Raw genomic sequence first — 223,008 nt, 5'->3', positions numbered from 1 at the left:
CCATGAAAGGCGATGCGCGCGGGCGAATCCAGGGTCGCCGACATGGGCGGACACATTCGGAGCGCTCAGGCGAGCTCTTCCTCGTCCGGCCGGCGCGGGCTCGGGTCCGGTGGGATGATCTCGATCGGATGCGCGGCCATCCGCTGCGCCCGCCACCAGATCACGAACCCGACCGCGGTGAAGACGCCGTAGAACACGTACATGAGGCCGGTCGCGTAATAGCCGGAGCTGAACAGCAGGGGCACGCCGACCACGTCGACGGCGATCCAGATCAGCCAGAACTCGGTCCAGCCCTTGGCCATGCCGTAGGTCGCGAGCAGCGAGCCGACGAACGTCCAGGCATCGGCCCATACCGGCTCCCACGATCCGAGCAGGCGGAACAGCGGCGTCAGGGCGACGGTCCCGACGATCATCACCAGGACCATGCCGATGCGCGCGCTCGTCGGCGCCCAGCGCGGCACCACGCGTCCGCCGTCGAGGTTGCGCCAGCGCACCCACCCGTAGATCGCGACCGCGATGAACATGATCTGGCGTCCGGCCTGACCGAGCAGGTGCGGCAGCGACGGGTCGGGGCTGAGCGCCGAGCCCAGGAAGACCGTGAGCAGCAGCAGGTTGCCGACGATGCCGACCGGCCACGCCCACACCTTGCGGCGCATGCCGCCGAGTGCGCTCGCGAGTCCGAACGCGTTGCCGACGACCTCGCGGACCAGGAGCGTCTGTCCGCCCGGCAGCATCCACTGCGAGTTGAAGGCGTCGACGAGCCACTGCAGCGGATCCATGGTCAGGACCCCGCGTCGGGTTCGGCGCGCTCGTCGAGCACGAGCTGGAGCATGCTGAGGTCGAGCCAGCGCCCGAACTTCGCCCCGACCTGCGGCATCCGTCCCACCTCGGTGAAGCCCAGCCGCTCGTGCAGGGCGATCGAGGCGGTGTTCCCGCTCTCGATGCCGGCGATCATCACGTGCATCCCGGCGGTGCGGGCGTGCTCGATGAGCGCGGCCATCAGTGTGGTCCCGATGCCGCGGCCGTGCTGGCCGTCGAGGACGTAGACGGAGTGCTCGACCGTGAGGCGGTAGCCGCTGTGCGGGCGCCACTGCGCGTACGACGCGTAGCCCAGCACCCCGGAATCGTCGACCGCGACGATCACCGGGTAGCCGTGGGAGGTGCGGTCGGCGAGCCAGGCGGCGCGGTCGGCGAGGTCCACCGCCTCCTCGTTCCAGATCGCGGTGGTGTGCACCACGGCGTGGTTGTGGATCGCGGTGATCGTGTCGAGATCGGCGGTCTCGGCGTCTCGGATTCGCACGGCTGTCATCGGCGGGCGGTCTCTCTTCTGCTTCTGCGCTTCGGGTGCGCATCGCCGACGCTAGCAGGATGCCGGGGCTTCGAGCGCACGAGGAGTGCACGCGGTGCCGACGTGGCGATATGCGAGCCTGTCCGCACCGCAGGCCCAGGCTCGGGGGCAGGGCGCGCTACGACATCGCGGCATGAGCGCGCCGTCCGTCGCGCACGCTCGTCCGTCGCGCACGCTCGTCCGGTGGACTCAGCCCGCCGAGGTCGAGGCGGGCTCGATGGATTTCAGCCGGGACGTGATGGCGGCGAACCCCGCCGACCAGGCGGCGCCCAACCCCGCGGCCGTGGCGCTGGCGGCGGTGAGCTGGCCACCGGATTCGCCGACGGCGGCGAAGACGAACCAGATCACGGCCGCACCGATCCCCACGATGGCGACGGCGGAGATCAGGCGCCGGGTCCGGCGCAGCTGAGTGGCGTGATCAGAGCTCATGCTCCGATCAAACCGGAGTGGACGACAGGCCGCATCCCCCGTGCGGCGGATAGCGACGGCGGATCGCTGCGAGACGCCGCCTCAGCCTCAGCCTCAGCCTCAGACGTGCACGTCGGCGGGGGATTCCTCGCCCTCGTGGAAGTTGGGGGTCTTGCCGAACAGCCGCGCGATGCCCAGGACGATCCCGACGATCAGCAGGCCGAGGATGAGCCCGGCGATCGCCGACACGATCGTCTCGACCACCCAGACCACGAATCCGCCGAGCGGCTCGAGCGCATGCTCGATCCCGTGCAGCACGTCGGTCGTGAAGTGCCAGCCCACCTCGCCGAGGTTCACCAGCACGAGATGGCCTCCGACCCAGAGCATCGCCACGGTGCCGAGGATGCTGATGAAGCGGAACACGGCCGGCATCGACCGCACGATCCTGGTGCCGGTGTGTCGCACGCGCTGCACCGGGTTCTTCGCCATCTTCAGACCGATGTCGTCGATCTTCACCAGCAGCGCCACGGCGCCGTACACGACACCCGTCATCAGGAGTGCGATCACGGCGAGGATCGCCAGGGTCGCCCAGATGTCGAGCCCCTTCTCGAGACTCGCGAGCGAGATGAGCATGATCTCGGTCGAGAGGATCAGGTCGGTGCGCACCGCGCCGAGCACGAGCTTCTTCTCGTCGCGCGCACCCTCATCGGCGTGACCGTGCTGCACGCCGAACCACTCCAGCACCTTCTCCGCACCCTCGAAGCACAGGTAGGCCCCGCCCAGGATCAGCAGGTACGGCAGCACCCACGGCGCGAACGCGGTCAGCAGCAGCGCCACCGGGATGATGATCAGGAACTTGTTCGCCAGCGACCCCAGGGCGATCTTGCCGACGACGGGCAGCTCCCTGGCAGGCGTGAGGCCCTGCACGTACTGCGGGGTGACCGCGGCGTCGTCGATCACGACGCCGGCCGCCTTCGCCGAGGCCTTCATCGCGGCGCTCAGGATGTCGTCGACGACGGCGAGAAGTCCAACGGACATGGGTGTTTCCCCTCGGCAGGTGTGCAGTGCGGAGGCAACTCTATCGACACCGCAGAAACTCACAGCCCGCTCCCAGCGCCGCGGGACCAAAACGGGCCGCTCGACGGTTCTCCTCTATGACGCCGCAGCCAGCGACGTCGGACAAGGAGTCAAGATCATGTCGAACGACTACGCCAAGACCCCCGAGGCCGTCAGCGACCTCACCCACCTGCAGTACGAAGTGACCCAGCAGGACGCCACCGAGCCGCCCTTCCGCAACGCCTATTGGAACAACCACGACGACGGCATCTACGTCGACGTCGTCTCGGGCGAACCGCTGTTCTCATCGACCGACAAGTTCGACAGCGGCACCGGCTGGCCCAGCTTCACCAAGCCCATCGAGGCGGATGCCGTGACCACCCGTACCGACCGCTCGCTGTGGATGAAGCGCACCGAAGCGCGCTCCGCCGGTGCGGACAGCCACCTCGGGCACGTCTTCGACGACGGCCCTCGCGACGCGGGCGGACTGCGCTACTGCATGAACTCCGCGGCCCTCCGCTTCATCCCTGCGGAAAGTCTCGAACAGGAGGGGTACGGTCGCTACAGTCCCCTCTTCGCCAACCCCACCACCGATTCTTCTGAGGAGCAGTCATGACCGACACCGGAACCATCACCCGCACGCCCGGGACCGAGACGGCCGTCCTCGCCGGCGGCTGCTTCTGGGGCATGGAAGACCTGATCCGCCGCCAGCCCGGCGTGCTCGACACCCGGGTCGGCTACACGGGTGGATCGAACGACCACGCGACCTACCGCAACCACCCCGGCCACGCCGAGGCCGTGGAGATCGTGTTCGACCCGACCAAGACGACGTACCGCGACATCCTCGCGTTCTTCTTCCAGATCCACGACCCGTCCACCAAGGACCGTCAGGGCAACGACATCGGCTCGAGCTACCGCTCGGCGATCTTCCCGCTCAGCCCCGAGCAGGAGACCGTCGCGCGCGAGACGATCGCCGACGTCGACGCCTCCGGCCTGTGGCCCGCCAAGGCCGTCACCACGATCGAGCCCGAGGGCCCGTTCTGGCAGGCCGAGGAGGAGCACCAGGACTACCTGATCAAGTACCCGAACGGCTACACCTGCCACTTCCCGCGCGCGGGATGGGTGCTGCCCAAGCGTGCGGAGAGCTCCGCGGTCTAGGGCGCGACCGGCGACTCCTCGCCGGGGTCACCCCTCGGCGAGGAACGACAGCGCGGCTTCCTTGAAGTCGCGCGAACCGGGGGCGTTGAAGTGGTTCCGGTTCGGGATCTCGAAAAAGTGCCCGTCCGGAGCCGCCGACGCCAGGGCCCGCGACCCCTCGATGATCGCGTCCTTCGATCCGGTGGCGAACAGGATCGGACGCGTCGGCGCATCCGTCGGGTCGGGGTCGATCATGCCCGAGGACCGCATGCCCTCCGCCAGCGCGACCAGCGCCCGCAGGTCGTTCCCCGGCACCCGCTCGGTCAGCGCGATGTAGTTCTGCGTCGTGCGGTCCTCGACCGGCGTGCCGTCGGCGATGTAGGCGCGCACCTGATCGAGGTCGAGGCGAGCGAGCGGGATGCCGTCCGGCACGCCCCCGAGCACCGCGCGGCCGATGCGATGCGGCAGCTCGCGGACCACCTCCCAGCCCACGCGTGCCCCGAGGGAGTAGCCCACGTAGGACGCATCGTCGACGAGATAGGTGTCCATGACGGTCTCGACGTCGGTCACCAGCGTGCGGATGCCGTAGCCGCCGGCGTCGTGCGGCTTCTCGCTGAGTCCGTGACCGCGCTGGTCGAGGGCGAGGACCCGGTACCCGGCGGCGATGAGCTCGCGCACCCACCCGGTCAGGACCCAGTTGTCCCGCGCGTTCGATGCGAACCCGTGCACGGTCACCACGACCGGGGCGTCGAGCTCACCCCAGGTGTAGGTCGCCAGCCGCGTGCCGTCGCCGGCGTACACGTGCTGCGGGTCGGGCATGCTGGTCAGGTCGGAGAGGGGGACGGCCACCCTTCCATCTTGGCCCTGTTCCCGGTCCGAGGGTCAGAGCACCACGAGGAAGCCGAGCACCGCGCTCGCGACGCCCAGCACCGCCAGGACGAGCGCCGGCGCGGCGGGCTCCTTGCGGCGCAGGTGCACGACGACCGCGCCGATCATGATGATCGCGATCCCGGTGCCGGCGAGCGCGGCGAGGATCGGGGCGATGCCGGTGGCCAGCGGCAGGATGAGCCCGAACGCGCCGATCACCTCGAGCGCCGCGATGGCTTTGATCGTCCCGGCGGAGAAGTCCTCCGTCCAGGCCATCCCGCGTTCGGCGAGCGTGGCCTTCGGGGTGACGAGCTTCATGAAGCCGCCGCCGAGCATGGCGAGGGCGAGCAGCCCGTTGACGATCCAGAGTGCGATGAGCATCCGAGGTTCCGTTCTGTGTCTTTGTTACGATCAGTAACCAAGACTGGAGGATGCAGATGACCGCTGCAAAAGGCACACCGATGTCACTGACGCACATCGACGAGACCGCGCTCGCCGGATTCCCCGGATACGAGAGCTCCTGCGAGCTCGACGAGAGCGCGGGCCGCGCGATCCGCGAGGTGCTCGATCGCGTGGGCGACAAGTGGTCGCTCCTGGTCATCGCCACGCTGCGGCACGACCGGCTCCGCTTCAGCGAGCTGCTCCGACACATCCCCGGTATCTCGCAGCGGATGCTGACGCTCACCCTCCGCCAGCTCGAACGCGACGGACTGATCAGTCGCACCGCCTACGCGGAGGTCCCGCCGCGCGTGGAGTACGAGCTCACCGACCTCGGCGGCACCCTCATCCCGATCGCCAAGACCATCGGCGACTGGGCCCTCGCGAACCACCCCGCGATCGAGGAGTCGCGCACGCAGTACGACGCGACGCGCGGGGCCTCGGCCACCGCACGCCGCGTCGCAGGAGATGTCAGCGCGTCCGCGTGATCGGCCGGACGAGGAAGCCCGGCCGATCAGGGATCACACCTGGGTGCGCAGGGCCGCTCCGAGCGTGGCGTCCACGTTCGTCCAGTACTGGAAGAAGCGCTCGCGGATCTCGTCGACCGTGATCGAACGCCCCTGCCCGATGAGCGTCTCGATGAACCGGGCGCGCTGCTCGTCGTCGAAGACCTCGCGGTAGAGCGTGCCCGGCTGCCCGAAGTCGTCGTCCTCGGCGTGCAGCGTGGCCGCCGAGCGGACGAGTTCGCCATCGGCCTCCCAGTTCGCCTCGATCCCCTTCGACGGGTCGGCCTCGGGACCGCCGGCCGCACCGAACGAGTTCGGCTGGTAGGTGCGGTGCGCCGCGCCGTTGTACTGGTACCGCATCGCCCCCTCGTGCTGGTAGTTGCGCGCCTCGGCGGCGTGCGGCTGGTTCACCGGCAGCTGGTTGTAGTTGGCCCCGATGCGGTGACGCTGCGCATCCGGGTACGCGAAGATGCGACCCATCAGCATCTTGTCCGGCGAGATGCCGGTGCCGGGCACCTGGTTCCCCGGCGAGAAGCCGGCCTGCTCGATCTGGGCGAAGAAGTTCTCCGGGTTCCGGTTCAGGGTCAGCGTGCCGACCTTGATGCGCGGGTAGTCCTTGAGCGAGATCGTCTTGGTGAGGTCGAACGGGTTGAAGCGGTACGACTTCGCCTCGTCGTAGGGCATGATCTGCACGTACAGGTCCCACGAGGGGTGCTCGCCCCGCTGGATCGCATCGAACAGGTCGCGCCGGTAGTAGTCGGCGTCGGACCCGGCGAGCTGCTGCGCCTCCTCGGCTCCCATGGCCTCGACGCCCTGGTGTGACACGAAGTGGTAGCGCATCCAGAAGAGCTCGCCCTCCGCGTTCACCCAGGAGAAGGTGTGCGAGCCGTAGCCGTTCATGTGCCGCCAGCTGCGCGGGAGCCCACGGTCGCCCATGAGGTAGGTCACCTGGTGCGCGGTCTCCGGGGAGAGCGTCCAGAAGTCCCACTGCATGTCGGGGTCGCGGAGTCCCGAGTCGCCGAGGCGCTTCTGCGAGTGGATGAAGTCGGGGAACTTGATCGCGTCGCGCAGGAAGAAGGTCGGGGTGTTGTTGCCGACGATGTCGAGGTTGCCCTCCTCCGAGTACAGCCGCAGCGAGAAGCCGCGCACGTCGCGCCAGGTGTCGGGGGAGCCCTGCTCGCCGGCGACCGAGGAGAAGCGGATGAGCGCCTCGCTCTTCGCGCCCTGCTGGAAGACCGCCGCCCGGGTGTACGCCGAGACGTCTTCCGTGACGACGAACTCGCCGAACGCACCGCCGCCCTTCGCGTGCGGGTTGCGCTCCGGCACGCGCTCGCGGTTGAACGCGGCGATCTTCTCGACGAGGTGGTGGTCGTGCAGGACCGTGGGGCCGTCGGCGCCGACCGTCAGCGAGTGGGTGTCACTCGCGATCGGGGCTCCGGCCTGCGTGGTGGTGGCAGGTTTCGTCATGGTGTTCTCCTTCTCCGCGCGGGCGCGACGAATACCCCCATCCGTGGATGGGCGATCAGCGGTCGGCTATTGCGCGGCGTTCTGGCAACTGGGGCACAGGCCCCAGAAGGTGACTTCGGCTGTCTGGACGGTGAATCCCCCCGTCGAGGACGGGGTGAGACACGGAGCTTCGCCCACGACGCAGTCCACATCGCCGACGGCACCGCAGGAGGTGCAGACGACGTGGTGGTGGTTGTCGTGGATACGTCGCTCGTAGAGCGCCGCGGAACCTGCCGGTTCGATCCGGCGGATGAGACCCGCCGTCGTCAGGTCCGCGAGGATGTTGTGCACCGACTGGATCGACGTGGTCGGAAGCACGTCGGACACGGCGCGGTAGATCCGCTCCGCATCCGTGTGGGCCATGGAGTCCAGTGCCTCGAGAACGGCGACGCGGCCCGCGGTCGCCCGAAGCCCGGCATCGCGAAGCGCCGAGTCGAGTTCTGTCTCCATGCCTCGAGTGTACCCCGTCATTTGAATAACTCAAAAGAACAGCATGTCGGGATGCTGCTCCCGTCGAGGGGTTCTCGGTTCAGGCGCCGCCGGCCCAGTCGAGGACGCGCGTGCCGATCAGCGTGAGCCAGCGGGAGGGATGGCCCTCGCCGGCATCGACCGGGAACCAGGTGCGACCGGCGAGCGGAGCGCCCTGCGTCCACGAGCCGTCGGGCCGTCGCGCGGCACGCACCAGCTCGACGGCATCCGCGATCCGCTCGTCGGGGGCACGACCCTCGACGAGCGACGCCTCGCGGAAGTGGTCCAGGGCCGCCATCGCGCTGTACCGATGGCGGTTCGGATACACGAAGCGCCCGACGAAGGGACCGACCTGCTCTCCGGTCGACTCGCGGTACAGCAGCCGTCGCCGCAGCAGGTACTCCTCGCCCGAGTGCCGTGCCTCCCGCAACGACGTGTCGCCCGTGAGCCGCTCGTAGGCGAGCATCCCGCGCAGGGCGTTGAGCGTGGAGTGGAAGGACGACCGCACCGAGTCGCCCTCCTCCGCCTCGCAGTTCCATCCGCCGTCCTCCAGCCGGTGGGCGGGGAACCAGCGGGCGAGCGCGGAGACGTCGGCACCCAGCCAGGCGCCGTTCGCCAGCGTGTAGGCGTTGATGCACACGTCGACCTCGCCGCCCCAGTAGGGCAGGTCGTCGTACTCCCATCGACTGTTCTGCGCCAGGCGCTCCGCGGTGTCGCCGAGCACCGCGGCGTCCACGCCCCATTCGCGCAGATCGTTCAGCGACCAGGTCGTGGCCGTCCACGGCTGCCCCGGCTCCTCCGCCTCCGCACTGCCGAAGAACCCTGCCGGGAAGAAGGCGCCGCCGGCCCACTGGCCGTCATCGTCCTGCCGGGCGAGGAGCGCGGCGCCGAAGCCCTCGGTCGCGACCCGAGCCCGCGTCGCCTGCCACACCTCCTCGGGCTCCCGCAGTAGATCGCGCTCGACCTGCCAGCGCAGCGCGGGATCCCCGTCGAGCAGCCAGTCCATCGTCTCCGTCGCGATCGCCATGCGGGCACGCTACTCCGTCGGTGCGGCATCGGATACCCCGACGGCGATCGAGTTCGGCGGGCCTCAGCCGCGGGTGATCGTGAAGCCCGTTCCGCGCACGCGAACCCGACCGCCCTGGGTCGCCCGGCCGTCCGGAGAGCCGTCCGCCTCGTAGGCTCGCCCCTCGCCGGGTGCGAGCGGAGCGACCCGCTGGTCCTTCCGTGCGCCGTTCGCATAGAGCACGGCGGCTCCCGAGGTCGTCGCGTACACGGCGCTCACGACCCGCGGCTGGATCACCAGCGCATCCAGGCGCACGTCGCCGCGACTCGTGCAGCGCACCGTCACCGCGGTCTCCGGCAGATCGCCGCCGAGGAGCTGCGGCACGAGCATCCCGTCGGCCTCGGTGAGCCCGCGGTCGCCGACCCCGCCCGCGGGCGTGCGCGTGCGCCGCACCCGGCGACGCCCGCGGAGCACCTCCCACTCCGCCTCGCCGGCATCGGCCGCCTGCCGCCACACGAGCCCGTGCAGGATGCCACCCGCCTCCGTCACGTCGAACTCGACCCACTCGCCGCGAGGGACGCGCACATACGCCCCGCCCGAGAGGTTGCCCTCGCCCGTCCAGGCGCCGCCCTCAGGACGCTCCACCACGCAGCCGGGGGAGAGCCGTGCCGTCTCGGCGTCGATCACCCGCAGGCCCGAGTGCGCCCGCAGCCCCGTGATCGACGTCGCGAGCTCCGCCACGTCCCGATTCGCGTCGAGCAGCTGCATCGTGAGCAGCCCGTGGATCGTCGACTCGGCGCCGGAGTTGCGGTTCACCCGTCCGTCGGTCTCGACCCCGTCGAACGTCACACCCGTCGCGGGGTCGTACACCGGCACCCCCGCCGTGTTCGCGCCGAAGAACCAGCCGGCGGCGAGGCCGGCGACCGCGCGGAGTCCGACCCCGCCCACGGCTGCCGCCTGCAGCGCCCCGGCCACGCGACCGTGCGCGCCGTAGGCGATCTGCGCCTCGGCCGGAAGCGGCGCCCACGCGTTGTGCGGCCCGCCCGCGGCGAGCACCTGCGGCGTGAAGCGTCCGGCATCCGCGAGTGCGGCGGAGGACCAGTCCCGGCGCCGGAGCAGGGCCCCGGCGCGGGCGAGAGCCTCCGGTGCGGCCGCACCCCACGCGTGCCAGAACCCGAGCGAACCCGTCCACGGCAGCACCGCCCCGAACGGCCAGCCCCGCGCCGGGTCGGTGGCCATCGCGGCCACACCCTCCCCGTACGTCAGCAGGGCCTTGCGGCTGCGGGAGTCGCCCGCCTCGGTGGCCGCGGCGAGGCCGAGCATGGCCTCTGCCGTGGCATCCGCACCGCCCGCGATGAGCCAGGCGGGGAGCCGCCGCCCGTCGCTGCGCACCCACTGCCCGGCGCGCGAGAGCGATTCCCGCCCGAGCGCATCCAGGCACAGGTGCAGCCGGTCGAGGAGGAACGCCGCGAACGCCGGGTCCGCCCGACGGAAGGCCGCATGGCCCTCGCCGAACGCCCAGACCGACCGGGCGAGCCAGTACGACTCGGCCGAGTCCGAGGGGTCGGGCAGCTCGACCGGGATCGCGCTGGGGGTCAGGGTGCCGTCCTCCTGCTGCCACAGCACCACGCGCCCGGCGTTCGGGCCGGAGGTCGTCTGCAGGAAGGCCAGCGAGCGGAGCACATCTCGCGCATCGTCGCGGCTCCGGGTATCGCCCGTCGCCCTCCAGTCGCGGAGGAACACGATCGCCGCGCGGGCGATGTCGTCGGCGTTGTAGGCGCCCTGCGACCAGTAGCCGGTGACGGCATCGCGGGTGCCCCCGCCGACCGGCCGATATCCGCCCGCGCCGTCGGTGTCGGCGTAGGTCCAGGGCGCGCGCACGGTCGGCTGCGACTCGATGCCGAACGTCGTGTGCGCCGCGCTCGCCGCGACCGGCACCTCGGCGAGGAGGAAACGCAGATGGGCGAGGTTCGTCAGCCGACCGCGCCGATCGGCCTCGAGCGGGTGGGACCCGGTCCCGGTGGCGACGCCGGCGCCGGTGGTCGGGGTCGTCGCACCGACGGCCGCATCCACCGGGACGAGCGCCAGGGCGGAGGCGGCTGCCGCGAAGGTCAGGAACGTGCGCCGAGAGGCGTCCATGGCGTCACTCCCCGGCATCCACGCGGGAATCGGCGCCGTCGCGCAGCGCGCGACCCCACGGCTCGGCGGGATCGTGGATCGCCACGGCCAGCGTCGTGTCCGACTGCCCGTAGTACGCGAACCACTTCTCCTGGAACTTCACGAGCCCCTCGACGAAGGTCACGTTCGAGACCAGCCCGTGCATGTCCTCGAAGGTCTGCGGGCGCAGCCACGGCTCCTGCAGGCGGGCGATGACCGTGGTCGGCTCATCCGGATCGATGGCGATCTGCCCGCAGCGGTAGTCGACGTCGACCGAGCCGTCCTCGTGCACGACGCGGGTCGCACCGTTCGTGAGGAAGAGCAGCAGTCCGTTGTCGGTCACCACGGGCGAGGTGCCGATCTCGACGAGGGCCTCGTCCCAGGTGCCGGGCGTCGGCGAGTACATCGGCTCGGTGTCGGGGGTGCCCGGTGTCCAGTGGATGAGGTCATCGCTGGTCGCCCAGTAGATCGCGCCCTCGCCGAAGTACATCCACCACTTCCCGTGCATCCGCTGCGGCACGATGACGCCGGCCTTCGACCAGTTGAATCCACGGGGGTCCATGGTCTTGAAGGTGTCGAAGTCGTCGAACAGCGGCCCGTGCTTGGTCCACGTGCGCAGGTCGGTCGAGGTCGCCAGGCAGAGCTGCGCGCTGCGCCGGTCCCAGCCCGTGTAGGTGAGGTAGTAGGTGCCGTCGATCAGCGCGATGCGCGGGTCCTCGCAGCCGTACCGCTCGTAGTCCTCCGACGGCGAGAGGATCGGCGCATCCTCGCGGGTGAAGGTGACGCCGTCCCGGGAGCGGGCGATGCCGATGTGGGAGATGATGTCGTCGGCGTGTGCGCGGTAGAGCAGCACGACCTCGTCGCCGTCGACGAGCGCGGCCGGGTTGTACAGGTTGGCCGACTCCCAGCTGTCGCCGCGCGGGCGCAGGATGGGGTTGCCGTCGTACGGCGTGAACGGTCCGAGGGGGAAGGAGGCTCCGGTGAACATGGGGTCCCTTTCTGGTCAGCCTTTGACGGCTGCACCGAGGTCGGTGGCGCGGAAGAACCGCTGGAAGACGACGAACAGGATCACGACGGGGAACGCGAGCGCCGTGGCGCCGGCGAGGATCGCACCGTTCGGGTTGGCCGTGGACTGCGCCACGTTGGAGATGTAGTTCGCGAGGGACACGGCCAGCGGCTGCAGGCTCGCATCCTTCGTGATGAGGAAGGGCCAGAGGAACTCGTTCCAGGGGCCGATGAACGTGACGAGGACGACCGTCACCAGGACGGGACGGATCAGCGGGATCGCGACCGAGGTCAGCAGACGTATCTCGCCGGCGCCGTCGATGCGCGCCGCCTCGAAGATCTCCACCGGCAGCGCCTTGAAGAACTGCACGAAGATGAACACCGCCGTGGTGTTGATGAGGAACGGCAGGATCATGCCCAGGTACGAGTCGCCGAGGCCGTAGCTGCGGGTGATCTGCACGTAGAGCGGGATCATCAGCAGCTGGAACGGCACCATCTGCACGAGCAGCATCAGCACCCAGATCACGCCGCGGCCCCGGAAGTCGAGGCGTGCGATCGCGTAGCCGGCGAGCAGACCGAACACGACGGTGCCCAACAGCACCCCCGCGGTGAAGATGAGCGAGTTCAGCAGTGAGCCGACCAGATCGATGCGCGAGTCGATCGCGATGAAGTTGTCGACGGTCCAGCCGCTCGTCGGGAACAGCTCGCTGGGGGAGTTCGTCGGATTCTCCTGGAACGCCCCCACGATCATGAAGTAGAACGGGAAGGCGAAGCCGATGGCCGCGATCGTGAGCAGGATGATGCTCAGGACGCGGGGCAGTGAACGCTTCTTTCGCATCATCGCTCCCTGGTCGCGCGGTTGGCCGCCAGCGACAGCATCCCGACGAGGATCACGAGGATCATGCCGATGGCCGCTGCGGTGTCGGGGTTCTGCTGCTGGATGCCCAGCTGGTAGATGAGGAGCACCGGTGTGGTCGATGCGCCGTCGGGCCCGCCGCCGTTGGTGAGCAGGTAGGGCTCGGTGAAGAGGTTGGCTCCGGTGATGATCGACAGGATCAGCACGAGGGTGGTGGCGCTGCGCACGCCCGGGATGGTGACGTGACGGAAGCGCGAGAGCACCCCGGCCCCGTCGGTCTCCGCCGATTCGTACAGCTCCTTCGGCACGTTCTGCAGCGCCGCCAGATACAGCAGGATGTAGAACCCGAGCTGCTTCCAGGTCACGTAGAACGCGATCATCGGCATCGCGAGCCCGCTGTTCACGAGCCAGGACGGATCGGGGGCGAGCGGGCCGAGGATCGTGTTGATCAGCCCGTTGCCCGAGAACAGCAGCATCCACACGCCGACGAGCGAGACGCTCGCCGTGAGGTACGGCACGTAGAAGGCGACGCGATACGCCGCCACCCAGCGGATGCCGGTGTTGAGCGCCGCCGCCAGCACGAGCGAGAGCACCGCCGTCAGGGGCACGTTGATGACCAGGAAGATCAGGGTGTTGCGGAACGAGCCGAGCACCCGCGGGTCGGTGAGGACCGTGACGAAGTTGTCGAAGCCCACGAAGGGGCGGTCGACCTCGGTGCCGGGAGCGGTGAAGAAGTAGTCGTGGAAGGCGATGTACACCGCGAACGCGAGGGGATACGCGAAGATCGCGATCACGAACACGAAGTACGGCAGCGCGAACAGTCCGCCGATCGGTTGCGCACCCAGCCATCGGGTGCGCAACCGCTTCTGGTCGGTCACGGTGTCACTCGGCGACGAGCTTGTCGATCTTCGTCGCCGCGTTCCCGAGGAAGTCGTCGATCGACTCCTTGTCGAAGATCACGGCGGAGGAGTACTCGTCGCGGAACGCCTGCCAAGCCTCCACGGAGTTCGGGATGCTGGGCACGTCGGCCGTCTTCTCGGCCTGCTCGGCGAACGCCACGTAGTTCGGGTTGGCCGCGAAGTAGTCGGCGTAGGTGTCGGTGAGCCCGGTGCGCATCGGCATCTGCCCGGTGGCCTCCAGGAGCTGCCCGTCGCTGTCCTCGCTGGTGGAGAACTTCAGGAACTCCCACGCCGTGCCCTGGTTCTTGCAGGCCGTGAACATCGACACGCTCTTCGAGTCGGCGAAGGTCGTCGGGTTCTCGCGGCCGTCGCTGGTCGGCACCGGCATGAAGCCCACGTCGACCGTGTCGGCGTAGGACGGGATCGCCCAGGGGCCGGCGAGCTGCATCGCGGTGGTGCCGGCGGACATCGCGTCGTCGGTCGAGGCCTCGTTCGGCGAGAGCTTCTCGTCGTAGAAGGTCTTCCAGAACTCGGAGACGGTGCGCCCGGCGTCCGAGTCGAACGTGGCCTTGCCGTCCTCGACGAGCATCGTGCCGTCGGTCTCGGCCAGGTAGAGCGGGTAGAAGTCGAACCACGGCTGATAGAACTCGCTGGTCGGCGCCGGCCAGATGGCACTCTGCACCCCGGAGGCGACGATCTTGCGCGACCCCTCGAGGAACGCGTCGTACGTGTTCATCTGCGGGTCCTCGGGATCGATGCCCGCGGCCTGGAAGAGCGCCTTGTTGTACATGACCATGACGGGGTTCGACTTCCACGGGAGCTGGTAGAAGCTGCCGTCGCTCTGATAGGAGTCGATCTCGCCGCCGCGCTTCGTGATGTAGTCGCTGCCACCGTCGATCTTGCTGAGGTCGACGAGTCCTCCCTGCTTGACCCAGCCGGAGACCGCGGCGGGCGCCACGTTGTAGACGAGGCAGGGGGCGGTGCCGGCGGTGATGGCGGCGGTGATCGCCTCCTCCGAGGAGGAGCCGGCGGGGATCTCCTGCGCCTTGACCTTCTCGTCGGGGTGATCGGCGTTCCAGGCCTCGACGACGGCCTTGCCCCAGGCGACCTCCTGCTCGTTGTTGGAGAGCCAGATGGTGATCGGGCCGGTGCCTTCGGCGGCGCCCTCTCCGCCACCTCCGCCGCCGGACGAGCATCCGGTGGCGACGAGAGCGAAGGCGCCGATCAGGGCGAGTGCGGGGAGCTTCTTCATGGTGTCCTCCTTGACACGGCGGGTGATGACCCGGTGGGGATGGCGGTGCCGACTAGCTGGTGCTGTCGCGGAAGTGCACGACGTTGCAGTCGACGATCTCGGTGCGCGGCTGCGCTCCGAGGATGTCTGCCCGCAGGAGGCGGGCGGCGGCGCGGCCTCGGGCCGCGGGGTCGGATGAGACGCTGGTGAGCGCCGGGGACAGGTGGGCGGAGAGGTGGTCGTCGTCGAACCCGGAGATCGCGAGGTCCTGCGGGATCGCGAGGCCCTGGGAGCGCGCGTAGGAGAGACCGGCGATCGCCATGGTGTCGTTCGAGTAGAGGATCGCGGTCGGCCGCTCCGGGAGCGCGAGGAGCTCGGCGGTGCGCGTGCGCCCGCTGGCAGCGGTGAAGTCGCCCTCGCGGAGCAGCTCGTCGCCGCCGATCGCCTCGACGTACGCCTCCGCGCGCGCCTTGGAGTGGACGTAGGCGAGAGGTCCGGAGACATGGGCGATGCGCTCATGCCCGGCGGCGCGGAGGTGCGCGATGATCTCGCGGACCGGGGCGGCGTCGTCGGTGCGGACGCAGGAGAATCCCGTCGGCTGGTCGTAGGCGCCGACCAGGACGGTGGGCAGGCCGAGGTCGTCGAGGAACGGGACGCGCCAGTCGTCGGTGCGCAGGTCGAGCAGGAGAGCTCCGTCGGCTCGGCCGTGGGTGAGGGTGCGGTAGGCGCGCTCCTCGGCGTCGCGGCCGGAGACGACCTGGAGCAGGAGTGCCGTCTCGGTCTCGGCGAGCACCGATTCGACGCCGGCGATGAAGGCGGGGAAGAACGAGTCGTTCGCGATGACCTCGGGGTCACGCGCCAGCACGACGGCGACCGCGTTGGCGCGCCGGGTGGCGAGGGCCCGCGCGCTCTGGCTGGGTGCCCAGTTCAGCTTCTCGGCCGCGGCGAGGACCTTCGCCTTCGTCTCCTCGGAGATCGGGCGGTTGCCGCTGAGGGCGTGCGAGACCGTGGCCTTCGTGACGCCTGCTTCGCGAGCGACATCGGCGATCGTCGTGCGGCTCATGCCACCTCCTCGGGGGACCGGGCGGCGCGACCTGCGCGGCGTGAACCGGTTTGATGAGTGTGAACATGAGTGTAAACCGGTTTGATTCACGGTGTCAACGGTGAGGCCGCCTGCGGTCGGGCAGGGGGAAGCGGGGGCTCAGACGAAGCGGACGGTCTGCTGCAGACGGGTGCGCACGTCGAACAGCTCGTTGCCGCCGATCGCCCGCGCCTGAGGCACGCCCTGGCGGAGCACCATCGCGAGGGCGCTGCGGCGCACCACGACCACCGGCACGCCCCGGCTCGTCCCGAGTGGGGTGACGGCCTGGGACAGGTCCTCGTCGGGCAGCACGATGATCGCGCCGCCGAACCGCACGCGGGCGGCCTTCGCGACCGCGCGCATCCGACCGAGGGCGGCGGTCACCGGCGCCCGGGTTCCCAGGCTCGGGCCGGTGATCTCGCCGCGGCGGAAGCCGACCACCCCGCCGAAGTCCTCCGACATCACGCCGTACAGGCCGGAGGGGCCCAGGATCACGTGATCGAGCTTGTCGTCGGGGTCGGCCCCCACGGCGACGTCGTGCCACACCGTGAAGCCCATGCCGAGGTCGGACACCGTGCGCGCAGTGGCCTCCTCGGCCAGGGCATCGGCGAGGAGCCGCCGCAGATCGCGAGGTGCCGACCGCACGAGCGCGGGGTCGTAGGGGTCGGGGACCTCGACGCCCCGGCCCGCCCATTCGCGGATGAGCGTGAGGTAGCGCTCGCGGCGCCAGCCACCGGGGTGCCCGTAGGAGCGGGCGCGCGGACGCGTGTCGGTGCGCGTCGCGGGCGGTCGCCATCCACTCCACTCGTCGCCGGCGTCGTGAGTCACACCGGTCCGACGGTCGTAGGCGGCGCGACCCTCGACGGTGCCGATCAGCTCCCACGCCCGCTGCACCTGGATGAAGATCGCGGCGTCGCCGCCGGTGTCCGGATGGGTCTGGCGCAGGCGCAGACGGTAGGCGCGGCGCAGCTCGACGTCATCGACGGACGGGTCGACTCCGAGGATCTCGTAGGCCGAGGCCGAGAGCGGGCTGTCGAACATCGCTCTCCTTCCGCGATCGCGGCATCCAGGATATCGGGCGGTCGTTGTGCGTTCGCCGATCCTCCGAGGGCTCAGGCGCGGACGTCGACGATGCGCTCGACGCCGAGCACGGGGACGACCGCGCCACCGGATGCCGCGGCGAGGTCGGCCGTGAGTCGGGGGATCTCGGGCTCCGGCGTCCACAGCTCGAGCGTGGCCGCGGCCGCGTACGTCGGCTCGCCGAGTGTCGCACCGTGATGCCCCGCCCAGTCGCGGAGCAGGTTGTCGTAGCGGCCGGCCTCGGCGTGCGGCACCTCGAGCGTCACCTGCCGGAGGGCGGCGCGGTGCACGAGCGCGGCCCGGTCGAGCGCCTCCGACACCGCGGAGGAGTACGCGCGCACGAGCCCGCCCGCTCCGAGCTTCACCCCGCCGAAGTAGCGCGTCACCACCGCGACCACGTCGGTCAGCTCCCGGCGTCGCAGCACCTCGAGCATCGGGATCCCCGCGGTGCCGGACGGCTCCCCGTCATCCGACGAGCGGGCCTGGTCGCCGAGCAGCCCGGTCACCATCGCGGTGCAGTTGTGGTTGGCGTCCCACGCCCGCTTGCGGATGCCGGCGATGACCTCCTCGGCCCCCTCGACCGAGGAGACGGGCTGGATGCGGGTGAGGAAGCGCGACTTCCGGATGACCGTCTCGTGGTCCACCGCGGCCGCGATGGTCGCGGGGTAGCTGCGGGCGGAGGTCACCCGCCTCACGATACCGAGGCCGCGGGCGGCTCAACGGTCGACGAACGCCATCTGCTGCGGGTTGTAGCGGTCGCCCGCCACGCCGATCCGCGTCGCGAGGGCGGAGAGATCGGCGACCTCGTCCGCCGACAGTGCGACCGCCGTGCTTCCCGCGTTCTCGGCGATGCGGGTCGTGCGCCTCGTCCCGGGGATCGGCACGATCCACGGCTGCTGCGCGAGGAGCCAGGCCAGGGCGATCTGTCCCGGCGTGGCATCCTTCGCCGCGGCGAGCTCGGCCACGTGCGCCACGAGCGCCCGGTTCGCCGCCCGGTTCTCGGCCGTGAAGCGCGGGATCGTGGCACGGATGTCGCCGGCAGCGAAGTCGGCCGTCGTGTCGACGGTCCCGGTGAGGAAGCCCTTGCCGAGCGGGCTGAACGGGACGAACCCGATGCCGAGCTCGGCGAGCACCGGCAGGACCTCAGCCTCGGGCTCGCGGGTCCACAGCGAGTACTCGCTCTGCAGGGCGGTGACCGGGTGCACGGCATGCGCGCGGCGGATGGTGTCGGCCGACGCCTCCGAGAGCCCGAAGTGGCGCACCTTCCCCTCGGCGATCAGTTCGCCGACGGTGCCGGCGACGTCTTCGATCGGCACGTCGGGGTCGACGCGGTGCTGGTAGAAGAGGTCGATCACGTCGGTGCGCAGGCTCCGCAGCGAGGCCTCGGCCACTCGGCGGATCTGCGCGGGACGGCTGTTCAGCCCGACGCTCTTCCCGTCCTGGATGTCCCACCCGAACTTCGTCGCGATCACGACGCGGTCGCGGATCGGCTCGAGTGCCTCGCCGACGAGCTCCTCGTTCACGTACGGTCCGTACACCTCGGCGGTGTCGAAGAAGTCCACGCCGTGGTCGACCGCCGAGCGCAGCACCGCGATCATGTCGTCGCGGCTGCCGGGGTTGGGCCCGTAGCTCTGCGACATGCCCATGCAGCCGAGTCCGACCGCCGAGACCCGGAGGCCCTGTCCGAGAGTGCGTGTGTGCATGAGCTGTCCTTTCGTCGTGGCCGCGGACGGATCCGCGGCCGTGGTTCCGACGCTACGCGCGGGCGTCGCATCGGGGGAGGGTCTGTCGGAACCCCGCTGGCCGGAACCCCTCATCCTCCGGCGGATCGATCGAACGATGGAGGCGCCGCAGCCGGGTCGGGGGAAGAATGTGACCATGCCGCCCACCGAGTCGTCGCCACCGTCGCCCGCCCGCACCTGGGCGAGCCTGGTCGGATCGATCCGGATCGGCCAGGCCGTCATCACGGTCGTGCTGCTCGTGGTCGGCGCCTGGCGTGCCGCAGCGGACGGGGTCCCGCTGCCGTGGGTGCTCGCCCTCTCCCTCGTCTTCCTGGGCTGGTACGGCGGCGGGCTGCTGCTCAGCGAACGCACCTCCGACCGTCGGCTGGCGACCTGGTGGCTGCTCGGATTGACGCTCATCTGGCTCGGCGCGGTCGTGGTCTCGCCCGAGTTCGTCTGGCTCGCGTTCCCGCTGTGGCTGCTCGCCGGCTTCGTGATGCGCCTGCGGTGGGCGCTGCTGCTGAGCGTGGCGATCCTCGCCGTGGTGGTGACGGCGCCGCTGCTGCACACCGGCACGACGAGCTACGCGAACGTGATCGGCCCGCTCGTCGGGGGCGTGTTCGCTCTCGGGATCTCCCGTGGGTACCTCGAACTCGTGCGTGACGGGCGGGAGCGGCGACGACTGATCGCGTCGCTCGTCGCGACGCAGGAGGAGATGGCGGCGCTCCAGGACGAGCTCGCCCGCACCCAGCGCGAGTCCGGGGCGAGTGCCGAGCGCACCCGGGTGTCACGCGACATCCACGACACCGTCGCGCAGAGCGTGTCGTCGATCGGGATGCTGGCGCGCTCGGCCCTGGAGGCGGATGACCCGGCGCAGAGCACGCGCGCCCTCGGGCAGATCGACGCGCTCGCCGCCGAGGGGATGGCGGATGCGCGGCGCATCGTGAACGCGCTGATGCCGGCCGAACTGGAGTCCAGCGCTCTCGGTGACGCCCTCGTCCGGATGCTGGAGCGCCTCGCCGAGGAGACCGGGCTCGAGGCGACGCTGCACGCCGACGATGACCTGCCGTCGCTCGGCCTCGACGCCGAGGTCGCCCTGCTGCGGACGGCGCAGTCGGCCCTCGCCAACGTCCGCTCCCATGCATCGGCCTCCCGCGTCGTGGTCACCCTCGCCGATGCCGGCGACGCCGTGCGGCTCGACATCGTCGATGACGGGATCGGGTTCGACGCGCGGCACTGGGATGACCAGAGCGGGGTCGGCAGTCGGGGTGGCGGCTACGGTCTGCGCTCGATGCGGGCGCGGCTGCGGGAGCTCGGCGGAGGACTCGACGTGGAGAGCGCCCCGGGAGACGGCACCGCGCTCTCGGCGCACGTCCCGCTCGGGCGGACCGCCCCGGCGCGACGGGCGGGAGGGGAGGCATGACCCCGGTGCGCGTGCTGCTCGTCGACGATCACCCCATCGTCCGCGCCGGCGTGCGCTCGCTGTTCGACCGCCGCGATGACGTCGAGGTGGTCGGGGAGGCGGCGTCGGGGGAGGAGGCCGTGGCGCTCGCCCGGCACCTGCACCCCGACGTGGTGCTCTGCGACCTGCGGCTCGGCGAGGGCATGGACGGGGTGCAGACGACCGCGGCATTGCGCGCGCAGCAGCCGGCCCCTGCGGTGCTGATCCTCACGACGTTCGACCGCGACGCCGAGATCCTCGGAGCGATCGAGGCGGGAGCGGCCGGCTACCTGCTCAAAGACGTCGCCCCCGACGAGATCGTGCGCGCGATCCGGCAGGCGGCCTCGGGCGGACTCGTCCTCACCCCCGAGCTCAGCGAGCGGGTCGTGCAGGTGATGCGCGCGCCGCGGGTGCGTCTCACCGACCGCGAGCTCGACGTGCTGCGACTGCTCGACACGGGCGCGTCGAACCGCGAGATCGCGAAGACCCTGTTCGTGACCGAGGCCACCGTGAAGACGCACCTGGTGCACGTGTTCGAGAAGCTCGGCGCCGACAGTCGGGCCCGCGCCATCGCGATCGCCCGCGACACCGGACTCCTCTGAGCGGGATTCCTCACCCGCGAGTCGTCGCGTTCAGCTCCAGAACCGCTGCACGCGGGTGGCGAGCTCGCGCATCGCGGTGCCGTCGAGCACGATCCTCCGCTCCTCGACGCCGAGCGCCGGCCACTGCAGCACGAACTCGATCGGCCCCTCCGGAGGGAGCGGCCAGAGCCACAGGCGGTCGCTCGACGTGAAGCGGCGGTCATCTCCGCCCGCGCCGTTGCTGTTGCGCGACAGGGAGTGCACCTCGGAATCGGACGGCAGGTCACCGTGACCGAAGTACGGGAATCCCTCGTCGAGGACTTTCTCGCCGTCGCCGAGGACGAGGCCGAAACGGAGTCGTCCGCCCGGATCGGGCAGGCCGCCCATCCCACCGTGTCCGACGAAGTCCGTGCACAGCTCGCTCCACTCCCGCGGAGGCATGTCGTTCCGCCGGAGTCGTCCCTCCAGGTGGAACTCCACGCCGTCGCTGTAGACGGCGATCCCGAACAGGCCCAACGCGAGATGGTCGGTGACCGCCAGGGTCTCGGAGACGGGGAGCAGCACGGGCAGCTCGTCGTCCGCAGCCTGCCAGCGCGGTTGACGCACCGACATGCTCACCTCGGGCTCGGGGGTCTCCGGGTCAGGCGGGAAGAAGTCCATGCTGCCAGGTCATCACATGCCCCATCGGAGGCACAAGAGGCGACCGCCTCGGCTTCTCAACCGTTCGATGGATCCCCGGATCGGCGGCTCCGCCGAGGCTGGAATCAGACCGAAAGGAACCCGATGCGCCGCCTGTTCTACGCCGCGTTCGCCTACATGATCGTCGGCGTCGCCTCCGGACTCTTCTACCGGGAGTTCACCAAGATCAACGACTTCCCCGAGGGGGAGTCGACCCAGCTCGGCCTCGTGCACACGCACCTGCTGGTGCTGGGCTTCGTCGTCCTGCTGATCGTCCTGCTCCTGGAGAAGGTCTTCGTGCTCTCCGAGAGTCGCCTGTTCGGCTGGTTCTTCTGGATCTACAACGCCGGTCTCGTGCTGACCTCGGCGATGCTGGTCTGGCACGGCTCCCTCACCGTGCTCGGCGAGGAGTCGTCGAGCATGATCGCCGGCATCGCGGGCCTCGGCCACATCCTGCTCAGCGCCGGCATGGTGATGCTGTTCCTCGCCCTCCGCACGCGCCTGGGGGCCTCGACGGCGGACGTTTCGTCCCGTCGCTCTGCTCCTCGCTCGACGACCGGTCGTTGAGCGAGCGCAGCGAGACGAAACGCCCCGACCGCGGCCTCAGTCCGAGTCCGCCTCCACCGAGTCATCGCGCAGGTGGGCGATGTGCGCCTCGTGCCGTGCCAGGTGGTTCGGCGACCGCCGCACGAACAGCCACGCCACGACCAGCACCGCGAACCAGATCGGCGTGACCAGCAGTGCGGTCAGCGTGTCGGGCTGGGTCGTGAGCGCCCACAGGATGAACACGAAGAACGCGAGCACCACGTAGACCATGAACACGCCTCCCGGCATCCGGAACGTGGAGGCCGCGACCTTGTCCTTGCGGGTGCGTCGGTAGACGAGGTAGCTGCACAGGAAGATCGTCCACACGAACATGAAGCACAGGGCCGAGACCGTGGTCACCATGTCGAAGGCGGTGCCGATGTCCTTGCCGGCGTAGAGCAGCACGACGCCGGACAGCAGCAGGATGCATGACAGGAACAGGGCGTTCTGCGGCACCCGGCGGCGGGAGAGGCGGGCGAAGATCCGCGGGGCGTCGCCGTCCTGCGCGAGGCCGAACACCATGCGCGAGGTCGAGTAGATGCCGGAGTTCGCGCTCGACATCGCCGAGGTCAGCACGACGAGGTTCACCACGGTCGCGGCGATGCCGAGTCCGGCCAGGGCGAACATCGCGATGAAGGGGCTCTCGCCGGCGACGTACTCGGTCCACGGGGTGACCGCCATCAGGACGATGAGCGCGCCCACGTAGAACAGCAGCACGCGGATCGGGATCGCATTGATGGCCTTGGGCAGGTTGCGCTTGGGATCCTTGGTCTCGGCCGCGGCCGTGCCGACGAGCTCGATCCCGACGAACGCGAACACCGCGATCTGGAAGCCGGCCACGAAGCCCATGAACCCGTGCGGGAACATGCCGCCGTGGTCCCACAGGTTCGAGAAGCTCGCGGTGCCCGCATCGTGCTGGAACCCGGTGAAGATCATCACGAGACCGGTGACGATGAGCGCCACGATCGCGACGATCTTGATCAGTGCGAACCAGAACTCCATCTCGCCGAACGCGGCGACGGTGGGGAGGTTCAGGGCGAGCAGGATGACGATCACGAGCACGCCCGGGATCCACAGGGGGACACCGGGGATGAGCGCATCCGTGTATCCCGCGATGGCGATCACATCCGCGACACCGGTGACCACCCAGCAGAACCAGTAGGTCCAGCCGGTGAAGAACCCCGCCCACGGCCCGAGCAGGTCGCTCGCGAAGTCGCTGAACGACTTGTACTTGAGGTTCGACAGCAGCAGCTCGCCCATCGCCCGCATGACGAAGAACAGCATGAACCCGATGATCATGTACACGAAGATCACGGACGGCCCCGCGACTGAGATCGTCTTGCCGCTTCCCATGAACAGGCCGGTGCCGATCGCGCCGCCGATCGCGAGCAGCTGGATGTGGCGGTTGCTCAGCGCTCGCCGCAGATGCTGCTCCTCGCCGGGTGCCCCCGCATCCGGTGCCTGTTCGTGTCCCCCTGCATACTGCTTCGTCACTCTCTCGCTCCTCCGGTCGTCATCGACTCCGCCGCCGGCCCGCGAGGCGGGCGGCATGCTGATGCAGAGTAGTTCACGATGCCGCCGACCTCCGAAACCGACCCGGTATGCCCGCAGAGAGGGAACGGGGGATGTGCTCCGCCGAATCGATTCGATAGGCTTGTGCGGCCCCGATCCGTTTCCCCAGTTCTGCGAGCCGCTCCCTCATGGCCACCTCCCTCACCACGGGCCGTCCGTGGCGCGTCATCCTTGCCTTCTCGATCCCTCTCCTCCTCGGCAACGTGGTGCAGCAGCTGTACCAGTTCGCGGACGCGATCGTCGTCGGCCGGCACCTCGGCGTCACCTCCCTCGCGGCCGTCGGCGCGACCGGAAGCCTGCTGTTTCTGCTGCTCGGGTTCGCCTGGGGTCTGACCAGCGGATTCGCGATCCCGATCGCCCAGGCGTTCGGGGCGAGGGATGACGCGGCTGTGCGCCGCTCGGTCGCCACCGGCGTGTTCCTGAGCGCCATCACGAGTGTGATCCTGACCGTCGCCGCCCCGCTCCTCGCCGGCCCGATCCTGGCGCTGCTGCAGACGCCGGCGGAGCTGATGCCCGAGGCCACGATCTTCACGCAGATCAGCTTCCTCGGTGCGAGCGCGACGATGTTCTTCAACTACCTCTCCGCGATCATCCGCGCGATCGGCGACTCCAAGACGCCGCTGGTGTTCCTCACCGTCTCCTGCGCGCTGAACGTCGGTCTCGTCGTGCTGATGGTCGGCCCGCTCGAATGGGGCGTGGGTGGTGCCGCGCTCGCCACGGTCGTCGCACAGGCGGTCTCGGTGGCGCTGTGCCTCGAGTTCGTGCGCCGCCGCCTGCCGATGCTGCACCTGCGTCGCGCCGACTGGCGCATCACGCGCGACGACATCGCCGAGCACCTGCGCCTCGGACTCCCGATGGGGTTCCAGGCCTCGATCATCGCGATCGGCACGCTTACGGTGCAGGTCGCGTTGAACACGATCGGCGCCGACGCGGTCGCCGCTTACACGACGGCCTCGCGTGTGGACAGCCTCGCGGTCGCCCTCCTCTCCTCCCTCGGGCTCGCGGTGTCGATGTACGCGGCGCAGAACCACGGCGGCCGTCGTCCCGACCGCATCCGCCGCGGTGTGGTCGAGGCGACGTGGATGTCGGTCGGCGCCGGTGTCGTGCTCGGCGCCCTGCTGATCGCGTTCGGCGCCCCGATGGTGCGCCTGTTCATCGGCGAGGGGGCGGACGGCGTGGTCGACAGTGCCCATCGGATGCTCATCATCAACGGCTGCGGCTACTGGGCGCTCGGCATGCTGTTCGTGCTGCGCGGTGCGCTGCAGGGACTCGGTCACACGCTCGTGCCGACCGTGACCGGGGTGATCGAACTCGTCATGCGAGTCGGTGCGGCCATCGTGCTCGGCGCGTGGATCGGCTTCGACGGTGTCGCGCTGAGCAACCCGCTCGCCTGGATCGGCGCGATCGTGCTCCTCGTGCCCGCGTACGTCCGCGCGCACCGGGCGCTCGGACGCCTGCCCATCGATCCGGCGGAGGCGACGGAGACCTCGGCCATCGCGATCGTCGGACCGACCGACGGCTCGATGGTCGTCGACGCCGTCGTCACCCAGCCGGTGCGCGTCGTGCGCACCCGCCGGCTGCGGTGGCTGAACCGTCGCTGACACCCTCCGCCGGAGCCTTCTCGGCCCGGCCGGATATCCGTCTGCAGGATGATGCGGATCGGACTTGAGACGGATGGCCTTTCCGGGACACACTTCTAGTGTCGAGGTAGCGGAGTTTCCGCTGACGGGGGGTCGTCATGACGACAATGAGAATGGCCAGCGATCTGGCTGCGATTCTGGTGCCGATCGGTTACGTGGGCGCGGCGCTCGCCGCGCTCTGCGCGATCGTCGCCGGGGTGGCGATCGTCCGCGCGAAGGCGGGGCTCACCGGAGGGGCGGTCGGTCTCTGGATCGTGTGCGCGCTGATGAGCTTCACCGCCTCGTTCGCGAGTCAGTGGATGCCGTTGATCGTGTCCGGTGCCGCGCTCGTCGCGATGCTGGTGATCGGCGGCGTCGTGCGCGGGATCGTGAACGCGTCCGGCTTCGGGCGACCGGACCGCGAGGTCGACGAGGCGCTGCCGAAGGCGGTGCCCGCCTCGAAGGCCGAGCCCGTCGCCAAGCCGACGCTCGCGACCAAGGCCGCGGTGACGTCGTCGATCCCGGTCGTCTCCTGAGCGTCGTCTCCTGAGCGTCGTCTCCTGAGCGCTCAGCGGTAGTCGCGGTCGCGGTGCTGTCCGGCGTCGTCGCCGGACTCCACCCGTGCGGCCTCGCGCGCGCGGAGCTCGACGCGCCGGATCTTCCCGGAGATCGTCTTGGGCAGCTCCGGCACGAACTCGATGATGCGCACCCACAGGTGCGACGACAGCCGCTCGTGTGCGTACGCGAAGATCGCTCGGGCGGCGTCGGCCTCCGCGGCGGTGGCGTCGGGCGTCAGGCAGACGTAGGCCTTCGGCACGGCCAGGCGCGTCGGGTCGGGGCTGGGGATCACGGCGGCCTCGATCACGAGGTCGTGCTCGAGCAGCACCGACTCGAGCTCGAACGGCGAGATCTTGTAGTCGGAGGCCTTGAACACGTCGTCGGAGCGTCCGACATAGGTGAGGTAGCCGTCGTCGTCGCGCACGGCGATGTCGCCCGTGTGGTGGTAGCCGCCGGTCCGTGACTCCGCGGTCTTCTCGGGATCGTCGTAGTACCCGGCCATGAGTCCGAGCGGCGGCTGGGCCAGGTCGAGCGCGATCTCGCCCTCGCCCTCCACGACCTCTCCGCTGACCGGATCGAGCAGCACCACGGGGTAGCCGGGCAGCGGACGGCCCATCGACCCGACCTTGACGGTCTGACCGGGGGAGTTGCCGATGCACGCGGTCATCTCCGTCTGGCCGAAGCCGTCGCGGATGGTCCCTCCCCAGGCGTCGCGCACGCGGTCGATCACCTCCGGGTTCAGGGGCTCGCCCGCGCCGACCAGCTCGCGCGGCGGGTGCGTGAGGCGGGCCAGATCGGCCTGGATCAGCATCCGCCACACCGTCGGCGGGGCGCAGAAGGTCGAGACGTGGTGCGTGTCCATGACCTGCATGAGGGTGTTCGCGTCGAAGCGGGCGTAGTTGTAGACGAACACCGTGGCTTCGGCGAGGAACGGCGAGTAGAAGCTCGACCACGCGTGCTTCGCCCAGCCGGGGGAGGAGATGTTGAGGTGCACGTCGTCGGGCCGCACCCCGAGCCACCACATGGTCGACAGGTGCCCGATCGGGTACGACACGTGCGTGTGCTGCACGAGCTTCGGCCGGTTCGTGGTGCCCGAGGTGAAGTACAGCAGCGCGGTGTCGGAGGCGGGCGTCGGGCCGTCGGGATCGAAGGTGGTCGGGGCCGCGGTCGAGTCCGCGAACCGCACCCAGTCGGTCGGGGCGTCGTCACCCACGCCGATGCGGAGGATGCCGGCGTCGACGCCGTCGAGGCGGTCGGCGAGGCTGCCGAGGGTGATGACCGCGCTGGCTCGTCCGTGGTCGATGCGGTACGCGAGGTCGGACGCGGAGAGCAGGGTCGAGGTGGGAATCGACACGGCGCCGATCTTGGTGATCGCCAGCATCACCTCCCACAGCTCGATCGTGTTGTTCAGCATCACGATCACGTGGTCGCCGCGACGGACGCCGAGGCCGGTGAGCCAGGCGGCGACCTGGTCGGAGCGCGTCGAGAGCTCGCCGTAGGTCCAGGTGCGCAGGCTCAGGTCGGCCTCGACGATCTGGACCGCCGGTCGGTCGGGCGTCTCCGCGGCGACGACGTCGAACCACTCGAGCGCGAAGTTGAACTCGTCGACCTCGGGCCAGGCGAAGCCCGCGCGGGCGGCGGCGTAGTCGGTCGCGTTCGCGAAGAGGAAGTCCCGCATCTCGCGGATGGTGTGGGTGGCGGCGGTGGCGATGCGGCTCATGGTGCTCCTGTGCTCCCTTGCTGACGTGCGTTCCATCCTCGCGCACGTCACCGCCGCGGGTGCTCACGACGCGGGTGTTCCTCCCTGCAGGGCGGCGATCTCGGAGCGGGCGGCGGTGACGATCTCGTCGTTGGTGTGGGCGTGGCCCCAGAGCCCCCATCCGCCGGGAGTCGCCTCGCCGAGGGTGACCCAGGTGCGCAGGGCGAGTTCCTCGTCACCCGCAGCCCGTGCGACGAGATCGGTCAATCGGCGCACGACGGCGATCTGCTTCTCGCGGTCGAGTGCGCCGGCATTCGTGAGCACCTGCACCCGGACATGGTGCGAGGAGCCGTCGACGTCGGAGAGGTTCCCCGGGGGCAGTTCGTGGACGAAGGCGGCGGTGTTGGAACGGAACATCGGCATGTCGGGCACCTGCTCGACCTCCTTCACGATCGTGGCCGCTTCCCGGGCGAGGGCGGGCGCATCGGCGAACGTGCCTGCGGTGGCGTAGATGTCGATCATGGGCATGGTGAGCCCCTTCCGGTATGTGTAAATCGGGCGTCACTATGACGACCGTCATAGAACTGTAGGATATGACTGTCGTCATAGTCAATGCGGAGGGTGAGATGGTCACGGAGACGCGCGAGAAGATGGTGCGCACGGCGGCGCTGCTGCTGGCCAAGCGCGGGCTGCAGGGCGCGTCGTTCTCCGAGGTGCTCGCCGCCTCCGGTGCACCGCGCGGATCCATCTACCATCACTTCCCCGAGGGCAAGGATCAGCTGGTGGCCGAGGCGCTCGCCCTCGCTCAGGCACGGGCGATGGACGAGCTGGAACGCCATCGGGGGGAGAGCGCCCCCGACGTGGCACGTGCGTTCGTGCAGCTCTGGCGCGATGTGCTGTCGGCCTCCGACTTCTCCGCCGGCTGTGCGGTCGTCGCGGTGACCGTCGCCGCCGACGCGGAGCCGCTCGTGGAGAAGGCCGCCGCCGTGTTCCGCGAGTGGCAGGGGATACTGACGGATCTCCTCGCGACGGGTGGCGTCCCGTCGGCGAGAGCAGCGTCGCTCGCGTCCCTGCTGATCGCCGCGAGCGAGGGTGCCGTGATCGTGGCGCGCGCCGAAGGGGCCATCGACCGCTTCGATGCCGTGGCCGACGAGCTCGTCGAGGTGGTGGCCGCCGCCCGGTGAGGTGAGCGGGACCGAGTGCTAGCGGGCGAGCACCCCCGGTCCGTCGCGCAGCTCGAACACCAACTGGGTCTCGGTGCCGCGCACGACCGGATGGACCGTGATGTGCTCGAGCACGATGTCGCGGAGCGCCGTCGCGTCCTGCACCGCCACGTGCACGAGGAAGTCGTCGACGCCGGCGACGTGGAACACCTGCAGCACCCGCGGGATGGCGGCGAGAGCGTCGAAGAGCGCCGTCACCTTGTCGCCGGTGTGGTTCGCGAGGCGCACCTTGATGATCGCCTGCAGCGGGAAGCCGAGCGCCGCCCCGTCGATGCGGATGCGGGTGTCGCGGATCACGCCGCGCTCACGCAATGCCCGCACCCGGTGGGCACAGGTCGACTCGGCGAGTCCGAGTCGATGCGCCAGCGCCTTGTTGGTCGTCTCGGCATCGCGGCTGAGGATCGCGAGCAGGTCGAGATCGATCTCGTCGAGTTGTGCTTTCGCCAACGTCAGGCCTCCTTGCCCGTCGGGTTCTGCACAGAATAGCGTTCTCCCTCGGAATCATGGCGGATCCTGTCGACTTCCTGCGGATTCCTCGTGATTCCGGCAACGTGGAAGCATGACTGCACCGCTGCATCCTGACACCGTCGCCGTCCACAGCGGGCGCTCCGATCTCGAGGGTCTCGGGGTCCACGCGCTGCCGATCGACCTGTCCACGACGAACCCGCTCCCCGACATCGAGCGCGGAGGCGAGTCGTACGAGGCGATGGCGACGGGCGGCCGCCCACCGGCCGACGGCAGCATGGTCTACGCCCGGCTGTGGAACCCCACGGTCGCCCGCTTCGAGGAGGCGCTCGCCGAGCTCGAGCACGCGGAGGCCGCGGTCGCGTTCGCCTCCGGCATGGCCGCGATGACGGCCGTGATCCTCGCGCACACCGGTGCGACCGGGGCCCGACACGTCGTCGCGGTGCGTCCGCTCTACGGCGGCACCGATCACCTGCTCGGCTCCGGGCTGCTCGGCGTCGAGACCACGTACTGCCACCCCGACGAGGTGGCGGCGTCCGTGCGGCCCGACACCGGACTCGTCGTCGTGGAGACCCCGGCGAACCCCACGCTCGACATCGCCGACATCGCCGACGTGGTGCGCCAGGCAGGGACGGTGCCGGTCGTCGTCGACAACACGTTCGCGACCCCGGTGCTGCAGAACCCGATCGCCCTGGGCGCCGCGATGTCGCTGCACAGCGCCACCAAGTACCTCGGCGGGCACGGTGATGTGATCGCCGGAGTCGTCGCCTGCAGCGAAGAGACCGCGGAGGCGCTGCGCCGCGTGCGGGCGGTGACCGGGGGGCTGCTTCATCCGCTCGGGGCGTACCTGCTGCACCGCGGACTCACGACCCTGCCGGTGCGGGTGCGGCACCAGCAGGAGAGCGCGCGACGGGTGGTGCAGTGGCTGATCGACCGCCCCGAGGTCGCCGAGGTCTTCTATCCGGGGCTCGACGGTGATCCGCGCGGCATCCTCGAACGGCAGATGCGCGGCACGGGGGCGATGATCGCGATGCGGATGCGGGGCGGATTCGCCGCGGCATCCGCGATCACCTCGGCGACGCGCCTGTTCACGCACGCGGTCTCGCTCGGTGGCGTCGACTCGCTGATCCAGCATCCGGCCGCGCTCACGCACCGTCCGGTCCCGCCGGAGGCGCGTCCCGCCGCCGATGTGCTGCGTCTGTCGATCGGGCTCGAGGACGTGGACGATCTGATCGCCGACCTCGCCCAGGCGTTCGCGGGGGTCACGGCCCTCGACGTCGAGCCTCCCCTCTCCGACCGGGTCACCTCCTCCCGCGCGACACACCGGGGGGCGGTTCGCGCCTGAGGAGGTGGCTCGGCGGTTCGGCGGACGTGCGTCAGATCGAGGGCAGCCGGATCGTGCCGGTGGCGATGCGCTCGGTGGGCATGCGATCGCGGTCGTAGGTGATCTCGCGGTAGCCGTGCGGCGTGGGGACGCCGTCCTCGTCGAGGCTCACGAAGACGATCTTGTCGATCGTCAGGATGCGCTTGCGCGTGATCATGTTGCGGGCCACGGCGCGCATGGTGAGCGAGGTCGTGCCGAAATGCGTGGCCTGCAGGCCGATCTCGATCAGGTCGCCCTGCACGGCCGAGGCCTCGAAGTTGATCTCGGAGATGTGCTTGGTCACCGCGCGGTAGTTGCCCAGCTGCACGATCGCGTAGATCGCCGCCTCCTCGTCGATCCACTTCAGCAGGCTCCCGCCGAACAGTGATCCGTTCGCGTTGAGATCCTCCGGCCGCACCCACTTGCGCGTCCGGAAGTTGAGCCCGTCCTCCGACCACTGCCAGGCCGGCGTCTTCTGCTTCACCATGAGCACGAGGGTAGGCGGACCGTGAGTCCGCGATGTTACGGCCGGTTTTCGGGGAGGGCACAGGCGCGCGGGCGCGGCTTTGTGCACTCACCACAAGAAACTGAGTCCCAGGTGCCATGAGACTTGGTTTCGAACGGCAAATCCGAGGGTCGCGATCGACCGCGCCCATACAGTCGCCGGTGGCAACGACGCCACTGACCTCGGGAGTTCTCAATGACGAGTACGAAGCCCCACGCTCACACCCACGGAACCGGCATGCGCATCGCGGTGATCGTGCTCAGCCTGCTGCTGGCCGCGATGGTGATCCTGTTCTTCGCGACGACCAGCAGGATCGCCGCCGGCGCCTCCGAACTCGCGGACGGCACCACGTCCGCGAAGGACGGTTCTGCCGATCTCGCCGCCGGTGCCGCCGATCTGTCCTCCGGTGCCGATCGGCTCGCCGACGGCAGCGACGAGCTCTCTGCCGGCGCGGCCACCGCGGAAACGGGTTCGCAGAAGCTGAGCGACGGCGCCACGAAGGCGGCCGCCGGCGCGACGGACCTCGCCGAAGGGGCCGGCACCCTGGCCGCCGGTGCGGCCAGCGCCGTGGACGGGGCGGGCCGGGTCAGCGGCGGTGCGCAGTCCGCCCTCGACGGAGCGCAGGAGCTCGCGGCGAAGCTGGCGAAGGCGGATGCCGGGGCGCAGACCCTGGCCGACGGCACCGCCCGGCTCGCGGCCGGTGTCGACGGGGCGCACCGGTATTCGAACGGCGTCCTCGACGGCGCGACCACGCTCTCCGAGGCCCTGCACGCGAAGGTGGACGCGAAGGTGCAGCAGCTCGCGCACCCCGACTCGAAGGCGGCGCTCGAGGGCCTCGCGGCCACGGCCCCCGGACACTCGCAGCAGCTCGCCGACGCCCTCGCCGGGATGCTCGCCGCCGACCCGCAGAACCCGAGGCTGCAGGGTCTCGCGGCGCTCGCCGCGGGGGTCGACAAGGAGGTCGACGCCATGGCCGCGCCGGCGGCCGCCGCTCCCGCCCTCGCCCAGGGACTCGTCGCCGCCGCCGATGGATCGGCCCGCGTCACCGCCGGGGTCGGCGCCATCGTCAACGGCGACCCGGCGAAGAAGTGGCCGGGCACCGTGGCGCTCGTCTCCCCGCAGGGGGCTCCTGCGCTCGTCGCCGGGTCGATCGCCCTGCAGTCGGGCACCTCGCAGCTCACGGCCGGTGCGACCAAGCTCGCCTCCGGTCTGCAGACGCTGTCCACCGGAGCGTCCTCCCTGTACGCCGGCACGGCCAAGCTCGATGCGGGGGTCAGCCGGCTGAACGACGGCGCGAGCACGCTCGCCACCGGGGTGGGCACGCTGCAGTCCGGTGCCGAGGACCTCAACGCCGGAATCGGAAAGCTCTCCGACGGTGCGGACACCCTGGCAGCAGGCTCGGGCGACCTCGCTGCGGGTGGCGACAAGCTCGAAGCCGGCGCCGCCGACCTCGCGACGGGCAACGGCCTCATCGCCGACGGCTCGGGCACGCTCGCGACCGCGACCGCCGGCGCCGCCCCGTCGATGCTGCCCTGGATCCTCGGCATCGCCCTGGCAGGACTGATCGCGATCGGCTTCTGGGTCGGTCACCGCATCGCGCACCGCCGGTCCCTGGCGCTCGCCGCCTGACCCCACCCCGTCCCCGTCCCACCCCGAAGCGGATGCCGCCCCACCGGCATCCGCTTCGGCACGGCGTGGTCGGACAGCGTGGTCGGAAAGTGTCGTCGGACAGCACCGCTCAGAGCAGCACCGCTCAGAGCAGAGCCGCTCAGGGCAGAATCCACCTCGGCGTCGGACCCGGCGGCGGATGCTGGGGACATGAGCGAAGACAACCCCTCCATCCCGCAGTTCGGCCCCGAGGCCCGGCGCGCGCTGTTCCACGAGCGGGTGCTCGTGCTCGACGGCGCTCTCGACGACGACAACGGCACGCTGCTGATGACGCAGCTGCTCGCGCTGTCGGCCGAGGATCCGACCGCCGACATCGCCCTCTGGATCCACTCGCCGGGCGGCTCGGTGCCGTCGATGCTCGCGATCCGCGACATCATGCGGCTCATCCCCAACGACGTCGCGACCCTGGCGCTCGGGCTCGCCTGCAGTGCGGGGCAGTTCCTGCTCTCGGCCGGCACCCCGGGCAAGCGGCGGGCGCTGCCGCACGCGCGGATCCTCATGCATCAGGGGTCCGCGGGCATCGGCGGTTCCGCGGGCGAGCTCGAGACGCAGGCCGACGACCTGCGGCACATGCGCGACACCGTGCTCGGACTCATCTCCGATGACACCGGTCAGCCCATCGCGCGCATCTTCGAGGACTCGCTGCACGACCGGTGGTACACCGCCGGACAGGCCCAGGAGTACGGGTTCATCGACGGGATCGTCACCTCGATCGCCGAGGTGATGCCGCGACGACGCGCGCGCGTCGGACTGGGGGCGGACGCATGAGCGGCTACACGATCCCGAACGTCATCGCGCAGCATCCCCGAGGCGAGCGCATCATGGACGTCTACTCGCACCTGCTCGCCGAGCGGGTCATCTACCTCGGCACCGGCATCGACGCGGGCGTCGCGAACGCTCTCATCGCGCAGCTGCTGCACCTCGACGCGGACAGCCCCGAGTCGGGCGTCCAGTTCTACATCAACAGCGAGGGCGGCGATCCGGGCGCGGCGCTGGCGATCTACGACACGATGCAGCACATCCGTCCGCGCATCGCGACGACGTGCGTCGGCCAGGCCATCGGCCCCGCGGCCCTGCTCGTCGCCGCCGGTGCTCCCGGGGAGCGGGCCGCGCTCGCGCACGCCCGCATCGTGCTGCATCAGCCGGCCGGCCAGTCGCGCGGTGCGATCCCGGACCTGATCCTCGCGGCCGACGAGGTGGTGCGGGTGCGCTCCGACATGGAGGAGATCCTCGCCCGGCACAGTGGCCGGACGGTCGCCGAGCTCCGCGCCGACACCGACCGCGACCGGGTGTTCACCGCCACGGCCGCCCTCGGCTACGGGCTGATCGACACCGTGCTGGGGCCGCGGGCCGCGTGACGATCGAGTGCGGGCGGCTCAGGCGGCGAGGGCGAAGGTGCCGCGCGCGGCGGACACCGACACCACGGCGGACACCGGCACCGACCGCAGCTCGTCGGCCACGGCGCTCGTCAGCTCGATGAGGCTCGTGTCGAGGGCGCCGGCGATCGCGGCGATCATCTCGCTGGACGGCTCCTTCAGCCCGCGTTCGACCTCGGAGAGGTACTGGGGCGAGACGCCGGCCTTCTCGGCCGTCTCGCTCAGCGTCTCCTCGCGGTCGTGGCGTCGGCGACGCAGCTGGTCGCCGAGCAGCTGACGCCACAGCGGCTCGGGGTCGCCGGGCTGCGGACGGGCGGGACGAGGGGAGCGCGGGAACGGGACGATGTCGGCCATGCCTCACGATAATCCGCGGCCTCCGCAGGGTTCGAGCGGTTCTGCTCAGAGCAGAACCCGTGCGCGACACCCTCCGCCCGTCGCCGTTCACGCGGCGGGAACAGGTGCGTGAACGGACTGCTGGTACGTTTCTGCGCGCCGGTGGCGGTTGGGGCTGCGACCGGCACACGCCCGGCTGGGGCTGGCGCGCAGGGGAAGGGCGAGGGGCGAGGCAGAGGAGGGACGTTTCGCTCCCCGCTCCTCCGTGCCGCATCGCGTCCGCGCCGTCACCATTCCCACATCAGCGTGACCGTGCCGGGGCCGAAGGCGAACTCCGCATGCGTGACCCCCGCGCCGTTGAGCGTCACCGCGTGGGTGCGCGAGGTGTCGCCGGATTCGACGAGCACCCGGCATCGCCGCGGCAGACGCTGCGGGTCGAAGCGCAGATGCACCAGGATCTCGGCCTGGCGGCGCGGGGCCACGACCGTGAATCCCTTCTCCGGCACCGAGCCCTCCGGCGCGATCGACTCCCGCTCGGTGAGCGCCAGCTCGCCCTTGCGGAGCGGCGCGCTCAGCTGGAGAGTGGCCCGGACGAGCTGCTGGTCGAGGTCGATCCGTGTGTCGACGAGATCGCAGCCGAGGATGCCGCGGATCTCGGGCGGCGCGGAGTCGGCCGGGTTCAGTCCGTAGAAGACGGTCGCGCGGCGTGCGCCGTCTCGATGCGCCTGCCAGAGCGTGCGGTTCACCGTGCGCGTGATCCTGCTCCCGGCGTCGATGTCGATGAGGAGCGATCCCGACCGCTCCAGCAGCTCGGGCGTCGGCTCGGTCGTGAACGGACTGTTCGGCAGATCCGTCAGCGAAGCGTAGGTCCGATGCAGGCTCGGCGGGATGCGACGGGAGGGGCCCAGCGTGTCGGTGAGGGTCCCGGGGTCCAGCAGCAGCAGGTGCTCCAGCTCGCGGATGGCGTCGAAGGACGTGTCCTTCTCCGGACGCCGCGCACCGGACTGCCACATGGAGAGCGTGGCCACGCTGAGCTCGTATCCCCGATCCCGCAGCCGTCCGCGGAGCATCCGCAGGGAGTGTCCGCGCCGCTTCACGGCCCGTCGCAGCGTCGACGCGAAGTCGGCGATCTCGCTCCCCGATCCGCCGCTGTCGGCACCGCCCTGCACGTGCGGGAGGTCGTCGTGGTCGATGGCTCCTCCAGGTCATCGGGGCAGTGAGCGCCGGTGCCCTCCGCGGGAGACACATGCTATCCCTGCGGCTCCGCCAGGCCAACCGTCGGGAGGCGACATGACGTGCCGCGTTACGATCCGAAGGTGACCGCGTACTTCGAGAGGCTCTCCGCGACCGAGTTCCGTGCCACGGCTGCCGTGCAGGGCGCCTGGAACACCGCCGAGCAGCACATCGCCCCCACGATCGGACTGCTCGCGCACCTCGTGGAGGTCGATCGCGACGCGCGCCGTGACGATGCGCTGACGCTGGGGCGGGTCTCGTACGACATCCTCGGCGTGCTGCCCATCGACGTGGTCGACGTCGAGATCCGGGTCATCCGTCCGGGGCGGACGATCGAGCTCGTCGAAGCCACGCTGCGACACGACGGGCGGCCCGCCGTGATCCTCCGCGCCTGGCTGATGCAGACGACGGACACGGCCGCGATCGCCGGCGGGGCGCTGCCGGTGATGCCGCCGCTCGACGCCCACGCCGCGTGGGAGGCGGGTGCCATCTGGCCCGGCGCCTTCGTCCGCTCCGGCGACTTCCGGCATCGGCAGGAGGAGCCCGGTCGCGCATCGGCGTGGATCATGCCGCACCATCCGCTGCTGGAGGGCGAGACCGTGAGCACGACCGCGCGGGCGCTCGGCATGATCGACCTCGCGAACGGGCTGACGCCGCGCGTGCCGGTCGGGGACGCGTTCTATCCGAACGTCGATCTCACCGCGCATCTGTTCCGCACGCCGGACGCCGGCTGGATCGGCCTCGACACGACGGTGACCTTCGGGGCATCCGGGATCGGACTCACCCACACCGTCCTGAACGACGCGTCCGGTCCCTTCGGCGTCTCGATGCAGAGCCTCACCGTCCGCGCCCGCTGAGCAGTGCCGAACCGGCGGAATCGTGCGGGCTCACGGGCCCTTCCGGCTGCGTCGAGCGTTCAGAAGTCGGGTCGGCCGGCGTTGTGCTCCGGCGTAGGCTCGGGAGTGTTCGCGGCGGCGGGTGCCGCCACATCCGTCGCCGCCCAGCTGGCGAGCATCCTGAGCTTGTCGGCCGAGGCCGTCCCCGGCTCCGCCGTGTAGGTCGAGAGGTGCAGCCCGGGATCGGCGGGGAGCTCGAACGCCTCGTAGGTCAGCTCGATCTCGCCGATCACCGGATGGTTGAGACGCTTGACGCCCGAGCGGTGATAGCGGACGTTGTGTGCCGCCCACAGCGTGCGGAAGCGCTCGCTGCGCGTCGACAGCTCGCCGACCAGATCGGTGAGCCGCCGGTCGAACGGATTGCGCCCGGCCTCTCCGCGCATCGCCGCGACGAGCTCCTGGGTGTTGCGCTCCCACTCGGGGTAGAAGTCGTGTGCCGCCGGGTTCAGGAACGCGAAGCGGGCGCTGTTCGGTGCGGGCTCGGCGAACAGCGGGGCGTAGAGCGCGCGGCCCAGGGCGTTCCCGGCGAGGTAGTCGAAGTAATTGTTGCGCAGCAGCGCCGGCGCCTCGGTCATCGCGTCGAGCAGGCGCAGGATGCTGGGGCGCAGCACCTCCGCCTTCTTCCGCGGCGTGCGCGCCAGGGGGGAGGCGTTGGCGGTGCGGGCGAGGTCGAACAGGTGCGCGGTCTCGGCGTCGTCCAGCTGGAGCGCGCGGGCGAGCGCGTCGAGCACGCTGTCGGAGGCTCCGGACAGGTCGCCGCGTTCGAGGCGGGTGTAGTAGTCGACGCTGACGCCCGCGAGCAGTGAGACCTCCTCGCGGCGGAGTCCCGGCACCCGGCGGTTGCCGCCGAACACGGGCAGGCCCGCCTGGTCGGGGGTGATGCGTGCGCGCCTCGTGGAGAGGAACTCGCGCACCTCGCTGCGGGTGTCCATGACACCGACGCTACGCCGTCCGCGGGTCGCGAGGGAGGTACTGCCAGTACCCGTCGTCGAGCTCTCCGGTGGCGGAAGGGGGTGACGCCAGGCCCTCCCTCCTGCCGTCGAGCGGGCGCACACTGGAGACATGACCAAGGAACTCATCCTCAACAACGGCGTCACGATGCCGGCCCTCGGGTTCGGCGTGTACCAGGCGGCTCCGGAGGAGACGGTGGATGCCGTCGCCACCGCGCTCGAGACCGGCTACCGCCTCATCGACACCGCGGCGGCCTACGGCAACGAGCGCGAGGTGGGCGAGGCACTCCGCCGCGTCGGCATCCCGCGCGACGAGGTCTTCCTCGAGACGAAGGTCTGGATCAGCGACTACGGGTACGACGAGACCCTGCACGCCTTCGAGAAGTCGACCGGCAAGCTGGGCGTCGACCAGCTCGACCTGCTGATCCTGCACCAGGCCCTTCCGACGCGGTTCGACCTCACGGTGGGCGCGTACCGGGCGCTCGAGAGGCTGCTCGCCGACGGAAGGGTCGCCGCCATCGGTGTGAGCAACTTCATGGTCGAGCACCTGGACCGCCTCGCCGCGGAGACGAGCATCATCCCGGCGATCAATCAGATCGAGGTGCACCCCTACTTCTCGCAGCGCGCGGTGCAGGAGGCGGATGCCGCCGTCGGCACGGTCACCCAGGCCTGGTCGCCCATCGGCGGGATCACCGCGTACCGCCCCGACGGCGCCTCCGCGTTCGAGGACGAGACGCTCCGGGCGATCGGCGCCGCGCACGGCAGGACCCCCGCCCAGGTGATGCTGCGCTGGCACCTGCAGCAGGGCCGCTCCGCGCTGCCGAAGTCGGTGCGTCCGGCCCGCATCGCCGAGAACTTCGACGTGTTCGACTTCGAGCTCACGGACGCGGAGCTGTCGTCGATCGACGCGCTCGACACCGGCGTGCGCCGGGGCCCCGCGCCCGAGGACGTGACTCTCGAGGCGTTCGGCCGCCCCATCCCCGAGGCGTGAGCAGGGCCCGAGGTGTGAGCAGGACCCGAGGTGTGAGCCGATCGCCTACAGGGCCGCGGTCACCGCGGGCAGCAGCTTGCCGAGGATGCCGCTCAGCTGCGCGCGCTCCTCGGGGGTGAGCGGGTCGAGCACCAGCTCGCGCACCTGCTCGACGTGCACGGGCGCCGCCGTCCGCAGCATCTCCCGGCCCTCGGGGGTGAGCGCGGCGGAGAGGGTGCGCTTGTCGGTGCTGCAGGATGTGCGCTCGACCCAGCCGCGCTCCTCGAGGGAGTCGAGTGCGTGGCTGAGGCGGGAGCGGCTGAGCCCGGCGATGCGGGCGAGTTCGGTCATGGTGACGACGCCCTCGCCCTGCCCGGCCAGCGTGACGAGGATCGCGTAGCGCGCGTGGTTGAGCCCGACCTCCTCCTTCAGGGTGCGGTCGAGCACCTGGGGCAGCAGCTGGACGAACCGGATGACGGGGAGCCACGTCTCCATCTCGGTGTCGTCGAGTCGACGCGGATGCTGCTGCTCCGCCGTCATGATGTCCTCCTGGAGCGTCAGACCGGGTGTCACGTGTCAGTCCGGGTGTCACGCCGCCGACAGGTCGAGCGTGTGCGCGGTGTGGTCCCGCTTGGCCTGCAGGTAGCGGGAGTTCGACTCCGACAGGTGCACCTCGGTGCGGACCCGCTCCGTGACGCGGATGCCGAGCGCCTCGAGCTGCACGGCCTTGTCGGGGTTGTTGCTCAGCAGGCGGATGCCGTCCACGCCGACCGCGTTCAGCATCTGGGCGGCGACGGTGTAGTCGCGCTCGTCCTCCCCGTGGCCCAGGGCGACGTTCGCCTCGTAGGTGTCGAGCCCGGCGTCCTGCAGGGCGTAGGCGTCGAGCTTGGCGTACAGGCCGATGCCGCGACCCTCCTGGCGCAGGTAGAGCAGGAATCCACCCTCGTCGGCGATGCGCTCGACGGCCTCGCGCAGCTGGGGGCCGCAGTCGCAGCGCTCCGAGCCGAAGACGTCTCCGGTGAGGCACTCGCTGTGCGGGCGCACCAGCGGCGCGTCTCCGCCGTCGGTCGCGCGTTCGAGCGCAGCGCGCCAGTCGCCGAGTCCGAGGAGCAGGTGCTCGCGGCCGTCGACGAGGCCGTCGAAGGTGACGACGTCCGCGGTGGTGGAGAAGCCGTCGCCGAAGCGCAGCGGCACGCGGACGCGGGTGCGCTCCGTGGCGACCGGAGCGACGGTTGAAGTTTCAATCATGCCGGGTGCAACGCGCGGTCCCGCCGAGTATTCCCGGATGGGCCGATCTCGAAGGGGTTCCCTCAGTACCTCCCATCCGTCGCGGAATCGGTGTGGACTGGAGGTACACGACAGAAGGAGCATCAGGAATGCGCGGAGTAGTCATGTACGCCCCCGGCGACGTCAGGGTCGAGGAGCGCGAGAAGCCCACCATCACCCGGCCGACGGATGCCGTCATCCGCATCGCCGCGACGTGCATCTGCGGATCGGACCTGTGGCCGTACCGCGGCGCGAACGAGGTCGATCACGCCCCGATGGGTCACGAATACGTCGGCGTGGTCGAGGAGATCGGCGCCGAGGTGCAGACGCTGAAGGTCGGCGACTTCGTCGTCGGCTCGTTCATGGCGTCCGACAACACGTGCGAGATCTGCCGGGCCGGCTACCAGTCCCGCTGCGTGCACGTCGTGCCGATGGGCCGCTACGGGACGCAGGCCGAGTACTCGCTCATCCCGCACGCCGACGGCACCCTGGTCGTCACGCCCGGGCAGCCCGATGCGGACCTGATCCCCTCGCTCCTCGCCGCCTCCGACGTCCTCGGCACGGGATGGTTCGCGGCGGTCGCCGCCGAGGTGGGGCCGGGCAAGACCGTCGCGGTCGTCGGCGACGGGGCCGTGGGTCTGCTCGGCATCCTGGCGGCCCGGGAGCTCGGCGCCGAGCGCATCATCGCGATGAGCCGGCACGCCGACCGGCAGGCGCTGGCCCGCGAGTTCGGCGCCACCGACATCGTCGAGGAGCGCGGGGATGCGGGAGTGGCGCGGATCAAGGAGCTGACGAACGGCCTCGGCGCCCACTCGGTGATCGAGGCGGTCGGCACGCAGGAATCGATGATGCAGGCGATCCGCTCGACCCGTGCGGGCGGCCATGTCGGCTTCGTCGGCGTCTCGCACGATGTCGCGCTGCCCGGTGAGGAGCTGTTCTTCTCCGGCGTGCATCTGCACGGCGGGCCCGCCCCGGTGCGCCGCTTCCTCCCGGAGGTGATCCAGCTCATCTGGGATCGGAAGATCGACCCCGGCAAGGTCTTCGACCTCACCCTCCCGCTGGAGGAGGCCGCCGAGGGCTACCGGGCCATGGACGAGCGCCGCGCCACGAAGGTCCTGCTCACGGTCTGACGTCCGGGCCCGTCGCGTCCCGTGTCCGCCGCCGCACGAGCTTCAGCTCGCTGGCCAGGATGCCGAGCACGACGAGCGCCCCGCCGATCAGCGCCGTCAGCGGCAGGCGCTCGCCGGCGATGCGTCCGATCACCCCGGCCCACACCGGCTCGCCCGCGTAGATGATGGTCGCGCGCGTGGGGGAGACCGACTTCTGCGCCCAGTTCATCGTCAGCTGGATCAGGCAGCTCGCCGCGCCCAGCCCGACCGCGCAGCCGACCCAGATCCAGGAGAACTCGGGGACGCCCTCGCCGGCGACGGGCATGGTGAGGATGCCGAGCACGCCGGCGGTCAGCAGCTGCACGACCGTGATGCGGCCGAGGTCGATCTTCCCCGCGAACAGGCTGATCAGGATGATCTCGGCCGCGATGGGGAGCGTGCTGATCATGGTGGCGATCTCGCCCGCGCCGAGCGTCAGGGAGAAGGCGTCGGGGCCGGCGATGAGCAGGAGTCCGAGGAAGGCGAGCCCCGCGCCCACGAAGGCCATGGCGGGCGGGCGCTTGCGGAACACCGCCCACTGCGCGAACGGCACCAGGGGCACGTACATCGCGGTGATGAAGGCGGAGGTGCTGCTGTCGATCGTCTGCAGACCGAGCGTCTGGAGGCCGTAGCCGAGGTAGATCATCACGCCGATCGCGGCTCCGGCGCCGATGTCGCGCCAGCGGATGCCGCGCAGCACGCGGCGGAAGATCACCATGCTGATGAGCCCTGCCACGAGGAACCGCACCCCGACGAAGAACCACGGCCCGGAGTGCTCCATCGCCCAGTGCACGAGCAGGAACGTGCCGCCCCACACCGCGGTGATCGCGATGAGCGCGGCCTCCTGCGGGCGGAAGCGCATCCAGCGGAGACGTGAGGGCATCGCGGCCCTTTCTCGACGTTGCCGGGTCGAGCCTAACGTGACGCGGGAAGACGGCGAGGCGCCGGATGCCGCGATCGACTCGGTAGCCTCGCAGCATGAGCGACTTCGTGAGTGCGGCCGAGCTGAACGACCTCCTGACCCAGGGTGCGCCGGTGCGCGTGCTCGACGTGCGCTGGCGCCTGGATCGTCCGGAGGCCGGACACGGCGACTACCTCACCGGGCACATCCCCGGCGCGGTGTTCGTGTCGCTCGACGGCGAGCTGTCCACGCACGGCGAACCGTCGGAGGGGCGGCATCCGCTTCCCTCGACCGAGAAGCTCCAGGCGGCCGCCCGCCGCTGGGGCCTCCGCGACGGCGACACGGTCGTGGCGTACGACGACTCCAAGGGCATCTCCGCTGCCCGCGCCTGGTGGCTGCTGCGCCAGGCCGGTGTCGACGTGCGCGTCCTCGCCGGCGGCATCCGGGGCTGGCAGGCCGAGGGGTTCGAGGTCGCGACCGATGACGTGAGCCCGGAGCCGGGCGACATCGTGCTGGAGGGGATCGGTCGCGATGCCCTGTCGATCGACGAGGCCGCCGCGTTCCCCGAGTCCGGCGTGCTGCTCGACGTGCGTGCGCCCGAGCGCTACCGCGGCGAGACCGAACCGCTCGACCCGGTGGCCGGCCACATCCCCGGAGCCCGCAACCTCCCGACCCTGCTGCACCTCGACCCCGAGGGGCGGATCCTCGACCCGGAGACGGTGCGCAAAACCTTCGCCGACGTGGGTGTCACCCCCGGCACGCCCGTCGCCGCGTACTGCGGTTCGGGAGTGACGGCCGCCCACACGGCACTGATCCTGCACGAGGTCGGCATCGAGGCGAAGGTGTTCCCGGGCTCGTGGAGCCAGTGGTCGAACACTCCCGGTCGTCCGGTCGCGACGGGTGATCAGCCCGGCTGATCGGCGGAGTCCCGCGGGCCGTAGCCCCAGCGCAGCTCCAGCGTCCCGGGACCGAAGGCACGGCGCACCTGATGCACCGAGGTGCCGCGGGTGAGCGACACCGGGGTGACGGTCACCCCGTCCGGCGTCTCGACGACCTCCTCGCACCAGTCGGGGAGGGCATCCGGATGGAAGCGCGTCCACACCAGCAGCTCGCGGCACTTCTGCGCCAGCGCGTGGCCGGTGTCGCGCGTCGGCGGGTAGTCCGGCGGGTACGCGACCGACCACTCGACCATCGCGGTGTCCGGTGCGGTCAGCGGCACGTCGAGCTCGAACAGCATGCCGTGCACCTCGCCGTCGGGATGCGAGTAGTGCGCGGCGGCGCGTCCTCCGGACACGGCGTCCAGGAAGGGCGCGGGCGTGCGGACGCCGGGCGTGATCTCGAGGAACGGGATCGCCGTGATCGTGCCGACCGTGGACTGCACGATGCTGCGGGTGATGCTGCGGGTGACGTTGCCGTCGGGGCCGACGTCCGTCACGGAATGGGTCGTGAGCTCGCGCGAGGTGTCCGGGTACGTCGCGCCGAGGGAGCGGAAGGCGTGCATCACCGCGCGCTCGAGCTCCTCCTCGTCGATCGGGAACCGGTTCGGCCCGAGCGGACCCGTCCGATTGGTGGAGCCGAGGTGGCGTCGCAGCGCGCCGACCTCGAGCCCGAGGAGCTCCTCGATGTCGATCAGCGCCGCGAGCGACTGGGCGCCCTCAGGGCGTCGGGCGCCCGAGCGCCAGTAGCTCAGCGTCGCCATCGACACGCGGTTGCCGCGGGCGGAGAGCTGCTGCTGCAACCAGGACAGGGTCACATCCCTGGCGTTCACCGCGTCACGCAGTGCGCCGGCGAAAGTGTCGGACCCGGACCTGCGCTCGTCATATTCGTCACTCATCACAGCCCCCGTCCGGTATGTGAAGCGAACCGCCCTAAAGTGAGCTTACGACCGCATGCGCAAACCTCAGGGGACCGGGTGGGCACGTGGGGTCACTTGGCCGTCGTCGCGGGCAGGGTGCCCGATCCTGCGACTGACCGGCCTGACGCAGTGATGCCCCCCTTGCTGCGTATGTCGTGAAGCCCGGCAATCGATCTGGGGAGATCCGCCGGGCTTCACGAAACCCCCCTCCGCCCGCCGCCGGGCGATACCGCTCCGCGCCCCCGCGTAGACTGGGAGGAACACCCCGGAGGACTCTGGACCGTCATGTCTGCCCCTGCTCGCGCATTCACCATGCGCCACGTGCAATTGCTGCGCGCCCTGTTCGCCGCGGTCGCCGCGCTGATGATCACGTTCTCGTCGGACCACTCCGCGCCGGTCGGCCTCGCCGTCTTCAGCGGCTTCGTCTTCGTGACCGCCCTCGTGCAGGCGCTCGCCGCCTGGCTGGTCCTTCCGGCGGGGTCGCGCTGGTCGTACGTGCTGCTCGCGGCGCTCGGCGTCGTCGCCGGCATGGTGAGCGGCATCCCGGCCTGGCGCTCGGATGACCTGTTCTTCTTCGTGGTCTCGGTGTGGGCGATCGTCAGCGGGGGCATCGAGCTCCTCGCCGGCATCCGCGCACGCCGCACCGGCGACACCCTGGCGCGCGACGCGATCACGGTCGGCGCGCTGGGCATCCTGCTCGGCATCGTCCTGCTGCTGATCCCGGCCGGCTTCCTGCAGGAGTACACGATCGAGAAGGCCGGCACCTTCGTGCTGTCCGGCATCATCCTCGGCGTCGGGATGTTCGGCGGCTATGCCGCGATCGTCGCGGTGTTCCTCGGCATCGCCGGGCTGACGCCGAAGCGAGTGGATGCCGCCACCGCGGCCCCCGAATCGAATCACGGCACCGCACCGGCGGAGCATGGAGGAGAGCAGCGATGAGCGACGAGAAACCCACCCGTCGGGACATCCTGCGCCCCCTGCACCTGCTGGGGATCGCCCTGGCCTGCGGCATCTTCGCCATGATCGTCACGCTCGTCTCGACCGGTGCCTTCACCGCGCGGGTCAACGCGTCGATCGCGAACGGCACCTACGACGGGCTCACCCCGGTCGCCCTGGGGCTCGTGGTCGGAGGCGGGGCGTTCATCGTCACGCTGCTGGTCCTGGCGATGCTGATCCTCGCCGTCGACCCCGCCGACGTCACCAAGACCATCGATCGCCCGGTGCTGTACGACCCGGAGCCCGAGGGCGAGACCCCCGACTCCGAGGAGCCCGGTCGCACCTCCTCCTCGTGACCGACGGGCGGGCCGACCGCGGCGGTCTTCCGGGTGCTTCCGGAATATCGGCGCCGCGCAACCGCTTGTCCCTGAGGTGACTGCCTCCGTCGACCGCGCCTCCATCGGACTCCGGTCGAAGCGAGGCCCGATCCTCGGCGCGCTGATGCTCGCCACCGGGCTCATCGCCATCGACGCCACCATCCTGGCCACCGCGGTTCCGAGCATCGTCCGCGACCTCGGCAGCTACCAGCAGTTCCCGTGGCTGTTCTCGGTGTACCTCCTGGCGCAGGCCGTGAGCGTGCCCATCTACTCGCGGTTCGCCGACACCGTGGGCCGCAAGCCGATCATCCTCCTCGGCATCGCCCTGTTCCTGCTCGGGTCGGTGCTCTGCGGATTCGCGTGGAGCATGCCCGCGCTGATCGCCTTCCGCATCGTCCAGGGACTCGGCGCCGGCGCGGTGGCCCCCATGGCGATGACCATCGTCGGCGACATCTACACGGTCGCGGAGCGCGCGAAGGTGCAGGGCTACATCGCGAGCGTGTGGGCGATCTCCTCCGTCGTCGGTCCCGCCCTCGGCGGCGTCTTCGCGCAGTTCGACGCCTGGCGCTGGATCTTCTGGGTGAACATCCCCCTCTGCCTGATCGCCGCGTGGATGCTCCTGCGCAAGTACACGGAGGAGAAGCAGACGCACCGGCATCGGATCGACTACGCGGGCGCCGTGCTCCTCACGGTCGGACTGACCGGTCTGATCCTCGGGATGCTGGAGGGCGGGAACGCCTGGGCCTGGGTCTCGGTCCAGAGCGCGCTGTGCTTCGGGATCGGCCTCGTGGCGCTCGCGCTCTTCGCCGTCGTCGAGCGCCGTGCTGCGGAGCCGATCGTCGACCTCCGCCTCGCGGCCCGACCGCTCATCCTCACCACCACGCTCGTGTCGCTCGGGGTGGGCGCGCTCATGATCGGGGTCACCAGCTTCGCCCCCGCCTACCTCGAGGGCTCGCTCGGGATCGCTCCGCTGCTCTCGGGCCTGGCCGTCGCCGCCCTCACGCTCGGGTGGCCCATCGCCGCGGCGAACGTCGGCCGCCTGTACCTCCGCATCGGATTCCGCCGCACCACGCTGATCGGCATGAGCATCGCCAGCGTCGCCGCGATCGTCCTGGCCTCGGTGTCGTCGTGGCCGAACCCCTACGTGATGTCGCTGATCGCGTTCGTGCTCGGCTTCGGACTCGGATGGAGCGCCGCGCCGACCCTCATCGCCGCGCAGTCCTCGGTGGGCTGGGGCGAGCGGGGCGCCGTGACCGGCATGAACGCGTTCGCGCGCTCGGCGGGGAGCGCCGTGGGTGTCGCGGTGTTCGGGGCGATCTCGAACGCGGTCATCGCGCAGGGCGCCGGGCCCGACGATCCCGACACGATCATCCACGCCTCGGTCTGGGTGTTCGTCGCGGTCGCCGTGACCGCCGTGCTCACCCTGCTGGCCGCCGCCTTCATGCCGAAGGACACCGTGGAGGCGCACTCCGGAGAGCCCGCGTCCTAGCCCCCGTGCACTCGGCGATCGTTCCGGAGTGCAGCGGGGGCGGAACCCGGGTCAGCGGGCGAGGCGCTCCGCGATGCCCGTGTACGTCGCGGGGGTGAGCGCGAGCAGACGCTGCTTGGCGGCGTCGCCGATCTCGAGACCCTGCACGAACTCGGCGAGGTCGGCCGCGCCCACACGGTGACCGCGCGTCAGCTCCTTGAGCAGCGCGTACGGGTCCGTGATCGTGGATCGTCCGGCGACGACCTCGGCGCGGATGACGGTCTGGATGGCCTCGGCGAGCACCTCCCAGTTCACGTCGAGGTCGGCCAGCAGCACGTCGCGCGACAGCGAGATCGCGTTCAGGCCACGGCGCAGGTTGTCGAGCGCGAGCAGCGAGTGCCCGAACGCGACGCCGATGTTGCGCTGCGTGGTGGAGTCGGTGAGGTCGCGCTGCAGGCGGCTGGTGACCAGCGTCTGGCCGAGCGAGGCGAGCAGGGCACCCGAGATCTCGAGGTTGGCCTCGGCGTTCTCGAAGCGGATCGGGTTGATCTTGTGCGGCATCGTCGAGGACCCGGTGGCCCCGGCGACCGGGATCTGCGCGAAGTAGCCGAGCGAGATGTAGGTCCAGATGTCGGTGGCGAGGTTGTGCAGGATGCCGCCGGCGTGACGGACGCGGTCGTAGAGCTCGACCTGCCAGTCGTGCGACTCGATCTGGGTGGTGAGGATGTTGAAGCCGAGCCCCAGGCCCTCGATGTACTCGCGGGCGATGGTCGGCCAGTCGGCGTCGGGGTCGGCCGCGAGGTGCGCCGACCAGGTGCCGGTCGCGCCGGAGAACTTCGCCAGGTAGTCGGAGGCGGCGATCTGGCCACGCACGCGCTCGAGGCGCCAGGCGAAGACCGCGAGCTCCTTGCCCATGGTCGAGGGCGTGGCGGGCTGGCCGTGCGTGCGGGACAGCATCGCGGCGTCGGCATGCTCGACGGCGAGCTCGCGCAGCTTCGCGATCACGGTGTCGAGGGCCGGGAGCCAGACCTCCTCGACCGCGCGCTTCACGGTCAGGGCGTACGAGGCGGAGTTGATGTCCTCGCTCGTGGCGGCGAAGTGCGTGAGCTCGGCGATGCCGTCGAGCCCGAGGGTCGAGAGCCGGTCGCGCACCAGGTACTCGATCGCCTTCACGTCGTGCTGCGTGACGGCTTCCTTCTCGGCGAGCCAGTCGATCTCGGCCTGGCCGAAGTCGCGGTACAGCGCGCGCAGACGCTCCTTGTCGGCGTCCGACAGCGGGGAGGTCTCGAACAGCGAGCGGTCGGTGAGGGCGATCAGCCACTCCACCTCGACCTCGACGCGAGCCCGGTTCAGGCCCGCCTCGGACAGGAAGTCGGCGAGTCCGGTGACGGCGCCGCGGTAGCGACCGTCGAGAGGGCTCAGGGGCTGCGGCGGGAGCGAGGGCTGGAAAGTCAGGGGAGTCCTCCTGATCGGGCCCCTCAGATGCGGGGCGTGCGGGGGAGACGCAGAGCGGGTTCGAGCTGGCGGAACAGGCCCCGAGTCGCCGCCTCAATCATACCGAGCACGGAATCGAACATGTCCGTGCCCGCGTAGTAGGGATCGGGCACGTCGTGGGTCGAGGCGTTCGGGTCGAAGGCGAGCAGGAGTGTGACCTTCCCCTCCTCGTCTTCGTCGTGTGCCCACTCCCGCAGGATGCGCTCGTGCGTGCGGTCGAGGGCGACCACGAGGTCGTTGTCGGCGAAGGTCGCGGCGGTGAACTGCCGGGCGCGGTGCTGCGAGCCGTCGTAGCCGCGGCGGGCCAGGGAGTCGATCGTGCGGTGATCGGCGCGTTCGCCGAGGTGCCAGTCGCCCGTGCCGGCGCTGCGCGAGACGATGCGCGAGCCGAGTCCCTGGCGTTCGGCGAGGTCGCGGAACACGATCTCGGCCATGGGAGAGCGGCAGATGTTCCCCGTGCAGACGAAGATCACGCGGAAGGGATCCGGGGATGTCACAGATACATTCTGCCCGCCTGCGGCTCTCCTGCCCAGCGCGGACAGTCACGGGCACCGCCTCTGCACGCGCGGGAGCACCGTGAGACTCTCCACCGGTCGCGTGATCTGGGCCGCATGAGACCCCGCACATGGCAGAGGCTGACGGCATGTTCTCCCTCGCACACGACCCCTCCGTCGCCTCTCACGAGCTCTGGACCCGGATGCTGGTCAGCGGCGAGATCGGCGCGGCCCTCTCGGCGCTGGAGCACGCCGGATCCGCCCTCGTGCCCCTCGCCGCCGACACCGACTGGCAGTCCGAAGGGCTCCGCGCCCTGCATGAGCTGCTCGGGCGGCTACGTGACGACGTGGGCGCCGAGATCGGCGAGCTGCGGGTGCGCCAGTGGGAGCTCGACGCGGGAGCGGGCGAGTGAGCCGCGTCGTCGGTGCGAGCGCCTCCGCGTCCGCCGACGGCCTCAGCATCGATCACGGAGGGGCGATCGCGGTGGACACCGAGCAGCTGCGCGACGTCGGCGCCCGGATGCGCGGGGTGGCGGCCCAGCTCGACGAGGCGCGCGCCGCCGTGGACCGCGCGCACGCGCTCGTCGTGTCGGAGCCGGAGCTCTTCTCGCACGTCGACGGCGGGGCGCTGCGCCGCAGCGGGGAGCGGCTCGGCTCGCTGCGTGGTGAGCTGGAGGAGGCGTGCGCGGGGACGCTCCTGATGGCGGAGGCGTTCGAGGTGGTCGAGCTGCGGGCGCGGGCCGAGGCGCTGGCCCTCACGGATGCGGTGGCGGCGGGCGTGATCCGGATCCGGCTGGCGCGGCTGCTCGCGAGCGACGAACGGATCGGGGCCATCGCCGACGGACTGGTGTCCGGTTGGGAAGGGCGTCGCTTCGAGGGGCTGGGCGATCAGTTCGACCTGGGCGGCCTCCTCCCGCCGGTGTTCATGGCCGGAGCGATCGTCGGGGGTGCGACGGGGTTCGGGAAGGTGCTGCCGGGCATGACGCTGACCGGGAGAGGCGATCCGGTGCGCGTGACCGCGGGGAAGACGTCGCGGCCGTCCGCGCTCACGAGCCTCGCCGGCGCCTTCCGTCGGCTGCCGTCGGGGAGTGCGCAGGTGGCGGTCGAGAAGTACACGATGGCCGACGGTGCGACGCGCTTCGTGACCTACCTGAAGGGCACCCAGAACGCCTCGCCCTGGCACGCGGGGCAGGCGGAGCCGTGGGACATGAAGTCGAACGTGCAGCTCTACCAGGGGCGCACCTCGGCCTCGTATCGGGCCACGCTCGACGCGCTGGACGCCGCGGGAGCGGAACCGGGCGACCGGGTCGACGTGGTCGCGTACTCCCAGAGCGGGATGATCGCCACGCACCTGGCGATGGAGAGCGAGTACGACGTCTCGATGCAGCTGACCGCGGGGAGCCCCACCGAGCCGACGCTCGGCGACGACCAGACGCTGATCCAGCTCCGCCACACCGACGACCTCGTCTCCGGGTTGGCGGTGGGCGGCTCGGCGGCGGGGACCGGGTCGGACGACAGCTTCACCGCGAGCAGGGTCGGTGACCCGCACGACGGTTTCCAGGACCTGACGCTGCAGGCGCACGGCATCGAGACCTACATCGAGACCGCCGAGCTGGTGGATGCCTCGGAAGACCCGCGCGCCGAGGCTCTCGACGACTACTGGGAGGACCTCGGCGAGGCGGTCGAGATCGAACGCACCGAGTACCACGCGGAGCGGCGGCGGTGAGCATGACCCTGACCGAGGGTGTATCTGAGGTGTACGGTCGGTGTATGGCGCGCACGAACATCGACATCGACGAAGACCTGGTGCGCGAGGTGATGCGCAGGTACAACCTCTCCACCAAGAAGGAGGCCGTCGATCTCGCACTCCGCCGCCTCGTCGGAGTGCCCCTGACGAAGGAGTTCCTCCTCGGCCTGCGGGGGACGGGCTGGAGCGGCGATCTCGACGCGATGCGCGACGACGCACCGGCGTCCTGGGGCGACGAGTGATCCTCGTCGACACCTCCGTCTGGATCGCCTATCTCCGCGGGACCGACTCACCGGCCGCCGAGCAGCTGAACGGGCTGATCGCCGAGGGGGCAGACCTCGCGATCACGGAACCGGTGATCATGGAGCTCCTGGCGGGCGCCGCGAAGCCCCGGGAGCGGGCGAGGGTGGAGGTGCTGACGAACGGGCTGCCGCTGATCGGGATCGACCCGGTGGGCGACTTCCGGGACGCCGCGGACCTGTACCGTGCGTCCGCGTTCAACGGGCACCCGATCCGGAGCATGACCGACTGCCTGATCGCGGCCGTGGCGATCCGCAGCGACGTGGCGCTGCTGCACGGCGATCGTGACTTCGAGTTCCTCGCGGAGGTCAGCCCGCTTCGGCTCTGTCCGACCGAGTAGCGCTCGACTCAGTCGCGGCGGGAGCTCTTGCTCTGCGGGCGCAGGATGAAGCCGAAGATGCCGTTGATCACCGAGATGATGAGCGCTGCGAGCACGCCCCACCAGAAGTCGCCGACGGTGAGGCCCCAGCCGAAGCCGCTCGTGATCCACGCGGTCAGCCACAGCAGGAAGCCGTTGATCAGGAAGCCGATCAGGCCGAACGTGATGATGTAGAGCGGGAAGGCGACGATCTTCACGACCGTGCCGATGATGGTGTTCACCAGCGCGAAGATCGCGGCCACCGCGAGCAGGGTCAGGACCAGCTGCAGGGTCTCACCGGGAGGGAACGCGGTGATCGTGACCTGCAGGGCAGGGATCAGCGTGACGACCCAGAGGGCGAAGGCGTTGACGACGACGCGGATGATGAAGCGCATAGTCCGACCAGTGTCCCACGGACGCCTGCGGGTGTCAGCCCGCGGTGTCCTCGGGGTGTGCGCGGCGATGACCTCTCCGCCCTGTTTCGGCTCCGACCGACTCTCGTAGACTCGACCTCGTGACCGAGCCGATCCTGCCCCGTATCCGTCCCGCCATCGCCGCTCTCGCGCCGTACCGCCAGGGCAAGCAGGCCGGTCCCGATGCGTTCAAGCTCTCGAGCAACGAGAACCCGTTCGATCCGCTGCCGTCGGTGGTCGAGGCGCTGCAGCGCACGACGCCGATGAACCGGTACCCGGACGCGACCGCGGCGCGCCTGCGCGAGCGACTCGGTGCACGCTACGGCGTCGGGCCCGACCAGGTGCACGTCGCCTCCGGCAGCGTCGCGATCCTGCACCAGCTGATCCTGGCGACCGCATCCGTGGGCGACGAGGTCATCTACGCGTGGCGCTCGTTCGAGGCGTACCCGAGCCTGCCCCTCGTGGCCGGTGCGAACGGGGTTCCGGTGCCCCTCACCGCCGACTCCCGTCACGACCTCAACGCGATGGCGGATGCCGTCACCGATCGCACCCGCGCGATCATCCTGTGCACCCCGAACAACCCGACCGGCCCGATCATCACGAGCGCCGAGTTCGCCGCCTTCGTCGAGCGCGTCCCGAACGACGTCCTGATCATCCTCGACGAGGCGTACGCCGAGTTCGTGACGGCGCCCGACGCCGTCGACGGCCTGGCGGAGCGCGTGTTCGAGCAGCACCCGAACGTCGTGGTGCTGCGCACCTTCTCGAAGGCCTACGGTCTCGCCGGCCTCCGGATCGGCTACGCGATCGGGCACGAGAAGGTCCTCGACGCCGCTCGGACCACCGGCATCCCGCTGTCCGTCACGTCCGCCGCCGAGAACGCCGCGATCGCGAGCCTCGACGCCGAGGCCGAGCTGCTCGAGCGCGTCGCCGTGATCGTCGAGCGGCGCGGGCGCCTGGTGGCCGGCCTCCGCGCGCAGGGCTGGGACGTGCCGGACTCGCAGTCGAACTTCGTCTGGCTGCCGACCGGCGACCGCACCGATGCCGCAGCCGTGACCTTCGTCGAGAACGACCTCATCGTGCGGCCGTTCTCGGGCGACGGCATCCGCATCTCGGTCGGCGAGGAAGACTCGATCGCGCGCGTGCTCGAGGTCGCGGCCACGCTCCGCTGAGTCGCCCCCGCGCCCGGCCTCGGGCGGTTTCCCGCGGTTTTCTCCGGTTTCCGGGCAGTTACAAGGGCGTCCTAGGTATGCGTGACCAAGCATGCGGGCGCGGGTAGCGTGAGAGCGTGACCACCTCCGAGACACCCCTTGTGAGCGTTCTGGACGAGACCGGACGGTACGCCCCGTCCGCCGCCGCTGAACGATACCTTCCCCTGATCGAAGCGATCGGCGACGCGGAACTCGAGCAGTTCTACCGGGACATGGTCGTCATCCGCGCGATCGACACCCAGGCGACCAACCTGCAGCGGCAGGGGCAGCTCGCGCTGTGGCCGCCGAGCCGTGGGCAGGAGGCGGCGCAGGTCGGCTCCGGCCGTGCCGCCCGCGCGCAGGACACGATCTTCCCCTCCTACCGCGAGCACGCCGTCACGCGCATCCGTGGCGTCGACCCGCTCGACATCATCAAGCTGATGCGCGGCGTCTCGCATGGCGGCTGGGATCCCACCGACCCGAAGAACGGGAACACCCGCCTCTACACGCTCGTGCTCGGCTCCCAGGTGCTGCACGCCGCCGGCTACGGGATGGGCCTCGCCTTCGACGGCCGCACCGGCACCGGCGCCCTCGAGCGCGATGAGGCCGTCATCGTCTATTACGGCGACGGCGCCTCCAGCCAGGGCGACGTGCACGAGGCGATGGTCTTCGCCGCGAGCTACCAGGCGCCGACCGTCTTCTTCCTGCAGAACAACCACTGGGCGATCTCGGTGCCGGTGTCCACGCAGTCGCGCGTGCCGCTGGTGCAGCGCAGCGCCGGCTACGGCATCCCCAGCGTCCGGGTCGACGGCAACGACGTGCTCGCGAGCTATGCGGTCTCCCGCGTCGCGCTCGACGACGCCCGCAGCGGCGGAGGCCCCCAGGCGATCGAGGCCGTCACGTACCGACTCGGCGCGCACACCACGAGCGACGACCCCACGAAGTATCGGGGATCCGACGAAGAGCAGTACTGGGCCGGTCGCGACCCCATCGTCCGCATGCGGGCGTTCCTCGAAGGGCGCGGCGCCTCGGCGCAGCTCTTCGCCGACGTCGAGGCCGAGGCGGCGGATGCCGCCGAGGACCTGCGTGCTCGCACCGTCGAGCTCGGACCCCCCAGCCCCGACAAGATGTTCGACCACGTGTACAGCGAGCCGCATCCGCTGATCGATCAGCAGAAGGCCTGGCGCGCACGGTACGAGGCCTCGTTCGAGAACGCCTCGGTCGAAGGAGGAGTCCGGTGACCCTGGAGACGATGCCGCTCAGCAAGGCCCTGAACGCGGGGATGCGCAAGGCGATGGAGGACGACCCGAAGGTCCTGCTCATGGGCGAGGACATCGGCAAGCTCGGTGGCGTCTTCCGCGTGACGGAGCATCTGCAGCGCGACTTCGGCGACCGCCGGGTGCTCGACACCCCGCTGGCCGAATCCGGGATCGTCGGCACCGCGATCGGCATGGCGATGGTCGGTTACCGCCCGGTCATCGAGATCCAGTTCGACGGCTTCGTGTTCCCGGCGTTCGACCAGATCACCACGCAGCTCGCGAAGCTCACCAACCGGCACGAGGGCGCGATCAACATGCCCATCGTGATCCGGATCCCCTACGGCGGGCACATCGGCGCCGTGGAGCACCACCAGGAGAGCCCGGAGGCGTACTTCGCGCACACCCCCGGCCTGCGCGTGGTCTCGCCGTCGACGCCCAACGACGCCTACTGGATGATCCAGGAGGCGATCGCCTCGAACGACCCCGTGATCTTCATGGAGCCGAAGAGCCGCTACTGGCAGAAGGGCGAGGTCGAGCTCGACGCCTCCGCTGTCCCGCTGCACTCCTCGCGAGTCGTCCGCACCGGCAGCGACGTGACGCTGGTCGGACACGGCGCCATGGTCACGACGCTGCTGCAGGCCGCGGCGCTCGCCGAGGCCGAGGGCACGAGCTGCGAGGTCGTCGACGTCCGTTCGCTGTCGCCGGTCGACTACGAGCCCATCCTCGACTCGGTGCGCAAGACCGGACGCATGGTCTACGCGCAGGAGGCCCAGGGCTTCGGCAGCATCGGCGGCGAGATCGCGGCGACCGTCATGGAGCGCGCTTTCTATGCGCTCGAGGCTCCCGTGCTGCGCGTCTCCGGGTACGACACCCCGTTCCCGCCGGCGAAGCTCGAGGGCGCCTACCTCCCGGATGCCGACCGCATCCTCGAGGCCGTCGACCGCTCCCTCGCCTACTGACATCCCCGCTCGGCCGAAAGGACTCGTCATGAGCACGCAGAACTTCAACCTCCCCGACGTCGGAGAAGGACTGACCGAGGCCGAGATCGTGGCCTGGAAGGTCGCCCCCGGCGACACGGTCGCGATCAACGACGTGGTCTGCGAGATCGAGACGGCCAAGTCGCTGGTCGAGCTGCCGTCGCCGCATGCCGGTGTGGTGGGCGAGCTGCTCGTCGAGGAGGGCGCGACGGTCGAGGTCGGCACGCCCATCATCACGTTCGTGACCGAGCCCGCTGCGGGGGCGCCGGCTGCTCCGGCCCCCGCCGCTCCCGCTGCGGAGGAGGGCGGCGGCTCGGTGCTGGTCGGCTACGGCACGGGTGGCGGCGCCACCTCGCGCCGCAAGCGTCCGGCCGAGCGTCCGGTCCGCTCCTCGGTGGGCGTGATCGCGAAGCCGCCGATCCGCAAGCTCGCCCGCGACCTCGGCGTCGACCTCACGACGGTCGCCGCGACGGGTGCCGACGGCGAGGTCACCAGGGACGACGTCATGAAGCATGCGTCGCAGGCGAGCGTCTTCCGCAACATCGAGACCCCCGAGTGGGGAGCCGTCCGCGAGGAGACCGTGCCGGCGCCGCAGGCCGCACCGGCCGGACTCGCACGCGGTCTCACCGCGACCCGGCCCTCTGCCGCCGGCGACGACCGCACCGAGTCGATCCCGGTCAAGGGTGTGCGCAAGGCCACGTCCTCGGCGATGGTGCAGAGCGCGTACTCCGCCCCGCACGTGACGGTGTGGAAGGAGATCGACGCCAGCCGCACGATGGAGCTCGTGAAGCGCCTCAAGGCCTCGCCCGACTACGCCGACATCCGGGTCTCGCCGCTGCTGATCATGGCCCGCGCCGTGATCTGGGCCGCCCGTCGCACCCCGATGGTGAATGCCGCCTGGATCGAGACGGAAGCCGGCGCCGAGATCGCCGTGCGCCACTACGTGAACCTGGGCATCGCCGCCGCCACCCCGCGCGGCCTGCTGGTGCCGAACATCAAGGACGCGCAGGACCTCGGCATGAAGGACCTGGCGCGGGCGCTGAACCGTCTGACGCTCACGGCGCGCGAGGGCAAGACCCCGCCGGCCGATCAGCAGGGCGGCACGATCACGATCACGAACATCGGCGTGTTCGGGATGGATGCCGGCACCCCGATCATCAACCCCGGCGAGGCCGGCATCGTGGCGATGGGCACCATCAGCCAGAAGCCGTGGGTCGTCGACGGCGAGGTGCGTCCACGCTGGGTGACCACGGTCGCCGGATCGTTCGACCACCGTGTGATCGACGGCGACGGCATGAGCCGCTTCATCGCCGACGTCGCCTCCGTGCTCGAGGAGCCCGCGCTGCTCGTGGACTGACACGGTCATCGTTTCGCTCCGGGATCTCCCCTGGTGCTGCGCAGCACCTCGACCATGGCGACCGGGCACAGCCTCCAGGGTCGAGTGCGTCTGGCGCGACTCGATGGCGTCGCCTATGGTGACGGGCATGACCCCAGCGCGCCGGATCGCGAAGTTCGTGCGCGCTGTCCTGCTCAGCCTCTGCATCCTCGCGATGGCGTTCGGAGTTCGCGACGCGATGCTCTCCTGGGGGACGTCGATGGTTCTCCTGGGGGCCACGACGGTATGCGCGGGGTTGCTCGGAGTGGTCATGATCTTCCTCGACGAACTGCTCCGCCGCCGGTGAGTTCCACACCGAGCGGGGAACTGCAGCGAGGCGCGCGGGCGTGATCCGCCCCGGCGCCGACCACCGCAAGAAAGAAGGAGTCCTCCTCTCATGACCGACGCGCTTCTCGCCGAGACCCGCACCGCCGACGACGCCGCCTGGTGGCGTCAGGCCGCCGTCTACCAGATCTACCCGCGCAGCTTCGCCGACGCGAACGGCGACGGGATCGGCGACATCCCGGGCATCGTCTCGCGGGCCGACTACCTCCACGACCTCGGTATCGATGCGGTCTGGCTCAGCCCGTTCTACCCCTCCGCCCTCGCCGACGGCGGATACGACGTCGCCGACTACCGCGACGTCGACCCGCGGCTCGGTACGCTCGCCGACTTCGACGACATGGTCGAGGCCCTGCACGCCCGGAGCATCCGCGTGATCGTCGACATCGTCCCGAACCACTCCTCCGACCAGCACGCGTGGTTCCAGGAGGCGCTCGCCGCCGGTCGCGGCTCGGCCGCCCGTGAGCGCTACATCTTCCGCGAGGGCACGGGACCCGACGGCTCCGAGCCGCCGACCGACTGGGAGTCCGTGTTCGGCGGCAGCGCCTGGGAACGCGTGGCCGACGGGCAGTGGTTCCTGCACAACTTCGCCGTGGAGCAGCCCGACCTGAACTGGGGCCACCCCGAGGTGCGCGCCGACTTCCTGAAGACCCTGCGCTTCTGGTCGGACCGCGGCGTCGACGGATTCCGCATCGACGTCGCCCACATGCTCATGAAGGACCTCAGCGAACCGCTGCCGTCGCGCGCCGAGCTCGACGCGATGGACCGCACCTCGGGCACGCATCCGATGCTCGACCGCGACGACGTGCACGAGATCTACGCCGAGTGGCGTGCGGTGTTCGACGAGTACGACCCGCCCCGCACCGCCGTCGCCGAGGCCTGGGTGGAGACGCCGGAGCGCCGTGCGAAGTACGCCTCGGCCGAAGGGCTCGGGCAGGCGTTCAACTTCGACCTGCTGGTGGCCGACTTCGACGCCGCGCAGTTCCGGAGCATCATCGCCGACAACCTGCAGCAGGCGGAGGCGACCGGATCGTCGACGACCTGGGTGCTGTCGAACCACGACGTCACCCGCCACGCCACACGCTACGGCCTCCCGGCGCTGAACGGTCGCCCCGTCAAGCAGGGCACCGAGTGGGTCAAGGCCGGCGGTCCGGCAGAGGGACTCGACCGCGAGGGCGGCCTCCGCCGGGCGCACGCCGCGACCCTGCTGCTGCTCGGCCTCCCCGGCAGCACCTACCTCTACCAGGGGGAGGAGCTCGGACTCCACGAGGTCGCGCAGATCACGCCGGAGCAGCGTCAGGATCCCGGATTCTTCCGCGGCGCCGACTTCGACGGTCTGGGTCGGGACGGATGCCGGGTGCCGCTGCCGTGGACCGCGGCCGGCTCGTCGTTCGGCTTCGGCGCGGGGGACGCCCACCTCCCGCAGCCGGACTGGTTCGCCGAGTACGCGGTCGACGTCGAGGCCGCCGACCCGTCGTCGACCCTGTCGCTGTATCGCGAGGCCCTGCGCCTGCGGCGCCTGCTGCAGACCGGTGAGGCCCTGGAGTGGATCGACACCGGCCGCGCCGACGTGCTGCGCTTCGCCCGACCGAACGGATGGCAGGTCGTGTCGAACTTCGGCACCGCGTCGTTCGACCTCGGAGCTGATGCCGCCGACGTGGTGCTGGCGAGCGCTCCGCTCGAGGGCTCCGCCCTGCCCGGCGAGGCCACGGCTCTGCCCGGCGAGGCCACGGTGTGGATCGCGCGGTAGTCGCCTGACGCAGCGGAAACGGAGACGGTTCGCTTCTCGCGCGGGGCGTCGGGCACCGACCCGCCGTGCGGAGGACGGATCGTCTCCGTCTTCGCGTCCGGGCGCCACAGTCCGATTTGATAATGGTTCTCATTAGCGTTTAGAGTGAGGGCATGAAGAAGCCCGTCCTCACCCTCGCCCTCGCATCCGTCGCCGCACTCACGCTGGCCGGATGCTCCACCCCCGCAGCGGGAGAGGGCGACGGCGGCACCATCACGGTCGTCGCGAGCACCAACGTCTACGGCGACATCGCCTCGACGATCGGCGGAGACCGGGTCGACGTGCAGTCGATCATCACCTCCGCCTCGCAGGACCCGCACTCCTACGAGGCGAGCGCCCGTGACCGCCTGACCGTCCAGAAGGCCGACCTCGTGATCGAGAACGGCGGCGGCTACGACGCCTTCATCGACACGCTGCTGCAGGACGCGAACGACCCGCACGTGGTCACCGCCGTCGAGTACTCGCACGACTACCCCGGCAACGAGGGCCATGACGACGAGGCCTCGACGGATGCCACCGAAGAGGCCCACGACCACGACCACGCCGAGGGGGAGGACGGGCACGAGGGCCACGATCACATCGAGGGCTTCAACGAGCACGTCTGGTTCGACCCGCACACGATGATCCACGTCGTCGAGGCCATCGCCGACGAGCTGACCGAGCTCGACCCCGACGGCGCGAAGGAGTTCGCCGCCAACGCGGCCGACCTCACCGCCGACCTCGAGGGCTTCGAGGCCGACCTCGCGACGCTGAAGACGGATGCCCCGGACACCAGCGTCTTCCTCACCGAGCCGCTGCCCGGCTACCTCGCCGCCGCGGCCGGTTTCACCGACGTCACACCGGACGGGTTCGCCGAGGCGGTCGAGGAGGGCACCGATGTCGCCCCGGCCGTGCTGCTCCAGGCGCTCGACGTCATCGACAGCGGAAAGGTGACGGCCCTGCTGACCAATGCGCAGACCGGCGGCTCCGAGACCCAGCGCGTCGAGGCCGCGGCGAAGGATGCCGGCATCCCCGTCGTCGCCTTCACGGAGCTGCTCGAAGACGGATCGTCGTACTCTGAGTGGATGAGTGACGCGATCCAGAGCCTCGCCGCCGCCGTCCAGTCGTGAGCGGGGCCACCCCGGTCCTCGAGATCTCCGACGCGGCCCTGCACCGCGGCGATCGCGAGCTCTGGTCGGGACTCGACCTCACGGTCCGCCCGGGGGAGTTCATCGCGGTGCTCGGCCCGTCCGGGTCGGGCAAGACCACGCTCCTCCGCAGCATCCTGGGTCTGCAGCCGCTGTCGTCCGGATCGATCAGGGTCGCGGGCGAGCCGGTGCACCGGGGGAACGCCCGCATCGGCTACATCCCGCAGCAGCGCTCGCTCGCTCCGGACACCAGCATGCGGGCCCGCGACCTCGTCGCCCTCGGCGTGCAGGGGAGCCGCTTCGGCCTCCCGATCCCGCACCGCGGCGACCGGGCCAAGGTCGACCGGCTGCTCGAAGCCGTGGGCGCCGCGCACTTCGCGGAGCGCCGGGTCGGACTCCTCTCCGGCGGCGAGCAGCAGCGGCTCCGGGTGGGGCAGGCCCTCGCGGACGAGCCGACTCTGCTCCTGTGCGACGAGCCGCTATCGAACCTCGACCTCGCCAACCAGGTCGCCGTGACCGACATCATCGATCGCCAGCGCCGGGAGCGCGAGGCCGCGGTGCTGTTCGTGACGCACGACATCAACCCGATCCTCGGCCGGGTCGACCGCATCCTCTACATCGCCGGCGGACGGTTCCTGCTCGGGACTCCCGACGAGGTGCTGCAGACGCGCGTGCTCACCGACCTCTACGGCACTCCGGTGTTCGTGCTCCGCGCCGGCGACCGACTGGTCGTCGTGGGCGTGCCGGACGCCGAGCCCCACCACGACCACGGCGACCACGAGCACGGAGGAGCGGCATGAGCGTCGCACTGGGCATGGTGCCAATGGTCGACTGGAACGACGTCTTCTCCTTCCAGGACTACGGCGAGCTCGTCGCCCTCCTCGCGAACTCGATCATCGCGGGTGCCGTCCTGGGCATCGTCGGCGGACTCATCGGCGTCTTCGTGATGCAGCGCGACCTCGCGTTCGCGGTGCACGGCGTCAGCGAGCTCTCGTTCGCGGGTGCCGCCGCCGCGCTCCTCTTCGGCGGCAGCGTGGTGGCCGGATCGCTCGGCGGAGCTCTGGTCGCCGCGATCCTGATCGGCATCCTCGGCGCGAAGGCGCGCGACCGCAACTCGATCGTGGGCGTGCTCATGCCGTTCGGCCTCGGCCTCGGCATCCTGTTCCTCTCGCTCTACGACGGCCGCAGCGCCAACCGCTTCAGTCTGCTCACCGGGCAGATCGTCTCGGTGTCGAGCCCCGACCTCGGCTGGCTCATCGGCATCAGCATCGTCGTCCTGTTCGGGCTGCTGATCATGTGGAACCCGCTGCGGTTCGACTCGCTCGACCCGGAGTCGGCCGCCGCGCGCGGTGTGCCGACCCGTGCCGTCAGTCTGCTGTTCATGGTGCTGCTCGGGCTCATCGTCGCGGTGAGCGTGCACATCATCGGCGCGCTGCTGGTGATGGCGCTGCTGGTCACGCCGGCGGCCGCCGCGATGCGGGTCACCGCCGGACCCATCGCGGTGCCGCTGCTGGCCGCGCTGTTCGGGTTCGTCTCCGCGGTCGGCGGCATCCTGCTCGCCCTCGCCGGCACGCTGCCCGTGAGCCCGTACATCACCACCCTGTCGTTCACGATCTACGTCGTGTGCTGGATCGTCCAGAAGGCGCGGGCCCGGGTGCGGCGTGTACCCGCCTGATCCCTCCCAGCCCTCCCCAACCCCTGCGGCCTAGACTCGTCGTATGGCTCAGCGGAACACCTGGCAGCGCGAACGCGTGCGCGAAGCACTCGCCGACGCGCGCGGTTTCGTGAGCGCGCAGAGTCTGCACGCCTCGCTGCGCGACGACAACACCGGCATCGGACTGGCGACCGTGTACCGCGCCCTCGCCGGGCTCGCGGCATCCGGAGACGCCGACTCGCTGCAGAGCCCCGAGGGGGAGGCGCTGTACCGCGCCTGCACCACACAGGGGCACCACCACCACCTCATCTGCCGATCCTGCGGTCTGACCGTCGAGATCGAGGCGAAGGACGTCGAGCAGTGGGCCCACCGCACCGCGGCCCTGCACGGCTTCACCGACGCCGCCCACGTGGTCGACATCTTCGGACTGTGCACCCCGTGCGCGAACAAGCGCGACGTCGAGAGGGCTGCGACCGCGTGAGTCCCTCCGCAGCAACGGCGACCCGTCACGGCCACACCCATCGCCCGGCACCCTCGCCGCGATCGGCGTGGATCGGCGTCGGCCTCGGTGCCGTCATCATCGCCGCCCTGTTCCTGATCGACGCCTTCCTGCCGAAGCTGTTCCCCGCCTCGCTGCCCACCCGCGCGCAGGACGGCCTGACCCTCGCGCTGAGCGTGCTCATCGAGGCCCTGCCGTTCGTGATCCTCGGCGTGCTGCTGTCGATCGTGGTGCAGGTGTGGCTGCCCGCCGACGTCATCCACCGCTGGCTGCCGAAGCGCGCCTGGGCCCGACGTGCCGTGCTGTCGCTGCTCGGCATGCTCATCCCGGTGTGCGAGTGCGGCAACGTGCCCTTCGCCCGCGGTCTGATGATGCGCGGCCTCGCGCCGGCCGAGGCGATGACGTTCCTCATCGCGGCGCCCATCGTGAACCCGATCGTGATCCTCACCACGCACGCCGCGTTCGGGTGGGACGGCGGCATCCTGGTCGCGCGTCTCGTCGGCGGCTACCTGATCGCGAACCTCATCGGCTGGATCTACAGCCGCCACCCCGACCCCGACGGCATGCTCACGCAGCGCTTCGTCGACACCTGCGAGCGCGTGACGCACGAGCCCGGCACCCCGGTGCGCCGCAGCCTGACGCAGTTCCTCGTCGAGCTCCGCGCCGTGATGCCCGCGCTCGTGATCGGCTCCGCGCTCGCCGGCGCCGTGCAGGTGCTGATCCCGCGCGAGTGGCTGCTGGCCATCGGATCGAATCCGGTGCTGTCGATCGTCGCGATGATGGTGCTCGCGATGACCGTCGCGATCTGCTCGAACGTCGATGCGTTCTTCGCGCTGTCGTTCGCCTCCACGTTCTCCTCCGGCGCGCTCGTCGCCTTCCTGCTCGTCGGTCCGCTGGTCGACATCAAGATGCTCGCGCTCATGCGCACCACCTTCACGACGCGCACGCTCGTCGGGATCGTCGGCATCGTGCTGGCCTCGGCGTTCGCCATCGGGATCGGGGTGAACGTCCTTGTCTGAGCAGACCGCCACCCGTGCGCGCGCACTCGGTACCCGTTGGTTGGGTGTCGGGCTCGCCGCCGTGATCTCGGTCGTGACGCTCGGCCTCGGTCTCACCGGGCGCCTCAATCTCTACATCAGCCCCGAGTCGGTGTGGTTCGCGTGCGCGGCCGCCGTCGTCACGCTGGCCGGTGCGATCTGGTCGTGCACGCTCCCGCTGGGCGAAGAGGGCGACCACGGACACGATCACGGGCCTGCGCCCGTACCCGTCGATGACGCAGACCCCGACACGGCCCGGGTGGCCGGTCGTCGCAGGCTCGCCGGGGTCGGAGCGGTCGCCGGCGGCGTCGTGGCGTCGGGCGTCGTGATCGCCGCCCTCGTGCTGCCGCCGGCATCGCTGTCGGTCGAGCTGGCGATGTCCCGCGCGGGGGAGCAGACCGCCCTGTTCGTCGGGGCCGACACCGTCGCCCTCGGCGTGGCGGACACCTCGACGTTCGGCGTCGGTGACTGGGCGAGCGTCTTCGCCGCGGCGACGAACACCGCGGCCTACGACGGTGCCGCCGTCACGCTCACCGGCTTCGTGACGCCGGACAGTGCGGATGACGACGCGGTGAACCTCACGCGCCTGGTCATCACGCACTGCGTGATCGATGCGCAGACGGCCGCGCTGCCGGTGACCATCGACCCGGGTGACTACTCGACCGGACAATGGGTCGAGGTCACCGGAACCGTGCGGGCGGATGCCGACGGCAAGCTCCGCATCGAGCCGACCGACGTCGTCGCGATCGACGAGCCGGGAGACCCGTATGAGTATTGACGACGAGCGCCCCGAGGTGCCCGCCGTACCGCGGACCCGCGCCGAGATGCGTGCTGCCCGGGAAGCCGCCGAGGCGGCGGAGGCCGAGCGTATCGAGCGTGCGAGCGCGCCCGCCGATCATGCCGCACAGCCCGTCGACGAGGCGGATGCCGGCATCGACGCCGTCCACGAGGCTGCTCGCGACGACCCTGCCCACGATGACCCTGCCCACGAGGAGGCCGCCCGAGAGGCCGCTGCCCGAGAGGCCGCCGCGCGTGAGGCTGCCGTCCGCGAGGCCGGTGACCGCGAGGTCGCGGAGCAGGAGGCCGCCGCCAGGAAGATGGCGGCGTTCGAGGCCGCCGCCCGCGAAGACGTCGAAGCGACGGCACTGCCCCCGGTGCCCGAGGCCACCGAACCCGTGTCCATCGGCGCGACGCCCCTCCACGGCGCGGGCCCCGTCGACACCGAGTCTTCCTCCCCCGACGCTGCTCCCTTCGCCGCAGACCCCGCTGCACACCCCGCGGCGCACGAGGGCGGGGAGCCGCCGTTCACGCCCACCGACGGCGTCGCCGCGGACGCGGAAGCGCCCGGTCGGCCCCCGTCCTCCCGCCGTTTCGTGCTCACCCTGGTCGCGGTGCTCGGCGTCCTGGTGCTGGCCGGCACGGGCTTCGGCATCGTGAGCCTGATGCAGGGTCCGCGGCTCAGCAACGTGCAGGTGGACGCGTCGCAGGCGATCGAGTCGTCCGGCAGCCGGGTGATCCTCACCGCGAACCAGTCGCTCGCCGACATCGATCCGAAGCAGGTCACGGTCGAGCCGGCCGTGCCGTTCACCGTCGACGCCTCCGGTCGCGGGGTCGGGGTCCGGTTCACGGTGCCGCTCGACGACTCGACGGAGTACCGGATCCGCGTCGCCGACGTGACCGGCGCGAGCGGGGGACCGTCGGCCACGCTGACGACGACCTTCACGACGCCGCCGTCGACCATGTTCCTGCTGCGGCGAGACGTCGAGGGCAAGGACAAGATCTTCCTCACCGATCTCGACGGCAAGGGGAAGGCGGTCTTCGAGCACGACAAGATCAACGACTTCCGAGCGACGTCGACGCAGCTCGTGGTCTCCGTGGAAGAGGACGAGGGCTCCCGGCTGCTGGTGATGGACCGCGACGGGAAGAACCAGCGCGAGCTCGCCCTGCCCGGTGACGGCTACGTGGGCGCGATCCAGGTCTCCGAGCGCGGCGGACTCGTCGGCTACAGCTACTCCGACAAGGAGCTCAGCGACACCGAGGGACGGGCGAGCGTGCTGGTCACGCAGTCGCTGAGCGGCGACGACAAGCCGCAGATCATCGAGGTCGCCGGTGCCGAGGCGAGCGTCTTCGTCTGGCAGTTCGTGCCCGACAGCGCGGCCGTGCTGTTCATCGACTTCGACGGAGCACTCTCCCTCGTCGACCGCTCGAGCGACGCCGGCGTGCAGTCCCTCGGGCTCGCGGCCACGATCCAGGGGATCTCCCGCGGCACGTACACCGCGATCGTCGAGCGCCTCGACGGCGCCGTGGTCGAGCTCAACCTCGCCGACGGATCCGAGCAGCCGCTCGCGGCCTCCGACCCGGACTACGGCACGGCCACCTCGATCACACCGTTCCCGGGCGGCACCCTCCGCCACGTGGTCGCGCGCGACGAGGCGGGGCTGCCGGTCGGGCAGGCGGTCGTGCGCGTGGACGACGACGGCAAGGCGACCCCGCTCGTCGAGGTCAGCTCGGCCGACTCGATCCTGCAGGCGTGCGCGTCGCCGAGCGGCCAGTACGCCGCGATCGTGGTCGCGCCGGACCTGGCGAACAACCCCTACGACGGCATGCTGCTGCCGCTGCCGGGGAACGTGGAGACGCACCTGATCGACATGGACTCCGGCAAGGAGATGGTCGCCCTCACCGGCTTCGACTCGTCGTGGTGCCAGACGGCTCCGCGATTCTGACATGGCGCAGGATGCGCTGCGGCGCGCGGTCCGCGACGACCTGATCGGCTCGGCGGTCGACGTCGCCCCGCGCCTGCTCGGGGGAGAGCTGCGCACGGTGGTCACGACGGCGACCGATGCCGCTCCCGTCGAGGTGCGGCTGCGCATCACCGAGGTCGAGGCGTACCACGGGCAGGGCACGGGCGACATCGCCGATCCGGGCTCGCACGCCCGCATGGGGCGCACGGCCCGGAACGCGACGATGTGGGGCGAGCCGGGGCACCTGTACGTGTACCTGAGCCACGGCATCCACTCCTGCGTCAACGTGGCCTGCGGTCCCGAGGGCCAGGGCGACGGCGTGCTGCTGCGGGCCGGCGAGGTCATCGCGGGAGTGGATGCCGCCGCCCGCCGCCGGGGCGCCACCCCGCCGCTCGGCCGCATCGCGCTCCGCGACCTGGCGCGCGGACCCGGAAGGCTCGGTCAGGCGGTGGGGCTGCGGCATCCGCTGCACGACGGCATCGACGCGGTGACGGGCGAGGAGTGGCACGGAGCGCGGGCCGAGCTGTGGCTGGGCGCACCGCGGGACGACGTGGCACGCGGTCCTCGCGTCGGGGTCGCCGGTGTCGCCGGGACGGACGCCTTCCCCTGGCGCTTCTGGATCGCGGCGGATCCGACGGTGTCGCCGTTCCGCTGGGGGCGGGGCGCGGCCGAGGCGGCGGCGCAGGCCGGGTCGACGGGCATGCTAAACTGACTCTTTGTCTGCGCACACTCCTGTGCGCAGTTCGCGTGCCGCTGGGTCCCTGAGCTTGTCGAAGGGCCCGTGGCGTGCAGACAAGGGATCTTGGGTGAGGCCGTCCGGCCTCACGGTATAGAAGGAGTCACCATCATGGCAGCAGTGTGCCAGGTGACCGGAGCTGTTCCCGGCTTCGGTCACAACGTCTCGCACTCGCACCGCCGGACGAAGCGTCGCTTCGACCCGAACGTGCAGAAGAAGACTTATTTCGTTCCGTCGCTCGGTCGTAAGATCACGCTCAACGTGTCCGCCAAGGGCATCAAGGTGATCGACGTCCGCGGCATCGAGAACGTCGTCAAGGACCTCCAGGCGAAGGGTGTGAAGCTCTAATGGCCAAGAAGGCTCAGGACGTACGTCCGATCATCAAGCTGCGTTCGACGGCAGGTACGGGTTACACGTACGTGACGAAGAAGAACCGCCGCAACACCCCCGACCGCCTCGTGCTGAAGAAGTACGACCCGGTCATCCGTCAGCACGTCGAATTCCGAGAGGAGCGTTGATCAATGGCTAAGAAGAGCAAGATCGCTCGCAACGAGCAGCGCAAGGTCATCGTCGAGCGTTACGCCGAGCGTCGCGCCGAGCTGAAGAAGACCCTGATCGACCCGAACGCCACCGACGAGGCCCGCGAGGCCGCACGCGTCGGCCTGCAGAAGCTGCCGCGCAACGCGTCGCCGGCTCGCGTGCGTTCGCGCGACGTCATCGACGGCCGCCCCCGTGGTGTCCTCACGAAGTTCGGCATCTCGCGTGTCCGCTTCCGTGACATGGCGCACCGTGGCGAGCTGCCCGGCGTGACCAAGTCGAGCTGGTAAGTCGAAACCCCGGTCCCTGAGCTTGTCGAAGGGGCCGAAAGGGGCGAGGATCTTCGGATCCTCGCCCCTTTCGCGTACCCGCCCTCACGCGACGGATGCCGTGGCGTGCGCGACGGCCCACGCGAGGGCCTCGTCGGCGATCTCCTCCCAGCCGTCCTGACTGACCAGGCGGTGGGTGCGCCCGGGGTACTCCTTGTAGTCCACGACGGCGGGGCTGCCGGTGGAGCGGTACTTCTTGACGATGGCGCGCCCGATGGCCGGCGGCACCACATGGTCGATCTCTCCCGTGATCACGAAGAGGGGAGCGCGGTCGGTGCGGCCGTAGTCGACGTGCGTGACCCCGCCCTTCTCGTTGAAGGCCGCGGCGACGCCCTCGAAGAACACCCGGTTGTAGGAGTTCACCGCGGACTCCTCCCAGAGGCGATCCGACTCACTGCGCGGAAGGTCGTTGCCGAACGTGAAGTGGAAGTGGCGCTTCGACAGCGGCTTCGCGCCGTTGCGCCCGAAGGGGTTGGAGAGGATCGGGGTGCCGGTCCACAGGGTCGACAGGGGGAGCGTGGTGATGCCTGCGGTCTGCCCGGGGGCGACACCCACGTAGGCGGCGCCCACGCCGCGGTCGGCCAGCATCTGCGTGATGACGCCGCCGAAGGAGTGGCCCATGACGATCGGCTTCACGGGCAGGGCGCGGATGATGCGCTCGTAGTGGTCGACGATCTGCTTCAGGCCGATGCCCTTCAGGGCGGACGGGTCGCGGCGGATGTCCTCGACCGAGCGGTCGTCGATGCCGGGCCAACCGGGGACGATCACCTCGTGCCCCTTCGCGCGGAAGCGCTCGGCCCAGGTGTTCCAGCTGGTCGGCGTCATCCACAGGCCGTGGATCAGGACGATGGGGGTCTTGTCGGTGGTGTTCATGATCTCTTCTTCTCTCTGTTCCGGCTCCCGCTGCTCGGGAGTGCGTTACGCTGATAGTAGACCGAACGTTCTATCTACCGCAACGTATTCCCGAAAGTCGTGAAGTCGTCGCCGGGAAGCCGCGGTTCGGATGCCACGATGAGGAAGGACGATCATGAACACCACGACGAAGCGCCCCAGCCCCGCCCGAGACCGCCTGATGGATGCCGCCACCCGGCTCTTCTATGAGGAGGGCATCCATGCGGTCGGCGTCGACCGCGTGATCGAGGAGGCCGGCGTCACCCGCGCCACCCTGTACAAGCAGTTCGGCGGCAAGGAGAACCTCGTGCTCGCCTACCTCGCGCGCGAGGACGAGATGCTGCGGGCGCTGTTCGCCGAGGCGGGAGAGGCCGTCGCCGATCCGGATGCCCTGCTCGACGCCGTGGTCCAGGGCATCGCCGCCGACATCCGCGGACGCCACACGCGCGGCTGCCCCTTCATCAACGCGGCCGCCGAGTATCCGGATGCCGACGGTGCCGTGCGCCGGCTCATCGACGAGCACCGCGAGTGGTTCCGGTCCACGCTGGGGGAGGTCGCCGCGGCCTCCGGACTGGACCGCCCGGACGAGGTCGCGGCATCCCTCGTCCTGCTGCGGGATGCAGCCCTCGTCGGCGGATATCTCGACGGGGAGGACCGCGTCACGACGGCCTTCGAGCGCACCGCCGGGGCCGTGATCGACGCGCACCGGCCGCACTGACGCGTCCGGAATGTGTGGCTGGAGTGACGAATGTGACGCGACACGCCCAGTAATTGCCCAAAACCCGCGAAATGACGGGGAAATCTGGGTGGTCGTTGATACATTCGAGGCGGTCACTAGACCAGGAGCATCCGCTCCGATACCCACAACGATGCGACGGGATCTCGTCGCTGGAGGATGACATGGCTGACAAGTCCATCACCAAGACCGAGCTCGTCGCGAGCATCGCAAGCGCCACGGGCCAGAGCCAGGCCACCGTCTCCGGTGTCCTCGACTCGCTGTTCGCCACGGTCTCCGACGCTGTTGCCAAGGGCAGCAAGGTCTCCATCCCGGGCTGGATCTCCTTCGAGCAGGTCGACACCGCTGCTCGCACGGGCCGCAACCCGCAGACCGGCGCCGAGATCAAGATCCCGGCCGGCAAGCGCGTCAAGGTGACCGCTGGCTCCAAGCTCAAGGCTGCCGTCAAGTAATCTGACCGCACCTGTTCGAAGGCCGCTCCCGTTCGACGGGGGCGGCCTTCGTGCTTTCTCACCGCCGGGCGCGCCTAGGCTGGAGGGGTGAGTTCCCGCAGCGAGTCGACGAGTCGGACTTCGGCGTATCGCGTCGCCGGGATCGTCATCCTCCTCATCGCCGCGCTGGTGGCCGTCGTCCTGGCCCTCCTCGTCGGCGGCGGTGCCAAGCCCCCGCTCCTGCAGGACCCGGGACCCCTCGTGCTGTGGGGCACTCCGGTCGCCAAGCTCGTGATGAACATCTCCGGCGCGGTCATGCTCGGCTCCCTGGTCCTCGCGCTGTTCGGCCTGCGTGCGGGCGAGCGCTCCTTCGATGCGGCGCTGAACATCGCCTCGGTCGGGGCGGCCGTCTTCACGATCTCCGCGGGCCTCGCCGGGTTCCTCGCCTTCATGGCCGCCTTCAACCCGAAGCTCAGCATCGAACGCGAGTTCGGCACGCAGCTCGGCCGCTTCCTGCTGGAGCTGCCGCTGGGCCAGTCGTGGCTCATCACGACGATCTTCGGCGCGATCATCACGGTGCTCGCATTCGCCTGGCGCTCGTGGACGCCGACGCTCATCACCGCTCTGCTGGCGGCGGCATCCTTCCTCCCGCTCGCGACCCAGGGCCACGCCGGCGACCTCGCCGGGCACAACATGGCCGTCAACTCGATCCTGCTGCACACGATCGGCGCCGCGGTGTGGCTGGGCGGGCTCCTGCTCCTCGTGCTGCTGCGCGGACGGGGCGACATCGACACCGGCCGCTTCGTCGCGCGGTACTCGTCGCTCGCCATCGCGGCGTTCGCCGTGGTCGCCGTGTCCGGCGTCACGCGGTCGATCGTGGCCGTCGGGAGCTGGGACGCGCTGTGGACGACGCCGTACGGCTGGATCGTGCTCGCGAAGGTCGTGCTCCTGGGCGGGATGGGCCTGCTCGGCGCCTGGTACCGCGCCCGCCTCATCCCGAAGCTCGAGGGTCCTCGCGCCGCGGGCTGGTTCTGGCTGCTGGTGCTGTGCGAGGTCGCGCTGATGGGTCTCGCCTCGGGGGCGGCCGCCGCGCTCGCGCGCACGCCTCCGCCCACCGGAGAGGTCGCGGCTTTCGCGCAGACCCCTGCGCAGATCCTCACCGGCGCGACCCTGCCGCCCGAGCTGACGTTCGAGCGCTGGTTCACGGCGTGGGACATCGACGTGCTCTGGCTCATCGCGGCCGGATTCGGACTGTTCCTCTACCTCGCCGGGGTGCGCCGACTGTGGCAGCGCGGAGACCGCTGGCCGATCCACCGCACCGTGTTCTGGGTGCTCGGGATGCTGATGCTCGTCTGGGTCACCGGCGGGCCGATCAACGCCTACCAGGAGTACCTGTTCAGCATCCACATGATGGGCCACATGATGCTGTCCATGGCTATCCCGCTGCTGCTGGTCTCCGGAGCGCCGGTCACGCTCGCGCTGCGTGCCATCCACAAGCGCGACGACGGCACCCGGGGCGGCCGGGAGTGGATCATGTGGGCCGTGCACTCGCCGTTCGCCCGCGTGGTGACGCATCCGTTCGTCGCGGCCGCGATCTTCATCCTGTCGCTGTGGGCCTTCTACTTCACCGACCTCGTGCGCTGGTCGATGTTCGAGCACCTCGGGCACGAGTGGATGGTCATCCACTTCCTCATCTCGGGCTACCTGTTCGTGATGAGCCTGATCGGCGCCGACCCGGTGCCGTACCGTCTGCCGTACCCCGGCCGCCTGATCACCCTGATCGCCGTCATGGCGATGCACGCCTTCTTCGGCATCGCGATCATGATGCAGGAGGGCCTGATGGTCGCCGACTGGTTCGGGTCGATGGGCCGCGACTGGGGTGCGAGCCCGATGGACGACCAGTACGTGGGCGGCGGCATTGCCTGGTCGATCGGTGAGATCCCGACCCTGATCCTGGCGATCACGGTCGCGATCCAGTGGAGCCGCAGCGATACGAAGCTGCAGCGTCGACGTGATCGCCACGCGGATCGCACCGGGGATGCCGAGCTCGAGGAGTACAACGCCAAGCTCGCCGCCCTCGCCGAGCGCGATCAGCGCCGCGAGGAACGCGAAGCCCGCTGACTGCTCGCGGCCGGACGCTCAGTCGACCGGGACCTCGCCGGGGGAGCCGATCCTGATGGAGGCCTTGCCGTCGGGCAGGATCACGATCGTGCCGTTGACCTGGAACGGCACGTCCTCCGACAACTCCGTGACGGAGCCGTCGAACAGCGAGACGATCTCGACGTCGACGTGGGCGACCGCGTTCGTCGGCGGGATCTGCCACTGACCGCCGTCGGGCGTCACCGTGACCTGGGGCTGGGTGGCGATGGACCACTTCGGCGTCGACGAGATCCGGTTCGTGACGCGCAGTCCGAACGGGCAGGCGGTCGGCTGGAGCACCTCCTGCGTCGTGCACGTGGTCAGGAACTCCTCGACCTGCTGCTGCACGACGTCGACGAACTCGTCGGTCGGCGTGGTCTGCACGTCGAGCGGCGTGATCGCGAGCGGCGTGTCGGCGAGGACGCCGTGGCCGGCCGCGGTCGCGATCGGGGTGTCCACCGAGACCGAGTACAGTCCGGGCGTGAACACGAGCAGCGGCAGCGGATCGAGCGATTCGGCCGCCGGGCCGTCGGCGGAGACCTGCCGACGATCGACCTCGAAGTTGTTGACCGCGAACTGGTCCGCACCACGAACGGTGAGCTCCACGACCGCCAGCGGGCTCTTCGTGAACCGCCAGTTCGGCGTCACACCCGCCCAGCCGTCCTGCTCGATCACGAACGTGCTGGTCCCGGGGTGACCGCTCGCCTCGTAGCTGACGGTGACGGCGGTGCCACCCTCCACGGGCTTCTCGGACTCCACCTCCACATCGGTCAGCGGGGCGAGCGCGGCGTGGCGCAACATCGCCTCGGAGGCCGCGGGGTCGATCCCCGCCTTCTCGAGCGTCTCGCGGTCGACCGCGACGCCGGGCACCCGGAGGGCGTCTGCGGCGCGGCCGGAGGAGAGCAGGTCGAGGTAGCGCACCACGAACGCGGAGGGGCCGTAGAACTGCTGGTAGAGCGTGGCACCACCGGCACCGAGGGCCGCGATGAGCACCAGCCCCACGACGGCGAGCATCGACAGGTCGAGGGCCAGGCGCGCACGCCTGGAGGTACTCGTCCTGACCCGCTCCATGGCGTCAGTCTAGAAGGCGGGTCCTGAGGGGACGCCGAGCGTCGGCGGCCCGGACGGGATGCGGCGACGTAGCATGGGTGGGCGCCCCGTGTCCGTCCTCCCGCCCCTGTGAGCACCGTGTCCCTTCCCGCCCTCTCCGAGGAGCAGCAAGAGCTGTTCCGGCTGATCGAGGACACCGGCGAGCACGTCTTCATCACCGGACGAGCGGGCACCGGCAAGTCCACGTTGCTGCAGCATTTCGCCTGGAACACGAAGAAGCAGATCGCGATCTGCGCGCCGACCGGCGTCGCGGCGCTCAATGTCGAGGGACAGACGATCCACTCGCTGTTCCGGCTGCCGATCGGCCTGATCGGCGATGCCGACATCGATCAGAACGATGCCACCCGGCGCATCCTCAACGCCATCGAGACGCTCGTCATCGACGAGATCTCGATGGTCAACGCCGATCTGATGGATGCGATAGACCGCTCGCTGCGCCAGGCGCGCGGCCGCCGCGGTGAGCCGTTCGGAGGCGTGCAGGTCGTGATGTTCGGCGACCCGTACCAGCTCGCCCCGGTGCCGCCGCGGGGCGATGAGGCGCGCTACGTGCAGGACCATTACCGGTCGTTCTGGTTCTTCGATGCGAAGGTCTGGGCGGGCACGCTGACGGGCACGGGGGCCCACGGCGTCGGCTCGTCCGACCAGGCGGGGCTGTTCGAGGTCGACACGCGCGCCGAGCTGCACGTGCGCGAGCTGGTGCAGATCCACAGGCAGTCCGACGACGGCTTCAAATCGATGCTCAACGCCGTGCGCTACGGGCGGGTGACGGCCGAGATCGCCGGTGTCCTGAACACCCAGGGCGCGCGCACCCCGCCGGAGCCGGAGCCGGGCGAGGTGCCGATGATCACCCTCGCCACCCGGAACGACATCGTGAACAAGATCAACAGCCAGCACCTGAACGCGCTGCCGGGCAAGGAGCAGACCGCCCGCGCCGAGGTGAGCGGCGACTTCGGACGCGGGGAGGCGTCTCTGCCCGCGGAGTCCGAGCTGAAGCTGAAGGTCGGGGCGCAGGTGATGTTCCTGCGCAACGACACCGCCATGTCCGGTGAGCCGCCGCGCTGGGTGAACGGCACCATCGGCACCGTGACCCGCATCCTCGGCGGTGCCGTGCGCGTCGACATCGACGGCGAGGAGGTCGACGTCGAGCCGGCGGTGTGGGAACGGTTCCGCTACGCCTACGACCAGAGCACGAAGAAGCTGTCTCGCGACGTGGTCGCCGAGTTCACGCAGTTCCCCCTGCGCCTGGCCTGGGCCGTCACGATCCACAAGTCGCAGGGCAAGACCTACGAGCGCGCGATCATCGACCTCGGCTCCGGAGCGTTCGCGCCGGGGCAGACCTATGTGGCGCTGAGCCGGCTGACCTCGCTCGAGGGGCTGTACCTGTCGCGGGCGCTGCGTCCCCGCGACATCCGGGTGGATGAGGACGTGCGCCGCTTCATGCGCGAGGCCTGGCTCGCCGCGTCGACCCCGGAGCTGCCGAAGAGCTGAGCGCTGTGCTCCCTCGCTCAGGCGGCGGCGCGCGCCCGGTCGAGGTCTTCGAACAGTTCGGTGTTGAAGCGGTAGGCCAGCAGCACCTCGTCGATCACGCGCTCGCGCTCGGCCTCGTCCCACGGAGCGGCGTCGAGCTGCTCGCGGTACACGTCCTTGAAGGCGGCCGGATCGGCGATGTCGTCGAACAGGTAGAAGCCGATGCCGTTGGTCTCGAAGCCGAAGCGACGGGCCATCACGCGGCCGATGAAGATGCCGCCGGACAGGTCGCCGAGGTAGCGGGTGTAGTGGTGCGCGACGAAGCCGCCGGCCCACGTGGCCCCGACCTGACGGATGCGGTCGACGTAGCGCTGCGTGGTGGGGAGCGCGACGATCTGCTCGCGCCAGTCGGCACCGAGCAGGAACTCGAGGTCGGCCTCGAGGGCAGGCAGGCGCGTGAGCTTGTCGCTGATGAACACCGCGGCCACGGGGTCCTGGCGCATGCGCTCGCCGGCGCTCTCGAGCGCCTCGTAGATGAAGTAGTGCTGGGCGACGAGCGAGATGTAGTCCTCGCGGGAGCCCTCGCCCTTCAGGAGGTCGGACATGAAGCCGGCGGTCTCGCTGCGGGAGTGCGATCCGGACGAGCGCTCGCGCAGGGCGGCGGAGAAGGAGAGGATCTCGGGCATGACTTCAGTGTAAGGCTCGCCTTACCTCATGCGAAAGTCGAAAGATCCGGCCCGCCGCTCTCCGCGGTCATCCGGGCTCGTTCAGGCGTGCGGGCGGGGCTCGACGCCGAGTCGTGCGCACGCCGCGTCGTACAGGGCGACGACCTCGCGACGGACAGCGGGACGATCCGAGATCGGACCGCCGGGCCACGGGACGTGCAGCTCGGAGGACTGCCCCGCCACGGTGATCTCCCACACGCCGCCGTCGCCGTCGAACCCCGTCATCACGGAGTCCGAGATCTCGGAACCGGCGGGCTCGGCGAAGGCGCGGGCGATCAGGAGGTTGTCATCGGTGTGGTCGCCGTTCATGTGGCGGAGGACCGCGGCGATCACGTCGGCGTCGAAGATATGGGGCACGATGACACCCTACGCGGGCCGCGCGGAGCCCGGCACGGTGCCGACTTTCAGGATCCGCGTTCTAGACTCGGGAGACACATCCTCGGGGGTACCTTCATGCAGCTTCTCTCGTCGCGCCGCTGGCGCGCCGCTGCGGCCAGTGCGGCCGTGCTCGCTCTCGTCCTCACCGGATGCTCCTCCGAAGACTCCTTCACGTACACTCCACCGGCCCAGGTCGACGGTGCGCTGCCCGACGACATGGTCGCGACCATGCAGTCCGCGGTCGACAACGCGCTCGCCGCGTCCGGTGCGTCCGGAGCGATCGTCGGGGTCTGGGCGCCGTGGAGCGGGAGCTGGGTGACCGCGGTCGGCACGCAGGATCGCGACGGCGGGGGCGAGCTGACCACCGACATGTCGTTCCGCATCGCCGACGTGACCCGGCTGATGACGTGCGACGTGCTCTACGCGCTCGCCGACGAGGGCACGGTCAAGCTCGACGCCCTCGTCCCGAAGTACGTCTCCGGTGTCGGCAACACCATGAAGGAGATCACCCTCCTCGACCTGTGCAACGGCACGAGCGGCGCCGGATCCTCCGAGTCGACCGTCAAGTCGGCCTGGATGAACACGCCGGAGCGCGTCTGGGCTCCGCTGGAGCTGGCCGGCTACGGGCTCTCGCGGCCCGGTGTCGCGCCGCACACCACCTACCGCGACTCCGACGCGGGGTATCTCATCCTCGGCCTCGCCCTGGAGCGCGCCTCCGGCCTGACGGCGTCCGAGCTCATCGCGAAGTACGTCACGGACCCGCTCGATCTGGCCGACACGTCGCTTCCCGACGCGGCGCCCGCGGCACCCGGTGCCGATCCGATGAAGGGGCACTACCTGCCGGCCGTCGAGGGCGGATTCACCTGCGCCGCCCCGGTCGACATCAGCAAGATCTCCTCCACCACCGGCTACACGGACTCCGGCGTCGTGTCGACCATCAACGACCTCGGCCGCTACATCCAGGCGGAGGCGCAGCAGGCGCTGCGCACCAAGGAGAAGCCCGACCGCTTCGGCGCTCCGCTCCCGGTCAGCGAGAAGAGCCCCTCCTGGTACCAGGCGACCGGCGGCGCGTATCTCCTCGGATCGATGATCGGCCAGCACGGCTGGGTTCCCGGCTATGCCACCTCGGCGTACTCGGATCCGGCGACGGGCTTCACGGTGGCCGTCGTGCTGAACGACTCCACCATGGGGTCCCGGTTCGCCCAGCAGCTCTCCTGGGAGCTGGCGGCGATCGCGTCGAAGGCGCCCGCCGCGTCCGGCCAGACCGCGCCGGAGTTCGGGCTTCCGTTCACGGCGGAGCAGTACCACAAGGCGATCACGGACTCCGCGATCGCCTGCGTCCCGCCGGCGGGGTGATCAGCGGCTGACCGGAGAGACGCCGGTCGGCGGAAAGGCGGCGACGATGGCGATCATCGACAACGCGATCTACGTGGACGGCGTCCGCACCGAGAATCCGCAGAGCCTGAGCGAGACCTTCGAGCGCATGCGGGAGCGCGGCGGGATGAGCTGGATCGGCCTCTACAGGCCCAGCGAGGAGGAGATCCGCGAGGTCGCCGACGAGTTCGGCATCCACGCGCTCGTCGTCGAGGACGCCCTCTCCGGTCATCAGCGCTCCAAGCTCGAGCGCTACGGCGACGTGCTGTTCATGGTGCTGCGCCCGGCCCGCTACCTCGACGATGTCGAGGAAGTCGAGTTCGGCGAGGTGCACGTGCTCGTCGGCCCCGACTTCGTGGTGACGATCCGGCACGCCGAGTCGCCAGACCTCGGACGCGTGCGACGCCGCCTGGAGGGTGACCCCGGCCTGCTCGCGCACGGCCCCGAAGCGGTGCTCTACGCCATCCTCGACGAGGTCGTCGACGAGTACGCGCCGGTCCTCGCCGGCCTCGAGAACGACATCGACGAGATCGAGAGCCAGCTGTTCGAGGAGGACACCGACGCCACCCAGCGCATCTACGATCTGGGCAGGGAGGTCATCGACTTCCAGCGGGCGACGCAGCCCCTGTCCGGGATGCTGGAGGCACTGCTGCGCGGATCGGACAAGTACCGGGTGAGCGAGGAGCTGCAGCGGTACCTGCGCGACGTGCTCGATCACACGCTGCGGGTCAGCGACCGCGCCACGACCTTCCGCACGGTGCTCGACAACGCCCTCACGGTCGAGTCGACGATCGTGGCCCGTCGCCAGAACGAGGAGATGCGGCGGATGACGGAGCTCAGCATCCGCCAGAACGACGAGGTCAAGAAGATCTCCGGGTGGGCGGCCATCCTGTTCGCCCCCACGCTCGTCGGAACGATCTACGGCATGAACTTCGACCACATGCCCGAGCTGCACTGGCTGCTCGGCTATCCGATGGCGGTCGGCATGATGGTCGCGCTGGGCTTCGCCCTGTACGCGGCGTTCAAGCGCAAGGGCTGGTTGTAGCCGGACTCAGTCCTCGACTCAGTCCTCGGGATCGGCCTCGGGCATGCCGGGACCGGGTCCCGGTCGCACCGGCGCCTCCGGGGCGATGTCGATGCGCGTGTTGCCCTCGTGCTCGGTGACCTCGATGCGGGGCGCGGCGTCGGCCTCGGTCGCATCCGGTGCGGAGGTCAACTGATCGTGACGCTTCTCGGCGCTCGTCATCTCCTCGTCGGGCGTGTGCTCAGGCGTGCTCATGGGACTCCTTCTGGTTGTCGACGGGGTCGCCGTCGGGGTGGGTGTTCCGCTTCTCGGCGTGCTTCCTGCCCCAGCGCGCCAGCACGTACAGCACGCCGCCGACGGCGATCAGGATCGCGCCGAAGAGCCAGACGACCGGCCGCTGCTGGGTGAGCAGCAGGATGCAGGAGGCGACGCCGAGCACCGGGACGAAGGTCCACACGCGGAAGTGGTCGTTGTCGACGTGGTCGCGGCGCAGCACCAGGACCGAGACGTTCACGCTGAGGAAGGCGACGAGCAGCAGCAGGACGACCGTCTCGGCGAGCGTGGCCAGGTCGCCGACGAGCGTCAGACCCATCGCGACGAGCGTGGTGGTGAGGATCGCCACCCACGGGGTCTTCCGCTTCGGGAGCACGCGACCGAGGCCCGCGGGCAGCAGCCCCTGCTCGGCCATGCCGTAGGTGAGGCGGCTGACCATGATCATCGTCAGCAGGGCGCCGTTCGCGACGGCGACGAGCGCGATGAGGCTGAACAGCCAGGAGGGGATGCTGACCCCGGTCGCCTCGACGACGGCGAGCAGAGGGCCGCTCGACTCCTGCAGCTCGGAGGGAGGCAGGGCGATCGAGCTCGCGAGTCCGACCAGGACGTAGACCGCTCCGGCGGTGGCGAGGGCGCCGAACAGTGCGCGCGGGTAGGTGCGACGCGGGTCCTTCACCTCCTCGATCATGTTCGCGGAGGTCTCGAAGCCGACGAACGAGTAGTACGCGACGACCGCGCCGGAGAGCACGGCCACGGCGACGCTCGTCCCCTCCGGCGCCTCGGCCACCCGGGAGAGGTCTCCGCCTCCGCCGCCGACGAAGATCGCCACCACCGCGACGACGATGACCAGTCCGCTGAGCTCGATCGCCGTCATCACCAGGTTCGCACCCATCGACTCGCGGATGCCGCGGGCGTTCAGCAGGGCGACGACCGCGAGGAAGACGATCGCGACCGGGATGGTCGGCAGGTCGATGAACGTGCTCAGGTAGTCGCCCGCGAAGGCGATGGCGAGCCCGGCGGCGCTCGTCACTCCGGCCGCGAGCATGCTGAACCCGACGAGGAACGAGACGAGGGGACTGTGGAACGCCCGCTCCGCGAAGACGGCGGCGCCTCCGGCGCGCGGGTACTTCGTCACGAGCTCCGCATAGGAGCCGGCGGTGAGCAGCGCGAGCAGCAGGGCCAGCAGGAGGGGCGCCCACAGCATCCCGCCGACCTTCGCCGACAGCACCCCCATCAGGGCGTAGATGCCGGCGCCCAGGACATCGCCGAGGATGAAGGCGAACAGGAGGGGCCCGGTGATCGCTCTGCGCAGCCGGGTCGGATCATCGGCGCGCGGCGCGGTCTCTGTCATCACTCCTGCACGCTACGGGCGCGCGGGAGAACCGGCCACGGGGTTGACATCCTCGCCCCGCACCCGGGTCGCCCATTGCCCCCGCGGTGGCATCCGTGATTTGATCCGGAGCATCGTGAGCACGCACACCGTCTTCAATCAGGCCCCGCCGCGCGTCGACGTCGACGAGTTCGGGGCGAACGTCGCGCTGGTCGAAGCGGTGCAGCAGCAGGGTGCCGGCTGGGCGGCCGAGAGCCTGCACGGGATCGGCCGTCGCGTCGGATCCGCCGACTTCCAGGACGATGCCCGGCGGGCGAACCGGCACGAGCCCGTCCTGCACACGCACGATCGCTGGGGCGAGCGCTGGGACGAGGTCGAGTACGACCCGGCATACCACCGGGTGATCGGCGCGGCGGTCGCCGACGGGGCGCACACCGCTGCGTTCGCCGACCCGCGTCCCGGTGCGAGCGCGGCCCGGGCGGCCACCTTCATGCTCTACGCGCAGATCGAGCCGGGGCATGCCTGTCCGGTGTCGATGACGCACGCCGCCGTGCCCGTGATCGCGCAGCATCCGCAGCTCGCGGCGGAGTGGATGCCGCGACTGCTGTCGCGCGACTACGACCCCGCGCTGCGCCCGGGCAAGCCCGGCGCGCTGTTCGGCATGGCGATGACCGAGAAGCAGGGTGGCTCCGACGTGCGGGCGAACACCACGTCGGCGGTCGCGCTCGGCGGCGGGCGGTATGCGCTGACGGGCCACAAGTGGTTCTGCTCGGCACCGATGTCGGACGCGTTCCTGGTGCTCGCGCAGGCGCCGGGAGGGCTGTCCTGCTTCCTGATGCCGCGGCTGCGGGAGGACGGCACGCGCAACGGGCTCCGGTTCCAGCGCCTGAAGGACAAGCTGGGCAACCGCTCGAACGCCTCCAGCGAGGTGGAGTACGAGCAGGCCGAGGCGACGCTCATCGGGGAGGAGGGGCGCGGGGTGCGCACGATCATCGACATGGTGACGCGCACGCGGCTCGACTCGATGCTCGGCTCTCTCGCCGGGATGCGGCAGGGGGTCGCCGAGGCCGCCTGGCACGTGCGGCACCGCGCCGCGTTCGGGCACACGCTGATCGACCAGCCCGCGATGACCGCGGTGATCGCCGACCTGCAGCTCGAGGTCGAAGCCGGCACCGCGGTGGCGATGCGGCTGGCGCGCGCCTACGACGACGACGCCTCGACGCAGGAGGTGGCCTTCCGTCGGCTCGCGACCGCGGTGATGAAGTACTGGGTGTGCAAGCGCGCTCCCGCTCACGCCGCCGAGGCGCTGGAGTGCCTGGGCGGCAACGGCATCACCACGGACTGGCCGCTGGAGATGCGCTACCGCGAGCAGCCCGTCATGGCGGTCTGGGAGGGATCGGGCAACGTGATCGCGCTCGACGTGCTGCGCGCGATCGCCCGGGAGCCCGAGTCCCTGGCGGCGTTCGATGCCGAGGTGTCGACCGTGCGGGGAGCGGATGCGCGCTTCGACGTGCACCTGATGCACACCCGGACGCTGATCGCGGAGCTCGAAGATGATCCGATGCCCGAGCTCGCGGCGCGACGGCTCGTCGAGGCTCTCGCACTCGCGCTGTCGGCGTCGCAGTTGCTGCGGACCGCACCGGCCGAAGTCGCCGAGGGGTTCATCGCCGCCCGCCTCGGAGGAGTGCCCGGCTTGTTCGGAGCGCTGCCGAGGGGCGTGGACATCGCCGCGATCGCAGCGCGCGCCTAGGGTTCAGGGAATTCACAGAAATTCCGCGCGGCTCCCGATATTCCGGTGTACGCACCGATAGCGTCAGTGCCGCAAGGCGGGTGCGTCGGCCGGGGTGCGCGGGCGGACGGGTGGCCGCCTCATCGAATCCCCAACGAAAAGAGCACTCTCATGACCGGTACCGCACGTAAGGCGCTCGCAGAAGCGATCGCCACCTTCCTCTTCGTCCTCGCGATCATCGCAGCGGTCAACAGCGGCAGCCCGCTGACGCCGCTCGCGATCGGCTTCACCCTGATGGTGCTCGTGTACTCGACGGGTCACATCTCGGGCGCCCACCTGAACCCGGCCGTCTCGGTCGGTGTGTTCCTGCGCGGCGGCCTCAGCGTCGTCGACTTCGTCGCCTACCTCATCGCCCAGTTCGTCGGTGGCGCCGTGGCCGCGCTCGTCGCGCTCGCCGTCTGGCCCGCCGGTGAGAAGGCCATGGTCATCGAGGTCGGCCCCGCGTTCCTCGTCGAGGCGCTCTTCACGCTGATCCTCGTGTGGGTCGTGCTCAACACCGCCACGTCGAAGGACACCGCGGGCAACTCGTTCTACGGCCTCGCGATCGGTGCCACCGTGTTCATCGGTGCGGCGACCGTCGGCTCCATCTCGGGCGGCGGATTCAACCCGGCCGTCGCGCTCGGCCTGTCGGTCAGCGGCCACTTCGCGTGGAGCTCGCTGTGGCTCTACATCGTCGCGCCGGTCGTCGGTGCCGTGATCGCCGCGATCCTGTTCCGTCTGCTCAACACGGACGACGCCAAGAAGATCGCGGCGGCGGAGTAACCCTCCCCGCACGCACGAAGCGCCGCATCCTCCTCGGAGGGTGCGGCGCTTCTGCATCTGCCGGTGCGGTCAGCCGACGGGAACCCGTGCGGTCAGCCGACGGGAACCCGTGCGGTCAGCCGACGGGAACCGCGGTGGTCGGCGTCGACTCCGGCTGCTGCGCTCCCGCGGCCCGGGCGCGGGCCGCCGCGATGACCATCACGACGAGGGCGACGGCCGTGAGGATCGCGCCCATCCAGATCGGGGAGGTGTAGCCGAGGCCCGCCGAGATGCCGACACCGCCGGCCCAGGCGCCGAGGGCGTTGCCGACGTTGAAGGCGCCGATGTTCGCACCGGAGGCGAGCGTGGGCGCTCCGCCGGCGTACTGCATGACACGGCTCTGCAGGCCGGGTACCGTGCCGAAGCCGAAGCCGCCCATGAGGAACAGGGCGATGATCGTGGCGATGCCGGACTGGGCCGACACCGCGAACACGGCGAGGACGACGACCAGTGCGCTGATGAAGATGACCAGCGTGCGGTCGATGGCGCGGTCGGCCAGGCGTCCGCCCAGCCAGTTGCCGAGCACGAGGCCGGCGCCGAACAGCACGAGAAGCCACGGCACGGCCGAGGTCGCGAAGCCGCTGACCTCGGTGAGCGTGTACGCGATGTAGGTGAAGGCGCCGAACATGCCGCCGAACGCGAGGATCGTGACGACGAGCGAGAACCACACCTGACCGGAGCGGAAGGCGGCCAGCTCCGTGCGGAGGCTGACCTGCGCGGTCGGGCGGGGGAGACGCGGGACGAGTGCCGCGATGCCGACGAAGGCCAGCACGCCGATGCCGGAGATGGCCCAGAAGGTCGAGCGCCAGCCCAGCTCCTGGCCGAGGAAGGTGCCGAACGGGACCCCGAAGACGTTCGCGGCCGTGAGACCCGTGAACATGATCGCGATGGCGCCGGCCTTCTTCTCGGGGGCGACGAGGCCCGCCGCGACGACCGATCCGATGCCGAAGAACGCGCCGTGGCAGAGGGCGGCGATGATGCGGCCCAGCATCGCGACGCCGTAGTCGTCGGCGAGGGCGGTGAGGACGTTGCCGATGATGAACAGCACGATCAGGCCCAGCAGGACGGGCTTCTTGGGCAGCCGGGTGGCGGCGGCGGTGAGGACGAGGGCGCCGACGACGACCGCGAGCGCATAGCCGGAGATGAGCCAGCCGGCGGCCGACTCGGTGACGCCGAAGTCGCGGGCGACCTCGGGGAGCAGGCCCATGATGACGAACTCGGTGAGTCCGATGCCGAACGCCCCGATGGCGAGGGCGATCAGTCCTAGAGGCATGACGATTCTCCTGGTACATTGAAGGGGATACTTGCAGACGCGGCATATTGCGCGTCGAAGGACAATGATTGCACACGCAAGTATCCAGCGCAAGCAACTATCTCGGAGGATGGCCATGGGTATCGGTGACGACGCGGTCGAGGTGCGTGCGCAGGGCTGGCGGACGCTCGCGGCTCTGCACGGCCTGATCGAGACCGCGCTGGAGCGCAGCCTGGCCGAAGCCGTCGAGCTCTCCGTGGTCGAGTACACCGTCCTGGACGCGCTCGACCGGCAGGACGGGTGGCATATGCGCATGCAGCAGCTCGCCCGCGCCGCCGCCCTGAGCCCCAGTGCCACCACCCGCCTGGTGAACCGCCTGGAGGACCGCGGACTCCTGACGCGGATCCTCTGCGCCGACGACCGGCGCGGCATCTACACCGAGCTCACCCCCGCGGGCCGCGAGCTCTACGAACGTGCGCGTCCGATCCACGACGCGGCTCTCGAGCAGGTGCTCGAGGATGCGGCCGCCCAGCCCGAGCTGGCACCCGTGGTGGACGCGCTGCACGGTGTCGCGCTGCCCGCGCTCGCCGCGGGCTGAGTGCGCGCGATGGACGACTCCTCCGCGCCGGTGCCGCACCGCACGCTCCTGGTCGGCTACGGCAAGCTCGCGGCACGTCTGGCCCCGCGTCTCCTCGAGGCCGGAGGCGAGGTCATCGCGCTGCGCCGGAGCGACGGCCCCCTCCCGGCGGGCGCGGCGGGCGTCCGCGCCGACCTCGCCGTTCCCCCGGTGCCGCCGCTGCCCGCGGTCGACGCGATGCTGGTGACGCTGCCGCCGGGCGAGACCGCATCCGCGTACCGGGAGGCCCTGACGCATCTCGCGCACGCCCTCCCGGTCGTTCCCGCGCGCACCGTGTTCGTGTCGTCGACCGGCGTCTTCGACGGGACGGGCGCGGAGCAGCCGCTGACCGAGCAGGATGAGCCGGCGCCGACGACCGAGCGCTCGCGGGGGCTCCAGGACGGCGAGCGGGCGGCGGTCGAGATCTTCGACGCCGTGATCGTGCGACCGGCGGGGATCTACGGGCCGGGTCGTGACTTCCTCCTCCGGAAGGTGCGCGAGGGGGCGCCGAGCAATCACCGACGGCGGACGAATCGCATCCACGAGACCGACCTCGTCCGCGCCCTGGAGCTGCTGCTGCGGATGGATGACCCGCCGCGACTCGTGCACGCGGTGGACGCGGCGCCGGCTCCGCTCGGTGACGTGGTCGGCTTCATCGCGCGGACACTGGGCGTCGAGGTCCCGCCCGACGACGCCTCCGCGGAGCCGAGCGGGTTCGTGTACGACGGGGCGCTGCTGCACTCTCTGCTGGGTGACCTGGAGTATCCGACGTACGAGACCGGGTATGCGGAGATGATCGCCGCATCCGGCCGCACGGACGCCGGACACCCGTAGCCTGGGGGCATGACGACTTCCCCCGCACGCACGGCCGTCGAGGTCGTCGACTGGAGACGACGGGTCTTCGCCCTCTACGCGGCCGTGCGCCTCGCCGACTCTCCCGAGGACGCGCACGAGCTCTGGCGGATCGAGCGGGACGAGCTGATGCTCCGGCATCCGGCGACCGCGCTCCTGTCCGAGGACCGGCCGCTGTTCGAGGGGCTGCCGATCTCGTCGTACGACCCGGAGTGGCGCTTCGAGCTGCCCATCCTCCCGGCCGAGCCCGGCGGCTTCGACTTCGAGACGGGGACCGACGGCGTCGTGCCGTTCGAGCGGATCGGCAGGGTCGAGATCCCGGATGCGGGTTCGCTCGACGTGTGGCGCCTGAAGTCCTACGGCGGAGGTCTGTTCATCCCGGTGCGCGACGCGCTCGCCGGGCGACCCGGCGGGACCTACGGCGGCGGCCGCTACCTGATCGACACGATCAAGGGCGCCGACCTCGGCTCCGACGCCGAGCGCGGCACGATCGTGCTCGACTTCAACTTCGCCTACAACCCCTCCTGCGCCTACGACCCCGCGTGGGCGTGCCCGCTCGCGCAGCCCGGCAACGTCCTCGACGTGCCCGTGCCGGTGGGGGAGATGTACGGCGGCTGATCGGATCGGGGCGCTCGACGGTCCGAGTGCGGCGGCGGGTCAGTCGGATCCGCGCGTCGCGAAGTCGGGCCGGTAGATCCACTTCACGGTGTCGACGAAGCTGATCGTCTCGGTCTCGGTCACGCCGGGGACGGCGCGGATCGACATCACGAGGTCGAGCAGGTGCTCGTTGTCCGTGGCCATCAGCTCGGCCATGAGGTCGTAGTGCCCGGTGGTCGTCACCAGGTAGTAGACCTCGTCGATCGCGGAGATGGCCTCGCTCACCTCGTGTACACGGTGGTCCACGCGGACGCCGACGAGCGCGGACTGCGCGTAGCCGTGGGTCTGGGGGTGGGTCATCGCCCCGATCGTCACGACGCGCTCGTTGAGAAGGCGCTGGATCCGCTGTCGCACCGCCGCGTGCGAGAGGCCGACGGCTCCGGCCATCTCGGTCACCGAGCGGCGACCGTCCTCCTGCAGCAGGCGGACGAGCTTGCGGTCGAGCTCGTCCAGCTGTGCGGGGACGAGTCCGTGGAATTCACCGGATCGCATCGGTGGGTGCTCCTCTCGTGCGGCCTGTAGGCCCGCTGTCAGCGTACTGGAAACCGTCAATCTCATCGCCGACATGGCGCGTGGCAATCAAATTGACGGTCAGGCCTCCATCAATATCCTAAAATCGTTGCAGTCCGAACGAGTCGCCGCTATATTCGTGTCCAGACAGATCTTCGACGATGAAATCAGCGGTTCAAGGAGTTCGTGATGAGCAAAATCACGGTAGTGCAGGCCGGGCGTCTGCTCGACGGCACGGGGCAGGCGATCGACGACGCGACGATGGTCGTGCGCGACGGCACGATCGAGGCGGTCGGACCGCGCGGCAGTGTGACCGTTCCGCCGGATGCCGAACGGGTCGATGCCGGTGACATGACCGTCATGCCGGGCCTCATCGACTGCCACACCCACCTCGGCGGAGCCTCATCGCCCAACTACACGACCTGGGTCGTGGAGGACGACCTGCGCCAGGCGATCCTCTCCGGACAGCAGATGCGCGCGCTCATGGAGCACGGCGTCACCACCATCCGCGACATCTCCCGCAACGGGCTCCGTCTCAAGTGGGCCGTCAACAACGGGCACATGGAGGGCCCGCGCATCGTCGCCTGCGGACCCGGCCTGTCGCGCACGGGCGGCCACGGCGATGCGCACAACCTGCCGTGCGACATGATCCAGCGCAGCCACCCGTGGGCCATGCTCGCGGACGGGCCGGAGGAGCTGCGCAAGTCGGTGCGGCTGCTCAACCGGATGGGCGCCGACGCCGTCAAGATCTGGGCGACCGGCGGCGGGATGTGGGACAAGGAGCTCGAGACCGACCAGCACTACGACTTCGAGGAGCTCTGCATGGTCGTCCGCGAGGCGGCGATGGTCAAGATCCCCGTGCTCGCACACGCCGAATCGCTCGCCGCCGCGAAGGACTGTCTGCGCGCCGGCGTCGCGACTCTCGAACACGGCGAGGAGCTCGACGACGAGTGCCGCCGGATGATGGTCGAGAACGGCGTCATCCACGTCCCCACCCTGCAGCTGTTCCTCGGGCCGTGGTTCGACGAGTACCCGCCGCCGCCGCGCGAAGGCCTCGAGAACTACCGGGGCGACACCATGGTGGAGAAGGAGAAGAACCGCGTCGCCGATAACTTCACGGCCTCCCGCCTCGCCGGGGTCACGATCGCCGTCGGCAGCGACAGCTTCTCGAGCATCGACGTCCCCTACGGCGCATCGACGCTCTCCGAGGTCCACACCATGGTCGAGACCGGCATGCCGGAGTCCGACGCCATCGTCGCCGCCACGCTGAACGGGGCCAAGGCGCTGCGGGTGGACCACCTGACCGGATCGCTCGAGGCGGGCAAGGCCGCCGACTTCCTCGTCGTCGACGGTGATCCCCTGGACGACATCCGCTCCCTCGCCCAGGACCGCCTGCGGTATGTTCGCCGCGGCGAACAACTGTGGCTGGACGAGCTCACCCCGCACCGCTCACCCACTCGCTGAAACGCCGAACCCGAGGACGATGATGACCCCGACAGCCCCCTCAGCACCGCACGCCCCCGCCCAGGCCTCCGAGCCGCAGACGCTCCGCCGCGCAGGCCTCGGCACCGCCGACCTCGTGTTCTTCGTCGTCGCGGCCGCCGCCCCGCTCACCGTGGTCGCGGGGGTCGTGCCGCTGGCGATCCGCACCGGCGGGGAGTCGGCGGCGTACGGCTATCTCGTCCCCGCCGTCGTCCTGATCCTCTTCGCCGTCGGCTTCACGGCGATGAGTCCGCGGATCAAGAACGCGGGCGCGTTCTACTCGTACATCACCCACGGCATCGGCAAGCCGTTCGGCGTCGGCTCCGCGCTGCTCGCCGTCGTGTCGTACAACGCCATGACGATCTGCCTGATCGCGGGGTTCGCGGTCTATGCCCAGAACATGCTCGCGTCGCTGTTCGGGCTGAGCGTGAACTGGGTGATCCTGGCGGCGGTCGCCGTGATCGGGATCGCCCTGCTCGGGTACTTCAAGGTGACGCTCGGCGCCAAGGTGCTGGGCATCGCCCTGGCGCTCGAGGTCGCGGTGCTCGTGATCTACGAGGCGTTCATGCTCGGTCAGGGCGGCAGCGGCGACATCGCGGAGACGGTCGCGATCTTCAACCCGGCCGTGATGGCCGACCCCGGCTTCGGCGCGATGCTCGTGCTCACCGCCGGCGGGTTCATCGGCTTCGAGGCCACCGCGATCTATGCGGAGGAGGTCAAGGACCCGAAGCGCACGGTGCCGCGCGCCACGTACATCGCGATCGCCTTCCTCGGCGTCTTCTACACCTTCTCGGTGTGGTGCATCTTCGCCGCCTACGGCACGCAGGGAGCGCTGGACGCCGCCGCGAGCGACGACGTGGCGCTGCTGACGTTCACCTCGATGGAGCAGTTCGTCGGACCGTGGCTGTCGGACTTCTCGCAGCTGCTGCTCTGCACGAGTGCGTTCGCGGCCGCGCTCGCCTTCCACAATGCCGCCTCTCGGTACCACTTCACCCTCGCCCGCGAAGGCATCCTGCCGCGGGGCGTCGCGAGGATCAGTCGCGCCCACGGATCGCCCCTCGGCGGAGTGGCGCTGCAGATCGCGATCTCGGTGGTGGTGCTCGGCTTCGCCGCCGTCGCCGGTGCGGATCCCTACCTCGTGGTGTTCCTGTGGTCGGCCGCTCCCGGTGTGCTCGGCATCCTGCTGCTCGAGGGGATCGCCGCGATCGCCGTCGTCGCGTTCTTCCTCCGCGACCGGCACGGGCACAGCGTCTGGCGCGTGATCGTGGCGCCGGTGCTCGCCGCGATCGGACTCTTCGTCTTCGTCGGGCTCAGCGTCTCCCAGCTGGAGCTGCTGACCGCGGCCGAGCCCTTCGTGAACGCCCTCCTGCTGATCCCGATCCCGCTCGCCCTGGTGGCGGGAATCGTGATCGCGCGCGTCCTCCGCGCCCGCCGCCCGGAGCGTTACGCCGCCCTCAACACCGTCGACGTCGAGGCCGACACCGACGTCGAGGCCTGAGCCGTCGCTCCGGGGGTCCGCCGAACTCCTGGACGCCGGAAGTGCGACGTCTTGCCGTGACGGCGGACAGGTGGTTCTCTTAGCTGGCTCAGTCCAGTGAGGAGACGACGTGACCCGACCCGAAGAACTCTCCGACGACGAGCGGAAGCGCCTGGCCGCCGAGCTCGCGCAGATCGAGGAGCAGCAGGCGGAAGCGCTCGAGGAGGGCTTCCGCCTCGGGGGCGGGCTGGGCAATCACGAGTACCGGGCGGGACTCGAGGAACGCGCCGAGACGCTGCGCCGACAGCTGGGCCATACGTCCGCTCAGCCGCCGAGGAACACGGCGGCGGGTCGCGGGTGGGTCGGGTGGGCGATCCTGGCCCTGGCGTGCGTCGCGGTCGTCGTGACCCTCTGGCTGGTCGGGGGCGGACTCTCCTGACACAGCCGCAGGAAGCAGCCGCGGGCTGCCGGCGTCGACGTCACATGTGGAGGGGCTGACGGGAATCGAACCCGCGCTGTCTGCTTGGGAAGCAGAAGTTCTACCATTGAACTACAGCCCCGCACCCGCATCCGAGGAGCGGGAGAAGGCCAGCCTACCGGGCAGTCGCCTGTCGGCCAAAGCAGCGGGGCGCGCGGAGCCTGTGGCAACTAGGCTGGTGCCGTGCTTCTCAGCGACCGCGACATCAGGGCAGAACTCGCATCCGGCCGCATCGGCCTCGAACCGCATGAGCGGGAGATGATCCAGCCGTCGAGCATCGACGTGCGCCTGGACCGCTACTTCCGCCTGTTCGACAACCACAAGTACCCGTTCATCGATCCGTCGGTGGACCAGCCCGAGCTCACGCGACTGATCGAGGTCGACCCGGAGGAGCCGTTCATCCTGCACCCCGGCGAGTTCGCCCTCGGTGCGACCTTCGAGCAGGTCACGCTCCCCGACGACATCGCGGCCCGCCTCGAGGGCAAGTCGTCGCTCGGACGCCTCGGACTGATCACGCACTCGACGGCCGGCTTCATCGACCCGGGGTTCACGGGACACGTCACGCTGGAGCTCGCCAACGTCGCGACCCTGCCGATCAAGCTGTGGCCGGGGATGAAGATCGGGCAGCTCTGCTTCTTCCGCCTCACCTCGCCCGCCGAGAACCCGTACGGCTCCGGCCCCTACGGCAACCGCTACCAGGGGCAGCGTGGCCCGACGGCCTCCCGCTCGTTCCAGAATTTCCATCGAACGGACGTCGGCGTCACCGACGTCGGAGCAGTCGGAGGCTGAGATGAGCGATGTCAGCGGCACGTCCCCGGAAGAACCCGTCGTCCCCGACGAGACGGTGGTCCCGGACGAGCCGGTGATCCCGCCCGCCGACGTCGTCATCCCGCCGCCTCCGCCCGAGATCCCGATCCCGGACGGCCTGCTCGCCCCGCCGCCCTCGGAGATCCCGTCGGACGACGACGCCCTGCCGCCGCCTCCGCCCGCGACGCGTCGCGGAGCCGACCGTCCCCGTCCGACGCCCGCCATCCTCGAGGGCGAGCAGCCCGCCGCCGTGGCCGACGACTGGGCGCAGCCGTCGGTCGCACCCGAAGTTCCGACCTCCGGCGGCTACCGCGTGCTCACGGTCGTGATCTTCGCGTTCCTGTTCCTGCTGCTCGTCGCCGCGATCGTGGTCGGCGTGTACCTGCTGAACACGACGACCTTCCCGTTCGCGGGCGCCGAGGTGTCGCCGTTCCCCCTCGCCCAGCCGCTCTGACCACCGGAGCTCCGGCTCCGACGCCTGCCCTCAGCTCGCGCTGACCGCCAGGAGGAACCAGGCGGAGTGCGGGATCCACTGCTCCGCCCACCGCCACGAGTCCGGTCCCTCGGCCGTCTCGGGCGTCAGGAACGCGATGCCGTTCTCGTCGTCCGGATGGCTCGTGATGCCGTTCACGATCCCGCCCGGCAGGTTCGGGAAGTCCGGCGAGTACTCGACGTTGTTGCGACCGCGTCCCTGCAGCATGCACACGTCGAACGGGTTGCGGCCGAGCACCCACTGCACCTGGTCGGCCGCGAAGCGCCGCAGACGTGCGGCGAGCCCGGGTGCGCACTCCGGCAGGTCGGCGACGGCGAGGGCAGCGAACGCCAGCGATCCGAGGTTCGCGTTCTCGCCCTGCCACCAGTACCCGGTGTCGTTCTCGTGCGGGAAGAAGAAGGACTCGCGCACCTCGCCGCCGCGTGGCTGCACCCGCTGACGGGGGTAGCCGAACGGGTTGGCGACCGCGTCCGTGCGGCGCAGCAGATCCTGCATGACCACGACCGCCAGCTCGCGGGCCGCGTCGCCGTGCCGTGCACCGGCGACGACGTCGGCGTAGCGCAGCAGCGCGATCACGGGCAGGCCCGCTTCGACCGCGGAGAAGAACGGTCGCCCGTCCTCCCACGCCTCGAACCACCCGGGCTCATCCCTGGAGATGCGATAGCGGTCGAGCAGGGCGGCGGCCCGACGGTCGGCAGCCTCGGTGAATCGAGCCGCGTCGGCGGCGTCCGCTGCCGCCACGAGTTCGGAGGCGGCGAGCAGCGCGCAGTAGTCGTCGACGACCGACTCCGAGCTCGCGGTGAGCGCCCCCGACTCCAGGTCCAGGCCGAACAGGTACTCGGCGTTGTGCGCCTCGAGGTCGTCGAAGGCGCCGATCGCCGCCGCGAGGTACTCGGCGTTCGTGAAGTCGCCGTGCTCCTGCTCGCGTGAGGCCCGTGCCAAGGCCGCGATCGCGAGACCGCCGCCACCGCGGTACGACGCCCGGTAGCGGTCGGTGCGCACGCACTCCGGCAGCGGGGCGTTGATCACCCGCTCCTCGAGGTTCTTGGTCAGCGCATCGAAGATCCCGCTGTAGAAGGCTCCGTCGGGCGTGCGGAAGCGCACCAGGAAGTCCGCGCCGAAGAGCGCCTCGTCGCGCAGTCGGGCACCCAGCGCGCGATGGAAGCGCGGATGCCGTGCCGCCAGCTGATCGCGCGCCTCCAGGAACGACCACGCGCACAGCGGGATCTGCTGCGGGCTCATGGTCGGCGAGTAGGTGAGGTGGCTGAGGAACTTGCTGGTGTCGCCCGACGCATCGAGCCAGCCGCCACGGGCGTCGACGGTGAAACCGGAGTCGTCGCCGTAGCGGAGGGCCGCGGCATCCTTCCGCTCGATCTCGCCGCTGGAGCGCCCCGCCTTGAACGCGAACAGGATGTCCGAGAGGGTGCCGGCCGCGAGCCGCTCCTCGCCGATCGTGAAGGTCGGAGACGACACCACCTCGTCGCCGACGGCGGCGACCAGCAGATAGCGCCCGGGCTCGTCGACGTGATCGAAGTCCACCCGGGAGTAGGCGCCGGTCCGCCAGGCGTCGACGGCCGTCGCCGGCCGGGCCTCGAGGCGGAGGCGGGAATCGTCGTCGAGCGACAGCAGCTCCACGTGCGGCGTCGCGCCGGCGTGGGGCAGCTCGACGAGCGCGGACTTCGGTGCCCCGGTGTCGTAGCCGAGGTGGGTGGTGAGGATGCGCATGTCAGCCCTTGAGTGCTCCGGCGAGGACCGCGTTCTCCATCTTCTCCGCGAACACGGCGTAGACGAGGTACGCGGGGATCAGGGTGATGAGGATGCCGGCGGCAAGAACACCGTACTGTGCGGCGTTCGCGATCGAGAGCGTCGGCAGCGCCACCTGCGCCGTGCGCAGCGACGCTTCGGGCCCGATGATCACGAGTGAGAAGAAGTACTCGTTCCAGAACGACAGGAAGTTGAGGATCGCGACCACGGTGAGCGTGGGGATCGCGAGCGGCACGTACACCGACCACAGCACACGCAGCGGACCGGCGCCGTCGAGCAGCGCCGACTCCTCGAGCTCGGCCGGGACGGCGCGCATCGCCTGGGTCAGCAGGATGACCGTGAGCGGCATGGCCGAGGCGGGGAGGAAGAGGATCAGGAACTCACGGGTGTGGAACAGCCCCATCATGATCGACAGCAACACGGTCGGCACCAGGGCCGCGAACCCGGGGATCAGGAACCCGAGGGCGAACACGCGCTCCACCATCCGGCCGATGGCTCCCTTCGCTCGAGCCAGGGCGAACGCGGCGGGCACGGCGAGGGCGAGGGTCAGGATCTCCGCGCCGACCGTGATGTACGCCGAGTTCAGCAGGGCCGTGCCCAGCGAGGCCTGCGAGAACGCGAGCCCGAAGTTGTCGAACGTGAGCGGGGTGAAGGGGGAGAACGGCTGGTTGAAGATGTCGGTGTTGTGCTTGAACGCCGAGATCAGCAGGTAGTAGAGGGGCGCGGCGAGCAGGATCACGTACAGCCAGACCCCGGCGTGCGCGAGGTACTTCATGGGGCCGGTGCGGGCGAGTGCCCCGCCGCGGGTGCGACGACGGGCTGCCGGACGGGACTGCGGCGAGGAGGTGCGCGGGGCGGTGGGAGCGGAGACGGCGGTCATGCGAGCAGGTCCGATCAGTACTTCTGCCGGAAGGCCCGGCGGATCACGAGGATGCCGGCGACGCCGACGATGAACAGCACCACGGCGACGGCCTGGCTGTAGCCGACCTTCGACTGGTTGAACGCGAAGTCGTACACGAGGAAGGAGAGGGTCGCGGTGGCGTTGCCCGGTCCTCCCTTGGTGAGCAGGAGCACGACCGCGGCGGAGGAGAACAGCGTCCACAGGAACTGCAGCATCGTGACGACCCCGACGAACTCGCGGCACATCGGCCAGGCGATGCTCCACATGCGGCGGAAGTGCCCGCAGCCGTCGATCTCCGCGGCCTCGAACACCGAGGCGTCGATCGAGTTCAGGCGGGCGGCGAGCATGATCGCGGAGACCGACATGCTGCACCAGATGGTGACGATGATGATGGCCCACATCGCGCTGTCGCCGTTGGCGAGCCAGGGGCGCGCGAGCTGGTCGAGGCCGATCGCGTCGAGGAAGCCGTTGATCATGCCCTTCGGGGCGAAGACGCCGACGAACACCATGGCCAGGGCCGAGGCCGACAGCAGCACGGGGGTGAACATGAGTGCGCGCACGAAGCGGTGTCCGCGGGGCTTGAGGTTCAGGTAGTAGGCGATCATGAACGCGCCGACCACGACGATCGGGAGGGTCACGACGAGCTGGAGGATCGTGTTGCCGGTCGCGAGCCAGACGACGGGGTCGTTCAGCAGACGGGCGAAGTTGTCGAGGCCGGCGGGCGTCCGCGGCGCGATCAGTCCTCGCCAGTTGACCGTGGAGAAGTAGAAGAGGCTGACCAGCGGGCCGATCGTGAAGACCAGGAACCAGAGCAGCGCCGGGAGGGTGGCCGACAGCTGCACCAGCTCGCCACGGCGTCTGGCCTTCGCGCGTCGGAGGGCGACGACCTCGGGGGAGTATGCGGTCATGGGGGAGGGCTCCAGCAGTGAGGAGGGCGGCCCGGCGTGGAGGCCGGGCCGCCCTGACGGGTTACTTCGCGGCGGCGTAGATGTCGTCGACGGTCTTGCAGATCGTCGCGGCGTCGGTGCCGGGGGTGAACGCGACCGAGGTCGCGCGGTACATCGGGTTGGAGACGTCGGCCGGCACGTAGATGTCGGGCATCACCGGGAAGTCGACCACCTCGGGCAGGTCGGTCAGGGACTGCGCCAGCAGCGGCGAGGTGACGCCGGAGGTGTCGCCGCCGAAGTCGGCGACCGGGATCACGCCGCCCTCGTCGAGGATGCCCTTGAGCACGTCGTTGCCGTACATGTAGGTGATGAGCTGCTCGACCGCGTCGATCTTCTTCTCACCGTTGGGGCTGATCCACCAACCAGCCGAGGTGGACCCGCGGTAGGCCAGCGGCTTCTCGAACGGTGCGCCGTCGGCGACCGGGAGACCGCCGAGGACGGTCGCCGCGGCGAGCTCCTCGGAGGCCGCCGGGTACGCCCAGGAGCCGAGCGGAGCGATCGCCGCCTGGCCGTCCATGTACGCGGCCTGAGCCTGGTCGGCCGTGTAGCCCTCGACGCCGTCGACGAAGACGCCCGCGTCGCGCAGCTCGACCAGCAGCTCGATGCCCTTCATGGCCCCGGGGCTGTCGCACGTCGCGCCCTCGGCGTAGACCTGCTTCGCCTCGTCGGTCGAGAGGAACATCTCCAGGAACTGCAGGAAGATCTTCTGGCCGGACCAGTCGATGCCGCCGAGCACCACGGGAGCGATGCCCGCGGCGCGCAGCTTCTTCGCGGCGTCGACGAGCTCGTCGGTCGTGGTCGGGACGCCGTCGACCCCGGCCTTCTCCAGCAGGTCGGTGTTGTACCACCAGGGCCACGTGAACCCGGAGTAGGGGAACGCGCGGATGTTGTCCTCGGAGTCGGTCCAGTCCACGAGGGCGTCGTCGGGGATGCGGTCGGCGATGCCCCATTCCTCGATGTAGTCGTTCACGGGGACGACGGCGCCGTTGACCGCCCAGTCCAGCTGCTTCTCCAGGAGTCCGACCAGCAGGACGTCGGCCTCTTCGCCGGCGAGGAGGGACGTCTCGTAGACCTGGTTGAGGTTGTCGCCGGACTCGAGGACCTTGACGTCGATGCCGGTCTCCTCGGTGAACGCCTCGAAGGCGTCGAAGAGCGGCTTGTTCTGGGCCTGGCTGGCCGTCCAGTTGGTCTGCACGACGATCTGGTCGGGTGTCGATGATTCAGTGCTCGCGCAGGCGCCGAGGCTCGCGGCGAGCACGAACGCGGTGGCACCTGCCAGGGGGATGGACACGCGCTTCTGCACGGAGGACCTCCTTCTCGGCCGGCCGGGCGCCGGCGGTTCCTCGAATGGTACTGTCCCGGACTCAAAGTGGTCAATACTGGTATTTCTTCTCGTGATCAAACAGTGATCCACCGAAGGCGGCTGATCATCCGTGGTCGGGGAAGAGCACCACGCCCTTGACGAAGTCGGCGGGCCGCGCCTCCATCAGCTCGTACGCCTGATCGATGTCGGCGAGGTCGAAGGTGTGCGTGATCAGCGGCAGATAGCTGAACCGTCCGTCGGCGATCATCGCGAGGCCGTCCGCCATCGCCCGCAGCGTCCGCGGGCGCGCGGGGGAGAAGCCGTTCACGATCGTGGCGCCCTTGTACCAGAGCTCCATGTCCATCGGGGCGTCGCCGGTGTGGTGATAGCCCACGATGCAGACCGTGCCGTACGGGCGGACGAGTGTGGAGGAGGTGACGAGAGCCGAGTTCACGCCGGCCGCCTCGACCACGACGTCCATGCGCTGCTCGCGCCGACCGGATGCCGAGGCGAACTCGGGCGGCAGCTCGTCCGGGTGATAGGCCTCGTGGGCGCCGAGGGTGAGCGCGCGCTCCCGCGCCGCGGGATTCGGGTCGACCGCGACCAGCAGCCCGGGCAGGCGGGCGGCCGCGAGCTGCACCAGGCCCAGCCCCATGAAGCCGAGGCCGACGACGGCGACGCGGTCCCCCGGGCGGATGCCGCTGCGGGAGAGCGCCTCCTCGAGGTCGGCGAGCGGCTCCCCGATCACGTGCTGCGGGGCGAAGCCGGCGGGGACGCGCAGGATCGAGTCGGCGTCGAGGGCGACCTTGGTCGCGAAGCCGTCGCCGCCGAGGCCGGTCACGACCTCGCCCACGCTCCAGCGGCCGCCGGGGTCGCCCACGGCGCTGATCCTGCCGACGGTCTCGTGTCCGAGCCGCACCGGTGCCTCCGGCGTCCCGTGCTCCCGCCACGGGGTGCGGTCCGAGGTGCACACGCCGCAGGCGAGCACGTCGATCACGACCTGCGAGGGCGAGGGGATCGGGTCGGGTGCCGACACGATCTCGGAGCGACGCGGACCGATGACCTGGCTGATGAGCATGGAATTCTCCTCCGGCTGGCTTCATTGCGAGTCCCACGAGCTTGTCTCAAATGGACAGCAAGTGGTTGTGCTCATCATAGAAGCGTATTAGCTTGGCCCTCAGTGGTATTTTCATGGACTACTACAAACGCTCAAAGGAGAGGCCATAGTGTACCAGTTCACCCATCGAGCAGGGCCGAGATGACGACGGTACGCACCGCCGCCGTGGTCGGTGCGGGTGCACAGGGTGCGGTGCACGCCTTCGGTCTCTCCCGGATCCCGGATCTGCGCATCGTCGCGATCAGCGACGTGGATGCCGACGCGGCCGACGCCCTCGCCGCCCGTCACGACGCCCGCGGATACCGCGACCTCGAGCGCCTGCTCACCGAGAACCCCGTCGACGTGCTGAGCGTGTGCGCTCCCGCCGCCGTGCACCGCGACGTCGTCGGCCTCGCCCTCGTGCACGGCGTGACGGCCATCCACTGCGAGAAGCCGATGGCGCTCTCCTACGGCGATGCCCGACACCTGGTCGAGGCCGCCGCCGCGCACGGGGCCGTCCTCACCGTCAACCACCAGCGCCGCTTCGACCGTATGCACCGCGCGGTGCGCGACCTCGTGCAGTACGGCACGATCGGCGAGCTCACCGGCGCGCAGGGCTACTGCGCCAACCTCTTCGACTGGGGATCGCACACGGTCGACCTGCTGCGCCTGCACCTCGGCGACCCGCGTGCCACCTCGGTGCTCGCCCAGATCGACGTCGCGGCGCGCAAGCGCGTCTACGGAGCCCCGACCGAGACGGCCGGCATCGTCAAGGTGCGGTTCGACTCCGACGTCGACGCCGTGATCATCACCGGACGCGACGAGCGCCTGCACCCGCTCGGCGACAACGGCATCGTGCTCCAGGGCACCCGCGGCCGGGTCGAGATCTTCGGCGGCCGGGCCCTCGTGCACGTGGACGGCCGCGACCCGCAGGAGATCCTCGAGAGCGTCGACCCCGAGTTCGCGATCGAGCTCGGCGGGGTCGATCCGGCCATCATCGAGCAGACCGCGCTCGCCCTCGCCGACCTCGTGCGCGCGGCGGAGACCGGCGCGGAGCCCGTGCTGCACGCCCGGCACGGACTCGCGGCCGCGGAGATCATCTTCGCCGCCTACGAGTCGAGCGTGCGCCGCGGTCTGGTCCGACTGCCCCTCGACGTGCTCGACAACGCCCTCCAGCGCGGACTGGACCAGGGGCTGTGGGCGCCGGCGACCGAGATCGTTTCGACGTACTGACGTGAGAGAGATGGATGAGATGAGAGAGGCCGTGGCATGAGAGTGCTCCTGCGGCGAGGACTGTTCTATCTGATCACCGCGTTCGCGGCGATCACGATCAACTTCTTCCTGCCCCGGATGATGCCGGGAGACCCGATCGAACGCATGCTGACCCGATTCCAGGGACAGCTGAGCCCGGACGCGGTCTATGCGCTCCGGCAGCTGTTCGGTCAGGGCGACGACAACCTGTGGAACCAGTACTGGGAGTACTGGGGCAACATCTTCACCGGGAACCTCGGGGTGTCGATCAGCGCCTACCCCGCCCAGGTCTCCACCATGATCCTGCAGGGCCTGCCCTGGACGCTGTCGCTGATCGGCATCTGCACGGTGCTCAGCTTCGTGATCGGTGTCGGCCTCGGGATGCTCGTCGGCTGGCGCCGCGGGTCGTGGATGGACGGGCTCGTCCCGGCGACGACGTTCATCTCATCGATCCCGTACTTCTGGTTCGGCCTCATCATGGTCTACATCTTCGCGGTGAACCTGCACTGGTTCCCGCTGTCCGGCGGATACCAGCCCGGCCTCGTGCCCGGCTTCAACCTGGAGTTCATCAGCAGCGTCATCTCCTACGGCATGCTCCCCGCGATCACGATCATCGTGTCGTCGATCGGCGGCTGGCTGCTGGGCATGCGCAACATGATGGTCACCACGCTGAGCGAGGACTACGTGCTGCTCGCCCAGGCCAAGGGCCTGAAGACCAGCCGCGTGATGCGGACCTATGCGGGCCGCAACGCCGTGCTCCCCTCGCTCGCGAGCTTCGCGATGTCGCTCGGCTTCCTGGTCGGCGGCTCGATCGTCACCGAGGTCGTCTTCAACTACCCGGGCCTCGGCTACACCCTCTTCCAGGCCGTGCAGCAGCAGGACTACCCGCTGATGCAGGGCATCTTCCTCGTGATCACGATCACCGTGCTCGTCGCGAACCTCGTCGCCGACTTCGCCTACGTGCTCCTCGATCCGCGCACCCGACAGGAGGCCCGCCGATGACGACGCCGCTCACCGCCACCATCGCCGCCCCGAAGCCCGCGGCGAAGAAGGGCCGCAACCTCGACTGGCTGCGCGGCCTCCGCTCCGCCAAGATCATCGTCGGCGGCAGCGTGTTCCTGCTGTTCATCCTCGTCGGGGTCTTCGGACCGATGCTGATCACGACCGATCCGAGCGCCGTGAGCACCGAGGTGCTGCTGCCGCCGTCGCCCGAGCACTGGCTCGGCACGACGCACACCGGGCAGGACCTGTTCGCGCAGATGGTCTACGGCACCAGGATCTCGCTGTTCGTCGGCGTGGTCTCCGCGTTCTTCGCCACCGGGCTCTCCCTCATCGTCGGTCTCACGGCCGGCTACGTCGGCGGACTCGGCGACGAGCTGCTGTCGGTGCTGTCGAACATCTTCCTGGTCATCCCGGGCCTCCCGCTCGTCGTGATCCTCGCCGGCTACCTGCCCAGCACCGGCTCGGTCGGCATCATCATCGTGATCGCGATCACCGGATGGGCGTGGGGTGCCCGCGTGCTGCGCGCCCAGACGCTCTCGCTGCGCAACCGCGACTTCGTGGAGGCCGCACGCGTGGCCGGCGACCGCACGTTCCGCATCATCTGGAGCGAGATCCTCCCCAACATGCTCGCGATCGTCGCCTCGTCGTTCCTCGCGACCGTGACCGGCGGCATCCTGACCCAGGCCGGGCTCGCCTTCCTCGGCATGACCGACGTCACCGAATGGTCGTGGGGCGGCATCCTCTACTGGGCCCAGAACAGCTCGGCGCTGCTCTTCGGCGCCTGGTGGTGGTTCGTGCCGCCGGGACTCGCGATCGCTTTCGTCGGCACGGCGCTCGCCCTGGTCAACTTCGGCATCGACGAGTTCGTCAACCCGCGTCTGCGGGCGGCGGGTCTCGGCACGAAGGCCGGCACCAAGACGCAGTTCAAGCGTCCGCGTCAGCCGCTGCTGAACCTGCGCCGTCCGCGCCGCGACCTCGACGACACCGGCGACTTCGTGGCCGGGGAGACCGTGCTGCAGATCTCGAACCTCACGGTCGAGTACCAGACGCACGAGAACGGCGCGTTCCGCGCGGTGGACGACGTCAGCCTCACCCTGCACCGCGGCGAGATCGTCGGTCTCGCCGGGGAGTCCGGCTCGGGGAAGACGACCCTCGCGTACGCCGTGACGCGTCTGCTCCGCCCGCCGGCCGTGATCACGAGCGGCGAGATCGTCTACACCGGACGCGACGGCGAGCAGCTCGACGTGCTCGCGCTCGACGACCGCGACCTGAAGGCGTTCCGCTGGTCCGAGGTCGCGATGGTGCTGCAGTCCGCGATGAACGCGCTGAACCCGGTCATCTCGATCGGAGACCAGATCGAGGACATCTTCATCGACCACGATCTGCGCCTCAGCAAGGAAGAGCGCCGGCGGCGCGCGGCCGACCTGCTCCGCACCGTCGGCATCGACCCGCTGCGCCTCGCCAGCTACCCGCACCAGCTGAGCGGCGGCATGCGCCAGCGCGTCATGATCGCCATGGCGCTCTCGCTCAAGCCGCGCGTCATCATCATGGACGAGCCGACCACCGCGCTCGACGTGATCGTGCAGCGCAGCATCATCGACGAGATCGCCCGGCTGCGGCACGACTTCGGGTTCGCGGTGCTGTTCATCACGCACGACCTCGGTCTGCTGCTCGAGATCAGCGACCGCGTCGGCGTCATGCGCAAGGGGCGCCTGGTCGAGGAGAACACCCCGGCCGCGCTGCTCGATCACGCCGAGGACGACTACACCCGCCACCTGCTGAAGTCGTTCCCGAGTCTGCGCGGCGACGCGCCGATCTCCGGCGGCGGACGCTACGTCGCGGAGGACGGCGAGCCCGCCTCCGAGGAAGTGGGAGCACGATGACCACCCTGCACGCGGTGAAGCTCACCAAGGACTACCACCTGGGCCGTCGCGGCGACACGCTGCGCGCGGTCGACGGCGTCTCGCTCACGGTGCGGCCGGGGGAGACGGTGGCGCTGGTCGGCGAGTCCGGCAGCGGCAAGTCCACGATGGCGAAGATGATCCTGCGCATCACGGATCCCAGCGAGGGCGAGCTCCGGCTCGACGACGAGGTGGTGCCGCGCGGACAGCACGGCATCCGTCCCTACCGCTCGCGGGTGCAGATGGTGTTCCAGGACCCGTTCGCCTCGCTCAATCCGCTGCGCACCGTGCGGCACCACCTGCGGCGGCCGCTGCGCGTGCACCGCATCGTGCGCGGGCCGAAGGAGGAGCAGGCGGAGCTGGAGCGCCTGATGGATTCGGTGAACCTGTCGGCCGAGTACCTCGACAAGTTCCCGCACGAGCTCTCGGGCGGCCAGCGCCAGCGCGTCGCGATCGCGCGTGCCCTCGCCCCGCGACCCGAGGTGCTGATCGCGGACGAGCCGGTGTCGATGCTCGACGTGTCGATCCGCATGGAGATCCTCGAACTGCTCGACCGCCTCAAGGTCGAGCGCAACCTCGCGGTCCTCTACATCACCCACGACCTCGCCACCGCCCGGCACTTCTCGAGCCAGATCGTCGTCATGCGCAACGGCCGCGTGGTCGAGCGCGGCCCCAGCGACGAGGTCATCGCGGTGCCGGTCCACCCCTATACGCAGCTCCTCGTGCGCGCGGCCCCCGATCCGCGCTCCGAGCCGTTCGAGGTCGACGTCGACCGGCGCCTGCGCCATCCCGAGGTGCGGGTGAGCGATGCGGACCCGACCGAGGAGCGCGGCGTCGACGGCGTCCACTGGGCGCGCGAGTGGGACGACGACGAGAGCGTCGCCCGTCTGCTCGCCGACAGCCGCATCCCGGGGAAGGAGGGCATGGGCGCCGCATAGCGGGCGCCACCGCAGTCCCGTATGACCACCGCAGTGTCCTTGCAGTCCCAACGAAAGGAAGTCGGCATGCCCATGCGCACGTCGAAACGAGCGGCCATCGCCACGCTGGCCGTCGCAGCACTGATCACCGGCCTCGCCGCCTGCGCCCCCAGCACGGGAGGCAGCAGCGGAGGAGGCGACACCATCCTCACGGTCGGCCGCTCGTCGGCCTCCGTGCAGAAGGTGTTCAACCCCTACCTGCCCACCACCGCCTACCAGCTCGGCTCCGAGGGCATGATCTACGAGCCCCTCGTGCAGGTGAACACGACCAAGGCGGGCGACTTCAAGCCGTGGCTCGCGACCGAGTGGGAGTGGAACGCCGAGGGGACGGAGCTCAGCCTCCAGCTCCGCGACGGCGTCACCTGGACCGACGGCGAGGACTTCACCAGCGAAGACGTCGTCTACAGCTACCAGCTGATCAAGGACCACCCCGAGCTGAACCTCACCGGCATCCAGTTCGACACCATCACGGCCCCGGACGAGCACTCCGTCGTGATCTCGTTCGCGACCCCGTCGGCGAACTTCTTCGACAAGATCATCTACCTGAGCATCGTGCCGGAGCACGTCTACGGCAAGATCGACGACGTCGCCGGCTACGCCGACGAGAAGCCGGTCGGCACCGGGGCGTTCATGCTCGACACCTTCACGCCCGAGAGCTACACGCTCGTGAAGAACCCGAAGTACTGGCAGAAGGGCAAGCCCGCCATCGACGGCCTCCGCTTCGTCCCGTACAAGGACAACACCGCGGTCTCGCAGGCCATGGTGCAGGGCGACGTCGACTGGTGCAGCTGCTACATGGCCAACGTCGAGGAGACCTTCCTCTCCAAGAGCCCCGACTTCCACATCCTGTGGTCGGTCGTCGGCGCCGACGGCCTCATCACGAACAACCAGAACTTCCCGTTCAACGAGAAGGAGATCCGCGAGGCCGCGAGCCTGGCGATCGACCGTCAGCAGGTCGCCGATGTGGCCAACCGTCCGGCGGCGACGTGGAAGGGCGGCCTGCCCCTCCCGGTGTTCGAGGACTCCATCGCTCCCGGGCTCGAGGACGAGCTCTACGACTACGACGTCGACGGTGCGAAGAAGATCCTCGAGGGCCTCGGCTTCACGATGGGCGACGACGGCTACTACGAGCGCGACGGCGAGAAGCTCGCCTTCCAGATCACGATCCCGCAGGCGTTCACCGAGCAGGTCGCGGCCGCGCAGATCATCCAGTCCAACCTCAAGGAGGCCGGATTCAAGGTCGACGTCAACGGCGTCGCGGTCGAGGCGATCAACGGCATCACCAGCAAGGGCGAGTTCCAGGCGACGATCGGCTACCCGATCGCCACCCAGCTCCTCGCGGTGAACCTGTACGACTCGTGGATGAACCCCGCGTACTCGCTGCCGATCGGCGAGGCCATCCCGACGTACCAGAACATCCAGCGCACGGAGGACCCGGAGATCGCGCAGTACTTCACGGACTACTTCGCCGCGACCAGCGACGACGAGCGCACCGCCGCCGTCACCGGTCTGCAGGAGCAGTTCATCGAGGAGACCCCGTGGGTCGTGCTCTCGTACTACCAGGCCTACGCCGGGTGGAGCGAGAAGAAGGCCACCGGATGGCCCCAGGAGAAGGACCCGTACTGGGGCGCCTTCGTCAACCCGGTCGTCGCACTGGAGCTCCAGCCCCGGTGATGACCGCACGCGGCACCGCCGTGTGACCACAGGGGGCGCCTCTCCGGAGGCGCCCCCACCCGAACCACCCGAGGAGAACGTCCCATGTCCACCAGCCCCCGCGCCCTCGTCGTCGTCGGCGGCGACGACACCCACCACGACCTCCTCGGCGCCGCCGACGTGCTCACCCGCATCGGGGCGAGCGCCGGATTCGCCATATCGCCCGCCGTCGGCATGCAGCGGTTCGTGGACGCGCGCCCCGAGACGGCGGACGCCGACGTCTTCGTGCTCTACGACTCCGGCGCCTCGTTCCCGGCCGCGCAGCAGGCGGCGCTCGCCGCATCGGTGGCCGCGGGCAAGGGCGTCGTGGCGCTGCACATGTCGAACGTGATGGGCGACCCCGCGGGCGCCGACAGCGCCTTCCACGCACTCCTCGGCAATCACTACCTCTCGCACGGCCCCGGACACCACGAGGGCCGGCACCGCATCGAGATCGTCGCGGCGCACCCGATCACCGAGGGCGTCGACGACTTCGAGCTCTTCGACGAGTACTACGAGTTCGCGTTCGCCGACGACGACCACACGGTCCTCGCGGAGCGCACCCGCGACGACGGCGTGCGCATCCCCGTGCTCTACGTGCGCGAGGTCGGCGAGGGGCGGGTCGTCTACCTCGCGCTCGGCCACGACATGCGGGCGTGGGGCGAACCGCCCTTCCGTCGGCTCCTCGCGCAGGCGATCCGCTGGGCGGGCCGCGCATGAGCCTCCCCGGTGCCGCCGTCATGCTCTACACCGTCGACGCGCTGCTCGACGACGACTTCGAGGGCGTGCTGGAGCGTATCGCCGCCCTCGGCTACACGGGTGTGGAGACCTACGGCCTGCACGGCCGGTCGGCCACCGACGTGAACCGGATGCTGCATCGCACGGGCCTGAGCGTCGTCAGCGCGCACGCGCCGTTCCCCTTCGGCCCCGATGCCGCACGCATCCTCGACGAGTACGCCGAGCTCGGCACCCCGAACCTCGCATGGAGCATGGAGGCCGAGGAGTTCGACGACCTCGACGCGATCGAACGCGGACTCGAACGAGTCAACGGCGGTGTCGAGGCCGCCAAGGCGCACGGCATGACCGTGGCGTACCACAACCACCACGCCGAGTTCCGGAACGTGATCGACGGTCGGAGCGCCTACGACCTGCTGCTGGAGCGCCTGCACCCCGATGCCCGCGTCGAGCTCGACCTGTACTGGGCCGCGGTGGGCGGGGCGTCTCCCGCCGAGGTCGTGCGGTCGATCGGTCCGCGGCTGCGCTACGTGCACGTCAAGGACGGCCCCGCCCTCACCTACGGGCAGGACACGCTCGTGCCGATCGGACAGGGATCGGTCGATGTGCTCGGCGCCCTGCAGGAGCCCTCGACGCTCGAATGGCACATCGTGGAGCTGGAGAAGCTCGACGTCGATCCGTTCGACGCCCTCGACGAGTCGTACCGGTACCTCACCGGCCACGGCGTGACGGCGGGTGCCCGATGAGCGCGCTGCGGGTGCTGTTCCTGGGCGGCGCCGGCATGATCGGCTCGGCCGTCGCGCGCGAGGCCGTGCAGCACGGGATCGACCTCACCGTCGTCACCCGGGGCGAGCACCGCCGCGCCCTGCCGGCGGAGGTGCACGGCATCCGCGCCGACATCCGCGACGGGGCCGCCCTCGACGCCGCGCTGGGCGACACGGAGTACGACGTCGTCGTGAACTGGGTGGGCTTCAGCCCGCAGGACGTGCTGCCCGACGTCGAGCGCTTCGCGGGGCGGACGGGCCAGTACGTGTTCGTCAGCACCTGCTCCGTGTTCGGCCGTCCGGTGCCGCAGCTGCCCATCACGGAGTCGAGCCCGCGCCGCCATCCGGTCTTCGGGTACGCCCGGGAGAAGCTGGCCGCCGAGCTCGTGCTGGAGGACGCCTACCGGGAGCGCGGTCTTCCGCTCACGATCGTGCGTCCGATGCACACGTACGACGAGACCACCATGATCTTCCCGGTCACCTGGACCGCGATCGAGCGCCTGCGTCGGGGCGACGCCACCGTGGTGCACGGCGACGGCACCTCGCTGTGGACCCTGACGCACTCGAGCGACGTCGCGCGCGCCCTCGTGCCCCTGCTCGGCAACACGCACGCGATCGGGGAGAGCGTGAACCTGGTCAGCGGCGACATCCTCACCTGGGACCAGATCCACACCACCCTGGCTGCCGCCGCCGGAGTGCGCGATCCGCTCCTGGTGCACCGCTCCAGCGAGTCCATCGGCCGCGAGGTGCCCGGCTGGGCCGAGGTGCTGCAGGAGGACTTCCGGCACTCGATCCTGTTCGACACCGCGAAGCTGCAGCGGCTCGTGCCCGGCTACCACCCGAAGGTCTCGTTCGCGGAGGGCGCTCGCCGCATCGTCGCGTGGCACGAGGAGGACGCCGCGCGCCGTGCCTTCGACGACGAGCTCTCCGCCGCGTTCGACCGCCTGATCCGGAACGGATGACATGACCGACACGACCGTCCCGCCCTCGGCCGACACCGCGTCCGCGCTGTCGATCCAGCTCTACAGCCTTCGCGACCGGCTCGGCGACCGCCGTGCGGCGACCCTGGCCGCGCTCGCGGCGCTCGGGTACGCGCAGGTCGAGCCCTACGACATCCTGAGCGACCCGGAACAGCTCGCACGCGAGCTCGCCGCCGCGGGGCTCACCGCGCCGACCGCGCACGTCAAGCTGCTCGACACCCCCGTCGAGCGGGCGATCGCCGCGGCGCGCACGGTGGGCGTCGAGACCCTGATCGTGCCGTGGGCGGATCCCGCCCTGTTCGCGGACCGCGCCGGCGTCACCGCGCTCGCCGAGCGGATCAACCTGGCCGCCGCGCGCGCCGCCGAACACGGCCTGCGCGTCGGGTACCACAACCACGACTTCGAGTTCTCGGCGCGCATCGACGGCCGCCCGGCGTGGGAGGTGCTCGTCGAGCTGCTCGACGAGCGGGTCGTGCTGGAGGTCGACACCTACTGGGCGAGCGTCGGCGGTGCGGACGTGTTCGAGCTGCTGCCGCGCCTGGCCGACCGTATCCGCGCCGTGCACGTGAACGACGAGGAGCCGGAACCGGACGACCCGCCCACGCTCGGCGTCCCCGTGGTCGGACGCATGCGCGAGGTCACTGCACTCGCCGCGGACATCGACGCCCTCGTGGTGGTCGAGGTCGTGGTGGACGGCGACCCGCTGCCCGCCGTCGAGCGCAACACCCGGTTCTTCGCGGAGGCCCTGTCATGACCCACGAGCCGGTGCGCGTCGGAGTGATCGGCGCGGGCAACATCTCGGACGAGTACCTCGCCACGCTGCGCGCGGCACCCGGCGTCGACGTGATCGGGGTCGCCGACCTCGACCGCGAGCGCGCGGCGGCGCAGGCGCGGAAGCACGGTGTGCCCTTCTCCGGGGATACCGCGGAGCTGCTCGCCCTGCCCGGGCTCGAGCTCGTGGTCAACCTGACGATCCCGGCAGTGCACGCACAGGTCGCGCTGCAGGCGATCGCGGCGGGGAAGCACGTGTGGGGCGAGAAGCCGCTCACGCTCGACCGCGCCTCGGCCCGCGCGGTGCTCGACGCCGCGACAGCCGCCGGGGTGCGCGTCGGCAATGCGCCGGACACTGTGCTCGGCCGCGGCATCCAGCAGTCCCAGCAGCTGATCGCCGAGGGGCGGATCGGCACCCCGCAGACCGTGCTCACGCTCATGCAGGGTCCCGGGCCGGACGCCTGGCACCCGCGCCCGGACTTCCTGTTCGCCCGCGGCGCCGGTCCGCTGTTCGACATCGGTCCGTATTACCTGACGACGCTCGCGCTGCTGTTCGGCCCGATCGACACCGTGCAGGCGATGGGCCATCGCGCGTTCGATGTGCGGACGGTGCCCTACGGCGAGCGGGCGGGCAACCGCATCCCGGTCGAGGTCTGGACCCACGTGAGCGTGCTCACCCGGTTCCGCTCCGGGGTGGTGGGCACATCGATCTACAGCTTCGACTCTCCCGTGCGGCGCCAGCTGTTCGAGGTCACCGGCTCCGGCGGCACTCTCACCGTGCCGGTGAGCGGCTTCGACGGTCCGAGCGTGCTCGTGCCGGCCGGTCGGCCGCAGCCCGAACCCGAGGAGCTGATGCCCTCGGGCGCCGAGCGCGAGCGCGGCATCGGCGTGGTCGAGATGGCCGCGGCGATCCGTGCCGACCGCGAGCCGCGGGCCAGCGGTGCGCTGGCCTTCCACGTGCTCGACGCGATGCTCGCGATCGAGGAGTCGGTCGATGCCGGCGCTCCCGTGGCCGTGGCCAGCTCCTTCGATTCCGTGCCGCCGCTGGACCCGCAGTGGGGCGCGGGCGGGTCCTGGCAGTGACGGTAACGCTGAGGACTTAGAATGGTCGTTACTGGTATGGTGCGTCGGCGCCGTGTACGGTGCAGAGTGGAAGCCACACATCCGAGGGGGCAGGGATGACGAGCAGCATCAGTGAATCGCCGATTCGTGCGGACTACCCGGAGCCGTTGTGGATCCAGGCCGTCAACCTGATCAAGGTCGAGATCTCGTCCGGCCGTCTCGCCGAGGGCATGCGCCTGCCTCCGGAGCGCGAGCTGTGCACACAGCTCGGCATCAGCCGGGTGACCCTGCGCAAGGCGCTGCTGCAGCTCGTCGACGAGGGCGTGCTCAGCTCGTCCCACGGGCGCGGCTGGTACGTCGCCTCGGCTCCCGTCGCGAAGGAGTGGCCGAACAGCCTCGAGTCCTTCAGCGAGACCGCGCGGAGGATGGGACTGGAGTCCACGTCGATCGTCCGGCGCGCGGAGACCGGACACGCGAGCCTCGACGAGGCCGAGGCCATCGGTGTGGCTCCCGGCACGCCGATCTTCCGTCTCGACCGCATCCGTCTGCTCGACGGCGTGCCCATCGCGCTGGACGCCTCGGTCGTGCCCGCCGCGCTGCTGCCCGACGTCTCGAAGATCGACTTCGCCGTCGACTCGCTCTACGACCTGCTCGACTCCGCCGGTTCCGGCCCCGAGCGCGCCGACAGCACCGTCGAGGCGCGCGAGGCGGACGCGCAGGCGGCCGAGGCCCTCAACGTCGCGGTCGGCAGCCCCCTGCTCGTGATGCGCCAGGTCGCGCACGGCTCCGACGGCCGGGTGGTCTCGCTCTCGACGATCCGCTACGTGGGCGAGCGCTACCGTCTGCGCACCGTCTTCACGCGCGGCGCCGGCCCCACCCGCTGAGGTCCCGCCCGCTGAGGTCCCGCCCGCTGAGGGCGAGCAGACCCGGTGAGCACGCCGAGGTCACACGAGCGCCCAGACCCGCGTCGCGTCAGTCCAGGTGGTTCGCGAGGTACCAGGCGCCGGCGACGGGCTGCTCGTCGAGGAGCACGAAGCCGAGATCCGGATGCTGCTGCGCGAGCAGTGCGCGCACCGCATCGGCCAGACGCGGCTGCGCGGTGATGACGCCACCGGCCGCGACCACGGCGTCGCCCACCGCGCCGCGTCGCCGCAGCTGGGTGACCAGGCGCACGAGATGTGCGGCGCCGTCGTGGACGATGCGTGCCGCGAGGGCGGAGCCGGCATCGGCGGCCCGGAACACGGCGGCGGCGTGCGGCCCCCAGTTGGCCATGGTGGGCTCGTCGTTCACGGCACGGGCGAGGCGCTCGGCGTCGGCCACGTCGAAGTCGGCGAGCAGGGCGCCGAGGAGTCCGTCGTCGGGTTCGCCGTCGTCGTGGGCGAGCAGGGCGGCCCTGGTGGCTTCGCGGACGAGACCCGCGGCGCCGGCCTCGTCGCCGATGACCCATCCCCAGCCGCCCGCGGCGAGTGGGCCTCCGGTCGCATCGACACCCACGCCGATCGCGCCGGTACCGGCGATCAGACCGATGCCGGCGTCCAGCCCCGCGGCGGGGACGAGGAGCGCGGCGTCGTTGACGCAGCGCACCCGCGCGTGGCCGCGGAGACGCAGCGCCTCCGCGAGGTCGCGCGCGACCGGGACGTTGTCGAGTCCCTGGGCGCCGATCGCGAGGGCGTCGACGACGGCATCGGCGGGGAGCGCACGCGCCAGGACGTCGACGAGCCAGTCCGCGGCGGCATCGACGGGCTCGGCATCCCACTCGGCGGAACTCACCACGACGTCGGCGACGAGTCGACCGTCTGCCGTCGTGGCGCGCACCGCGGCCTTGGTGCCGCCGACGTCCATGCCGACGATGAGTCCCTCGCGCGGGGCGAGGGCGTCATCGGATGGGGTCACTGAGCCGCTCCGGCGTCGACCTTCGTGTCGTCGTTGTGGAACACGAACTCCTCGATCTCCACGCCTCTGGCCTGCGCGACCCGGGCGACCAGGCCCTGCAGGAACAGGGCCTCGAGCACGGCTCGGGCGTTGGGCGAGCTCTGCGGCAGGCGGACGACCTCGAGCAGCTCGGCGCTCTCGACGTCGTCGGTCGTGACGAGCACGACCCGGTGCCCGGCGGCGCTGAGCATGCGGGCGACCTCGTGCTCGCGCTCGCTGCCGAACAGGACGTGGGCGCCTTCACCGGCCGACTCCATCGAGCCGTGCAGGTACTGGCGCGTGCCCATCGCGCTCGCCGGGATCCGGGCCACCTCGCGGAAGAGCAGCGCACCCGCCTCGGCGGAGCCGGTCGAGGACCCGCCGCCGACGAAGTCGAGGCTGGGGACGGAGGTGATCAGATCCGCGGCGCGGTCGATCTGCGGGGCGAGCATGGTCTCAGTCTCGCGGAAGAGCGCGGCGAAGTCGTGCCAGGCCGGGTCGACCTCGCCGCCGGCCCACGCCTCGGCCAGCATGCTGAGGGCGACGACCGTCGCGGTGTATCCGATGGTCGAGGCGTAGCTGTCCGGGATCGAGCCGAGTCCGACCAGGCGCGTGGCCAGGTCGGACAGCGGGGAGGGGACCGTGTTGACCACGCCGTATCGGAGGGCCTCGGGGATCGTGTTCAGGGCCGCGATCGTCTCGCTGCTCCGCCCGCTCTGGGAGACCGCGATCACGGGGTGCTCGCCGGTCGCGAGGGGCAGCGGGGTGTCGCCGGCGTCCAGGCGCCAGGCGGTGATGCCGCGTTCGCGCAGGTGCCAGACGGCGGGCGCGGCCGCGGCGAGGCTGGCGCCGATGCCGAGGAAGAGCGGCCCGACCTCGCCCAGGGCACCGCGGGCGGCGAGCTCGACGACCTGCCGCTCGATGTGCGGGATCGCGGTCGCGAGGCCATCGGCCTGGGCCGCGGTGGCCTCGGCGTAGCTGATGTATCCGTCCATGTCTTTCCTTGTGCTCGTGCTCGTCCGGTCAGTGCCCGGCGTGGTGGTCGTGGTGACCCGGCGAGGTCGCGCAGTGGTCGGCCGCGCCGGGGATGTCGAGGGAGGGGTTGCGTCCGAAGAACCCATGCGGCTTGAGCACGAATCCGGCGGTGTCGACGGGCATGATCGGCCAGTCCTCGATGCGCGGGAAGTGCGTCAGGCCGAAGGTGTGCCACAGCACGATGTCGGTGCCGTCGATGGGGCGATCGGCCTCGACCCACTGCGGGATGCCGGCTCCGCCCGGGTGCAGGTTGACGAAGTCGCCCGCCGGGTACTGCTCGCTCGGCTCGTACGCCGTGACCCACAGGTGCTTGGTCGTGAACGTGGCGCGCTTGTGGATGTCGGACTCGGCATCGGCCAGCAGCAGCGGCTTCCCCTCGGGGTAGAGCACCCAGCCGACGGGCTCGCCGAGCCGGTTCTGCACCTCGGTGTTGCCCACGAACCACACGCGACCGGTGAGGTTGTCGGCGATGCGCTGAGCCTCGGACTCGGTGCGCAGCCGCGTGATCTGCTGCGTGAAGCCGGTGCCGTGCGGGTTCTGCGGTCCCCGCGGCACGGCGACCGCCTCCACCTCGTCGACCGCGTTGGCGAGCCCGTCGACCGCGACGTCGAGTCGCGCGCTGAACAGGTGCTGGTGGTTCGGGGCGCCGAGCCCGGGCGCCACCTGGGTCGCGAACGGGTAGCCCTTGCCCGGGTAGGCGGAGGTGAACACGATGCCCGTGGCCTTGACCTCGAACTCGATCGTGCCGTCGAGGCCGAAGTACCAGTAGAAGCCGTAGTCGTAGTTGCCGACCGTCATGAAGAAGCTCACGACCAGACGACGGTTGCGTCGCGTCTCGGACGAGCCGTTCCAGTTGTCGGAGTGCTTCCAGAGCACACCCGCATCCTCCTCGTGGATGCAGATGGCCTGGCGCACCACGCGGGCATCGCCGTCATTGCCGGCCACCACCGCGTCGAGGTAGGTGATGTCGCCGACGCAGTCGCAGCCCAGCTCCAGCGAGTTCGCGAAGCCGCCGAAGAGGTACTCGCCGCCGTCGAAGAAGTTCTGGAACCAGCGCTGCGGGCTCGGGTCGCCGTAGGGGACGACCATCTCGGCGATCGACGCGCGGTACAGCACGGAGCGCTGCACGTCGCCGTCCGCGATCGACACGTCGTGCAGCACGAGGCCCTCGCGCTGGTCGAAGCCGACCTGCAGGCGCCAGCCGGCCCAGTCGAGCACGCCGTCCTCGTCGATCGTGAAGCTGGGGCCCTCGGGCTGCGTGATCTCGATGGGCTTGAGGCCCTGGCGGTCGGGTCCGCGCCACGAGGACAGGTGGTAGTTGCCGTCCTCCTGCGGGACCGGGAGGTCGATGTGGTCGATCACGTCGAGCACCTCGCCCGTGACGACGTCGACCATCACGGTCACTCCGTCGACCGGGTGGGCCCAGCCCAGGTCCTCGGGGGTGCGCTGCACGAACGTGAAGCAGCGCTGGATGCGGCGACCGCTCTCGTCGTCGGCGAGCACGCCGGCGGACAGCGGGTTCACGCGCAGCTGCGAGAGGTCGGTCAGTCCGCGCTTCGCCATCGCGGCGATCCAGCGCTCGTCCTGGTGCACGACCTCCTCGACGTAGCCGAACTCGCGGAGCACCACGGGTACGGCGCCGTCGACGACGGGGTCGAGCTCCCGGGAGGAGACGACGGCACCGGCGGCCGGATCGACCACGACGTCGTGCGAGACCCCGGTGGTCATGTCGATGAGGAAGCTGCGCACCAGACGGGGGAGCTTCTCGCCCGCGAACAGGCGCCGCTTGTCCGGGGCGGTCAGCCCCACGTACGAGTAGTGGGTCTCCGGGGTCGCGATGCCGGCGGCCTCGAGGGTCGCGCGGTTCGCGACGATCTCGGCGGCGGTCAGCGTCGCGAGCAGCGCGTTCGCTCCGGCGGGCAGTGTGTTCGTCATTCTCAGGTCTCTCCTTGTCTGTGCGAAGGCCGCGGGAAGGAGGGCGCGTCTTCGTGCCCTCGGTCGGTGCTCACCGTTCGAGGCGCACCGGCTCCCACGTGCCCGAGCGCATGGCGCGGTAGCAGGCGTCGAGGATGCAGTTGACGACCCAGCCGTCCTCGAACGTCTCCATCGGCGTCTTGCCCGCCGCGTAGTGGTCGATGAAGTGGCGCATCTGCTGCGAGAAGCCGTAGGCGCGCGTCTCCTCCGGCACCGGGTGCACCCAGCCGGTCTCGGAGTCCGCCTTCTCGACGAGGTAGCCGGTCGGGTTGCCGAGGAAGCCCCACACCGGGGTCACGGAGGTGTCGGTGACGAGGCGGCCGTCGGTGCCGCTGAACTCGTGCCGCAGCTGCATCCCACCCTTCTCGGCCCAGGAGGACTCGATGATGGCGAGCTGTCCGCCCGCGAACTTGAGGAGGGCGACCGCGGTGTCCTCGCCGGTGGTCTTGTCGGAGTGGACCAGCGTCGACCCCCAGGCGAAGGCCTCGGTGACGGGGTTGTCCTTGCCGAAGAAGTGCCGGGCCGATTCGACGGTGTGGCAGCCCATGTCGAGCAGGGCGCCACCGCCCGCGGTCTCCGCATCCCAGAAGTGCGGGGCATGCGGGCCGGAGTGCGCCTCGCGGGCGCGCATCGTGAGCAGGGTGCCGATGCCGCCGGCCTGCGCCATCTCGTGCGCCTTCGCCACGTTGGGCGAGAACACCGAGCTCTCGGCGTAGCCGTGCCAGACGCCGGCCTCCTCGACGATGCGCAGGATCTCGGCGGCCTCGGCGCCGGTGCGGGCGAGCGGCTTGGTGCAGATGATGCCCTTGCCCGCGGCGGCGGCGATGCGCACGGCGTCGACGTGGGCCTCGTTGGGCAGGGCCACGACCACGACGTCGATGTCGGGGTCGGCGCACAGGTCGGCGATGTCGGTGTAGCTGCGCGGGCTGTTCCAGCGGGCGGCGAAGTCGGCGGCGCGTCCGGCGTCGCGGGAGAAGTTCGCCGCCAGCACACCATCGCGCACATCCAGCAGGGAATCGGCGTACGAGTCTGCGATGAACCCGGAGCCGAGGATGCCGACACGAATCACTGGAGCCTCCTTCAGAGGTTGTTATCCACAAGATACCACTTGTCTTATGAATGTCTATCAGAAGGACCAGAGTAAGAACAATGATCAGAAATGGTAGATACCTCTTGCTACCGCATTGAGACCTATATATGCTGACCTGCACCGCGCGCCGCCGCAATGGTGTGGCAGGTCCTCCCGAGACCGCGCGTCCTCTCAGAGAGAAGGTCATGATGCGTTCCGCCAGAGCACCACTCGCCGCCCTCGCCGTCACCACCCTCGCCCTCGGCCTCGCCGGATGCGCGTCCGGCGGTGGCGACGACCCCGATTCCGTCACCCTCACGCTCGGCACCTGGCGCACCGAGGACGCCACGATGTGGGAGAACGACATCATCCCCGCGTTCGAGGCCGACCACCCCGGCATCAAGGTCGAGTACGCGCCGATCGACACCAACGACTACAACGCCGCGATCCAGTCGCAGATCGACGGCGGCACCGGTCCCGACGTGATCATGTGCCGTCCGTTCGACGTGAACCGGTCGTGGATCGACAAGGGATACTTCGAGCCGCTCGACGGACTCGACGCGATCGGGTCGTTCCCCGAGTCCGCGCTCTCCGCCTGGGAGGGCGACGACGGCACCCCGTACTGCGTGCCCGTCGCGTCCGTGCTCGCCGGCTTCTACTACAACACCGCGATCTTCGACGAGCTCGGTCTCGAGGTGCCGAAGACGCAGGACGAGTTCCTCGAGGTGCTCGACGCGATCAAGGCGGACGGGCAGTACGCCCCGCTCGCCCTCGGCAGCGCCGACGGCTGGCAGCTGGCCTACAACATGCTCTACCAGGTCGGACCCAACGCCTGGAAGGGCGAGGAGGGGCGGCTCGGACTCATCGACGGCTCGAAGAAGCTCACCGACCCCGACTTCGTGGAGGGCTTCCGGGTCTTCGACTCCTTCAAGGACTACCTGCCCAAGGGGTACGAGTCGATCTCCTACGAGGACATGACGCAGCTGTTCACGCTGGGCAAGGCCGCGATCCTGCCGGACGGATCGTGGCAGATCTCGCAGGTCACCTCGACCGGTCTCGACGTGGGCGTCTTCGGCGCCCCGCCCGCCGCCGAGGGTGACCAGCGCTACCAGCAGGAGATGGCCGACATGGCCTTCGGCCTGAACGCCGCGAGCAAGGAGAAGGAGGCGGCGACCGCGTTCCTGGAGTGGCTGGGCACGAGCGAGTTCCAGCAGCTGTACGTGAACAAGCTCCCCGGGTTCTTCTCCATGGGCACTGAGCCCGTGAAGTACGAGAACGCCCTCGCGCAGGAGTTCGCCGACCTCAAGGTGGACGCCGAGCTCACCTCCCGTCTGGCCCTGGACCGGCTCAGCGCGGGACAGCCGCCGCTCGACGACGAGATCTGGCGCGTCGCGCAGCTCATGTACAACAGCGGGCTCTCGCCCGAGGAGGCGACCGCCGAGCTCCAGGCCGGACTCGACTCCTGGTACACGCCCGCACCGTGACCCTCCGCCGGAGGCGGGAGCGACGCTTCCGCCTCCGGCATCCGATCCGCACAGGAGCCCCGGCATGATCCGCACACCCGCTCGCTACCGCCTGCTGGCGATGTTCGTGCTGCCCGCACTCGTGGTCTACGTGGCCTTCTCGGTGTACCCGCTGATCAGCTCGGTGGTGCTCAGCTTCTTCGAGTCCAGCGGGCAGCAGAGCGCCTTCGTCGGCATCGCGAACTACGTCGACCTGTTCACGAACCCGACCACGAGCGCCCGCTTCTGGAACGCGCTCGGCAACAACGTCGAGTTCTTCCTCATCCACCTGCTGGTGGAGCTGCCGATCGGCCTGCTCATGGCCGCCCTGCTGACCTCGGGGCGACTGCGCCGATCCGTCGGGGCCTACCGCACGCTGCTGTTCATCCCGGCGACCCTCTCGGTCGTGATCGTGGGCTTCATCTGGCGCCTGATCATCAACCCGCTGTGGGGACTGGTCGAGTTCCCGCTGCTGGGCACCGAGGCGACCGCGCTGCCGACGATCTCGCTGATGTCGGTGTGGCAGTACATCGGGATCCCCATGATCTTCCTCTACACCGCGCTCCTCGCGATCCCGGACGATGTGATCGAGGCGTCCCGCATCGACGGCGCCGGCTCCTGGACGGCCTTCTGGCGGATCAAGTTCCCCCTCATCGCGCCCCAGTTCGGACTGATCGTGATCCTCACGTACATCTGGACGTTCAACGGGTTCGACATCGTCTACGCCCTGAACGGCTCGGCTCCCGGCCCGAACTACTCGACCGACATCCTCGGAACCTTCTTCTACCGATCGTTCTTCGGCTCCAGCGGCCAGGTCGCCGACCTCGACCTCGGCGCGACCGTCGCATCGGTGATCTTCCTCCTCATCCTCGCGACCACCGCCGCCTACTTCTGGCTCGTGCAGCGCCGACTGAAGACCTACGAGCTCTAGGAGCCCCCGATGGCCATCGACACCCGACCCGCAGCGGCCGCCCCGAGCCGCCGCCCTCGCCCCGAGCCCGCGGCGCCGAGGCGCCGTCGTCCCCGCCGCGCGGCCGACGTCTTCGCCGGAAGCGGCGTGCATCTGCTGCTGATCGTCATGGGGCTCTTCTCCGTCGTCCCGATCCTCATCGTGCTGATGAACTCGTTCAAGACGACGCAGGGCATCTTCGGCGCCCCGTTCGCGCTTCCGGACGCGGAGACGTTCAACCTGCAGGGCTACATCAACGTGTTCACGCGTGGGAACTTCCTGCTCAACTACCAGAACAGCCTCATCGTCACCCTCGCCACCATCGTGCTCACGATCGTGCTCGGCACGCTCGCCGCCTGGGCGCTCGTGGAGTACAAGGTGCCGATCACGCCGGTGCTCGCCGGGTTCTTCGTGGTCGGCATCATGCTCCCGATCCGCCTCGGCACCGTGCCGCTGATCAAGATCATGACGTTGTGGGGGCTGATGGACACCCTCACCGCGCTCATCCTCGTGTACACCGCGATGCAGCTGCCGCTCGCGATCGCCCTGATGACCACGTACTTCCGGGCCGTCCCGAACGAGCTCAAGGAGGCCGCGCGCATCGACGGGGCGGGGGAGTGGCGCACGCTCGGGATCACGCTGCCGATCGTGCGGGTCGGGATCGCGGCCGTCGCGTCGATAACGATGCTGCCGGTGTGGAACGACCTGTGGTTCCCGCTCATCCTCGCCCCGAGCAAGCAGAACCAGACCGTGACCCTCGGCGTGCAGCAGTTCGTCGGGCAGTTCCAGAACGACTACCCGGCCCTGCTCGCCTCGCTCACGCTCGGCGCCGTGCCGCTCGTCATCCTGTTCGCCGTCTTCTCCCGGCAGTACATCGCCGGGCTCACCAAGGGCTACGGCAAGTGACCGCGACCGTCCCGACGACCACCACCACCGACACGAGACACAGGGAGTGCTCATGACCATTGCGACGATCGATCCGACCACGGGTGAGCTGGTGCAGGAGTTCACCGCCCACACCGCCGATGAGGTGGAGCGCATCCTGGCAGCGGCGGAGGCCGCGAACGCGACGATGGCGCAGACGACCTTCGCGCAGCGGGCGGAGTGGATGCGGCGGGCCGCCGACCTGCTCGACGCCGACCTGGAGCACGCGGCCGGCCTGGCGGTGCTCGAGATGGGAAAGACCATCGGCACCGCGAAGTACGAGGTGACGAAGTCGGCCAACGGCATGCGCTGGTACGCCGACCATGCCGCGGAGTATCTCGCGGCGGAGGAGCCGGTGCCGGCGGCCTCGGTCGGAGCATCGGCCGCCAGCGTCGTGTTCCAGCCGCTGGGCACGGTCCTGGCCGTCATGCCGTGGAACTACCCGTTCTGGCAGGTCATCCGCTTCGCCGCCCCTGCCCTCATGGCCGGCAACACGGGGCTGCTCAAGCACGCGTCGAGCGTGCCGCAGACCGCGCTGTACCTGGGAGAGCTGTTCCAGCGCGCGGGCTTCCCGGAGGGCGCGTTCCAGACCCTGCTGATCGAGGGTGCCGCGGCCTCGGCGCTGCTCGACGACCGTCGCATCCGCGCGGTCACGCTGACCGGTTCGGTGGGCGCGGGGGCGGCGGTCGCCGCCGCCGCCGGACGCAACATCAAGAAGAGCGTCCTGGAGCTCGGCGGCACCGACGCCTTCGTGGTGATGCCCTCCGCCGACATCGCGCGCTCGGCACAGTTCGCGGCGGCATCGCGCACGCAGAACAGCGGGCAGTCGTGCATCTGCGCCAAGCGGTTCTTCGTGCACGCCGACGTCTACACCGAATGGGTCGAGGCGTTCGTGGCGGAGATGGCGAAGATCACCGCCGGCGACCCGCGCGCCGAGGGCACCGGGTTCGGGCCGATGGCGACGGCGCAGGTGCGCGCGGACGCGCACGAGCTGGTGGAGGATGCCGTCGCGAAGGGGGTCACGGTCCGTCTCGGCGGCGAGCTCCCCGAAGGGCCGGGGTGGTTCTACCCGGCGACCGTGCTGACCGAGGTCACGCCCGAGATGCGCATCTTCCGTGAGGAGTGCTTCGGCCCGGTGGCCTGCGTGTACGAGGTGGGTTCGATCGATGAGGCGATCGTCGCGGCGAACGACTCCGACTTCGGGCTCGCGGCCGGCGTGTGGTCGGCGGATCCCGACGAGATCGCCCGCCTGCAGGCCGAGCTGGAGTTCGGGAGCGTGTTCGCGAACGGCAACTCGGCGTCGTTCTTCGGACTGCCGTTCGGCGGCGTGAAGGACTCCGGGTACGGTCGCGAGCTGGGCTCGTTCGGCATCCGCGAGTTCGTGAACGCGAAGACGGTGTGGACGGCCTGAGCCTCACCGCCGGTCCTCGGCGGGCGCGGCTGCGGAGCGCGGCGGCAGCCCCTGACGGCGTTGTCGGGGCGGCTGCTCACATCGCGGCGGCGGGAGGCATGGCTCTGCTCATGATCCCCGCCGCCGCGGAGGGCCACGCATCGCTGACGGGCATCGGCGTGACGTTCGCGTTCTTCCTCTGGGCGGCCGTGGCGGGGGCGCGGGCTCGACGTCGTCCGTCGCCGCCCGGGGCCGTGGGTGACCCCTTCGCGATGGGTCTCCTCATGGCGGTGCCCTATGTGGCGCTCGGCTTCGCCGGCCATGCGCACGGGCAGACATCCGGTGCGCCCGGCGCGGCGGTGCTCGTCGTCGTCCTCGGCCTCGCGGTGCTCGGCGGCTGGCTGCTGCTGCGTGCGGGCAGCGCCCGTGCGGACCGCGCCGAGCGATTCGCCTTCTGGTCGTGCCTGCTGATGATGGCCGGCATGCTGCTCCTGATGAGCGTGCACGGCTGAGGTCGGGCGGGCAGGGCTGAGGTCAGGCGCGCTTCGTGATCTGCCGGCGCCGGAGTGCGGCCGACGCCACGGCGACGAGCGTGCCGACGGCCACGCCGATCACGGTCTCGATCGCCCGGTCCTGAAGGAGCACGTCGACCGGGGTGGGGGCGGCGAGGTGCACCATGAGCAGGGCGAGCGGCGTGATGAACACCATGGCGATGCCGTAGTTGCGTCCGACGAACAGCTCGGCCGAGGCCTGCAGCACCACGACGAGGGCGATGACGGCGAGGGGCGGCAGATCGAGGGCCAGGACCCCGGCCGCGACGAGCACGCCGAGCAGGGTGCCGATGAGGCGCTGGACGCCGCGGATCACCCGGGCGTTGAGCTGCGGACCGCTGACGGCCGCCACGGCGCCGACCGCGGCCCAGTACCAGTGCGAGTCCATGATCAGCAGTCCCGCGACGCCCGCGCCCGCGATGGCGATCGCGACCGACACGGCCATCTCCCACGCGATCGGTCCCACCGGCTGCGGGGGCTTCGGCGCCACCGCCTTCGTGCTGCGGGTGAGGACGCCGATGAGAGCGGTGACCGCGAGTCCGAACAGCACGCTCGGACCGCCGACGACGAGGACGTCGCCGAAGGAGGCGACGGTCGCCGGGATGGTCGCGCAGGCCCCGACCGCGAACACCGGGAACAGGGGGCCGGGCGGATGCCACCGCATCGTGTAGGCGAGCAGCGTGACCGCGAACGCGATGAGCGCGACGACGAGGATGCTGACCGCGGCGGGAGCGGCGATGACCGACAACGCGGTGCCGACGAGCATCGAGGCGAGGATCACCCCGCCGGCGCTCGCCTGCATCCGGATGCGATCGCGGAACAGGTCGTGGCGCCCGTAGAGGGCGGCGAAGGCGCCGAAGCTGGCGTAGATGCTCAGGTCGAGGCGACCCACGGCCCACAGCACGAGGAGCGGCACCGCCACGCTGACCGCGGCGCGAAGCGCCACCCGGTGGTCGCCGCGGTGCGGTTCGACGCGCAGGACGCCGGTCCATACTCGTCCCCGGGAATCCGCCACTGATCCAGCCTACGTCCGGCTGCTGCGGAGGATCACGCTCCGGTGCGGCCGGTCAGGCTCGCATCGACGCGGTCTCTCGAGCCGCAGGTGCCGTGGTCGTCGTGCCGAGGGCGTCGATCCCCTCCAGCCCGTCCGTCACGAGCGCCACGACCGCGTCGAGGGTCGCATCCGCCGACAGCACCCGCGTGTGTCCGAGGCCCTCGGTGCGGAGCAGGCGGGACCGCTCGGGGTGGGCGTCGTGCAGGCGGAGGGAGTCATGGTCGGGCATCCGCCGGTCGCCACGGTCGTGCACGACGAGGAGCGCGGTGTCGGCGGGGAGGGGATGATGGGCCGCGTCGTAGCGCTCCGACACGGTCTCTTCGTCGACGTCGAGTCGCCGGCGGAACCGCGCGGACAGGCGTGCGCTCGTGGCGGCGTCGAGGCGGAGGTCTCGGGCGAACTGCGCGAGGAAGGCCTCGGGACTCGCCGCCCCGGCGATCGCGACGACCGCCGGGGCCGGAACGGTCGACCGCGCGATGGTCAGGGCGGCGAGGGCGCCGAACGAGTGCCCGACGATCGCGGCGAAGGGGCCGTGCCGGTCCTGCAGCTGCTCGGCGGCGTCGACCCAGTCGCGGATGTCGGTGCCCCGCCCGGCCGACGAGCCGTGGGCCGGGGCATCGAACGCGAGGACGTGGAACCCCTCGGCGACGAGCTCCCGCACGAGGGGCGCGAACTGCGAGGCGCGTCCGCGCCATCCGTGCAGGAGCAGCGCCGTGCGCGGCCCGGTGCCCCACTCGTACGTGACGACCTCGATGCCGCGCACCGACAGTCGTCCGCGGCGGGCGTCGGCGTGAGTGGGAGCATCCGCATCGCGCACCGCCATCCGCGGTGAGGTCGTGAAGAACAGGCGGTAGGCGATGTCGCCGGCGAGTGCGGGGGAGGCGGCGGCTGCGGTGTGGATGCTGCGCGCGAGCATCGCGGGGAGGGACGGCATGGGAGCTCCTTCGCCAGAACAATACGAACGATCATACGTATATTAGGCGAACGATCGTTCGTATACTAGGGGCATGTCGGAGAGTGCGGTTCTGGACGGGCGGAGAGCCCGGGGTGATGCCTCGCGGCGGATCGTGCTGCAGAGCGCGACCGATCTCGCGTCGGTGGAAGGTCTCGACGGGCTGACGATCGGCCGCCTCGCGGAGGCCTCCGGGTCGAGCAAGAGCAGCATCGCGACACTCTTCCAGAGCAAGGAGGGGCTGCAGCTCGCCACGGTCGCCGCGGCCCGGGAGATCTTCACGGCGCGGATCGTCGAGCCGGCGCGGGAGCATCCGCGCGGCGTGCGCCGCCTCGCCGCGCTGCTGCACAACTCCCTGACCTACTCGAAGGACCGCGTCTTCACGGGCGGATGCTTCTTCGCCGCGACCGCGGCCGACGTGGACTCGAAGCCCGGACCGGTGAGCGATGCCGTGCGCGCCGCCCTGGTCGACTGGTACGGCTACGTCGAGGCTCAGCTGCGTCACGCGGTGACGGCGGGCGAGATCGATGCCGACCCGGAGGTGCTCGCGTTCGAGCTGGTGGCTCTGAACGAGGAGGCCAATTCGCGCTCGCTGCTGATGGACGATGAGCTTCCCTACGCCCTCGCCGCCTCTGCAATGCGCGCCCGGCTGCGCGCCGCCGGTGCCGACGAGTCGGCCGTGGCACTGCTCGACCTCTGAGGCGTGGGTCGGGGCGTTTCGTCTCGTCGCTTCGCTCCTCGCTCGACGACCGTCCCCGCCCCGCCTCTCTCCCGTTCGTCGAGCGAGCGAAGCGAGACGAAACGCCTCACCCGAACAGGTCGGGTGAGGCGTCTCGTGGGGGTGCTTCTGCTGATCAGGCGTCGCGACCGCGGGTGAAGCCCGCGTCGAAGCCACGCTCGAACGCATGCTGAGCCATGCGCTCGGCACGGTGCGGGCCGTGACCGCGGTGGCCGTGGTCGCCGTGACCGGGGTGTCCGTGTCCGTGACCGCGGTGGCCGGCACCGGGCTCGCCGTGGCGGCATCCGTGCTCGGCGTCCATCTCGGGCCCGAAGCCGCGTCCGCGTCCGTGCTCGAAGTCCTGACCGTGGTCGGAGTCCTCGCCGTGACCGAAGCCGCGGCCGAACGGGCGGCCGAAGCCGCGCGGGAAGCCGCGCCCGTGGCGGGGTCCGCCGAAGCCGTGCCGGCGACCGCGGGGAAGAGGAGTCTCCTCGTCCCAGCCGAACGCGCGGGCGATCTTCTCGAGCGAGGCCAGCGTGGTGGCCATGTCCTCTTCGGGCACGGCGTCGGCGACCTTCGCGCGGATCTCGTCGACGATGGCGCCGAGGCGCTCCTTCGCGGAGCGGCCCTCGTCGGTCAGCGTCCAGCCGGTCCCTTCCGGGGCGACCCAGCCGCGCTCGACGAGGCGGTGCAGCTTGTGGGCGTTCAGCGGGCGGTCCGATGCGACGGTGCCGTCCACGAGGTTGAGGATGCGCCAGTCGCGGCGGCTCGCATGCTCGCTGTCGAACGCGGTCGCGAACTCGGCCGCCATCAGGCGGTCGGCGGCCTTCAGCCAGTAGCCGAAGGGGCGGGAGGTGTTCTCGGGGTTCTGTGAATCCGTGGTGTTCATGGGAAGTCCTTAGTTGTCAGTGTGCATGTGAATGTCACAGTGCATGTACATGTAGTGTGACATGGAGTGGTGATACATGTCAAGTCGCATGTAAAATCGAGCGGTGACCACCGAATCGCACGAGCCGACAGAGCCGGATCCCGCCGAAGCCATCGCCCAGGCCCTGTCCCGTCTGCGCGGTCGTCGCCCGGGCGGCCCCGGCGGCTCCGGGGAGCGTGGCGGAGGCCGCGGACACGGCGGTCCGCACGGATGGCACGGCGGCCCCCACGGCGGACACGGCGAAGACCCTCGCGATCACTTCGAGCACCACCGCGGTCATCCGGGGATGCCGCCCTGGATGGCGGATCCGTCCGGCCGCCTCGGTGGACCCGCGCGCATGCGGATGCTGGAGGCGCTTGCCGCGGCATCCTCCCCGCTCAGCGTGAGCGCTCTCGGCACGGCGATCGGCGTGGATCAGCCGCGCGCCTCCCGCCTCGTGCAGCAGGGGGTCGAGCGGGGCTTCGTGCGCCGTGAGGCCGACCCCGACGACGCGCGCCGCACGCGCATCGCCCTGACGGACGAAGGGCGTCGCATCGCGCGCGGCGCTCGCGGGGAGAGGCGGGAGATGCTCACGGCCGCGCTCACGCCGTTCACCGACGCGGAGCGGGTCGAACTCGCCCGGCTGCTGAACAAGCTCGCCGACAACTGGCAGCGCTGAGCGGGTCGAGCTCGCCCGGCTGCTGAACAAGCTCGCCGACAACTGGCAGCGCTGAGCGCGGGCCACCAGAGCGCGCTGCTCGTCTCCGTCTAGGCCGAGGCGAATTCCGCCGAGGGCTCGTCGTCGACCGACAGGGAGAGCACCGCGGTCTCGACCGCCTCATGCTCCTCGATCCGCTGCTCCAGCTCGCGCAGCCGCAGGGCCACGTCGTGCTCGCGGGCGTCGCCGGCCAGGTCGACCTCCGCGACGATGAAGAGCCGGTTCGGTCCCACGTACTCGATGTGCAGGTAGGTGACGCGCTCGATCTGGGGCAGGCCGAGCAGGGCCTTCCCGACACGCGCCCTCAGCTCCGGCGCGGCGGTCGCGCCCACGAGGAACGCGATGTTCCGCCGGATGAGGATGATGGCGACCACGCCCAGCAGCACCCCGACCAGGATCGAGCCGATGGCGTCCCAGGCGGCGACCCCGGTGATCTGGTGCAGGAGGATCGCGCCTCCCGCCAGCACCAGGCCGATGAGGGCGGCCGAGTCCTCGAAGAACACGGCCCGCAGCGTGGTGTCGCTCGTCTCCAGCACGAAGTCCCAGGTCGACGAACCCCGCTCCTTCGCGAGGCGGCGGGACTTCACCATCGCCTGGGTGAACGACGCACCCTCGAGCACGAACGAGATGCCCAGCACGATGTACGCCACCATCGGGCTCTCGACGGGACCGGTGTCGGACAGCTCCTGGATGCCGTGCATGATCGACACGATCGACCCGGCCGTGAAGATCCCGAACGCGGCGATCAGCGACCACACGAAGGCGTTGCGGCCGTAGCCGAGCGGATGCCGCGCATCCTTCGCCTTCGCCCCGCGGCGGTCGGCGATGAGGAGGAACACCTCGTTCCCGGCATCCGCCCACGAGTGGGCCGCCTCGGCGACCATCGATGCGGAGGAGGTGATGAGCGCCGCGATCGTCTTCGCCACCGCGACCAGGACGTTGGCGAGGAAGGCGAGGAAGACGGTCACGCGGTCAGGCTACTCCCGCCGCACGTATGTCCGGGTCAGCGCGGGGCCTTCACCGGCAGCAGCAGCAGGAAGCCCGCGATCAGGACGATCACGATGCCCAGGATGCCGAATGCCGTCTGGGCCGTCAGCACGATCAGCAGCGTCCAGGCCCCGGAGGCCATCCAGCTCGCGGCCCGACCCGTCGTGGCGTACAGGCCGAAGATCTCGCCCTCGCGCCCTGCCGGGGTGACCCGGGCGAGGAAGGAGCGGGCGGAGGCCTGTGCGGGGCCGACGAAGGCGCACAGGATGAGGCCGCCGATCCAGAAGACGATCGTGCCGCCGTCGCGCAGGAAGAAGACGCCGAGGCCGGCGACCACCATCGCGCCGAGCGACAGCAGGATGATCCGCTTGGGGCCGAACCGGTCGTCGAAGCGGCCGGCGATGATCGTGGAGACGCCCGCGATGAGGTTGGCCGCGATGCCGAAGATCACGATGTCGAGGAACTGGAAGTGGAAGACCGTCGACCCGATCACGGCGCCGAACGCGAAGACGCCGCCCAGTCCGTCGCGGAACACGGCGCTCGCGAGCAGGAACCAGAACGTCGGCCGCGTCTCGGGGGAGCGGTAGAGACCGATGACGTCCTTGACCAGCAGCCGGTAGGAGGCGAAGAAGCCGACCTTGCGGTCCGGGCGGCCGAGCGACGGCTCCGGCACATTCAGGAAGATCGGGATGCTGAACACGATCGCCCAGATCGCACAGCCGACCGCGATGATGCGGAACGGGAGGCCGCCGTCTTCCGGGAGGCCGAACCAGTCCATCATGTAGAAGACGATCACGATGACGAGCGCGATGATGCCGCCGAGGTAGCCGAAGCCCCAGCCGAGCCCGGAGATGCGGCCCACGGTCTTGGGGTTCGCGATGCCGATGAGCATGGCGTTCGAGTTGACCGCCGCGATCTCGCCGAACACCGATCCGGCGGAGATGAGGGCGACGCCGAGCCAGAACAGCGTGGGCGTCGGCTCGGCGAACCAGAGGCCGAACATGCACAGGATGAGGGCGCCGGTGCCGATGCCGAGCCAGAGCTTCTGCCGCCCGGCGGCATCGGCCCGCTGACCGAGGACCGGCGCGAGGAGGAGGATGGCGAAGGCCGCGATGGTCGAGCCGAGCCCGAGGCCCGAGGTGAGGTCGGCGATGGCCGCCTCGTGCGCCTGGCTCTTCGGGTCGAGGGCGGCGAGCTCTGCGGGGAGGAACGCGTCGGTCGTCAGGTAGAGCGCCGTGAAGATGAACGTCAGGATGACCGTGTTGAAGGGCTGCGTCGCCCAGTCCCACAGCGCCCAAGAGTAGACCTGCTTCTTCGGGGCCGGCGTCTCGCCGCGCAGATCCAGGCCGACGACGGCCACGGCGCCGCTGTTCGCGGTCGCCACGGGCTCGGGAACGCCCTGGCGAGGTTCGGGTTCGCTCATGCTGGAAGTCTGGCGGCCCCCGGTGAACGCCCGGTGACGGCGCGCCGTACTGATATTCCGGGGTCGCTCGCCCGCGCTCAGTCCGTGCGCAGCGGCCGGAGCGTGCGGGCGTAGTCCTCCTTCAGCACCGCGAGGTGCAGCCAGGCCTCGATGCGCGTGACGCCGGGGAGGGCGCGGAGGCGCTCGAGGCTCGCATACAAGGCGCCGGCCGAGGGCTCGACGAGCGTGGCCACGGCGTCGAACCGACCGAGCGTGCGCGCGGCGAAGTCCACCCCGCGGCCGCGTCGCAGCTCGTCGATCACGGCCTCGTCGTCGTCGCCGAGCGTCATGCCGACCCCCATCGACAGCTGCCGGTGCGCGAGCCCGCGGGCCTCCACCGCGCTGATCTTGATGACCCCGGCGTCGATCAGCCGCTGCACCCTGGTCGCGACGGCGGAGGGGGAGAGGCGCACCTCCTCGCCCAGCGCGCGGAAGCTCTTGCGTCCGTCGGCCTGCAGCTGCTCGATGAGCGCCTCGTCGATCGTGTCGAGCGTGACGCCGCCGTGGTACTCCGAGACGAAGAAGCCCTTGATCACGGTGGAGTAGATGATCGTGCTGATGTCGAGCACGCCGTCGATCGCACGGATCAGGGCCAGCAGGTCGTGCAGCTCCGACATCGACCCGACGCGGACCTCGGTGACCACGTCGTGCGCGCCGCCGACCGCCGACACCAGCACGGTCTCGCTCATGTCGCGGAGGTGCTCGGCCACGAGCTCCACCGACCCGTCGGTGCGGATGGAGACGTGCGCGAGCACATGCTGGCCGAGGAAGACCGGATCGACCGCGGCCACGACCCGTACCGTGCGATCGGCGAGCATCGTGCGCAGGCGGGCCGCGACGGCCGCTCGCGACTGTCCGAGTCTCTGGGCGAGCGAGAGCACGCTGGCCCGACCGTCCTCCTGCAGCGCACGGATCAGTTCGGCGTCGAAATCCATGGTCCCGCCCATTTCGTCAGTTTCCCGCGAACGCACGCTTCGCCGCGCACAAGTTCAGTGTAGGAGCAGAGCGAGCCGTCGGGAAGGCGAGCATTGCACGGATGCGCGATCATATATCCAGTGAATCCCCGTTATCACTGGAGTTCTGCCCTTGCCGGCAGGTCCGTACGTCCGTAGCATCCTTCGCTATCCGACATCTTCCGCAAAGGAGCGGGCACCCCCATGACCACTACCCCCACCAGCGGCACCCACAGCCGGGCGCGACGCGCCGGCATCGCCGCCTTCGTCGGCACCACCATCGAGTGGTACGACTTCTACGTCTACGCGACCGCCGCGGCGCTCGTCTTCGGTCCGCTGTTCTTCCCGAGCGGCGACCGGCTGGCCGAGACCGCAGCGGCCTTCGCGACCTTCGCGGTCGCCTTCCTCGTCCGCCCCCTCGGCGGCATCATCTTCGGCCACATCGGCGACAAGCTCGGCCGACGCACGTCACTCGTCATCACGCTGCTGATGATGGGCGCGGCCACCGTCCTCGTCGGCTGCCTGCCCACGTACGAGAACATCGGCATCCTCGCCCCGATCCTCCTGATCCTGCTCCGTGCGGTGCAGGGCCTCGCGGTCGGCGGCGAGTGGGGCGGCGCGGTGCTCATGAGCGTCGAGCACGCCCCCGAGAAGTCGAAGACCTTCTACGGCGGCTTCACGCAGCTCGGCAACCCGGCCGGCGCCCTGCTGGCCTCCGGCATCTTCGCGATCATGACCCGCATGGGCGACGACTTCATCATCAACGGCGGCTGGCGCATCCCGTTCCTGCTGTCGATCGTGCTGGTCGGTGTCGGCTTCTGGGTCCGCTACCGCGTCGAGGAGACCCCGGTCTTCGAGGCGAAGGTCGAGGGTCGCAAGCAGTCGATGCCGCTGGCCTTCGCGCTGCGCACCAACTGGCGTCCGATCCTCCTCGGCATCGGCATCCTGCCGATCTCGACCGGCGGCTACTACCTGGCCACCACGTTCGTCACCGCGTACGCGACCGGCGAGCCGATCTCCGTGAGCGAGCAGGTCATCCTCGACGCGATGACGATCGCCTCGTTCGTGGAGTTCGTCGTGACCCTCCCGGTCGCCTGGTTGGGCGACAAGTGGGGCCGCAAGAACGTCATGTACATCGGCCTGATCACCTCGGTGCTCACCTTCGTGCCGTTCCTGCTGATCATGCCCGGCCGTATCGAACCGCTCATCTTCCTGTTCGCCTCGCTGGTGCGCATCGCGATGAGTGCGACCTACGCGCCGATCGCCGCGCTGCTCTCGCAGATGTTCCGTCCGCAGGCCCGCTACACCTCGATCGCACTGTCCTACGGCGTCGGTGCGGCGATCTGGGCCGGGTTCTCGCCCTGGTTCGCGACGCAGCTCATCGCGTGGACCGGCAGCATCTGGTCGGTCATCGCGATGTTCATCGGCATGGCCGTGATCGCCGGCATCTGCACGCGTCTCGCGCCGCAGCACTCCGACGAGGCCCCCGTCACCGCCTCGTTCACCGCCCGCACCGACACGACCGCGAACAGGCTGCCGTGATCGGCGACCTCTCCTTCACCGCCCGCACCGACACGACCGCGAACAGGCTGCCATGAGAAAGCTCACCCCCTTCGACCGCTCGGCCCAGACGGCACCCGTCCTGCTGACCGCGCACGCGATCCACACGGCGGATGCCGCGGCCACCACCGCGACGGCGATGCTGACCGACCGCGGGCGGATCCTCGCGATCGGCACCCTCGCCGAGTGCGAGGCGGCGGCCGAACGGGGTGGGTTCTCTCCGGAGCGCATCGACCTCGGTGACGCGGTCATCGTCCCCGGCTTCGTCGACGCCCACGCGCATCCGCTCATGTTCGGGCAGATGATGAGCTGGGTCGACTGCGGGCCGGAGAAGGCCGGCAGCATCCCCGAGATCGTGGCCCTGCTGAAGGCGGCGGCCGCCGACCTCCCCGAGGGGCGCCCGGTGCGCGGCTACGGCTACGAGCAGCGCAACCTGGCAGAGAAGCGGCATCCCACCCGCTTCGAGCTCGACGAGGTCGCCGCCGACCGCGAGGTGTACCTGATGAACGCCTCGGGCCACGGCGGCGTCGTGAACTCCCACACGCTGGAGATCAACGGCGTCGACCGCGACACCCCCAACCCCGAGGGCGGCGAGTTCTTCCGCGATGCGGACGGCGAACTCACCGGTGAGCTGTCGGATGCCGCGTGCAACATCCTCACCGGCGTGCACGGCGTGAAGATCGGCCACCACGGTCCGAACTTCCACCTCGCCGACGAGCCGGAGGAGCACCTGCGCCAGCTGGACGCCGCGACCCAGCGCTTCCTGGCCGGCGGGGTCACGTCGATCGGCGACGCCCAGGTCACGCGCCGCGAGTTCGACATGTACCTGCGCCTCGCCGAGGCCGGGCGCCTGGAGCTGCGCGTGTCGATGTACCTGCTCTCGCACCTGCTCGACGAGGCGCTCGAGATGGGCCTCGTCGGACAGTTCGGCAACGCGCACCTCAGCTTCGCCGGCATCAAGTTCTACGCCGACGGCACGCTCGGCGGCTGGACCGCGTACTTCCCGGACGGCTACGTCGGCGACCCCTGCCGCACGGGCCAGCTCTACCACGAGCCCGCCGAATACGCCGGGCTGATCCGCAAGGCGCACGCCGCGGGGCTGCAGACCGCCACGCACGCCCAGTCGCCCACCGCGATCGAGATGGTCGTGTCGGCGATCGAGGCCGCGCTCGCCGAGCACCCCGATGCCGACGCCCGCCACCGCATCGAGCACTGCGGCCTGCCCACGCCCGAGCAGATCGAGCGGATGGCTGTGTCCGGCATCCGCCCGGTCAACCAGACCCAGCACTACTTCAACTGGGGCGAGGGCGTCGAAGAGGCCATCGGCACCCCGGGCGAGCGCTTCAACCCGCTGGGCGAGTTCGAGCGCGCGGGTGTCCCGTTCACCATCTCGTCGGATGCTCCGGTCGCCGAGCCCATCCCGCTCGAGGCCATCCAGACCGCCGTCACCCGCGTCACCCGTCGCGGGCACAAGCTCGGCCCGGACGACCTGCGCGTCTCCGCGCTCGCCGCTCTGCGCGCCCACACGATCGAGGGCGCCGTGTCGATCGGCCGCGAAGACGACCTGGGTTCGCTCGAGGTCGGCAAGTACGCCGACTTCGCGGTGCTCTCCGGTGATCCGCTGGCCGTGCCGGCCGAGGAGATCTCGGCGATCACGGTGCGCGAGACCTGGGTCGACGGCACGCGCCGCCACCAGGTGTGAGGATGACACGATGAGCACCGAGAGCACGACGGCAGAGCAGTACGCCGACACCGCCGGTCGGGCGGTGCTGGAGACGATCCGCGCCTACGGCGTGACCGCGATCTTCGGCATCCCCGGCACCCACAACCTGGAGCTCTACCGCCCGCTCGCCGACCTCGGCATCCGTCCGGTGACGAACCGCCACGAGCAGGGATCCGGCTACGGCGCCGACGGCTGGGCGCAGCAGACCGGCCTCCCCGGCGTGGTCATCACGACCTCGGGTCCCGGCCTGCAGAACGCCATGAGCGCGATCGGCACGGCGTTCTGCGAGTCCCGGCCCCTCATCGTCCTGTCGCCCGGGGTGCCGCTCGGCGCGGAGTTCGCCGACGTGGGCACCCTGCACGAGACGAAGGATGCGACGGCCATGGTCGGCGCGATCGCCGAATGGTCGCGCCGGGTGAGCAGCGCGGCCGAGGCCGTCGAGGCCGTGCACGACGCGTTCACGCTGTTCCGCACCGGTCGCCCTCGTCCCGTGCACATCGAGATCCCGCTCGACGTGCTGGAGGCCCCGGCCGACGTCCCCGCCGAGGCGCGGCAGCCGCGTCCGGTCCCGGCGCGGGTCTCGGGGGAGTCGACCGCGCTCGCCGAGGCGGCCCGTCTGCTCGCCACCGCGAAGACCCCGGTGATCGTGGCCGGCGGCGGAGCCGTGGATGCCGCGCACGAGGTCACGACCCTCGCCGAGCGTCTCGGCGCCCCGGTGCTGACCACGTTGAACGGCAAGGGCGTGGTCGACGAGCGGCATCCGCTCTCGCTCGGCTCGAATCTCCGGCTCGCGTCCGCCCGCGCGGTCGCCGAGGAGGCCGAGGTGCTGCTCGTGGTCGGCTCGAAGCTCGGCGAGGCCGAGCTGTGGGCGCCGCGACTCGACGCGCGCGGAGCCGTGATCCGCATCGACATCTCACCGGCGCAGCGCGACAAGAACCTCGCCGCGACCGTGGGCCTCACGGGAGACGCGGCCGCCGTGTCGGGTGCCCTCCTGGACCTGCTCCCGGACGAGACCCGCCCGCCGCGCGACCTGTCCGCCGAACGCGCCGCGATCGACGCCGAGGGGCGGGAGACCGCACCCGAGACCGTGGCCCTCGCCGAGATCATCGCCGGCGCCCTCCCGGAAGATGCGATCGTCGCGGGCGACTCGTCCCAGATCGTGTACATGGCGCTCGGCAGCGTGCTGCGGTCGGAGCACCCGCACTCCCTCCTCTACACGCCCACCTACGCGACCCTCGGCTACGGCCTGCCCGCCGCGATCGGTGCCGCCGTCGCGCAGACGGGGCACCCGGTCGTGACCGTGATCGGCGACGGCGCCCTGATGTTCTGCGTGAACGAGCTCGCGACCGCCGTGGAGCAGCGCCTCGACGTCACGGTCGTGTGCGTCGACAACGGTGGGTACGCCGAGATCCGTCAGAACGAGGTCGACCGCGGCATGGAGCCGATCGGCGTCGACCTGGTGCAGCCCGACTGGGCGGCCCTCGCCACGGCTTTCGGGGCGACCGGCCGCCGGGTGGAACGGCGCGACGACATCGCGTCGAGCATCCGCGCCGCGGTCACCGACGGAGGAGTGCAGCTGGTGCACATCCCGCAGCACGCCCTCTGACCTCCAGATTCTGAGAACTCCCTCTCCCCGACGAACAGGAACGAGCAATGACCGAGAACGTGGGACCCATCGACGCGTCCGTGAACCCCCGCTACTCCGGTATCGCGACCTTCGCGCGGCTGCCGCGGATCGAAGACGTGCCCCGCGCCGACATCGCCGTCGTGGGCATTCCGTTCGACTCCGGGGTGAGCTACCGCCCGGGCACCCGGTTCGGTCCGTCGCACGTGCGCGAGTCGTCGCGCCTGCTGCGGCCGTACAACCCGGCGCAGGACGTGTCGCCGTTCGCGATCGCGCAGGTGGTGGATGCCGGTGACATCCCGGTCAATCCGTTCGATCTGACCGAGGCCGTGACCGAGGTCGAGCGCGCGGCGCTGGCGCTCGGCGAGCAGGTGCAGCGCATCGTCACGATCGGCGGGGATCACACGGTCGCGCTGCCGCTGCTGCGGGCGGTCGCCGCGAAACACGGACCCGTCGCGGTGCTGCACTTCGACGCGCACCTTGACACGTGGGACACCTACTTCGGCGCACCCATCACGCACGGCACGCCCTTCCGCCGGGCGAGCGAGGAGGGGCTGATCGACCTCACCGCAAGCTGCCACGTCGGCACCCGCGGCCCCCTGTACTCGAAGCAGGACCTCGAGGACGACGAGCGCCTGGGCTTCTCCATCGTGTCGAGCGAGTACATCGAGGAGCACGGCGTCGTGGCCGGCATCGCCCGCATCCTGCAGCGCATCGGCGACAAGCCGCTGTACGTGTCGATCGACATCGACGTGCTCGACCCCGCGCACGCGCCCGGCACCGGTACCCCCGAGGCCGGCGGACTCACCAGCCGCGAGCTGCTGCGGATCCTGCGGGCGCTGAAATCGCAGAACATCGTCGGTGCGGACGTGGTCGAGGTGTCGCCCGCCTACGACCACGCGCAGATGACCGGCATCGCCGCGAGCCACGTGGTCTACGAGCTCGTGACCCTGCTGGCCGCCCGCCTCGCCGCCTGACCCCGCCTCGCCGCCTGACCGCGCCGCACCGCCGGAGCCGCCGCCTCCGGCCTCGCGTGTACGACGCGGCGAGCATCTCGGCGAAGAGCTCCTCGGCGTCGCACTCCACGCGGCGCCGGGTGAACCAGTCGCAGATGTTCACGCAGTCGCGGTGCAGCAGGTCGAGTCCCTGCGGGTTCGCGATGATGTCGACGATCTGCGGGAGGTCGATCACCCGCACCCGACCCTCGTGCACGAGCAGGTTGTAGGCCGAGAGGTCGCCGTGGGCGAAGCCTGCCGCGGCGAAGATCCGCATCAGGTCGACCACCTGTGCGTAGTACCCCTGCAGCTCGGCGCGGTCGCCGCGTGCCTGGGCCAGGCGTGGCGCGGCCGTGCCCTCGGCGTCGCCGAGGAACTCCATCAGCACCTCGGTGCCGTTCACCTGCACGGGATAGGGCACCGGCGCCCCGAGCTCCCACATCCGGCACAGCGCCTCGAACTCGGCGAACGACCACTGCGCGGCGGCGACCTCGCGTCCGTGCTCCGACTTCCGGGCGAGGGCGCGCGCGTCGCGGGTGTTCCGGGTGCTGCGGCCCTCGGTGTAGACCGACGAGCGGTGGAAGCTGCGGTGCTCGGCGCTGCGGTAGCGCTTCGCCGCGAGCAGGGTGCGCTGCGCGGGGTCGCCGGGGACCGCGCGTTCCAGCAGGAACACGTCGGCCTCCTTGCCGGTCTTGAGGATGCCGCGCTCGGTGTCGAGCGCGCCGGCCGAGGTCACGACCCACGCGGGCCAGGGCTCGGGGCCGCGCTCGGACGGGGTGATCGCCGGCCACGTGGACCAGCGCTGGCCCTCGCCGGGGTCGACGTCGGCGAAGGAGAGTTCGGTTTCGAGGGTTTCGAACGCGGTGGGATCGAAGGCGGATGCATCGAAGGACGCGGCTTCCGAGGAAGCGAAGAGATCAGACAAGATGTGGCTCCGGGAGCGGGAGGCCACGCCAGGATCAGGAGCGGGTGGCCTCGGAGGGAAGGTGGTCGGCGGTGAGCGCGACGACGACGGTGTTCATGTCCTCGGCTCCTTCCGCTCGGGCTTCCCGGGCCGGTCCCGGTGCGTCGTCGAGCCTAGGGCGTGCGCGTCGGGCTTGTCCAGACCCGGCGGCGGCCTGAGCGCTCAGCCGAGGGGCTTCGGCGGCGTGACCCGCACGAGCACGCCGCCGTCTTCGCCGCCGATGGCAGCGACCCACGACGTTCCGGTCCAGGCGGCGGCATTCACCCCGCACAGGAAGGGCAGCGGCTGCTCCGCTCCGGCAGTGCTCACCTTCAGCGCATCCGGGCGCAGCACCGCCTCACAGCTCGTACGCTGCTCGACCAGGACGCGCGCCGCCGCGGATCCGCCGACGACGACGCCGCGGACGCTCGACTCCTCGGCGGTTCCGCCCCACCACAGTGCCGTCCCGTCGGGGCGCACGGCGACCTTCGGGAAGTCGGCGGTCTGCGGATCGCTGCTCAACTCCGACCCGTCGCTGTCGAGCACGATCCGCGCTGACGGGGTGGCCAGGTGGATGCGGCCGGCGGCGTCGACGTCGAGCGCGACCGGCGGGACGCCGGGTCGGGCGGCCCACGCGTCGGTCAGCGCGAGCGGCGCGCGGTAGAGGAGCGCGCGCGAACCGTCATCCAGGTCGATGCGCAGCACCTCGAGATCGAGGTACGCGGACGGGTCGGGCTGGGTGCGCACCAGGATGGCGTCCCCGTCGTGCACGGCCACGTCGGCGAATGCGAAGTCTTCCAGCCCGTCGGCGGAGATATCGCGCATCGTGAGGGTGCTCATGTCGACGACGGACAGCACCGCGGGATCGTTGCGGATCACGACGAACTCGTCCGGCGCGACGGCCGCCATCGACTCGATGTCGGAGAGAGGATCCTCGGGCTTCGTGCCGAAACGTGCGATGGTCTCGCCTCCGGCACCGATGTGCAGCCACGACCCCGACGCCGTCGCCCAGAATCCGCCTTCCTCGTCGGCTGCGACGACCGACACCCCGAGGCCCACGTCGACCAGCTCCCTCTGGTCGTCCGCGAATGGACGGTCCGCGAAGAACGTGTCGTCCGGACGTCCGGTGCCTCGGGAATCGAAGGGGATCGGCTCGAGCGTCCATTCGTCCGGCCCGACCTCGGGCGCGCATCCGGCGAGGAGCCCGACCGCGAGGATGGCACCGAGCAGGGGCAGCATCCGCCTGTTCGTCCGACCGTCGACTCGCATGTCTCCCACCCTGGAGTCTTCGGATGGGAACTCGGTGAAGACCCGCTGGCCGTCTGCCCGATGCGTCGGACGATCGGTCGGTTGCCCCGGACGACCGGTCGGGCGACGGCATCCGGATGCTGCGAACGTGGAACCATGACCACGACAGCGCCCGTTCCCACTCTGCCGACATCGGCGGCCTCCCGCATCCGCTACGGCGGACTGATCGTCCTGATGCTGATGGGCTTCCTGCTGGTCACGGCCGAGTTCCTCCCCAACGGCGTGCTCACCGAGATGGCGGACGGCCTGGGGGTCACCCCCGGTCAGGCCGGGCAGACCGTGACCGTGACCGCGCTGGTCGGCCTCATCGTGGCTCCCACCGTCGGGCTCGTCTTCCCGCGCCTCGACCGGCGATCGCTGCTGGTGTGGATGGCGCTCGCCGCCGCGGTGTCGAACCTGATCGTGGCGATCGCCCCGAACCTGATCATCGTGCTGCTGGCGCGCTTCCTGCTGGGTGCGGCGATCAGCGCGTTCTGGGCGATGTCGATCACGGTCGCCGCGCGCCTCGCGGGACCGGCCAACCTCGGTCGCGGCGTCATGTTCACCTCCGCCGGCGTCTCGCTGGCGACGGTCGCCGGCGTGCCGCTCGGCGTGATGCTCAGCGAGCTCGTCGACTGGCGGATGGTCTTCGCCCTCGCCGGCGGATTCATGATCGTCCTCGCGGTGGTCCTGCGGTTCGCCCTGCCCTCGGTGCCGGCGGAGCGGGCGTCGAGCCTGCGCCTGCTCGTCGACACGCTGCGCCGCCCCGGCATCGGGCTCGGCATGGTCGGACACGTCCTCGTGGTGCTCGGGCACTTCCTCGCATACACCTATGTGCGTCTCGCCCTGGAGCGGATCCCGGAGGTCGACCCCTCGACCATCGTCGTGCTCCTCGCCCTGTTCGGCGTCGGCGGTCTGCTCGGCAACATCACGATCGGACTCGTGATCGACCGCACGTTCGCCTTCTTCGCCGTGTTCGCGCCGGCCGTGATCGCCGTGTCCGTGATCTCGATGATCCTGTTCTCCGGATCGATCGTGGGCGTCGGCATCGTCGTGCTGGTGTGGGGCTTCTTCTTCTCGTCCTGGCTGATCGTCGCCAACACCTGGGTCGGGCACCGGATGCCGGATCGCCTCGAAGCCGGCGGCAGCCTCGTCGTGGTGGGCTTCCAGGGTGCGATCACGCTCGCGGCCGGCATCGGCGGACTGCTCGTCGACACCCTGAACGTCGAGCTGGTCTACGTGATCGGCGCCGTCGCGCTGGTCGCCGGGGCCGTGCTCTTCGGCGCGTCGAACCGCGTCAGCAGCCGAGCCTGACGGTCATCGGACCGCACGCGATCACGGCGTCAGGCCGGGATCGGCGTGCGGTTCGCCATCCGCCAGGAGGACGGGGTGAGGCCGGTGCGGCGTCGGAACGCGCGGCTGAACCCCTCGTCGGAGGCGTAGCCCAGTTCGCGCGAGATCTCCGACACGCTCCGTCCGGCGTCGAGCATCCGCTTCGCCGCATCCACGCGCACCTCGGTGACATAGTCGGCGGGGGAGCGGCCGACCGCGGTGCGGAACCGCTCCGCGAAGGTCGAGCGCGACATGGCGCCGATGGCGGCGAGGCGCTCGACCGTCCAGTCGCGGCCCGGCTCCTCGTGGATGGCGTCCACGACGCGGTCGAGGAACGGGTCGTTCGACAGCGACGGCCACCCCGAGGGGGCGCAGCCGTTCGCCGCCCAGGCGCGGATGACCGACAGCAGCACGGTCGTCGCCATCATGCGGCAGATCACCGGGTCGCCCTGGCGCGCGGGGAGGACGGTGTGGTCGATCACGCCCATGTTCAGGGCGAGGGCCGCCGCGGCAGGCTCGATGGCGTCGAACCCGGTGACGGTCAGGAACGACGGCAGCAGCGCGGGCAGCGGTGATGCCGCGTCCGCGAGCACGATGTCGGCGATCATGAGACTCGTGTCGTCCTGCGCCTCGAGGGCGAAGGAGGATCCGCCGAGCGCGAGGAACGCGTCGCCGGCGACGAGGAGGTCGCGGCGGCTCTGCGGGTCGAGGGTGAGGCGGTGCGAGCCGGGATCGACGTCGAGACGGCAGGTGTCCCCGAGCGGAGGATGCCCGGTCACGCGGCCCTCGGCGATGTACACGAGGGTGATGGTGCCGGACGGGATCGGCAGCAGCGTACCGGCCGCCAGCGCGGTGCGGCGGCCGATGCCGACGCGGAGGTCGACGGCGCCGAGCACCTGCGAGATCGCATCCGGGTCCACTGTCACCATGCCTTCGGCAACACCCTCGCGCCGCCCGGTATTCCGGGGCGGAGATCTTCCCTCCTCGGAGGGCGGAACGGCGCGCATCGTCCGGGCGGCCTCAACCATTCGATTGATTCGAGGGGGATGACGGCCGGATACGGTGGAAGGACCCCACCCGAGGAGTCCCGCGTGTTCCGCACCCCCGACCGTCTGTTCCGAGTTCTCGCGATCGCGGAGGCGATCACCTGGACGATTCTGATCGCCGCGATCATCGCCCGCGCCGTCGGCTCCCCGGGGATCGTGGTGACCGTGGGTGGCGGCATCCACGGATTCGTGTTCCTGGCCTACGCGGCGACGGCGATCCTGGTCGCACTGAACCAGCGCTGGCACCCCGGCGTCGGTGCGCTCGCCGTGGTGAGCGCGGTCATCCCCTACGCCACGATCCCGACCGAGATCTGGCTGCATCGCACGGCGCGGCTCGACGGCTCCTGGCGCCTCGAGGCGACCGACGACCCGCGCGATCGCCGCTGGTACGACCGGCTGATGCGCTGGTTCCTGCAGCGCCCGTGGGTGCTCGCGGTGCTGCTGGCCGTCGGCATCGTCGCGCTGTACGTGATCCTGCTGCTGGTCGGTCCTCCCGGCGGCAAGTGAGTCCGGGGCGTTTCGGCCCGGTTCCCGGTCAGGGCGTGACGACGATCGCGCTCGCCTCGTTGACCGCGTCCATCGTGGCCTCGGCGTCTCCGGCGGTGCAGTCCACGATCGTGTAGAGGCTCGCCCCGGTCCGGGTGAACGTCCGCGCGGCCATGAGCCAGGTGCGGCTGCCCTCCTGCCCGACGACCTGGCGCATCTCGACCCCGCCGTTCCCACCGGCCATGTAGCTGAATTCGCCGGTGGTCGCGAGCGGGGTGACCTCGGCCGTCGACGTCTGCAGCAGCAGGGCGAGGACCGCGTCCGATGACGCGCTGTCGTCGCCCGGGACGATCTGCAGGTCGCCGATGTCGCCCTGCCAGAACCGCACCGTGCAGGTGCCGTCGACCGTGCCGTAGGTCCATCCGCCGTTGCCGTCGTCCGGCGACACGATCTCCCAGGAGTCGTCGACGATGAGGCCGTCGCCCCACTCGATGCGGGCGGTGCTCGACAGGTCGAGGCCCTCGTCGAACGTCAGCGTCGAGCCCGGTGCGCCGTCGACCGGGGCATCCGTTCCCGTGCCGGGCGCCGTCGCCGCCGACTCCGGGGGGATCTGCGCGTACAGACATCCGCTCAGCGGCAGGATCGTGAGCGCGGCGAGCGCGGTCGCGGCCAGGCGCAGGGTGAGGGTCGAGGTGCGCGTCATGCCGGTCAGCCTAGCCGCGGCCTCCGCCACGCGCCCGCACCCGTCAGTGCGCGGTGGCCACGCCGATGGAGTCGTGCACGATGACGGCGGCGGCGCGGGCGCCCGCCCCGGCCGCGACGATCAGCTGCTGCGGTCCCGGTGCGGCCGCGTCTCCGGCGGCGTACAGACCGGGGACGTCGGTGCGGCCGGAACGATCGGTGAGCAGGTGCCCGGAATCGTCCAGCGACGGCGCGATCCCGTCGAGGAACGACAGGGTGCTCTCCCACTCCGGCCGCACGAAACCGCCGTCGACGGAGACCGCCGTGCCGTCGGCGAGACCGATCTCCTCGAGGCGGCCGCGGTCTCCCCGGAGCTCGAGGATCGGCTGGCGGCGCACCGCGATCCCCGCGGCGGCGAGCTCCTCCTCCTCGCCCGCGGTCACGACGTCCGCACCATGGGTGAACACGGTGAGGCTCTCGGTCCACCGGCCGATCAGCCGCGCGCGGTCGGCGATGTCCGGTGTCTCGCCGATGAGCGCGAGGCGCCGCCCCTGCAGCTCCCAGGCGTCGCATGCGGCGCAGCTGAACAGGCTCATGCCGTAGAAGCCGCGCAGGTTCGGCACGGCGGGGAGGGACTCGAGGAGCCCGCTGGCCAGCAGCACGGCTCGGGCCGACACCGTCGACTCCGGCTCCCGTCGTCCGATGTCCGCCGCGAACCCGTCGCCCTGCCGGCGGAGCGCGAACACGCGGGTCCGCGAGCGCACCTCGACGTCCGGATAGGCGGCGAGCTCCTCCCGCGCGAGGCGCCGCAGCTCCTGCGGCGGGATCCCGTCACGCGTGAGGAACCCGTGCGAACGCAGCGTGGCGGCGTTGCGCGGACGATCGGCGTCGACCACGAGCACCCGCGCCAGCGAGCGTCCGAGGTTCAGCGCAGCCGAGAGGCCGGCCGGGCCTCCGCCCACGACGAGCACGTCGTACTCGGTGTGCTCCTCGGTCAGCCGTGTCGCCGGTGCGGTCATCCGCGTCGTCCTTCCGGAAGGGCGGGTCCATCGCGCGGCATCGGCCGAGGCGACGCCGCCGGGCGGCCGGTTAGGCTCGCCTTACTCCTATCCTGCCACCGTTCGCGGAGTCGGACCCCGGGCGTCGCCGGCGACGCTCAGGCGCGCCGGACGGGTTGCTGCAACTCGGTGACCCAGTCGGACTGGTCGTCGGAGACCGCGCGCACGTACAGCTCTCGACAGGGGCCGTCGTGCACGAGGCCGCGGGCGAGGATCTCGGTGTGGATGGCGTGCCAGCTCTCGGAGATCCGCTCCATCGACCCGAGGTGGATGCCGCACACGGCATCGGCCGCGGCGGGGAGCTCGACGATCTCGAATCCGTCTCCGGCCTCCCCGGCGTACGTGTATCCGACGATGACCTCCATCCCGTCGTCGAGCGTCGCGTACTGTGCGATCGGCGTCGCCAGCGAATGCCCGTCGCCGATGATCTCCGCCACGGCATCGAAAGAGGGGCCCACGACGCCCGCGACCGCGGGCTGATCCCGCACGACGGTGCGGACCGCTGCGAGGCGGACGGCCGGGAGGGGCTTCTCGATGATCTCGATCTGTGACATGTGCTTCTCCTTCTCGATGAGGTGGAGGCGCCGCTCGACGTCGACGAGTCTCTCCGCGGCGATCCGGTGCTCCTGCTCGACCTCGGCGCGGCGGATCCGCAGCAGCGAGGCGATGCGCTCGGCATCGACGCCGCGGTCCAGGATCGCCGAGATGTCGTTGAGCCCGAAGCCCAGCTGGCGCAGGGCGACGATCCGGTGCAGTCGTTCCAGCTGCGAGGGGTCGTAGGAGCGGTAGCCGCTGAACTCGTCCACGTGGGCGGGGACGAGCAGGCCCGCCGTGTCCCAGTGCCGCAGCATGCGGTGGGTCACCTGGCCGATCTGCGCGAACGCTCCGATGGACAACATGTCTCCGTTCTCCCGTCTGCCACTGTGTCAGGGTCAAGTATCGCGTCGATGGGGGCGTACGCCGGAGATCGCGGACCCGGATCGATACCGCTCCGCACGCCGTTCCGGTATATCGCTTTTCCGCCCTGATCTGGCACTTCGAATGTCGGTGGCCCCTGGTTCGCTGAGGGTATGACGGCGCTGGCAGATGCAACCCTGGAGCAGGTGGATGCGCTCGCTGCGCTCACCGAGATGCTCGTCGAGGTCGAGCGCACGATCAGCAGTCTGCAGGCCGCACGCGACGGCATCCTGGCGGTGGGGTCACGGCTCGCGCTCGAGGTCGCCGAGCAGGGGGAGCACCCCGACCACGGAGAGATGTCGGCGCGCACCGTTGCCGCGGAGTTCGGCGCCGCGCTGCGGGTGAGCGACCGCACGGTGCAGCGCCGGATGGCGGATGCGGCGTGGGTCGTCGAGCGCTTCCCGCTGGTGTGGGAGGCGCAGGGCGCCGGGCGTCTCAGTGCTGCGCACGCGCGGGTCGTCTGCGAAGCGGGCGAGCACCTCGACGATGCCGCGAGTCGCGACGCCTATGCGGCCCAGATGATCGTCTTCGCCGAGACCGAGTCCCCGGCTCGGGTGGGGCGGATGGCTCGACGGGTGGCCGAGCGGTTCCAGGCGCGGTCGCTCGATGAGCGGCATGAAGACGCGCGGGAGAAGCGGGCCGTGTGGGTGAGAGACGTCGGCGACGGGATGACGCAGCTCGGGATGCTCGGTCCGTCCGCGCTGGTCCACGGTGCCTTCGAGCGATTGACCCGGATGGCCCAGGCGGTGCAGGAGCAGAGGGCGGCACACGAGCGCGACGAGGTGCAGGAGCGCGACTCCGCGCGGGAGCATCCCGACGTGGACGAGCGCACCGTCGCACAGCTCCGCACCGATATCGCCCTCGACCTGCTCCTCACCGGTGCTCCGGCCGGACATGATCTGCCCGACGGCCTCCTCGGGGCGATCCGCGGCTCCGTGTCCGTCACGGTTCCCGTCATGACGCTGATCGGGGTCGACGCGACACCGGCCGAGCTGAACGGCCGCATCCCGATCGACCCCGCCACGGCCCGCAGGCTCGCCGGCGCGGCGTCCGGATGGGACCGGATCCTCACCCACCCCGCCACCGGGGCGTTGCTCGCGGTCGACCGCTACCGACCCGGTGCGGAGCTGAGGCGGCACCTGAGTGCCAGGGATCAGCGCTGCCGATTCCCCACCTGCGGATACCCGCCCGCCGACTGCGACATCGATCATCATCAGGACGCCGCGCTCGGGGGATCGACGACCGAATCGAACCTCGGCCACCTGTGCCGACGGCATCACATGCTCAAGCACCACTCGCCGTGGGGCGTCGAGGCTCTGGGCGGCGGTGTCTACGCGTGGACGAGCCCGACCGGGGCGGTCTACATCGACCGACCCCCACCACCGAACACCGTCACCTTCCGTGAGGCGTGCGAGGACCCGCCGTTCTGAGCGGCGGTGCCGAGCGCTCCTCGCGTGCTCCTCGAACGCTCCTCGGCAGCTCTCCGAGCACGCCTCGGCAAAGTTGAGCCGACTCATATCAAGTTCATTTGACACCTCTCGACCCTCGGAGTACAGTTGAGTCATCGCGACTCAGGTTTCCCTGATCGCCGCAGATTTCCGAACCACAACGAACTTCCAACAAAGGAGAGAACACATGGCACGTGCTGTCGGTATCGACCTCGGAACCACCAACTCCGTCGTCAGCGTCCTCGAGGGTGGCGAGCCCAAGGTCATCGCCAACGCCGAGGGCTTCCGCACGACCCCCTCGGTCGTGGCCTTCACCAAGGACGGGGAGGTGCTCGTCGGTGAGACCGCGAAGCGCCAGGCCGTCACCAACGTCGACCGGACGATCGCTTCCGTCAAGCGCCACATGGGCACCGACTGGAGCTTCGACGTCGACGGCAAGAAGTGGACGCCGCAGGAGATCTCCGCGCGCATCCTCATGAAGCTGAAGCGCGACGCCGAGGCGTACCTGGGCGACACGGTGACCGACGCGGTCATCACCGTCCCCGCGTACTTCAACGACGCCGAGCGTCAGGCCACCAAGGAGGCCGGCGAGATCTCGGGCCTCAACGTCCTGCGCATCATCAACGAGCCGACCGCGGCCGCTCTGGCCTACGGCCTCGACAAGGGCAAGGAAGACGAGCTCATCCTGGTCTTCGACCTGGGTGGCGGAACGTTCGACGTCTCGCTGCTCGAGGTGGGCAAGGACGACGACTTCTCCACGATCCAGGTGCGCTCGACCGCCGGTGACAACCGCCTCGGTGGAGACGACTGGGACCAGCGTCTCGTCGACTACCTGATCAAGCAGTTCAAGGAGACCACGGGCGTCGACGTCTCGGGTGACAAGATCGCCCTGCAGCGTCTCAAGGAGGCTGCGGAGCAGGCGAAGAAGGAGCTCTCCTCCTCGACCTCGACCAGCATCAACCTGCCGTACCTGTCGCTGACGGAGTCCGGCCCGGTGTCGCTGTCCGAGACCATCACCCGCGCGAAGTTCGAGGACCTCACGAAGGACCTGCTCGACCGCACCAAGAAGCCGTTCGAGGATGTCATCCGCGAAGCCGGCATCAAGGTGTCCGAGATCGACCACATCGTGCTCGTCGGTGGATCCACGCGTATGCCCGCCGTCGCCGAGCTCGTCAAGCGCGAGACCGGCAAGGACGCGAACAAGGGCGTCAACCCGGACGAGGTCGTCGCCGTCGGCGCCGCTCTCCAGGCCGGTGTCCTCAAGGGTGAGCGCAAGGACGTTCTCCTCATCGACGTCACCCCGCTGAGCCTCGGTATCGAGACCAAGGGCGGCATGATGACCAAGCTCATCGAGCGCAACACGGCCATCCCGACCAAGCGCAGCGAGACCTTCACCACGGCCGACGACAACCAGCCGTCCGTCGCGATCCAGGTCTTCCAGGGCGAGCGTGACTTCACGCGCGACAACAAGCCGCTCGGCACGTTCGAGCTGACGGGTATCGCTCCGGCTCCCCGTGGCATCCCGCAGATCGAGGTCACCTTCGACATCGACGCCAACGGCATCGTGCACGTGTCCGCCAAGGACAAGGGCACCGGCACCGAGAAGTCGATCGTCATCTCCGGCGGCTCCTCGCTGTCGAAGGAAGACATCGAGCGCATGGTCCGCGAGGCCGAGGAGCACGCGGCCGAGGACAAGGCGCGCCGTGAGGCCGCCGAGGTCCGCAACCAGGCCGAGACGCTCGCGTACTCGATCGACAAGCTCATCACCGAGAACGACGACAAGCTGCCCGAAGACGTGAAGACCGAGGTCAAGGCCGACGTCGACGCGCTCAAGACGGCGCTGGCCGGCGAAGACGACGAGGCCGTGAAGACCGCGTTCGACAAGCTCAACCAGTCGCAGTCCAAGCTCGGCGAGGCCATCTACGCCTCCTCGCAGGCGGATGCCGCTCCCGGCGCTTCGGCTGACGGCGAGGCCCCGGCCGGTGACGCTCCCTCCTCCGAGGAAGACGTCATCGACGCCGAGGTCGTCGACGACGAGGACGAGAAGAAGTAATCATGACGGACAAGAACTTCGACGAGAACCAGTTTCCTGAGTCCGCCGAAGGTCGCAGCGAGGGGTCGGATGCTCAGGCATCCGGCCCCGCGCCGCAGAACCCGGACTCCCGCGAGGCGAAGGCTGCCGAGGGGGCGGACGAGACTCCTGTCGACGGTGCCGACGACGACCTCACGGTCGACGACATCCTCGGTGCCACGCAGACCGGCGAGGCCGCGGCGGAAGACGCCGTGCTCGCCGACCTCGAGTCGACGCTGCTGAACGACCTCAAGCGCCTCCAGGCCGAGTACGCCAACTACCGTCGCCGCACCGAGGAGCAGCGCCAGGTCGAGATCGAGCGGGCGAAGGGCGAGGCCGCCAAGGGCCTCATCCCCGTGCTCGACGACCTCGACCGCGCCGCCCAGCACGGCGATCTCGTGGAGGGCACGCCCTTCGCCGTGATCGCCGAGAAGGTGCGCGTGGTCGTGGAGCGTCTCGGAGTGGTCGCGTACGGCGAGAAGGGCGAGGAATTCGACCCGCAGCGCCACGAGGCCATCTTCCAGCAGCCGACCCCCGGCGCCGAGAAGACCACGATCCTCGAGGTCGTCGAGGTGGGCTACCGCCTCGGTGACGTCGAGCTGCGTCCCGCGAAGGTCGTCGTCGCTGTCCCTGCGGAGTAGGTGATCGATGGCCAGCCAGGATTGGTTCGACAAGGACTTCTACAAGACCCTCGGGGTCTCCAAGGACGTCAGCGATGCGGATCTGAAGAAGACGTATCGCAAGCTCGCGCGGAAGTACCACCCGGACTCCAATCAGGGTGATGCCAAGGCCGAGGCGAAGTTCAAGGAGATCAGCGAGGCCTACTCGGTGCTCTCCGACGCCGAACAGCGCAAGGAGTACGACGAGATCCGCGCCATGGGCTCCGGCGCCCGCTTCACGGCGGGCGGTCAGGGCGCCGGCGGGTTCGAAGACGTGTTCAGCCGGTTCGGCCAGCAGGGCCGTGGGCAGACCGCGGACTTCGAGGACATCTTCGCGATGTTCAACCAGGGTCAGGGCGCGAGCTTCGGCAACGGTCGCTTCGGGCAGCCGAGCGGCGGGTATCGCGGCTTCGGCGGTCCGCAGCGCGGCGCCGACGTCACGGCGCGCACCACGCTCGACTTCGTCACCGCCGTGCAGGGCGAGACGATCTCCCTGCAGGGCGAGGACGGCAAGCCGTTCAAGGTGAAGATCCCCGCGGGCGTCGCCGACGGACAGAAGATCCGTCTGCGTGGCCGCGGTCGTCCCTCACCGGACGGCGGAGAGAGCGGTGACATCGTGGTGCAGATCGCGGTGCGTCCGCACCCGGTCTTCACCCGCGACGGTCTCAACCTGCGCGTCGTCGTCCCGGTGACGTTCACCGAGGCGACGCTCGGCGCGACGATCGAGGTCCCGACGCTCGGCGGTGACGTGGTCAAGCTCCGCGTCGCCCCCGGCACGCCCTCCGGGCGGGTGCTGCGTGTCAAGGGACGCGGAGTCGCGACCTCGAAGGGGACGGGCGACCTGCTCGCCGAGCTCCAGGTCGCGGTGCCGACGCACCTCGACGACGCCGCACGCGCGGCGCTGGAGAAGTTCCAGGAGCTGGAGCCCGAGGAGAACCCGCGGGCCGAGCTCATGGCGAAGGCACGGCGATGACCAGGCACGCGCAGGGGCGCACGGCGGTCGCCGAGCGAGCGCAGCGAGACGAAACGCCTCACCCGCGTTTCGTCTCGTCGCTGCGCTCCCCGCTCGACGACCGGGGAGCCCTCGGCGGCCGAGGTGTCCTCGGCGGCCGGGAGCCGAGGAGCCGATGATGGACGCCGACACCCCGGTGTTCGCGATCGCGGCCGCCGCCGAGCTCTCGGGCCTTCATCCCCAGACCCTGCGGCAGTACGACCGCATCGGGCTCGTGGTGCCCGGGCGCACCTCCGGCGGGTCGCGCCGCTACTCCACCCGCAACATCGAGCAGCTGCGCGAGGTCGCCCAGCTCTCCTCCGAAGGCGTGAGCCTTCCCGCGATCGCGCGCCTGCTCGATCTCGAAGACGAGAACCGGATGCTGCGCACCCGTGTCGCCATGCTCGAGGGTGCCCTGCGCACCGAGCGTGAGAGCCGCCCCGGTGTGCGCGTGTTCGCCGCCGGCTCCGCGGGCGTCGTGCCGATGCCGACCGGACGTCGCATCCGCCGCTCGACCGACGTCGTGCTCTGGAACCCGCGCGGCAACGCCTAGCCGCCCCGCGCGAGAGCACCCTCTCGCGCGGAGCGCCCGGTCAGTCGCCGACCCTCGTCCAGACGCCGCATCCCAGCGATGTGAACCCCACATCGTCGGGGTAGATCCGCACGTACTGGGTTCCGCCCGTCGTCAGGTAGTCGTTCTCGATGATCTCCTCGAACGTGCCGCCGAAACCGGACACGATCTCCCAGTAGCACCCGGCCTTCGCCGTCGTCGTGCCGTAGACGCCGGGCGCGAGGTGCACGTTCACGGCGTGGGTGCCGTTGCCGGCGGACCCGCTCAGGCTTCCGACGAGCTTCGTCCAGCGCCCGCACTGGGCATTGGTCTGGAAGAACCGGTCGGTCTTGGAGATCGTCACGATCACGCGGCCGGTCGTGGCGCGGAAGTCGTTCGCGATGATGCCGCTGAAGCTCGTGCCCGCAGAGGACCGACGCTCCCAGTAGCACCCGGGTTGCGGGCTCGCGAAGTAGGTTCCCGGGGCGATCCCGGATCCCACGCGATAGGTTCCGGCGCGGCTGATCGAGGGGGCGGGGGCGGCGATCTTCGCCGTCGCGAAGCTCGTGATGCCGGTGGCTGCGTAGCCGGTGGCGCGGCCGGTGACCGTCACGGTGACCGCCTTGCCGTAGTCGGTCGTCGACAGCCGATAGGTGCGTGCGGTGGCCCCGGGGATCGTGACGCCGTTGCGCTTCCACTGATACGTGAACGAGGCCTTCGGCGACCAGGCGGACACGCTCGCCGTCAGCACGGCACCCACCCGGGCGGTTCCGGAGATGCGGGGGCGCGGAGCCTTGGCGAACGGCTTGACCACGGCGGCCGTGGCGGCGCTCACGCTCTTGGTGGTGGTGTAGCCGACGGAGACCGCGGTCACCTCGACCGTGATCCGCTTCTTCCAGTCCGCCGCGACGAGCTTGTACGTCGAGGCGGTGGCCCCGCGGATGGCCGACCCGTTGCGCAGCCAGCGATAGGTGAGCTTGGCGGAGGGGCTCCACGTGCCGGGGGAGACCTTGAGGGCGACCCCGATCTTCGCGGTGCCGACGATGGTCGGCTTCGGGGCGCTGCTGAACGCGCCGCTCCCGATCGTGCCACCCTCCGTGGTCGACTCCACCGAGATGTAGCCGTCACGGCTCGCCGTGAGCGCGAGCGACAACTTCTTCCCGAAGTCGGCCGTCCGCGGCGTGAAGGTGGTGCCGGTCCCGGCCACGACGCCGTCGACCACCCACGAGTACGAGATCGCGATCGCCTGCGGTTCGGTGATCGGAGCGCTGACCGTGAGCTCCGACCCGACGCGCACCGTCCCGACGATCGTGGCGGGCTGGATGAGCGCGAGCGTGCCGATGAGTTCGTGGGTGTCGCTCGACACCGCGGTCTCGGCGTAGTCGGCATGACGCGCGATGACCGTGACCCCCACGAGGCGACCGACGTCGGAGGGCGAGAACGTGAACGTCGGGCTGTCCTGCTCGGCGCTCGGGACGCCGTCGACGGTGAAGGCGTAGGTGAGCACGGTGCCGTCCGGCCACGTACCGGGGTCGACCGTCACGGGCTGTCCGGCGACGATGAAGCTCGGAATCGTCGGCGTCCCCGTCGAGGGGAACTCCGGAGCATCGGCGGGCGGGTCGGCTTCGCCGGTGCCGTCCGGGACGGTGCCGGCGACGGAGCCGGTGCCGTCCGACACGCTGACGATGTCGTCGGCGAACGCGGCAGCGCCCCCGCCGATGGTGGCCAGCGTCAGGCTCGCCACCGTCACGATGCTCACCGCGAATGCGCGGAACGGGCGCGCTCGGTCCCGTCGGACTCGTGTCACGATCGATCTCCCCCAGATTGGTCGCCACGACGTCACACGACGCGGTCCGACAGAGCGCACCAGCGCGCACTTCGCGCAGTATATCGATCGAACGGAACAACCGCACCTGTCGGCGACCACGGAGAGACCGCCGGGACCGCGTCACTAGATCGCTACAGTTGGGGCATGTCCAAAGCGAAGCGGGTGACCATCACGGACATCGCCCGGCTGGCGGGGGTGTCGCCGGGAGCGGTGTCCTTCGCGCTCAACGGACGTCCGGGGGTGAGCGAGCAGACGCGGCAGCGCATCCTCGACATCGCCGAGGAGCACCAGTGGCTCCCGAGCTCGGCGGCGCGGGCGCTGGTCGGCTCGCGCGCCGGCGTCATCGGCTTCGCGGTCAACCGCTCCGCCGGGACGCTCGGCGCCGAGGCGTTCTTCACCGATCTCATCGCGGGCGTGCAGTCGGCGTTGGCCGAGCACCGCATCGCGATGCAGATGGTGCTCGTGGCGTCGGTGGAGGACGAGGTCGCGACCTATCGGCGCTGGCGCAGCTCGCACCAGGTCGACGGCGTCATCGTGATCGACCCGCGCGACGACGACCCGCGCCTCCCCGTGCTCCGCGACCTGGGGCTGCCCGCGATCGTGATCGGCAGCGACGCCTCGGAGGAGGGGCATCCCGCCACCATGTGGCTCGACGACAGCCAGGTCGCGCATTCGCTCTTCGACTACCTCGTCGCGATCGGCCACCGCTCGGTCGTCTACGTCGCGGGCCCCGCCGAGTTCCAGCACACCCGCCTCCGCACCGACGTCCTCACCGGACTGGAATCGCGGGGGATCACCGGGGAGACCATCGCGACCGACTTCTCGCCGGCCGCCGCGTCCGCCACCATGCGGCGTCTGCTCAGCCGGGCCGACCGGCCGACGGCCGTGGTCTTCGACAACGACGTGATGGCGATCGCCGGTCTCCGGGTCGCCCAGGAGATGGGCCTGTCCGTGCCGGCCGACATCTCCATCGCCTCCTTCGACGACTCGGTCGTCGCGGGCCTCGTGCATCCGTCCATCACCTGCATCACGCGTGACACGTTCGCGCTGGGGGCGGATGCCGCGGCGTTCCTGCTCGAGCAGATCGAGGCGCCGGAGCCGCTGCCCGACCGCGGCGCCCCGGTCCCGCAGCTCACCGTGCGCGAGAGCACCGCCGCCCCGCGCTGACGGCCGTGCTCCCGCGGCGGCGTCAGACGACGGTGTTCCGCGAGGCGTACTCGGTGCGCTCGACGACCGGACGGACGAGCTCCGTGATGCCGCGTGCGGCCAGGACCTCGGGCTTCGCGGCGTCGATCGACGTGACGATCGACGGATCCGCGCCGGCCTCGCAGGCGTCGACCCAGGCCTGGAAGATCGTGCCGCCGGGGCTCATGGCCCCGCGACTGATCGGCGTCTCGGCCTCGTCCACCTCGACGACGATCCCGAGGGTGCGGGCCGGGGCGGGCCGACGCTCGCGCAGCTCGGGGATCAGCTCGGCGAAACGACGGCCGATCGGCTTGGCCTCGCCGTTCTGGTCGACGAGGCCGAGCGTGTACTCGAGCTCCGGGAAGTCGGCGAGGCTGCGGCTCACGTCGTGCGAGCACCACCAGGTCACACCCCAGAGGTTCTCGGTGCGGGCGACCGAGCGCAGCGTCGCCTCGAGGAAGTCGGGGGTCTGCTCGGGCGTCAGGCAGTTCGACGGGGCGCCGACCTCCTGCAGCCAGATGGGCTTCGCGGGATCGGTGGCGAACCCGCGTGCGAGCTCGATCATGTACTCGGCGTGCCGGTCCGACGCGACCGAACGCCCGCCGTACTTCTGCGCGGTGCCGTTGAAGATCCACGAGTGCACCGTCGTGATGTCGCCGAGCCGGGAGGCGAGCGCGGGCGTGAAGCCGTGTCCGTCCATGTACCAGGCGGCGTCGTATTCGCTGTGCACGTGCTGCTGCGCGGGGGCGGCGGTGTGCGCGGCGTCCAGCAGCGTCGTGATCCAGTTCGCGGCCTCGGCCTCGGTGACCGGCCACGGGGAGGGGTGCGTCTGAGCCGAGAACTGGTTGGTCTCGTTGCCGAGCGTGAAGCCGAGGAAGTTCGAGGCGCCGCCCAGGCGCTCGCCGAGCCGGGTCACGAGCTCCGCCTGGCCGCTGAGGGCGTCGGGGTGCGTGAACATGTTCTTGTCGTGCCAGGTGAACAGCCAGGACGGGATGAAGTCGAAGCTCGACAGATGCCCCTGGATCACGTCGACGCTGGCATCGAGTCCGAACTCCGCCGCGACGTCGACCACTGCGCGCACATCGTCGACCGCCTCTTCGCGGATCAGCGTGCGGTTCGGCTGCAGCACCGTCCACAGCGGGAAGATGCGCAGGTGGTCGAGGCCGAGCTCGGCGAGCGCGCCGAAGTCGCGGCGCACCTCGTCGAGGTCCAGCGACATCCAGGCGTGCATCCACTGCGAGCGCGGCGTGTAGTTGGCGCCGAAGCGCAGGGGAACGTTGGTGGGGGTGGGCATCGCTGTCCTTTCCGGGATCGGCAGGGGGTGAGGCCTCGCGGAGGTGGACGCCTCGAACGCCGATGTGTCATGCTATGGTCACTATATCGTTTTAGTAGAGGTTGCCACAGCGACTCACACGAGACGCCGCACCCTGGATCACTTCGAAGGAGAATGTCCATGAAGTTCCGCACCACTGTCGCCGCAGGCATCGCGGTCGCCACTGCTTTCGCGCTCACCGCCTGCACGGGCGGAGCCACGACCTCCGGCGGATCCGCCGCCGACGGCGAGATCGGGGGCGAGATCACCTTCCAGACCTGGTCGCTCAAGAACGACAAGTTCACGCCCTACTTCGAGGGCGTCGTCGCCGCGTTCGAGAAGGAGAACCCGGGCACCACGGTGAAGTGGATCGACCAGCCGGCCGACGGCTACGAGGACAAGATCCTCCAGCAGGCCGAGTCCGGCGAGCTGCCCGACGTCATCAATCTCCCGCCCGAGTACGCGTACTCGCTCGCCTCCGCCGGTCAGCTGCTCGACCTCGGCAGCGCATCGAAGGTCATCGACGACTACGTCGACGGCGGCGTCGCGGCGTACACCTACGACGGCATCGACGGCTCGTTCGGCTTCCCCTGGTACCTCGGCACCGAGCTCAACTACTGGAACAAGGCGCTGCTCGCGAAGGGCGGCGTCACCGAGACGCCGCAGACGTTCGAGGAGACGATGGACGCGGCCGAGAAGCTCGCCGCCGCCGGCATCCAGACCATCTCCGATGTGCCGAGCCCCAAGTCGCTCCAGATCATGGTGTCCGACGGCGGTGGCACGCAGGACGTGTACAAGGACGGGAAGTTCGTCTTCAACACGCCCGAGGCCGTCGCGATCGTCGAGCGCTACGCCGAGCTCTACAAGGCCGGTGCGATCTCGCCGGAGGCGCTGCAGAACGCCGGAACGGCGAACGCCAACATCAACAACTTCAACAAGGGCACCGTCGCCTGGGCGACCGCCGGGCCGAACTACATCGACAAGGACATCGCGGTCAACGCACCGACGCTCCTCCCCGACGTCGACGTGACCAACGGCTTCGGCAACCCGCCGCTGTTCGTGCAGGGTATCAGCGTCTCGGCGAACTCCGACAACGCGGCCACCGCGCTCGCCTTCTCCGAGTTCCTCACGAACACCGACAACCAGATCGAGTTCGTCAAGCTCGCCACCGGCTTCTTCCCCGGCACCAAGGCCGCGAACGAAGACCCGTCGGTGTTCGCGGAGACCGCCCAGAACGAGATGCAGGCCACGGCCAACGACCTCGCCGCCTCGCAGATGAACGACGCGCGGATGCTCGGCGCACCGCAGTTCACCGAGGCCATGGAGACGTACGCCAAGCAGCAGATCGCGCTCGCGGTCAAGGGGGACATCTCGGCGAAGGACGCTCTGGACAAGGCCGTCGAGTACGCGGAGCAGAACGTCGTCGGCTGAGCCGGCGACGACGAGATGAAGGGGGTGGACGCCTCATGAGACGACAGCGCTGGTACACGCCGTACCTGCTCGTGCTTCCCGGTGTCATCTGGGTGTTCGTGTTCGCCCTCTGGCCGTTCCTGAACACGATCGCGCTCGCGTTCACGGATGCCCGCCCCCTTCGTCCCGCCCAGTTCGTCGGGCTCGACAACTTCGAGAAGATGCTCGGCGACGACCGGTTCGGCTACGCGCTGACGACGTCGCTCGTCTACGTGGTGGTGTGCGTGCCGCTGCTCACCTTCCTGCCGCTGCTGCTGGCACTCCTCGTGCACAGCAAGATCCCGGCGATCGGTTTCTTCCGAACCACGTTCTACTTCCCCGTCATCGCCTCGGCGGTCGTCGTGGCCATCGTGTGGGAGTTCCTCTTCTCCGGCAGCGGCACGATCAACTCGGCGCTGAGCTTCTTCGGGCTGATCGATCGCCCGGTGGAGTTCCTCTCCGACCGCTGGCTCCTGATCGGCTGCGCCATCGGCCTCACGGTGTGGAAGGGGCTCGGCTACTACATGGTCGTGTACCTCGCCGCCCTCGGGAACGTCGGCCGTGAGCTGCACGAGGCCGCGGCCATGGACGGTGCCGGTCGCTGGCGCCGCTTCTGGTCGGTCACCGTGCCCGGTGTGCGCGGCCCGATGATGCTCGTCTCGGTGCTGGTGTGCGTCGGCGCGATGCGCGTGTTCACGGAGCTGTACGTGCTCTCCAACGGCTCCGGCGGTCCCGGGGGTCAGGCCATGAGCATGGTGATGCTCATCCAGTCCATGGGCAAGGGGCTCAACGGCCAGGTCGGCTACGCATCCGCGATCTCGCTGGTGCTGTTCCTGCTGACGCTCGTCCCGCTGGCGATCGTGGGCATCGCCAACAACAGCGACACGATCAAGGAGGCCCTCGCCGGACGGCGTGCGGCCCGGGACGCGAAACTCGCGCGGATCGCCGCCGCAGAGGAGGCCCTGCGATGACCGCGACACAGACCGAGGCGCACGTGACGCAGCGGACCGAGGACGGCACCGGACGCCCGCGCCGCGACCGGCCGTACCGCACGCGCGGATCCGCCGACATCATGAAGCCGTCGCTCGGCGGCCTCATCGGCAAGTACGCGCTGCTGCTCGGCGTGCTCGCCATCATGGTGTTCCCGTTCCTGTGGCAGATGTCGACGTCGTTCAAGGGTGCGACCGAGAACATCTACGACTTCCCGCCGTCGCTGCTCCCGCAGGCGCCGACGCTCGACAACTACGCCGAGGTGTTCCGCACGATCCCGGTCCTCGACTACGCGTGGCACTCCCTGCTCGTCGGGGTCGGCACGGTGCTCACGAACGTGGTGTTCGCCACGATCGGCGGCTACGCGCTCGGAACCATGAAGTTCCGCGGCAAGTGGATCGTGCTCGCGATCTTCTTCTCCACCCTGCTGCTCCCCGGCGAGGTCACGCTGACCAGCCAGTACCTCACGATCAAGTCGCTCGGACTCGCGAACACCCTGTGGGGCGTCTTCCTCCCCGGCGCGATCGCGGCGATCAACGTGCTGCTCATGATGGCCGCCTGCCGCATGATCCCGCCGGACACCCTGGACGCCGCGACGATCGACGGCGCCAACACGATGCAGCGGCTGCGCCACATCGTCTGGCCCAACGTGCGCGGCATGGTGTCGGTGGTCGCCCTGTTCGCCTTCATCGGGGCGTGGGACGACTTCCTGTGGCCCCTCGTCGTGCTGTCCGACCCCGCGAACTACACGCTGACGGTCGGCATGCAGTATCTGAGCTCGAACTTCGCGGCCAATCCCCGGGTGATCGCCGCGGGGACGATGATCGCGCTGGTCCCGATCATCGTGCTGTTCGCGGTGCTGCAGAAGCAGTTCTTCAAGGGCGTCGAAGAGGGAAGCGTCAAGGGGTGACCGCGATTCCGGATGCTGCCGCGCAGGCGGTGCGGTGGCTGGCGATCCCGCAGCCGACGGCCCTCGATCTCCGCGCCGACATGTGGCGCCCCGCGTCGGTGTGCGTCCTCGCGGAGGAGCACGTGTTCGCGCGCGAGGCCATCCGGCTCCAGGGCGAGCTCGCCGCGTGCGGGATCCCCTACGGTGACGACGCGGTCATCCGGCTGCGGCGGGACGACCAGACCGGGGAGTCCTTCGCCATCGACGTCGCCGCCGACATCGAGGTGCGGGCGGGGCGTGCGGACGGAGTGTTCCGGGCGACCCGACAGCTGCTGCACAACCTGCGGGCGCAGGGCGGGATCCCACAGGGGCGGGTCTCCTCCTCACCCGCGGTCGCCGAGCGCGGGTTCCACCTCGACGCCGCCCGCAAGCACTTCCCTGCCGCGTGGATCATCGACCTGCTGCACGCGCTCGCCGACGTCGGCATCACCACGTTCCAGTGGCACCTGTCCGAGAACGAGGGGTTCCGGATCGGCTCCGACGCCTTTCCCGAGGTGGTCTCGGACGCCCACATCACCCGCGCCGAGGCGCTCGAGATCGCGGATGCCGCGGCCGACCTGCACATCGACCTGGTGCCCTCGCTCGACATGCCGGGGCACCTCCGCCACGTGCTCTCCGTGCATCCGGAGCACCGGCTCGCCGACGCCGGCGGCCTGCCGACCGGCCATGCCCTCGACATCACCAGTGCAGCGGCGAGCGCCTTCGCGCGAGTGCTGATCGACGACGTCGCCGAGCTGTTCCCCCGCAGCAGGCGCTGGCACCTCGGTGGAGACGAGTTCGTCGACTTCGCGCGGATCGACGAGTATCCCGCGCTCGCCTCCGCGGCTCGGGATCGCCACGGTCCGCGGGCGACCGGATTCGACCTGCTGACGGGGTTCGTGAACGAGATCGCCGCCCACCTCCGCGCGCGAGGACTCGCCCCGCGGGCCTGGAACGACGGGATGCTGCGCAGCGAGGCGGTCGCGCTCGCCGCCGACGTCACGCTCACGTGGTGGACGAACTGGCACCCGCAGATGCGACCGCTCTCGGCGGCGGTCGATGCCGGGCATCCGCTCGTGAACTTCCACGACGGGCTCTTCTACTACGTCCTCGGCGAGAAGGCCGGCTACACGTATCCGACGAGCGCGCGCATCTGGGAAGCCGACTGGCACCCCGGGCTGTTCCCGACGCTGCCGGGCGGGATCCGGCAGGAGATCGCGGCGCCCTATCCGTCCGCGCTCCTCGGCACCTCGTTCTCCGTCTGGTCGGACGACCCGGCCGCGCAGACGCCCGACGAGGTCATCGCCGGCATCCGTCGACCGCTGCGGGCCATGGCCGAGCGCGCCTGGAACGGCGGGAGCGTGCTCTCGCATGACGACTTCTGCGCGATCGACGCCGCCATCGGTGTCGCGACCGGACCGCGGCGATCACGCGGGTAGCGTCGACCCCGACTGCGCCGAACACAGCCCTGACCCCTGACCACCCACCGTCGAGCCCGGAGACCCACCCATGCATGACGACACCTCGCTCACCGTCGGCCGCGTCAAGCGCGTGCTCGAGGAGCGCATCCGCCCGGCCATCCACTCGGCCTCCGTGCCGCTGGACGTCGAGATCCATGAACTCCCCGGCGAGCCGATCGCCCCGGCCGAGGGCCTCGCGCTCGACTACGCACCCGGCGTCGTCGGTGCGCCCTGGGGGCCTGCGTGGGGGACCACCTGGTTCAAGCTCACCGGACGCGTGCCCGCCGGGTGGGCGGGACGCCGCGTCGAGGCGCTCATCGACCTCGGCTTCGACGTGAACATGACGGGCTTCCAGTGCGAGGCCCTGGCGTACCGCGCCGGCGACGCGGGGTCCGACCCGATCCCGGTGAAGAGCATCAACCCGCGCAACCAGTGGGTTCCGATCGCCGAGACGGCCGCGGGCGACGAGCCCGTGGAGCTGTACCTCGAAGCGGCATCCAACCCGGTGCTCCTGGACTACCACCCCTTCCTGCCGACGCAGGAGGGCGACATCCTCACCTCCTCGAAGGAGCCGCTCTACCGCGCGCGGCGGATGGACCTGGCCGTGTTCGAGCCGGAGGTCTTCGACCTGTCGCTCGACCTGGAGGTGCTGTTCGAGCTGCAGGCCGAGCTGCCGGCGACCTCCCCGCGGCGCATGCGCATCCTGCAGGCCATGGACGACGCGCTCGACGTGCTCGACCTGCAGCGCATCGTGGAGACGGCCCCCGACGCCCGCGCTCGCCTCGCCGACGTGCTGGCCGCTCCGGCCGAGGCGAGCGCGCACCGGATCTCGGCCGTCGGCCACGCGCACATCGACTCCGCGTGGCTGTGGCCCGTGCGCGAGACGATCCGCAAGGTCGCGCGCACCACCTCCTCGATGACGACGCTCATCGAGGAGCAGCCCGAGTTCCAGTACGGCATGTCCAGCGCGCAGCAGTACGCCTGGATCAAGGAGCACCGCCCCGAGGTGTGGGAGCGGGTCAAGGCTGCCGTCGCCGCCGGGCGCTTCCTGCCGCTCGGCGGGATGTGGGTCGAGTCCGACACCGTCATGCCGACGGGGGAGTCGCTCGTGCGGCAGTTCTCGCACGGGCAGCGGTTCTTCGAGCGCGAGTTCGGCATCCGCTCGAAGGGCGTGTGGCTGCCGGACAGCTTCGGCTACTCGCCGGCTCTGCCGCAGCTGATGCGCCGTGCCGGGTTCGAATGGTTCTTCACGCAGAAGATCTCGTGGAACCAGCAGAACGTCTTCCCGCACCACTCCTTCCTGTGGGAGGGCATCGACGGCTCGCAGGTGTTCACGCACTTCCCGTCGATGGACACCTACAACTCGCAGCTGAGCGGCATGGAGGTCGCCAAGGCGTCGCGGCAGTTCAAGGAGAACCGCCTCAGCTCGCGGTCGATCGCTCCGGTCGGCTGGGGTGACGGCGGCGGTGGCACGACCCGCGAGATGACCGGCAAGGCCGAGCGTCTGCGCGACCTCGAGGGCAGCGCGCAGGTGGTGTGGGAGCACCCGGACGTCTTCTTCGACGCCGCCAAGGCCGAGCTGCCGCATCCGGCCGTGTGGGTCGGCGAGCTCTACCTCGAGCTGCACCGCGGCACGCTCACGAGCCAGCACGCCACCAAGGCGCTGCACCGCTGGGCCGAGCACGCGCTGATCGAGGCCGAGCTGTGGGCCGCGACCGATGCCGTGCGCACCGGCGCCGCCTACCCGCAGGCCGAGTTCGACCGGCTCTGGCAGGCCGTGCTGCTGCACGAGTTCCACGACATCCTGCCCGGCACCTCGATCGCGTGGGTGCATCGCGAGGCGGTCGCCGTGCTGTCGGACGTGCTGTCGGATGCTCGCGACATCGCGGACGCCGCCCGTCGCTCGCTCGCCGGCGAGGGCGATCGCAAGCTGCTGTTCGAGCCGTCGTCGGTTGGTCGCGCCACGAAGGATGGACGCGCACTCGGGGCGGCGTTCGTCCCCGAGTCGACCGCCGCCGCGGTCTCCCTCACCGAGGAGGACGGCGGCTGGCGGATGGAGAACGAGCTCGTCTCGGTGCTCGTCTCGGCCGAGGGGCTCATCGTCTCCGCGGTCGACAAGGCCACCGGTCGCGACGCGGTCGCGCCGGGCAAGGCAGCGAACCTGTTCCAACTGCACCAGGACTTCCCGAACATGTGGGACGCGTGGGACATCGACCGGTACTACCGCAACAGCGTCGAAGACCTCACCGCGGTGTCGTCGATCGAAGCGTCGGTGGTCGGCGCGTCGGCCCGCATCGTGGTCGTCCGTCCGTTCTCGGAGTCGACCATCGAGCAGACGATCATCCTCACGCCGGGCTCCCGGACCGTGCTGCTGCGCAACGAGGTCGACTGGCACGAGACCGAGAAGCTGCTCAAGCTCGCCTTCCCGCTCGACATCCAGGCCGCGCACACCGAGGCCGAGACCCAGTTCGGGTTCCAGTCGCGTGTGACGCACACGAACACCAGCTGGGAGGCGGCCAAGTTCGAGACGTCGATGCACCGCTTCGTGCTGGTGCGCGAGCAGGACTTCGGTGCCGCTCTGGTGAACGACTCGATCTACGGCTACGACACCTCGCGCGAGGTGTCCGACGACGCGGTCACGACGACCGTGCGGCTGTCGCTGCTGCGGGCACCGCGTTTCCCCGACCCCGACACCGACCACGGCCACCACGAGATCGAGGTCGGCTTCGTGATCGGTGCGGATGCCGCGATCGCCACGGCCGAGGGCATCCGGATCAACGCCCTGCCCACTCTCGTGCGGGGTGCGCGCGAGGTCGAGCCGCTGGTGTCCGTGCAGGGCGAGGGGATCGTGGTGTCGGCGGTCAAGCTCGCCGACGACGGCTCCGGCGACGTGATCGTGCGCGTCTACGAGGCGCTCGGACGGCGTGCCGTCGGCGAGCTGACGGTCGGCTTCGAGCACCGCGAGGTGCGCGAGGTCAGCCTGATCGAGGACGACATCGAGGAGGCGCGCCGGGGCGGCGAGCTGAAGCTGCGGCCGTTCGAGGTGCGGACGCTGCGCATCACGCGCTGAGGGACGCGCGGAACGCCGCGTGGTCGGCCGACGACACCGCGGCGTACGCGCGCGCCCACTCGAGAAGGGCCCGGCCGAGCACCCGTCCGCTGCCGACGTAGCCCGCGACCTCCGTCGCGGTGAGCGACTGGCTGTGTGCCCGGGCGATGGTCGCGGCGCAGGCCTGCCCGTACGTGACGAACGGACCGTCGTCGAGCTCCTCGACGTCGATGCTGCCCTTCATGTCGTGGAACTGCCGCACGTAGAAGTCGGCGTTCGCGTTGCGCATGTGGCCGAGGAAGGGGTCGGACAGCGCCTGCAGGATGCGCTGCATCGCCACCACGCGCGCCCCTTCGCCGCCGGCGTCGATCGCCTCGCGCAGAGTCGCCGGCTGCGGGATGCGTCCGTACTCGGCGAGCACGCTCCGCGAGGCCTGCTTGGGCTGCATCAGGACCGCACTGCCCTCGCCGTCCTGGAAGAGCACGAGATAGCAGCGGGTGCCCACGCTGCCCACGCCGACCACGCGCCGGGCGACGTCGCTCACGGTGAAGTGCTCGAACAGCAGAGCCACGTCCGGGCTCGTGGTGCGCCGGTACTGTGCGAGCAGATCCTGCACGTCGTCGAGGACCGCGGGGCCGACGGGCGATGTGGTCGGCTCCTCATGCCGGAACCGGCGCCGACCGTCCGCGTCCTCCTCGGTGAGGCGGCGCACCGCGCGCTCGCCGGTGCGCCGCTCGGCCTGTTTCACGGCGCTGCGGATGGCTTTCTGGGAGGCCTTGTCGAGCATGGTCCGTGCGGAGGCGACGTCGAAGTGCGTGAAGTAGCGAGCGGTGGGGCTCAGCTCGGTCGCTCGCGCGATGCCGCGCGCGTATCCTGCGACGGCCGCGAGGACGGCGGCGTCGATGACCTCGTCGCTGCGCCCGCCGGCCTGTCCGCCGATGACGATGCTCGCGACCAGGCGCTTCACGTCCCACTCCCACGGCGCCCACGCGGCCTCGTCGAAGTCGTTGAGATCGAACATGAGCCTGCGCTCGGCGGAGGCGTAGAAGCCGAAGTTCGACACGTGCGCGTCACCACACGAGGCGACGAGGATGCCGCTGTGCGGAGCATCCGCGAGGTCGGCGGCCATCAGTGCCGCGGTGCCGCGGTAGAACGCGAAGGGGCTGGCGACCATCCGCTCCGCGCGCAGCGGCAGCAGCTCGGGGATGCGGGAGCGGTTCTGACGGGCGAGGATCCCGAGCGGATCTCGCTGCCCGGTCGCGAGGTCGGCGAGCGTGCGACGAGGCGCGCGTCTGCGGGCCTCGGCCCCGCGGTCGAGGAGTTCGCGATGTGTCGGTGGGCGCGTCCAGGCCGGGAGCATGGGGCCATTGTGGCAGGAGGTCGAGTGCGCGACGATGGCGGGATGGTGAGCATCGAGGATGTGCGGGCGATCGCCCTCGCCCTCCCCGGCGCGGTGGAGGCCGTGAGCGGTCACACCGGCGCAGCGGCCTGGAGGCTCAAGAGCGGCCAGTTCGCGTGGCTGCGGGGCCCGACCGGGGCCGATCTGCGGCAGCTCGCCGAGATCGGCCGGGACTGGCCGGAGGGGGCGGTGCTCGCGGTGCGCGTCGCCGACCTCGGCGAGAAGGAGGCGCTGCTCGCCGCCGAGCCCGAGGCGCTGTTCACGATTCCGCACTTCGACGAATACCCCGGGCTGCTCGTGCGGCTCGACGTCGTCGACCGGGACCGGCTGGAGGAGCTCATCGCCGATGCCTGGCTGGTGCGGGCGCCAGCCAGGGTCGCGAAGGACTGGCTCGCGGAGCGCGGGCTGGACTGAGCATCGCCCGCGGGCGTCCGGTCGCGGGCGATGCTCATCCCGCCGCGGTCAGGAACGGGCGTGCGGCGTCGAGGAACGCCCGCGGCTCGTCGGCCCAGAGACGGATGCGCGTGACCTCGTGTTCTCCACCACGCGGAGGGAGGCCGGGAAGCCGGATCGCGAGCGGGCGCTCGAGCTCGATCTCGATGTTCGTCTCGTCCTGCATCCGTTCGGCGTACTCGGCCCCTGTGTCGGAGGGGGTCACGCGGGGCTGCTTCGGCTGGTCGATGCGCTTGGCGATCGCGACCGACGCGACCGCCTCCCAGGGAATGGGGACGTCGACCTCCAGACCGCTCCGCACGTGGATGCCGTCCGAGGCCACCGCGTGCGGTCGGAAGAGCATCGCGCAGAGCAGCCCCAGCATCCACGTCAGGCCCCAGATCCCGATGATCAGCAGCGGGATGCGCACGGCCGGCCACGGGTGCACGATCAGGTCGAGGATCGGGATCTCGACGGCGGACAGCACGATGAAGACGAACAGGATCGTCAGGATCGGCCGGTGGTAGCTGAGCCCGGTTCCGCCGGCTGGGACGGCGGGACGGCGAGCGATCGCGCGACCGATGCTGGCATAGACGCGTCCCTCGGCATGGAGCGCGCGGCGGAGTCCGCCGAGCACCCGCGCGCCTCGAGACGGCGCCGCCGCGTGGGTCCGGGTCGGGCCGGTCCGGCTCGGGTCGGTGCTCATCGTGCCGCCGCCGTCGTATCTGCCGCCGTGGGTGCCGCGGATGCGCCTGACGGATCGGACGCTTCCGCGGTCTCTGCTCCGACCGCCTGCGCCACGAGCACCTCGAGGTGGGCGGCGATCATGCCGATGCCTCTCTCGACGGCGTCGCGGTCTTCCGGCGCGACGGCCCCGACGAGGGTCGCGTTGAGTGCGGCGTGCTCGTTCTGCATCTGCGTCATCGTGGCCGCCGCCGACGGGGTCAGCTCGACCAGCACCGCGCGTCGATCGGTCGGATGCGGCGTGCGACGGACATGACCGGATGCCTCGAGCGCATCGACGAGTCCGGTGATGTTGCGCGGCGTGACCTCGCACAGGCGGGCCAGCCTCTGCTGCGTCGACGGCCCGGCATGGTGCAGCGTCCACAGCAACTGCACACGCGCCGTGGTGAGGCCGGTGCCGGCGAACGCGCGCGCCATGTCCTTCTGGAAGAGGTCGGCGATCTGCAGCAGGCGGTCGAGGAGCAGCTGGTTCATGATTGTGATGCTACTGCATTGTTACCTCTCTTCACTAATTTGTATCGCGCACGGGCGCGCACGCCACTGGATCGCGTCCGAGGGGTGCACTAGAACGGGAACATGACCTCAGACGTGAGCGGTATCGGCGGCCTCTTCTTCCGCAGCAGAGATCCGGAGGCGCGGGCCGCCTGGTACAAGGAGCATCTCGGGATCAGCGCCGGCCACACGGGGATCTGGCAGCAGGAGGCGGGCATGACGGTGTTCGCCCCGTTCCCCGCCGACAGCGACTACTTCGCGGCCGACCAGCAGTTCATGCTGAACCTGCGCGTGGCCGACATCGAGCAGCTCGCCGCGCGGCTGGAATCCGAGGGCATCCCGGTGGAGCGTCGGGACGAGTGGAACACCGCGGAGTACGGCACGTTCGCCCGCATCCACGACCCCGAGGGCCTCGCGATCGAGCTGTGGCAGCCGCCGGCGGAATCCGCCTGATCGGACGCCGTCCCCGCGCTCAGGCCGGATCGAGCCGCAGCACCTCGGGGGACTCCCCGCCCGCGAGGTCGTCGGCGATGCGGATGCTGCGCGCCAGCTCGTCGAGCGCTCCGATCAGCGTTCCGAACCGCTCCTTGTCGCTGCACACCGCGGTGAGCGTCACCAGATGCGTCCCGGTGTCCCAGGTGTACGTCGCGAACGGGGGCGACGACGGCGAGGGCGGCATCGGCACGAGCAGCTTCTCGCCCACGCCGAGCCGGGTGGGGAACGACTCGGTGTCGTCGTAGTCCATCGGCATCGAGGCCCGGGCGATCCGCACGTCCGGGGTCAGCACCTGCGCGGTCGCCATCGCCACGACCAAATCGGGCTCGGCCTTCCACGTCCACACCAGCACGCGCCCGTCGGCCCGCTTCATCAGCATCGGCGCCGCCTGGCTCATCGCCCACGCGCCGAACCGCGATCCCGGGCGCTCGGTGGCGCCCACGGCGGCATTGACCTGACCGAGCAGCATCCGGATGGCGGCCTTGCGGTGTCGGCGGCCCCTCCATCCGAGCGAGTCCGTCACGGGAATCCACAGCTGGGGATCGGCGTCGGCAGTCAGTCGCATGCCTCCACGGTAACGGCTGGTGCTGGGTGATGCCGGTACGCCTCGGCCGCGCGATCAGGGCCCTCGGGTAGAGTGGCCAGCGCCCGACCAGGGCTCCTCCTTGGCCGCCACATCGTAAGGCAGCATGTCTGTGACCTCCTCCGACGATCCGATCGATCCGTCGAGCGGCCCCGCCGCCGAACCCGCACCCCGCCCGCTGAAGATCGTGATCGGCTGCGACACGTTCGCGCCCGACATCAACGGCGCCGCCCGCTTCGCCGAGCGCCTCGCCGCCGGCCTGGTGCAGCGCGGGCACGATGTGCATGTCGTCGCCCCCAACCAGGCCTACCGCCGCGCGCAGCCGCACACCGAGGTCATCGAGGGCGAGCCGATGACCCTGCACCGACTGCCGTCGGTGCGCTGGGCGCCGCACGACTGGCTGCGCTTCGTGTGGCCGTGGCGCTCGAAGCCCTACGCCCGCAAGGTCATCGACCAGGTGCAGCCGGATGTCGTGCACATCCAGTCGCACATCGTGATCGGCCGCGGTCTCGCGTACGTCGCGCACGAGCGCGGCATCCCCGTCATCGCGACCAACCACGTCATGGCCGAGAACATCCTCGACCACACGACCATGCCGAAGTTCATCGACGACATGGTGCTCAAGTTCGCGTGGGCCGATGCCAAGCGCACCTTCGATCTGACGCGGGCGATCACCACGCCCACCCGCCGCGCCGCCGACTTCCTGGAGAAGACGGTCGAGGTGAAGGGTGTGATCCCGGTCAGCTGCGGCATCGATCGCACGCAGTACACCCCGGTGATCGCCCCGCGCGAGAAGAACCGCATCATCTTCGTCGGCCGCCTCACCGCCGAGAAGCAGGTCGAGGTCATCCTCAAGGCGATGACCGAGCTCGACCCCGCGCTCGAGACGACGTTCGACATCGTCGGCGGCGGCGACCAGCGCAAGCAGCTCGAGAACCTCACGACCCAGCTCGGCCTCGCGGACCGCGTCACGTTCCACGGACGCACGTCCGACGAGGAGCTCCGCGCCCTGCTGTCCCGGGCGAGCCTGTTCGTGATCGCCTCCATCGCCGAGCTGCAGTCCATCGCCACGATGGAGGCGATGGCTTCGGCCCTGCCGATCGTCGCCGCGGATGCCGTCGCCCTCCCGCACCTCGTGCACGACGGCGAGAACGGCTACCTCTTCGAGCCGGGCAACGTCACGGAGCTCGCGGCGCGCCTGACCGACGTGCTCACCGCGGAGCCCGCGGAGTACGAGCGGATGCAGCGGGCCTCGCTCGACGGTGTCGCGATCCACGACATCAACCGCACCCTCGACACGTTCGAGGCGCTGTACCGCGACGAGCCGCTGCCGGAGTAACCCGCCATGCACGGTACCCCCATCGGATCGCGCCGCGGTGACGCGGCGGCGGCGGAGTAACCCGCCATGCACATCGTCTTCTTCGGCGATCAGCACCTGGACTCCCTCGGTGGAGCGCAGGTGTCGATGCGGCTCCAGCGGGAGTTCCTCGAACGCGCCGGTCACACGGTCACGGTCGTGGCTCCGAAGATGCACGGGTCGCGCACGTCGTCCGGCTCCCACGGCGGGGCGTACATCGACCTGCCCTCGATGCCGATCACGGTCGACCGCGAGTACTCGATGAGCTGGCCCGGACGCGCGACCGACCGCTTCCTCGACCGCGCCATGACCCATCGGCCCCCGGTGGATCTGGTGCATGTGCAAGCCGACTTCTGGGGTGCGTTCATCGGACACCGCTACGCTCAGCGGCACGGCATCCCGGTCGTGCACACCATGCACAACCGCGTCGACGTCGGGATCGCCGCCGTCACGCCGCTGCACCGCCCGGTGCTGGCCGCCCTGAACGCCTGGCGCCGCATCGCGATGCGCGGCATCGGGAGCCCGGTGCGGGGCGGCGACGGCTGGGCCTTCCTGCGCGGACTCGCGCTCGGTGCCTCAGCCGTGACCGCCCCGTCGACCCATTTCGCCCGGCGCCTGGAGCAGCACGACGTCTTCCCCCGCGTGGACGTGATCTGGAACGGCATCGACGACGACCTGCGCGAGCAGACCCTCGCCGCCGGACCCGCGGAGCGCGAGCCCGGACGCCCGCGCTTCGTCTGGCTGGGACGCATGAGCCCCGAGAAGCGCCTGCTGCCGTTCCTCGAGGCGTTCGTCGCGTCCGGTGTCGACGCCGACCTGGAGATCATCGGCGGCGGGGCGCAGCGCTCGGCAGCCGAGAAGATCGTCCGGGGGCGCGAGGGCGTGCGCTTCGCCGGGCGCCTGACGTATCCGCAGACCCTGGCGCGGATCGCTGCCGCCGATGCCCTCGTGCAGACCTCGATCGGTTTCGAGACCCAGGGCATGACCCCGTTCGAGGCGGCGACGCTCGGAACCCCGTCCGTGATCTGCGACCCCGACATCGCCGCCGAGCTCGGGGGCGGACTCTGGGCCGTGCCGGATGCCGGCGACCGGCGGAACGCCCGTGAGCGCGAGGCGCAGCGCACCCGCGCACTCGCCGAGACGCTGCGGCGCGCGGCATCCGACATCGCGGGCGGCACGGCACCGGTCCCCGTCCCCGAGGTCGCCGACGCCTTCCGCCAGTCGTCCCGCACGGCGGCGATGGTCGAGGTCTACGAGCGCGTGCTCTCGGCGCGCTGAGGGTGAAGGCGACTCCGATAACCCCGGCTCGGGCGATGGTCGAGGTCTACGAGCGCGTGCTCTCGGCGCGCGCTGAGGGGCTGCTGAGCCGCCTCAGAAGTAGCGGAGCGCGACCATGATGACCCCCGTGAAGGCAACTCCGATCACCCCGACTCCGGCGATGCCGATCGCGATGCCGGTGAGCAGCCGCGATGCGGCGCGACGCGCGGCGATCAGCCCGAGCACCAGTGCCAGCGCGTAGCCGAAGAAGCTGAAGAACCCGATCCCGTTGTCGATGACGAGCATGAACTCGTATCCGCCCGTGCCGCTGTAGACGAGCGGTCGCGCGAGCGAGGCGATCAGGTTGATGGCGAAGGTGGCCACCGCGATGACGAAAGCTGTCCGTCCGAGCGGGTTGCCGCCGCGCGCCTGTGCCGGCGCTGCATACGGCCCCGCATACGGCCCCGGATATCCCGGAGCGGAGGGCGTGAACGCCTGTGCCACGGGGGCTGCGGTCGGATACCCCGGCGGCGGCGCGGTCGGATACGCCTGAGGTGCGCCGGGCGCGGCGGGTCGGGCCTGCGGCGCGGCCGTCGACAGGGTGGCGCCGAGGTCATGCGTCCCCGCCGGATACTGCGGTTCCGCGGGTAGATGCGGAGCGGCCGGCGCCTGCGGGGTCGGCTGCGCGGACGACGGCACGGGAGGCTGCTGGGGGTCGCTCATGTCGACGAGCGTAGCCCCGGCGGTCATGAGGCGCACGGGAGGATGCCCGTTCTCGTGCGGAGGCAGGAGATCAGCGGTAGCCGTGCCCGGACTCGGCCTGCTGGGTGATGTCGCGGCCGGCGAGACGGTTCCAATCGGTGGGGTTGCGGCGGTAGCCGTCACGGCGCAGCTCGATGACGGTGGCGACGGCCGCCCACACGATGAGGGCGATGAGTGCGATGAGGAGTACCATGGCAGAAACGCTACGTTCGATGCCGAACCGCCACGAGTGGCAGACAAGACGATGAACGTATGAAAACTGCCAATCGGGGAGTGTGCATGAAGACGGTCGCCTGCGTGATCCAGGACGGGTTCGCCCCCTTCGAGTTCGGTGTCGCCTGCGAGGCGTTCGGTCTGGACCGCGCCGACGACGGGGTTCCGAACTTCGACTTCCGCATCGTCGCCCCCCGCGCGGGCGTCGTGAGATCGAAGATCGGGTTCTCGGTCAACGTCGAGCACGACCTGTCCTTCGCGTACGAGGCCGACCTCGTGGTGTTCTGCCCCGTGCCCCGGGAGAGCTGGGGCGACATCGATCCGCTCCTGCTCGACGTCGCGAGGGATGCCGTCGCTCGCGGCGCCTGGGTCATGAGCGTGTGCAGCGGCTCCTTCATCCTCGCCGCGGCCGGGGTGCTCGACGGGCGTCGCGCGACCACGCACTGGATGTACGCGCACGTCATGGCCGACATGTACCCGCAGATCGACATCGACCCCGACGTGCTGTTCGTGCAGGACGACAAGATCATCACGAGCGCGGGCACCGCCGCCGGCATCGACGCCTGCCTGCACCTGCTCCGCCAGGAGGTGGGCGCCGAGCTCACGAACCGCATCGCCCGCCGGATGGTCGTGCCGCCGCAGCGCGACGGCGGTCAGGCGCAGTTCATCGATCGGCCGATCCCCGTCGTCCCGACGGACTCCCTCGCGGCCGTCGCCGACTGGGCGGTCGAGCATCTGCGCGACGACCTCGGCGTCGACCAGCTGGCGGCCCGGGCGCTGATGTCGCCGCGCACCTTCGCCCGACGTTTCAAGGCCGAGTACGGGGCGACGCCCGCGGCCTGGCTCGCGCGGCAGCGCATCATCCACGCGCAGCGGATGCTGGAGCGCACCGACCTCCCGCTCGAGCACATCGCCGACGAATGCGGCTTCGGGTCGGCGGCCGTGCTCCGGCAGAACTTCGCCCGGGTGCTCGGGCTCACGCCCACCGCCTACCGGGCGCGGTTCTCCTGCGCCGAGGATTCGGCGGTGCCGGCCGCCTGATCCGGGCGCCTGACTCGGGGCCCGCGGCTATTCGGTCCAGTGGGCGGGCGACGGCAGGGCCACGTCGCGCACCTCGACGCCCTCGGCGGTCACCGAGGCCACGCAGTAGAGCAGCGACTGCGTGGAGTAGCCGTGCGGGCGGTTGTCACGGATGATCGCGCGGTCGTCTTCGGGCGGGAGCTCGGTGGATGCCGCGAGCAGTGCGGTCCACTCCGTCGTCCAGTCCGCACTGTCCGCAGTCGGGCCGAGCGAGCGGAACTCCGGCAGCCAGGCCGCGATCCGCGGGGTCGTCGCATCGTCGAGGTCGTCGTGGGCGATCATGTGCGTGCCGGGGACGATGGGGGTCTCCCGCAGCTCGACGCCGTCCCAGGACAGCACCCGGGCGCCCTCGGGGCCGACCTCGAGCAGGTTGAAGCCGTGCATCTGCAGCGGCGCGACGGGGGAGCGGCCGAGGACCGACTCGAGGGCGAGGGAGCCGCGGGAGACGGCATGACCGTCGGTCAGGTCGCGCACGTCCGCACGGTTGAGCAGCACGGCCAGCCGGCGTTCGGCGGGGTTCGCCGCGAGCCACGCCCCGCCCGCGCGGCGATCACGGATGCCGATCACGCCGGGGTAGTCCTCCGGCCACCAGGTGCCGAGCGAATCCCAGGCCCGTAGCGGGTCTTCGTCGCGCACGGCCAGCAGTCGTGCGAATCCGGCATCTTCGACATCGATCACGACCGTGCACACGCGCTCAAGTCTAGGTCGAGCGGAAGACGTCGGCCCGAGCGGGTGGATGCTGGGGCAGAATCGAGACGTGAACATCGTCGTCGGAGTCACGGGCGGCATCGCCGCGTACAAGACGGTGCACCTCGTGCGCCTGCTCACGAAGGGTGGGCACGACGTGACCGTGGTGCCCACCGAAGATGCGCTGCGCTTCGTGGGGCTGCCGACCTGGGAGGCGATCAGCCGCCACCCGGTCACCACGAGCGTGCACGAGGACGTGGCGAAGGTGCGGCACGTCGCGCTCGGGCAGGCCGCGGAGCTCGTCATCGTGGCGCCCGCCACCGCGAACTCGATCGCGAAGATCACCGCGGGCCTCGCTGACGACCTCCTCGGCACCACGCTGCTCGCGACCGAGGCGCCGGTGCTGATCGCCCCGGCCATGCACGCGGAGATGTGGCGGAACCGGGCGACGCAGGCGAACATCGCGACGTTGCGCGAGCGCGGTGTGCACCTCGTGGGTCCGGCCGACGGGGAGCTCGCCGGGGGCGACAGCGGCCCGGGGCGGATGGCGGAGCCCGAGGAGATCTTCGCGGCGGCACAGGCGCTGCTGACCCCGGGTGATCTGGCCGGCGTGCGCGTCGTGGTCTCGGCGGGCGGTACGCGCGAGCCGATCGATCCGGTGCGCTTCCTCGGCAACCGCTCCAGCGGCCGTCAGGGCGCGGCGCTCGCCGCGGAGGCCGCCGCCCGCGGAGCCGAGGTGACGCTGGTGTCGGCGAACATCTCGGGTGACGTGCTCGCCGAGGTACGGCATCCCGCGATCCGCGTCGTCGTCGTGGGGGCCGCCGCCGAGCTCGCCGACGCGATGAAGCGGGAGGCCGTCGAGGCCGACGTGGTCGTGATGGCCGCCGCGGTCGCCGACTACCGCCCGGCCGCGGTCTCGGAGCGCAAGCTCACCAAGGAGGGTGGGGGAGTCCCCGCGATCGAGTTGATCGAGAACGAGGACATCGTCGCGGCCCTGGCCTCGGCACGCCGCCCGGGTCAGCTTGTCGTCGGCTTCGCGGCGGAGACTCCGGAGGATGAGGCCGAGCTGCTCGCGCGCGCTCGCGGCAAGCAGCAGCGCAAGGGTGTCGACCTGCTCGTGGTGAACGAGGTCGGCTGGGAGCGCGGTTTCGAGAGCGCGGAGAACGCCGTCCATATCCTGGGCCCCGACGGTGCGGTGTCGGCGACCGCATCGGGTTCCAAGCGCGCTGTCGCGTCCGCGATCTGGGACGCGATCGTGCGGGAGCGCTGACGGGAGGCGCGGACTGGAGGAGAAACTCGGCGAGTGCTAAACTTGAGTCAACAAGACTCAACTTTGACCCCGCCTCCCGCCTCCCGATCCGGAAGGCGGGAGACGACCAGAAGGAGCATCTCCAGGAGGAGCGCATGACCACCCCGCAGACCGGTAACCAGAATCAAGACCAGCAGTCCGCCCTCGAGCAGTTCGGCATCAACCTCACCGATCGTGCACGGCAGGGCAAGCTCGACCCCGTGATCGGACGCGACAGCGAGATCCGTCGCGTCAGCCAGGTGCTCACCCGCCGCACGAAGAACAACCCCGTGCTGATCGGTGAGCCCGGCGTCGGAAAGACCGCCGTCGTCGAGGGACTCGCCCAGCGCATCGTCGCGGGTGACGTCGCGGAGTCCCTCAAGGACAAGGAGCTGGTCACGCTCGACATCTCCGCCCTCGTGGCCGGTGCCATGTATCGCGGGCAGTTCGAGGAGCGGCTGAAGCAGGTCCTCAAGGAGATCACCGAGTCCGACGGCCAGGTCATCACGTTCATCGATGAGCTGCACGTGCTGATGGGCGCCGGGGGTGGCGAGGGCTCCGTCGCGGCCTCCAACATGCTCAAGCCCATGCTGGCCCGGGGCGAGCTGCGTCTGATCGGCGCGACCACGCTCAACGAGTACCGCGAGTTCATCGAGAAGGATGCCGCGCTCGAGCGCCGCTTCCAGCAGGTCTATGTCGGCGAGCCCACGGTCGAGGACACCATCGCGATCCTCCGCGGCCTCAAGGGACGGTACGAGGCGCACCACGGAGTGACGATCTCCGACAGTGCGCTCGTCGCGGCAGCCGCGCTGTCGAGCCGGTACCTCCCCGCGCGGCAGCTGCCGGACAAGGCGATCGACCTGATCGACGAGTCGATGTCGCGGCTCAAGATGGAGATCGACTCCTCGCCGGTCGAGATCGACCAGCTCAAGCGCCAGGTCGACCGGATGAAGCTCGAGGAGCTCGCGCTCAAGCGGGAGAAGGACGCGGCGTCCAAGGAGCGCCTCGGCGCTCTGCGCGAGCAGCTCGTCGGCCTGGAGAAGCAGCTCGCCGAGCTCGAAGCCCGCTGGGCGCGCGAGCGCCAGGGCCTGAACCGCGTCGGTGAGCTGAAGAAGCAGCTCGACGACGCGATCACGCAGCGCGACCTCGCCATGCGCAACGCCGACTACACGAAGGCCTCGAAGCTGGAGTACGAGACCATCAAGCGTCTGGAGCGCGACATCGCCGAGGCCGAGCAGGCCGAAGCCGCGACCCCCGCGGAACCCCGCATGGTCAACGAGCAGGTCACCGACGAGGACATCGCCGCCGTGATCGCCGCGTGGACCGGCATCCCCGTCGGACGTCTGCTGCAGGGCGAGAGCGAGAAGCTGCTGCACCTGGAGAACGAGCTCGGCAAGCGCCTGATCGGCCAGAAGGACGCCGTGAAGGCGGTGTCGGATGCCGTCCGGCGCTCGCGCGCGGGCATCAGCGACCCGGGTCGCCCGACCGGTTCGTTCCTGTTCCTCGGCCCGACCGGCGTCGGCAAGACCGAGCTGGCCAAGGCGCTGGCGGAGTTCCTCTTCGACGACGAGCACGCCATGGTGCGCATCGACATGTCGGAGTACGGCGAGAAGCACTCGGTCTCGCGGCTCGTGGGTGCCCCTCCCGGGTACATCGGCTACGAGCAGGGCGGTCAGCTGACCGAGGCCGTGCGTCGTCGCCCGTACAGCGTGATCCTGCTCGACGAGGTCGAGAAGGCGCACCCCGAGGTGTTCGACGTGCTGCTGCAGGTGCTCGACGACGGACGTCTGACCGACGGTCAGGGGCGCACGGTCGACTTCTCGAACGTGATCCTGATCCTCACGTCGAACCTCGGCTCGCCGATCCTCATCGACCCGGTGCTCGCACCCGATGAGAAGCGCGACCAGGTCATGGCCCTCGTGCGGCAGGCGTTCCGTCCGGAGTTCCTGAACCGCCTCGACGACATCGTGATGTTCTCGGCGCTGAGCGAGGACGACCTCGCCCAGATCGTGGAACTGTCGATCGACCAGCTGCACAAGCGTCTGAAGGACCGCCGGCTCACCCTCGCGGTCACCCCGGACGCCCGGTCGTGGCTCGCCGAGCGCGGCTACGACCCGATGTTCGGTGCCCGGCCGCTGCGCCGCCTCATCCAGAGCGAGGTGCAGAACAAGCTGGCGACCGCGCTGCTCTCCGGCGGCGTGCACGATGGCGACACCGTGCGCGTCGACATGGCGGCCGACGGCACCGGACTGGTGCTCACCTCGACCGCGCCCGAGCCCGTTCCGACGGACGAGCCGGACGAGGACGAGGTGATCGAGGCGGAGCTCCTCGACGACTGATCGTGTGTCGGGTGGGAGTCAGGCGAGCGGGGCTCGACTGGTTCCCACCCGGTTCCTGAGATCGAGGCGTGATCGCGCGCGGAGCGCTGCGGCGTTCGAGACGCTGAAGAGGAACCGCACGAGTACGAGGCCGGTCCAGAGCGCCGCGGCATCGGGCGCGAGGAACCGGCAGGCGAGCAGCACTGCCGGGGCGAGCACGAGATACGTGAGGATCAGCCCGAGCAGACCGGCGGTGGCGCCGAAGACGACCTTCAGATAGGCGAAAAGCGATCCGGAGAAGGGCTCCAGCAGCAGCTGCACGGCGATGAGGACGCTCAGCGTCGCATCGCCCACCGGGCTCACGCCGACGGCGGCGAGCAGGAGGAGCGCCGCTGCGGCCGGTACGACGAAGATCCCGACGGCTGCGAACGACGCGATCAGATGGTTCGAGCCTCGATCGCGATCCTGGAGGCTCATCCGGCCGGCGGTCTGTCCGATCATCTTCAGCGGGATGATGATCGTCCGGCACAGCGCGACCCCGGCGGCGACCTGGGCGGCGACGCCCACCGAGATGCTCGCCGCGATCGTCTGCGCGAACATGAACAGCAGCAGGAAGACCGCTCCGTCGAGAGAGTTGAGGACTCGATCCCCGATGCGTCGGGGCGAGAAGTCGGGCGCGCGGAGGAGGCGAACGCGGACTCCGGCTCGGACCAGTCGGCGCCGACGTTCCACGAGCATGGCGAGGACCATGACCGAGGCGAGCGCCGACTGCAGCGCGATGGCGAGGAGCGGATCCGGGACGAGCAGGACGATTCCCACGCCGAGGGCCAGACCGACCAGCGATCGGGTGAGCGTGATCGTGAGGTTGTCCTTCTCACGGCCGAGGTGTTGGAAGGCGGCTGAGAGCACGCTGGTGTGCGACGACAGGACGTTCGCCGGAAGCTGTACGACCAGCGCGACCCAGAGCGCCACCACGAGGGTCGAGCCGGGCGGTGAGGCGGAGCTGAGGGCGACGCCCGCGGCGGCGCTGATCGCGACGACGAGGAAGGACACCGCCGACGCGAGGCGGAGGTTGCCGGCGAGGGCGTCCGCGATCCGGACCGGATCGGTGCGTGCCTGACCCAGATCACGCAGGGTCCCGATCCCGACGCCGACGTTGATGAGGGTCCCGAGCCCACTGATGGTCGCCGTCGTGCCGATGATGGCGGCGAAGTCGGTTCGTCCCGCAGCCAGAGCCACCGCCAGCAGGACGAACGAAGCGCCGAGCGGGATGACCTGTGCCAGCATCATGGGCGTCGCGTGCTTCAGCACGCGGGACAGGTCCTGCCGGATTCCTCGTAGGCTCACCGTCGGCCTCTCAGGACGGCGATGTTGTGCCGGGAGGCATCAATGCGCGTCCAGACATCACTGAAGTCCTTTGCGCTCAGATCGACCCTGGTCTCGGGCGGTATCGAGGCGAACGGCACCGTGGCGAAGCAACCACCGCCACGGCCGAAAACCGGAATGTGTGCCACCTCGAGCCGCTTCACCAGATCGGCGCCGATCGCCTGCTGCGCGCGACTCCGGGCCAATGCCATTGCGACGATGCGCGGGTCACCGAAGGCGTCGATCACCGCCGTCGAGAGGAGATCCCAGTACTTCTGTTCCTGCTGCAGTCGCGGGAATGCTCCGCTCGGTCGGATGACGCCGCCGAAACGGGTGGCGGCGAGACTGGCCAGCTTGGACAACGTGAAGGCGACGGCCGCTCCACGCTCCAGCCACCACGAGACGGTCGCGCGAAACTCATCTCCGAAGGGCACCGCGTAGGCGGCGTCGACGAGGAGATGAACCCTCGGATCGCCGCTCCTGACATCCGTCATCGGTTGTGCGGTGTCGATCGGGTTGCCCGGAACGGTGATCACCATCACCGTCTCGACGGAGGCAGGCGACTGAGCCATCTCCCGCAGTTGAGCTTCATCACGGTAGGTGGTCACCTGCGCGCCGATAGAGCTGCACGCTCTCGCGTATCCCGGGTAGGAGTATTCGGGAATGATGACGCGTCGAGCAGCGCATGACCGGAGGACTTCGAGGATTGCCTGCTCTGCCCCTCGAGCGAAGATCGTCGTGGCACCACTCGCAGAGAAGTCCCAGGGCGTCCTCCGCAGGACTTCCGCGGAGACAGACGGATAGCGGTTCCACGAAAGAGCGCTCATCCGATCGAGGATCTTCCGCTGAAAGTCGCTGGAGGGTGTCATGTCCGGAAGCGCGAAGCTCCCGCCGCTGGGGGGCTCAAGCACATGCGCGAGCGAGTTCATCGGACAGCTCTGACCTTCGTCACTCCGACGGATCTGATTCCAGGAGCTCTGAGATGTGCGTGTGCGCGCCGAGGAGAAGCCACGGTGAGTCGTGGGGGAGCAGTACTTCCGCACTCTCTTCGCGCCCGAAGGCGTTGATCTCGGCAAGAGACATGCCCATCTCGCTTTCCAAGAAGCCGGTGACCGTCCACAGCGCGGCGCTGCGTTCCGTGAATGGTCCGAAGTTCTGGACGTAATCGGGTATCCACTGCACGAACTCGCGCACGAACTCTCGATCACCGACGCGGTCGTAGTATCCGGTCGGTGAGATGGACTCATGGTGCAAGAACTGCTTCCCCGGCAGACTCGCGCACAGGCGGACATAGGCGACGGTCTGGAGGATCAGCTCGTGCCAGACCCGGTCGACCTCCGGGATGACGGCGATGCGTCTCCCGGAGGTCGAGGAGGTGATCGCAAGGAACTTGAGGCACTCGACGAACTGCTGCTCGACCGTGTCGCGATTCGAATCATCGATGCGATCGATCACCGTCATCGCATATCCCACGTCGAGGGGAATCTGGGGCGCCATCGTTCCTTCGCCTGCTTTCGTCAGAGCTCGACCGGCGCGGGCGCGGCGCAGCAGCTGGTTTCCGCGTTCTTCGCCTCGGTGCGCTTGTCCGCCAGGATCTGGTCGATGAGTTTGTCCATGATTTCTCCTTGGTGTGGGTGGGGTGGTGTGCTTCTTCTGGGTGGGTGGTCTACCGCGCCGTCAGCCGACGACGACGCAGCAATCCATGTCGACGCTCTTGATCTCCTCGATCTTCAGAGCCAGTACGCGTTCGATGAGTTGTTGCAACGTGGCCTCCACGCGGATCTCGATGACGGCTTGCTATGCCGTATGGACTCATATAGCAGTCATATGAGGCTAAAGGGTCGAGCTCTGCGGAGGAAGGCTGCGTGTGACGAAAGTGCTGGAGTATCGGTTCGGTGGGGCGCGCTGGACCCCGGAAGCGCGGACGACGTCCGCGACGTTCCCGACCCCGCGACGAAGGGCCCGGCACGTCATGCATGCCGGGCCCTTCGTCGTGTTGCGCGCGAGGTGGGGTCAGCGCAGGGGTGGGCGGTGCAGCCCGCCGAGCGCGTCCTTCTCGAGTTCCCGCCCGATCAGCGAGTGCCGCCGCGAGTACGCGAAGTAGATCACCAGGCCGAGCGCGAGCCAGATGGCGAAGCGCACCCAGGTCTCGGTGCTGAGGTTCAGCATCAGCCAGAAGCAGGCGAGCGCCGAGATCCACGGCAGCCACGGCGACAGCGGCACCGTGAACGGGCGCTCCAGGTCGGGGCGGGTCTTGCGGAGGATCGGCACACCGATGCTCACCAGCACGAAGGCCGACAGCGTTCCGATGTTGATCATGTCGCCCAGCACCTGCACATCCGTGAAGCCGGCGATGATCGCGATCACGACGCCCACGATGAGCTGGATGCGGATCGGCGTGCCGCGCTTCGCGTCCGTCACGCTCAGCGAGCGCGGGAGCAGGCCGTCACGGCTCATCGCGAACACGACGCGGGCGAGGCCCATCAGCAGCACCATGACCACGGTCGTGAGGCCGACGAGGCTGCCGATCGCGATCACCTGCGCCGCCCAGGTCGCACCGACGAGCTCGAACGCGCTCGCCAGCGAGGGCTCGTCGAGCTTCGCGAGCTCGGTGTACGACACCATGCCGGTGATGACGATCGCGACCAGCACGTACAGCACGGTCACGATCACGAGACCGAGGATGATGCCGCGCGGGACGGTGCGCTTGGGGTCCTTGGTCTCCTCCGCGCTCGTGGCGACGACGTCGAAGCCGATGAACGCGAAGAACACCAGGGCCGCACCGCTGAGAATGCCGAAGACACCGTAGATCGACGGGTCGGCGCCGGTCAGGAACGAGAACAGCGACTGCGTCCAGACGCTCTCGGATGCTGCGCCCTCCTGTGCCGGCGGCACGAACGGGGAGTAGTTGGCGCCCTTGACGAAGAACAGTCCGACGACGATCACGAACAGCACGATCGCGACCTTGATCACGGTGAAGACGCTGTTGACGCGGCTGGACAGGCGCGTGCCGAGGGCGAGCAGCAGCGTGAAGATCGCGACGATCACGACCGGGCCCCAGTCGAAGCTGAGCGGTCCGAGGTGGAGGGTCATCGGGATCTGCAGGTCGAACAACGACACCGCGTCGCCCAGGTAGACGCCCCAGTACTTCGCGATCACGGCCGAGGCCATGAGCATCTCGAGGATCAGGTCCCAGCCGATGATCCAGGCGAGGAACTCGCCGAGCGTGGAGTAGGTGAACGTGTAGGCAGAGCCCGCCACAGGGATCGACGAGGCGAACTCGGCGTAGCAGAGGATCGCGAGTCCGCACACGGCCGCGGCGATGATGAACGAGATGATGACGGCCGGGCCGGCGTGCCGCGCCGACGCCTCGGCGCCGACCGAGAAGATGCCCGCACCGACGGCGACCGCGACGCCCATGACCGCGAGGTCCCAGACGCCGAGGGAGCGTTTCAGGGAGCGTTTCTCGTCGTGCGTCTCCGCCATCGACTGTTCGACGGACTTGACCCTGCGCTGGATTGCCATGCCGACGATTGTAGGTCGGGGCATCGCGCCGCACCCCTCACAAACATGCCCGGTCGCATTTTCCGTCGGACCCGCGGCGGTGCGCGCGACGGGGAGCGGGGAGTGAGGCGGGAACTCAGGAAGATGCGGGTGCAGAGGCAGATGCAGAGGCGGCTGCGAGGGCGCGGCCGGTGAGCGAGCCGGTGTCGCGCACGATCTGCGCCGGGGTACCGGTGAAGATCAGGCGGCCGCCGTCCGACCCGGCGCCCGGACCGATGTCGATGATGTGGTCCGCGCGCGCGACCACCCGCAGGTTGTGCTCCACGACGACCAGCGTCGCCCCCTCGTCGAGCAGGTCGTCGAACAGGCGGTTGATCGTGTCGACGTCGTTCGGATGGAAGCCGGAGGTCGGCTCGTCCAGGATGATGCGGTCGGCGCGATCGCGCTGCGGGTCGCTCAGGTGCCGGGCCAGAAGCAGCCGCTGCTTCTCCCCGCCCGAGAGGGTGTCGAGCGAGCGTCCGACCGGGATGTAGCTCAGCCCGGTGCGCTGCACCCAGTCGAGTGCCGCCACCACATCGTCGTGCGCGGCGAACAGGGCGCTCACCTCGGCGGGCGTCGATGCCAGGACATCGGCGATCGAGGCACCGTCCACCTGCACCTCGAGAGCCGTGGGGTTGAAGCGCAGGCCCCCGCAGGCGTCGCAGGGCAGGGAGACGTCGTCGAGGAAGGCGAGCTCCGTCGTGATGTGTCCGCGCCCGCGACAGGTCGGACAGGCGCCGCGGGAGTTGAAACTGAACCACGACGGGTCGAGGCCGGAGGCCGCGGCGAAGACCCCGCGCACGGTGTCGGCGATGCGCAGGATGCTCAGCGTCGTCGACCGCGCCCCGCCGCGCAGCGGATCCTGTCCGACGACCGTGAACTCCGGATGCCGACGCGGCAGCTCCACGGTCGCGAAGGAGCTCTTGCCCGAACCTGCGACCCCCGTGACGGCCGTGAGCACCCCGAGCGGGATGTCGACGTCGAACCCGCGGAGGTTGTGCGAGCGGGCGTTTTCCACGGTGACGCTGTCGTGCGCCGGACGGGTCGACATGGCGAGGTGCAGCGGCTCCGCGAGAAGGCGCCCGGTGAGGGTGTCGCTGCGGCGCAGATCGTCGGGTGCGCCCTGGAACTGCACGATGCCGCCGGCCGAACCCGCACCGGGGCCGAGGTCGATGACGTGGTCGGCGACCGCGATGATCTGCGGGTGGTGCTCGACGACGAGGATCGTGTTCCCCGCGTCGCGGAGGCGCTGCAGCAGGGCGACCAGCCGTTGGATGTCGGCTGGATGCAGGCCCGTGCTCGGCTCGTCGAACACGTAGGTGACGTCGGTCAGCGCGCTGCCGAGATGCCGCACGATCTTGACCCGCTGGGCCTCGCCGCCGGACAGGGTCGCCGACTCGCGGTCGAGAGTGAGGTAGCCGAGGCCGACCGAGAGCAGGGCGTCGAGCACGTGACGGATGCCCTCGACCGCCGGCGCCACCCGCGGGTCGTCGAACTCCTCGAGCAGTGCATGCAGCTCGGCCACCGGCAGCCGCATCCAGTCCACGATGGACCGCCCGTCGATCAGGCTCGCCCGTGCCGCCTCGTTCACCCGCGCGCCGTGGCAGTCGGGGCAGGTGTGGTGGGTGACCAGCCGGTCGAGCTCCTCGCGCACGGAGGCGGACATCTTCACCGGACGCTGCTTCAGGAACACGTCGCGCATCCGGGTGATCACGCCGTCGAACCGGGCGCTCTGCGGGAACCGCGGATCCGGGTCGTCGAGCTTGAGCCGGTCGGCGTAGAGGAACTGGTCCATCTCCTCGGCCGTGTAGTCCTTGAGCGGCTTCTCGCGGTCGAACAGTCCGCAGTAGGCGAAGCGCTTCCACCGATACACGCCGGGGCGGAACAGGCTGAAACGCACCGGCCCCTCGTCGATGTTCTTCTCGGGGTCGATCAACGCGTCGATGTCGATGTCGTACACCGTGCCGAGGCCCTCGCAGGTCGGACACATGCCGGACGGGTCGTTGAAGGAGTACGCGGGCGAGTACCCGGCCGAGGGTGATCCGATGCGCGAGAACACCAGGCGCACGAGGGAGGCGAGGTCGGTCGCGGTGGCCACCGTCGAGCGCGCGTTGCCCGTGAAGCGGCGCTGGTCGATCAGCACCGTGAAGGTCAGCCCGTCCATGGCCTGCACATCGGGCACGGGCAGCTGCGGCAGCCGCGCACGGATGAAGGTCGAGTAGGAGTCGTTGACGAGCCGCTGCGCCTCGGCGGCGATCGTGTCGAGCACGAGCGACGACTTGCCCGAGCCGGAGACGCCGGTGAAGACGGTCAGGAGCTTCTTGGGGACGTCGACGGAGACGTCGCGGAGGTTGTTCGTCCGCGCTCCGGTGATGCGGAGGGAGTCCATCCGGAAACGCTAACGGGGCCCCCGGACATCCGGAGGCCCCGTTCGCGAAGAGGGGTGTCGAGAGCGTGGAGGTCAGGCGCTGAGGACGACCGTCTCGGAGATCGGGCGACGCACGCGCGGGGCGACCTCGCGCTCCTGCAGCACCTCGGGAAGCGTGGCGACGTCGCCGAATTCGCCGAGGGCGAAGACCGTGGTCGGCACGAAACGGGCCTCGAGGTCGGCGAACTCGCGGACGACCTCCGGGTCGAAGCCGCTCATCTGGTGCACGACGAGGCCGTCGTGGTGGGCCTGCACCGAGAAGTGCGCGACGGCCTGGCCGAGGTCGTAGAGGGCGTGCGTGATCGGGGTGCCGTCGGCGGTGGCCGTCTCGGCGATCGCGACGACGAGCACGGCGGCGTTGCCCGCCCAGGCCTGGTTGAAGCCCATCAGCGCGTCGACGACCTGCGCGTGCAGAGCCGTGCCGCGGCGGGCGACGATGAAGCGCCAGGGCTGCGTGTTGTTCGCGGAGGGGGTCCAGCGGGCGGCCTCGAGCGCGGTGGCGAGCTTGGCCTCGTCGATCGAGTTCTGCGCGTCGAAGGCGCGGGGGCTCCAGCGGCCGGCGAGGACGTCGAGGACGGGGTGCTCGGTCGGTGCGGTGCGGTCGATGACGGGAGTGCTCACGGAAGTGCCTTTCGGAAGGAGTGGTTCGGACTCCATCGTCCGGGTACATCGAGGGCCAACAGATGCATGTGCATGCATATTCCCCGAGGGTGACATGTTCCGTCACACTCCGTGCGGGGCGCCCGAGGCACCCACGCGGCCCCTCGCGCGCGCGGCGAGGGCGAGGGAGAGCGAGCGGGCGCCGATCGCCGCGACGAGCACCGTCACCGCGAGGGCGAGTGCGAGGGCGATGCCTCCGGCGAAGGGCACCGCTCCCACCTCGAGCCACGCGATCGCGTACGAAGCGACGGCGGCCACCGGGAACGTGAACGACCAGAACCCCAGCGTGAAGGGCAGCCGCCGATAGCGCGGGAGTGTGGCGAGCTGGGCGACCACGAGGATCGCCGTGAGGCCGGCGAACGCGAGCGACAGCGGAGACGAGACCTGGTCGGTGAGGGCGAACAGCGCGAGCCCGCCGACCGCCGGCGGAGCCATCACCACGGCGAGGGTCGGCACCAGCGCGTCCGGGAGCGGGGGTCGGCTGAGCATCCGCACGAGCACGAGCGCGGTCATCACCGCCCAGAACAGCGAGGCGATGCCGAAGGCCGCCCAGCCGAGTCCGCGCAGGCCGATCGTCTCGGCGGCGCTCGCGGCCACGAAGCCGCCGGCGACGGTCGGCAGGAAGTAGCCGCCGTGGATCGCGGCGAGCTCGATCCCCCCGGTGGTCCAGGTGCTGACGAGCCATCCGGCGTATCCGGTCGCGGCGACCATCGACGCGATCACGAGGATCCGGCCGGCCGTGGGGAACCACGGGACCATGTCGCTGCCGAGGAGCATCCCGACGATCGGGACGATGGCGGCGAGCGGTCCCTGGATCGGATGGCGCAGCTGCTCCCGCAGGGGCGATCCGCTGCGGAGCCCGCGCGTCGCATGCGCGGCGAGGAGCCAGACCATCGACGCGGCGGACAGCGCCCAGAAGACCTGCGCCACCTGGGGCGGGATCCCGGCCACGGGGGTCGCCGCCGTCCACGTCTCCGCGACGCCGGCGATCCCGAGGGAGATCGCGAACGTGTTCAACGGGAGTCGCGTGACGGCGGCCGCCGAGTCGGGAGTGGCAGGTAGAACGTCACGTGTCATATGACGGTCAAGCGCCGGGTGACGCCTCGTATTCCCCGCCCTGCTGTTCGCCGTGCGGCCTCCCGCCGCTCAGGCCGGGAGGTTGTGCGAGGCGGCGTCCGCGAGCGCGGTGCGCACGGCACGGATCGAAGGGGCGTCCGCCGACACCCGCCGTGCGGAGGAGAAGATCTCCCGGCGCGGATCCTCGGGGAGCGGCGCCAGGTCGACCGTCGGGGTGTCGCCGGCCCACACCAGATCCGGCAGCAGCCCGACCGCGAGACCCGCGTGGATCAGCCGCACATGCGCGGTCAGGTCGGCGATCTCGAACCGCACGTCGGGCTCGAATCCGGCGGTGCGGCAGAGCTGCTCGGCCCAGGCGCGCGAGGCCGTGCCGGCGGGTTCGAGCACCCAGGGCTCCTCGCGGGTGGCCCACAGGGTGGCGAGGGCGTCGTCATGCGCGGCGGCCCCCGGGTGGCGGGCGAGCGCGATCGCGTCGTGCGCGAGCACCACCCGGTCGAGGTCGGCGTGGATCGGGCGCGTGCGGCCCGGGTACTGCTCCGCGAGGATCAGGTCGAAGTCGCGGCTGGAGACGCCGACCAGTCCGGTCTCGGGGTCGCATTCGGTGACCTCGACGCGCAGGGCCGGATGCCGGTCCTTGAGGGACTCGAGTGCGCGGGGGAGCAGTGAGTGCGCCGTCGACTGGAACACCGCGATGCGCACGGTGCCGGTCACCTCGGTGAGGGACTCCGCGACGGCGACCTCGGCGTGCTCGAGCTGATCGAGGATGCCGATGGCCTCGGCGACCAGCACGTTCCCCTGCGGCGTGAACTGCACGCCGCGCCCGACCCGACGCAGCAGTGGCACGCCCACATCGCGCTCCAGCGCGCTCAGCTGCTGCGACACCGAGGCCTTGCTGTAGGAGAGGGCGTCGGCCACGGCGGAGAGCGTTCCGCGGCGGGAGAGCTCCACGAGCATCCGCAGTCGATTCACGTCCAGCACGGTCGTATCCTTCGTTCAGCGTGAGTGAACAGAATCCACGCAAATCGGTTGATAGACGGAGCCTACCGAGCCGCAGGACAATGATCCAGCCGCACACGAAACCCCGGTGTGCTCCTGCCTGGAAGGTTCCCGTCCATGACTGTCATCGATGACACCACCCCCCGCACCGAAGACGTCGCCGCCCTCGTGCAGCGCTGGCTCGTCGAGAGTGAGACCCACCCCGTCGAGCCGGCAGCCCAGCGCCTGTCCGAGGTGCTCAAGGACCCGAACGGCCTCGCGTTCACGGTCGGCTTCGTCGACGGCGTGATGCGGCCGGAAGACCTGCGCGTCGCGGGTCGCAAGCTCGCCGAGCTGAGCGACATCACCCCGTCGCTGCTGCCCGGCTACCTGCGCGCCGCGATCAAGACCGGCGGCTTCTGGGCGCCCAAGCTCCCCGGCGTGGTCGTGCCGATCTCGCGCCGCGTGCTGCGTGCCATGGTCGGGCACCTCGTGCTGGATGCCACGCCCTCCAAGCTCGGCCCCGCGATCGCGAAGCTGCGCAAGAGCGGCAACCGCCTCAACCTCAACCTCCTCGGCGAGGCCGTGCTCGGCGAGCGTGAAGCAGGGCACCGTCTGCAGGGAACCCGCGACTTCCTCGCCCGCGACGACGTCGACTACGTGTCGATCAAGGTCTCCAGCGTCGTGAGCCAGCTGTCGATGTGGTCGTTCGACGAGGCCGTGGCCGATGTCGTCGAGAAGCTCACCCCGCTCTACGAGCTCGCCGCCCAGGCCGAGGCCCAGGGGAAGGCCAAGTTCATCAACCTCGACATGGAGGAGTACCGCGACCTCGACCTGACGATCGCGGCCTTCACGAGCATCCTCGACCAGCCGGGTCTGGAGGACCTCGAGGCCGGCATCGTGCTGCAGGCCTACCTGCCCGATGCCCTCGGCGCCATGCAGCACCTGCAGGAGTGGGCCGCCGCCCGCCGGGCGAAGGGCGGAGCGCCGATCAAGGTGCGCGTCGTCAAGGGCGCGAACCTCGCGATGGAGGAGGTCGACGCCGCGATCCACGGCTGGCCGCTCGCGACCTACGGCACCAAGCAGGACTCCGACACCAACTACAAGCGCGTGCTGGACTGGGCCATGACGCCCGAGCGCCTCGACGCCGTCCGTATCGGCGTCGCGGGCCACAACCTGTTCGACATCGCGTACACCTGGCTGCTCGCCCAGGCGCGCGGCGTGGCCGACCCGTCCGGCGCGGACCCGCTGGTCGAGTACGAGATGCTGCTCGGCATGGCGACCGGGCAGGCCGAGGCCGTCCGCAAGGACGTCGGTCGTCTCCTGCTCTACACGCCGGTCGTGAACCCGGCCGAGTTCGACGTGGCGATCGCGTACCTCGTGCGCCGTCTCGAGGAGAACGCCAGCCCCGAGAACTTCATGTCCGCCGTGTTCGAGCTGGCCTCCAACCCGACGCTCCTCACCCGGGAGCGGGAGCGCTTCGAGCGCTCGCTCGCCGCCCTCGAGCTCGACCGTTCGGTGCCGGCATCCCACCGCGTGCAGGACCGCACGGCGGAGGCGCCGGCCGGCACGACGACCGGCTTCGAGAACCAGGCCGACACCGACCCGGCGCTCGGCGCGAACCGCACCTGGGGACGCGAGATCCTCGCCCGTTCGGTGAGCTCGACGCTGGGGCTCGACACCATCGCGATCGCCAAGGTCGAGACGGATGCCGAGCTCGACGGCATCTTCGCCGCCGCGACCGTCGCCGCCGAGAAGTGGGCCGCGCTGCCGGCCGCCGACCGTGCCGCCGTGCTGCACCGCGCCGGTGACGAGCTCGCCGCACGCCGTGGTCAGCTCATCGAGATCATGGCCCACGAGGCGGGCAAGACCATCGCCGAGGCCGACCCCGAGATCAGCGAGGCCATCGACTTCGCGCACTACTACGCCGAGCGCGCGAAGGACCTCGAGACCGTCTCGGGCGCCGAGTTCGTGCCGTCGAAGGTCACGGTCGTCACCCCGCCGTGGAACTTCCCGGTCGCCATCCCCGCGGGTGGTGTGCTCGCGGGTCTGGCCTCCGGCTCCGCGGTCATCATCAAGCCCGCGAAGCTCACCCAGCGCTGCGGCGCCGTGATGGTGGAGGCGCTGTGGGCTGCCGGCGTGCCGCGCGACCTGCTCGCGCTCGTCGACCTGGCCTCGCGCGACCTGGGCACGCGCCTGGTCGCCGGCCCCGCGGTGGATCGCGTGATCCTCACGGGCGCGTACGAGACGGCGCAGCTGTTCCGCTCGTTCCGCTCCGACCTGCCGCTCCTCGCCGAGACCAGCGGCAAGAACGCGATCATCGTCACCCCCTCCGCCGACCTCGACCTCGCGGCCGCGGACGTGGCGCGCAGCGCATTCGGGCACGCCGGGCAGAAGTGCTCCGCGGCCTCGCTCGCGATCCTCGTCGGATCCGTCGCCGACTCGAAGCGGTTCGAGCGCCAGCTGGTGGATGCCGTGACCTCGATGCGCGTCGGGCTGCCGGACGACCCCGCCACCCAGATGGGCCCGATCATCGAGCCGGCGAACGGCAAGCTGCTCACAGCGCTCACGAAGCTGGAGAAGGGCGAGCGCTGGCTCGTCGAGCCGCGCAAGCTCGACGACGAAGGAAAGCAGTGGACGCCCGGTGTGAAGACCGGCGTGCGCGAGGGCTCGTACTTCCACCTGACCGAGTTCTTCGGCCCGGTGCTCGGCATCATGCATGCCAAGGACCTGGACGAGGCCCTGCGCCTGCAGAACGCGGTCGACTACGGCCTCACCGCCGGCATCCACTCGCTCGACTCCGACGAGGTCGGCACGTGGCTCGACCGCGTCGAGGCCGGCAACCTGTACGTGAACCGCGGCATCACCGGGGCGATCGTGCAGCGTCAGCCGTTCGGCGGCTGGAAGCGCTCGGCGGTCGGAGCGGGGGCGAAGGCCGGCGGCCCGAACTACCTCTTCGGCCTCGGCGAGTGGGCTCCGGCGGAGCTTCCCGCGGTCGCGCCCGAAGCGGCCGTGGCGCCCGCGGTGGGCGCACTGCTCGACGCCGCGGCCACGGAGCTCGACGCGACCGAGTCCGACTGGCTGCACCGCGCCGCGGCATCCGACGAGCGCGCCTGGGTCGACGAGTTCGGAGCCGTGAGCGACAAGTCCGGCCTCGGGGTCGAGCGCAACCTCTTCCGCTACCGCCCGGTCGCGGTGGACGTGCGCATCGCCGAGCACGCGCCCCTCGCGGACGGCATCCGCGTGCTCGCCGCCGCCCTGCGCAGCGGCAGCCCGTTCACGGTGTCGGCTCCGGCCCTGCCCTCGCGCGTCGAGAAGGCGCTGCGGGCGCACGGTGTGACGGTGAAGCACGAGTCGGATGCCGCGTGGACCAAGCACTACGCCAAGGCCGCGAGCACGTGGCACCGCGTCCGTCTGGTCGGCGGCGATGCCGCGGCGCTGTTCGAGGCGCTCGACGGTTCGCCGGACGTGGCCGTGTGGTCGCACGCCGTGACCGGTGCCGGCCGCGTCGAGATGCTGCCGTTCCTGCACGAGCAGGCCGTGTCGATCACGAACCACCGCTTCGGCAACCCGACCACCCTCGCCGACGGCGTGATCTGACCCGAGGGTCTTCGCACGGACGAAGAAGCCCCCTGCTGCGCGTGATGCGGAGCAGGGGGCTTCTCTCGTGCGCGTCAGCCGCGCAGCGCCTCGGAGAGCTTGACCCGCGAGCCCATGCGCAGGAGCGAGTTCTCGTAGATCTTCGCGCCGATCACGATCGCGGCCACGCAGCTCACGAGCAGGATGACCAGGCTCAGCAGCGGCTCCCACCACTGCGCCTCGCCGACGAACAGGCGCATCGGCATGCCGACCGGGGCCGAGAACGGCACGTACGACATGATCGTCAGCACCAGCGGGTTGTCGTTGAACACGATCACCAGGATGTACGGGGCCATGATCAGCATCGTGATCGGAGTGGTCGTGGATCCGATGTCCTCCTGGCGCGACACCATCGAGGCCGCGGCCGCGAACATCGCCGCGAGCAGGATGAAGCCGAACAGGAAGAACACCGCGAACCAGATGATCGGGGCTCCGAGGGTCGTGAGCACCTCGCGTTGACCGGTGACGATCAACCCGATCGTGGCCACCGCCGCGAGGGCGAGGATCTGTCCCATCGCCAGCACCGTGTTGCCGATCACCTTGCCGGCGAGCAGCGTGCGGGCCGGGATCGCGGACAGCAGGACCTCGACCACGCGCGTCTGCTTCTCCTCCACGACGCTCTGCGCGATCGTGCCGCCGAACGTCGCCGCGGCCATCATGAACACGAGGCCGAAGGCGATCGCGATGAAGTAGCGCAGCAGCGGGTTGGTCGTCGCCGGTTCCAGGATGACGACCTCGGGAGAGATCGAGAGTGCCGAGACGATCGAGCCCGGAGCATCCTGCAGGGCGATGATCGTGTAGCCCGAGGGTCCGTCGCCCTCCAGCACCGCGGCGTCGACCTTGTCGTCGCGCACGAGCTTCTCGGCTTCAGCCTGGTCGGCGACCTCGGTCACCTCGACCCCGGGGATGGCCGACACGGCGGACGCGGTCTCGGCGGTCGCGGCGATCGGCGTCGTGTCGGTGTTCTTGCTCGCGAAGCCGCCGAGGATGATGCCGGCGAGCGCGAGCACCAGCAGGATGCCGGTGGAGATCAGGAAGGCCTTGCTGCGGAGCTTCGATCCGATCTCGCGCTCGGCGACGAGCCAGATGCCGTTGGAGCCGCGGGCGGGGGTGGGGGTGCTCACTGGATGACCTCCTTGAAGATCTGCGCGAGGGACGGATGCTTGGGGGCGAAGCTCGCGACATCGCCGCGCTGCACGGCCGACTGCAGCACGCGCTGCGCGGTCTCGGGGCCGTCCGCATCGAACAGCGCGTAGCCGCCCTCGAAGTCGACGACCGTCACGCCGGGCTCGGTGCGGAGCCAGCCGGCGTCTCCGGCCGAGACCAGCTCGTAGCGGTCGCGGGCGTGCTCGGCGCGCAGTGCGTCGCGGGAGCCGGACGCGCGGATCGTGCCTCCGGCGAGGATGACGAGGTCGTCGCACAGGCGCTCGACCACGTCGAGCTGGTGGGAGGAGAAGAGGATCGATGCGCCCTTGGCCGCACTGGACTGCAGCACGCCGGCGACCACGTCGACCGCGAGCGGGTCGAGGCCCGAGAACGGCTCGTCGAGGATGAGCACCTCGGGATCGTGCACGAGCGAGGCGGCGATCTGCGCCCGCTGCTGGTTGCCCAGCGACAGCGACTCGATCGTGTCGTTCAGCCGCTCGCCGAGGCCGAGCTCCGTGAGCAGGGCCGTCGCGCGCTCCGTGGCGTCCGACTTCCCGAAGCCGTGCAGGCGGGCGAGGTAGACGATCTGCTCGAGCACCTTCATCTTCGGGTAGAGGCCGCGCTCCTCCGGCATGTAGCCGAAGCGACGGCGGTCCTCGGCGGTGAGCGGCGCGCCATCCAGCTTCACGCTTCCCCCGTCGGAGGAGAGCAGACCGAGGACGATCCGCATGGTGGTGGTCTTGCCGGCGCCGTTGCCGCCGACGAAGCCCGTCAGGCGCCCGGGGGCGACCGTGAAGGACACGTCGTCGAGCACGCGCCGAGAGCCGTAGCTCTTGGTGATGCCGGAGAGTTCGAGCATTCCTGTCGTCATGTCTCTCACGCTACGACCGGGCCCCTCCCCGGGGCATCCCCCGCACGGCGGACCCCGCGGCATCACCCGCCCGGGGGAGCCCCCGCCTCCTGCCTCCCTCAGGCGTCGAGTGCACGGGATGTCGCCGAGTGCACGGGAGCCCGGCGCATATCCGCCGTGCGCTCGACGAGTACCCGTGCACTCGACGACGGTGACGAGGAGGGGAGGAGGGGAGAGGGGGGAGAGGAGGGAGAGGGGGTCAGGGGCGGGGTGGGCGGAGGACCGTGCGGACCAGGAGGCCGGCGACGAGAGCCCAGAACGCGGCGCTGACGCCGAGCACGGCGATGCCGGATGCGGCCACCAGGAAGGTCACCACGGCGGGGATGCGCTCGCCCGGTTCGTCGATCGCCTGCTGCACCGACGAGCCGAACGCCGCGAACAGCGCGAGACCGGCGACGGCGGGGATCACGGCGGCGGGTGCGAGCACGACGAGAGCGGCGAACGCGGCGGAGAACGCGCCGAGCACGAGGTATGACGCCCCGGTCGAGACGCCGGCCACCCACCGCCGCTTCGGATCGGGGTCGGCATCCGGCGAAGCGGCGAGGGCCGCGCTGATCGCGGCGAGGTTGATGGCGTGCCCGCCCGCGGTGGCTCCGACCGCGGTGCCCAGTCCGGTGACCAGCATGGCCGGACGCCAGGGCACCTCGTAGCCGAAGCTGCGCATGATCGCGATGCCCGGCACGTTCTGGGAGGCCATGGTCACGATGAACAGCGGGAGCGCGAGGCCCACGAGGGCGCCGACCGTGAACGTCGGCGCCGTGAACTCGAGGTGCGGCAGCAGCACGCGCGGATCGAATGCGGCACCCTCACCGATCAGGGAGACCGCGACCACCACGGTCGCGGCCACGAACGCGAGCGGCACCGCCCACCGGGGCGCCAGGCGCGCGAACACCAGCCAGGTGAGCACGACCGGGATCACGCCCCAGGGATTCGTGACGATCCCCGTGATCGGGGCGAGGCACAGCGGCAGCAGCACGCCGGCCAGCATCGCCTGGGCGATCGACGGCGGGATACGGGCGATCAGGGCGCCGAGCGCCGGCCAGAGCGCCGTGAGCAGGATCAGCGCCGCGGTCACCAGGAACGCGCCCACCGCCGCGGACCAGCCGCCGTCGACGGTGCCGGTCGCCACCAGGAGCGCCGCGCCGGGAGTGGACCACGCCACGGTGATCGGCATCCGGTACCGCCAGGCGAGCACCACGCACGCGAGGCCCATCATGAGGCTGACCGCGAGGAGTCCGCTGGCCGCCTGGGGCGCATTCGCCCCGACGGCGTCGAGCCCGGTCAGCACGACCGCGAAGGAACTCGTGAATCCGACGAGGGCCGTGACCACCCCCGCCGTGATCGGGCGGGACAGGGGCGCGGCGTCGGGCATGGCTCCGAGGTTATCGCGGGGTGCCGGTGTGCGGGACGACCCTCACCGTCCGGTCGGCCCACTCGGTGCCGGCTTCGTCCAGGACAGCAGGTAGCGGTAGTAGATCCCGCGGCGGAGGCGGGCGCCGGGGAGCAGGTCGCGGGCGAGGGAGCGGATGTCCGCGATGCTCTCGGTGGGCGCGGCGGTGGGGACGCCGATGTCGCGCGACTCGCGGTGGAGCATCGACCCGAGCCGCGCCCACGGCAGCGCGAGGGCCGACAGGGTCCAGTCCGCGGGCGTGCGGTCGGCGGCGAGTCCGACGATCAGCAGCCTCCCGCCGGGGCGGAGGAGCGTCACGGCCTTCGCCAGCGACGAGCGCGTGTCCATGTGATGCAAGGTCGCGACGAACGTGAGGAGGTCGAACCGTCGGTCGCCCGCGTCGAAGTCCGCGAAGTCGGAGAGGACGACGGTCGCATCCGGGACGTCGCGGAGTCGCGCCCGCGCGCGCTCGGCCGTTCCCGGGTGGGGCTCGATGCCGGTCACGCTGTCGTACCCGGGGGCGAGTCGCTGCAGGAGGAGCCCTTCGCCGCATCCGACGTCGAGGGCATCGCGCCGATATGCGCCCGCGGCGGCCCTGATGATCCACCCGTGGTAAGCCGCGTTGTGGTTCCAGTACTCGCTCACGGCTGTCGTCCTAGGCGAGGCCCATGCGATGCGCGAGGACGACGGCCTGCACCCGGTCGCGGGCGCCGAGCTTCTGCAGGATGCGTGAGACGTGCGTCTTCACGGTCGCCTCGCCGATGAACAGCGCTCGCGCGATCTCGGCGTTGCTCCGGGCATCCGCGAGCAGCGTGAGCACCTCGGCCTCGCGTTCGGTGAGCGGCTCGGCGAGGGACACCTTCGCGACCGGGACGCCCGCCGTCGCGACCGGGACCGATGAGGCCGGGACAGACGCCGGTTGCTCCGCCGTTGTCGCGGCGAAGCGCGCGAGCACCCGCCGGGTCACCTCGGGCGCCAGCATCCCGTCGCCCGCGGCGAGGGCGCGGACGGCGCCGATCAGATCCTCCGCCCCGGCGTTCTTCAGCAGGAAGCCGCTGGCTCCGGCATCCAGCGCCTGGTAGAGGTAGTCGTCGCGGTCGAAGGTCGTCACGATCGCGATGGCCGCGCCGACCGCCGGGTCCGCGACGATGCGCCGGGTCGCCTCGATGCCGTCCATGTCGGGCATCTGCACGTCCATCGTGATGACGTCGGGGAGGAGAACGGATGCCTGTGCCACGGCGTCTGCTCCGGACGACGCCTCGCCGACCACGGTGATGTCGGGCTGGGTGTCGAGGATCGTGCGGAAGCCGGCGCGCAGCAGGGCGTGGTCGTCGACGAGCAGCACGCGGATCGGGGTGCTCATCGGTTCATGCTCGATTCGCTCGCGACGGGAAAGGGCACTCGGGCGCGCACACGCAGGCCGCCGAACGGTCGGGGGGTCACCTCGAGCGTGCCTCCGGAGGCCGCGGCGCGCTCCCGCATTCCCAGCTGGCCGAGCCCGGGCCGCAGCTGGGCGACCGGGCGCCCCGTGTTCACGATCTCGACCTCGACGCCGTCGTCGTCGTAGCGCACGCGGACGTCGGCGGTCGCATCGGGGCCGGCGTGACGGCGGGCGTTCGTCAGCGATTCCTGCGCGATGCGGTAGAGATTCACGGCGATGAGCGACGGGACGGGCGCCGGATCGCCGATCACCGTGTAGGCGGTCGGCAGTCCCGCCTCGGTCGAGGCCTCGACGAGATCGGCGATGTCGTCGAGGGCGAGGGTCGAGGCGGTATCCGTCGTCTCCCCTCCGGGGGTCCGCAGAGTCTCCAGCAGCTGGCGCAGCTCGTGGATCGCGTCGCGCGCGGAGCCCTCGATGCCGGTGAGGATGCGCGCGGACTCGGCCGGATCGCGTTCGAGCACCAGGCGCGCGGCTCCCGCCTGCACGCCCATGACCGAGACGTGGTGGGCGACGACGTCGTGCAGCTCCCTGGCGATGCGCACCCGGTCGAGGGCGACGGCCTGGGCCGCGGTCACCTCGCGCTCGCGCACCAGCTCGGTGGTGCGCTGCTCGAGCACGGCCAGCTGGACGGCTGCCGCCCAGGAGCGCTCGCCGAAGTAGTACGCCCCGCCGAAGTAGAGCACGTTCAGCAGCAGCTGGATGAGCATGAAAGCCACGTAGGGCGACATGGCGCCGGCGATGACGTCCGCCTTGTCGGCCTCGCGGATCGCGTCGCGGTACATGGTGATCAGCAGCCACACGAACATGCTGACGATGATCCCGACGCGGACGATGATCGCGCGTCGGCGGTCGTTCATCCATGCGCCGGCCGTGTAGATGGCGATGAACATCGCGATGTTGCCGACGTAGATCTCCGGGATGCGGATCGTCACGGCGGTGAAGTAGGCGGCCACGACGATGATCGCGACCGTGCCGGGCCACCGGCGTCGGACCGCCAGGGGAGCGCAGACGACGACCGCGTACACGAGGGCGGTCCACAGCGGGGCCTGCTCGTCGCCCCACACCTCGGCGATCGAGGAGAGGCCCGCGCTCAGCACGGCCCCCACGAACATGACCGCCGCGAGCACGATGTCGCTCCGCCGTTCGCGCTCGGTCGGCGTGCGGATGAACGGGGCGGGCATCTTTCCACCGTAGGGCGGAGGCTCCCGGGACCGCATCCCCCGTGCGGCGGATGGATTCATTACTTGCTATTGACAAGCTTGGTTGTTTTTTGCAAGCTTGTGGACATCCAGGAATGACCACTCGGCATCCGGAATCGACAAAGGAGTCATCATGACCAAGGTCTTCGTCAACCTGCCCACCAGCGACCTCGAGCGCGCCAAGGCGTTCTACACGGCGCTCGGCTGCGAGATCAGCCCGCAGTTCACCGACGAGAACGCCGCGTGCATCGTGTGGAGCGAGGACATCTACTTCATGGTCCTCAAGCGCGAGTTCTTCGCCACCTTCACCGACAAGCCGATCGCCGACCCCAACGAGGTCGCCCAGGTGTCGGTGGCGTTCAGCCGGGACTCGCGTGAGGACGTCGACGCGATCCTCGAGAAGGGCCTCGCCGCGGGCGGTGCGGAGCCGAAGCCCGTGCAGGACTACGGGTTCATGTACTCCCGCGACCTCGACGACCCCGACGGCAACTCGCTCGGCTTCCTCTACATGACCCCGGAGGCCGTGGAGAACGGCCCGGATCACGTGGCCGACTCCACGGCATCGGCCTGACGTGGCAGCGCGCAGCTACGGCCAGTACTGCGGTGTGACGACGGCCGTCGAGCTGATCGGGGAGCGGTGGGGTCTGCTCATCGTCCGCGATCTGCTCGTCGGGCCCCGTCGCTACACCGACCTCAAGCAGGGGCTGCCGCGCATTCCGACCAACATCCTGTCCACGCGGCTGAAGGAGCTGCAGGAAGGCGGGGTCGTCCGCCGGGTTCCCCTGCTGAACTGCGGCCTCGTGTACGAGCTCACCCCGTACGGCCGGTCGTTCGAGCCGATCATGCTCGCTCTCGGCCGCTGGGGCTTCCAGGCGATGGGCGATCCGGAGGAGGGTGACGTCGTCACCCCGGACTCGCTCACCATGGCCCTGCGCACGGCGTTCCAGGCGGATGCCGCGGCGGATGCCGAGTACGAGCTGCACGTCGGCGACGTCGCCCTCCGCGCGTCGGTGCGCGACGGCGAGCTCCGTGTCGCGCAGCTCGCGCCTCCGGCGCCACCCGTCGGCGGCCGTCTTCCCGACGGGGAGCCGGATGCGGTGATCGTCGCCGGTCCGGGTATCCGCCGTCTGATCGGCGGCGAGATCACGCCGGCGGAGGCGCTGGCGGAGGACGTCGTCGCCGTCGTCCGCGGGGAGGAATCGCTGCTGGACTCGTTCGCCGACACCTTCCACATCGCACGAATGACAGTAGGGAGCATGACATGAACGACCACACATCCGGTCGCATCCTGATCGACCTCTTCACATCTCTCGACGGTGTGGCACAGGGGCCCGGCGGCACCGACGAGGACACCTCCGGTGGGTTCCGCTTCAGCGGCTGGCAAGCCGGGCATCCGTCGTCCGGCGTCGGCCCCGAGATCGAGAAGGGGATGCGCGGCCTGGATGCGCTGCTGCTCGGGCGGCGCACCTACGACATCTTCGCCTCGTACTGGCCGCATCACACCGAGGGGGAGTCGGGCGACATCGGGACGCTCTTCAACCGGGTGCCGAAGTACGTGGCCTCCCGGGACGCCGACATCGCGCTCGGCTGGGAGGGCAGCACGCGCGTGGGTTCCGACCTGGCCGCCGAGGTGGCCGCGATGCGGGCAGCCCACCGAGAGGTGCACGTGATCGGCAGCATCGACTTCGTGCACACGCTGCTCGCCGAGGGACTGTTCGACGAGCTGAACCTCTGGGTGTACCCGATCCTGCTCGGCGCGGGCAAGAAGGTCTTCGACGACCGTGCCCTGCCGTCGGTGCTGGAACTGCTCCAGGAGCCGATCACCGACGACGGCGGCGTGACGCTGCTCCGCTACGGGCGCACCGATCGGGTGCCGGAGGTCGGGACGTTCGACTGAAACGGGGGGAACTCAGCCGAGGAGCCGCTCGATCATCTGCGCCACACCGTCTTCATCGTTCGAGGCGGTCGTCTCGTCGGCGGCCTCGCGCACGACGGGCTCGGCGCCGGCCATCGCGACACCGCGGCCCGCCCAGCGGAGCATCTCGACGTCGTTGAGCGCATCGCCGAAGGCCACCACGTCGGCGCGGTCGATGCCCAGGTGCTCGCAGAGCCGGGCGAGGCCCGTGGCCTTGGTGACGCCCTCTGCCATGACCTCGACGAAGGGGGCTCCCGAGAGCGTCGCCTCGAAGCCGGTCAGCCCGAGCGACCGCAGCGCGTCGAAGAGCGCGTCCGGGGCGAGTTCCGGATGCCGGATCACGAACTTCAGGCTGGGGGCCGCGAGCACCTGGTCCAGCGGCACACCGCCCATCGTCGCCGGGTCGCGCTTATGGTCGGCGAGCTGGGCGATCGCGGCGTAGCCGTCCTGGGCGACGAACGTCTCGCCGGCATCGCGCACGCTCGCGAACAGCAGCCCCGGGATGCTGGCGCGCAGTGCCTCGGCGAGGGCGCGGATCATATCGGACGGAAGCTCTTCGGCGAACAGCATCCGTCCGTCGTCGAGGCGCACGGCATAGGCGCCGTTGCTGCACAGCGCCCATCCCTCGAATCCGGCGTCGGCCGCGATGGCCCGCAGACCGATCGGCTGCCGTGCCGTGACCGGGACGACGTGGATTCCACGGGCACGGGCCGCGTCGAGTGCCGCCCGCGTGCGCGGGGTGACGGTGGACGTCGAGTCGAGGAGAGTGCCGTCGAGGTCGGTGGCGATCAGTCGGATGGTCATGGCGTTTCGTCTCGTTTCGCTCGCTCAGCGAACGAGTGGGGCGTCAGGAGAAGATCATCGGCATGTCGTCGTCGTCCTCGGTGCCGCCGAAATCGAGGTCGACGACCACCGGGACGTGATCGCTGGGCTGCTCGCCCTTGCGCTCGTCACGGTGGATCGACGCGCCGGTCACGGCCTCGGCCAGCGTGCGCGAGCCCAGGACGAAATCGATGCGGACGCCCTCGTTGCGGGGGAACTTCAGCCGCTGGTAGTCCCAGTAGGTGAAGCCCTCGGGGATGAGCGGGCGGACCACGTCCGTGACCCCGGCGTCCTGGAAGGCGAAGAACGCATCGCGCTCCTGCGGGGAGACGTGCGTGGAACGGCCGATCACGATGTCGGGGTCGCCGTTGTCGACGTCGAACGGGATGATGTTGAAGTCGCCCACCAGGGCGAGCGGAAGGTCGGGGTTCGCCGAGAGCTCGGCAGCCGTCGACTTCTTCAGCTGCTCGAGCCAGTGCAGCTTGTAGAGGTAGTGCGGGTCTTCCAGCGAACGGCCGTTGGGCACGTACAGGCTCCACACGCGCACGCCGTCGACCATCACGCCGAGCGCGCGGGCCTCGAGCGGAGCATCCGGGCCCTCATGACCCTTGGCGAAACCCGGCATCCCGTCGAACGACGTGCGCACGTCGGTGATGGGCAGGCGGCTCGCGATGGCGACACCGTTCCACTGGTTCAGGCCGTGCACCTCGACGTGGTACCCGGCCTCCTCGAACGGGCCGTAGGGGAACTGCTCGGGCTTGCACTTGATCTCCTGCATCGCCAGCACGTCGATGTCCTCGCGGACGGCGAACTCGACGGTACGGGTGACGCGGGTGCGGATGGAGTTGACGTTCCAGGTGGCCAAGCGCATGCGTCCAGCCTAGTTGCGGCATCCGACACGAGCCGCCGCGGACGACCGTGCTCGCGCCTTCTACACTGGATGCCGTGACCGCACTCGACGCAGACCGCCAGACACTCCTCGACCTCATCAAGGACGAGGCGGTGTTCCACGGTGACTTCACCCTCTCCAGCGGCAAGAAGGCGACGTACTACGTCGACATGCGCAAGCTCACACTCGACCACAGGGCGGCCCCGGCGATCGGCCGGATCATGCTCGACCTGATCGGCGACCTCGACGTGGTGGCCGTCGGCGGCCTCACCCTCGGTGCCGACCCGATCGCGAACTCGGTGCTGCACGCCTCGGTCGCGGCCGGTACCCCGCTCGACGCGTTCGTCGTGCGCAAGGAGCCCAAGGACCACGGCCGCGGCCGCCAGATCGAGGGCGCCGACGTCAAGGGCAAGCGCGTCGTCGTGCTCGAAGACACCTCCACCACCGGGCAGTCCGCGCTCAAGGCCGTCGAGGCTCTGCGTCGCGAAGGCGCCGAGATCGTCGCGGTCGCCGTGATCGTCGACCGCAAGACGGGCGCGCGGGCCGCCATCGAAGCCGAGGGTCTCGAATGGCGCGCAGCCTTCGACCTCGACGACCTCGGGCTCGACCCCCAGTGACGCGCCACGCCCTCGCCGTCGACGTCGGCGGCACGAAGATGGAGGCCGCGCTCGTCGCGGAGGACGGTGTGCTCGTCGAGGGCAGCCGCAGTCGCCAGGCGACCGGTCGCGAGGCCACGTTCGCGTCGCTGGACGCCGCGGTCATCGCGATCGTCGAGCACGCGCTCGCGGCGCTCCCCGCGGATGCCGAGCTCGTCGGGGCGGGTATCGGCAGCGCCGGTCCGGTCGACCGGACCGCTGGTGTGATCCTGCCGGTCAACATGCCGCTCGCCCGCGGCTTCGGTCTCACCGAGGCCGTCCACGCCGCCGCATCCACGGTCATGGGCCGTGACGTCCCGACCGTCCTGGGGCACGACGGAGGAGCGCTCGCGCTCGCCGAGTCCTGGCTCGGCGCCACGCAGGGTGCTGGTGCTTCGCTGTCGATCGTCGTGTCGACCGGGGTCGGCGGCGGTTTCGTGGTGAACGGCGCGTACGTCCCCGGAGCCACCGGCAACGCCGGGCACCTCGGCCAGGTCCGCCGTGAGGGCGGCCTCACTCTCGAGGAGATCGCCTCGGGGCCGGCGAGCGCCGCGTGGGCGCAGGCGCAGGGATGGCGCGGAGCCACGGGTGAGGATCTCGCTCGAGACGCGGCGGCGGGCGATGCGATCGCCCGTTCGGCGATCGAACGCTCGGCCCGCGCGGTCGGAGAGGCGCTGGCGGACGCCGCGACCCTCGTCGACCTCGACGTCGTGGCCATCGGCGGCGGCTTCTCGCGCGTGTCTCCGGACTACATCGACCTCGTGCAGCACGCCCTCACCGCGAGCGCCGTGCACGAGTACTCTCGCCGTACGCGGGTGGTGCGATCAGGTCTGGGCGACGAGGGGCCGTTGATCGGCGCCGCCGCCCTCGCCCTCGCCCTCCGCTGACGCGGCGCGCGCGGACGCTCGGTCGTCTCGTCGTCGAGGCGTCAGCGGCTGGCTGTGAGGAGGTGTCGCGGCGGTCCTTCGAGGCGGGCGACGGAGATCTTGAGGTCGGTGACGTCGGCGGCGACGGCGTCGATGCGACTGCTGAGTTTCTCGTCGACGGCGTCGATGCGGGTGCTGAGTTTCTCGTCGACCGCGTCGATGCGGCGGACCATCCAGGCGGCACCGACGAATGTGCTCGTGCCGAGAGTGAGGACGATGCCGATCGCGCTGATGACGATGGTCAGGGTGTCCGTGGCCACGATCTCAGCTCCGTCCGATGGTGAGGAGGTGTCGCGGCGGTCCTTCGAGGCGCGCGACGGAGATCTTGAGGTCGGTGACGTCGGCGGCGACGGCGTCGATGCGGGTGCTGAGCTTGTCGTCGACGGCGTCGATGCGGCGGACCATCCAGGCGGCGCCGACGAACGTGCTCGTGCCGAGAGTGAGGACGATGCCGATCGCGCTGATGACGATGGTCATGGTGTCCGTGGCCACGATCTCAGCTCCGTCCGACGGTGAGGAGGTGTCGCGGGGGTCCTTCGAGGCGGGCGACGGAGATCTTGAGGTCGGTGACGTCGGCGGCGACCGCGTCGATGCGCGAGCTGAGCTTGTCGTCGACCGCGTCGATGCGGGAGCTGAGTTTCTCGTCGACCGCGTCGATGCGCCTGCTGAGATTCTCTTCGACGGCGTCGATCCGGTCGCTGAGCTTCACGTCGACGGCGTCGATCCGGTCGCTGAGCTTGTCGTCCACAGCATCGATGCGGCGGACCATCCAGGCGGCCCCGGCGAACTGGCTCGTGCTCACGGTGAGGACGATGCCGATCGCGCTGATCACGATCGTCATGGTGTCCGTGGTCACGAGTGCTCTCCTTGCCGTGTGCGGGTATGCAGGAGACGCTACGCCGCTTCCGGGGTGGCGATCGCCGGAATTCCGGCATCCGTGGAGAGGTCGCAGACGTCGTGAAATGTGGAGGAGGGGTCAGCTCGTCCTCCGCCCGCGGTGCACGGCGGCGAAGGTGTCGCGGAGCGCCTCCATCGAGCGGTCGTAGTTCGACTGGGCGACCCCGATGAAGATGCAGTCGACCACCATGAGCTGGGCGATCCGGCTTCCCAGCGCGCCGGAGCGGAAGCCCGTCTCGCGAGCCGCGGTCGTCAGCACGATGTCGGCGTGGTCGGCCAGCGGAGCGCCCGCATGGTTCGTGAGGGCGATGGTCGTCGCCCCGGCGCTGCGCGCGAGGAGCAGGAACTCGATCGTGTCGGTGGTCGCACCGCTGTGGGACACCGCGATCGCGACGTTGCCGGGGCCGAGCGTGGCAGCCGAGGTCCAGGCGGCATGCGGGTCGGACCACTCCAGAGCGGTGCGCCCGATGCGGGTGAGCTTGCGCTGCAGGTCGAGCCCCACGATGGAGCTGGCGCCGACGCCGAAGATGTCGACGCGGCTCGACGCGGTGATGGCCTCGACCGAGGCGCGGAGGGACTCGGTGTCGAGCACCTTGGCGGTGTCGGCGAGGGACAGCGTCTCGGCGAGCGAGACCTTGGCGACGATGTCGGCGAGGGTGTCGTCGCGGTCGATGTCTCCGGAGACGGCGGGGAGCGCCGCGGTGTCGAACGTCTCGCGCTCCACGTCGCGCAGCACGTGGTTGCGCAGCTCGCGCACGTGCTCGTAGCCGAGACGCTTGCAGAACCGCACGACCGAGGTGGTCGAGGTGTCGCAGCGCTGCGCGAGCTCGGCTACCGAGAGCCCCGCCGTGCCGGCCGGGTCGGAGAGGAACAGATCGGCGATCCGCTGCTCGCTCGGACGCAGCTCGGGGCGGAGCGCCCGCATGCGGACGAGCACGGGATGCGCGCCGACGGCTTCAGGGGGCATGGGGTCTCCGATCGATGTCTCATACACTAGGGGAACGACTGTTACATCAGAAGCGGTCCGCGTGTACTTTCCATACACATCGAGCGGGCGGCATCGCGAGGAGATCAGGAAGCGATGACCATGGAGGATCTCGGCGGGCTCGCCACGGAAGCGAGCGATCCCCGGTACGCGGAACTCGACCTGATGAGCGTCGCGGAACTCGCGCAGACCATGAACGAAGCGGATGCCACGGTTCCCGCCGCCGTGCAGCGCGCGCTCGGGCAGATCGTGCCGGCGATCGAGGCCACGGCCGCGCGCATGGCGCAGGGGGGACGCCTGGTCTACGTCGGCGCAGGGACCCCCGGCCGCATCGGCGTGCTCGATGCCTCGGAGTGCCCGCCCACGTTCAGCACCCCGCCGGAGCTGGTGTTCGCGATCATGGCCGGCGGCCCCGGGGCGATCGTGAACCCCGTCGAGGGGGCGGAGGACGACGCGGAGGCGGGTGCCGCGGCCATCGACGCCGCGGGGATCGGACCGCTCGACACCGTGATCGGCATCGCGTCGAGCGGGCGCACGCCCTACGTGATCGCCGCCGTCCGCCGAGCCCGCGAGCTCGGCGCGCTCAGCATCGGTCTGTCCTGCAACGCCGGCACCGCCCTCAGCGCAGCGGCCGAGCACGGCATCGAGGTCGAGGTCGGCCCCGAGGTGCTCTCCGGCTCGACCCGGCTCAAGTCCGGCACCGCCCAGAAGCTGGTGCTGAACATGTTCTCGACCATCACGATGGTGCGGAACGGCAAGGCCTACGGCAACCTGATGGTCGACGTGAAGGCCACCAACCACAAGTTGCGCGAGCGGGCGATCCGGATGGTGGAGACCATCGCGGATGTCGACCGCGACACGGCCGTGACCGCACTGGAGGCTGCCGCCTACGACGTGAAGATCGCGTCGATCATGATCCGCCGCGGTGAGGACCTCGCCGCGGCCACCGCACGACTGGACGCGGCCGACGGTCGGCTGCGCACCGCACTGGAGGAGAACTGATGCGTGTCCTCGGACTGATCTCCGGCACCTCGCACGACGGCATCGACGCGGCCGTCGTCGACTTCGCGACCAACGGCGGCTTCACCGCCCACGGCGTGGATCTGCACGGCACAGTGCTCGCGGCCACCAGCGTGCCCTACGCCCCCGAGCTGCGGGCGCGGCTGATCGCCGCCCTTCCGCCCGCACAGACGACGCTCGCCGAGGTGTGCGAGCTCGACACTCTCATCGGGCAGGCGTTCGCGGAGGTCGCGGCCGACATCGCCGCCGAGGTCAGCGGGGTCGACGCAGTGTGCTCGCACGGGCAGACCGTGTACCACTGGGTCGACGGCGCGCACGCCCTGGGCACTCTGCAGATCGGTCAGCCCGCCTGGATCGCCGAGAAGGTCGGCGCCCCCGTGGTGTCGGACATCCGGATCCGCGACATCACGGCCGGCGGACACGGCGCCCCGCTGGTGTCGTTCCTCGACGAGCTGCTGCTGCGCTCGCGCGCCGGCGTCTCCGCCGCCCTCAACCTCGGCGGCATCTCGAACATGACCGTGGTGCGCGAAGACGGCCTCGTCGCCTACGACATCGGTCCGGCGAACGCGCTGGTGGATGCCGTCATCGTGGAGCACGGCCTCAACCCGCTCGGCTACGACGACGACGCCGCGATCGCCCGCACCGGGCAGGTCGACGAGGCGCTGCTGACGGCTCTGCTCGAGGACCCGTACTACGCCCTCACTCCGCCCAAGAGCACGGGCAAGGAGCACTTCCACCTCCGCTACGTGCACGAGCACCTCGCCGCGCAGGGCCGGGAGATCCCGGTCGCCGACGTCGTGCGCACCCTCACCGAGCTCACGGTCCGCACGGTCGCGCGCGACGTCGAGGCCGCGGGCATCGGGTTCCTGGCCGTGTCGGGCGGCGGATGCCGCAACCCGCTGATCCTCGACGGACTGCGCGCCGCCCTCCCCTCGACCGAGGTCGTGCTGGCCGACGAGCTGGGCGCCGCTGCCGACAGCAAGGAGGCGATCCTCCTCGCGCTCATCGGCTGGTCGACGCTGCACGGCGTCCCGGCGATCGTCCCCGGCGGCACGGGTGCGCGCGAACCGCGGATCCTCGGCACCATCACTCCCGGTGTCGGACCGCTGGAGATGCCCGAGCCGGTCGCGTCGATCGACTCCCTGGTGCTGACGGAGGCCTGACCGCCACGGGGCCGGCGGGCTCAGCGCCGGCGGTCGTCGTCGTCCCAGGGGCCTTCCCACCAGCCGGCGCGACCGTCGTCGTCGGGACCTCGGCGCCGACGGGAGCGCACGAACTGCACCACGAACACGGTCAACGAGCTGAGCAGGATCAGGAAGACGACGAGGAAGAGCACGTCACTCTGGTTCATGGGCGTTTCCCCTCCGCGGCGTCCGCGACGATCTTCGCGATGCGGGCGGACCGGGTCTCCGGGCGCTTGGCCATCGCGATGTGCGTGAGTCCGAACTTCCTGACCGACTTCGGGAACGCGTCCCAGTTCTCCCGCGCGGCCGGGACGGCGTCGAGTGCCGCCGCGAACTCTTCCGGCTCGATCCCGGCCTCCGGTCCGTCGAGCACGGTCCAGGAGCCGTTCGCCTTCGCGACCTCGAGCACGCGGATGCCGGCCGGCGCGAGCAGCCCTGCGGCCTCGAGCTCCGCGATACGTGCCTTGTTCGTCGCCGCCCATCCGCTGCCGGGGCGTCGAGGGGAGAACCACTGGCCGTTGGCGCGGTCGTCCGATCCGTCGCCGAACACGCGCACGGGGCCGTCGATCCAACCGAAGCACAGCGCCTGCCGCACGGCATCCTCGTAGCCGACGCCGCCCGCACCGCTGCCCCGCACGCTCAGCAGCCAGACGCCGGCGGCCCGCTCATGGTTCTCCTCGAGCCACGCGCGCCAGGCCGCGGCATCCGCTGCCGTGATCCGTTCGCCGTCGTCGAGCGCGCCCATGCCTACTTCTTGGTCTTGACCGTCGTGATCGTCTCGGTGATGCGCGGCAGCAGATCGGCCACGGACTGCACGATCTCGTCGGGACGGAACGGGTACTTCTCGATCTCGGCCTGGTCGCTGATCCCGGTGAGCACGAGCACGGTGTGCAGGCCCGCCTCGATGCCGGCGACGACATCGGTGTCCATGCGGTCGCCGATCATGCCGGTGCGCTTCGAGTGCGCGCCGATCTTGTTGAGCGCCGAGCGGAACATCATCGGGTTCGGCTTTCCCACGACATACGGCTCCTTGCCCGTGGCCTTCGTGATGAGCGCTGCGATCGCGCCGGTGGCCGGCAGCGGTCCGTCGGTGCTCGGGCCCGTGGCATCCGGATTCGTGACGATGAAGCGCGCGCCGCCGATGATGAGGCGGATCGCCTTCGTGATCGCTTCGAACGAGTAGTTGCGCGTCTCGCCGACGACCACGAAGTCGGGGTTCGTCTCGGTCATGATGAAGCCGGCATCGTGCAGAGCGGTCAGTATGCCCGCCTCGCCGATCACGAACGCGGAGCCGCCGGGGAGCTGCTGCTTCAAGAAGTCGGCGGTCGCGAGGGCCGAGGTCCAGATGCGCTCCTCGGGCACGTGCAGTCCGCTGATGCGGAGGCGTGCCGACAGGTCGCGCGCGGTGAAGATCGAGTTGTTGGTGAGCACCAGGTAGGGGATGCCCGCGCTCTCCCAACCGGCGAGCAGCTCGGACGCCCCGGGGATGGCGTCGTTCTCATGGACGAGCACGCCATCCATGTCGGTCAGCCAGCATTCGATGTCGTCACGTTGTGCCATGTGCACAGCCTAGAGGGCGCACCTGTCCATTCGAATCGCGCAAATGGCTCAGTTTCACCTCGAAACGCAACCACTCGCGCGGTTCGAAACCGGGAGGCTACGGGGCAGGGGTCTCGGTGGCGAACTTCGGGTCGCCGGGGGTGATGCCGAAGAACAGCGGATCGGTCGGGGACTCGGAATCCGACGGGAGGTAGCCGCCGAGGAAGACCTCATCGCCGAAGAGCATGTCGGAGAGATCGTGGGCGTTGCCGGGGCGGCAGGTGGTGGCAGCCGAGATCTGGGCGTTGCCGTTCTTGCGGAATTCGACGAGGAGCAGCTCGAAGCCGCGTTCGTCGGCGACGGCGATCTGGACGAGCGAGTCCTTTCCCTCGCCGAGCGTGCGGCGGCTGGGAGACAAGCCGGCATCCGTGAGGTACTGCTCGACGGCGTCGGCATTCTGCTCGCGATCCGCGAGGTCCATGGTGAGGCGTCGCCCCAGATGGAACTGGTACCCGTTGCCGTCGTCGCAGTTGTCCGGCTGCATGCCGTAGTCGCCGATCTGCCCGACGATCCAGGGGCCGGTGGACAGGACCGACTGCACCCCGTTCACGAACTCCCGGTAGTCCATGTAGGTCTGCTCCGCGTCGGCGTACAGTGCCTCGCCCGTCGGGACGGGTTCCGCGGTGTCACATCCGGTCATGGTCATCACTCCTGTCAATGCCAATGCGAGAACTACCAGCGCGCGCTTGCGCTTTCGCGTACGTCGGATCACCACAGCCACCAATCATCGCTTCCGTATCCGCCCGGGGTCGTCAGCGGTTCGCCGGTCTCGATGATGTTCACGATGTTCGCGAACGATTCGGACCCTTCTTGAAGGTACCCGCCGGGATGACCGGTCGAGCCGATGGGGAAGTCGCCCTCGTCGTGTGTTCCGTGCCCGGGCGTCTGCAACAGCGGCTCACCGTCGTGATGCTGCGACGTGGGGGCGGAGCCGTCGCGGTTCGGGGCGTAGCCGCCGTTGCTGTCGAACGACACCGCGCCGTCGAGGCTGCCCGGATCGATGGGGTGCGATCCCCAGGTGAACGGATTCTCCGGAGCCCACCGCCCTTTTCGCGCCCAGGCGTCTTCGGGAGAGGTCGATGCGTAGATGTTCGTGCCGGTGTAATCGACGCGCGCGTCGGGGTCGCCGCCGAGAGCATGATCGGTGAGACCCGCCGAGCCGATCGCGATCAGATTGTCGACGCCCAGGTTGTCGTCGGCGCTGCCGACCGCGAGGAACGCGGTGGTACTGCCGTAGGAATGGCCGATCACCGTGGTGACGGCATCGTGCAGGGCGGCCTGATCGAGCCCTCGCAGGAACGTGGTCAGGCTCTCGGCGCCCGTGACGGCCTGATCCGTGCTGCTGACCGTCACCAGGTTCGGGGTGTCGTAGCCGAACCACACGATCGTCGCGCCCCGACCGCCGTCGTTGCTGATCGCACGGTTCATGTCGATGGAGGTCTGTCCCCAGTTGCCGAGCTGATTCAGCTCCGACATCATTCCGCCGAGGAGGACGTTGACGTTCGTCACCCCGGTGAGCGGGTCGGAGAAGGCTCCCTCGACATACTCGAAGCCGTCGACGTAGAGCAGTGCGGCCGTTGCCTGGTTCTTGTCGAACAGGTTGAGCGAGATGGGCACGCCACCGCGGCGGAGTTCGTCGATCAGGACGTCGAGCTCCGTGTCCCGCGGCTCGCCCCAATCGATGGCGTCCGCGTCCAGGAGGGTCTTCGCGTTCGCCGCGATCCGGTACGCGTAGGGAACGCCTTCGAGGTTGCCGATGAACCCCGGGTACGCCTCGACGTAGTGCTCCTTCTGCGCGTCGGTGAGGGTGTCCCAGATCGCGGCGACCTCGGCGGGCGAATCCGCATCGGCGAGGGAGGCGAGGGCGGCGGCATCCGCGGCGGACACGTAGTCGTCGTCGACGCTCGCGAGGGCCGCGACGGCGCGGGCATAGGCGTCGTCCCACGACTCGAATGCGCGCTCCCACGCTGCCCATGCCTCTTCGAGGTCGGATGCTGCGCCGGCGCTGCCGGTCTGCGCGGTCTCCACGGCGTCCCGGTAGCGCTCGTCCCGCGCCTGCAGGGTCCGGGCGGGCGTGGCCACGTCTTCACCGGAGCTCCACGCGTCGTACTCGTCGCTGCGCTGCCAGGTGCTCAGCTCCGTCTGGGCATCCGCGAGGTCGGCGTCGGCCGTCGCGACAGCGGCCTGAGCCTGGGTGACCGAATCCATCAGCTGGTTCGCGCGGCCCCCGTGCTCCTCGGCGCCCTGGCCGTAGGCGAGGACGATGCCCTTGATGCGGCGGATGCGCGCGGACGGAGACGCGAACGCGGCGGCGACGTCGCCCGCCATGGCCTTCGCCTGGTCGAGCGCCTGCCCGCGTCCTTCGAGGTTGTCGGTCACGTTGCGCAGCACGAGCTGCATCGCCGCGACCTCGGCGGCGGCATCCTCGAGGTGTCCGTGGAGACTGTTCAGCTGTCCCACGTCGTAGTCGATGCGCTCGAACGGATAGCCCTTGGGTGAGGCGGTCACAGCGGAAGGTCTTCCCAGTCGGCGCCGAGGCGCAGGTCGAGGTCGGCGGTCTGCGTCTCCAGCATCAGGAGCCGACCGGCGATCTTCTGCACGTCATCCTGACCGATCTGCACCAGCGCATGCGTCTCCCCGATGGCGCCCTCCAGCATGTCCCGCAGCGACGTGCGACCGACCGGCGCCTGCACCCCGGTGTCAGCGGCGTGCGCGGTGCTCATCTTCGCTTCGAGGTCACGCGCCGACACCTCGAGCTCCGTGCGCTGCGTCGACAGCACCAGCTGCGTGATGCTGAAATCCTGTGACATGAACCAACCCCCCGGGTCTGGACAACAGCCTAGGAGATCAGCGCGAGGTGAGACGGGGGGGAATTCCCCATGCCTGTCTCAGGCCGTGAGCCAGATCGCGTCGGCGGCGTGCGCGACCTCGGCCTCGGTCCCGCCGATCGAGAAGCCGTTGGCGGTGACCGTCACCTCGACGCCCACGGCGAGGCCCGAGGCCTCGACGGCGCGCAGCACCTCCGGGTCCTGGTCGCTCACGCGGAGGACGTGCCCGACGTGGCCGACCGGGGCGTCGGCCAGCAGCACGAACGGCACGCGCTCGATGTGGCCGTCGGCGTCGGGGATCGCATCGCCGTGCGGGTCAAAGCGGGGGCGGCCCAGACGCGCGTCGATGCCTTCGAGCAGCCGGTCGCTGATGGTGTGCTCGAGCACCTCGGCCTCGTCGTGCACCTCGTCCCAGCCGTAGTCGAACTCCTGCACCAGCCAGGTCTCGATGAGGCGGTGCCGGCGCACCATCGAGAGGGCGCGGACGGTGCCGGCATCCGTCAACCGCACCGCACCGTAGGGAACGTGCGAGACGAGGCCCGCGGCGGCGAGCTTCTTCACCATCTCGGTGACCGACGAAGGGGCGATGCCGAGCTTCGCGGCGAGCACCGATGGTGTGATCGGCGCGTCCTGCCACTCGGTATGCGCGTAGACGGTCTTCAGATAGTCGTCAGCTGCCGGGGATGCCACCGGTCCAGCCTACGGTGTGCGCTCGCGCGCCCACGCGGTGAGCCCGTGGATCAGTGCGCGCACGCCGATCTCGAACGTGCGGCGGGCAGGGTCGTCGCTGAGGCGCGCGCGGGCGGCTTCGGCCGCGGCGAAAGCGGGGAACTCCGGGGCGAGCTCTCCCGGCGCCATGTTGTCGGCCGGGGCGAGGGCGTCCAGCGCGGAGCCGATGATGAACGACTCCAGCGCGACGATGGCATCCACGATCGTGTCGGTCGGCCACCCGTCGTCGGTGAGGAGCCGGGCGATCTGCTCGTAGTCCGCGAACGAGCCCTCGTCGGCGTCGATCGGCGAGGTGGCGAGCATCACCATGGCCTCCGGCGCGGCGATCGCGGCGTCGCGGTAGCTGTGCGCCCAGGTCAGGAGCGCGTCGTCGACGGGCATCTCGTGCAGCACGGGGGAGACGAGCGCGCGGCTCACCTGCCCGCGCATGGCCCGGATCACGGCGTCGCGGTTCGCGAAGTGGTGGTACAGCGCCGAGGTGCGCACGCCCAGCGATTCCGCGAGTGCGGTCATCGTGAACTGCCGCGGCGTGCGCTGCGCGCTGAGCCGGAACGCGGCCTTCAGGATGCGCTCCTCGGTGAGCACCTGCGTGGACGGTCGACCGACGCTGCGCGGAGATTTCGTCATCGTGCTCGATTCTGCTCGGGTGTCTGGTATTTTATTGAAACTCTTTCAATACTGACGAAGGCACAGCCATGACCGGTTTCGACGCCGACACCATTGTCACCGGCGCGCACGTGGTGACGATGGACCCGCGCCGCCCGCACGCCACGGCCTTCGCGGTGCGCGACGGCCGTTTCCTCGCGGTCGGCGATGACGCCCTGGTCCGCGAGCTGCGCGGGCCGCGCACCGTCGTGCACGACCTCGGCGGCGCGGCCGTGACCCCCGGACTCATCGACGCGCACCTGCATCCGATCCAGGGGATCGAGCTGACGGCCGGGATCGACCTGGGCGGCCTGACCACGGGAGCCGCGCTTCTCGCGGCGCTGCGTGCCGAGGCTGACCGCGCGCTCGCCGAAGACGCCGACCCGTGGGTGCGCGGCTGGAACCTCGACTACGACGTCTTCCACGACCTGCCGATGACGGCGGAGGCGATCGAGGATGCCGTGCGCGGCCTCCCGGCCCTGCTGATCGTGTTCGACGGCCACACCGCGCTCGCCAGTCGCGCGGGGCTGAGCCGGGCGGGTATCACCGGCGCACGCGAGTTCGAGGACTCGTCCTGCGTCGTCGTGGACTCCGACGGCCGCCCCACCGGAGAACTGCGGGAACTCGGCGCCTACGAGCCGGTGCGGCTGAGCGCCCCGGCGCTGAACCGCGACCAGACCCTCGCCGTCGGCCACGAGCTGCTGCGCGGGCTGCGCGACTCCGGCCTCACCGGCGGCACGATCATGGACGGCGGCTTCGCGACGCTCGCACTGCTCGATGCCCTGGAGCAGGGGCCGGGCCTCCCGATCCGCATCGTCTCGGCGATCGACCACGAGCCCGGATTCGACGAGGAGCGGACGGCCGCGAACCTCGCGATGCGCGACCGCCGCGGTGACCGGTGGCGTGGCGGCGTGGTCAAACTCTACGCCGACGGCGTGGTCGAGACCGGCACCGCCTGGCTGCACGAGCCGGATGCCGCCGGCGCGGGCCTGGAGCCGTTCTGGAAGGATGCCGCCGCGTACGCCCGCACCGTGCGACGGTACGCCGATGCCGGGTTCCAGGTCGCGACGCATGCCATCGGCGACCGCGCCGTCGCGGAGGTCGTCGACGCCTATCTCGCCGCCGGTGTGCGCAGCGCCTCGGGCGCCCCGCACCGCATCGAGCACCTGGAGACGACGACCGACCGGGACGTCGCCCGCATCGCCGCTGCGGGTATCACCGCCTCGATGCAGCCGCTGCACATGCAGTGGCGCAAGGCCGACGGCTCCGACGACTGGTCGAGCAGGCTTGGACCCGTCCGCGCCGCGCGTGCCTGGCGGGTGCGCGACTACTGGGACGCCGGAGCGCCCCTCGCCCTCGGGTCCGACTGGCCCATCGCGCAGAACGACGCCCGCATCGGCCTCGCCTGGTCGATGCTGCGCCGCCGCCCGGGCGACCCCGACGCCCCGGTCTTCGAGCCGGCGCAGGTGCTCACCCCGTACCAGGCGCTGCACGGATACACCGTCGGCGCCGCCCGGGCCCAGGGAGACGCCGACCTCGGCCGCATCGCCCCCGGGTTCCGGGCCGACTACGCCGTGTGGGCGGAGAACCCGCTGCACGTCTCCCTGGACGACCTCCCCGACCTGCCCGTACAGGCCACGGTCGTCGGCGGCACCGAGCCCTGACCCCCGGCTCGACCGCACCCTCCTCCGCATCCCCTTCACACTGAGGTGACTTCCATGCCTGAATTCGGCGCTCTCGCGCTCCTCCCCATCGCGGTGATCCTCATCGTCGCGGTCGCCACCCGGCGCACCCTCTTCGCCCTGCTCTGCGGCACCGTCGCCGGGGCCCTGATCCTCGGCGGCTGGGGCGGGTTCGACGTCTGGGTCGAGTACACCGGCAAGGCGCTGTCCAACGAGACGGCGCAGTGGCTCCTGCTGATCGTGGCGCTGTTCGGCATCCTGATGATGCTGTTCGAGAAGTCGGGCATCGTCACCGACTTCGCGAACTGGGCCGAGCGCTTCGTCACCTCGCGCCGCAAGTCGACCGTGCTGACGTTCCTGCTCTCGGTCGTGCTGTTCGTCGACGACTACCTGAACGTGCTCACCACGGGCACCTCGATGAAGCAGGTGACCGACCGCTACCGGGTGCCGCGCACGCAGCTCGGCGCGATCATGAAGATGACGGCCGCGCCGATCGCCGTCCTCATCCCGGTGTCGACGTGGGCGCTGTTCTTCTCCGGACTGTTCGAGGCGCAGGGCGTCACGGTCGGCGGCACGGGCTTCGGCGCCTATCTGCAGGCGATCCCGTTCATCTTCTTCGGTTGGGCCGCTCTCGCGGTCGCCCTCCTCATGAGCATCGGCTGGCTGCCGAAGCTCGGTGTGATCAAGCGCGACGCGATCCGCGCGGAGCGTGACGGCGACGTCTTCCCGCTCGGCACGACCGACGACGAGCGTCGCGCCGAGGGCGTGGCCCTCCTCGCCGAGCTCAAGGCCGACGACCCGGACGGCTCGACCGCGCAGCGCGTCGCCACCGCGCTGGCCACCTCGACCGATTCCTCGACCGGCACCGGGCGCAAGCCCCAGCCGTGGGGCTTCCTGATCGCGATGGCCGTGCTCGTGGGCGTCACGATCGCGACCGATGCGAACGTCGTCGCCGGCACCGCTGCCTCGCTCGCGGTGACCCTCGTGATCGTGCTCGTGCAGCGTCGGCTCAGCATCCGCGGAGTCCTGGACGCCGCGCTCGAGGGCATCGAGAGCATGCTGTTCGTGATGATCCTGACGGTCCTCGCGTTCATGGTGCAGGAGATGAACATCACGCTGCAGCTCGCCGAGTTCGTGATCCAGGTCACCGAGCCCGTGCTCACCCCCGCGCTGCTCCCCGCGATCGTCTTCGCGGTGTGCGGCATCTACGCGTACGCCACCGGATCGTTCTGGGACCTGGCCGCGGTGATCACCCCGGTCGTGCTCCCGCTGGCACTCGCGCTCGGGGCGGACCCGATCCTCGCCGGCGCCGCCGTGTTCTCCGGCGCCGCGCTCGGCAGCACGACATGCCTGTACGGCGACGGCATCATCCTCGCGTCGAGATCCATCGGCATCAAGCCGATCAACCTCATGCTCGCGATCCTGCCCTATGCGGGCATCGCCGCCGGTCTGTCGTTCGTGCTGTACCTGGTGACGGGTTTCGTCACGGCGTAGGCGGACGGACCCGCTCGGCGATACCGGTCAGCCGAGTGTGGTCAGGATGATGAACGCGGCCTGACCGGCGAAGAACAGCACGAGGAATCCGAGGAGGGCGGCGGCCAGCGAGAGCCGGCCGTCGAAACCCTCGACCTCGTCCATGCCGATCTTGCGGGCACGGAAGGCCAGCACGAGTGTGGCGACGCCGAGCGCCAGCTGCACCCACGGGCTGCCGGGGCCGATGACCTTCGGGAAGGCGATCAGCAGGCCGCCGATCACGCCCGTCGCGAAGCCGATCCAGGTGAGGATGCGGACAGTGCGACGGGCGTTCTCGGCAGACATGTGTCGAGCCTATCCGGGCTCAGGCGCCGGTCAGCACCAGCCAGAGCAGGGCGCCGTTGAGCGCGATCAGCAGCACGGACGCGAGGATGCCGGCGGCCGTGGTCCAGCGTCGATTCGCCCAGGCGCCGAGTGTCCGCTTCTGCGCGGTGAGCGCGACGAGCGGGATCAGCGCGAACGGGATGCCGAACGACAGCACCACCTGGCTGAGGACCAGCGCGAGCGTGGGGTCGATGCCGGCGCCGAGGATCACGAGCGCGGGGATGAGCGTCACCAGGCGGCGGAGCAGCAGCGGGATGCGCACGTGCAGCAGTCCATGCATGATCTCCGCTCCCGCGTAGGCGCCCACCGAGGTCGAGGCCAGCCCCGACGCGAGCAGGCCGACCGCGAAGAAGGTCGCCACGACCGGACCGAGGCCGGCGGCGAGGGCGGCGTGCGCGCCCTCCAGGGAGTCGGTGCCCTCGACACCGGCGAGGTTCGCGGCGGCGAGCAGCAGGATGCCGAGGTTCACGGAGCCGGCGATGACCATCGCGATCGAGACGTCCCAGCGGGTGGCGGTCAGCAGGCGGCGGATGCGCGAGGTCTCGGTGCGCGCCGCCTCGTCGCCGGCGTGCGCAGTGGTGGCCCCGAAGCGATCGCGGGCGAGGGAGGAGTGTGCGTAGATCGCGTGCGGCATGATCGTGGCGCCGAGGATGGACGCGGCCAGCAGCACCGATCCGGTGCCCTCGAAGCGCGGGACCATGCCGCCGAGCACGCCCGCCGGGTCCGGAGGAGCCACGAAGAGCCCGGCGAGGAATCCGATCGTGATGATGAGCATGAGCCCGATGATCACGAACTCGAACGGGCGCGCACCGCCGCGGTTCTGCACCGCGAGCAGGATCATCGAGACCGCCCCGGTGATCAGTCCGCCCAGGAGCAGCGGGACGTCGAACAGCAGGTTGAGGGCGACCGCGCCGCCGATCACCTCGGCGAGGTCGGTGGCCATCGCGACGAGCTCGGCCTGCAGCCAGAAGGCGCGGCGGGCCCAGGGGCGCTTCAGGCGGGTGCCCAGCACCTCGGGAAGGCTCTGCCCGGTGACGACGCCGAGCTTGGCCGAGAGGTACTGGATCAGCCAGGCCATCACGTTGCCCGCGAGGACGACCCACACCAGCAGGTAGCCGTACTGCGCGCCCGCGGTCATGTTGCTGGCGACGTTGCCGGGGTCGAGGTAGGCCACGCCGGCGACGAGGGCCGGTCCGAGCAGCCACAGGCTGCGAGGCGCTCTCGCCGCGGGCGCGGCCGGGGTCGTCATCAGGAGATCCGAATTTTTAGGCACACCGAAACCGTAGCGTATTTTTCGGTCCACCTAAATATCTTCTGCGTCGGAACCGACGTGTCGCGGCGATAGCCTGGCGGGATGGACGACGAGGCGCCGGAGAGCACCACCCCAGACGCCCCGACGGGTTCGATCGCCCAGCCCGGCTACGGCGTCGGCCCCTGGCCCGGCGGCGAGGAGGCCTGGCCCGAGGGCCCGCAGTACGATCCCGAGCTCCTGGCCGCGGGAGACACCCGCAACGTGATCGACCGCTACCGCTATTGGCGGATGGAGGCGATCGTGGCCGACCTCGACACGCAGCGGCATCCGTTCCACGTCGCCATCGAGAACTGGCAGCACGACATGAACATCGGGTCGATCGTGCGCAGCGCCAACGCGTTCCTCGCCGACACCGTGCACATCATCGGCCGCCGCCGCTGGAACAAGCGCGGCGCCATGGTCACCGACCGCTACCAGCACGTCGTCCATCATGAAGACGTCGAGACGTTCGCCGCGTGGGCCGCGGCCGAGGGCATCCCGATCATCGCGGTCGACAACGTCGACGGTGCGGTCCCGGTCGATCGCGCCGACCTCCCGCAGCGGTGCGTGCTCCTGTTCGGTCAGGAAGGGCCGGGCTTGTCGGCGGAGGCGCTCGCCGCGGCATCCGCCCACATCGAGATCACCCAGTACGGGTCGACGCGCTCGATCAACGCGAGCGCCGCCGCCGCCGTGATCATGTACGAGTGGTGTCGGAGATACGCGGGCTGATCGCGTTCAGGAACCCCTCGACAGGCCGATTCGGCGGGCGTAGCGTGAGTGCCGATCGAGGAGGCCGACATGGCAGGTGTCACACCCATCCGCCCGTATCTGTGGTTCGTCGATTCGGCGCAGGAGGCGATGGAGTACTACGTCTCGGTGTTCCCGAACTCGTCGATCGATCGCGTGACCCTCTATCCCGACGAGAACCTCAGCGAGCACTTCGAGGGCATGTCGGGGAAGGTCATCAACGGCGAGTTCACTCTGGATGGCACGCGGTTCGGCTGCATCGACGGTGGCCCGGTCTTCCGCTTCAACGAGGCCGTGTCCTTCGTGATCGAGTGCGCCGACCAGGAAGAGATCGACCACTACTGGAGCGCGCTCTCGGCGGTGCCGGAGTCGGAGGCGTGCGGCTGGTGCAAGGACCGGTTCGGCGTCAGCTGGCAGGTGATCCCTGCCGGCCTCGACCTGCTGCAGCAGCGGCCCGAGCAGATCCAGGCGCTGATGCACATGAAGAAGATCGTGATCGCGGAGCTCGAGATCGCCTGACCGCGCGCTCCGCTCGCGGGACCGACGCCGGTCAGCCGCGGTCGATGCCGAACAGGTGGCGGTAGATCGCGTTGACGTCGCGGTCGAGATGGTCGATGCGTCCGTGGACCGCCCGGATCTCTCCCCGCACACTCGCGAACTCGGTCCGCACACTCGCGAACTCGCTTCCGAACTCCCGCCGCATGCTCGCGAACTCGTTCTGTATGCTCCGCAGGAAGATCGTCGACACGAGCGTGATCGTGCCGAACATCCCGGCGGCGAAGACGCCGATCAGCGTCCAGACCTGTGGTTCCGTCATCCCCAACATCCCTTCAGTGTCTCCCGATCATCGTCGAGGTGCCAGGGCGGGGAGACGCTGTATTCCGGGGATTCCAGGGGATGGGGAGAAGTCGCGATCAGCAGAGTCGGTGCAGGAAAGAGCTGGTCGATGCGCGCAGCGGTGTCGTCATGCGTTCGCTCCCAGCCATCGGCCCGATCGGACGCGCCATCCCAGGGTGCCGAGGCGCGCGAGCAGGTACACCCCGAAGAAGGCGACCGCGAGCCAGATGAGTCCCGCCATGCCGTCGACCCCGCTGGCGGCGATGATCCAGAGCGCGGGCAGGAACGGGACGAGGTTCAGGCCCCCGGCGATCGCGAGGTACCGAGCGTCGTTCGCGCCCATGAGCACCCCGTCGAGCACGAACACCACGCCGGCGATCGGCTGCGCGACGGCGAGCACGAGCAGCGCCGGCTGGACGAGCGCCGCGATCTCGGCATCGCCCGTGAACACGATGCCGAGCACGCCGGACAGGGCCGCTATCAGGCCGCCGACGATCACGCCGAACCAGGCGCCCCACGCGACCGTGCGACCGAGCACACGATGCACCTGCTGCTCGTCGCCGGCGCCGAGCTCCTTGCCGATGAGGGCCTGGGCGGCGATCGCCAGCGCGTCGAGCGCGAAGGCCGCGGCGGAGAAGATCGTGAACACGATCTGCCACCCGGCGAGCTCCTCGGTGCCGATGCCGGTCGCGACGCCGACCGTCGCGAGCAGCGCGACGCGCAGGCTCACCGTGCGCAGGAACAGCCAGCCGCCCGAGGTGGCCGTGTTGCGGATGCCGGCGCGCTGGGCGCGCAGAGACGCGCTGTGCCGGGTGGCGAGGCGGCGGATGACGAGCACATAGGCGGCGACCATGCCCCACTGCGCGGTCACCGTGCCGGCGGCCGAACCCGCGATGCCCCACCCGAACCCGTAGATGAACAGCCAGTTGAGCAGGGCGTTCGCGCCGAAGCCGAGTCCCGCGATCCACAGCGGGGTCATCGTGTCCTGCATGCCGCGGAGCAGACCCGTCGCGGCGAACACGATGAGCATCGCCGGCAGGCCCCACATCGAGATCACGAGGTACTCGTCCGCCTGGGCGGCGACGGCGTCGCTCGCTCCGAACAGGGAGACCAGCCACGGCGAGGAGACCGCACCGACGACCGCGAGCACGGCGCCGAGCCCGAGGGCGAGCCACATGCCGTTCACGCCGACGGACACGGCCTCGCCCGGCTGCCTCGCACCGAAACGGCGTGCCACCGCGGGGGTGGTCGAGTAGGCGAGGAACACCATGAGCCCGACGATGGTCTGCAGCACCGCGCCGGCGATGCCGAGTCCGGCGAGCGGTGTCGTGCCCAGGTGCCCCACGAGCGCGGCATCCACGATCAGGAAGGCCGGCTCCGCGATGAGGGCGCCGAGGGCGGGGACGGCCAGGCGCAGGATCTCTCGGTTGAGGGAGGTGCGCGCGGTCATCCTCCGAGCCTATGGCGTGGGGCCGACGTCCTCGCGACCGTCCGTCAGGGGAGTCGTAGGGTGGAGAGGAACCCGGATGCCACGGAGGTGGATCATGACGGACCCCAGGGACGCGGCGGCGCGATACCTCGCGAATCAGCAGCACGGCGGGGGCGCGGACGGCGATGAGGAGACGGGGACGCCACCCGGGGCGGCCGCCGCGGTCGACCGCGCGGCGTTCATCGAGACCGCCATCCAGGTCGCGATCCGTCGCGGCGAGTTCGATGACCTGCCCGGTGCCGGGAAGCCTCTGGAGGGGCTCGGCACCCACCACGACCCGGACTGGTGGATCCGCCGCAAGATCGAGACCGAGAACCTCACGGGGCTCGGCCCTCCCGCCATCCTGCTCCGCACCGAGGATCGCGAACTGGACGACCAGCTCGACCTGCTCGGGCGCGAGTCGGACGTGCGCGACGTGGTGGAGGACTTCAACCGGCGTGTGCGCGAGGCGCGGCGTCAGCTCCAGGGCGGTCCGCCCGTCGTCACCGCACCGCGGGACGTGGAGGCCGAGGTCGAGGCGTGGCGCGCTCGCCGAGCGGCACGGCCGGCGCCCGCCGCCCCCGAGGCTCCCACCCGTCGCGGACGCTGGTTCCGTCGGCGCTGAGTCGCGGATGCCGACACGGGGAGGAAGGTGCTTCTCGACACAGTGGGGGAGGCGGGTCATAGGCTGGGGCGCATGACTGACGTTCTTCCCGTGGGCCTCGCCCTTGATGAGTTCAGCTCCGACATCCGCCCGCAGGACGACCTCTATCGCCACGTGAACGGCGCCTGGCTCGCCCGCACCGAGATCCCCGGCGACAAGGCGCGCTGGGGCTCGTTCCACCTCCTGGCCGAGCAGGCGGAGAAAGACGTCCGCGCGATCATCGAGGAGTCGCAGGACGCGGCGGAGGGCACCCTCGCCCGCAAGATCGGCGACCTGTTCGCGAGCTTCATGGACACCGAGCGCATCGACGCCGCCGGTGTCGCCCCGCTGGCGGAGACCCTCGCCGAGATCGATGCGATCGACGGCATCCCGGCCTTCCTGCGCACGGTGGGCACCTACGACCGCGACGGCCGCGCGTCGGTGATCGGCCTCTACGTCGACGGAGACCCCGGCGACCCGGAGCGCTACCTGCCGGTGCTCGTGCAGGCCGGGCTGTCCCTGCCCGACGAGAGCTACTTCCGCCTCGACACCTTCGCCGACACCCGGGCCGCGTACCGCGCGCACCTCGAGCGCCTGCTCGGGCTGGCGGGCGTCGCGGATGCCGGGGCGAACGCCGACCGTGCCATCGCGCTCGAGACCGAGCTCGCGGGCCACCACTGGGACAATGTCCGCAGCCGTGACGCGGTCGCGACCTACAACCTCAAGACGTGGGAGGAGCTGCAGGAGCTCGCGGGCGTCGATCTGGCCCCGTGGCGCGAGGCGGTCTCGCCCTCGAACCCCGCGGCCTTCGACGAGGTCGTCGTCTCGCAGCCCAGCTTCTTCGAGGGCCTGGGCTCGCTGCTCACCGCCGAGCGCCTGGACGACTGGAAGGCCTGGCTGCGCGCGAAGGCCGTGCACGCGGCGGCGCCCTACCTCACCGACGATCTGGTGCAGGAGAACTTCTCCTTCTACGGCACCGAGCTCACCGGCGTCCCCACGATCCGCGAGCGCTGGAAGCGCGGCGTCTCGCTCACCGAGGGGGCTCTCGGCGAGGCGATCGGCAAGGTCTACGTCGAGCGGCACTACCCGCCGACGGCGAAGGCGGCGATGGACGAGCTGGTCGCGAACCTCGTCGAGGCCTACCGGCAGAGCATCACCGAGCTCGAGTGGATGACGGCGGAGACCCGTGAGCGCGCGCTCGCCAAGCTCGACGCGTTCACCCCGAAGATCGGCCACCCCGAGGTGTGGCGCGACTACTCGAGCCTCGAGATCGACCGGGCCGACCTGTTCGGGAACGTGCGCCGGGCCTCGATCTTCGAACACGACCGCAACGTCGACAAGGTGGGCAAGCCCATCGACCGCACGGAGTGGCACATGCCGCCGCAGATGGTCAACGCGTACTACAACCCGTCGATGAACGAGATCGTGTTCCCCGCGGCCATCCTGCAGTACCCGTTCTTCGACGCCGGACGTGACGCGGCCGCGAACTACGGCGGCATCGGTGCGGTCATCGGCCACGAGATCGGACACGGCTTCGACGACCAGGGCAGCCGCTACGACGGCGACGGCCGGCTGCAGGACTGGTGGACGGATGCCGACCGCTCGGCGTTCGAGGAGCGGACGAAGGCGCTCATCGCGCAGTACGACGCTCTGGTGCCGGAAGGCCTCGATGCCGAGCACCACGTCAACGGCGCGCTGACGATCGGCGAGAACATCGGCGACCTCGGCGGACTCGGCATCGCCCTGAAGGCCTACGAGCTGTCGCTCGGCGGGGCCGAGGCGCCCGTGATCGACGGTTACACGGGCGTGCAGCGCCTGCTGCTGTCGTGGGCGCAGGTGTGGCAGCAGAAGAGCCGCGACGCCGAGACCCTGCGGCTGCTGACGATCGATCCGCACTCGCCGAATGAGTTCCGCTGCAACCAGATCGTGCGCAACATCGACGCCTTCTACGAGGCCTTCGGGGTGGCAGAGACCGACGCGCTCTGGCTCCCCGCGGAGTCGCGGGTGACCATCTGGTGACCAATCGTCCGACTCTGTGAGGCATCCCCTGGCGGTGGGGTTACGATAGCCCTGCCGCTGGGGAGCGCCTCCCCTCGGTATCCCGCACATCCACCCCCCTAAGGATCAGCGTGGGCGCTCTCGAGCCTGGTGAAGGGTTCCGCAACTCCTCGGCCCCCGAGTCTCTCGGTGGTGCTCCGGAGTCCGCCGCTGCGGGCCGGCGCTCGCACCGCACGAGTCGCCGTGTTCCGCGTCGCGCCGCCGTCGGGCGTCGTTCGTTCACGGCCACGCTCCGTTCCCTGGAGGGCCTGGTCGACTCCGGCGCTCAGGTCTCGGTGCACGTCGTCGACCTCGACAGCCATGTGCACGTGCTGGCCGGTGACGACCACGTGACGATGCCGGTCGCGGGGCTCGGGGTCGTGCCGCTGCTGATCGAGGTGGCGGCCGGGTTCGAGGACGGGACCCTGGATCCCTTCGAGATCGTCGAGCGCTCGACCGTCGACGCGGTCGAGACCTCGGGGCTGTGGCGCCACCTGCACGCGCCGGCGCTGCCGCTGGAAGACCTCGCCGTGCTGGCCGCCACCGCGGGCGACCCCATCGCGGTGAACGCGCTGCTGCAGAAGGTCGGCCACGACCGGGTGCGCGAGCGCATCGAATCGCTCGGTCTGCGACGCACCGCCGTGCTCGACCGCTTCCGTGACCGGCGCGGACCGGACGACGCACCCCAGGTCGCGGTGGGGTCGGCGCGCGAGCTCGCCGGACTGTTCTCCGCCCTCGTGAACTCGCAGGTCGTCGACGCGGCCGTCAGCGCCCAGGTCTCGGAGTGGCTGAGCCTGAACCAGGACCTGAGCCTGGTCGCGGCGTCCACCGGGCTCGACCCGTTCTCGCACGATCATGACGCCCACGGCCTGCTGTTCGTGAACAAGACCGGTCGTGACCGCGGTGTGCGGGCCGAGGCGGGCGTGCTCGCCGGTCCTCGCGCCGGCGTCGCCTACTCGCTCATCGTCTGCTTCGACGACCTCTCGATCACCCATCGGCTGCGCGCGCACGACGCCTTCCGGGTCCTCGGCGTCGAGCTCATGGAGTACACGCACTGAGGACCCTGTTCTGGCTAGCATCGGAGGATGCCACGCCCCGACTGGACCCCGCACCGCCGTGACGACGGCGAGCTGCTCGGCTGGATCCACCCCGCCGGCGACGACTGGGTCGCGGTGGACGTGCTCGGCCGACCGGCATCCGACCCGACCGAGTGGCTCGATGCCGAGGCGGCGTTGGAGGATCACGGGATCTCCTGGCTGGCCGATCCGTGGATGCTCGAGGGGGAGGGCGACCGTCCGCTGCGGGTGCGCATCCTCGAGGTGACGCCCGACGAGGAGGGCGCTCCGGGGCGGATCGTGGTGAAGATCGACGACTTCGGCGACATGACACGTCCGGCGACCGCGCAGTTCATCCTGGCCTGGCCGATCCCCGACCGACTGCGAGCGCCGCGCGAGGACGATCCGGACCCCCGCACGATCTCCCGCTGAGCCGGGTCCGCCGGGCGATCAGCTCGGAAGCGAGGGGTGCTGTTCGGAACTTCGCTGCTTCGGGATGAAGAGCGACAGCACCACGGCGATGAGTCCGGCGGCGATGGCCAGCCAGAAGCACAGGTCGAACGCGGCCCTCGTCGGGACGGCGACACCGTCGACCTGCACGCTCATCGACGCGAGGATGCCGCCCATCACGGCGGACGCGCTGGAGGTGCCGACCGAGCGGAACAGCGCGTTCAGCCCGTTCGAGGCGCCGGTCTCGTTCGCCGGGACCGAGCGCATGATGATCATCGGCATCGCGGCGAACGTGAACCCGATGCCGACGCCGATCAGGATGTTGGCGACGAAGATGTGCCACACCTCGCTCGACCAGAGCAGCACGAACACGTAGGCGAGCACGATCGCGGTGGCCCCGACGGTGAACAGCGGCCGCGGTCCGACCGTGCGCTCCAGCCAGCCGGACAACGGCGAGATGACCATCATCACGAGGCCCGCCGGCATGATCACCAGGGAGGCGCCGACCATGTCGAGGCCGAACCCGGACCCCGAGCCGATCGGCATCTCGAGCAGCTGCGGGAACGTCACGTTCGAGGCGAAGAGCGCGAAGCCCATGCCGATCGCCGCGATGTTCGTGAAGAGGACCGCCGGTCGGGCGGCCACGCGCAGATCGAGCAGCGGATCCTTCGTGCGCAGCTGGTACCAGCCCCACGCCAGCAGCACGACGACCCCGCCGATGATGCAGGTGAGCGTGAGGGGAGCGGTCCAGCCCCACTCGGCGCCGCGGGAGACGAAGAGCAGGATGCCGGTGAGGCCGATCGCGAGCCCGATCGCGCCGAGCACGTCGAGGCGTCCGGGGAAGCGCAGCACGTCTTCCGGGACGATGGCCAGGACCAGCGCGAGGCCCACCACGCCGAGCGCGGCCGCGAGCCAGAACAGCATGTGCCAGTCGGCGTTCTCGGCGAGGAGAGCGGCCACCGGCATCCCGATCGCACCGCCGACGCCCATCGTGGCGCTCATCAGGGCCACCGCGGTGCCGAGGCGCTCGGGCGGCAGGACGTCTCGCATGATGGCGATGCCGAGCGGCACGACGCCCGTCACGGCGCCCTGCAGCGCGCGGCCGATGATGACGCCGACGATCGACCCGGAGAGGGCCGCGATGAGGGAGCCGACGATCAGCAGGATCAGCAGGACGGTGACGACGCGGCGCTTGCCGTACATGTCGCCCAGGCGACCCGAGATCGGGGTGGCGACGGCGGCGACGAGCAGCGTGATCGTGACCACCCAGGTGGTGTCCTCGCGAGAGGCGTCGAGCAGACGGGGCAGCTCGGCCTGCAGCGGCACGACCAGGGTGAACATGAACGAGGAGCAGAGCCCCGCGAACGCGAGCACCGCGACGACGGCCCACCGCGGCGGGGTGTGGGAGAGGCGCTTCCTGGCTCTGTCGTCGTTCGCACCCACCGGCTCAGGCTATCGGCGATCGGGCGATGCGGGGCCGATCGGCCCTGACTAGCATGTGGTCATGGTCACGAGCAGCGTCGCTCCGGACGATCCCGCAGCGACCCGGGGCATCTCCCGGCGCACCCAGTCCGACATCTATCGCGCCGGCATCAGCGGGACGAAGCCCGCCGCGCCGGTGGACGCCGCCGCGCTGGAGGACGCCGCCCGCGGAGCACTGAGCGCCGAGGCCTTCGCCTACATCGCCGGAGGCGCCGGCGCCGAGCGCACCATGGCCGCCAATCGGGCGGCGTTCGGCCACTGGCAGGTGTGGCCGCGGCCGCTGCGTGACGTGGCGCAGCGCGACCTGGGGGTGGAGTTCCTCGGCACGACCCGGCCCACGCCCCTGCTGCTCGCGCCGCTCGGGGTGATGGAGATGGCGCACGCCGACGCCGATCTCGCGGTCGCGCGGGCCGCGGCGTCCCTCGGCGTGCCGTACACGCTCTCGAACCAGGCGTCGTTCCCGATGGAGCGGGTCGCGCGGGAGACGCCGCTCGGCTCACGGCTGTTCCAGCTCTACTGGTCCGCCTCGGACGACCTCAACCGCTCGCTGCTCGCCCGCGCCGAGGCATCCGGATGCGAGGCGATCGTCGTGACGCTCGACACGCACCTCCTCGGCTGGCGCACCCGCGACCTCGATCTCGCGTATCTGCCGTTCACGCGGGGGATGGGCATCGCGCAGTACACGAGCGATCCGGTGTTCCAGCAACTGGTCCGCGAGCGCGCGGCCGCCCCGAAGAGCGCGGCGCCCGGAGTCAGGGTCACCCCGAAGGCGGTCGCCGCCGCCGTCACGATCGCCCGGAAGGGGGCACCGCTGACGGGCGGCGGCTCCCTGCGGGACAACCTGCGCTCCCCGCTGCCGAGAGCCGCGGTGGAGACCTTCCTCGACGTGTTCTCCACCCCTTCGCTCACCTGGGGCGACCTGGCGAAGGCCCGCGAGTGGACGAGCCTGCCGATCATCCTGAAGGGCATCGTGCACCCCGACGATGCGCAGGCCGCACTGGATGCCGGGATGGACGGCATCTGGATCTCGAACCACGGCGGCCGCCAGATCGACCAGTCGGTGCCCACGCTCGACGTGCTGCCCGACATCGCGGAGCGCGTGGCCGGTCGGGTGCCGATCGTCTTCGACTCGGGGGTGCGCGGTGGGGCGGATGCCGTGATCGCCCTCGCGCTCGGGGCCACGGTCGTCGCGCTCGGCAGGCCCTATGCCTACGGCCTCGGCATCGCGGGAGAGACAGGCGTGCGCGAGGTCGTCCGGAACGTGCTCGCCGAGCTCGACATCTCGCTCGGTCTCGCGGGTCTGACCGCCGTGGCGCAGCTCGACCGCGGCGCGCTGCGCAGCGTCTGAGGCACTTCCGATTCCTCGAACCGGCCGAGGAGGGGCAGACTGGGTGCGTGCGAACCATCCGTGACCTCGACACCGTTGAACTCATCCTCGACGCGCAGGGCCTGCTCGACTCCATCCGGGGTCCGCAGCGCGTGGTGGATGCCGGCACCCTGCGCGCCCTGCAGCAGTCGGGCAACTACGTCGTCGGCTTCTTCGACGGCGAGGGCGACGACGAGCGCATGGTCGGCGCGTCGATCGCGTTCTTCGGTGAGCCCGCCCGGCGTGCGATGCACTCGCACATCACGGCCCTGCTGCCCGAGTACCGCGGCCGCGGCTGGGGGCGCGAGCTCAAGGAGCACCAGCGGCAGTGGGCGTTCTCGCGCGACGTCGGCCGCATCACCTGGGTGTTCGATCCGCTCGTGGCGCGCAACGCGCACTTCTTCTTCACCGTGCTGGGCGCACGCGCGACCGGCTACTCGGTCAACCGCTACGGCATCTTCGGCGGCGGTGACGCGGGCGATGAGAGCGACCGTCTCGACGTCGAATGGGCACTCGCCGACATCGCCAAGCCGCCGGCCGACGACGCGGTCGTCGAGACCCTCGAGATCCCGGCCGACATCGAGTCGTTGCGCGTGTCCGACCCGGAGGCCGCCCACGAGTGGCGCCTCCGCCTGCGCGCGCAGATGGAGGGCCTGCTCGGCAGCGGCCTGAAGGTCGCCGGCTACGACAACGAGCGCGGGTACCTCTTCACGGCGTGATCCTCGTGCCGGTGGTGCTCAGCGCACCCCGCGCATGAGCTTCAGCACGGGCTTCACGCTCAGCAGCAGTCCGATGCCGACGACGATCGCGATGCCGCCGAGGATCGAGAAGTACGGGACCTCGTTCTTCGGGTCGTAGAACTGCACGAGCCATCCGGAGATCGCGGTGCCGAGCGCGATCGACAGGAAGAACAGCGCGACCATCTGCGTGTGGAACGCGGCGGGCGCGAGCTTCGTCGCCACCGAGAGTCCGACGGGCGAGATGAGCAGTTCGGCGACCGTGAACACGAACAGGATGCCGACGATCGCGAGCAGCGGGGTGGAGTTCTTCCCGCCGCCGGCGAACGGGAGGAACAGCAGGAATGCCGCTCCCATGATGATCGCTCCCAGGGCGAACTTGGTGGGGGTGGACGGCTGGCGCTTGCCCAGACGGGTCCAGATCGCGGCGAAGACGCCGGACAGGATGATGATGAAGACCGGGTTGATCGACTGCACCCAGGAGACCGGCATCGTGATCCCGAAGATGTGCCGGTCCAGGCGCTGGTCGGAGTAGACGGTCAGCACGGTGAACTGCTGCTGGTAGAGCGACCAGAAGGCGACGCTGGTGACGAACAGGGGCAGGAAGCCCCAGACGCGTGAACGCTCGGTGGCGTCGATGCGGCGGCTCGAGAGGATGACCGCGAAGTACGCGATCGCGGCGATGATCGTGCCGTAGATGACGAGGCTCGCGAGGTTGTCCGCGCGGATCAGACCGACGAGCACGAGCACGGCGATGAGCACGATCGCGGCGACGGCGATGATCGCGACGAGGGGATAGCGCTTCTTCGGGAGCGGGTTCGGCACCTCGCGCACCGACACGGGCAGGGCTCTGCGACCGAACGCGTACTGGATGAGACCGAGGGTCATGCCGATGGCCGCCAGCCCGAAGCCGTAGTGGAAGCCGAGGGTCGACTGCAGGATGCCGGTGAGGATCGGTCCCAGGAAGGCGCCGAGGTTGATGCCCAGGTAGAACAGCGAGAAGCCGGCATCCCGGCGCGGGTCCTCGGGGCTGTAGAGGCTGCCGACGACCGAGGTCGCGTTCGCCTTGAGGCCGCCGGAACCGAGCGCGACCAGCACCAGGCCGACGCCCACGCCGACGAATCCGGGGAGGAGGGCGAGGGCGACGTGCCCCGCGACGATCACGATCGCGCTGACGAACAGCACCCGTTCCGAGCCGAACAGCCGGTCGGCGAGCCAGGCGCCGAGGATCGTCGACAGATAGACCGACCCTCCGTAGGCACCCACGATGCCGCCAGCGACCGCCTCGGGGATGCCGAGACCGCCCTGTGACACCGAGTAGTACAGGTAGATGAGCAGGATGCCCTGCATGCCGTAGAAGCTGAAGCGCTCCCACATCTCCACGCCGAAGATGTGCACCAGTGCCCAGGGCTGCCCGAAGAAGCGGGTGTCGTCGTTGCGGGCCGGAGGTGTCCGCGCTGCAGTGCTCATCCCAAGGACGGTACTCCGACGCAGCCGCCGGGGCCAGGGAGCGCGCGGGAACCACGGATAGAATGAGATGCCCGTATTCACGGGTCTCCTCCCGCATCCGACCATTGGAGCCACCATGGCCGAACAGTCCCGCCTCGACAAGGTCATCGCCCTCGCCCGCCACCGCGGGTTCGTGTTCCAAGCGGGTGAGATCTA

The 223,008-nt window shown here is 70.2% G+C and carries 223 protein-coding genes, 1 tRNA gene and 1 pseudogene (1 of these 225 running past the window's edge); 118 read left to right on the top strand and 107 right to left on the bottom strand.

The window, feature by feature from the left end; translation table 11 throughout:
* Positions 1-65: 65 nt before the first annotated feature.
* The 4 genes from pnuC to AC07VM_RS06710 all read right to left on the bottom strand — a co-directional run bounded on the left by pnuC (position 66) and on the right by AC07VM_RS06710 (position 2,794).
* Positions 66-779, bottom strand: a complete 714-nt coding sequence (gene pnuC, locus AC07VM_RS06725; RefSeq protein ID WP_494910454.1) for a nicotinamide riboside transporter PnuC — start codon at positions 777-779, stop codon at positions 66-68.
* 2 nt (positions 780-781) lie between these two features.
* Positions 782-1,309, bottom strand: a complete 528-nt coding sequence (locus AC07VM_RS06720) for a GNAT family N-acetyltransferase (protein WP_494910453.1) — start codon at positions 1,307-1,309, stop codon at positions 782-784.
* Between the two features lie 228 nt (positions 1,310-1,537).
* Complete coding sequence (locus AC07VM_RS06715) at positions 1,538-1,777, bottom strand: hypothetical protein (protein ID WP_494910452.1); 240 nt, start codon at positions 1,775-1,777, stop codon at positions 1,538-1,540.
* 99 nt (positions 1,778-1,876) lie between these two features.
* Positions 1,877-2,794, bottom strand: coding sequence for a DUF808 domain-containing protein (locus AC07VM_RS06710; protein ID WP_494910451.1), 918 nt, complete (start codon positions 2,792-2,794; stop codon positions 1,877-1,879).
* Between the two features lie 157 nt (positions 2,795-2,951).
* On the opposite strand from AC07VM_RS06710, the gene msrB reads away from it, so the two are divergent.
* A complete protein-coding gene (msrB, locus tag AC07VM_RS06705) occupies positions 2,952-3,428 on the top strand; it encodes a peptide-methionine (R)-S-oxide reductase MsrB (RefSeq protein WP_267416423.1) in 477 nt (158 codons plus the stop codon).
* A complete protein-coding gene (gene msrA / locus AC07VM_RS06700; RefSeq protein WP_267416422.1) occupies positions 3,425-3,970 on the top strand; it encodes a peptide-methionine (S)-S-oxide reductase MsrA in 546 nt (181 codons plus the stop codon). The genes msrB and msrA overlap by 4 nt, the downstream gene beginning before the upstream one ends.
* A 27-nt stretch (positions 3,971-3,997) precedes the next feature.
* Here msrA and AC07VM_RS06695 read toward each other — a convergent pair whose 3' ends face one another.
* Both AC07VM_RS06695 and AC07VM_RS06690 read right to left on the bottom strand, forming a co-directional pair.
* Positions 3,998-4,798, bottom strand: coding sequence for an alpha/beta fold hydrolase (locus AC07VM_RS06695; protein WP_494910450.1), 801 nt, complete (start codon positions 4,796-4,798; stop codon positions 3,998-4,000).
* Between the two features lie 33 nt (positions 4,799-4,831).
* The gene (locus AC07VM_RS06690; RefSeq protein WP_494910449.1) at positions 4,832-5,197 is read right to left on the bottom strand and encodes a DoxX family protein; all 366 of its coding nucleotides are present in this window, start codon (positions 5,195-5,197) and stop codon (positions 4,832-4,834) included.
* A 56-nt stretch (positions 5,198-5,253) separates the two neighbouring features.
* On the opposite strand from AC07VM_RS06690, the gene AC07VM_RS06685 reads away from it, so the two are divergent.
* Entirely contained in the window at positions 5,254-5,742 is a 489-nt protein-coding gene (locus AC07VM_RS06685; protein WP_494910448.1) for a winged helix-turn-helix transcriptional regulator, read from the top strand.
* A gap of 33 nt (positions 5,743-5,775) precedes the next feature.
* Here AC07VM_RS06685 and AC07VM_RS06680 read toward each other — a convergent pair whose 3' ends face one another.
* From AC07VM_RS06680 to AC07VM_RS06625, 12 genes are all read right to left on the bottom strand, one after another.
* Positions 5,776-7,227 carry a catalase gene (locus AC07VM_RS06680; RefSeq protein ID WP_267416417.1) on the bottom strand — a complete coding sequence of 484 codons (1,452 nt, stop codon included), beginning with the start codon at positions 7,225-7,227 and terminating at the stop codon, positions 5,776-5,778.
* 66 nt (positions 7,228-7,293) lie between these two features.
* On the bottom strand, positions 7,294-7,716 hold the full coding sequence (locus AC07VM_RS06675) for a Fur family transcriptional regulator (protein WP_267416415.1): 423 nt from the start codon (positions 7,714-7,716) through the stop codon (positions 7,294-7,296).
* 79 nt (positions 7,717-7,795) lie between these two features.
* Positions 7,796-8,761 (bottom strand): squalene cyclase, encoded by a 966-nt coding sequence (locus AC07VM_RS06670; protein WP_494910447.1) that lies wholly within the window; start codon positions 8,759-8,761, stop codon positions 7,796-7,798.
* A gap of 63 nt (positions 8,762-8,824) precedes the next feature.
* Entirely contained in the window at positions 8,825-10,879 is a 2,055-nt protein-coding gene (locus tag AC07VM_RS06665; RefSeq protein ID WP_494910446.1) for a hypothetical protein, read from the bottom strand.
* 4 nt (positions 10,880-10,883) lie between these two features.
* The gene (locus AC07VM_RS06660; RefSeq protein WP_494910445.1) at positions 10,884-11,885 is read right to left on the bottom strand and encodes a glycoside hydrolase family 130 protein; all 1,002 of its coding nucleotides are present in this window, start codon (positions 11,883-11,885) and stop codon (positions 10,884-10,886) included.
* A 15-nt stretch (positions 11,886-11,900) separates the two neighbouring features.
* Complete coding sequence (locus tag AC07VM_RS06655; protein ID WP_267416409.1) at positions 11,901-12,743, bottom strand: carbohydrate ABC transporter permease; 843 nt, start codon at positions 12,741-12,743, stop codon at positions 11,901-11,903.
* Positions 12,740-13,636 carry a carbohydrate ABC transporter permease gene (locus AC07VM_RS06650; protein WP_494910444.1) on the bottom strand — a complete coding sequence of 299 codons (897 nt, stop codon included), beginning with the start codon at positions 13,634-13,636 and terminating at the stop codon, positions 12,740-12,742. The genes AC07VM_RS06655 and AC07VM_RS06650 overlap by 4 nt, the downstream gene beginning before the upstream one ends.
* A 4-nt stretch (positions 13,637-13,640) precedes the next feature.
* Complete coding sequence (locus AC07VM_RS06645) at positions 13,641-14,909, bottom strand: extracellular solute-binding protein (protein ID WP_494910443.1); 1,269 nt, start codon at positions 14,907-14,909, stop codon at positions 13,641-13,643.
* A gap of 52 nt (positions 14,910-14,961) precedes the next feature.
* Positions 14,962-15,951, bottom strand: a complete 990-nt coding sequence (locus AC07VM_RS06640) for a LacI family DNA-binding transcriptional regulator (RefSeq protein ID WP_494910442.1) — start codon at positions 15,949-15,951, stop codon at positions 14,962-14,964.
* Positions 15,952-16,089: 138 nt separating this feature from the next.
* On the bottom strand, positions 16,090-17,010 hold the full coding sequence (locus AC07VM_RS06635; RefSeq protein ID WP_494910441.1) for a J domain-containing protein: 921 nt from the start codon (positions 17,008-17,010) through the stop codon (positions 16,090-16,092).
* Positions 17,011-17,081: 71 nt separating this feature from the next.
* Positions 17,082-17,735 (bottom strand): IMPACT family protein, encoded by a 654-nt coding sequence (locus AC07VM_RS06630; protein ID WP_494910440.1) that lies wholly within the window; start codon positions 17,733-17,735, stop codon positions 17,082-17,084.
* Between the two features lie 30 nt (positions 17,736-17,765).
* Positions 17,766-18,752 carry an aldo/keto reductase gene (locus AC07VM_RS06625; RefSeq protein WP_267416403.1) on the bottom strand — a complete coding sequence of 329 codons (987 nt, stop codon included), beginning with the start codon at positions 18,750-18,752 and terminating at the stop codon, positions 17,766-17,768.
* Positions 18,753-18,927: 175 nt separating this feature from the next.
* Between AC07VM_RS06625 and AC07VM_RS06620 the strand changes: the two genes are divergently transcribed.
* Together AC07VM_RS06620 and AC07VM_RS06615 are read left to right on the top strand one after the other, a co-directional pair.
* Entirely contained in the window at positions 18,928-20,193 is a 1,266-nt protein-coding gene (locus AC07VM_RS06620; RefSeq protein WP_494910439.1) for a sensor histidine kinase, read from the top strand.
* A complete protein-coding gene (locus AC07VM_RS06615; protein ID WP_267416401.1) occupies positions 20,190-20,813 on the top strand; it encodes a response regulator in 624 nt (207 codons plus the stop codon). The genes AC07VM_RS06620 and AC07VM_RS06615 overlap by 4 nt, the downstream gene beginning before the upstream one ends.
* A 30-nt stretch (positions 20,814-20,843) precedes the next feature.
* On the opposite strand, the gene AC07VM_RS06610 is transcribed toward AC07VM_RS06615, so the two are convergent.
* The gene (locus AC07VM_RS06610; RefSeq protein WP_494910438.1) at positions 20,844-21,452 is read right to left on the bottom strand and encodes a hypothetical protein; all 609 of its coding nucleotides are present in this window, start codon (positions 21,450-21,452) and stop codon (positions 20,844-20,846) included.
* Between the two features lie 123 nt (positions 21,453-21,575).
* Between AC07VM_RS06610 and AC07VM_RS06605 the strand changes: the two genes are divergently transcribed.
* Entirely contained in the window at positions 21,576-22,037 is a 462-nt protein-coding gene (locus tag AC07VM_RS06605) for a DUF2871 domain-containing protein (protein WP_494910437.1), read from the top strand.
* A gap of 36 nt (positions 22,038-22,073) precedes the next feature.
* Here AC07VM_RS06605 and cycA read toward each other — a convergent pair whose 3' ends face one another.
* Complete coding sequence (gene cycA / locus AC07VM_RS06600; protein WP_494910436.1) at positions 22,074-23,549, bottom strand: D-serine/D-alanine/glycine transporter; 1,476 nt, start codon at positions 23,547-23,549, stop codon at positions 22,074-22,076.
* Positions 23,550-23,755: 206 nt separating this feature from the next.
* Between cycA and AC07VM_RS06595 the strand changes: the two genes are divergently transcribed.
* Positions 23,756-25,228 (top strand): MATE family efflux transporter, encoded by a 1,473-nt coding sequence (locus AC07VM_RS06595; protein WP_267416397.1) that lies wholly within the window; start codon positions 23,756-23,758, stop codon positions 25,226-25,228.
* A 152-nt stretch (positions 25,229-25,380) separates the two neighbouring features.
* Positions 25,381-25,782, top strand: coding sequence for a hypothetical protein (locus AC07VM_RS06590; protein ID WP_267416396.1), 402 nt, complete (start codon positions 25,381-25,383; stop codon positions 25,780-25,782).
* A 32-nt stretch (positions 25,783-25,814) separates the two neighbouring features.
* On the opposite strand, the gene AC07VM_RS06585 is transcribed toward AC07VM_RS06590, so the two are convergent.
* Both AC07VM_RS06585 and AC07VM_RS06580 read right to left on the bottom strand, forming a co-directional pair.
* Complete coding sequence (locus AC07VM_RS06585) at positions 25,815-27,524, bottom strand: AMP-binding protein (RefSeq protein WP_494910435.1); 1,710 nt, start codon at positions 27,522-27,524, stop codon at positions 25,815-25,817.
* A 63-nt stretch (positions 27,525-27,587) separates the two neighbouring features.
* Complete coding sequence (locus tag AC07VM_RS06580; RefSeq protein ID WP_494910434.1) at positions 27,588-28,031, bottom strand: tautomerase family protein; 444 nt, start codon at positions 28,029-28,031, stop codon at positions 27,588-27,590.
* A 98-nt stretch (positions 28,032-28,129) separates the two neighbouring features.
* Here AC07VM_RS06580 and AC07VM_RS06575 point away from each other — a divergent pair, with 98 nt between their 5' ends.
* On the top strand, positions 28,130-28,687 hold the full coding sequence (locus AC07VM_RS06575; RefSeq protein WP_494910433.1) for a TetR/AcrR family transcriptional regulator: 558 nt from the start codon (positions 28,130-28,132) through the stop codon (positions 28,685-28,687).
* Between the two features lie 18 nt (positions 28,688-28,705).
* Here the strand turns inward: AC07VM_RS06575 and AC07VM_RS06570 are convergent, their stop codons facing one another.
* Positions 28,706-29,173 carry an Lrp/AsnC family transcriptional regulator gene (locus tag AC07VM_RS06570; RefSeq protein WP_267416391.1) on the bottom strand — a complete coding sequence of 156 codons (468 nt, stop codon included), beginning with the start codon at positions 29,171-29,173 and terminating at the stop codon, positions 28,706-28,708.
* 112 nt (positions 29,174-29,285) lie between these two features.
* Here AC07VM_RS06570 and AC07VM_RS06565 point away from each other — a divergent pair, with 112 nt between their 5' ends.
* Positions 29,286-30,536, top strand: a complete 1,251-nt coding sequence (locus tag AC07VM_RS06565) for a trans-sulfuration enzyme family protein (RefSeq protein WP_494910432.1) — start codon at positions 29,286-29,288, stop codon at positions 30,534-30,536.
* Between the two features lie 31 nt (positions 30,537-30,567).
* Here AC07VM_RS06565 and AC07VM_RS06560 read toward each other — a convergent pair whose 3' ends face one another.
* The gene (locus AC07VM_RS06560) at positions 30,568-31,041 is read right to left on the bottom strand and encodes an acyl-CoA thioesterase (RefSeq protein ID WP_267416390.1); all 474 of its coding nucleotides are present in this window, start codon (positions 31,039-31,041) and stop codon (positions 30,568-30,570) included.
* Positions 31,042-31,254: 213 nt separating this feature from the next.
* Between AC07VM_RS06560 and AC07VM_RS06555 the strand changes: the two genes are divergently transcribed.
* The 3 genes from AC07VM_RS06555 (at position 31,255) to AC07VM_RS06545 (ending at position 34,085) form a co-directional block, all read left to right on the top strand.
* Entirely contained in the window at positions 31,255-32,688 is a 1,434-nt protein-coding gene (locus AC07VM_RS06555; RefSeq protein ID WP_494910431.1) for a hypothetical protein, read from the top strand.
* Between the two features lie 189 nt (positions 32,689-32,877).
* A complete protein-coding gene (locus AC07VM_RS06550; protein ID WP_494910430.1) occupies positions 32,878-33,495 on the top strand; it encodes a ClpP family protease in 618 nt (205 codons plus the stop codon).
* Positions 33,492-34,085 (top strand): ClpP family protease, encoded by a 594-nt coding sequence (locus AC07VM_RS06545; protein WP_267416387.1) that lies wholly within the window; start codon positions 33,492-33,494, stop codon positions 34,083-34,085. The genes AC07VM_RS06550 and AC07VM_RS06545 overlap by 4 nt, the downstream gene beginning before the upstream one ends.
* Positions 34,086-34,103: 18 nt before the next feature.
* Here the strand turns inward: AC07VM_RS06545 and AC07VM_RS06540 are convergent, their stop codons facing one another.
* Positions 34,104-34,457 carry a helix-turn-helix domain-containing protein gene (locus AC07VM_RS06540; protein WP_267416386.1) on the bottom strand — a complete coding sequence of 118 codons (354 nt, stop codon included), beginning with the start codon at positions 34,455-34,457 and terminating at the stop codon, positions 34,104-34,106.
* A 266-nt stretch (positions 34,458-34,723) separates the two neighbouring features.
* A complete protein-coding gene (locus AC07VM_RS06535) occupies positions 34,724-35,605 on the bottom strand; it encodes a hypothetical protein (protein WP_494910429.1) in 882 nt (293 codons plus the stop codon).
* Positions 35,606-35,752: 147 nt separating this feature from the next.
* Between AC07VM_RS06535 and AC07VM_RS06530 the strand changes: the two genes are divergently transcribed.
* Positions 35,753-36,526 carry a thioesterase family protein gene (locus tag AC07VM_RS06530; RefSeq protein WP_494910428.1) on the top strand — a complete coding sequence of 258 codons (774 nt, stop codon included), beginning with the start codon at positions 35,753-35,755 and terminating at the stop codon, positions 36,524-36,526.
* 59 nt (positions 36,527-36,585) lie between these two features.
* Here AC07VM_RS06530 and AC07VM_RS06525 read toward each other — a convergent pair whose 3' ends face one another.
* Positions 36,586-37,497, bottom strand: coding sequence for a helix-turn-helix transcriptional regulator (locus tag AC07VM_RS06525; protein WP_267416383.1), 912 nt, complete (start codon positions 37,495-37,497; stop codon positions 36,586-36,588).
* 130 nt (positions 37,498-37,627) lie between these two features.
* On the opposite strand from AC07VM_RS06525, the gene AC07VM_RS06520 reads away from it, so the two are divergent.
* Positions 37,628-38,506, top strand: coding sequence for an aldo/keto reductase (locus AC07VM_RS06520; protein ID WP_494910427.1), 879 nt, complete (start codon positions 37,628-37,630; stop codon positions 38,504-38,506).
* A 45-nt stretch (positions 38,507-38,551) separates the two neighbouring features.
* On the opposite strand, the gene AC07VM_RS06515 is transcribed toward AC07VM_RS06520, so the two are convergent.
* Entirely contained in the window at positions 38,552-39,025 is a 474-nt protein-coding gene (locus tag AC07VM_RS06515; RefSeq protein WP_494910426.1) for a MarR family winged helix-turn-helix transcriptional regulator, read from the bottom strand.
* A 48-nt stretch (positions 39,026-39,073) separates the two neighbouring features.
* Positions 39,074-39,733, bottom strand: coding sequence for a GTP cyclohydrolase II (locus tag AC07VM_RS06510; protein WP_267416380.1), 660 nt, complete (start codon positions 39,731-39,733; stop codon positions 39,074-39,076).
* A gap of 128 nt (positions 39,734-39,861) precedes the next feature.
* Between AC07VM_RS06510 and AC07VM_RS06505 the strand changes: the two genes are divergently transcribed.
* Entirely contained in the window at positions 39,862-40,881 is a 1,020-nt protein-coding gene (locus AC07VM_RS06505; RefSeq protein ID WP_494910425.1) for a zinc-dependent alcohol dehydrogenase family protein, read from the top strand.
* Here the strand turns inward: AC07VM_RS06505 and AC07VM_RS06500 are convergent.
* Positions 40,871-41,782 (bottom strand): DMT family transporter, encoded by a 912-nt coding sequence (locus AC07VM_RS06500; RefSeq protein ID WP_494910424.1) that lies wholly within the window; start codon positions 41,780-41,782, stop codon positions 40,871-40,873. The two genes, AC07VM_RS06505 and AC07VM_RS06500, sit on opposite strands and share 11 nt — an antisense overlap.
* A 95-nt stretch (positions 41,783-41,877) precedes the next feature.
* Here AC07VM_RS06500 and AC07VM_RS06495 point away from each other — a divergent pair, with 95 nt between their 5' ends.
* Positions 41,878-42,717 (top strand): sulfurtransferase, encoded by an 840-nt coding sequence (locus AC07VM_RS06495; protein ID WP_494910423.1) that lies wholly within the window; start codon positions 41,878-41,880, stop codon positions 42,715-42,717.
* On the opposite strand, the gene AC07VM_RS06490 is transcribed toward AC07VM_RS06495, so the two are convergent.
* Positions 42,705-43,634, bottom strand: a complete 930-nt coding sequence (locus AC07VM_RS06490; RefSeq protein WP_494910422.1) for a hypothetical protein — start codon at positions 43,632-43,634, stop codon at positions 42,705-42,707. The two genes, AC07VM_RS06495 and AC07VM_RS06490, sit on opposite strands and share 13 nt — an antisense overlap.
* A gap of 306 nt (positions 43,635-43,940) precedes the next feature.
* Between AC07VM_RS06490 and AC07VM_RS06485 the strand changes: the two genes are divergently transcribed.
* The 3 genes from AC07VM_RS06485 to AC07VM_RS06475 all read left to right on the top strand — a co-directional run bounded on the left by AC07VM_RS06485 (position 43,941) and on the right by AC07VM_RS06475 (position 46,457).
* Positions 43,941-44,594, top strand: coding sequence for an acyl-CoA synthetase (locus AC07VM_RS06485; RefSeq protein ID WP_267416375.1), 654 nt, complete (start codon positions 43,941-43,943; stop codon positions 44,592-44,594).
* Positions 44,591-44,947 carry a hypothetical protein gene (locus AC07VM_RS06480; RefSeq protein WP_267416374.1) on the top strand — a complete coding sequence of 119 codons (357 nt, stop codon included), beginning with the start codon at positions 44,591-44,593 and terminating at the stop codon, positions 44,945-44,947. The genes AC07VM_RS06485 and AC07VM_RS06480 overlap by 4 nt, the downstream gene beginning before the upstream one ends.
* 76 nt (positions 44,948-45,023) lie before the next feature.
* Complete coding sequence (locus AC07VM_RS06475; protein ID WP_494910421.1) at positions 45,024-46,457, top strand: MFS transporter; 1,434 nt, start codon at positions 45,024-45,026, stop codon at positions 46,455-46,457.
* A gap of 51 nt (positions 46,458-46,508) precedes the next feature.
* Here AC07VM_RS06475 and purB read toward each other — a convergent pair whose 3' ends face one another.
* Together purB and AC07VM_RS06465 are read right to left on the bottom strand one after the other, a co-directional pair.
* Positions 46,509-47,891, bottom strand: a complete 1,383-nt coding sequence (purB, locus tag AC07VM_RS06470; protein ID WP_494910754.1) for an adenylosuccinate lyase — start codon at positions 47,889-47,891, stop codon at positions 46,509-46,511.
* Between the two features lie 23 nt (positions 47,892-47,914).
* Complete coding sequence (locus AC07VM_RS06465) at positions 47,915-48,364, bottom strand: low molecular weight protein-tyrosine-phosphatase (protein ID WP_267418609.1); 450 nt, start codon at positions 48,362-48,364, stop codon at positions 47,915-47,917.
* Between the two features lie 209 nt (positions 48,365-48,573).
* Here AC07VM_RS06465 and AC07VM_RS06460 point away from each other — a divergent pair, with 209 nt between their 5' ends.
* The 4 genes from AC07VM_RS06460 to vapC are packed head-to-tail and all read left to right on the top strand — an operon-like array spanning position 48,574 to position 50,811.
* Complete coding sequence (locus AC07VM_RS06460) at positions 48,574-48,837, top strand: hypothetical protein (RefSeq protein ID WP_494910420.1); 264 nt, start codon at positions 48,574-48,576, stop codon at positions 48,835-48,837.
* Positions 48,834-50,150, top strand: a complete 1,317-nt coding sequence (locus AC07VM_RS06455; RefSeq protein ID WP_494910419.1) for a hypothetical protein — start codon at positions 48,834-48,836, stop codon at positions 50,148-50,150. Before AC07VM_RS06460 ends, AC07VM_RS06455 begins: the two co-directional genes overlap by 4 nt.
* A gap of 44 nt (positions 50,151-50,194) precedes the next feature.
* Complete coding sequence (locus AC07VM_RS06450; RefSeq protein ID WP_494910418.1) at positions 50,195-50,413, top strand: type II toxin-antitoxin system VapB family antitoxin; 219 nt, start codon at positions 50,195-50,197, stop codon at positions 50,411-50,413.
* Positions 50,410-50,811, top strand: a complete 402-nt coding sequence (gene vapC / locus AC07VM_RS06445; protein WP_494910417.1) for a type II toxin-antitoxin system VapC family toxin — start codon at positions 50,410-50,412, stop codon at positions 50,809-50,811. Before AC07VM_RS06450 ends, vapC begins: the two co-directional genes overlap by 4 nt.
* 8 nt (positions 50,812-50,819) lie before the next feature.
* Here vapC and AC07VM_RS06440 read toward each other — a convergent pair whose 3' ends face one another.
* On the bottom strand, positions 50,820-51,224 hold the full coding sequence (locus AC07VM_RS06440; RefSeq protein WP_267416368.1) for a phage holin family protein: 405 nt from the start codon (positions 51,222-51,224) through the stop codon (positions 50,820-50,822).
* A 119-nt stretch (positions 51,225-51,343) separates the two neighbouring features.
* Between AC07VM_RS06440 and AC07VM_RS06435 the strand changes: the two genes are divergently transcribed.
* From AC07VM_RS06435 to rpsN, 17 genes are all read left to right on the top strand, one after another.
* Positions 51,344-52,411 carry a histidinol-phosphate transaminase gene (locus AC07VM_RS06435; RefSeq protein ID WP_494910416.1) on the top strand — a complete coding sequence of 356 codons (1,068 nt, stop codon included), beginning with the start codon at positions 51,344-51,346 and terminating at the stop codon, positions 52,409-52,411.
* A gap of 116 nt (positions 52,412-52,527) precedes the next feature.
* Positions 52,528-53,670, top strand: coding sequence for a thiamine pyrophosphate-dependent dehydrogenase E1 component subunit alpha (locus AC07VM_RS06430; protein WP_494910415.1), 1,143 nt, complete (start codon positions 52,528-52,530; stop codon positions 53,668-53,670).
* Positions 53,671-53,681: 11 nt separating this feature from the next.
* Positions 53,682-54,647, top strand: a complete 966-nt coding sequence (locus AC07VM_RS06425) for an alpha-ketoacid dehydrogenase subunit beta (protein WP_494910753.1) — start codon at positions 53,682-53,684, stop codon at positions 54,645-54,647.
* Between the two features lie 28 nt (positions 54,648-54,675).
* Complete coding sequence (locus AC07VM_RS06420) at positions 54,676-56,022, top strand: dihydrolipoamide acetyltransferase family protein (protein ID WP_267416365.1); 1,347 nt, start codon at positions 54,676-54,678, stop codon at positions 56,020-56,022.
* A gap of 127 nt (positions 56,023-56,149) precedes the next feature.
* Complete coding sequence (locus tag AC07VM_RS06415; RefSeq protein ID WP_494910414.1) at positions 56,150-56,347, top strand: hypothetical protein; 198 nt, start codon at positions 56,150-56,152, stop codon at positions 56,345-56,347.
* 90 nt (positions 56,348-56,437) lie between these two features.
* Positions 56,438-58,132, top strand: coding sequence for a glycoside hydrolase family 13 protein (locus AC07VM_RS06410; RefSeq protein WP_494910413.1), 1,695 nt, complete (start codon positions 56,438-56,440; stop codon positions 58,130-58,132).
* Positions 58,133-58,284: 152 nt separating this feature from the next.
* Positions 58,285-59,280: a metal ABC transporter solute-binding protein, Zn/Mn family gene (locus tag AC07VM_RS06405; protein ID WP_267416350.1), complete on the top strand. Its 996-nt coding sequence runs from the start codon at positions 58,285-58,287 to the stop codon at positions 59,278-59,280.
* A complete protein-coding gene (locus tag AC07VM_RS06400; RefSeq protein ID WP_494910412.1) occupies positions 59,277-60,098 on the top strand; it encodes a metal ABC transporter ATP-binding protein in 822 nt (273 codons plus the stop codon). The genes AC07VM_RS06405 and AC07VM_RS06400 overlap by 4 nt, the downstream gene beginning before the upstream one ends.
* On the top strand, positions 60,095-60,973 hold the full coding sequence (locus AC07VM_RS06395; RefSeq protein WP_494910411.1) for a metal ABC transporter permease: 879 nt from the start codon (positions 60,095-60,097) through the stop codon (positions 60,971-60,973). Before AC07VM_RS06400 ends, AC07VM_RS06395 begins: the two co-directional genes overlap by 4 nt.
* A gap of 43 nt (positions 60,974-61,016) precedes the next feature.
* Positions 61,017-61,433, top strand: coding sequence for a Fur family transcriptional regulator (locus AC07VM_RS06390; RefSeq protein WP_494910410.1), 417 nt, complete (start codon positions 61,017-61,019; stop codon positions 61,431-61,433).
* Complete coding sequence (locus AC07VM_RS06385) at positions 61,430-62,470, top strand: permease (protein WP_267416347.1); 1,041 nt, start codon at positions 61,430-61,432, stop codon at positions 62,468-62,470. The genes AC07VM_RS06390 and AC07VM_RS06385 overlap by 4 nt, the downstream gene beginning before the upstream one ends.
* Positions 62,463-63,266: a TIGR03943 family putative permease subunit gene (locus AC07VM_RS06380; RefSeq protein ID WP_494910409.1), complete on the top strand. Its 804-nt coding sequence runs from the start codon at positions 62,463-62,465 to the stop codon at positions 63,264-63,266. The genes AC07VM_RS06385 and AC07VM_RS06380 overlap by 8 nt, the downstream gene beginning before the upstream one ends.
* The gene (locus tag AC07VM_RS06375; protein ID WP_494910408.1) at positions 63,256-65,211 is read left to right on the top strand and encodes a hypothetical protein; all 1,956 of its coding nucleotides are present in this window, start codon (positions 63,256-63,258) and stop codon (positions 65,209-65,211) included. Before AC07VM_RS06380 ends, AC07VM_RS06375 begins: the two co-directional genes overlap by 11 nt.
* Position 65,212: 1 nt before the next feature.
* Positions 65,213-65,941: a DNA-3-methyladenine glycosylase gene (locus AC07VM_RS06370; protein WP_494910407.1), complete on the top strand. Its 729-nt coding sequence runs from the start codon at positions 65,213-65,215 to the stop codon at positions 65,939-65,941.
* A gap of 135 nt (positions 65,942-66,076) precedes the next feature.
* Positions 66,077-66,313, top strand: coding sequence for a 50S ribosomal protein L28 (gene rpmB / locus AC07VM_RS06365; protein ID WP_017203559.1), 237 nt, complete (start codon positions 66,077-66,079; stop codon positions 66,311-66,313).
* Positions 66,313-66,483 (top strand): 50S ribosomal protein L33, encoded by a 171-nt coding sequence (gene rpmG, locus AC07VM_RS06360; RefSeq protein ID WP_017203558.1) that lies wholly within the window; start codon positions 66,313-66,315, stop codon positions 66,481-66,483. Before rpmB ends, rpmG begins: the two co-directional genes overlap by 1 nt.
* 3 nt (positions 66,484-66,486) lie before the next feature.
* Complete coding sequence (rpsN, locus tag AC07VM_RS06355; RefSeq protein WP_017203557.1) at positions 66,487-66,792, top strand: 30S ribosomal protein S14; 306 nt, start codon at positions 66,487-66,489, stop codon at positions 66,790-66,792.
* Between the two features lie 84 nt (positions 66,793-66,876).
* Here rpsN and AC07VM_RS06350 read toward each other — a convergent pair whose 3' ends face one another.
* Entirely contained in the window at positions 66,877-67,704 is an 828-nt protein-coding gene (locus tag AC07VM_RS06350; RefSeq protein WP_267416342.1) for an alpha/beta hydrolase, read from the bottom strand.
* Between the two features lie 154 nt (positions 67,705-67,858).
* Between AC07VM_RS06350 and AC07VM_RS06345 the strand changes: the two genes are divergently transcribed.
* The 3 genes from AC07VM_RS06345 (at position 67,859) to AC07VM_RS06335 (ending at position 71,010) form a co-directional block, all read left to right on the top strand.
* Positions 67,859-68,440: a TetR/AcrR family transcriptional regulator gene (locus AC07VM_RS06345; RefSeq protein WP_494910406.1), complete on the top strand. Its 582-nt coding sequence runs from the start codon at positions 67,859-67,861 to the stop codon at positions 68,438-68,440.
* A 182-nt stretch (positions 68,441-68,622) separates the two neighbouring features.
* Positions 68,623-68,910: an HU family DNA-binding protein gene (locus AC07VM_RS06340; protein WP_017203554.1), complete on the top strand. Its 288-nt coding sequence runs from the start codon at positions 68,623-68,625 to the stop codon at positions 68,908-68,910.
* A gap of 87 nt (positions 68,911-68,997) precedes the next feature.
* Positions 68,998-71,010 (top strand): bifunctional copper resistance protein CopD/cytochrome c oxidase assembly protein, encoded by a 2,013-nt coding sequence (locus AC07VM_RS06335; RefSeq protein WP_494910405.1) that lies wholly within the window; start codon positions 68,998-69,000, stop codon positions 71,008-71,010.
* Positions 71,011-71,028: 18 nt separating this feature from the next.
* On the opposite strand, the gene AC07VM_RS06330 is transcribed toward AC07VM_RS06335, so the two are convergent.
* On the bottom strand, positions 71,029-72,099 hold the full coding sequence (locus AC07VM_RS06330; protein WP_494910404.1) for a hypothetical protein: 1,071 nt from the start codon (positions 72,097-72,099) through the stop codon (positions 71,029-71,031).
* A 117-nt stretch (positions 72,100-72,216) separates the two neighbouring features.
* Here AC07VM_RS06330 and AC07VM_RS06325 point away from each other — a divergent pair, with 117 nt between their 5' ends.
* The gene (locus tag AC07VM_RS06325; RefSeq protein WP_494910403.1) at positions 72,217-73,626 is read left to right on the top strand and encodes an ATP-dependent DNA helicase; all 1,410 of its coding nucleotides are present in this window, start codon (positions 72,217-72,219) and stop codon (positions 73,624-73,626) included.
* 17 nt (positions 73,627-73,643) lie between these two features.
* On the opposite strand, the gene AC07VM_RS06320 is transcribed toward AC07VM_RS06325, so the two are convergent.
* On the bottom strand, positions 73,644-74,291 hold the full coding sequence (locus AC07VM_RS06320) for a biliverdin-producing heme oxygenase (RefSeq protein WP_267416337.1): 648 nt from the start codon (positions 74,289-74,291) through the stop codon (positions 73,644-73,646).
* Positions 74,292-74,372: 81 nt separating this feature from the next.
* Positions 74,373-74,687 carry a DUF2470 domain-containing protein gene (locus tag AC07VM_RS06315; protein WP_267416336.1) on the bottom strand — a complete coding sequence of 105 codons (315 nt, stop codon included), beginning with the start codon at positions 74,685-74,687 and terminating at the stop codon, positions 74,373-74,375.
* A 96-nt stretch (positions 74,688-74,783) separates the two neighbouring features.
* Here AC07VM_RS06315 and AC07VM_RS06310 point away from each other — a divergent pair, with 96 nt between their 5' ends.
* The gene (locus AC07VM_RS06310) at positions 74,784-76,064 is read left to right on the top strand and encodes a serine hydrolase domain-containing protein (protein ID WP_494910402.1); all 1,281 of its coding nucleotides are present in this window, start codon (positions 74,784-74,786) and stop codon (positions 76,062-76,064) included.
* Positions 76,065-76,110: 46 nt separating this feature from the next.
* Positions 76,111-77,127: a magnesium/cobalt transporter CorA gene (gene corA, locus AC07VM_RS06305; RefSeq protein WP_267416334.1), complete on the top strand. Its 1,017-nt coding sequence runs from the start codon at positions 76,111-76,113 to the stop codon at positions 77,125-77,127.
* Between the two features lie 18 nt (positions 77,128-77,145).
* Here the strand turns inward: corA and AC07VM_RS06300 are convergent, their stop codons facing one another.
* Both AC07VM_RS06300 and AC07VM_RS06295 read right to left on the bottom strand, forming a co-directional pair.
* A complete protein-coding gene (locus AC07VM_RS06300) occupies positions 77,146-77,361 on the bottom strand; it encodes a multidrug transporter (protein ID WP_267416333.1) in 216 nt (71 codons plus the stop codon).
* A complete protein-coding gene (locus AC07VM_RS06295) occupies positions 77,348-78,730 on the bottom strand; it encodes an APC family permease (RefSeq protein ID WP_494910752.1) in 1,383 nt (460 codons plus the stop codon). Before AC07VM_RS06295 ends, AC07VM_RS06300 begins: the two co-directional genes overlap by 14 nt.
* Positions 78,731-78,845: 115 nt before the next feature.
* Here AC07VM_RS06295 and AC07VM_RS06290 point away from each other — a divergent pair, with 115 nt between their 5' ends.
* Complete coding sequence (locus tag AC07VM_RS06290; protein ID WP_494910401.1) at positions 78,846-80,459, top strand: acyl-CoA dehydrogenase family protein; 1,614 nt, start codon at positions 78,846-78,848, stop codon at positions 80,457-80,459.
* Between the two features lie 150 nt (positions 80,460-80,609).
* Positions 80,610-81,260, top strand: a complete 651-nt coding sequence (locus AC07VM_RS06285; protein WP_267416330.1) for an MIP/aquaporin family protein — start codon at positions 80,610-80,612, stop codon at positions 81,258-81,260.
* Between the two features lie 115 nt (positions 81,261-81,375).
* On the opposite strand, the gene AC07VM_RS06280 is transcribed toward AC07VM_RS06285, so the two are convergent.
* The gene (locus AC07VM_RS06280; protein ID WP_494910400.1) at positions 81,376-82,572 is read right to left on the bottom strand and encodes an MFS transporter; all 1,197 of its coding nucleotides are present in this window, start codon (positions 82,570-82,572) and stop codon (positions 81,376-81,378) included.
* A gap of 115 nt (positions 82,573-82,687) precedes the next feature.
* Between AC07VM_RS06280 and AC07VM_RS06275 the strand changes: the two genes are divergently transcribed.
* The 3 genes from AC07VM_RS06275 to AC07VM_RS06265 are packed head-to-tail and all read left to right on the top strand — an operon-like array spanning position 82,688 to position 84,637.
* Positions 82,688-83,149 carry a MarR family winged helix-turn-helix transcriptional regulator gene (locus AC07VM_RS06275; protein WP_105525993.1) on the top strand — a complete coding sequence of 154 codons (462 nt, stop codon included), beginning with the start codon at positions 82,688-82,690 and terminating at the stop codon, positions 83,147-83,149.
* A gap of 9 nt (positions 83,150-83,158) precedes the next feature.
* Positions 83,159-84,001 carry a sugar nucleotide-binding protein gene (locus AC07VM_RS06270; RefSeq protein WP_494910399.1) on the top strand — a complete coding sequence of 281 codons (843 nt, stop codon included), beginning with the start codon at positions 83,159-83,161 and terminating at the stop codon, positions 83,999-84,001.
* Positions 84,002-84,010: 9 nt separating this feature from the next.
* Positions 84,011-84,637, top strand: coding sequence for a DUF1684 domain-containing protein (locus tag AC07VM_RS06265; RefSeq protein WP_494910398.1), 627 nt, complete (start codon positions 84,011-84,013; stop codon positions 84,635-84,637).
* Between the two features lie 39 nt (positions 84,638-84,676).
* Here the strand turns inward: AC07VM_RS06265 and AC07VM_RS06260 are convergent, their stop codons facing one another.
* Positions 84,677-85,168 (bottom strand): Lrp/AsnC family transcriptional regulator, encoded by a 492-nt coding sequence (locus AC07VM_RS06260; protein WP_267416324.1) that lies wholly within the window; start codon positions 85,166-85,168, stop codon positions 84,677-84,679.
* A gap of 207 nt (positions 85,169-85,375) precedes the next feature.
* Here AC07VM_RS06260 and AC07VM_RS06255 point away from each other — a divergent pair, with 207 nt between their 5' ends.
* The 3 genes from AC07VM_RS06255 to AC07VM_RS06245 all read left to right on the top strand — a co-directional run bounded on the left by AC07VM_RS06255 (position 85,376) and on the right by AC07VM_RS06245 (position 88,584).
* On the top strand, positions 85,376-86,650 hold the full coding sequence (locus tag AC07VM_RS06255) for an amidohydrolase family protein (RefSeq protein WP_494910397.1): 1,275 nt from the start codon (positions 85,376-85,378) through the stop codon (positions 86,648-86,650).
* Between the two features lie 19 nt (positions 86,651-86,669).
* Entirely contained in the window at positions 86,670-88,166 is a 1,497-nt protein-coding gene (locus AC07VM_RS06250; RefSeq protein ID WP_494910396.1) for an APC family permease, read from the top strand.
* Between the two features lie 109 nt (positions 88,167-88,275).
* Entirely contained in the window at positions 88,276-88,584 is a 309-nt protein-coding gene (locus tag AC07VM_RS06245; RefSeq protein ID WP_494910395.1) for a hypothetical protein, read from the top strand.
* A gap of 47 nt (positions 88,585-88,631) precedes the next feature.
* Here AC07VM_RS06245 and AC07VM_RS06240 read toward each other — a convergent pair.
* Positions 88,632-88,705 (bottom strand) — tRNA-Gly (locus AC07VM_RS06240).
* Positions 88,706-88,806: 101 nt separating this feature from the next.
* Here AC07VM_RS06240 and dcd point away from each other — a divergent pair.
* Positions 88,807-89,412 carry a dCTP deaminase gene (dcd, locus tag AC07VM_RS06235; RefSeq protein ID WP_267416319.1) on the top strand — a complete coding sequence of 202 codons (606 nt, stop codon included), beginning with the start codon at positions 88,807-88,809 and terminating at the stop codon, positions 89,410-89,412.
* 1 nt (position 89,413) lies between these two features.
* Positions 89,414-89,884, top strand: a complete 471-nt coding sequence (locus AC07VM_RS06230) for a hypothetical protein (protein WP_494910394.1) — start codon at positions 89,414-89,416, stop codon at positions 89,882-89,884.
* A gap of 30 nt (positions 89,885-89,914) precedes the next feature.
* Here the strand turns inward: AC07VM_RS06230 and AC07VM_RS06225 are convergent, their stop codons facing one another.
* From AC07VM_RS06225 to AC07VM_RS06205, 5 genes are all read right to left on the bottom strand, one after another.
* The gene (locus AC07VM_RS06225) at positions 89,915-91,648 is read right to left on the bottom strand and encodes a glycoside hydrolase family 9 protein (RefSeq protein ID WP_494910393.1); all 1,734 of its coding nucleotides are present in this window, start codon (positions 91,646-91,648) and stop codon (positions 89,915-89,917) included.
* A gap of 1 nt (position 91,649) precedes the next feature.
* Positions 91,650-92,567 carry a carbohydrate ABC transporter permease gene (locus AC07VM_RS06220; RefSeq protein WP_267416316.1) on the bottom strand — a complete coding sequence of 306 codons (918 nt, stop codon included), beginning with the start codon at positions 92,565-92,567 and terminating at the stop codon, positions 91,650-91,652.
* Between the two features lie 14 nt (positions 92,568-92,581).
* On the bottom strand, positions 92,582-93,496 hold the full coding sequence (locus AC07VM_RS06215) for a carbohydrate ABC transporter permease (protein WP_267416315.1): 915 nt from the start codon (positions 93,494-93,496) through the stop codon (positions 92,582-92,584).
* A gap of 61 nt (positions 93,497-93,557) precedes the next feature.
* Positions 93,558-94,838: an ABC transporter substrate-binding protein gene (locus AC07VM_RS06210; protein ID WP_267416313.1), complete on the bottom strand. Its 1,281-nt coding sequence runs from the start codon at positions 94,836-94,838 to the stop codon at positions 93,558-93,560.
* A 124-nt stretch (positions 94,839-94,962) separates the two neighbouring features.
* Entirely contained in the window at positions 94,963-95,916 is a 954-nt protein-coding gene (locus AC07VM_RS06205; protein ID WP_494910392.1) for a zinc-binding dehydrogenase, read from the bottom strand.
* A 180-nt stretch (positions 95,917-96,096) separates the two neighbouring features.
* Here AC07VM_RS06205 and AC07VM_RS06200 point away from each other — a divergent pair, with 180 nt between their 5' ends.
* From AC07VM_RS06200 to AC07VM_RS06150, 11 genes are all read left to right on the top strand, one after another.
* Positions 96,097-97,167: a Gfo/Idh/MocA family protein gene (locus AC07VM_RS06200; RefSeq protein WP_494910391.1), complete on the top strand. Its 1,071-nt coding sequence runs from the start codon at positions 96,097-96,099 to the stop codon at positions 97,165-97,167.
* A gap of 36 nt (positions 97,168-97,203) precedes the next feature.
* Complete coding sequence (locus tag AC07VM_RS06195; protein WP_267416310.1) at positions 97,204-98,187, top strand: ABC transporter permease; 984 nt, start codon at positions 97,204-97,206, stop codon at positions 98,185-98,187.
* Positions 98,184-100,070, top strand: a complete 1,887-nt coding sequence (locus AC07VM_RS06190; RefSeq protein WP_494910390.1) for a dipeptide/oligopeptide/nickel ABC transporter permease/ATP-binding protein — start codon at positions 98,184-98,186, stop codon at positions 100,068-100,070. The genes AC07VM_RS06195 and AC07VM_RS06190 overlap by 4 nt, the downstream gene beginning before the upstream one ends.
* Positions 100,067-101,026, top strand: a complete 960-nt coding sequence (locus tag AC07VM_RS06185; protein ID WP_494910389.1) for an ABC transporter ATP-binding protein — start codon at positions 100,067-100,069, stop codon at positions 101,024-101,026. The genes AC07VM_RS06190 and AC07VM_RS06185 overlap by 4 nt, the downstream gene beginning before the upstream one ends.
* Positions 101,027-101,092: 66 nt before the next feature.
* Positions 101,093-102,739 carry an ABC transporter substrate-binding protein gene (locus AC07VM_RS06180; RefSeq protein WP_267416307.1) on the top strand — a complete coding sequence of 549 codons (1,647 nt, stop codon included), beginning with the start codon at positions 101,093-101,095 and terminating at the stop codon, positions 102,737-102,739.
* An 84-nt stretch (positions 102,740-102,823) separates the two neighbouring features.
* On the top strand, positions 102,824-103,477 hold the full coding sequence (locus AC07VM_RS06175) for a ThuA domain-containing protein (RefSeq protein ID WP_494910388.1): 654 nt from the start codon (positions 102,824-102,826) through the stop codon (positions 103,475-103,477).
* Complete coding sequence (locus AC07VM_RS06170) at positions 103,474-104,238, top strand: sugar phosphate isomerase/epimerase family protein (RefSeq protein WP_267416304.1); 765 nt, start codon at positions 103,474-103,476, stop codon at positions 104,236-104,238. The genes AC07VM_RS06175 and AC07VM_RS06170 overlap by 4 nt, the downstream gene beginning before the upstream one ends.
* A complete protein-coding gene (locus AC07VM_RS06165; RefSeq protein ID WP_267416303.1) occupies positions 104,235-105,218 on the top strand; it encodes an NAD-dependent epimerase/dehydratase family protein in 984 nt (327 codons plus the stop codon). The genes AC07VM_RS06170 and AC07VM_RS06165 overlap by 4 nt, the downstream gene beginning before the upstream one ends.
* Position 105,219: 1 nt before the next feature.
* Entirely contained in the window at positions 105,220-105,990 is a 771-nt protein-coding gene (locus AC07VM_RS06160; protein WP_494910387.1) for a sugar phosphate isomerase/epimerase family protein, read from the top strand.
* Entirely contained in the window at positions 105,987-107,090 is a 1,104-nt protein-coding gene (locus tag AC07VM_RS06155; protein WP_494910386.1) for a Gfo/Idh/MocA family protein, read from the top strand. Before AC07VM_RS06160 ends, AC07VM_RS06155 begins: the two co-directional genes overlap by 4 nt.
* Before the next feature lie 95 nt (positions 107,091-107,185).
* The gene (locus AC07VM_RS06150) at positions 107,186-107,953 is read left to right on the top strand and encodes a GntR family transcriptional regulator (protein WP_267416300.1); all 768 of its coding nucleotides are present in this window, start codon (positions 107,186-107,188) and stop codon (positions 107,951-107,953) included.
* A gap of 88 nt (positions 107,954-108,041) precedes the next feature.
* Here AC07VM_RS06150 and AC07VM_RS06145 read toward each other — a convergent pair whose 3' ends face one another.
* From AC07VM_RS06145 to AC07VM_RS06130, 4 genes are all read right to left on the bottom strand, one after another.
* Positions 108,042-108,962: an N-acetylglucosamine kinase gene (locus AC07VM_RS06145; protein WP_494910385.1), complete on the bottom strand. Its 921-nt coding sequence runs from the start codon at positions 108,960-108,962 to the stop codon at positions 108,042-108,044.
* A complete protein-coding gene (locus AC07VM_RS06140; RefSeq protein ID WP_267416297.1) occupies positions 108,959-109,975 on the bottom strand; it encodes an SIS domain-containing protein in 1,017 nt (338 codons plus the stop codon). The genes AC07VM_RS06145 and AC07VM_RS06140 overlap by 4 nt, the downstream gene beginning before the upstream one ends.
* 28 nt (positions 109,976-110,003) lie before the next feature.
* Positions 110,004-111,950, bottom strand: a complete 1,947-nt coding sequence (locus AC07VM_RS06135; protein ID WP_494910384.1) for a primary-amine oxidase — start codon at positions 111,948-111,950, stop codon at positions 110,004-110,006.
* Positions 111,951-112,020: 70 nt separating this feature from the next.
* Entirely contained in the window at positions 112,021-113,058 is a 1,038-nt protein-coding gene (locus AC07VM_RS06130) for a Gfo/Idh/MocA family protein (protein WP_494910383.1), read from the bottom strand.
* Positions 113,059-113,267: 209 nt separating this feature from the next.
* On the opposite strand from AC07VM_RS06130, the gene AC07VM_RS06125 reads away from it, so the two are divergent.
* The 5 genes from AC07VM_RS06125 (at position 113,268) to AC07VM_RS06105 (ending at position 118,335) form a co-directional block, all read left to right on the top strand.
* Positions 113,268-114,542 (top strand): ABC transporter substrate-binding protein, encoded by a 1,275-nt coding sequence (locus AC07VM_RS06125; RefSeq protein WP_267416293.1) that lies wholly within the window; start codon positions 113,268-113,270, stop codon positions 114,540-114,542.
* 64 nt (positions 114,543-114,606) lie between these two features.
* Positions 114,607-115,491 carry a carbohydrate ABC transporter permease gene (locus AC07VM_RS06120; protein WP_262001835.1) on the top strand — a complete coding sequence of 295 codons (885 nt, stop codon included), beginning with the start codon at positions 114,607-114,609 and terminating at the stop codon, positions 115,489-115,491.
* A gap of 9 nt (positions 115,492-115,500) precedes the next feature.
* Positions 115,501-116,415, top strand: coding sequence for a carbohydrate ABC transporter permease (locus AC07VM_RS06115; protein ID WP_494910382.1), 915 nt, complete (start codon positions 115,501-115,503; stop codon positions 116,413-116,415).
* A 52-nt stretch (positions 116,416-116,467) separates the two neighbouring features.
* Entirely contained in the window at positions 116,468-117,844 is a 1,377-nt protein-coding gene (locus AC07VM_RS06110) for an aldehyde dehydrogenase family protein (RefSeq protein ID WP_494910381.1), read from the top strand.
* A 98-nt stretch (positions 117,845-117,942) separates the two neighbouring features.
* Positions 117,943-118,335 carry a hypothetical protein gene (locus tag AC07VM_RS06105; protein WP_494910380.1) on the top strand — a complete coding sequence of 131 codons (393 nt, stop codon included), beginning with the start codon at positions 117,943-117,945 and terminating at the stop codon, positions 118,333-118,335.
* 22 nt (positions 118,336-118,357) lie between these two features.
* Here the strand turns inward: AC07VM_RS06105 and AC07VM_RS06100 are convergent, their stop codons facing one another.
* Both AC07VM_RS06100 and AC07VM_RS06095 read right to left on the bottom strand, forming a co-directional pair.
* The gene (locus tag AC07VM_RS06100) at positions 118,358-119,389 is read right to left on the bottom strand and encodes an FUSC family protein (RefSeq protein ID WP_494910379.1); all 1,032 of its coding nucleotides are present in this window, start codon (positions 119,387-119,389) and stop codon (positions 118,358-118,360) included.
* A gap of 52 nt (positions 119,390-119,441) precedes the next feature.
* Complete coding sequence (locus AC07VM_RS06095) at positions 119,442-120,362, bottom strand: alpha/beta hydrolase family protein (protein WP_494910378.1); 921 nt, start codon at positions 120,360-120,362, stop codon at positions 119,442-119,444.
* Positions 120,363-120,435: 73 nt separating this feature from the next.
* Here AC07VM_RS06095 and AC07VM_RS06090 point away from each other — a divergent pair, with 73 nt between their 5' ends.
* Complete coding sequence (locus tag AC07VM_RS06090) at positions 120,436-121,080, top strand: TetR/AcrR family transcriptional regulator (RefSeq protein WP_494910377.1); 645 nt, start codon at positions 120,436-120,438, stop codon at positions 121,078-121,080.
* 154 nt (positions 121,081-121,234) lie between these two features.
* Here the strand turns inward: AC07VM_RS06090 and AC07VM_RS06085 are convergent, their stop codons facing one another.
* On the bottom strand, positions 121,235-121,987 hold the full coding sequence (locus tag AC07VM_RS06085; protein WP_494910376.1) for a winged helix DNA-binding protein: 753 nt from the start codon (positions 121,985-121,987) through the stop codon (positions 121,235-121,237).
* Positions 121,988-122,090: 103 nt separating this feature from the next.
* Between AC07VM_RS06085 and AC07VM_RS06080 the strand changes: the two genes are divergently transcribed.
* Positions 122,091-122,684 carry a MarR family winged helix-turn-helix transcriptional regulator gene (locus AC07VM_RS06080; RefSeq protein WP_494910375.1) on the top strand — a complete coding sequence of 198 codons (594 nt, stop codon included), beginning with the start codon at positions 122,091-122,093 and terminating at the stop codon, positions 122,682-122,684.
* Between the two features lie 89 nt (positions 122,685-122,773).
* On the opposite strand, the gene AC07VM_RS06075 is transcribed toward AC07VM_RS06080, so the two are convergent.
* The 3 genes from AC07VM_RS06075 to AC07VM_RS06065 all read right to left on the bottom strand — a co-directional run bounded on the left by AC07VM_RS06075 (position 122,774) and on the right by AC07VM_RS06065 (position 126,119).
* Positions 122,774-123,691: a cation diffusion facilitator family transporter gene (locus tag AC07VM_RS06075; protein WP_267416284.1), complete on the bottom strand. Its 918-nt coding sequence runs from the start codon at positions 123,689-123,691 to the stop codon at positions 122,774-122,776.
* A 35-nt stretch (positions 123,692-123,726) separates the two neighbouring features.
* The gene (locus AC07VM_RS06070) at positions 123,727-125,133 is read right to left on the bottom strand and encodes an MFS transporter (protein WP_494910374.1); all 1,407 of its coding nucleotides are present in this window, start codon (positions 125,131-125,133) and stop codon (positions 123,727-123,729) included.
* Between the two features lie 77 nt (positions 125,134-125,210).
* Positions 125,211-126,119 (bottom strand): Lrp/AsnC family transcriptional regulator, encoded by a 909-nt coding sequence (locus AC07VM_RS06065; RefSeq protein WP_267416282.1) that lies wholly within the window; start codon positions 126,117-126,119, stop codon positions 125,211-125,213.
* Positions 126,120-126,329: 210 nt separating this feature from the next.
* Between AC07VM_RS06065 and AC07VM_RS06060 the strand changes: the two genes are divergently transcribed.
* The 4 genes from AC07VM_RS06060 to speB are packed head-to-tail and all read left to right on the top strand — an operon-like array spanning position 126,330 to position 132,009.
* Positions 126,330-127,667, top strand: a complete 1,338-nt coding sequence (locus tag AC07VM_RS06060; RefSeq protein WP_267416281.1) for an MFS transporter — start codon at positions 126,330-126,332, stop codon at positions 127,665-127,667.
* 52 nt (positions 127,668-127,719) lie between these two features.
* Positions 127,720-129,387: an amidohydrolase gene (locus AC07VM_RS06055; RefSeq protein ID WP_494910373.1), complete on the top strand. Its 1,668-nt coding sequence runs from the start codon at positions 127,720-127,722 to the stop codon at positions 129,385-129,387.
* Between the two features lie 10 nt (positions 129,388-129,397).
* Complete coding sequence (locus AC07VM_RS06050; protein ID WP_494910372.1) at positions 129,398-131,014, top strand: thiamine pyrophosphate-binding protein; 1,617 nt, start codon at positions 129,398-129,400, stop codon at positions 131,012-131,014.
* 47 nt (positions 131,015-131,061) lie between these two features.
* Positions 131,062-132,009, top strand: coding sequence for an agmatinase (gene speB / locus AC07VM_RS06045; protein WP_494910371.1), 948 nt, complete (start codon positions 131,062-131,064; stop codon positions 132,007-132,009).
* Positions 132,010-132,160: 151 nt separating this feature from the next.
* On the opposite strand, the pseudogene AC07VM_RS06040 reads toward speB, so the two are convergent.
* Positions 132,161-132,700: pseudogene (locus AC07VM_RS06040) on the bottom strand (RIO1 family regulatory kinase/ATPase domain-containing protein); the annotation flags it as partial.
* A gap of 453 nt (positions 132,701-133,153) precedes the next feature.
* Entirely contained in the window at positions 133,154-134,248 is a 1,095-nt protein-coding gene (locus tag AC07VM_RS06035) for a hypothetical protein (RefSeq protein WP_494910370.1), read from the bottom strand.
* Between the two features lie 126 nt (positions 134,249-134,374).
* Here AC07VM_RS06035 and AC07VM_RS06030 point away from each other — a divergent pair, with 126 nt between their 5' ends.
* Positions 134,375-135,571: an MFS transporter gene (locus tag AC07VM_RS06030; RefSeq protein ID WP_494910369.1), complete on the top strand. Its 1,197-nt coding sequence runs from the start codon at positions 134,375-134,377 to the stop codon at positions 135,569-135,571.
* A gap of 29 nt (positions 135,572-135,600) precedes the next feature.
* On the opposite strand, the gene AC07VM_RS06025 is transcribed toward AC07VM_RS06030, so the two are convergent.
* Positions 135,601-136,518 carry a helix-turn-helix domain-containing protein gene (locus AC07VM_RS06025; protein ID WP_267416274.1) on the bottom strand — a complete coding sequence of 306 codons (918 nt, stop codon included), beginning with the start codon at positions 136,516-136,518 and terminating at the stop codon, positions 135,601-135,603.
* Positions 136,519-136,680: 162 nt separating this feature from the next.
* On the opposite strand from AC07VM_RS06025, the gene AC07VM_RS06020 reads away from it, so the two are divergent.
* Entirely contained in the window at positions 136,681-137,142 is a 462-nt protein-coding gene (locus AC07VM_RS06020; RefSeq protein ID WP_494910368.1) for a DUF3817 domain-containing protein, read from the top strand.
* A gap of 28 nt (positions 137,143-137,170) precedes the next feature.
* On the opposite strand, the gene AC07VM_RS06015 is transcribed toward AC07VM_RS06020, so the two are convergent.
* From AC07VM_RS06015 to AC07VM_RS06005, 3 genes are all read right to left on the bottom strand, one after another.
* Positions 137,171-137,824, bottom strand: a complete 654-nt coding sequence (locus AC07VM_RS06015; protein WP_267416272.1) for a hypothetical protein — start codon at positions 137,822-137,824, stop codon at positions 137,171-137,173.
* A gap of 43 nt (positions 137,825-137,867) precedes the next feature.
* Positions 137,868-138,821 carry an NAD(P)/FAD-dependent oxidoreductase gene (locus AC07VM_RS06010; RefSeq protein ID WP_494910367.1) on the bottom strand — a complete coding sequence of 318 codons (954 nt, stop codon included), beginning with the start codon at positions 138,819-138,821 and terminating at the stop codon, positions 137,868-137,870.
* Between the two features lie 137 nt (positions 138,822-138,958).
* Complete coding sequence (locus tag AC07VM_RS06005; protein WP_494910366.1) at positions 138,959-139,759, bottom strand: MerR family transcriptional regulator; 801 nt, start codon at positions 139,757-139,759, stop codon at positions 138,959-138,961.
* Between the two features lie 171 nt (positions 139,760-139,930).
* On the opposite strand from AC07VM_RS06005, the gene AC07VM_RS06000 reads away from it, so the two are divergent.
* The 5 genes from AC07VM_RS06000 to AC07VM_RS05980 all read left to right on the top strand — a co-directional run bounded on the left by AC07VM_RS06000 (position 139,931) and on the right by AC07VM_RS05980 (position 145,539).
* Positions 139,931-141,247, top strand: coding sequence for an HNH endonuclease signature motif containing protein (locus tag AC07VM_RS06000; protein ID WP_494910365.1), 1,317 nt, complete (start codon positions 139,931-139,933; stop codon positions 141,245-141,247).
* 205 nt (positions 141,248-141,452) lie between these two features.
* Complete coding sequence (gene dnaK, locus AC07VM_RS05995) at positions 141,453-143,318, top strand: molecular chaperone DnaK (RefSeq protein ID WP_267416268.1); 1,866 nt, start codon at positions 141,453-141,455, stop codon at positions 143,316-143,318.
* Positions 143,319-143,320: 2 nt separating this feature from the next.
* Positions 143,321-143,977, top strand: a complete 657-nt coding sequence (locus AC07VM_RS05990; protein WP_267416267.1) for a nucleotide exchange factor GrpE — start codon at positions 143,321-143,323, stop codon at positions 143,975-143,977.
* Between the two features lie 7 nt (positions 143,978-143,984).
* Positions 143,985-144,968 (top strand): DnaJ C-terminal domain-containing protein, encoded by a 984-nt coding sequence (locus AC07VM_RS05985; protein ID WP_267416266.1) that lies wholly within the window; start codon positions 143,985-143,987, stop codon positions 144,966-144,968.
* A 157-nt stretch (positions 144,969-145,125) separates the two neighbouring features.
* Complete coding sequence (locus AC07VM_RS05980) at positions 145,126-145,539, top strand: heat shock protein transcriptional repressor HspR (RefSeq protein WP_267416265.1); 414 nt, start codon at positions 145,126-145,128, stop codon at positions 145,537-145,539.
* Positions 145,540-145,579: 40 nt separating this feature from the next.
* Here AC07VM_RS05980 and AC07VM_RS05975 read toward each other — a convergent pair whose 3' ends face one another.
* Positions 145,580-147,295 (bottom strand): Rv1352/Rv1906c domain-containing protein, encoded by a 1,716-nt coding sequence (locus tag AC07VM_RS05975; RefSeq protein WP_494910364.1) that lies wholly within the window; start codon positions 147,293-147,295, stop codon positions 145,580-145,582.
* Between the two features lie 213 nt (positions 147,296-147,508).
* Between AC07VM_RS05975 and AC07VM_RS05970 the strand changes: the two genes are divergently transcribed.
* Complete coding sequence (locus AC07VM_RS05970) at positions 147,509-148,531, top strand: LacI family DNA-binding transcriptional regulator (RefSeq protein WP_267416263.1); 1,023 nt, start codon at positions 147,509-147,511, stop codon at positions 148,529-148,531.
* A 22-nt stretch (positions 148,532-148,553) separates the two neighbouring features.
* On the opposite strand, the gene AC07VM_RS05965 is transcribed toward AC07VM_RS05970, so the two are convergent.
* The gene (locus AC07VM_RS05965; RefSeq protein ID WP_494910363.1) at positions 148,554-149,843 is read right to left on the bottom strand and encodes a glycoside hydrolase 5 family protein; all 1,290 of its coding nucleotides are present in this window, start codon (positions 149,841-149,843) and stop codon (positions 148,554-148,556) included.
* A 159-nt stretch (positions 149,844-150,002) separates the two neighbouring features.
* Here AC07VM_RS05965 and AC07VM_RS05960 point away from each other — a divergent pair, with 159 nt between their 5' ends.
* The 5 genes from AC07VM_RS05960 to AC07VM_RS05940 all read left to right on the top strand — a co-directional run bounded on the left by AC07VM_RS05960 (position 150,003) and on the right by AC07VM_RS05940 (position 157,758).
* Positions 150,003-151,292, top strand: a complete 1,290-nt coding sequence (locus AC07VM_RS05960) for an ABC transporter substrate-binding protein (RefSeq protein WP_494910362.1) — start codon at positions 150,003-150,005, stop codon at positions 151,290-151,292.
* A gap of 35 nt (positions 151,293-151,327) precedes the next feature.
* On the top strand, positions 151,328-152,281 hold the full coding sequence (locus AC07VM_RS05955; RefSeq protein WP_267416260.1) for a carbohydrate ABC transporter permease: 954 nt from the start codon (positions 151,328-151,330) through the stop codon (positions 152,279-152,281).
* Positions 152,278-153,210: a carbohydrate ABC transporter permease gene (locus tag AC07VM_RS05950; RefSeq protein WP_494910361.1), complete on the top strand. Its 933-nt coding sequence runs from the start codon at positions 152,278-152,280 to the stop codon at positions 153,208-153,210. The genes AC07VM_RS05955 and AC07VM_RS05950 overlap by 4 nt, the downstream gene beginning before the upstream one ends.
* Positions 153,207-154,667 (top strand): family 20 glycosylhydrolase, encoded by a 1,461-nt coding sequence (locus tag AC07VM_RS05945; RefSeq protein ID WP_494910360.1) that lies wholly within the window; start codon positions 153,207-153,209, stop codon positions 154,665-154,667. Before AC07VM_RS05950 ends, AC07VM_RS05945 begins: the two co-directional genes overlap by 4 nt.
* A gap of 70 nt (positions 154,668-154,737) precedes the next feature.
* The gene (locus AC07VM_RS05940; protein WP_494910359.1) at positions 154,738-157,758 is read left to right on the top strand and encodes an alpha-mannosidase; all 3,021 of its coding nucleotides are present in this window, start codon (positions 154,738-154,740) and stop codon (positions 157,756-157,758) included.
* On the opposite strand, the gene AC07VM_RS05935 is transcribed toward AC07VM_RS05940, so the two are convergent.
* Positions 157,748-159,097 carry a DUF2252 domain-containing protein gene (locus AC07VM_RS05935; protein ID WP_494910358.1) on the bottom strand — a complete coding sequence of 450 codons (1,350 nt, stop codon included), beginning with the start codon at positions 159,095-159,097 and terminating at the stop codon, positions 157,748-157,750. The two genes, AC07VM_RS05940 and AC07VM_RS05935, sit on opposite strands and share 11 nt — an antisense overlap.
* Before the next feature lie 42 nt (positions 159,098-159,139).
* On the opposite strand from AC07VM_RS05935, the gene AC07VM_RS05930 reads away from it, so the two are divergent.
* Positions 159,140-159,550 carry an MmcQ/YjbR family DNA-binding protein gene (locus AC07VM_RS05930; RefSeq protein WP_494910357.1) on the top strand — a complete coding sequence of 137 codons (411 nt, stop codon included), beginning with the start codon at positions 159,140-159,142 and terminating at the stop codon, positions 159,548-159,550.
* A 34-nt stretch (positions 159,551-159,584) separates the two neighbouring features.
* Here the strand turns inward: AC07VM_RS05930 and AC07VM_RS05925 are convergent, their stop codons facing one another.
* Together AC07VM_RS05925 and AC07VM_RS05920 are read right to left on the bottom strand one after the other, a co-directional pair.
* The gene (locus AC07VM_RS05925) at positions 159,585-160,274 is read right to left on the bottom strand and encodes a hypothetical protein (RefSeq protein ID WP_494910356.1); all 690 of its coding nucleotides are present in this window, start codon (positions 160,272-160,274) and stop codon (positions 159,585-159,587) included.
* Complete coding sequence (locus AC07VM_RS05920; RefSeq protein ID WP_267416251.1) at positions 160,271-160,786, bottom strand: MarR family winged helix-turn-helix transcriptional regulator; 516 nt, start codon at positions 160,784-160,786, stop codon at positions 160,271-160,273. The genes AC07VM_RS05925 and AC07VM_RS05920 overlap by 4 nt, the downstream gene beginning before the upstream one ends.
* 102 nt (positions 160,787-160,888) lie before the next feature.
* Here AC07VM_RS05920 and AC07VM_RS05915 point away from each other — a divergent pair, with 102 nt between their 5' ends.
* Positions 160,889-161,257, top strand: a complete 369-nt coding sequence (locus tag AC07VM_RS05915; RefSeq protein WP_494910355.1) for a VOC family protein — start codon at positions 160,889-160,891, stop codon at positions 161,255-161,257.
* A gap of 19 nt (positions 161,258-161,276) precedes the next feature.
* On the opposite strand, the gene AC07VM_RS05910 is transcribed toward AC07VM_RS05915, so the two are convergent.
* Positions 161,277-161,864, bottom strand: a complete 588-nt coding sequence (locus tag AC07VM_RS05910; protein WP_494910354.1) for a hypothetical protein — start codon at positions 161,862-161,864, stop codon at positions 161,277-161,279.
* Between the two features lie 124 nt (positions 161,865-161,988).
* Here AC07VM_RS05910 and AC07VM_RS05905 point away from each other — a divergent pair, with 124 nt between their 5' ends.
* Both AC07VM_RS05905 and AC07VM_RS05900 read left to right on the top strand, forming a co-directional pair.
* The gene (locus AC07VM_RS05905) at positions 161,989-163,221 is read left to right on the top strand and encodes a glycosyltransferase (RefSeq protein ID WP_267416247.1); all 1,233 of its coding nucleotides are present in this window, start codon (positions 161,989-161,991) and stop codon (positions 163,219-163,221) included.
* Positions 163,222-163,287: 66 nt separating this feature from the next.
* Complete coding sequence (locus tag AC07VM_RS05900) at positions 163,288-164,517, top strand: glycosyltransferase (RefSeq protein WP_494910353.1); 1,230 nt, start codon at positions 163,288-163,290, stop codon at positions 164,515-164,517.
* 93 nt (positions 164,518-164,610) lie between these two features.
* On the opposite strand, the gene AC07VM_RS05895 is transcribed toward AC07VM_RS05900, so the two are convergent.
* Positions 164,611-165,219: a hypothetical protein gene (locus tag AC07VM_RS05895; RefSeq protein ID WP_267416245.1), complete on the bottom strand. Its 609-nt coding sequence runs from the start codon at positions 165,217-165,219 to the stop codon at positions 164,611-164,613.
* Between the two features lie 70 nt (positions 165,220-165,289).
* On the bottom strand, positions 165,290-165,451 hold the full coding sequence (locus tag AC07VM_RS05890; protein WP_267416244.1) for a hypothetical protein: 162 nt from the start codon (positions 165,449-165,451) through the stop codon (positions 165,290-165,292).
* A gap of 86 nt (positions 165,452-165,537) precedes the next feature.
* On the opposite strand from AC07VM_RS05890, the gene AC07VM_RS05885 reads away from it, so the two are divergent.
* Complete coding sequence (locus tag AC07VM_RS05885; protein ID WP_494910352.1) at positions 165,538-166,512, top strand: GlxA family transcriptional regulator; 975 nt, start codon at positions 165,538-165,540, stop codon at positions 166,510-166,512.
* Between the two features lie 27 nt (positions 166,513-166,539).
* Here AC07VM_RS05885 and AC07VM_RS05880 read toward each other — a convergent pair whose 3' ends face one another.
* Positions 166,540-167,241: an NRDE family protein gene (locus AC07VM_RS05880; protein ID WP_267416242.1), complete on the bottom strand. Its 702-nt coding sequence runs from the start codon at positions 167,239-167,241 to the stop codon at positions 166,540-166,542.
* Positions 167,242-167,308: 67 nt separating this feature from the next.
* Here AC07VM_RS05880 and coaBC point away from each other — a divergent pair, with 67 nt between their 5' ends.
* Positions 167,309-168,508: a bifunctional phosphopantothenoylcysteine decarboxylase/phosphopantothenate--cysteine ligase CoaBC gene (coaBC, locus tag AC07VM_RS05875; RefSeq protein WP_494910351.1), complete on the top strand. Its 1,200-nt coding sequence runs from the start codon at positions 167,309-167,311 to the stop codon at positions 168,506-168,508.
* A 134-nt stretch (positions 168,509-168,642) separates the two neighbouring features.
* On the top strand, positions 168,643-170,865 hold the full coding sequence (locus AC07VM_RS05870; protein WP_267416239.1) for an ATP-dependent Clp protease ATP-binding subunit: 2,223 nt from the start codon (positions 168,643-168,645) through the stop codon (positions 170,863-170,865).
* 18 nt (positions 170,866-170,883) lie between these two features.
* Here the strand turns inward: AC07VM_RS05870 and AC07VM_RS05865 are convergent, their stop codons facing one another.
* The 8 genes from AC07VM_RS05865 to AC07VM_RS05830 form a co-directional block, all read right to left on the bottom strand.
* Positions 170,884-172,191 carry a hypothetical protein gene (locus AC07VM_RS05865; protein ID WP_494910350.1) on the bottom strand — a complete coding sequence of 436 codons (1,308 nt, stop codon included), beginning with the start codon at positions 172,189-172,191 and terminating at the stop codon, positions 170,884-170,886.
* On the bottom strand, positions 172,188-173,036 hold the full coding sequence (locus tag AC07VM_RS05860; protein ID WP_494910751.1) for an aminotransferase class I/II-fold pyridoxal phosphate-dependent enzyme: 849 nt from the start codon (positions 173,034-173,036) through the stop codon (positions 172,188-172,190). The genes AC07VM_RS05865 and AC07VM_RS05860 overlap by 4 nt, the downstream gene beginning before the upstream one ends.
* 121 nt (positions 173,037-173,157) lie before the next feature.
* Positions 173,158-173,670: a hypothetical protein gene (locus AC07VM_RS05855; protein WP_494910349.1), complete on the bottom strand. Its 513-nt coding sequence runs from the start codon at positions 173,668-173,670 to the stop codon at positions 173,158-173,160.
* A 552-nt stretch (positions 173,671-174,222) separates the two neighbouring features.
* Positions 174,223-175,734, bottom strand: a complete 1,512-nt coding sequence (locus tag AC07VM_RS05850) for an APC family permease (RefSeq protein ID WP_267416236.1) — start codon at positions 175,732-175,734, stop codon at positions 174,223-174,225.
* Between the two features lie 115 nt (positions 175,735-175,849).
* Complete coding sequence (locus AC07VM_RS05845) at positions 175,850-178,141, bottom strand: ATP-binding cassette domain-containing protein (RefSeq protein ID WP_494910348.1); 2,292 nt, start codon at positions 178,139-178,141, stop codon at positions 175,850-175,852.
* A 72-nt stretch (positions 178,142-178,213) separates the two neighbouring features.
* On the bottom strand, positions 178,214-178,801 hold the full coding sequence (locus AC07VM_RS05840; protein WP_267416234.1) for a nitroreductase family protein: 588 nt from the start codon (positions 178,799-178,801) through the stop codon (positions 178,214-178,216).
* Positions 178,802-178,903: 102 nt separating this feature from the next.
* A complete protein-coding gene (locus tag AC07VM_RS05835; RefSeq protein WP_494910347.1) occupies positions 178,904-179,917 on the bottom strand; it encodes an SLAC1 family transporter in 1,014 nt (337 codons plus the stop codon).
* 69 nt (positions 179,918-179,986) lie between these two features.
* Entirely contained in the window at positions 179,987-180,895 is a 909-nt protein-coding gene (locus AC07VM_RS05830) for a LysR substrate-binding domain-containing protein (protein ID WP_494910346.1), read from the bottom strand.
* A gap of 135 nt (positions 180,896-181,030) precedes the next feature.
* Between AC07VM_RS05830 and AC07VM_RS05825 the strand changes: the two genes are divergently transcribed.
* Entirely contained in the window at positions 181,031-184,492 is a 3,462-nt protein-coding gene (locus tag AC07VM_RS05825) for a proline dehydrogenase family protein (RefSeq protein ID WP_494910345.1), read from the top strand.
* Positions 184,493-184,566: 74 nt separating this feature from the next.
* Here AC07VM_RS05825 and AC07VM_RS05820 read toward each other — a convergent pair whose 3' ends face one another.
* From AC07VM_RS05820 to AC07VM_RS05795, 6 genes are all read right to left on the bottom strand, one after another.
* The gene (locus AC07VM_RS05820) at positions 184,567-185,655 is read right to left on the bottom strand and encodes an ABC transporter permease (protein WP_267416230.1); all 1,089 of its coding nucleotides are present in this window, start codon (positions 185,653-185,655) and stop codon (positions 184,567-184,569) included.
* Entirely contained in the window at positions 185,652-186,536 is an 885-nt protein-coding gene (locus tag AC07VM_RS05815; RefSeq protein WP_494910750.1) for an ABC transporter ATP-binding protein, read from the bottom strand. The genes AC07VM_RS05820 and AC07VM_RS05815 overlap by 4 nt, the downstream gene beginning before the upstream one ends.
* 250 nt (positions 186,537-186,786) lie before the next feature.
* Positions 186,787-187,959 carry a benzoate/H(+) symporter BenE family transporter gene (locus AC07VM_RS05810; protein WP_494910344.1) on the bottom strand — a complete coding sequence of 391 codons (1,173 nt, stop codon included), beginning with the start codon at positions 187,957-187,959 and terminating at the stop codon, positions 186,787-186,789.
* 42 nt (positions 187,960-188,001) lie between these two features.
* Positions 188,002-188,622, bottom strand: coding sequence for a class I SAM-dependent methyltransferase (locus AC07VM_RS05805; protein ID WP_494910343.1), 621 nt, complete (start codon positions 188,620-188,622; stop codon positions 188,002-188,004).
* Between the two features lie 10 nt (positions 188,623-188,632).
* Positions 188,633-189,340 carry a response regulator gene (locus AC07VM_RS05800; RefSeq protein WP_494910342.1) on the bottom strand — a complete coding sequence of 236 codons (708 nt, stop codon included), beginning with the start codon at positions 189,338-189,340 and terminating at the stop codon, positions 188,633-188,635.
* Positions 189,337-190,599: a sensor histidine kinase gene (locus tag AC07VM_RS05795; RefSeq protein WP_494910341.1), complete on the bottom strand. Its 1,263-nt coding sequence runs from the start codon at positions 190,597-190,599 to the stop codon at positions 189,337-189,339. The genes AC07VM_RS05800 and AC07VM_RS05795 overlap by 4 nt, the downstream gene beginning before the upstream one ends.
* 151 nt (positions 190,600-190,750) lie before the next feature.
* Between AC07VM_RS05795 and AC07VM_RS05790 the strand changes: the two genes are divergently transcribed.
* Genes AC07VM_RS05790 through AC07VM_RS05780 form a run of 3 tightly spaced genes read left to right on the top strand, consistent with a single transcriptional unit; the run spans position 190,751 to position 192,514 of the window.
* Positions 190,751-191,188: a VOC family protein gene (locus AC07VM_RS05790; RefSeq protein WP_267416225.1), complete on the top strand. Its 438-nt coding sequence runs from the start codon at positions 190,751-190,753 to the stop codon at positions 191,186-191,188.
* Position 191,189: 1 nt separating this feature from the next.
* Positions 191,190-191,882: a winged helix-turn-helix transcriptional regulator gene (locus tag AC07VM_RS05785; protein ID WP_494910340.1), complete on the top strand. Its 693-nt coding sequence runs from the start codon at positions 191,190-191,192 to the stop codon at positions 191,880-191,882.
* Positions 191,879-192,514: a dihydrofolate reductase family protein gene (locus AC07VM_RS05780; protein WP_494910339.1), complete on the top strand. Its 636-nt coding sequence runs from the start codon at positions 191,879-191,881 to the stop codon at positions 192,512-192,514. The genes AC07VM_RS05785 and AC07VM_RS05780 overlap by 4 nt, the downstream gene beginning before the upstream one ends.
* 12 nt (positions 192,515-192,526) lie before the next feature.
* Here AC07VM_RS05780 and AC07VM_RS05775 read toward each other — a convergent pair whose 3' ends face one another.
* Positions 192,527-193,336 (bottom strand): Cof-type HAD-IIB family hydrolase, encoded by an 810-nt coding sequence (locus tag AC07VM_RS05775; protein ID WP_494910338.1) that lies wholly within the window; start codon positions 193,334-193,336, stop codon positions 192,527-192,529.
* 43 nt (positions 193,337-193,379) lie between these two features.
* Positions 193,380-194,225 carry an exodeoxyribonuclease III gene (locus AC07VM_RS05770; RefSeq protein ID WP_494910337.1) on the bottom strand — a complete coding sequence of 282 codons (846 nt, stop codon included), beginning with the start codon at positions 194,223-194,225 and terminating at the stop codon, positions 193,380-193,382.
* Between the two features lie 74 nt (positions 194,226-194,299).
* Here AC07VM_RS05770 and pyrE point away from each other — a divergent pair, with 74 nt between their 5' ends.
* Positions 194,300-194,860, top strand: coding sequence for an orotate phosphoribosyltransferase (gene pyrE, locus AC07VM_RS05765; protein ID WP_494910336.1), 561 nt, complete (start codon positions 194,300-194,302; stop codon positions 194,858-194,860).
* On the top strand, positions 194,857-195,765 hold the full coding sequence (locus AC07VM_RS05760) for an ROK family protein (protein ID WP_494910335.1): 909 nt from the start codon (positions 194,857-194,859) through the stop codon (positions 195,763-195,765). Before pyrE ends, AC07VM_RS05760 begins: the two co-directional genes overlap by 4 nt.
* A 41-nt stretch (positions 195,766-195,806) precedes the next feature.
* Here the strand turns inward: AC07VM_RS05760 and AC07VM_RS05755 are convergent, their stop codons facing one another.
* From AC07VM_RS05755 to AC07VM_RS05740, 4 genes are all read right to left on the bottom strand, one after another.
* Entirely contained in the window at positions 195,807-196,064 is a 258-nt protein-coding gene (locus AC07VM_RS05755) for a hypothetical protein (protein WP_494910334.1), read from the bottom strand.
* A 4-nt stretch (positions 196,065-196,068) separates the two neighbouring features.
* Positions 196,069-196,296 carry a hypothetical protein gene (locus tag AC07VM_RS05750; protein WP_494910333.1) on the bottom strand — a complete coding sequence of 76 codons (228 nt, stop codon included), beginning with the start codon at positions 196,294-196,296 and terminating at the stop codon, positions 196,069-196,071.
* A gap of 4 nt (positions 196,297-196,300) precedes the next feature.
* Positions 196,301-196,660, bottom strand: coding sequence for a hypothetical protein (locus tag AC07VM_RS05745; RefSeq protein ID WP_494910332.1), 360 nt, complete (start codon positions 196,658-196,660; stop codon positions 196,301-196,303).
* 120 nt (positions 196,661-196,780) lie between these two features.
* Positions 196,781-197,668 (bottom strand): MurR/RpiR family transcriptional regulator, encoded by an 888-nt coding sequence (locus tag AC07VM_RS05740; RefSeq protein ID WP_494910331.1) that lies wholly within the window; start codon positions 197,666-197,668, stop codon positions 196,781-196,783.
* A 114-nt stretch (positions 197,669-197,782) separates the two neighbouring features.
* Between AC07VM_RS05740 and murQ the strand changes: the two genes are divergently transcribed.
* Positions 197,783-198,688, top strand: coding sequence for an N-acetylmuramic acid 6-phosphate etherase (gene murQ / locus AC07VM_RS05735; RefSeq protein ID WP_494910330.1), 906 nt, complete (start codon positions 197,783-197,785; stop codon positions 198,686-198,688).
* The gene (locus AC07VM_RS05730; protein WP_494910329.1) at positions 198,688-199,869 is read left to right on the top strand and encodes an anhydro-N-acetylmuramic acid kinase; all 1,182 of its coding nucleotides are present in this window, start codon (positions 198,688-198,690) and stop codon (positions 199,867-199,869) included. The genes murQ and AC07VM_RS05730 overlap by 1 nt, the downstream gene beginning before the upstream one ends.
* Before the next feature lie 20 nt (positions 199,870-199,889).
* Here the strand turns inward: AC07VM_RS05730 and AC07VM_RS05725 are convergent, their stop codons facing one another.
* The 8 genes from AC07VM_RS05725 to AC07VM_RS05690 form a co-directional block, all read right to left on the bottom strand.
* Complete coding sequence (locus AC07VM_RS05725) at positions 199,890-200,057, bottom strand: hypothetical protein (RefSeq protein WP_494910328.1); 168 nt, start codon at positions 200,055-200,057, stop codon at positions 199,890-199,892.
* On the bottom strand, positions 200,054-200,635 hold the full coding sequence (locus AC07VM_RS05720) for a YdeI/OmpD-associated family protein (protein WP_494910327.1): 582 nt from the start codon (positions 200,633-200,635) through the stop codon (positions 200,054-200,056). Before AC07VM_RS05720 ends, AC07VM_RS05725 begins: the two co-directional genes overlap by 4 nt.
* Before the next feature lie 2 nt (positions 200,636-200,637).
* Entirely contained in the window at positions 200,638-201,450 is an 813-nt protein-coding gene (locus AC07VM_RS05715) for an HAD-IIA family hydrolase (protein WP_021198233.1), read from the bottom strand.
* A gap of 97 nt (positions 201,451-201,547) precedes the next feature.
* Positions 201,548-202,129, bottom strand: a complete 582-nt coding sequence (locus tag AC07VM_RS05710) for a hypothetical protein (protein ID WP_494910326.1) — start codon at positions 202,127-202,129, stop codon at positions 201,548-201,550.
* Between the two features lie 68 nt (positions 202,130-202,197).
* On the bottom strand, positions 202,198-203,997 hold the full coding sequence (locus tag AC07VM_RS05705; protein ID WP_494910325.1) for an alpha/beta hydrolase: 1,800 nt from the start codon (positions 203,995-203,997) through the stop codon (positions 202,198-202,200).
* Entirely contained in the window at positions 203,994-204,299 is a 306-nt protein-coding gene (locus AC07VM_RS05700; protein ID WP_494910324.1) for a hypothetical protein, read from the bottom strand. The genes AC07VM_RS05705 and AC07VM_RS05700 overlap by 4 nt, the downstream gene beginning before the upstream one ends.
* Before the next feature lie 78 nt (positions 204,300-204,377).
* Positions 204,378-205,007 carry a metal-dependent transcriptional regulator gene (locus AC07VM_RS05695; RefSeq protein ID WP_494910323.1) on the bottom strand — a complete coding sequence of 210 codons (630 nt, stop codon included), beginning with the start codon at positions 205,005-205,007 and terminating at the stop codon, positions 204,378-204,380.
* Positions 205,008-205,016: 9 nt separating this feature from the next.
* Complete coding sequence (locus tag AC07VM_RS05690) at positions 205,017-205,673, bottom strand: TetR/AcrR family transcriptional regulator (protein ID WP_494910322.1); 657 nt, start codon at positions 205,671-205,673, stop codon at positions 205,017-205,019.
* Positions 205,674-205,741: 68 nt separating this feature from the next.
* On the opposite strand from AC07VM_RS05690, the gene AC07VM_RS05685 reads away from it, so the two are divergent.
* Both AC07VM_RS05685 and AC07VM_RS05680 read left to right on the top strand, forming a co-directional pair.
* Positions 205,742-207,355 carry an amidohydrolase gene (locus tag AC07VM_RS05685; RefSeq protein ID WP_494910321.1) on the top strand — a complete coding sequence of 538 codons (1,614 nt, stop codon included), beginning with the start codon at positions 205,742-205,744 and terminating at the stop codon, positions 207,353-207,355.
* Positions 207,356-207,409: 54 nt separating this feature from the next.
* The gene (locus AC07VM_RS05680; protein WP_267416199.1) at positions 207,410-208,867 is read left to right on the top strand and encodes a Na+/H+ antiporter NhaC family protein; all 1,458 of its coding nucleotides are present in this window, start codon (positions 207,410-207,412) and stop codon (positions 208,865-208,867) included.
* Positions 208,868-208,894: 27 nt separating this feature from the next.
* On the opposite strand, the gene AC07VM_RS05675 is transcribed toward AC07VM_RS05680, so the two are convergent.
* Both AC07VM_RS05675 and AC07VM_RS05670 read right to left on the bottom strand, forming a co-directional pair.
* Positions 208,895-209,191 (bottom strand): hypothetical protein, encoded by a 297-nt coding sequence (locus AC07VM_RS05675; RefSeq protein WP_494910320.1) that lies wholly within the window; start codon positions 209,189-209,191, stop codon positions 208,895-208,897.
* A gap of 19 nt (positions 209,192-209,210) precedes the next feature.
* Entirely contained in the window at positions 209,211-210,479 is a 1,269-nt protein-coding gene (locus AC07VM_RS05670) for an Nramp family divalent metal transporter (protein ID WP_494910319.1), read from the bottom strand.
* Between the two features lie 105 nt (positions 210,480-210,584).
* Here AC07VM_RS05670 and AC07VM_RS05665 point away from each other — a divergent pair, with 105 nt between their 5' ends.
* Positions 210,585-211,250 carry a TrmH family RNA methyltransferase gene (locus AC07VM_RS05665; RefSeq protein ID WP_494910318.1) on the top strand — a complete coding sequence of 222 codons (666 nt, stop codon included), beginning with the start codon at positions 210,585-210,587 and terminating at the stop codon, positions 211,248-211,250.
* Positions 211,251-211,319: 69 nt separating this feature from the next.
* Positions 211,320-211,787 (top strand): VOC family protein, encoded by a 468-nt coding sequence (locus AC07VM_RS05660; RefSeq protein ID WP_494910317.1) that lies wholly within the window; start codon positions 211,320-211,322, stop codon positions 211,785-211,787.
* Positions 211,788-211,818: 31 nt separating this feature from the next.
* Here AC07VM_RS05660 and AC07VM_RS05655 read toward each other — a convergent pair whose 3' ends face one another.
* Positions 211,819-212,085 (bottom strand): hypothetical protein, encoded by a 267-nt coding sequence (locus tag AC07VM_RS05655; protein WP_494910316.1) that lies wholly within the window; start codon positions 212,083-212,085, stop codon positions 211,819-211,821.
* 147 nt (positions 212,086-212,232) lie between these two features.
* Positions 212,233-213,555: an MATE family efflux transporter gene (locus AC07VM_RS05650; protein ID WP_494910315.1), complete on the bottom strand. Its 1,323-nt coding sequence runs from the start codon at positions 213,553-213,555 to the stop codon at positions 212,233-212,235.
* Positions 213,556-213,649: 94 nt separating this feature from the next.
* Here AC07VM_RS05650 and AC07VM_RS05645 point away from each other — a divergent pair, with 94 nt between their 5' ends.
* From AC07VM_RS05645 to AC07VM_RS05630, 4 genes are all read left to right on the top strand, one after another.
* The gene (locus tag AC07VM_RS05645) at positions 213,650-214,198 is read left to right on the top strand and encodes a DnaJ family domain-containing protein (protein ID WP_494910314.1); all 549 of its coding nucleotides are present in this window, start codon (positions 213,650-213,652) and stop codon (positions 214,196-214,198) included.
* Positions 214,199-214,270: 72 nt separating this feature from the next.
* Positions 214,271-216,235: a M13 family metallopeptidase gene (locus AC07VM_RS05640; protein ID WP_494910313.1), complete on the top strand. Its 1,965-nt coding sequence runs from the start codon at positions 214,271-214,273 to the stop codon at positions 216,233-216,235.
* Positions 216,236-216,345: 110 nt separating this feature from the next.
* The gene (locus AC07VM_RS05635) at positions 216,346-217,311 is read left to right on the top strand and encodes a serine hydrolase (protein ID WP_267416190.1); all 966 of its coding nucleotides are present in this window, start codon (positions 216,346-216,348) and stop codon (positions 217,309-217,311) included.
* A 27-nt stretch (positions 217,312-217,338) separates the two neighbouring features.
* Positions 217,339-217,740, top strand: a complete 402-nt coding sequence (locus AC07VM_RS05630) for a hypothetical protein (protein WP_494910312.1) — start codon at positions 217,339-217,341, stop codon at positions 217,738-217,740.
* An 18-nt stretch (positions 217,741-217,758) separates the two neighbouring features.
* Here AC07VM_RS05630 and AC07VM_RS05625 read toward each other — a convergent pair whose 3' ends face one another.
* Positions 217,759-219,201 carry an MFS transporter gene (locus AC07VM_RS05625; RefSeq protein WP_494910311.1) on the bottom strand — a complete coding sequence of 481 codons (1,443 nt, stop codon included), beginning with the start codon at positions 219,199-219,201 and terminating at the stop codon, positions 217,759-217,761.
* 61 nt (positions 219,202-219,262) lie between these two features.
* On the opposite strand from AC07VM_RS05625, the gene AC07VM_RS05620 reads away from it, so the two are divergent.
* Both AC07VM_RS05620 and AC07VM_RS05615 read left to right on the top strand, forming a co-directional pair.
* On the top strand, positions 219,263-220,588 hold the full coding sequence (locus AC07VM_RS05620) for an alpha-hydroxy-acid oxidizing protein (protein ID WP_494910310.1): 1,326 nt from the start codon (positions 219,263-219,265) through the stop codon (positions 220,586-220,588).
* A 47-nt stretch (positions 220,589-220,635) separates the two neighbouring features.
* A complete protein-coding gene (locus AC07VM_RS05615) occupies positions 220,636-221,325 on the top strand; it encodes a GNAT family N-acetyltransferase (RefSeq protein ID WP_267416185.1) in 690 nt (229 codons plus the stop codon).
* A gap of 18 nt (positions 221,326-221,343) precedes the next feature.
* Here the strand turns inward: AC07VM_RS05615 and AC07VM_RS05610 are convergent, their stop codons facing one another.
* On the bottom strand, positions 221,344-222,813 hold the full coding sequence (locus AC07VM_RS05610) for a peptide MFS transporter (protein WP_494910309.1): 1,470 nt from the start codon (positions 222,811-222,813) through the stop codon (positions 221,344-221,346).
* A gap of 115 nt (positions 222,814-222,928) precedes the next feature.
* Between AC07VM_RS05610 and AC07VM_RS05605 the strand changes: the two genes are divergently transcribed.
* On the top strand, positions 222,929-223,008 hold the 5' portion of the coding sequence (locus AC07VM_RS05605; RefSeq protein WP_267416183.1) for a glycine--tRNA ligase. It continues 1,306 nt past the right edge of the window; only the first 80 of its 1,386 coding nucleotides appear in the window; the start codon lies at positions 222,929-222,931; the stop codon falls past the right edge of the window.

The organism is Microbacterium sp. GW821-FHT01D02 (assembly GCF_059422585.1).
Note: the sequence above shows the minus strand (reverse complement) of the source record. Positions and strands in the feature narration are given on the sequence as shown.

Bases quoted from the DNA above. Each gene is read 5' to 3' on its own strand.
- AC07VM_RS06300 (WP_267416333.1), bottom strand. From the start codon at position 77,361: ATGAGCACGCCTGAGCACACGCCCGACGAGGAGATGACGAGCGCCGAG.
- AC07VM_RS05810 (WP_494910344.1), bottom strand. From the start codon at position 187,959: ATGCCCGACGCCGCGCCCCTGTCCCGCCCGATCACGGCGGGGGTGGTC.
- AC07VM_RS05610 (WP_494910309.1), bottom strand. From the start codon at position 222,813: ATGAGCACTGCAGCGCGGACACCTCCGGCCCGCAACGACGACACCCGC.
- AC07VM_RS05910 (WP_494910354.1), bottom strand. From the start codon at position 161,864: ATGCGACTGACTGCCGACGCCGATCCCCAGCTGTGGATTCCCGTGACG.
- AC07VM_RS05640 (WP_494910313.1), top strand. From the start codon at position 214,271: ATGACTGACGTTCTTCCCGTGGGCCTCGCCCTTGATGAGTTCAGCTCC.
- AC07VM_RS06480 (WP_267416374.1), top strand. From the start codon at position 44,591: ATGAGCGACGAGAAACCCACCCGTCGGGACATCCTGCGCCCCCTGCAC.
- AC07VM_RS06720 (WP_494910453.1), bottom strand. From the start codon at position 1,309: ATGACAGCCGTGCGAATCCGAGACGCCGAGACCGCCGATCTCGACACG.
- AC07VM_RS05845 (WP_494910348.1), bottom strand. From the start codon at position 178,141: ATGGACTCCCTCCGCATCACCGGAGCGCGGACGAACAACCTCCGCGAC.
- AC07VM_RS05985 (WP_267416266.1), top strand. From the start codon at position 143,985: ATGGCCAGCCAGGATTGGTTCGACAAGGACTTCTACAAGACCCTCGGG.
- corA (WP_267416334.1), top strand. From the start codon at position 76,111: ATGGCGATCATCGACAACGCGATCTACGTGGACGGCGTCCGCACCGAG.
- speB (WP_494910371.1), top strand. From the start codon at position 131,062: ATGACCGAGAACGTGGGACCCATCGACGCGTCCGTGAACCCCCGCTAC.
- AC07VM_RS06465 (WP_267418609.1), bottom strand. From the start codon at position 48,364: ATGGCCGAGATCGTGTTCCGCGACCTCGCCGAACGCCAGGGACTCGGC.
- AC07VM_RS06110 (WP_494910381.1), top strand. From the start codon at position 116,468: ATGACCATTGCGACGATCGATCCGACCACGGGTGAGCTGGTGCAGGAG.
- murQ (WP_494910330.1), top strand. From the start codon at position 197,783: ATGACCATGGAGGATCTCGGCGGGCTCGCCACGGAAGCGAGCGATCCC.
- AC07VM_RS06225 (WP_494910393.1), bottom strand. From the start codon at position 91,648: ATGCGCATCCTCACCACCCACCTCGGCTACGACACCGGGGCACCGAAG.
- AC07VM_RS05855 (WP_494910349.1), bottom strand. From the start codon at position 173,670: ATGACGGTGATCGATCGCATCGATGATTCGAATCGCGACACGGTCGAG.
- AC07VM_RS06715 (WP_494910452.1), bottom strand. From the start codon at position 1,777: ATGAGCTCTGATCACGCCACTCAGCTGCGCCGGACCCGGCGCCTGATC.
- AC07VM_RS06540 (WP_267416386.1), bottom strand. From the start codon at position 34,457: ATGGCCGACATCGTCCCGTTCCCGCGCTCCCCTCGTCCCGCCCGTCCG.
- AC07VM_RS06065 (WP_267416282.1), bottom strand. From the start codon at position 126,119: ATGGGCGGGACCATGGATTTCGACGCCGAACTGATCCGTGCGCTGCAG.
- AC07VM_RS06425 (WP_494910753.1), top strand. From the start codon at position 53,682: ATGCCGCTCAGCAAGGCCCTGAACGCGGGGATGCGCAAGGCGATGGAG.
- AC07VM_RS05800 (WP_494910342.1), bottom strand. From the start codon at position 189,340: ATGAGCACCCCGATCCGCGTGCTGCTCGTCGACGACCACGCCCTGCTG.
- AC07VM_RS06375 (WP_494910408.1), top strand. From the start codon at position 63,256: ATGAGTATTGACGACGAGCGCCCCGAGGTGCCCGCCGTACCGCGGACC.
- AC07VM_RS06015 (WP_267416272.1), bottom strand. From the start codon at position 137,824: ATGACGCGCACCTCGACCCTCACCCTGCGCCTGGCCGCGACCGCGCTC.
- AC07VM_RS06415 (WP_494910414.1), top strand. From the start codon at position 56,150: ATGACCCCAGCGCGCCGGATCGCGAAGTTCGTGCGCGCTGTCCTGCTC.
- AC07VM_RS06155 (WP_494910386.1), top strand. From the start codon at position 105,987: ATGACCCACGAGCCGGTGCGCGTCGGAGTGATCGGCGCGGGCAACATC.
- AC07VM_RS06220 (WP_267416316.1), bottom strand. From the start codon at position 92,567: ATGACCGCCGTCTCCGCTCCCACCGCCCCGCGCACCTCCTCGCCGCAG.
- AC07VM_RS06685 (WP_494910448.1), top strand. From the start codon at position 5,254: ATGACCGCTGCAAAAGGCACACCGATGTCACTGACGCACATCGACGAG.
- AC07VM_RS05990 (WP_267416267.1), top strand. From the start codon at position 143,321: ATGACGGACAAGAACTTCGACGAGAACCAGTTTCCTGAGTCCGCCGAA.
- AC07VM_RS06420 (WP_267416365.1), top strand. From the start codon at position 54,676: ATGAGCACGCAGAACTTCAACCTCCCCGACGTCGGAGAAGGACTGACC.
- AC07VM_RS06635 (WP_494910441.1), bottom strand. From the start codon at position 17,010: ATGTTCGACAGCCCGCTCTCGGCCTCGGCCTACGAGATCCTCGGAGTC.
- AC07VM_RS05825 (WP_494910345.1), top strand. From the start codon at position 181,031: ATGACTGTCATCGATGACACCACCCCCCGCACCGAAGACGTCGCCGCC.
- AC07VM_RS05670 (WP_494910319.1), bottom strand. From the start codon at position 210,479: ATGACGACCCCGGCCGCGCCCGCGGCGAGAGCGCCTCGCAGCCTGTGG.
- AC07VM_RS06565 (WP_494910432.1), top strand. From the start codon at position 29,286: ATGACTGCACCGCTGCATCCTGACACCGTCGCCGTCCACAGCGGGCGC.
- AC07VM_RS06265 (WP_494910398.1), top strand. From the start codon at position 84,011: ATGACGACTTCCCCCGCACGCACGGCCGTCGAGGTCGTCGACTGGAGA.
- AC07VM_RS06090 (WP_494910377.1), top strand. From the start codon at position 120,436: ATGTCGGAGAGTGCGGTTCTGGACGGGCGGAGAGCCCGGGGTGATGCC.
- dnaK (WP_267416268.1), top strand. From the start codon at position 141,453: ATGGCACGTGCTGTCGGTATCGACCTCGGAACCACCAACTCCGTCGTC.
- AC07VM_RS05860 (WP_494910751.1), bottom strand. From the start codon at position 173,036: ATGAGCGCTCTTTCGTGGAACCGCTATCCGTCTGTCTCCGCGGAAGTC.
- AC07VM_RS06395 (WP_494910411.1), top strand. From the start codon at position 60,095: ATGAGCGTCGCACTGGGCATGGTGCCAATGGTCGACTGGAACGACGTC.
- AC07VM_RS06150 (WP_267416300.1), top strand. From the start codon at position 107,186: ATGACGAGCAGCATCAGTGAATCGCCGATTCGTGCGGACTACCCGGAG.
- AC07VM_RS06545 (WP_267416387.1), top strand. From the start codon at position 33,492: ATGAGCGGCTACACGATCCCGAACGTCATCGCGCAGCATCCCCGAGGC.
- pnuC (WP_494910454.1), bottom strand. From the start codon at position 779: ATGGATCCGCTGCAGTGGCTCGTCGACGCCTTCAACTCGCAGTGGATG.
- AC07VM_RS06320 (WP_267416337.1), bottom strand. From the start codon at position 74,291: ATGCCCGAGATCCTCTCCTTCTCCGCCGCCCTGCGCGAGCGCTCGTCC.
- AC07VM_RS06255 (WP_494910397.1), top strand. From the start codon at position 85,376: ATGAGCAAAATCACGGTAGTGCAGGCCGGGCGTCTGCTCGACGGCACG.
- AC07VM_RS06285 (WP_267416330.1), top strand. From the start codon at position 80,610: ATGACCGGTACCGCACGTAAGGCGCTCGCAGAAGCGATCGCCACCTTC.
- AC07VM_RS06140 (WP_267416297.1), bottom strand. From the start codon at position 109,975: ATGGACGGATACATCAGCTACGCCGAGGCCACCGCGGCCCAGGCCGAT.
- AC07VM_RS05715 (WP_021198233.1), bottom strand. From the start codon at position 201,450: ATGGCACAACGTGACGACATCGAATGCTGGCTGACCGACATGGATGGC.
- AC07VM_RS06135 (WP_494910384.1), bottom strand. From the start codon at position 111,950: ATGACGAACACACTGCCCGCCGGAGCGAACGCGCTGCTCGCGACGCTG.
- AC07VM_RS05795 (WP_494910341.1), bottom strand. From the start codon at position 190,599: ATGCCCGCCCCGTTCATCCGCACGCCGACCGAGCGCGAACGGCGGAGC.
- AC07VM_RS06120 (WP_262001835.1), top strand. From the start codon at position 114,607: ATGATCCGCACACCCGCTCGCTACCGCCTGCTGGCGATGTTCGTGCTG.
- AC07VM_RS06500 (WP_494910424.1), bottom strand. From the start codon at position 41,782: ATGCCCTCACGTCTCCGCTGGATGCGCTTCCGCCCGCAGGAGGCCGCG.
- AC07VM_RS06370 (WP_494910407.1), top strand. From the start codon at position 65,213: ATGGCGCAGGATGCGCTGCGGCGCGCGGTCCGCGACGACCTGATCGGC.
- AC07VM_RS06270 (WP_494910399.1), top strand. From the start codon at position 83,159: ATGGACGACTCCTCCGCGCCGGTGCCGCACCGCACGCTCCTGGTCGGC.
- AC07VM_RS06580 (WP_494910434.1), bottom strand. From the start codon at position 28,031: ATGCCCATGATCGACATCTACGCCACCGCAGGCACGTTCGCCGATGCG.
- AC07VM_RS05730 (WP_494910329.1), top strand. From the start codon at position 198,688: ATGCGTGTCCTCGGACTGATCTCCGGCACCTCGCACGACGGCATCGAC.
- rpsN (WP_017203557.1), top strand. From the start codon at position 66,487: ATGGCTAAGAAGAGCAAGATCGCTCGCAACGAGCAGCGCAAGGTCATC.
- AC07VM_RS06515 (WP_494910426.1), bottom strand. From the start codon at position 39,025: ATGACGGCGGAGCAGCAGCATCCGCGTCGACTCGACGACACCGAGATG.
- AC07VM_RS05925 (WP_494910356.1), bottom strand. From the start codon at position 160,274: ATGAGCACCGACCCGAGCCGGACCGGCCCGACCCGGACCCACGCGGCG.
- AC07VM_RS06230 (WP_494910394.1), top strand. From the start codon at position 89,414: ATGAGCGATGTCAGCGGCACGTCCCCGGAAGAACCCGTCGTCCCCGAC.
- AC07VM_RS05950 (WP_494910361.1), top strand. From the start codon at position 152,278: ATGACCGCGACACAGACCGAGGCGCACGTGACGCAGCGGACCGAGGAC.
- AC07VM_RS05955 (WP_267416260.1), top strand. From the start codon at position 151,328: ATGAGACGACAGCGCTGGTACACGCCGTACCTGCTCGTGCTTCCCGGT.
- AC07VM_RS05935 (WP_494910358.1), bottom strand. From the start codon at position 159,097: ATGCTCCCGGCCTGGACGCGCCCACCGACACATCGCGAACTCCTCGAC.
- AC07VM_RS06170 (WP_267416304.1), top strand. From the start codon at position 103,474: ATGAGCCTCCCCGGTGCCGCCGTCATGCTCTACACCGTCGACGCGCTG.
- AC07VM_RS06450 (WP_494910418.1), top strand. From the start codon at position 50,195: ATGGCGCGCACGAACATCGACATCGACGAAGACCTGGTGCGCGAGGTG.
- AC07VM_RS06675 (WP_267416415.1), bottom strand. From the start codon at position 7,716: ATGGAGACAGAACTCGACTCGGCGCTTCGCGATGCCGGGCTTCGGGCG.
- AC07VM_RS06405 (WP_267416350.1), top strand. From the start codon at position 58,285: ATGAAGAAGCCCGTCCTCACCCTCGCCCTCGCATCCGTCGCCGCACTC.
- AC07VM_RS05725 (WP_494910328.1), bottom strand. From the start codon at position 200,057: ATGAACCAGAGTGACGTGCTCTTCCTCGTCGTCTTCCTGATCCTGCTC.
- AC07VM_RS05850 (WP_267416236.1), bottom strand. From the start codon at position 175,734: ATGGCAATCCAGCGCAGGGTCAAGTCCGTCGAACAGTCGATGGCGGAG.
- AC07VM_RS06200 (WP_494910391.1), top strand. From the start codon at position 96,097: ATGACGACGGTACGCACCGCCGCCGTGGTCGGTGCGGGTGCACAGGGT.
- AC07VM_RS06485 (WP_267416375.1), top strand. From the start codon at position 43,941: ATGTCTGCCCCTGCTCGCGCATTCACCATGCGCCACGTGCAATTGCTG.
- AC07VM_RS05690 (WP_494910322.1), bottom strand. From the start codon at position 205,673: ATGACGAAATCTCCGCGCAGCGTCGGTCGACCGTCCACGCAGGTGCTC.
- AC07VM_RS06645 (WP_494910443.1), bottom strand. From the start codon at position 14,909: ATGAAGAAGCTCCCCGCACTCGCCCTGATCGGCGCCTTCGCTCTCGTC.
- AC07VM_RS06165 (WP_267416303.1), top strand. From the start codon at position 104,235: ATGAGCGCGCTGCGGGTGCTGTTCCTGGGCGGCGCCGGCATGATCGGC.
- AC07VM_RS05940 (WP_494910359.1), top strand. From the start codon at position 154,738: ATGCATGACGACACCTCGCTCACCGTCGGCCGCGTCAAGCGCGTGCTC.
- AC07VM_RS06095 (WP_494910378.1), bottom strand. From the start codon at position 120,362: ATGCCGTCCCTCCCCGCGATGCTCGCGCGCAGCATCCACACCGCAGCC.
- AC07VM_RS06610 (WP_494910438.1), bottom strand. From the start codon at position 21,452: ATGGACTTCTTCCCGCCTGACCCGGAGACCCCCGAGCCCGAGGTGAGC.
- AC07VM_RS06180 (WP_267416307.1), top strand. From the start codon at position 101,093: ATGCCCATGCGCACGTCGAAACGAGCGGCCATCGCCACGCTGGCCGTC.
- AC07VM_RS05815 (WP_494910750.1), bottom strand. From the start codon at position 186,536: ATGCTCGAACTCTCCGGCATCACCAAGAGCTACGGCTCTCGGCGCGTG.
- AC07VM_RS06495 (WP_494910423.1), top strand. From the start codon at position 41,878: ATGAGCGACTTCGTGAGTGCGGCCGAGCTGAACGACCTCCTGACCCAG.
- AC07VM_RS06350 (WP_267416342.1), bottom strand. From the start codon at position 67,704: ATGAACACCACCGACAAGACCCCCATCGTCCTGATCCACGGCCTGTGG.
- AC07VM_RS06710 (WP_494910451.1), bottom strand. From the start codon at position 2,794: ATGTCCGTTGGACTTCTCGCCGTCGTCGACGACATCCTGAGCGCCGCG.
- AC07VM_RS06160 (WP_494910387.1), top strand. From the start codon at position 105,220: ATGACCGACACGACCGTCCCGCCCTCGGCCGACACCGCGTCCGCGCTG.
- AC07VM_RS06575 (WP_494910433.1), top strand. From the start codon at position 28,130: ATGGTCACGGAGACGCGCGAGAAGATGGTGCGCACGGCGGCGCTGCTG.
- AC07VM_RS06115 (WP_494910382.1), top strand. From the start codon at position 115,501: ATGGCCATCGACACCCGACCCGCAGCGGCCGCCCCGAGCCGCCGCCCT.
- AC07VM_RS06520 (WP_494910427.1), top strand. From the start codon at position 37,628: ATGACCAAGGAACTCATCCTCAACAACGGCGTCACGATGCCGGCCCTC.
- AC07VM_RS05915 (WP_494910355.1), top strand. From the start codon at position 160,889: ATGACCTCAGACGTGAGCGGTATCGGCGGCCTCTTCTTCCGCAGCAGA.
- AC07VM_RS06175 (WP_494910388.1), top strand. From the start codon at position 102,824: ATGTCCACCAGCCCCCGCGCCCTCGTCGTCGTCGGCGGCGACGACACC.
- AC07VM_RS06440 (WP_267416368.1), bottom strand. From the start codon at position 51,224: ATGCGCTTCATCATCCGCGTCGTCGTCAACGCCTTCGCCCTCTGGGTC.
- AC07VM_RS06620 (WP_494910439.1), top strand. From the start codon at position 18,928: ATGCCGCCCACCGAGTCGTCGCCACCGTCGCCCGCCCGCACCTGGGCG.
- AC07VM_RS06280 (WP_494910400.1), bottom strand. From the start codon at position 82,572: ATGCCTCTAGGACTGATCGCCCTCGCCATCGGGGCGTTCGGCATCGGA.
- AC07VM_RS05770 (WP_494910337.1), bottom strand. From the start codon at position 194,225: ATGCGCTTGGCCACCTGGAACGTCAACTCCATCCGCACCCGCGTCACC.
- AC07VM_RS06085 (WP_494910376.1), bottom strand. From the start codon at position 121,987: ATGAACACCACGGATTCACAGAACCCCGAGAACACCTCCCGCCCCTTC.
- AC07VM_RS05660 (WP_494910317.1), top strand. From the start codon at position 211,320: ATGGCAGGTGTCACACCCATCCGCCCGTATCTGTGGTTCGTCGATTCG.
- AC07VM_RS06390 (WP_494910410.1), top strand. From the start codon at position 61,017: ATGGCTCAGCGGAACACCTGGCAGCGCGAACGCGTGCGCGAAGCACTC.
- AC07VM_RS06050 (WP_494910372.1), top strand. From the start codon at position 129,398: ATGAGCACCGAGAGCACGACGGCAGAGCAGTACGCCGACACCGCCGGT.
- AC07VM_RS06510 (WP_267416380.1), bottom strand. From the start codon at position 39,733: ATGATTGAAACTTCAACCGTCGCTCCGGTCGCCACGGAGCGCACCCGC.
- AC07VM_RS05885 (WP_494910352.1), top strand. From the start codon at position 165,538: ATGAAGACGGTCGCCTGCGTGATCCAGGACGGGTTCGCCCCCTTCGAG.
- AC07VM_RS05780 (WP_494910339.1), top strand. From the start codon at position 191,879: ATGAACGACCACACATCCGGTCGCATCCTGATCGACCTCTTCACATCT.
- AC07VM_RS05680 (WP_267416199.1), top strand. From the start codon at position 207,410: ATGCCTGAATTCGGCGCTCTCGCGCTCCTCCCCATCGCGGTGATCCTC.
- AC07VM_RS06205 (WP_494910392.1), bottom strand. From the start codon at position 95,916: ATGCTCATCAGCCAGGTCATCGGTCCGCGTCGCTCCGAGATCGTGTCG.
- AC07VM_RS05630 (WP_494910312.1), top strand. From the start codon at position 217,339: ATGCCACGCCCCGACTGGACCCCGCACCGCCGTGACGACGGCGAGCTG.
- AC07VM_RS06295 (WP_494910752.1), bottom strand. From the start codon at position 78,730: ATGACAGAGACCGCGCCGCGCGCCGATGATCCGACCCGGCTGCGCAGA.
- AC07VM_RS05620 (WP_494910310.1), top strand. From the start codon at position 219,263: ATGGTCACGAGCAGCGTCGCTCCGGACGATCCCGCAGCGACCCGGGGC.
- AC07VM_RS06105 (WP_494910380.1), top strand. From the start codon at position 117,943: ATGGCTCTGCTCATGATCCCCGCCGCCGCGGAGGGCCACGCATCGCTG.
- AC07VM_RS05895 (WP_267416245.1), bottom strand. From the start codon at position 165,219: ATGAGCGACCCCCAGCAGCCTCCCGTGCCGTCGTCCGCGCAGCCGACC.
- AC07VM_RS05665 (WP_494910318.1), top strand. From the start codon at position 210,585: ATGGACGACGAGGCGCCGGAGAGCACCACCCCAGACGCCCCGACGGGT.
- AC07VM_RS06665 (WP_494910446.1), bottom strand. From the start codon at position 10,879: ATGGACGCCTCTCGGCGCACGTTCCTGACCTTCGCGGCAGCCGCCTCC.
- AC07VM_RS06025 (WP_267416274.1), bottom strand. From the start codon at position 136,518: ATGGTGACAGTGGACCCGGATGCGATCTCGCAGGTGCTCGGCGCCGTC.
- AC07VM_RS05835 (WP_494910347.1), bottom strand. From the start codon at position 179,917: ATGACACGTGACGTTCTACCTGCCACTCCCGACTCGGCGGCCGCCGTC.
- AC07VM_RS06010 (WP_494910367.1), bottom strand. From the start codon at position 138,821: ATGACCGCACCGGCGACACGGCTGACCGAGGAGCACACCGAGTACGAC.
- AC07VM_RS05685 (WP_494910321.1), top strand. From the start codon at position 205,742: ATGACCGGTTTCGACGCCGACACCATTGTCACCGGCGCGCACGTGGTG.
- AC07VM_RS06550 (WP_494910430.1), top strand. From the start codon at position 32,878: ATGAGCGAAGACAACCCCTCCATCCCGCAGTTCGGCCCCGAGGCCCGG.
- AC07VM_RS06690 (WP_494910449.1), bottom strand. From the start codon at position 5,197: ATGCTCATCGCACTCTGGATCGTCAACGGGCTGCTCGCCCTCGCCATG.
- AC07VM_RS06190 (WP_494910390.1), top strand. From the start codon at position 98,184: ATGACGACGCCGCTCACCGCCACCATCGCCGCCCCGAAGCCCGCGGCG.
- AC07VM_RS06605 (WP_494910437.1), top strand. From the start codon at position 21,576: ATGCGCCGCCTGTTCTACGCCGCGTTCGCCTACATGATCGTCGGCGTC.
- msrA (WP_267416422.1), top strand. From the start codon at position 3,425: ATGACCGACACCGGAACCATCACCCGCACGCCCGGGACCGAGACGGCC.
- AC07VM_RS06595 (WP_267416397.1), top strand. From the start codon at position 23,756: ATGGCCACCTCCCTCACCACGGGCCGTCCGTGGCGCGTCATCCTTGCC.
- AC07VM_RS06060 (WP_267416281.1), top strand. From the start codon at position 126,330: ATGACCACTACCCCCACCAGCGGCACCCACAGCCGGGCGCGACGCGCC.
- AC07VM_RS06505 (WP_494910425.1), top strand. From the start codon at position 39,862: ATGCGCGGAGTAGTCATGTACGCCCCCGGCGACGTCAGGGTCGAGGAG.
- AC07VM_RS06310 (WP_494910402.1), top strand. From the start codon at position 74,784: ATGCAGCTTCTCTCGTCGCGCCGCTGGCGCGCCGCTGCGGCCAGTGCG.
- AC07VM_RS06030 (WP_494910369.1), top strand. From the start codon at position 134,375: ATGACCACGACAGCGCCCGTTCCCACTCTGCCGACATCGGCGGCCTCC.
- AC07VM_RS05900 (WP_494910353.1), top strand. From the start codon at position 163,288: ATGCACATCGTCTTCTTCGGCGATCAGCACCTGGACTCCCTCGGTGGA.
- AC07VM_RS06125 (WP_267416293.1), top strand. From the start codon at position 113,268: ATGCGTTCCGCCAGAGCACCACTCGCCGCCCTCGCCGTCACCACCCTC.
- AC07VM_RS06640 (WP_494910442.1), bottom strand. From the start codon at position 15,951: ATGAGCCGCACGACGATCGCCGATGTCGCTCGCGAAGCAGGCGTCACG.
- AC07VM_RS06555 (WP_494910431.1), top strand. From the start codon at position 31,255: ATGACGAGTACGAAGCCCCACGCTCACACCCACGGAACCGGCATGCGC.
- AC07VM_RS06670 (WP_494910447.1), bottom strand. From the start codon at position 8,761: ATGGCGATCGCGACGGAGACGATGGACTGGCTGCTCGACGGGGATCCC.
- AC07VM_RS06615 (WP_267416401.1), top strand. From the start codon at position 20,190: ATGACCCCGGTGCGCGTGCTGCTCGTCGACGATCACCCCATCGTCCGC.
- AC07VM_RS06215 (WP_267416315.1), bottom strand. From the start codon at position 93,496: ATGACCGCATACTCCCCCGAGGTCGTCGCCCTCCGACGCGCGAAGGCC.
- AC07VM_RS05790 (WP_267416225.1), top strand. From the start codon at position 190,751: ATGACCAAGGTCTTCGTCAACCTGCCCACCAGCGACCTCGAGCGCGCC.
- rpmB (WP_017203559.1), top strand. From the start codon at position 66,077: ATGGCAGCAGTGTGCCAGGTGACCGGAGCTGTTCCCGGCTTCGGTCAC.
- AC07VM_RS06590 (WP_267416396.1), top strand. From the start codon at position 25,381: ATGGCCAGCGATCTGGCTGCGATTCTGGTGCCGATCGGTTACGTGGGC.
- AC07VM_RS05700 (WP_494910324.1), bottom strand. From the start codon at position 204,299: ATGTCACAGGATTTCAGCATCACGCAGCTGGTGCTGTCGACGCAGCGC.
- AC07VM_RS06000 (WP_494910365.1), top strand. From the start codon at position 139,931: ATGACGGCGCTGGCAGATGCAACCCTGGAGCAGGTGGATGCGCTCGCT.
- AC07VM_RS06330 (WP_494910404.1), bottom strand. From the start codon at position 72,099: ATGGAGCGGGTCAGGACGAGTACCTCCAGGCGTGCGCGCCTGGCCCTC.
- AC07VM_RS05710 (WP_494910326.1), bottom strand. From the start codon at position 202,129: ATGACCGGATGTGACACCGCGGAACCCGTCCCGACGGGCGAGGCACTG.
- AC07VM_RS06195 (WP_267416310.1), top strand. From the start codon at position 97,204: ATGAGAGTGCTCCTGCGGCGAGGACTGTTCTATCTGATCACCGCGTTC.
- AC07VM_RS06525 (WP_267416383.1), bottom strand. From the start codon at position 37,497: ATGGACACCCGCAGCGAGGTGCGCGAGTTCCTCTCCACGAGGCGCGCA.
- AC07VM_RS06070 (WP_494910374.1), bottom strand. From the start codon at position 125,133: ATGAGCGAACCCGAACCTCGCCAGGGCGTTCCCGAGCCCGTGGCGACC.
- AC07VM_RS05965 (WP_494910363.1), bottom strand. From the start codon at position 149,843: ATGCCCACCCCCACCAACGTTCCCCTGCGCTTCGGCGCCAACTACACG.
- AC07VM_RS06660 (WP_494910445.1), bottom strand. From the start codon at position 11,885: ATGTTCACCGGAGCCTCCTTCCCCCTCGGACCGTTCACGCCGTACGAC.
- AC07VM_RS06345 (WP_494910406.1), top strand. From the start codon at position 67,859: ATGAACACCACGACGAAGCGCCCCAGCCCCGCCCGAGACCGCCTGATG.
- AC07VM_RS06275 (WP_105525993.1), top strand. From the start codon at position 82,688: ATGGGTATCGGTGACGACGCGGTCGAGGTGCGTGCGCAGGGCTGGCGG.
- AC07VM_RS05870 (WP_267416239.1), top strand. From the start codon at position 168,643: ATGACCACCCCGCAGACCGGTAACCAGAATCAAGACCAGCAGTCCGCC.
- AC07VM_RS05920 (WP_267416251.1), bottom strand. From the start codon at position 160,786: ATGAACCAGCTGCTCCTCGACCGCCTGCTGCAGATCGCCGACCTCTTC.
- msrB (WP_267416423.1), top strand. From the start codon at position 2,952: ATGTCGAACGACTACGCCAAGACCCCCGAGGCCGTCAGCGACCTCACC.
- AC07VM_RS05980 (WP_267416265.1), top strand. From the start codon at position 145,126: ATGGACGCCGACACCCCGGTGTTCGCGATCGCGGCCGCCGCCGAGCTC.
- AC07VM_RS06410 (WP_494910413.1), top strand. From the start codon at position 56,438: ATGACCGACGCGCTTCTCGCCGAGACCCGCACCGCCGACGACGCCGCC.
- AC07VM_RS05960 (WP_494910362.1), top strand. From the start codon at position 150,003: ATGAAGTTCCGCACCACTGTCGCCGCAGGCATCGCGGTCGCCACTGCT.
- AC07VM_RS06460 (WP_494910420.1), top strand. From the start codon at position 48,574: ATGTTCTCCCTCGCACACGACCCCTCCGTCGCCTCTCACGAGCTCTGG.
- AC07VM_RS06560 (WP_267416390.1), bottom strand. From the start codon at position 31,041: ATGGTGAAGCAGAAGACGCCGGCCTGGCAGTGGTCGGAGGACGGGCTC.
- AC07VM_RS05905 (WP_267416247.1), top strand. From the start codon at position 161,989: ATGTCTGTGACCTCCTCCGACGATCCGATCGATCCGTCGAGCGGCCCC.
- AC07VM_RS06185 (WP_494910389.1), top strand. From the start codon at position 100,067: ATGACCACCCTGCACGCGGTGAAGCTCACCAAGGACTACCACCTGGGC.
- AC07VM_RS05970 (WP_267416263.1), top strand. From the start codon at position 147,509: ATGTCCAAAGCGAAGCGGGTGACCATCACGGACATCGCCCGGCTGGCG.
- AC07VM_RS06655 (WP_267416409.1), bottom strand. From the start codon at position 12,743: ATGATGCGAAAGAAGCGTTCACTGCCCCGCGTCCTGAGCATCATCCTG.
- AC07VM_RS05655 (WP_494910316.1), bottom strand. From the start codon at position 212,085: ATGACGGAACCACAGGTCTGGACGCTGATCGGCGTCTTCGCCGCCGGG.
- AC07VM_RS06250 (WP_494910396.1), top strand. From the start codon at position 86,670: ATGATGACCCCGACAGCCCCCTCAGCACCGCACGCCCCCGCCCAGGCC.
- AC07VM_RS05675 (WP_494910320.1), bottom strand. From the start codon at position 209,191: ATGTCTGCCGAGAACGCCCGTCGCACTGTCCGCATCCTCACCTGGATC.
- AC07VM_RS05740 (WP_494910331.1), bottom strand. From the start codon at position 197,668: ATGCCCCCTGAAGCCGTCGGCGCGCATCCCGTGCTCGTCCGCATGCGG.
- AC07VM_RS06005 (WP_494910366.1), bottom strand. From the start codon at position 139,759: ATGTTGTCCATCGGAGCGTTCGCGCAGATCGGCCAGGTGACCCACCGC.
- AC07VM_RS05650 (WP_494910315.1), bottom strand. From the start codon at position 213,555: ATGACCGCGCGCACCTCCCTCAACCGAGAGATCCTGCGCCTGGCCGTC.
- AC07VM_RS06585 (WP_494910435.1), bottom strand. From the start codon at position 27,524: ATGAGCCGCATCGCCACCGCCGCCACCCACACCATCCGCGAGATGCGG.
- rpmG (WP_017203558.1), top strand. From the start codon at position 66,313: ATGGCCAAGAAGGCTCAGGACGTACGTCCGATCATCAAGCTGCGTTCG.
- AC07VM_RS05890 (WP_267416244.1), bottom strand. From the start codon at position 165,451: ATGGTACTCCTCATCGCACTCATCGCCCTCATCGTGTGGGCGGCCGTC.
- AC07VM_RS06490 (WP_494910422.1), bottom strand. From the start codon at position 43,634: ATGAGTGACGAATATGACGAGCGCAGGTCCGGGTCCGACACTTTCGCC.
- AC07VM_RS05720 (WP_494910327.1), bottom strand. From the start codon at position 200,635: ATGGGCGCGCTCGACGACGGCGAACGGATCACGGCAGCGGATGCCGCG.
- AC07VM_RS06260 (WP_267416324.1), bottom strand. From the start codon at position 85,168: ATGCGATCCGGTGAATTCCACGGACTCGTCCCCGCACAGCTGGACGAG.
- AC07VM_RS06680 (WP_267416417.1), bottom strand. From the start codon at position 7,227: ATGACGAAACCTGCCACCACCACGCAGGCCGGAGCCCCGATCGCGAGT.
- AC07VM_RS06340 (WP_017203554.1), top strand. From the start codon at position 68,623: ATGGCTGACAAGTCCATCACCAAGACCGAGCTCGTCGCGAGCATCGCA.
- AC07VM_RS05775 (WP_494910338.1), bottom strand. From the start codon at position 193,336: ATGACCATCCGACTGATCGCCACCGACCTCGACGGCACTCTCCTCGAC.
- AC07VM_RS06055 (WP_494910373.1), top strand. From the start codon at position 127,720: ATGAGAAAGCTCACCCCCTTCGACCGCTCGGCCCAGACGGCACCCGTC.
- AC07VM_RS06625 (WP_267416403.1), bottom strand. From the start codon at position 18,752: ATGCACACACGCACTCTCGGACAGGGCCTCCGGGTCTCGGCGGTCGGA.
- AC07VM_RS05930 (WP_494910357.1), top strand. From the start codon at position 159,140: ATGGTGAGCATCGAGGATGTGCGGGCGATCGCCCTCGCCCTCCCCGGC.
- AC07VM_RS05645 (WP_494910314.1), top strand. From the start codon at position 213,650: ATGACGGACCCCAGGGACGCGGCGGCGCGATACCTCGCGAATCAGCAG.